The organism is Goodfellowiella coeruleoviolacea, from assembly GCF_024171785.1.
Taxonomy (GTDB): domain Bacteria; phylum Actinomycetota; class Actinomycetes; order Mycobacteriales; family Pseudonocardiaceae; genus Goodfellowiella; species Goodfellowiella coeruleoviolacea.
Genome location: NZ_JAMTCK010000002.1, coordinates 56,954 through 287,639, shown reverse-complemented (window position 1 = coordinate 287,639; position 230,686 = coordinate 56,954). Strand labels below are relative to the sequence as shown.

The following is a 230,686-nucleotide window of genomic DNA, read 5'->3' as shown; positions in this document are numbered from 1 at the left end:
ACAGCCCGCGCGAGCGCAGTTCCCGCAACCGCTGCACCCAGGCGGTGTTGGTCTCGCGGCCGTCGAACCAGGCGTCGGCCAGCGTGCTCAGCCGCACCTCGATGCCGGTGTCGGCGCGCAGCACCTCGCCGACCTGGCGCAGCCACTCCTGCTCGGTGACCAGCGGGGTGTCCAGCGGCAGCATGATGTCGTCGGTCTGGTAGGTCGCGGTGACCTTCATGATCGCCTTCATCAGCGGCTCGGGGTCGAGTTCCATCGCCGTGCAGAAACGCGTGAACGTGTGGGCGATCGGCGGGGTGAGCACCCCGCCGAAGTCCGTCCAGACCGCCTGCACGGTCGGGTCGGGCGAACTAGTCATCCAAGGCTCCGATCAGCGACGAGGGAACGAGGGTCAGGGTGATGCGGGCGATCTCGGCGCCGGACTGGGTGAAGGTGACCGTCCTGGCCGCCACCCGCTCGGGCGCGCCGGCCGGGGTGCGCGGGGTCGCGGCGAACACCGGCTCGTCCAGTTCGGCGAAGCGCAGGAAGTCCCCGCCGACCGAGCCGAGGTGGGTGCGCGCGGCCACCGCGCCGGTGCCGTCGTCCACCGACATCAGGGCCAGCTGGCGGGCGGCCTCGGCCAGGGACATGGCCGGCAGGTGGTCGTAGTCGTGGTCGAAGATCGCCCGGTTGCCCAGCCGGGGCCGGACCAGTGCCCGCAGCTGGCCGTCCACCTCCACCGGGTCGGCCAGCACCACGTTCAGCGGGTGGGCCCGGCCCACCAGGTGCGGCGCGACCTGCCGCAGGTGCGGGACGTCGGCCAGGTCGGCGGTGGACGGCGCGGCACTGCCCCGCTGCGCGTGGCGCAGGGCGTCGTGCTCGGTGTGGCTGAGGAACTGCACTTCCATCCGGTGCTGGCCGACCCGGCGGTCGGCCACGTACAGCTGCTGCTCGACCATGCCCCTGCGCAGCTTGCCGGCCCGGACCCGCAGCGGCTGGAAGGCGCAGTCGATCCGCAGTCGCCCCGGGGCGCGACCGACCGCCAGCGCGTCGAGGTTGGCCAGTTCCAGCGAAAAGGTGTTGACCAGGATCGCGGTTTGTCTGGGCACTCCGCACAGGTGTGCGCCGCAGATCCCGGCCTGCCTGCTCGCCTCGGCCAACAACAGCGGGTCGAACAGTGCGGTCGACTGGACGTGGTCGTTGTAGTAGCCGTGGGTGAGCGGCAGCTGGGCACCGGCCACGTACTGGTAGTCAGCGATCCGGCACATGTCCGTGACAAAGACCTCGGCCACCGCCGAACGGTGCACCAGCGTGCGGTCAACGGTGCGCAGAAAACTCAGCCCGGCCACCTGCTCCAGGCGGTCAACGGACTCGATACTGACGGTCATCGTTACTTCGCGCTCCCCTCGCACAGCACGTCAGTCGGCTCGTTGGTCGAGGTCACCAGCGTGGGACACCGCCGGGGACGGCACACCGCACGTTTTCCGGCCATTTCCCGGAACACACTGGCAGAGGACGGTCAAAACCATGTCAACCGGCGATCAAAACCGACCGGAAAACCCGCCGGAAGCGGGGTGACCCGCACCGCGGCGAACAATGGGAACAGGTCCGCGGACAATCAGGAGTACCACTTTCGTAGCCCGCGGTGCGCCTTAGGTGTCAATTCGTTGCTAATCGCGTCCGGCGGTCCCTACTGTCATCGGCACGAGATCGGCGCGAACACACCGCCGGTCGCCGCAATTCCGTTCTCGCCAACGCGGCGGTGCCGAGCGCACCGGTTGACGGGAAACAGCCAGAGGGGAACGCGAAGATGACGCAAGGGGTCACCGGCACTCCCAGTGCCCTGCAGGACAAGATCCGCGAGATCGTCGCCGAGGAGCTGGAACTCGACCAGGACGAACTCAGCGACACCGGCCACTTCGTGGACGACTACGACGCCGACTCGCTGTCGCTGATCACGGTCATCGCCCGCATCGAGAAGGAACTCGGCGTGGCGGTCCCCCGCGACCAGCTCACCGAGATGGCCACGCTGGAACAGGTGTTCGCGGTGGTCGGGCAGTACGCGACCGGGGAGTCCCGGGGTGCCTGACGACACGCTGCGCCGTGTCGTCGTCACCGGACTGGGGGCGGTGAGCAGTGTCGGTATCGGTGCCGACGCGTTCGCCGCCGCCATCCGCGCGGGCACGACCGGCACCGGGCCGATCACCAGCTTCGACACCAGCGGGTTCCCGCACGTGATGGCGGGCGAGGTGCGCGACTTCGACCCCGACGCCCTGCTGGAGAACCTCAGCCCCGACCAGTGGGGGCGCAGCAGCCTGCTGGGTGCCGCGGCCGCGCGGCAGGCGGTGGTGGACGCGGACCTGGACCCCGAGCTGCTCGCCCGCTCCCGCGCCGGGTCGATCATGGGCACCACCGGCGGCGAGTCCACGGTGCTCCAGCAGCTCACCGAGCAGTGGGTGCACCAAGGTCTGAAGAGCATCGACCCGCACATCGTGGCGCAGGCGCCGGCCAGCCAGATCGCCAACGCGGTCAACAGCGAACTGGGGCTGACCGGCGACGCGCAGACCGTGCCCACGGCCTGCTCGGCCAGCAACTTCGCCCTGGGCTACGCCTACGACCTGGTGCGCACCGGTGAGGCCGACATCATGCTGGCCGGTGGCGCGGACGCGGTGAACCGCGCGACCCACGCGGGGTTCTTCCAGCTCGGGGCCCTGGCCGAGCACACCTGTCGGCCCTTCGACGCCAACCGCTCCGGCATCCTCACCGGCGAGGGCGGCGTGGCCCTGCTGCTGGAACCGCTGGAGCACGCGCTCGCCCGCGGCGCGCGCATCTACGCCGAACTGCTCGGCTACGGCGTCAACTGCGACGCCAGGCACATGGTCAACCCCGACTCGACCAGCATCGCCGCGTGCATCCGGCGGGCGCACCGCTCGGCCGGGGTCGGCCCGGAGCAGATCGACTACATCTGCGCGCACGGCACGGGCACCCCGACCAACGACGCCACCGAGGTCCGCGCGGTGCGCGAGGTGTTCGGCGACCGGCTGCCGCCGATCAGCTCGATCAAGTCGATGATCGGCCACACCATGGGCGCCGCCAGCGGGTTCGGCGCGCTGATCTGCTGCAAGGCCCTGCAGGACGGGTTCCTGCCGCCCACCGCGAACGTGGCGCGGGTGGACCAGCGGCTGGGGCCGGGCGTGGACTGCGTGCCGGGCAGTTCCCGACCAGCGCACCTGTCGGTCGTGCAGAACCACGGTTTCGCCTTCGGTGGCAACAACGCCATCACGATCCTGGGGAGGGTGGCATGAGCACCGCGGTCGCTGTGCGGCCCCTGGCCGTCACCGGGTGCGGCGTGGTCTCCCCGGCCGGGCTGGGCCTGGACCGGCTCGGGCACCTGCTGCACGCCGCCGTGCCCGGCAACGCCGAGCCGGCCGGTGACGACGCCGCCGACTTCCCGCCCGGCCCGCTGCGGGCGGTGCCCGAGTTCCGGCTGGCCGACCACCTGGGCCGCAAGGGCACCAAGAACCTGGACCGGATGACCGCGCTGGGCCTGATCGCCACCAAGCTGGCCCTGGAGCAGGCCGGCGCCGAACTCACCGCCGAGGAGCGGGACGCCACCGGGGTGGCCCTGGGCACCAGCACCGGCAGCATCCGCAGTGCCAGCGCGGTGTCCAGGGACACCCTGGTGCAGGAGCGGCCCTACCAGGTCAACCCCTCGCAGTTCCCGAACACCGTGATGAACAGCTGCGCCGGTCAGCTGGCCATCTGGAACTCGCTGCGCGGGGTGAACGCCACCCTGGCCGGCGGTCAGCTCTCCAGCCTGTTCGCCATGCGCTACGCCCGGGTGGCGATCAGCCAGGGCAACGCCGCCCGCCTGGTGGTCGGCGGCATCGAGGAGCTGAGCCCGCAGTACGCGTGGGCGTGGCACCGGGCCGGCGCGCTCACCCCCGGGACCGCGCTGGGTGAGGGCTGCGCGGTGTTCGTGGTGGAGGACGCCGCCGGCCTGGCCGCCGACCGGCCGGTGCTCGCCGAGGTGCTCGCCTGCGAGGTCGGGTTCTACGGGGCCACCCGCCGACCCGGCCGCACCGAGGGGCTGGCGCTGAGCGTGCGGCGCGCCCTGGACCGCAGCGGGGTGGCGCCCGAACAGGTCGACGCGGTCTCACTGGGGGCCACCAGCTACAGCGCGCTCAACCGGGTGGAGCAGCGGGCCCTGCGCGCGGTGCTCGGCGCGCTGCCCGCCCAGGTCAGCGTGCACGACGTGGTGGGCGAGTGCTACAGCGCCAGTGGCGCCATGCAGCTGGCCGCGCTGCTGGCGCACTGGCAGCGCGTCCCGGCCCCGCGCCCGCGCACCGCGCTGGTGACGTCGGTGGGGCTGGACGGCAACGTCGGCGCGCTGGTGGTGCGCGAGGGCCGCGGCGGCCGGCCGGACTGAGCCGGTGCTCACCACGAGCACAAGGGACGGTCACTGTGGACAGTCCACTACCGACACAGATGTCCGGGTCGAGTCGCTGGCCGCTCGGCCGGCGCGGCCGGTGGGTGGTGCGCGTGACACCACCCGCCGGCCGCGTCCACCGCGTTGGCGACTCAGTAGCGCCCGGGGATCAGCGACGCGGACACGGCCTTGTTGACCGCGTCGATGCGGGACACCGCGCCGAGCTTGCCGAAGATGTTGCGCAGGTGGCGCTTGACGGTTCCCTCGGTGATGGACAGCCGCACCGCGATCTGCCGGTTGCTCATCGCGGTGGCGACCAGGCTGAGCACCTCCTGTTCCCGCACGGACAACAGGCCGGGCCGGATGGTGTTGACCTGGGTGAGCGTCTCGCGCGACACCGAGATCACCAGTCGCTGCCCGCCGTTGCGCGCGCTGCGGATCGCGGCCACCAGGTCCTGGCGGCTGATGCTCTTGTGCAGGTATCCGGAGATCCCGCTGCGCAGCATCTGCTGCACCAGCTGCGGATCGTCGTACATGCTCAGGATCAGCACCTTGGTGTCCGGCGAGACCTGCTGGATCCGGCGCACGGTCTCGGCGGGCTGGCTGCGCGGCATGTCGATGTCCATCAGCACCACGTCCGGCCGGGACCGGGCGGCCAGCGCGGTCAGCGACTCGCCGTCGCCGGCCTCCCCGACGATCCGGAAGTCGTCCTCGGTGAGCAGGACATCGCGCAGGCTCTCGCGCAGCAGGGTGTGGTCGTCGGCGATGAGGATGCCGACCACGTCCTCAGCTGCCATCAGCCCTCCCCGGCAGCCGGACCGACAGCTCCACGCGGGTGCCCTCCCGGGGACGGCTGGTGATGCGCAGCTCGCCGCCGAGCGACTCGCTGATCCGCTCCCGCATCGACGTCAGGCCGTGCCCCTGGACGGCGCTGGCCAGGTCGAACCCGGCCCCGTCGTCCTCGACGACCGCGCGCACGCGCTCGGCGGAGATGTCCACCAGCACGCCGACCCGGCTGGCCCTGGCGTGCCGGAACACGTTGCGCAGGCACTCCCGGACCACCACGAACAGCTCGGTGCGGTGTTCGTGCGGCACCATGGTCTCGTCGCCGTCGATCCGGAGTTCGACCCTGGTCCCGGTGGATCGCACCGACCGGACGAACTCCCACAGCGCGTCGCCCAGGCTGGGCAGCCGGCTGTACAACCGCAGGTCGGCCACGAGCTGGCGGGTGCCGGCCAGCGCGTCGCCGAGCGCCCGCTGCGCCTGGACGATCCGGTCCTCGGCCTCGGGCATGCCCCGCTCCCGGTAGACCTGGTACAGGTCCAGCTGGCGGGTGGCCAGGCTGACGCTGCTGCCCAGCCAGTCGTGGATGTCCCGGGACAGGCGGCGCAGGTCGTCGCCGCGCAGCCGCCTGAGCCTGTCCTGCTGCTCCGACTCGTGCCGGTCGGCCAGCACCCGCATGCGCGCGGACATGCTCTGGTTGATCGCCCGCAGCCCCAGGCGCAGCGCGCGGGACGCGTCGGAGTGCTCGCTGACCACGGTGACCAGCAGCTCGGCCAGCACGGTGGTCAGCTCGGCCGCGGCGACCAGCACGTCGCTGAAGCGGATTCCCCAGGCGGCCCCCTTGACGCCCAGGTTCACGACGCTGCCGATGTTCTCGCTGTTGATGACGATCGTGCCGCGGTGAATGCTGTCCAGGCAGTCGGCGATGACGAAACCGGCCTGCCGGTCGATCTCCTCCTTCAGCTCGGCCACGGCCAGCACGGGGCTGCCCAACTCGTGCAGGGAGGACTCGTATCTCCGCAGCACCTGCTCCTGGAACAGGTACAGACGCCGCGCACCGGATAAGGACGACTGGCCGTCAGTCCTCTCCAGCGCGGTCACGCAAGTAACCACTTTTCCCCCAGTGATTAAGTTAAAAACCTTTTACCAGCAGCCCCCGACCAGGTAGGTGAACATGTGACGCCGCCACGATGAGTTGTATTGGGAAACGATCCGCCCGATACTGGATCGATAACATAGTTTGCGACGCAAGTGTACCGGCCAGCCTGGTCGTGCAGCAAGCAACAATCGCACCGACCAGACCCCACTGGATATCGGAGAGCGTGTCCTGCTTTTGATTTGAATCCTATTCATATTTTGCTGGCGCGCGGCGCGCACAACAGCAACGAACACAATTAACGTGGATGTCATCCAACTGTGCGCTGTCCCCCATTACCCGCTGCACACTAGCCCACTTCGACGCTCTCCGGTGCGGCATCCGGCGACATCGGCCGCACCGGTTGTCCACCCGACCGCCGACGCCGACGCACCAGCCGCCAGGCGAGCACGGCCACGGCCACCACCACCAGCAGCGGCAACCCCAACAGCCCGACCACGTCCTCGACCTGCTGGTAGGCGGCACCGGCCAGGTAGCCCAGCACCACCAGCCCACCGCCCCACAGCACCGCCGCCGGCACGTTGCACAGCGCGAACCGCGGGTAGGGCACGCCCGCCCGGCCGGCAAGACGCGGCACCAGGGTGCGCACCACCCCGAGGCACTGGCCGACGGCCACCGCCACCCGCGCGCGCCGCCGCAGCAGGGACAACAGCCGCTCCTGACGATCCGGCCCCAGGCGGCGCTCCACCAGCCGGTCCACCCACCCCCCTCGGCCGGACTGGCCCCGCCGCTGGCCACGCACGAACCCGGCATGGCTGCCGATCGTGGTGGCCAGCACGGCGGTGACCACGGCCGCGAACAGCGGCACCACCCCGAGCCTGGCGAACAACCCCAGGGTCAGCACCGTGCTCGCGCCGGGCAGCACCACACCGATCAACAGCCCGGACTCGGCCATCAACAGCAGACCGATCAGGCCCAACACGACCGGTGCGGGCAGCCCGACGAGAAAACCGGCCTCAGGCACCCGGGCCCGCCTCGCGCGGCGCACCCCCGGCGCCGGCCACCCGCGGCCGGCGGGCCAGGTAGACCACGGCCGGCGGGATGTTGCGCCACACCGTCCGGCTGACCACCACCTCCTCGAAGGTGTCGCGCAGGTTCTGCAACTGCCGCCGCGCCGGCGTGGTCCACCGCGTCCACCCGTAGGTGAACTGCGTGAACACCCCGCCCTCGGCCAGCGACTGGGCGACCAGCGTCAGCAGCGGACGCGCCGCGGTCGTGGGAAACGCCACCCACGGCAGGCCGCTGACCACGACATCGGCCCGCAGGCCGCGCTCGGCCAACACGTCCGGCAACGTGCTCGCGTCCCCGCACACCACGTCCACCTCGGGGTAGCGCTTCCCGAGCAGGTCGGCCAGCCTCGGGTTCAACTCGATGGCCAGGTGCCTGCCCCTGCCCCGCAGCCGCCGCTGGATCTCCTTGGTGAACGCCCCGGTGCCCGGCCCCAACTCCACCACGACCGGATCACCGCGCTCGGCCACCGGCACGGTGATCTGCTCGGCCAGAAACCGAGAACTCGGCGCCACCGCGGCGGTGCGGATGGGAGAGCGGATGAACTCCCGGAAGAACAACCCGGTATCGGTTGACTGGCCCGCTTTCCTGTCGGTCACCTGCACGGTTGGCCTCCCCAGACGACACGCTCCCGACCCACAACAGCTGGGCGGACAGCCCCGTGAGTCTGTCGGTTTCTCCAACCTCCGTCATCTGTCAAAACGACTGGGTACGGTGTGACCGTGATCCATGGGCGCGGCCCAGAACGCCAGGCGGTGACAAACCTGCTGGCCAGCGCACGGTCCGGCGGCAGTGCCGTGCTGGTGGTGCACGGCGAGGCGGGTGTTGGCAAAAGCACGTTGCTAAGGTACGCGACCGGTCACGCCACCGGCATGCGTGTGCTGACCAGCACCGGAGTCCAGGCCGAGGTGAAACTCGCCTTCAGCGGCCTGCACCAGCTGCTCACCCCGGTGCTGGGACACCTCGACCACCTGCCCGAGCCCCAGGCCACCGCACTGCGCGGCGCACTGGCCCTGGCCGACGCCCCCGCCTCCGAACTCGTCGTGGCCGCGGCCGTGCACAGCCTGCTGGTCCGCGTCAGCACGCTCACGCCGCTGCTGCTGGTCGTGGACGACGCGCACTGGCTGGACCCGGCATCGGCCGCCGCCCTGCTGTTCGCCGCCCGCCGGATGAGCACCGAACCCATCGCCGTCCTGCTGGCCGTGCGCGACCACGAACACCACCACCTGGACCTCACCGACCTGCCGCAGCTGCCGCTGGCCGGGCTGACCGCCCAGGAGGCCCGCGGCCTGCTGGGCGAGCTGGGCTGGTTCCCGCCCGACCAGGTGCTGCACGCCGTGGTCGAGCAGACCGCAGGCAACCCGCTGGCCCTCACCGAACTGGGCCGCAGCCCCGATCCCGACCACATCGTCAGCCGCGCACTGCTCGGCGGCCCGGTGCCGGTGGGATCCCGGCTGCGCCAGGCCTACCTGCGCCGGGTGGACCGGCTGCCCACCGCGAGCCAGGACCTGCTGCTGCTGATCGCCGCCGAGGAGACCGGCAGCGGCGACACCGTGCTCGGCGCCGCCGCCCGGCTGGGCCTGTCCCGCGACGCCCTCGACCCCGCCGAACACGCCCACCTCATCGAGATCGACCACACCCACCTGCGGTTCCGCCACCCGCTGATGCGCGCCGCCGTCTACCAGGCCGCCTCCTTCCGGGCCCGCGCCGCCGCCCACCACGCCCTGGCCGACCAGCTCGCGCACGACGGCCACCCCGACCGCGCCGTCTGGCACCGGGCACTGGCCGCGCTCACCCCCGACGAGGACCTGGCCGCCGCCCTGGAGCACACCGCCGAGGCCACCGAGCGCCGCGGCGGCAGCGCCGCGTGCGCGGCCGTGCTCGAACTCGCCGCCCGGATCAGCACCACGCCGCACGGCCGCGCCGCCCGGCTGGTGGCCGCGGCGAGCGCGGCCTGGCGCTCCGGCCAGACCGAACTGGCCACATCCCTGGTCGACCAGGCCGACACCACCCCGGCCGACCCGGTGACCACGGTGCGCATCGCCCGACTGCGCGGCCTGATCGAGCTGAGCGGCGGCGACCCCGCCGCCGCCTACGCCCGGCTGGTCCACGGCGCCGACCTGATCGCCACCGCGACACCCGCCGAAGCGGTGTCCCTGCTGCTGGTGGCCGCCGACGCCGCCTACCACGCCGACCGCGTCGAGGACGCCGTGCGCGCCGGACTGCGCATCACCGAACTGGACTGCGACCACGCGCACCGCCGCCTGGGGCACTGGCTGGTCGAGGTGGCCAGGGGCACCCTGACCGCCGTGGGCACCGGCCCCTGGGACCTCTACCAACTGCTCCCCGACACCCTCAGCGACCAGGACTCCCGCCGGTGGATGTGGGTCACCGCGATCAGCTGGCTGGGCCCGCACCAGCGCCAGGCCAGAGCGTTCGCCCTGGCCGCCTACGAACGGCTGCGCTCCTCGGGCATGCCGGGCGTGCTGGCCATGCTGCTGTCCTGGCTCGCCGACATCGAGTACCACCTCGGCCTGTGGCGTGCGGGCGAACAGCACGCCGCCGAGGGCGCGGCCCTGGCCAGGGCCACCGGCCAGCAGACCCGACTGGCCGACTTCCTCGCGCTGCTCGCGCACTTCGCCGCGGTGCGCGGCGACCGCGCCGGCTGCCAGCGGCACGCCGAGCAGGCCCTGGCCGTGGCACTGCCCGGCCACAACCGCGCCGCCTCCGCCAACGCCACCTGGGCCCTCGGCCTGGCCGCGCTCACCACCGGCGACACCCAGCAGGCCGTGGAACACCTGAGCGCACTCGGCACGCCCGGCTCGCCGTACGCGCACGAGATGATCGCCCGACTGGCCACCCCCGACCTGGTCGAAGCCGCCGTGCGCGGCGGCCACCCCACCCAGGCGCACGCCGCACTGGCCGCCTTCACCCCGTGGGCCACCCAGGCCAACCTGCCGTGGGCCAAGGCCCACCTGCACCGCTGCCACGCCCTGCTCGACGACACCGCCGCCGAACCGCACTTCCATGCCGCCACCAGCGCCGAGCACAGCCAGGACCGGCTGTTCGACCTGGCCAGGACCGCCCTGTCGCACGGCGAGTGGCTGCGCCGCAACCGGCAGCGCGGCCAGGCCCGCCCCCGGCTGCGGCTGGCCGTCGACGTGTTCACCAGCCTCGGCGCCACCCCCTGGACCGACCGGGCCACCGCGCAACTGCGCGCCTGCGGCGGCTCCCCCCGGCGCGGCCCCGGCCAGCCAGCCCGCTCCGGCCAGCTCACCGCCCAGGAGTTCCAGGTGGCCGAACTGGCCGCCAGCGGACTGAGCAACCGCGAGATCGGCCAGCGGCTGTCCCTGAGCCCCCGCACCGTCGGCTACCACCTGTACAACCTGTTCCCCAAGCTCGGCATCTCCGCCCGGTCGCAACTGCGCGACCTCGACCTGGGCGACCCACCAGCCGTGCCGCACTGACCACCCACCGGCCCACCCGCGACCGCCGCCCCTCGCCCGGTCACCGCTCGCACGAAAGGCGGAACGCCGTCCGCGCCCCTAGGCTGGTTCGCGTGTTCGATCTCCCTGACCGAGTGACCGCCTGCCTGTTCGACCTCGATGGGGTGCTCACCGCGACGGCGACAGTGCACGCTGCCGCCTGGAAGGAGATGTTCGACGAGTACCTGCGCGACCGCGCCGAGCGCACCGGCGAACCCTTCGTCCCGTTCGACCCGGTCGCCGACTACGACCGCTACGTGGACGGCCGCCCCCGCGCCGACGGCACCCGCGCCTTCCTCCAGGCCCGAGGCATCACCCTGCCCGACGGCGCCGCCGACGACCCGCCCGAGGCCGAGACCATCCAGGGGCTGAGCAACCGCAAGAACGCCATCGTGCTGCGCCGCATCCACCAGGACGGGGTGCGCGCCTACCCCGGGTCGGTGCGGTTCCTGCACGCCGTCACCGACGCCGGCCTGGCCACCGCCGTGGTCTCCGCCAGCGCCAACTGCGCGGACGTGCTCGCCGCCGCCGGCATCGCCGACCTGTTCGACGTGCGCGTCGACGGCGTGGTGGCCGCGCGGGAACACCTCACCGGCAAACCCGCCCCGGACACCTTCCTGGCCGCGGCCAGCAGACTCGGCGTGGCCCCGGCCGACGCCGCGGTCTTCGAGGACGCCCTCGCCGGAGTGGCCGCCGGACGCGCCGGCGGCTTCGGCTGCGTCGTCGGCGTCGACCGCGTGGGCCAGGCCGAAGCACTGCGCCAGCACGGCGCCGACCTCGTCGTGACCGACCTCGCCGAACTGCTCGCACCATGATCGAACAATCCGCCTTCACCGTCGAACCCTGGTGCCTGCGGGAGTGCAACCTGCAACTGGACCTGCTGGCCCAGGCCGAATCCCTGTTCGCGCTGTCCAACGGCCACATCGGCTGGCGGGGCAACCTCGACGAGGGCGAGCCGCACGCCCTGCCCGGCAGCTACCTCAACGGCGTCTACGAACTGCGCCCGCTGCCCTACGCCGAAGCCGGCTACGGATACCCCGAGTCCGGACAGACCGTCATCAACGTCACCAACGGCAAACTGATCCGCCTGCTGGTCGACGACGAGCCGTTCGACCCGCGCTACGGCCAACTCCGCGCCCACGAACGAGAACTGGACTTCCGCACCGGACTGCTGCTCCGCAAGGCGGAATGGGTCTCCCCCGCCGGCCAGGCCATCCGGCTGACCAGCACCCGACTGGTGTCGCTGTCCCAGCGGGCCGTCGCCGCGATCTGCTACGAGGTCGAGGCCGTGGACGACCCCGCCCGCATCGTCGTGCAGTCCGAACTCGTCGCCAACGAGCAACTGCCCGACCCCAACGGCGACCCCCGGGTGGCCGCCGCGCTGAAGGACCCCCTGATCCCGGAGGCCCACGGCGCCTACGCGGCCACCGCCGACCTGGTGCACCAGACCCAGCGCAGCGGCCTGCGGGTGGCCGCGGCCATGGACCACACCGTGGAGGGCCCGGAAGGCACCCGCACCACCTCGGAGAGCTTCCCCAACCTCGGCCGGGTCACCGTCACCACCGTGCTGCACCCGGGACAACGACTGCGGCTGATCAAGTTCGTGGCCTACGGCTGGTCCGGCGAACGCTCCCTGCCCGCCCTGCGCGACCAGGTGCAGGCTGCCCTGACCGCGGCCAACCACACCGGCTGGCACGGGCTGTGCGCCGAACAGCGGGACTACCTCAGCGACTTCTGGAGCCGAGCCGACGTCGAGGTCGACGGCGACACCAAGATCCAGCAGGCCGTCCGGTTCAGCCTGTTCCACGTGCTGCAGGCGGGCGCGCGCGCCGAACAGCGCGCCATCCCCGCCAAGGGCCTCACCGGCCCCGGCTACGACGGGCACTGCTTCTGGGACACCGAGACCTTCGTGCTGCCGGTGCTGTCCTACACCGTGCCCTCGGCCGCGGCCCACGCCCTGCGCTGGCGGCACAGCACCATGCCCAAGGCCGCCGCCCGGGCCCGCCAGCTCGGCCTGCACGGCGTCGCCTTCCCCTGGCGCACCATCCACGGCGAGGAGTGCTCCAGCTACTGGCCGGCCGGCACCGCCGCCTTCCACATCAACGCCGACATCGCCGACGCGGTCATCCGCTACGTGGCCGCCACCGGCGACACCGACTTCGAGGCCGGCGTCGGCATGGAACTGCTCGTGGAAACCGCCCGGCTGTGGTGCTCCCTGGGCCACCACGACGCCCAGGGCCGGTTCCGCATCGACGGCGTCACCGGCCCGGACGAGTACAGCGCGGTGGTGGACAACAACGTCTACACCAACCTGATGGCCCAGCAGAACCTCGACGCGGCCGCGGCCCTGGTGGAGAAGCACCCGGACCGGGCACGGGAACTGGGCGTCAACGCCGAGGAGAGCGCCCGCTGGCGGGACGCCGCCCGAGCGATGACCATCCCCTTCGACGACCTGCTCGGCATCCACCCCCAAGCCGAGGGCTTCACCCGGCACCAGGAGTGGGACTTCGCCGCCACCTCCCCCGACCAGTACCCGCTGCTGCTGCACTTCCCCTACTTCGACCTGTACCGCAAGCAGGTGGTCAAGCAGGCCGACCTGGTGCTGGCCATGCACCTGCGCGGCGACGCCTTCACCGCCGCCCAGAAGGCCCGCAACTTCGCCTACTACGAGCGGCTGACCGTGCGCGACTCGTCCCTGTCGGCCTGCACCCAGGCCGTGGTCGCCGCCGAGGTCGGCCACACCGAACTGGCCTACGACTACCTCACCGAAGCCGCCCTGATGGACCTGAAGGACCTGGAGAACAACACCCGCGACGGCCTGCACATCGCCTCACTGGCCGGCAGCTGGCTCGCCCTGGTCGCCGGGCTCGGCGGGATGCGCCACTACCGCGGCGTGCTCAGCTTCGCCCCCCGACTGCCCGCCGGCCTGCGCAAGCTGTCCTTCAGCATCTACCTGCAGAACCAACGGCTCTACGTGGACATCGGCCAGGCCGACGCCCGCTACACCGTGTCCGACTCCCGACCACTGCGCATCCTGCACCACGGCACCCCGGGCGTGATCTTCCCCCACCAGCCACTGGTCCGCCCCATCCCACCACCCCCGCACGCGCTGACCGACCCACAGCAACCCATCGGCCGGGAACCCCTGCGCCGACGCCGCCGCCGCACCCAGGAATAGCAAGAGGTCCACAGCGAACAGATCCACTGTGGACAGTCCAGTTCGGACCGCGCTCACCCGCCCCGGCCGGCCCGCTCCGCGTGCCGGGCGAGCCGGCGCAGCGGATCCCGCAGCGCCGGGGCACTCAGACACGGCCGGCCACCCGCCCGCGCCACGGTCAGCCCGGCCGAGGCCACCGCCAGCCGAGCCGCCTCGGCCGGCCGCGCACCCCGCACCAGCGCCGCCGTCAGCCCGGCGGTGAACGCGTCACCCGCACCCGTGGTGTCCACCACCTCGGTCGACAGCAGCGGCAGGAACAGCGTCTCCCGCCCCCACACGAACACGTTCCCCTCCCCCTCCACCCCCAACGCCACCAGCCTGGGCCCCCGCCCCAGCAACTCCCGGCCGGCCCGCACCGCCGCGTCCACCCCGTCCACCCGCACCCCGGTGAACAACTCCGCCTCCCGCGGATCAGCCCGCACCACGTCCGCCTCGGCCAGCAACGCCCCGGCGTCGCGCGCATCGGTGGGCGCCCCGTCCAGCACCACCCGGGCCCGGCCCCGCCGGGCGCACCGGGCGGCGGCCAGCGCCGCCGCCGACGGCTGCTGCAACTGCACGACCACGGCACCGGCCCGCGCCAGGCGCGCCGCCTCGGCCAGCACGTCGGCCTCGGTCAGCAACACCGGCGCGGGCAGGTGCTCCAGGTAGCGCCAGCGGGCATGCCGGTCCAGCACGTTCACGATGAGCCCGGTCCCGGTGTCCGCGCGGCGCACCACCGCCGACACGTCCACGCCGTCGGCGCGCGCCTGGGCGAGCAGCCGCTCGGCCACCTCGTCCGAGCCGACCACGCCGAGCAGACCGGCGGACACCCCGAGCTGGGACAGCGCCACCGCCGTGTTGGCGCCCTTGCCGCCCAACACCTCCTGGCGCGAGCGCACCGCCGCACCGGTACCCGCCTCGGGCACCTCGTCCACCAGCAGCACCAGGTCGCGGGCCACCTGGCCGACGACCAGCACGTCCTCGGTTCCCACCCGTGCAGCCGTACCCGAGCCAGCACGGCCCGAAACCCGGCCAGCGCAACGCCCGGCTCAGTCGGTTCCGGGCCGCACGGCTCAATAGCTCAGGCCGTAGCCGTAGGGGAACAGCGAGGCCTTGCCGTCACCGGAGTTGATCGGCTGCTGCGACGCCTGCCGCATCCACGTGCTGGGCAGCTTGCCCGTGGGGCGGTAGGCGCCGAAGAGCACGTCGGCCACGCCACCGCCCTCGGTGCCCGGCAGCCAGGCGGCCACCAGAGCGTCCCAGTTGGACAGTTGCGCGGCGATGTCCAGCGGCCGCCCGGACACCAGCACCACCACCAGTGGCACCCCACTGGCCTGCAACCGGTTCAGCGTGGCGATGTCCTCCTGGTCCAACCCCAGCCCGCCCGGCCGGTCACCCTGGCCCTCGGCGTACGGCGTCTCACCCACCACGGCGATCGCCGCGTCGTAACTGGCGTCGATCCCCGTGCCGGTCCGGTTGTAGGTCACCGCCGTCGAGGTGGACACGCTCTGCTGGATGCCCTGCAGGATCGTGGTTCCCGGCGTGATCGCGCCGCTGGAGCCCTGCCAGGAGATGGTCCAGCCACCGCTCTGGTTGCCGATGTCGTTGGCGGACTTGCCCGCCACGAACAGCTTGCGCGCCCCCTTGTCCAGCGGCAGCACGCCGTTGTCGTTCTTCAACAGCACCTGCGACTCCCGCACCGCCTGCCTGGCCAGCTCCCGGTGCGCCGCACTGCCCACCGTGGCCGTGTAACTCCGGTCGGTGTAGGGCCGTTCGAACAGGCCCAGCTCGAACTTCTTGGTGAGGATGCGCCGGTTCGCGTCGTCGATCCGGGCCATGCTGATCCGGTTGGCCAGCACCTCGGCCCGCAGCGTGGCCAGGAACGCCTTGTACTCGTAGGGAACCATCACCACGTCGATGCCCGCGTTGATCGCCGTGCGCACATCCGAACCGCTGGCCCCGGTCTGCCCGTCGAGCTGGTCGATCCCGGCCCAGTCGGACACCACGATCCCGCCGAACCCCAACTCCCCCTTGAGCAACGTGGTGATCAGGTACTGGCTGCCGTGCACCTTGGCACCGTTCCAACTGCTGAAGGAGACCATCACCGAGCCGACACCCCGCCGCACCGCCTCCTGGAACGGCGGCAGGTGGATCGCGCGCAACTCCTGCTCGCTGAGCTGGGTGTCGCCCTGGTCCGTGCCGTTGGTGGTGCCACCGTCACCGAGGTAGTGCTTGGCCGTGGCCAGCACCGACCCGGAGTCGGCCAGCGAGCCGCCCTGCAGCCCGGGGATGTACGAGGCCATCGCGCTCGCCAGTTCCGGCACCTCGCCGAACGACTCGTAGGTCCGCCCCCACCGGTCGTTGCGGGCCACGCACAGGCACGGCGCGAAGTTCCAGTCGATGCCGGTGCCGGAGACCTCCTCCGCCACCGCGCGTCCGATCCGCTGCACCAGCGCCGGATCACGGGTGGCGCCGAGCCCGATGTTGTGCGGGAAGATCGTGGCACCTCGGACGTTGTTGTGCCCGTGCACCGCGTCAACGCCGTAGATCATCGGGATCCCCAGCGGCGTGGCCAGTGCGGCCCGCTGGTAGCCGTCGTACATGTCCGCCCACGCCTGGGCGGTGTTGGACGTGGGGGCCGAGCCGCCGCCGGAGAGCACCGAGCCGATCCGGTAGGTCGTCAGATCCGCCGGCGTCAACACGCTCCGGTCCACCTGGGTCATCTGACCGAGCTTGTCGTCCAGCGACATCCGCGCGAGCAGATCGCTGACGCGGTCCGGAATGGCGGCCGCGGCCCGGTGGTACACCGGGACCCCGGCCTGCGCCGCGCCCGACGCGCCGGTCAGCGCCGCCGCGACCACCGCGCCGACCACGGCGGTGGGAACCACTCGGCGCCACAGAGGACTGAACTGGGTGCGCATCATCGAACGCCCTTCGCGAGCAGCGCACGAGCTGGCGCGCCCAGCGGCCGGCCGCTCGGCAGCTCGCGCCAGGTCTGCCCAGGGTGTCCGTTGTAGGCGAGCGACGCCACACTGCGTTGCGCTCACACCGGACCGCTCACGCCGCCCGGTGACGGTTGGGTTGGTTACGCCTTCCCACGATAGAGATCCGGCACTGCATCGGTACACAACCCGCACGGCCGCACTTGGCCGTGCCGAACGCAGCAACCCCTGCGCCACAACGGTCCACCCGCCGGGAGCCGGCGGTCAGCCAGCTGGTTCCCGGTGATCTTCCCGGCGTGCCCACCTGGTTGCCCGGGTCGGTTGCGGTGGACATTTCCATTTGGTTCACACTGAAGTCTTCAACAAAGCAAAATGAGCGCGCGCGTCCGGTCCTCGCTCACCCGGGTGGTACCTGCGGGGGCCAGTGGGCGGCGGAGCCGGCGCGTGCGCACGGTGCGGGCTAATCAGTTAAGAAGGAGATGCCGACGTGGGTGGCCACGCGCGGCACTCGCCCGAAGGAGGCAACGATGAAACTCGTCCACCTGGTCGCTCGACCGCTGCTCGCCTGGATCTTCGTCAGCGGCGGCCTGGACACGCTGCGCAACCCCGAGCCCAGGGCGCAGCTCGCCGGGCCCAGCCTGGACAAGATGCGTGAGACGGTGCCGGTGCTGCCCGAGGACAACCTGACACTGGTCCGGGTGAACGCCGCCGTCCAGGTGGGCGCCGGCATCCTGCTGGCGCTCGGCAAGTTCCGCCGGCTGGCGGCCCTGGCGCTGGCCGCCTCGATCGTGCCGACCACCTACGCCGGCCACCGCTTCTGGGAGGTCGAGGACGAGGCCGGGCGAGCGCAGCAGCGCATCCACTTCGACAAGAACCTGGCCATTCTCGGTGGGCTGCTGGTCGCCGCGAGCGAGGGCCGCTCGACGCGCCGGGCGCGGCGGCGCGCCGCCGCGGAACTGGACGCGTCGGCGTAGGCGTCGCCACCCGGCGCTGTTCGCCCGGGTGACACGGTCCGCCGGACGCCAGGGCGGGCTGTGCTGCCCGGGACGCGGCCCCGGGTCAGTGGTGCTGGACCGGGCCGGTGCTCAGCAGGTCCTCGTACTCCCTGGGCAGCTGCGCGGCCATGTGGTCGAACTCCCAGCCGGTCACCGCCACCTTGAGCGCGGCGGCAACGGCGCGGGCGTGCTGGCGGGCCTGCTGGGGCGTGCACCCGAGCCCCTCGGTGTCCGACACCCGCTGGTAGAACTCGCCCACCCCGAACCGTTCACCCGGGCCGCGTTCGGGCAGTTCCGCCGCGAACTCGTCGGGCAACTGGCTGGCCAGGTCCTTGGTCTCACCGCCGAACAGCCGGTGTCCCAGCACGTTGATGGTGGCGTGCACCGCCCGCCGGGCGTGTTCCGGCGTGTCGATCCCCGCGCTCTGCTGCACCGCGGACACGATCTCGTCTGTCTTCACCTCGCTGCCTCCTTACGTCCACCGGGTGGGCGGCACCCCGGAGCGATCAGCACGCTGTGCTGTCCCGGAGCGATTCCCGCAGGGTGATCCCCCACGCGTCGGCTACCCCGCGTGCCGCGCCAGGACACCTCAACCGGGTGTGCACCGCCGGGTCCCGGGTACCCCCGGGAGAGTGAGCACCCGGGACGCCGTGACACTGGCCCTGGCCGGGGACACCATGCTCGGCCGGGGCGTGGCCGAGCAGCTCGCGCGGCACGGTCCGCGCAGCCTGTTCTCCCCCGCGGTGCGCGAGATCACCACCAGCGCGGACCTGTTCGTGCTGAACCTGGAGTGCTGCGTGTCCGAGCGGGGCGAGCCGTGGCCCGACCCGGACAAGCCGTTCTTCTTCCGGGCCCCGCCGGCCGCCGTGGACACCCTGGTGTGGCTCGGCGTGGACGCCGTCACCCTGGCCAACAACCACGCCCTCGACTTCGGCCGGGACGCCCTGCTGGACACCCGCGCCCACCTGGACCGGGCCGGCATCACCTCGGTGGGCGCCGGCGCGGACCAGTCCCGGGCCAGGGCGGCGGGACTGGTCGAGACCGCCGGGGTGCGGCTGGGCCTGCTCGGGGTCACCGACCACCCCGCCGACTACGCGGCCGGCCAGCACACCCCCGGGGTGGCCTACGCCGACCTGCACACGGCCACCCCGGACTGGCTGCTGGACAGCGTCACCGCCCTGCGCGCCCAGCACCTCGTCACGCTGGTGCTGCCGCACTGGGGGCCGAACATGACGCGCAGCCCGCCGGTGCACGTCCAGGCCGCGGCCACCGCGCTGACCGGGGCGGGTGCCAGCCTGGTCGCGGGCCACTCCGCACACGTGTTCCACGGGGTGCGCGCGGGCGTGTGCTACGACATGGGTGACTTCGTCGACGACTACGCGGTGGACCCCCGGCTGCGCAACGACCTGGGCCTGCTGTTCCTGGTCACGCTCACCGAGACCGGTCCCACGGGTCTGGCGGCGGTGCCGCTGGCCCTGGACTACTGCCACACCCGGCTGGCCCGCGACGCGGAGTTCACCTGGATCCGCGACCGGTTCACCAGGGCGTGCGCGGCCTTCGGCACCGAGGTGCGGGTCGAGGGCGACCGCCTGGTCGCGCGCTGGTGACCGGTCAGCCGGCCGGCCGCGCCGCTATCCCCCGGTGCAGCGCTGGCGCAGGCCGCGCGCCTCCATGTCCACGTACTTCCTGGTCAGGCCCGCGGTGAGCAGCCCGACCAGCGGCGCGAGCAGGCCGGTCTGCTCGATGCTGAACGTGACGGTGACCCCGTCGTCGGCCGCTGCCAGCCGGTGGCCGGCGACCGTGGTGACGCCGCCGCTGACCGTCTGCCAGGTGAACCCCTGCTGCTCGGCCAGCTCGGTCACCCGCCACACCGCCGCCGGCAGCCGGGGCTGGTGGATGCGGGTCCGGCTGCCCACCGCCAGCGGCCCGCCGTCCAGCCGCCGCACCTCGCGCACGGACGGCGTCCACTCGGGCCAGCGCGCCACATCGGTCAGCACCGCCCAGACGTGCGCCAGTGGCGCGTTGACGTGCACGGACGTGTGGTACCGCACCGGGCATCCCCCCTCACCGGGTCGTCAGCGCGCCAACCCGTGCGGCAGATCCTGCCAGCACCGCCGGCCCACCGGAACGGCGAACACCGGCCCGCGCCGGCCCGTGGCGCTGTCGCTGGTCCGGGCACGAGTCCAGCCGGCACGGGCGCGACACCCTATACATGGGCCATGAGCGTGCTGCGTACCCTGCCCGTCGAGGTGATCCTGCGCCGCGGCGAGGAGGCCTCCCTCAAGCGCCGGCTGCGTGCCCGCGACCTCGTGGGGTTCGGCATCGGGATCATCATCGGCACCGGCATCTTCACCCTCGCGGGGGTGGAGGCCAGGCAGCACGCGGGCCCGGCGGTGACGCTGTCCTTCGTGATCGGCGCGGTCGTGGCCGGACTGGCCGCGCTCTGCTACGCCGAACTGGCCTCCAGCGTGCCCACCGCGGGCAGCGCCTACACCTACGCCCTGGCCACGGTCGGGGAGCTGTTCGCCTGGATCATCGGCTGGGACCTACTGCTGGAGTTCGCCCTCGGCGCGGCCGTGGTGTCCCGCGGCTGGTCGGGCTACCTGGCCAACCTGTTCGACCTGCCGCCCGCGCTGTTCGGGGAGAACGCGGTGGTGAACGTGGGCGCGGTGCTGATCATCGCGGCGCTGACCACGGTGGCGGTGCTGGGCATCCGCCAGTCCGCGACCTTCACCAACGCGCTGGTGCTGGTCAAGGTCGCGGTGTGCGTGCTGGTGCTGGTCGTCGGCGCCTTCTTCGTCCGGCGGGCCAACCTGGTGCCGTTCCTCCCGCCGGCCCAGCCGGCCCCGCCCGGCGCGGGCACGCTGCACCAGCCCGTGGTCCAGGCGCTGCTCGGGCTGACCCCGTCGGTCTACGGGGTGGCCGGCATGCTCACCGCGGCGGCCGTGGTGTTCTTCGGCTACACCGGGTTCGAGGCGCTGGCCAACCTCGGCGAGGAGACCCGCCACCCGCAGCGGGACCTGCGCATCGGCATCCTGGGCGCGCTCGGCGTGTGCGCCCTGCTCTACGTGGGCGTGTCCCTGGTGCTCACCGGCATGGCCGACTACCGCACGATCGACCCGGGTGCGCCACTGGCGGCGGCGTTCAACGCGGTGCACCTGCCCTGGGTGGGCGCGCTGATCTCGCTGGGCGCGGTCGCCGGCCTGACCTCGGTGATGATGGTCGAGCTGGTCACCATCGGCCGGATCGGCTTCGCCATGGGCCGGGACGGGCTGCTGCCGCCGGCGCTGGCCCGGGTGCACCCGCGCTGGGGCACGCCGTACCGGATGACCGTGGGCGGCGCGGCGCTGATCGCGGTGCTCGCCGCGCTGGTGCCGATCTCCGCGCTGGCCGACATGGTCAGCATCGGCGCGCTGTCCGCGATGATCATCGTCGCCGTGGCCGTGCCGGTGCTCCGCCGCGCCCGACCGGAGCTGGCCCGCCCGTTCCGGGTTCCGCTGTCCCCGGTGCTGCCCGTGCTGACCGCGCTGGCCTGCCTGTACCTGATGCTCAACCTGGACGTGCTGACCTGGCTGCGGTTCGCGGTCTGGCTGGCCGCCGGGCTGCTCATCTACTTCGGCTACGGCTACCGGAACTCCCGGCTGGCCCCGGCGCGCCACCCCCGCCGTTCGGCCTAGTGGTCTGGTCCACTCGTCGGTGTGCTCCGACCGCACCCGTGCTATTTCGTTTGCCAGACGAAGGAAATGATCGACCTGGCCGGCTCAGCTTCGTATGGTGACTGACGCGGCGTGGCTGACGCCCCTGCGCACGGCGCGTCGCAGCCGGTGCCGGAAGGAACGACCACCGGGTTGCCCATCCCTGCTGACGAGAGGCGATCCATGCGTCCCAGTTTCCGCGGCCGACGGGCCAGCAGACCCGCCCTGCTCGTGGCCGCCGCGCTGGCGGCCGGCGTGAGCGCCACGCTGCTCACCACCCCGGCGCAGGCGGCGCCGGAGGAGTGGGCCGGGTGGAAACCGCCGGCCAGCCAGCCGATCGACCCGCAACGCTGGAAGAACCCGGACGACATGACGTGGAACGACTACCGGAAGGTGCCGGGCACCAACTGGGCGGACCCCGCGTTGAAACCGACCCAGCGGACCTTCAAGGGCGCGCTGGTCCTGCTGGACTACCCCGACCAGGAGTTCGTGGTCACCCAGCCACCCGGGTCGACGGTGTTCGGCAACCCCCAGGCCATCGCCTCGGGCATCCCCCGCGACCGGGTCGCCCAGTTCTACCGGGACTTCCTCAACACACCGGGTGAACTCAACCACGGCCACACCATCAACGAGTACTGGATGGAGGACTCCGGTGGCCGGCTGGGCGTCGACCTGACCGCGTTCGGCCCCTACCGGTTGCCGGCCAAGTCCTACCAGTACGGCATCACCCCGGACTTCAACCCGGACGCCTGCCCGAGCGGGGACGTCTGCGGCAAGGACATCCGCGCCGACGGCAGTGCCGCGTGGACCGCGGACGCGGGCGCGGACATCACCAAGCAGTTCGACTTCGTCTTCTACCTCAGCGCCGGCCAGGACGAGTCCGCCACCTGGCAGGAGTTCGGCCAGATGATGTTCCAGGGCCCGGAGGACGTGCCCGACGAGTGGGGACCGCCGGACCCCAACCTGCCCAACGCCGCCAGGACCCGCTACGTCCCGTGGACCTCGTGGAAGGCCGCCGCCACCATCTGGCCCAACGCCACCAACGGGTCCTCCACCCAGGCCGAGAGTTCGGGCATGGCCACCTACGCCCACGAGTTCAGCCACATCCTGGGCATCGCCGACAACTACAACAACCCGTACGGGACGCCGCTCAGCCGCGCCTACACCGGCATCTGGAGCATGCTCTCCCGCGGCTCGTTCAACGGGCCGGGCGGCCCGCACACCCGCTGGCAGATCCCGCCGATCAGCGGCGCCTCGATGGGGTCGCAGCACGTGCTGCGCGACAAGATCAAGCTGGGCATCGTGGACGAGCGCAACGTGCTGCGGCTGGACCGCGACGCGCTGGCCGGCTCGGGCGTGGTGGTCGCCGAGGTCACCGCGCGGTCCGCGCCGGTCGGCCGGACCGGGCTGTCCGGCATCAACGTGGCCATGGCCCGCGACCTGGAACCGGCCTGCGACCGCAACACCGACCCGCTGTGCGACGGCGGCGGCTACAACAACTACACGGTCGAGGTGGTCGACCGGATGGGCGCCGACTCGTTCACCCCGGACAACGGCGTGCTGCTGAGCAAGACCAAGAACGCGGACAACGCGCCGTTCGCCTGGGTGGTCGACGCCCACCCGGAGGACATCGACCTGGTGGACTTCTACCGGCCGGACGGCACCCCGCAGAAGATCACCATGGGTGACTACCGGCAGCTCAGCGACGCCCTGTTCCACGCGGGCACCAACTCGGGCAGTCAGTTCGAGTACGTGGACCGGGCCAACCGGCTGCACTTCTACGTGCTGGACATCAAGCGGGACAAGGCCGGTGTGCTGTCCTACACGGTCGCGGTGCGGTCGCTGGACGGCAGCGGCCCGCAGACCCGGGGTGTCGGCCTGTCCGGCGGCCGGGCCAGTGGCAACCCCGGCACCAAGGGCGCCACCTGCACCTTCGCCCTGACCAACACCGGCAGGGCGGGTAGCGGCGGCCAGGGCCACCCGGAGGACGTGTCCGCCTACCTGAACTCGGACGTGTACCGGCTGTCCGCGACCGCCACCGGCACCGGCTGGTCGGCGTCGCTGCCCAACGAGCTGGCCACCGCCCGGTCCGGTGGCGCGGTGAGCGTTCCGGTCGCGGTGAGCGCCGCACCCGGGGCGAGCCGGCGGGGCTCGGTGGTGCTGACCGCCACCTCCGAGAGCGACCCGAGCAAGACGGCCACGGCCACCTGCTCGCTGACCCGCTGACCGTGATCACCACTCGCGTGCCCGGCGTCCCCGGCGGCCTCCGCCGGGGCCCGGGCGCCCGCGGCGGTCACCCGCGGGATCGAGCCAGCGCTGGGAGCCGACGGACGGGTGCGCTGCTCGTGGTCCTGGTCGCCGCCGTGACCAGCGCCTGCGCCGGCCCCGAGACCGCCTCCGACCAGCCGGCCGCACAGCCGGGCGCCGGCATGGGCGTGCGGGTGCTGGTGCGCGACATGAACCTGCGTCCGGAGGGCGTGGACTGCGCCGGCGCCGGCCCCTACCTGTACCTGCACCGGTCCGCCCCCTTCGAGGTGCGCGACGGCGGTGGCGCGGCGCTGGCCCGCGGTGAGCTGCCGTCCGGCACCTCGGTCCGGGCGCTGCCCGAAGACCTGGGGGTGGACCGGATTCCCACGTTCTGCCAGTTCACCTTTTCGGTGACCGTGCCCGACCGAACGGGTTACCAGTTGGTCGTCGACGACGCCGCGCCGATCGACCTCGCGGTCAACCGGGACGACCCGGCGAGCCCGATCCTGGTGGGGGTGATCCCGTGAACCGGGCGCACTGGCTCGTCCTGGTGCTCACCCTGCTGCTCGCCGCCGCCTGCACCAGCCAGCCACCCCCACCACCGGGTGGCGGCCAGACCCTGCCCGGTCCGGTCAGCGGCGACCTGGCGCTGCGGCCACCGGCGGCGGACGCGCCCGGCGCGCCGGACTTCACCGCACCGCTGACCGACGGCACCCCGGTGACCGCGTCCCAGCTGTGGGCACAGCGGCCGGTGGTGTTCACCTTCCTGAGTTCGTGGTGCACGGCGTGCGCCGAGCAGCAGGACGCGCTCAGCGAGCTGGCCAGGACCCACCGGGACCGGGTGGTGTTCCTGGGGGTGGCCGGTGCGGACGAGCCCGACGAGCTGGCCGCGTACCTGAGCGCGCACCACGTGGACTACCCGGTCGTGGTCGACCGGGAACTCACCGTCTGGCGTGACTACGCCGTCCGCGAACCACCCGCCGTGGTGCTGATCAGCCGGGACGGCCGGCTGCTGCGCGGGTGGCCCGGTGGGCTGGCCGCGCCGGCGCTGCAGGCCCAGCTGAACGCGCTGGTGTTCCCGGGCTGACCCGGCCGGCGCGCCCGGCGTGCCGCACCCTGTTTCCGACACCTGTCCGCCTCGCTCCCGCTCCCGCACCGCCGACCTCGCCGCCGCAGCACCGCGCCCGCCCGTCATCCCGCGTGAGGAGAGCAATGCGCCAACTCCGTCGCACGTCCCGCTTAGCACTCATCGGTTCGATCACCACCGCCCTCGCCCTGTCAGCCGGTGCCCAGCCGGCCCTCGCCGAGCCGGCCCGGCCGACCGTGGTGGTCGCCGACGGCCGCACCCAGCCGGTGTTCGGCTACACCGACGCCATCCGGGAACGGGTGTGGGTCCGGGCCGACTTCGACAGTGACGGCAACGGCGCGGCCGACGAGATCGCGCTCGACGTGATCCGGCCGCGCGCGACCGAACAGGGCCTGAAGGTCCCGGTCGTGATGGACGCCAGCCCCTACTACTCCACCCTGGGCCGGGGCAACGAGTCCGAACTCAAGGCCGACCAGGACGGCGACGGCCTGCTGGACCGGTGGCCGCTGTTCTACGACAACTACTTCGTCCCGCGCGGCTACGCCGTGGTGCTGCTGGACATGGTGGGCACCAACAACTCCACCGGCTGCCCCACCACCAACGGCACGCCGGACAACCTCAGCGCCAAGACCGCGATCGACTGGCTCAACGGCCGGGCCCGCGCGCGCGACGCGGCCGGCGACGCCGTCACCGTGGACTGGCACAACGGCCGGACCGGGATGATCGGCAAGTCCTACGACGGCTCGCTGGCCATGGCCACCGCGGTGACCGGGGTGGCCGGCCTGACCACGATCGTGCCGATCGCCGGCCCGGCCAACTACTACGACTACACCCGCAGCAACGGGGTGCGCACCCGGGGACCGGACTACCCGGCCAGCCTGGCCAACACCGTCACCAACCCGGAGCGGCGGTCCCACTGCGCGCCGGTGCGGGCGGCGCTGTCCGCCGCCGACGGGGACGACACCGCCGACTACTCGCCGTTCTGGGACGAGCGCAACTACGTCAAGGACGTCGGCCGCATCCGGGCGAGCGTGTTCCTGGTGCACGGCATCAACGACGACAACGTGCGGCCGGACCACTTCAGCAAGTTCTGGGCCGCGCTGGCCGAACACCAGGTGCCCAGGAAGCTGTGGATCTCCCAGGAGGGCCACGTCGACCCGTTCGACTTCCGCCGCGCGGTGTGGGTGGACACCCTGCACCGCTGGTTCGACCACTGGCTGCTGGATGTGCACAACGGAATCACTGACGAGCCGGCCGTCGACGTGGAGCGCGCGGCCGACGTGTGGCAGACCTACCCGGACTGGCCGGTGCCGGGCAGCGCCGCCACCAGCCTGTGGCTGCGGCCGGGCGCGGGCAACGGGGCCGGCGGGTTCGCGCTGACCCCGGCCGGCCAGGGCAGGGCCACCCAGGCGTTCCAGGACAACCCGAGCCAGACCGAGGCGACCATGATCGGCAACCCCGCGGTCCGCCAGCCCAACCGGCTCGCCTTCCTGTCCAACCCGCTGACCCAGCCGCTGCACGTGTCCGGCACGCCCGTGGTGCGGCTGACCGCGTCGGCCGACCAGACCGACACCAACTTCGGCGCGATCCTGGTGGACTACGGCTCGGCCACCCGGGTCGCCCACCGCCAGGCCGGGGAGGGCATCCGCACGCTGACCACCGAGGACTGCTGGGGCGAGAGCGGGCCGGCCGACGACGCCTGCTACCGGCAGACCGCCAAGCAGGTGGTCACCGCCGACCAGGAGATCGTCACCAAGGGCGTTCTCGACGCGCTCAACCGGGACTCGCTGACCACGGCCACCCCACTGGTCCGCGGCCGGTCCTACGACTTCACCTACCCGCTGCTGCCCGAGGACTACGTGTTCCCCGCCGGCCACCGGATCGGGGTGATCATCGTGGGCAGCTACCCGCAGTACTCCAGCCTGGCCGACCAGACCAGGGCCACCATCACGCTGTCCATGCCGGCCAGCCGGATCGACCTGCCGATCGTGGGCGGCCGCGCCGCCGCGGCAGCCGCCGGCCTGTGAGCCACCGAGCCGGTGTCACCGCCTCGCCGCCCCGGCGGCACCGGCTCGCGGCCGCCGCGCGCCTGACGGCACTCGTTGACAGTCGGTTTTGCCGTGCAATACCGTCGGACCAGCGATCAGTGTCCGCGCCAGAGGCACACCCCACGGGCTGGCCCGCCGTTGGTTTCGCCGCCCACCCGCAGCCCCCCTCCGCCACGGGAGCAGGTGGAGCACCGTGCGCAATCAGTCCACTGTGGAGCACCGAGCACCGCGCACCGCGCACCGCGCGGCCGCGGCGATCGCGCGGTGCCGCGCACCCCTGCCTGGCGACGGGCTCGGCCACCCGCTGGCCAACGCAGGAGGAAACGATGAGGTTTCTCGCCCGACACCGCACCGGACCGGCCCGCGCCACCACACTCGGGTCGGTCGCGGTGCTGCTGGTGGCCACCGCCCTCACCGTGGGCGCCGCCGGCACACCCGGTCAGGCCGCCCCGATCCAGGCGGCGGCCTGGGAAGACGTGATCAACAACTCGTTCACCAGCTACGCCGCGCTGGAGTCGGAGTGGAACTACCGCTACCCCTGGGGCTCCGACCACAACGGCAGCGCCCGGATGTACGGCAGTCCCACCGACCACAACCACGTCCACCTCTCCGGTGGCGTGCTCACCCTGCAGGCCACCCGGATCTCCTGGGACGAGGGCAACAGCGGCAGCTCACCGCACCTGCCCATCCGCTACCACTCCGGCGCCATCCACGCCAAGGACCACGTGCTGGTCAACGACACCTACCCCAACTACGAGGTGCGGGGTGAGTTCCAGGCGCCCAGCGCGCCCGGCACCTGGCCGGCGTTCTGGCTGACCGGGGTGAACAGCTGGCCGCCGGAGAGCGACATCCTCGAATTCAAGGGCAACGCCACCAACTGGTTCAACACCTTCCGCGGTCCCTCGGACGTGTCCACCACCACGGTGTCGGTGTCCTCGCCCGGCAGCTGGCACACCTACCGGGCGTGGATCACCAAGGTCAACGCGTCCGATGTGGACATCCACTACTACCTGGACGGCCAGTGGAAGGCCGTGCACCACGCCACCGGCTTCGTCGGCAAACCCCTGTGGCTCATCGTCAACCTGCAGATGGAGGGTTCGTCCGGCTCCTCCGGCCCCGGCGGGGACACCTTCTACCGGGCCAGGAACATCTACGTCGGCCGGTCGCACGCCTGACCGCGCCCGGCACCCGACCGGCCAGGAGTGGACGGCTGGTGCGGCGGGTGGCTCAGCGGCCGAGGTGCTGGTAGGCGCTGGCCTGCAGGGCGAACAGCTCCGCGTAGATGCCCTGGTTGGCCATGAGTTCCTCGTGGGTGCCGCACTCCGCCACCCGCCCCCGGTCCAGCACCACGATCCGGGTGGCCTGCCTGACGTTGGCCAGCCGGTGGGTGACCAGCACGGTCGTGCGGGTCGGCCGGTCCGCCTCACCCGGCCCGCACTCCCCAGCCGAGCCGGACGCGGCGCGCAGCGCGGCGAACACGGCGTGCTCCGCCCTGGCGTCCAGGGCGGCGGTGGGCTCGTCGGCCACCAGCACGGCGGCGTCGCGGTACATCCCCCTGGCGATGCCCAGCCGTTGCCACTGGCCGCCGGACAGGTCGTGCCCGCCCTGGAACTCCCTGGACAGCATGGTGTTCTCCCGCGCGGGCAGCTGGCTGATGACCTCGGCGGCGCCCGAGGCGTGCACGGCGCGCTCCCACCGCGCGCCCGTGGGATCCGGGGCGTCCAGCCGGCCGATCCGGATGTTGTTGGTCGCCGTCATCGGCCACCGCGCCGGTTCCTGCATGATCATCGCGATCTGGGTGTGCACGGACCGCTGGTCGACCGTGGCGATGTCCACCCCGTCCCAGAGCACCTGACCCTCGCTGGGCAGGTACAGGCCGGTGATCAGCCGGCCGAGGGTGGACTTGCCCGATCCGTTCTCCCCGACCAGGGCGATCACCTCGCCTCGGCGGATGGTCAGGTTGACGTCCCGCAGGGCGGGCCGGTCCTGGCCGGGATAGGTGTAGGACACGCCACGCAGTTCGATGACCTCCGGGTCGGTGGGCGCGAGCACGTCCGAGGCCGGCCGCTGCCGCTGCCCGGCCTGGTCGAGCAGGGTCTCGAACAGGGTCAGGTAGAAGCAGTCCTCGTAGAGCCGGTTGACCGCGTACATCGTGCTGTACAGCGCGGAGTTGGTGGTGCGCATGGCCACCACCGCGGCGCCGGCCAGCGCCAGGGGCATCCCGCCCCGGTAGAGCAGCAGCCCCAGCACCAGGTAGGCGATGCCGGTGCCCACTCCCCCGGCGGCGCGGCCGACCAGCCGCACCCGGGTGGAGCGCTGCTGCACCCGGACCGCCTCGTCGGCCAGTTGCCGGCCGACCCGGCGGTGCTCGTCGACCAGCTCCCGCTGCGCGGTGACCGCGCGCAGCTCGGCCGCCTTGCTCCGGCTGGTGATCAGCCTGCTCACGATGGACAGCCGCCGGTCCCTGGTCACGGTCTCCAAAAAGGACTCGTATCTGAGCTTGGACACCCGCAGCGCCGCCCAGCCGTCGGCGACCACCGCCAGCGACAGCACCGGCACCAGCCACGGGTTGAGCACACCGGCGGTGACGACCGCGGCGACCAGCACGACCAGGGACGACAACAGGTCGGCGCCGCCGTCCACGCAGCGCCCGATCGCGGCGACGCCCTGGCCGCTGCCCCGCCGCACCAGCTCGTCGAAGTCGGCGTCGTCGAAGGCGGCCAGTTCCACCGCGACCACGGTCTCGTGCAGGTCGCACCGGGCCAGGTGCTCGGCCCTGGGCCGCAGCACCCCCTGCACCACGGCGGTGGCCGACTCCAGCAGCGCCCGCACCACGTGGCAGATCAGCACCCACAGCAGCGCCGGCAGGGAGGCCAGCACCCGCTGGGGCGTCGGCCCCTGCTCCAGCAGTGCCACGAACACGTTGGCCGTGGCGAACAGCCCGAGCGCGGTGCTCACCCCGGAGGCCAGTTGGAGCAGCGCGGCCAGCGAGGTCAGCACGGGCGAGGCGCGCCAGACCAGGCGGACCACGACGGCCAGTCCGGCGGGCAGCGCGCGGATCGTGGTCCACAGGCTCGCCGCGATCACCTGTTCGTCGACCGCGGCCCAGGACGGCCGGCTCAGCGAGTCCACCCCGACGAGCGCGGCCGCCGCCTCGGCCGGGGGCCGTTCCCGGTCGCCCCGCCCTTTCCGGTCCGGTGTGGTCGGCTCGGACACCAGGACCTGCTGTGGTGACGCGTTCCTCCTGCCCTGCGCGGAGATCCCGGTCGCGGAAACCTGTTGGGTGGGAACTGGTGACGAGGCCGACATAGGCCCTGTTCTCCCTTCGCCTGACAGCGGCTGGCGGACGGGGAGTCACTCAACTGCGTTGTTGGTCCTCCTGACCGGATCCGGTCCAGGTTCACCTGTTCGCGAGCCACACCGACCGAGTTGCCCGAACCGGCCGGTACGCCCCGTACCACCCGGGTTACTCGATGTGGGGGTCCCGGTGGCGGCTGGGCGACGGACCACCGCACCACCCGGGAAGTGGGTCGCGGCCGGCTGCCCGATTCCCGCCCACCGCTGCCGGATTCCACTGTGCACAGTCCTGTTCGCACTGTTCCGGCTCCCGGGACCAGTCAGCAGCGCCCGCCCACAGGACGCACCGCGACGCCGACCGGCGCGGCACCACGTCGAACCGCCCACGGCCGGGCCCCGGCCGCAGGGCCCGCGACCGCCGGACCAGGCGGTGCCAACCGTGCCGGTCCGACCGGTACGTAGGGTGTGTCCGGCTCCAGTGACGTCCCCGTCCCTGCCCCTGCTCCGAGGAGTTGTTGTGTCCGATTCCGAAAGCCAGTCCCGCCGTTCCTTCGGCCGCCGGGCCGCGCTCGCTGGCGGTGCCGGCGCGATCCTGGCCGCGGCCGGGTTCCGGCCGGCCACCGCGGCGGCCGAGACCACCACCGACAGCCACGGTCCCGGTCGCCGGGTCACCCTCACCGTGCTGGGCTCCACCGACCTGCACGGCAACGTGTTCAACTGGGACTACTTCGCCGACCGGGAGTTCGACGACAGCCAGCACAACGACGTGGGGCTGGCCAAGATCGCCACGCTGGTGCGGGCGGTGCGGGCCGAGCGGGGTGCGGACACCACGCTGTTGATCGACGCCGGTGACACCATCCAGGGCACCCCGCTGGCCTACTACTACGCCAAGGTCGAACCGATCAGCACCGGCCGGGTGCACCCGATGGCCGCCGCCATGAACGCGATCGGCTACGACGCCGCGGCCCTGGGCAACCACGAGTTCAACTACGGGATTCCGCTGCTGCGGACCTTCGAGGCGCAGCTCGACTTCCCGTTACTCGGGGCGAACGCGCTGGACGCGAAGACCGGCGCACCCGCGTTTCCCCCGTACGTCATCAAGAAGGTGCACGTGCCGGGCGCGCCACCGGTGCGCGTCGGCATCCTCGGCCTGACCAATCCCGGCATCGCCATCTGGGACAAGGCCAACGTCGAGGGGCGGATGACCTTCCCCGGGCTGGTCGAGCAGGCCCGCACCTGGGTGCCCCGGCTGCGCCGGGCCGGCGCCGACCTGGTGGTCGTGGCGGCCCACTCCGGCGCGGACACGTCCTCCTCGTACGGGGACGCCCTGCCCTACCCGGAGAACGCCTCGACCCTGCTGGCCGAACAGGTGCCGGGCATCGACGCCGTCCTGGTCGGCCACGCGCACGTGGAGATCCCGGAACGGTTCGTCACCAACAAGACCAGCGGGCAGCGGGTGCTGTTGACCGAGCCGCTGTTCTGGGGCAAGCGACTCAGCCTGATGGAGTTCGACCTGGCGTGGGCGCCGCGCACCGGCTGGCAGGTGCGGGCGGGCCGGTCCCAGGTGCTCAACTCCAACACCGTGCCCGAGGACCCCGAGATCGTCCGGCTGCTGCGCGCCGACCACGACAGGGTGACCAGCTACGTCAACTCGGTGGTGGGCACCTGCACGGCGGCGATGTCCGCGGCCGCCGCCCGGTACGAGGACGTGCCAGCGCTGGACTTCATCAACCACGTGCAGGCGGACGTGGTGCGCGCGGCACTGGCCGGGACCGCTGACGCGGCACTGCCCGTGCTGTCCATCGCCGCCCCGTTCAACCGGGCGGCCGCGATCCCCGCGGGCAAGGTCTCGGTCCGCGACGTGGCCGGGCTCTACGTCTTCGACAACACCCTGCTCGCGGTGCGCCTGACCGGCGCGCAGCTCAAGGACTACCTGGAGAAGTCGGCGGAGTACTTCAGGCAGGTGTCCGGTCCTGGTCCGCACGCCCCGGACGCGGTCACCAACGCGCCCACCGCGACCGCGCCCAACGGCATCCCCGACTACAACTACGACGTGGTCGCCGGTCTGGACGCGCCGTTGACCTACGACATCGACATCGCCAAGGCGCCAGGGCAGCGGATCGCCAACCTGGCCCACGGTGGCACCGCGGTCAGCGCGGACCAGGTGTTCGTGGTGGCGGTCAACAACTACCGGCAGTCCGGCGGCGGCAACTTCCCCCACGTGACCACCGCCGAGGTGGTGTACAACCGGCAGGTGGAGATCCGCCAGGCGCTGATCGACTGGGTCAGCCAGGCCGGTGAGATCGACCCCGCCTCGTTCTCCACAGTGGACTGGAAGCTCGTCGCCAACGGCACCCCCGTGGTCATCCAGTCCTGACCGGCCCGTGCCGCCGCTCCCCGCCCGGGAGTGTGGGCTGGTCAGCCGGGATTCGGCGACCAGCCCACACCCTGGTCCGGTGGTGGCGGGTCAGCGGCCGTAGACCGTGGCCTGCTTGGCCGTGGCCTTGATCCCGTTGGCGCCGTTGAAGATCCGCTGCCCCCACGAGGTCAGGCTGTTGGGGTTGAAGCCGTTGGTCATGTCGAGGTAGCCGACGTCACTGCTGTTGCCGCTCCACGACCAGCCCAGGTAGCCCAGGCGCAGGGACTGGGTGGTGGCCATGATGGCGTCCTCGTCGGGGTTGCCGTCCGAGTGGTTGTGCCCGAACTCGCCGACCAGGATCGGCAGGCGCGCGGTGACGAACCGGTTCAGGTAGTCGCTGATCTCGGCCGCCGTGTCGAACACGCCGTACATGTGGATGGAGAACACCGTGTTCTTGTTCGGGTCGCTGGCGAACACCGAGGCGGCGTTGTCGCGCATGGTGAACGACCAGTCCTGCCCCCAGTTGGGGGCGTCCACCATGATGGTGTGGGTGAGGCCGGCGCCGCGCAGCCGCTTGACGGCGTTGGCCGTGTCCGTGGCCCACGAGGAGTAGTTGTTGTTGCCGTAGGGCTCGTTGCCGATGTTGATGATGACGTACTTCTCCTGGCCGGCCAGCGCGCTGCGCACGCTCACCCAGTAGTCGGCCGCCCTGGCCAGGGAGACCGCACCGCTCTGCTCGCCGTAACCGGTGGTGTCGTGCGCTTCCAGCACGCAGATCAGCCGGTTCTGCTTGCACAGCGACACCACGTTGGCCACGTCCGCGGTGTCGTTCCTGGTCCACCGGTCACCGGTGGACAGCACCACCCGGACGGTGTTCGCGCCCAGCGCCTTGATGTTGGCGAACGAGCTGGTCTGCGAGGTGTACCAGGTGTGCGCGTGGTTCACCCCGCGCATCACGAACTCACTGCCGTTGGCGTCGTGGAGCCGCCCGCCGCTGACGTAGAACCCGGTTGCCGCGTACGCCGGTGACCCGGCCACCACCGTGGCGGCGAACAGTGCGAAGAGGACGGTGCCCGCGATTGTCAATCGTGTCTTCATGACCCACCTCGGGGACGGAGTGCTGACACGCCACAGGGCGTGCGAACTGGCAGATGCAGCACAGTGAGAGCACCCGTCCGCCGATGTGCGACATCGGTTTCAGGATAGGAGCACCGCACCGGTGACACAACCGGTTAAGTTGTCGGGCTGGCCCGCCAGCAAACGAAAGGAGCGGGCGGGCCGGCCCGCAATGGGGTCAGTTGCTGAATGGGTTCACCAGACTGAGGGCACGGGCGCCCGGCCGAGGTGGTCGCCGCGCGGCTGGACGGTGTCGGCCCGGTGCAGCGCTGTCGGCGCGACCGTTCGGCGTGCCGCGGCCGGACTCATCGGCCGTGCCCCGGCCGCGGCCGCGCCGCGCCGGCCCACGCGTCGAGCAGGCGGCGGGCCGAACCCCCGACGGGACCGACCGCGTCGGCCAGTGTCGCCGCGTCCGGCAGTCGCGCACCGTCCACAGCGGACACGGCGGCGGCCGGGTCGGTGATGGTCGACGAGCAGACCGCGCGCAGGTAGTCGGGCACGGTCAGCGCGGGATCGGTGCAGCCGACCAGCGGCGTGCCCACCGCGGCCACCAGCGGGAACACCGTCCCGGGAATCCCGATCGCCGCCTCGGCCCTGGCCGAGGCCTGCAGCGAGGGCACGGCGCTGATCTCGTAGCGGCTCCACAGCGCCCGGTCCTCCCTGGGGTGCAGCCCGACCAGGATGCGCTTGCCCGCGGCGGCCAGCCGCTCGGCCGAGGCGAGGAGCAGTTCGGTTCCTGGCGCGGCCCCGCCGGTGCCGTCCGGGTGGGTGACGCTGGTGAGGACCAGCACCAGCCCCGGCTCGGCAGCGCGCCGCGGCAGGTCGTCGGTCTGCGGCGAGCCCACGACCCGGACCCGCCGCTGGTGGACGCCCAGGTAGCTGGCGAACGCGCGGGACTCGGCCGGCGAGGACGAGGTGACCAGGCGCAGCCTCGGCCGCAGTTCGCGCGCCCGGTCCGCCTGCGCCGGCCCCAGGTAGGCCAGGGAGCTGGCGGCCACCGGCAGCCGGCGCAACCGCGCCGCGCACTCGACCGGCCAGTCCCCGGCCCCGGTGACCACGAGCAGGTCCGCGGCTGGCGCGCGCTCGGGCACCACGACCGGCACCGGGTCGTCCCCGGCGATCTGCGACAGGTCGGGCACCACCTGGACCAACCGCCAGCCGCGCCGGTTGGCCTCGGCGAGCAGTGGTTTGACGTGGTAGGTGCCCCAGGGCTCGTTGGTGGCGACCAGCACCGTGCGCCGCCGGCCGGCCGGCGCGGCAGTCGCGGTGCCGCCCGCGCCGAGCGCACCGACCGCGGTGAGCGCGGCCCCGCCGAGGAGGCCGTGCAGCACGGCGCGGCGCGGCAGCGAGCCGCCGGAGGACGTTCCCGTGATGGTGTGCATGGCGGGAACCTAGGTGGCCAGTCCGACCGGAACGTGAACACCAGCCAACCGTTCGCGCCCTGCTCGGCCCGCTCGTCGCGCGACCGGCACCGGACTTCGGCGATCAGTGAGCAAGCGAGCACGGTGGGTGAGACGATTCCGGAGATTTCCCCGGAATTACACCGGAAGGCACTGCCGCCGACAACCAGTGACACGGTGAACTACCGGTTAGCAAACTTTTCACCCAACCCTGGTACTCCTGGAGTTCCCCGTGACGTCTCGACGTCGTTCGGCGCCACCCGGTCGCCCACGGCTCACCCCGGTGCCCGCCGCACTGCTCGCGGTTGTCCTCTCCGTCCTGCCCGGCCTCGGCGTGCCGGCGGCGGCCGAACCGGTCGCCGCGCCACCGCCGCCCTCGACCGCCCCGGCGCCGACGGCCGGCGGCCCAGCCACGGTCCTGGACCTGCCCGGGGTCGCCGCCCCGTCCACCACCGCGGTCGACCCGGCGCAGCGCATCGAGACGGCGCGCACCACCCGACCGGTGGCGCCCGGCGTGTCACTGGACTCGTTCGACTGGTACGAGCCCGGCGACGCCGGCGGCTGGGTGCGGGGTGACGCGCTCACCGTCGACCTCACCGGCGGGACCCGGGTCGGCTACCTGTACCCGGGGCAGGTCAGCTCGGCCGAGCCGCTGTCCACCCAGGCCAACCGGACCCGGGCGGTGGCCGCGGTCAACGGTGACTTCTTCGACATCAACAACTCCAACGCCCCGGAGGGGGTCGGCCTGGCCGACGGCACCCTGGTCAAGTCGGCGACCGCCGGCCACACCAGGGCGGTGGGCATCGACGCGGCCGGCATCGGCCGGATCATGGAGGTCTTCTTCGAGGGCACGGTGACCCGCGCCGCCGACGGGCAGGCCGTCCGGCTCACCCAGTTCAACAGCCACGAGATCGGCGTGGACGGGGTGGGCGTGTTCACGCCGCTGTGGGGCGACTACTCCCGGGCCCGCGCCGTGCAGGGCGCGAGCCGGGTGGCCGAGGTGGTGGTGCGCGCGGACGTGGTGACCGAGGTCAGGACCGAGGTGGGCGGCGACGCCATCCCCGCCGACGGCTACCTGCTCGTCGGCCGGGAGGCCGGCGCCGACACGCTGGGCGGGCTGCGCGTCGGCGACCGCGTCGACCTGGCCTACTCCTCGCGCGCCAGCGACGGCGCCGCGCTGAAGACCGCGATCGGCGGCAACCAGCTGCTGCTCAAGGACGGCCAGATCGTGGCACCCGACGACCCGCTGCACCCCAGGACCGCGGTCGGCTTCTCCGCGGACGGCAAGAAGATGTTCCTGCTCACCGTGGACGGACGGCAGGCGCCCTACCTGTTGGGCCTCAACCTCAAGGACATGGCCGCCATCCTCAGGGAGATGGGCGCGCACAACGCCGTCAACCTCGACGGCGGCGGCTCGTCGACCCTGCTGGCCCGGGAACCCGGCACCGACCAGGTCACCGTGCGCAACACCCCGTCCGACGGCGCGGAACGCCCGGTGCCCAACGGGCTCGCGCTGTACGCGCCGCAGGGCAGCGGCCGGCTCACCGGGTTCTGGGTGCGCACGGCCGCCGACCCGAGCCAGTCACCGGGTGCCGGCACCGTGCCGGGCGGCCGGCCGGAGCGGGTGTTCCCCGGGCTGACCCGGCAACTGGTGGCCAACGGGTACGACGAGACCTACGGCCCGGCCAGCGACCGGGGCAGGCCCGCCTGGCAGGTCGGCCAGGCCGGCACCGGCTGGGTGGACCGGGACGGGCGGTTCCACGCGCTGCGCACCGGCACGGCCACGGTGACCGCGCGCCGAGGCAAGGTCACCGGCAGCCTCGACCTGACCGTGCTGGGCCCGCTGTCGCGGATCTCCCCCACCACCGCGCTGGTCAGCCTGCCCAGCGAGAACGCCAACAGCACGGTCGGGGTGGTCGGCTACGACGACAACGGCTTCACCGCGCCGATCGACCCGGCCGACCTGGACCTGGACTACGACCGCGCCCTGCTCGACGTCACCCCCACCGACTCGGGCAGCCTGCGGGTCAGCGCCAGGAAGGCGGGCAGCACCACCATCACGGTCCGGGTGGGCGGCCAGACCACCCGCGTCGCGGTGACCGTCGGGCTGACCGAGCGGCTGATCGCCGACTTCGACAACGGCGCGTCGTGGACCTTCGGCTCGGCCCGCGGCTCGGGTTCGGTCGCACCCACCCCGGACGGCCACACCGGCGCCGGCCTGCGGCTGACCTACGACTTCAGCCAGTCCACCGGCACCCGCACCGCCTACGCCATCCCCCCGCAGCCCATCCAGGTCGAGGGCCAGCCACTGGCCCTGGGCGCCTGGGTGTACGGGCACGGCCGGGGTGAGTGGACCGCGTTCACCGTCACCGACGCCCAGGGGCAGACCCGCTCGCTGTACGGCCCCTACATCACCTGGACCGGGTGGCGCTACCTGGAGGTGGCGGTGCCCACCGCCTTGGCCTTCCCGTTGCGGGTCAACAGGTTCTACACCATCGAGACGCAGGCCGACCGCCAGTACAGCGGCGAGGTGCTGATCGACGACATGGTGGCCAGGGTTCCGCCCACAGTGGACATTCCCGCCGCGACAGCCGAGCACGACCGGGTGGTGGTGCAGGACGGCACCGTCGCCGGCAGGCAGTGGCGGTTCGCGGTGATGTCCGACGCCCAGTTCGTGGCCCGCAACCCGGACAGCGACCTGGTGCGGTCCGCGCGCCGCACGCTGCGGGAGATCAAGGCGCAGCACCCGGACTTCGTGGTGATCAACGGCGACCTGGTGGACGAGGCCGCGCCCGAGGACCTGGCGCTGGCGCACCGGGTGCTCACCGAGGAGTTGGGCACGGAGCTGCCCTGGTACTACGTACCGGGCAACCACGAGATCATGGGCCCGGGCACGATCGAGAACTTCCGTAGGGAGTTCGGGATCACCCACCAGTCCTTCGACCACCGCGGAACCCGGTTCGTGCTGCTGGACACCTCCACCGGCACCATCCGGGGCGGCGGGTTCGACCAGGCGCGGATGCTGCGCGACGCCCTGGACGAGGCCAGGCGCAACCCGTCGGTGAACTCGGTGGTGGTGCTGGAGCACCACCCGCCGCGCGACCCCACGCCCACCAAGGGAAGCCAGCTCTCCGACCGGCTGGAGGCGAGCGTGGTGGAGCGGTGGCTGGCCGAGTTCCGCCAGCAGACCGGCAAGGGCGTGGCGTTCGTCGGCGGCCACGTCGGCGTGTTCTCGGCGTCCCGGGTGGACGGTGTGCCGTACGTGATCAACGGCAACTCCGGCAAGGCGCCGGCCGCCGACGCCAGCCAGGGCGGCTTCACCGGCTGGACGCTGTTCGGGGTGGACCCGGTTGACCAGCACGGCATGGCGCTGGGCCGGCAGTGGCCGCAGCGACCGAGTCCGGAGTGGATCGCCGCGGAGATCCGGCCGCACGTGGACGCGCTGGCCCTGCACGCGCCGGAGGTGCTGACACACGGGGCGCCCGCCCAGGTCAGCGCCACCCTGACGCAGGGCGGCCGGCAGGTGCCGGTGGCCTACCCGGTCAGCTACGACTGGTCCGGCTCGGCCAACCTGCACATCGGTGACCGGTCCGGGATCCGGCCGTGGCACGTGGCCTGGCTGGACCCGAGCACCGGAACGCTCACCGCGCTGCGGCCGGGTGCCGTTACGGTGGCGATCACCGTCAACGGCGTCACCGAGCGGGCGAACGTCCGGGTCGCCCTGCCCCAGTGGCGGCGCTCGGCCGCCTGAGCGGACCGCGCCGGGCCGCTCCTGCTCCACGTGGACGAGGACGCCACAGTGGACGGGAGCGGCCCGGCCCCGGCTCAGGCCAGCGCGCGGCCGACACCGCCGAGCGCGGTGACGCGGATCAGCGATCCGGCCGCGCCGAGGCGGACGCTGACGGTTCCGGCCGGCGCGTCCGAGTCGATCTCCGGGTAGTCGCTGCTGGACACCCGCACCCGCAGCACGTGACCGGCGGCCAGCCGGTAGTGCGTCGGCCACAGGTGCACCGGCAGGTCGTAGGTCACGCCGGGCCGCACCGGGGCCGCGCCCTGGTCACCGGAGCGGTGGCTGGCCTTGAGCCAGCCCTGGGTGATGCGGCTGGCGGTCCCGTCCGGCGCGACGTCCTCCAGCACCACCGCGATGTTGCCGTCCGGACCGGTGAACGAGGCGCGGATGCTGGCTTGCACACCGCCGGCGAGCACCACGTCCCGGCGCAGCGGCGTGGTCTGGAACTCCAGTCGCTCGCCCGGTTCGTCCGCGGCCGGCTCGGTGTTGACCGCGAACCGCCCGGTGCCCGGCCGGCCGGCGCCGACGGCCAGCCGCGCGTCCGCGGTCAGGGCCAGCGTGGTCTGCTCGGCGCCGGCCGGGGGCCAGCTGTCGTACTGCCGCCAGCCGGCCCCCGCCCCGGGTCCGGGGATCTCGTAGGAGGTCACCTTGGCCCTGGGCAGCGGCGCGGCGCTGTCGCCGGCCAGCCAGTGGTCCCACCAGGCCAGGTAGCCGCCGGTGCCGATGTCGGCGTACTGCCCGGCCGGCATGCCGTGCTGCCACGGACCGGACACCAGCCAGGTGTTGGCGGTGCGCGCCTGGAAGTTCTGCACCATCCCGTCCCGGTAGCGGTCGTACCAGCCGCTGATCTCCAGCACGGGCACGTCCAGCTCGCTCCAGCGGGCCTTGACGCTGCGCTCGCGCCAGAAGTCGTCGTAGAACGGGTGCTGCGGATAGGTGACCAGGGTGTCGGGCGCGGTGCTCGCCTGCCAGTCGCGGATGCGCGCCGAGTAGATCCCGCCCCGGTAGATGGTGTTCTCGTACCAGTCGCTGATGCCGTTGACCGGGATGATCGCGGCCAGGTGCGGCGGTTTGTTCACCGCGACCAGCAGTGCCGAGTGGCCGCCGTAGCTGACCCCGGACTGTCCGATGCGGCCGGTGGACCACGGTTGGACCGCCAGCCACTCGATCAGGTCGTAGTTGTCCCGCTGTTCCTGCGCGCTGAACGGGTCGAGCCGGCCGGGCGAGTCCCCGGAGCCCCGGGCGTTGCACACCGCCGCGACGTAGCCCCGGGTGACGAGGAAGCTGGCCGCCTGCCCCAACTGGGTCAGCTGGTCGTAGGCGTTGTAGTCGTAGACGATGCCGGGAAACCGCCCCGGTGCTGGCCGGCCCTGCTCGTCGGCTGGGCGGTGCAGGTCGCAGGCCAGGTGGCTGCCGTCGCGCAGCGGCACCCGGACCCGTTCGGTGTGCACCCCGTACCGGGCTGGTCGGTCGTAGCTGAAGAACGGGTCGGTCAGCGCCGACCGGCCGGTGCCGCGTTCCTCGGGTTGGGCGGTGGCGGCGGGCGCGGTGACCAGTGCGGTGGCGGTGAGCGCGGCCAGCAGGACGGACAGCGTCCTCATCGGCGGTCCTCCAGGTCCAGGGGCAGGGACAGCAGTCGGGAACTGAGCGTTTTGCCGTGGGTGTCCAGCGCCAGGGAGGTGGTGACCCCGCCGTCGACGACCTGGTGGCACACGAAGTGCAGGGCCACCAGGTTGGGCAGCTCGTAGCGCACCACCTCGCCGCCGACGTGGCTGGCCAGGTGGGCGCGCACCCGGTCGGCGGTCAGCTCGCGCACCAGCAGCGGGTAGTCGGCGTCGTCGTAGGGGAACACCGACAGGGTCGCGGTGTTGCCCTTGTCGCCGGCACGGCAGTGCGCCAGCTCATGCAGTAGGACGCGCATCGGCAGCCTCCATCAGGGTCACCGCGGGACGCACGCTGCTCCGCGGGATCAGGGTGGACACGATCCCGATCACCTCGCCGGAGCGCACCCGCACACCACCACCGCCGGCCGGGCCGTTGGTGTAGAGCGCCTCCACCTCGTGTCCGACGGTCTCGACCAGGGCGCGGTCGTGGCTGAGCGCGGCGACCCGCAGCCGGCACTCCGGAACGGGTGCGTCCTCGGCCCAGCCGACCGGGATGGCGGCGCCCTGGCTGGCGGCCACCGGCACCGCGCCGTGCACCTCGATCCGGGGTGCCAGCCCGGTGCCGGCCAGCCTTGCGGCCACGACCTCACCGGCCAGCACGGCGCGGCGGTCGGCGTTGGGGCCCACGTAGGAGATCTCCGCCTCGACGCGGTGGCCGGCCCGGTAGCCGACGCTGACCTTGAGCCGGTCCGGGCGTGGCCGCCCCACCGCGCCGGTGACCAGCACCGCGTCCCGGCCCTGCTCGGTCACGGCGAGCTGGCGCAGGTCGAGGACGACGTCCGGGGTGTGGTAGGCGCCGGGGTCGGTGATCTCGTACAGCAGTTGTTCGCGCACGGTCGCCCGGGAGAGCAGGCCGCCGGTGTCGGGCAGCTTGCCCAGCCTGGCCGTGCCGTCCCCGGTCACGTCGGCGAAGGGGAAACCCAACTCGGCCAGGCCGGGCACGTCCTTGTAGCCGGGGTCGGCGAAGTACCCGCCGGTGAGCTGGCCGGCGCACTCCAGCAGGTGGCCCACGACCGTGCCGGCCGCGGCGGACGCGGGATCGGCCAGGTCCCAGCCGAGCCGGTGCGCCAGCGGCGCCAGGAACAGCGACGGGTCCGCGACCCGGCCGGTGACCACGACGTCGGCGCCGGCGTCCAGTGCCGGCCAGATCGCGTCCGCGCCCAGGTAGGCGTTGGCCGACACGATCTCGCCGTGCGCGCGCAGCGGTCGTCCGTCCTCCAGCGCGGGGGCGTCCAGGTCCAGGCTGGCCAGCACGTCGTCGCCGGTCACCGCCGCGACCGTGGCGGGCGAGCCGATCCGGTCGAGCAGCCGCCTGGTCTGGGCGCCGGCCGCGATCGGGTTGGCCGCGCCCATGTTGGTCACCACCCGCACGCCCCGCGCGGTGGCGATGGGCAGCAGTCGCTCGAAGCGGTCCAGCAGTCTGGGGTCGTAGCCGGTGTCCGGATCGGCCAGCCGGCGCTGCTGACCGAGCGCGATGGTCCGTTCGGCAAGGCATTCCAGCACGAGATCGTCGAGTCGTGCCCGGTTCAGCAGGTCGACGGCTGGTTCGACGCGGTCTCCGGCGAAACCCGCGCCGCTGCCGATGCGCGTGCGTGGTGTGCTCATCCGCTTTCCGTTCCAGGTTGTGCCCTCAGGCGTCAGATCGCACCGGTGGCCAGTGCCGCGATGGTCATCACCACGCTGGTGCCGAACGCCCACTTGAAGATGAACCGCTGGTGCTCGCCCAGGTCCACGCCGCTCATCCCGATCAGGATGAAGGTGGACGCGGTCAGCGGGCTCAGCGGGAAACCGGTGGTCATCTGGCCGAGGATGGCCGCCCTGCCGATCTCGGCCGCGCTGCCGCCGAAGGCCGCGGCGGTCTCCGCGAGCACCGGCAGCACCCCGAAGTAGTAGGCGTCCGGGGTGAACACCAGGCTCAGCGGCATCGCGGTGATCGCGACGATCACCGGCAGCGCCCCGGCCAGCCCGTCCGGGATGATCCCGACCAGGGCGCGGGCCATGGCCTCGATCATGCCGGTGCCGTTGAGGATTCCGGTGAACACGCCGGCGGCGAAGATCATGGTGGTCACCAGGACGACGTTGTGGCCGTGCTTCTCCAGCAGCTTCTGCTGCGCCGCCCAGCTGGGCCGGTTGGCCAGCACGGCGACGACGAACGCGAGGACGAAGACGACCTCCAGCTTGGCCACCTGGGTCAGCAGCGCCGCGACCAGCGCCAGGGTGAGCAGCACGTTGAACCAGAACCGCACCCGCTGGAGCCGGGCCGGCTGGTCGCGCTCCGGCGGGGCGGCGATGTCGTCGACCTCGATCACCCCCAGCCGGCGGCGCTCACCGCGTCCGATGAGGAACGCGGCCACGAGCACCCAGACGACCCCGGCGGCGAACGCGGGCAGCACCGGGGTGAACAGGGCGGAGCTGTCCAGGTGCAGCGCGGCCATCGCCCTGGCGGTCGGCCCGCCCCAGGGCACCAGGTTCATCACGCCGGCGCCCAGGCAGACCACGCCGGCCAGCACGATCCGGCGCATGCCCAGCCGCCGGTAGATCGGCAGCAGGGCGGACACGGTGATCAGGAAGGTGGAGGCGCCGTCGCCGTCCAGGGCCACCAGCAGGGTGAGCACGGCGGTGCCGACGGTGATCTTCAGCGGATCGCCCTTGGCCCACCGCAGGATCCGGCTGACCGCGGGATCGAACAGGCCGGCGTCGACCATCAGGCTGAAGTACAGCACCGCGAAGGTGATCATGATGGCGACCGGGGTGACCGTGGTCAGCCCCTTGCCGATCAGCGTGTCGAGTTGGCCGCCGAACCCGGTGAGCAGCGCGGCGAGCACGGGCAGCACGGTCAGGGCGACCAGCACCGACACCCGCCGGGACAGCACGGCGGCGAGGAACAGGGCGATCGTGAGGAAGCCACTCACGGCGAGCATCGTTGACCTCCGGTGGTGAGTGCGCCCACTGTGAATTCCTGCACCTATGGCGGTCAAGCATTGAAGTTCGATAGATTGATGCCCGATGCGCATGGACCTGACCATTCAGCAACTCCGGGTCGTCATCGCGGTGCACGACGCGGGCAGCTTCACCGCCGCCGCCGAGCAGCTGCGGCTGGCGCAGTCCTCGCTCAGCCGGACCGTGTTGGAGGTCGAACGCCGGCTCGGCGTCACCCTGTTCGAGCGCACCACCCGCCGGCTGGTGCCCACGGCCGAGGGACGCGAGTTCGTGGCGATCGCGCGCGCCACCACGGACGCGTTCGACGCGAACCTGCGGCACTTCTCCGGATTCCTGGACGGGCACCGCGGCCAGGTGCGGATCGCCGCCCTGCCCTCGCTGGCCGCGATCCTGCTGCCCCCGGTGATCTCGGCCTACCGCAGGCGGCACAACCGCGTCGAGCTGTCCATTGAGGACGCACTGGCCGACGAGGTGCTCGACCGGGTGCGGTCCGGCGCGGTGGATCTGGCGGTCACCGTGGTGTCCGCGCTCGCCCAGCCCCTGGACGACCTGGACGTCAGCCCGGTGGCCACCGACCAGTTCTGCTGCGTCTTCCCCCGCGACCACCGCTTCGCCGGTCTGGCGGAACTGTCCTGGGCGGACCTGGCCGACGAGCCGTTCATCTCCTTCGACCGCACCACCAGCATCCGCCAGCACGTCGAGCTGGCCATGGCCGAGGCCCGGGTCCGGCCGCACACGGTGATCGACGCGCGCAACATCGCCGCGGTCGCCGGTCTGGTGGCGGCCCGCCTCGGCGTGTCGGTGGTGCCCGGCCTGGTGCTGCCGCTGACCCAGTTCGCCGAGCTGGACCACCGCCCACTGCGCGCGCCGCGGACGAGCCGGCTGATCGCGGTGGTGCGCGCGCCGCACCGACCACTGGCCCCGGCCGCCACCGCGTTCGTGGACGCGCTCACCGACGCCAGCCGGCGGGCGCTGCCGCTGCCGCCGGAGACCTCCTGGCTGCCGTCCCCGCAGTAGCCATGACCCCGGTCGGCCCCGCCTGATCAGCCCGTCCGGTCAGCCCTGCCTGGCCTGGTCGTAGCGGTCCTGCGCCGCCTGCACCTCGGGCATCCGGGCCTCCACGAACTCGATGAGGTCCATCAGCTTCTCGGCGGTCTGCCGACCCAGCGGGGTCAGGCTGTACTCGACGTGCGGCGGGATCGTGGGTTGGGCCTCGCGGTGCACGAAGCCGTCGCGCTCCAGCGCCTGCAGGGTCTGGGCGAGCATCTTCTCGCTCACCCCGTCCACCCGGCGGCGCAGGGCGTTGAACCGGAAGGTGCCGTCCAGCAGCGCGCTCAGCGCGAGGATGCCCCAGCGGCCGGTCACGTGTTCCAGGGTTCCCCGCGACGGGCACGCCCTGGCGAACACGTCGAAACAGAGTTGACCGACCTCGTCCCGGTCGGCCGCGCTCGGCTTGGCCGCCGGCCGGCGCACCGCGGCCTGCGTGGCACGACTGCTCATGCTCTGACAGTACCTCCCGCGTTGCCACCACAGCACTAACCACTGCTAGTGTACTAACTTGTAGTTAGTACTCACCGCTTCACAGCACCACGGGAGAGCAGCGATGATCGTGATTACCGGAGCCACCGGCCAGCTCGGCCGCCTGGTGGTCGACGCCCTGCTGGCCGAGGTCCCGGCCGAGCAGATCGTCGCGGCCGTGCGCACCCCGGAGAAGGCCGCTGGCCTCGCCGCGGCCGGCGTCCAGGTCCGCCGCGCCGACTACGGCCAGCCCGACAGCCTCGACGAGGCGTTCGCCGGCGCTGACCGGGTGCTGCTGATCTCCGGCAGCGAGGTCGGCCAGCGCCTCGCCCAGCACACCGCCGTGGTCGAGGCCGCGGTGCGCGCGGGCGTGCGCCACCTCGCCTACACCAGCGTGCTGCACGCCGACACCGCCACCCTCACGGTGACCCCGGAGCACCGCGCCACCGAGGAGGTCATCCGCGCCTCCGGCCTGCCCTTCACCTTCCTGCGCAACGGCTGGTACACCGAGAACTACGAGCAGCGCGTCCAGCAGGCCGCGGCAACGGGCACGATCATCGGCAGCGCCGGCCAGGGCCGCGTGGCCAGCGCTCCCCGCGCCGACTACGCGGCGGCGGCCGCCGCCGTGCTCACCGGTGACGGGCACGAGGGCAAGGTCTACGAGCTGTCCGGCGACACCGCCTGGTCCTTCCCGGAGCTGGCCGCCACGGTCGCCGAGGTGGCCGGCCGGCCGGTGGCGTACCAGGACCTGACCGCCGAGCAGTACCGCGCCGCACTCGTCGAGGCCGGCCTGCCCGAGGCGATCGCGCAGCTGCTGGCGGCCTTCGACACCGACGCCGCCAACGGTCTGCTGGCGGACACCCCCGGCGACCTGAGCGCGCTCCTGGGCCGGCCGACCACGCCGCTGGCCGACACCGTCGCCGAGATCCTCAAGGGCTGACCGCTCTCCTGGGTGCTGCCCGGCGGCGGCGGTCCACCGGTCGACCGCCGCCGGGCACCCGGCAGCCACACCGGGATCGACCCGGTTCGAGTCGAACCACTTCGACGGATCTGGCGTACACATGGCCCTATCCCGGACCGTCCCGGGTTCCTAACATCGTCGTCACATCACGTGCGCCGGACCCGCACCGGGTGTTCCGCGCGGTGTCGACGCACGACAGGTCGCTGGCCGAACAAGAGCCGGCAGCGGTGTCGCCGCGTCGTCCGCCCAGGAGCAGACCGTGAACCTGTCGTCCTTCCCCCGCCGGAGCCTGGCACACGCGGCGCTGGTGCTGCTGGTCGCACTGGCCGGCGTGGTCACCCCCACCCGGTCGGCGCCTGCCCGGTCAGCGCCAGCCCGGTCAGCGCCAGCCCAGTCAGCGCCGGTGCACGCGGCGGCCCCACCGGCCGGCTCGACGTCCCGCTACACCATGACGGCCTTCACCAACAGCAGCGAATCCAACATGTACGTCTACGAGGCGCCCGACGCCACCGGATTCCGGCTGCGCAGGGGGCCGGCGTACACGCCACCGTCCGGGCTGATCCGCGACCCCAGCATCATCAGGCACACCGACGGCTACTACTACATCGTCTACACCACCAACTGGACCGGCAACACCATCGGTTTCGCCCGCAGCAGCGACCGGCTCAGCTGGACCTTCCTGCGCAACCACACCATCCCGCTGTCCGGGGTGGCCAACACCTGGGCGCCGGAGTGGTTCGTGGACACCGACGGCAGCGTCAACGTCATCGTGTCGCTGTCCACCACGGGCAGCGACTTCAAGCCCTACAAGCTGACCGCGACCAACGCCGCGCTGAGCGCGTGGACCGCGCCGACCGTGCTGTCCGGCATCGGCCCGAACTACATCGACACGTTCATCGTCAAGGTGAACGGCACCTACCACGCGTTCACCAAGCAGGAGACGACCAAGTACATCGAGTACGCCACCGCCGCCAGCCTCACCGGGCCCTACACCTTCCAGCGCACCGGTGACTGGGCCGGCTGGGGCGGGCCGAGGGAGGGCCAGTCGCTGGTGCGGCTGGACAACGGGGGCTGGCGGATCTACTTCGACGGCTACACCGTGGGCAAGTACTTCTTCAGCGACAGCGTCGACGGGTTCCGCACCTGGACCCCACCCGCCGAACTGCCCGCGCTGTCCGGGTTCGCCCGGCACTTCACCGTGCTCAAGGAAACCGTGTCCGGCGGCGCGTCCCTGCCCACCGCCACCACGCGCTCGCTGCGGTCCACCAACTACCCCGACCGCTACCTCCGGCACCGGGACAACCTCGGCTACCTGGAGCAGGTCAGCGCCAGCAGCTCGGCACAGACCAAACAGGACGCCACCTTCACCGTCACCCCGGGGCTGGCCGACGCCAACTGCTACTCGCTGCGCGCGGCCAACGGCCAGTACCTGCGCCACTACGACTTCCGGATCCAGCTCGGCGCGGACGACGGCGGCAGCACCTTCCGCCAGGACGCCACGTTCTGCGCGCACACCGGAGCCAGCAGCGGTTCACTCACCCTGGAGTCCTACAACTACCCGGGCCGCTACCTGCGCCACTACGACTTCGCGCTGCGGGTCGACCTCTACCAGGACACCGACACCTTCCGCGCGGACAGTTCGTTCGTCGCCACCACGCCGTGGGCCTGACCGGTCCCGCGCTGCGCCGGGACGCCCACCTGACGCGGTCGAGCAGTTCCGTGGCCACCACGACGTGGTCAGCCATGCCCACTGTGTCCCAGGTGGACTGTCTCGTGTGGATCGTCAGGTCGGCGAGCGGGTCGGCGCGGGGTGGCGGGCGAGTAGGGCACGGCTCCCACCCCGCACCAGAAAATCCCCACCCAGAATTCGAAGGTGGTCCGGACAGCGCACAATTCCACCACCCACCCATTCCCCAGCAACTCCGGATCGCCGGCGGCCGAACAATTGGCGGTTTCGCAATTCACCCCCCGCCAACACGCGGATGCACCGACCAGCAGACAGCTATCCACCGGCGGTTACTCGACGGTGCCCGAAAGCTAGCACTCCACCCCTGTCCCCGATGTGGTGTGCCGCATACAGTGAGTTGACCAGGCAAGGTCGCAGGCCTGACTCGTGGAGAACCTACAAAAGGATCGGCGCAACCCGTCTCCTCGACATCGACGGCCGGCTCGGCTCCCACACCGAGGTCCGCGTTGACCACGGCCGAGTCCTCCGGCCTGATCCGGCTGATCCGAATCGGTGCGCTCGCCAGCCGGCGCGCCCGAGGGAGGTACACAATGACTGACGCCACAATCGATGCGGTGGTCATCGGTGGCGGACCGGCCAGTGCCGTTCGCGCGGCCACCCTGGCCAGACCGGCCAGATCCGTGGTCCCGCCGGAGCGGCGAACCTTTCCCCGATTCCACATCGGCGAGTCGATGCTGCCGTACCTGGTGGCCCTGCTCGACCGACTCGGATTACTGGAAGCAGTTCAGGAACAGGGACATGTGATCAGGCGCGGCGGGGAGTTCATCGACCCGGCCGGCACCAGGTTCTCCACTTCCGAGGCCTTTCGCGCCGATTTCTCAGAACACAGACGGGGTCGGCACAGCGGCCAGGAGCGCGAGCTTCACGCCCGCTGCGTCGTCGCCGCCAGCGGTCGGACGACCGGGACACGCCCGGCCACCACCGTCGACAGGCTGCTCGACAGAACAACACCCGAGGGCCGGTCGCTCCACGGCGACTTCGGGAGCGAGCACCACCCGATCAGCGCCACCCCGCGGTGGGACGTCGTCGCCCCGTTCACCCCGGTGTTCGGGCGCCCCGCGTACCCCGAACTCAAGGTCCCGGACCACGCCGAGCTGATCGCGGCCGAACCGAAGACATGACCGTGGTGGAGGGCTCCGGTCAGGGTGCGCGCCTGGACGTCGGCGGCCGCGGTGATCGCCGGAGATCGCTTCGCTGCGGTAGCTGGCCCGTGGGCCCACACACTGACCGGAGCCCGTGTTCGAGGGAGTGCCCCTGCCTGGCCGATTGTGGTGGGCTGTGCGAGCGCAGATCCGCGGAGCGGGGCGCCGGGACAGTCTCCGCCGGGGCCTGGGCGCCGCACCGCTCAGGATCTCGCGGCCGAGGTCCTCACTCCGCGCTGGACCGGCCCCGCGGTCCGACTAGGCGTGCCCACACTCGGAACCCGAGCTTCTCCGCTGGTTGGCAGCTGGGAAGACCTCGTCGAACAACTTCACGAACGCCGAACTGACCTCGCCCCAGCCGGCCGCGCCGAACCGCTGGATCTCGTCGCGCACGGCAGTGGCCACGCTCTGCGCCACGTCAACTTCCTCGGTGTCCTCGTCGTCACCGGCGCCGGGACCGACCCGGGCGAGCATCAGCAGCACGGTGACCGGCTTGCGTTCCCTCTTGCTCTCACCGCCGGGACTCCTCGGTTCCGCGGTCGGCCGCGCGGTCGCGGTCACCAACCGGTCCGTGGTTGTCCCGTTGGCCGCCGGGTCCCCGCCCGGCCGGTCCGCCGCGGGTGCGGGCCGGGGTGGAGCCGGGGCTGCCGGCGCCACCGGCGCGGGGTGGGCGGCCGGTGGTCGCTGACCGACGTTCAGCACGGTGTGCGGCCGCTGTTCGGCTGGCGAGCGCACGTCCGCGGTCGGCACCAGGGGGAGCGCCAGGGCCGGATCGTGTTCGAGGATCATGCGCTGCAGTTTCTGCAGCTGTGGGCCTGGCTCGATGCCAAGGCCCTCGACCAGTGCGGCGTGCGTGCGCTGGTACACGCTCAGCGCGTCGGCCTGCCGGCCGGACCGGTAGAGGGCGATCATGAGTTGGCCGTACAGCCGCTCACGCAGCGGTTCGGCCTCGATCAGCGCCTCCAGTTCGCCAACGATCTCGTAGTGCCGTCCACAGGCCAACTCCGCGTCGAAGCAGTTCTCCAGCGCGCCCAGCCGGCGGTCCTGCACCGCGGCCAGCGCCGGCCAGGAAACACCCTTCTCCACCAGGTCCGCCAGGGCGGGCCCGCGCCACAGCGCCAGTGCCCCGCGCAACGACCGCGCGGCGAGTTCCCACGAACCGGCCGCCAGTTCGGCCCGCCCCTTCTCCGCCAGGCAGCGGAAGTGGTGCACGTCAACGCATTCCGGCTCGACGCGGAGCAGATATCCCGGAGCGTGGGTCAACAGCGCGGTCGGCCGCCCGGCGGTGTGGTCCGTCGCGAGCAGCCGGCGCACGCCCGCCACCGCGTTCTGCAGCATCTTCCTGGCCGTCGGCGGTGCGTCGCTGGGCCACAAAGCCTTCAGCACCTGACTTGTCGCAACCACACGATTTGCGTGCAACAACAAGAACCCAAGCGTCGCACGCTGCTTCACACCGCCAAGCGGCACGGACACGCCATCCTCGACGACTTCCAAGGATCCGAGCAGGTGAAACCGCATAGTGTCCTCTCGTATTCTCAAATCACAACGAACGACAAGACCCTCCTTCAGGTTTTCAATCGCGAGTAAACCCGAGCACACCGGAGGCGTCAATCTCGGCAGCGTTGTCATCACCCAGAAAGCGGCCGAACTCCCGCATTCAAACGGCCCGCATACCCGGGAAGTTTTGCCTTCCGACAGACGAACACTGAGGTCACGCGTGGTGCGACCGGCGCAACTGGCGCACTCGACACTGCGGACACACGCGTCAACTGGCGCACCGCCCGGCGACCCAGGCCATCAGAAGTGGAATCAACTACCGCGCGCCCACATCATCCAATCAGGACACTTGACCCGGAGCAGCCCGCCCCGTTTCCCACCGCCCCGAGAGCACCCACCTCACCGCGCACTATTCACCCCCGCTTCCCCCAGTGTCTGCAGAGTGACTCGGACAAGGAGTCCCCAACCGAACAGAGAAATAGTGGAAACTGAACAGCGGCAAGGCGGTCCACCATCTCGGCCGCCCCCGTGTCACGTGCTCACCACATTTCCCGCTCACCGAGGAAGGCCCAACAATCCGTCCCCGACCGGCCAGGAAATACCCCCACTCGCCAGCAGGCCGGAAAACCAGGTGGCCAGCGCAACATCAACCCGCGGCACCCACACCACAGCGCCGTCACCACTCGCACCTCATCGGTTGGTTCCGCAACCGTGCGGTCCGCGGAACCGATCTGGGCGGCGGAGGCGGCATGCTACTCCCGTTCCCCGACACCACACCCGCACCACAGCCGCGCCGTACCCGCGTTGTCCACAGGCCGCGGGGTTATCCACAGGCCCGCCCGCCGCTCTACCGTTCCGCCCCACCCGCCGATAGGCTGGAGCGGGGCTCGCCCCCCGTGGTGGGTGGGGGGCTGACCACCGGAGGTTCGAGCACCAGCAGGCCCGACCGTCCAGGCCGGCACCTCACCGGTCAATCCGACGCCGCCCCCGCAGTGCGCAATTCACCGTCCGCTCGCACTCAGCGCGTCCACCAACACCGTTACCTCCTCTTACCCGCCATCGACCCGCAGGTAACGCTTATCCGCCGGAACACCGTTCCCTCGATCACCAGCCCGGCCGATCATCGTGGTGCGCGCGAGAACCATGCTCCACAGGAACTGCTCGAACTATTCGGGAAGCCGTCGCATTTCGCAGCCACCGGGTCTTCCACCTCGACCTGCACACGCGGGACGCCAGCCACGTTTTCGACACAACGACGTCCGCGTCCAGGAATCGCCGCCCAGTCGAACTCCCGCAAACCGGTGCGAAAGATCAAGGCCGCACACCCCACCGCTCCGCGCAACGCCAGCCGAAAGCGCGACCGGGTCAAACCCCAACCCATCGAGCGGTCACCGCATCACCAGACCGAGTCCAGAGCAGGTGCCACCCAGACCACGAACCACTACTCGGTCGAACGTCGCGCCGAGTTCGGTGGCGACGGCATGTCGGTGGCGACGGCATGCCTGCGCCGAACCGTCCGGCCCCGCGCCGAACCGTCCAGCGCAGGTTCGGGGCGACAACCGCCTCGAAGTCCAGCGGGCTCCTCTGTCCACTTGGGACAACCGAAGCAGGCTCCGGCTCAGTGGCCCGTCCACCGCTCCGCTGGCGTGGTCGACACGTCGCCGGCGACGCAACAAGCCGCGCCCCCACTGGCACGGGCTCACCCGTGCTGCTGCTTCGCACTGCACCTGATCGGGATGACCCACATCACCCGCGACCACCAGCAGGATCAGCGACCAGGTGAGCACGAATCCACTGAGGACCAAGAAGGTGGTGGCCGGCCCGACCGGCGGCGCGACGCCACGACGGAGAGGACAGACCGGTAACCGGTCAGCGAGTGCGGCCGGCCGCTGTTGTCGGCACTGCAGTGGCCACGCGCCTGCTTCCCTCCCGTGGGTGCCGGCGCGGAGCGCCAACGGCATCCCGAACAGGCGAAGAGCACCTCATCGTCCATCCCACCAGCGGCCCATCACCCACCCACGCCAACACCTGACCGGTCGGCGCCGACCAAGCCCGCCAGACGCGCCAGCGCGCGGTAGGAGTCCAGCATCTGTCCCCGGTCGAAGGTGCTGGTAGTCACCAGGATCTCGTCGGCGGCGCTGCGGCGCAGCAGCGTCTCCAGGGCGGCGCCGACCTCGTCCTCGGTGCCGTGCACCTGTCCGTCCATGGCCTGCTCGAACAGGGTCCGCTCGCGCTCGCTCATCGGCAGCGAGAGCACGTCCTCGGCCGGGGACAGCGGCGGGAACACGCCGTGCACGCGGGAATACGCGGTCGACCACGCCTCGGGCACCAGCAGCCGCCAGGCCTGCGCGGTGGTGCGCGCCACGGCCACGGTGGTGGAGACGACCACGTAGGGCCGCGCCGACCACGGTGACGGCTGGAACCGCGCCCGGTAGCCGTCGATGATCCCCAGCATCCGGTCCTGGCCGCCCACGGGCGCGATCACCAGGGGCAGGCCGAAGTCCGCCGCGGTCTCGGCGCCGGCTCCGGTGGCCAGCACGAACACCGGCACGCTCAGCCCCTCGGCGGGCCAGGCGTGCACACCCGGGTGGCTCCGCTGCTGGCCGGTGAAGTAGCCGAGCAGTTCGGTCAGCTGGGCGGGAAAGCGCTCGGCGGCGTCCCGGTCGTGGCCGAGCGCGCGGCGGACGCCACTGGTGAAGCCCACGGAGCGACCCAGTCCCATGTCGATCCGGCCTGGGTACAGGGATTCCAGGACCCCGAACTGTTCGGCCACCACGATCGGCTGGTGGTTGGGCAGCATCACACCGCCGGTGCCCACCCGGATGCGGGTGGTGGCCGCGGCGATGGCGGCGGCGAGCACGGTGGGTGCCGAACCGGCCACGCCGGGAACACTGTGGTGTTCGGACACCCAGAACCGGTGGTATCCCAGTGCTTCGGCCTGCTGGGCGAACCGGACCGTGTCGCGCAGCGCCTGGGGTGTGGCCTGCCCGCGCCTGGTGCTTGAGCGGTCCAGCACGGAGAACGGGACCGCGAACGTGGTGCTTGCCGAGGGTGTCACACCCATGTCAACGCGCGTGGTCGACGGTGATTCCCGCGCGGTGTCCGGCTGGGACACGTTGGCTGGGACACATCGGCGGGAGCCCCGGGGGTGGGGACTCCCGCCGACGACCGCGCCGCGACCGACCGACCGACCGACCAGCCTGCCGGCTGGTGGCCGCCTGGCCGGGCCGGGGCGTGGTCAGCCGCAGTACTCCGTGGGGCTGTCGTAGCTGACGGAACCGGCCGAACCGCCCCACTTGACGCACTTGCCGGCGGCGGCCTTGCGGATCGGCCCGGCGTAGTAGGAGAAGTTGCCCGAGTCGGTGGCCCTGGTCTCGCCGGCCACCTCCAGGTAGGCGGACACGGCACTGGCCGCGCCCACCGAGGTCCGCTTGATCGTGGTCACGCAGTTCTCCCCGGTGCCCGGGTTGCGCATCAGGTAGACGGTGCCGTCAGCACCCAGCGCGCTCGACGCGACGTACTGGTAGCCGGCGCCGCACACCGACTGGGCCGTGTGGGTGTTGGCCGCGCTGGTCGCGTCGAAGTCCAGGTCCAGCCGCAGCCCGTTGGCGATCGCGGTGTTGGCGGAGTGCAGGCCGCTGATCTCGCTCGCGCTCAGCGCGCGGTTGTACAGCCGCACCTCGTCCAGCGCGCCCTTCAGCCGGAACTGGCCGTCCAGCCGCTGCCCGAGGTGGATCTGGAAGGGCCGCCCCGGGCTCACCGAGTTCTGCAGGCCCGACGCCGAGGCCGCCTTGGCGCCGTCGATGTAGAGGGTGACCGTGCCGCCGGAACGCTGCAGCGCGAAGTGGTGCCACTGCTTGTCGTTGTACGCCTTGGTGGTGTCCACGTTGACGTAGCCGGACGGGCCGTTCTCCACGTGCGCGCGGATGCGGCTGCTGCCCGGCTCGGCGCGCAGCCACACCTGGGAGTAGCCGTCGCCCTGGTTGTAGGCCCACAGCAGGGACTGGCTGGCGGTGCTGCTGCCGTAGTTGAACCAGCCGGTCCAGGTGAAGTCGGCGCTGCCGGTGGCCAGTGTCTCGGCGAAGGGCAGCTGGACGTAGTCGTCAGAGCCGTCGAGCGAGAGCGCCCTGCCGAACTTCCCGGTCGTCAGCGTGGGGCCGCCGCGCAGGTAGGCGTCGTTGGCGTGCGGTGAGGAGTCCGGGGTCACCGGCAGGCCGCTGGTGCTGCCGTCGGGCAGGCCGAGGGTGGACTCGGTCAACGAGGACCACCGGATGGTCTGGTTGGCGTTGCCCGTGGGGCCGCTCTCGTAGAGGATGCCGATGTCGCCGTTGTTCAGCTGCACCATGTCCGAGTAGGCCGCGTCCAGGTCCCAGACCATGGTGCCCTGGGTCACGCTCTGCCAGTTGGCGCCCTCGTCGAAGGAGGAGCGGATGTTCAGCTGCTTGCGACGGTCGCATGTGGACGGTCCGGCGAACAGGATGCGGTTGTACTTGTCGCCCGCGTCGGTCGCGCGCAGCCGCAGCGTCGACGCCTCCACGATCGGGGTGATCAGGTCGGGTTGGAAGGTGAACTTCTGCGAGAAGGTGGCGCCGCCGTCGGAGCTGATCGCCTGGAGGCGGTTGCGCTGGCCGTCCGCGAGGCACTTGTCGTCGTTGTTGGCCTGGTTGCGCGCGGCGGCCAGGACCCGGCCGTCGGTGAGTTCGACGACGCTGACCTCCTGCGGGTTGACGCTGGTGCCGTCGGTGCGGATGTCGGTGGCGCCCAAGTGCCAGGTGGCGCCGGAGTCGTCGCTGTAGATCAGCCCTCCGGCCGGGCCGCCACTGGCCGAGTAGTTGATGCCGGCGACCAGCCGGCCGGCGTGCGCGCCCCGGCTGAGCTGGATGCCGTGCACGGGCCCGGTGGCCAGCCAGGACGGCGCGCTGGAGAAGCCCAGTTCCTTGGTCAGTTCCTTGGGCTGCGACCAGGTGGCGCCGTTGTCGTCGCTGTACTGCACGTGCGGCCGGCGGCCACAGGCCGCGGTCTTCACGCACTGCCAGGTGGTCAGCAGCACCAGGCGCCCGGTCCGCTCGTCCAGGATCGGCACCGGGTTGCCCCGGACGTCACCGTTGCCGTCGAGCAGCACCTTGGTGCTCTCCCAGGTCTTTCCACCGTCGGTGGAGCGCCGGTAGACCAGGTCGATGTCGCCCTTGTCGTTGCAGAAGGTGGCGCCGCCCTTGCGGGCTTCGGCGAAGGCGAACAGGGTGCCGTTGTTCGCCTGGATGACCGCGGGAATGCGGAAGCACTCGTATCCCTGGGTGTTCTCGCTGAACAGCACGGTGTTCGCCAGCGAGGCCGGGGTCACCTGGAGGGTCTGGCCGGTGGACTCGCCGGCCGCGCCGACGGTTCCGGCAGCACCGACGATCGCCGCGGCCGCGAGCGCGCACAGCGCAGCGGCCCGGCCGCCTGGTCGTCTTGCTGGTCTCACCTGGGTCTCTCCGTTTCTCGGTCCTGACGGGACAATCGGCCCGGTGCGCACACCACCCGAGCGGGCGGTAAGTTAATTTCCCACTTAAAATTTGTTTAGTAGGGAAGTGTGTCACGGGGCAAGGTGAAGTCAAGCAAAACTTCGGTGAACGCCCGTGCCGCACCGCGCAGCGGCCGGCCGCGCCGGCCCGGTCAGCTCAACCGGTGCAGGCGCAGCGCCAGTTGGATCTCCAGCGCGCGTTCCGGACTCTGCCAGTCGGCGCCGAGCAGCACGGCGATCCGGCCCAGCCGCTGCACCACCGTGTTGACGTGCACGTGCAGTGCGTCAGCCGCCCTGGTCAGGTTGCCGCCGCAGGCGAAGAACGCCCGCAGGGTGGCCAGCAGCTCGGTGCCGCGTCTGGTGTCGTAGTCGAGCACCGGCCCGAGGGTGTCGGTGACGTAGCCGGCCACATCGGCCCGGTCCCCCAACAACATGCCGACAAAGCCCAACTCGGCCGGGGTCGCGGCGTGGCCCCGGCGGTCGAACGCGAGCAGCGCGCGCAGACAGCGGGCCGCCTGCGCGTGCGCGGCGGCCAGGGCCGCAGGGCCGGCCACCGCCGCGGTGCGGTGGCTGTCGGCCGCGCCCACCGTCACCGGCGTGCCCAGCGCCGCGCTCAACTCCCTGGCGGCATCCGCGGCGAGACCGGCCGCGTCCGCACCGGGAAGCAGCATCACCAGCAGGTCGTCGTGCCAGCCGGACAGTCCACTTCGGACACGGCAGTGCCTGGCCCCGGCCGAGGCGAGCCGGTCCCGCGACACGCCGTCGCCCTGCGCCACCAGCACCGCGTGGTCGGCCGTCAGGTCAACGCCCAGTCGGCGCCCCCTGGCCACCAGGCCGGCGGGTTCCCGGTCGGGGGCGGTCAGCAGATCCGCGATCAGCTCACCGCGCACCTTGTTCTCCGCCTCGGCGACGGAGCGGCGCAACAGCAACAGCAGCGCGGTGACCACGCTGGCCCGCTCGAACAGCCGCCGGTCGGCCTCGGCCAGGTCGGGTCGGCCGGACAGCGCGATGCTGCCCAGCAGTTCCGGACCGGCCAGCACCGCGCAGACCCAGATCCCGTCGCGGGGCACGGCCCGGCCGGTGGCCCTGGACGCGGCAACGGGCTGTGCCGGCACGGACGGCGGTGCCGCCCCGATCCGGGCCAGCTGACCACCTTCCGGGTCGCACACCACGATGCCGCCACCGAGCACCTCGGCCAGCGCGGCGGCGACCTCGGGCACGTCGCCGCCGCGCAGCACCAGGTCGGTGAGCCGGTCGTGGGCTTCCTCGGCCCGGCGCAGGGCCTCGTTGTGCCCGCGGATGGTCTCGGTGGCCGCGTTGAGTTCCAGCAGTGCCGTGCGGGTCTCGGCGAGCAGGTGCGCGTTGTCGATGGCGATCGCCGCGTGGTCGGCCAGCGAGGACAACAGGCTCACCTCGTCCGGGGTGAACTCCCGGCTCGCCCGGTGCGCGGCGTAGAGCACCCCGATCACCCGACTGCCCAGGGTCAGCGGCACCCCGAGGATCGCCACCAGCTGTTCCTCGCGCACCGCCGTGTCAATGGCGGTGGTGTGGTTGAACCGGCCGTCGGCGAAGTAGTCGGCGGTGGCGTAGGGCCGGGCGGTCTGCGCGACCAGGCCACCCAACCCCTCGCCCATGCCCAGCCGCAGCGCCTGGAACAACGCGGAGACCGACCCGTCGGTGACCCGCATGTGGGTCAGCCCCTCGGGATCGTCGTTGAGGCTCAGGTAGGCCACGTCGGCGCGCAGCAGCATCCGGGCCCGGTGCACGATGGAGCGCAGGATCGCGTCCAGGTCGCGCAGCCTGGCCAGGTCGCTGGCGATGTCGAACAGCGCCGTCAGCTCGGTCTCCCGCCGGCGGTGCTCGTCCAGCGTCCGCCGGATCCGCAGAGCCGTCTCGGTGGCCTGCTCGACCTGGGCCAGCTGCGCGGCGCTCAGCCCGGCCGTCCTGGCCGCCACCGCCACCTGGGCCAGCCGTTCGCCCGCCGCGCCCCTGGCGAGCAGGTCGAGCAGGTGCAGCAGGGCGTCGGCTGGCTGGGTCATGCCGGTCATGCTCGCAGGGCGGCGCCCCGCACCGGCACGACCGTCACGCCTGCGCCGGGCTGGGCCGGCCGGCCGGCGCGTCGGTGGGGTCCTCGCCGGCGGACTCACCGAGCCCGATGCCCCTGGTCTCCCTGGCGCACCAGACCGCGACCAGGGTGACCACGCAGGTCGCCGCCACGTACAGGGCCACCGGCACGGTGCTGGCGAAGCGCTGCAGCAGCGCGGTGGCGATCAGCGGGGCCAGGCCACCGGCGAGGATCGAGGCGAGCTGGTAGCCGATGGACGCGCCCGAGTAGCGCACCCGGGTGCCGAACAACTCGGCGAAGAACGCCGCCTGCGGGCCGTACATGGCACCGTGCAGCACCAGACCCACCGTGGCCGCGAGCACGATCAGCGCGGCCGAGCGGGTGTCCAGCAACGCGAAGAACGCGAAGCCCCACACCCCCACGCCGACCGTGCCCAGCAGGTACACCGCGCGGCGGCCGATCCGGTCGGACAGCGCGCCCCACAGCGGGATGGTCACGAAGTGCACCACCGAGCCGATCAGCACCGCGTTGAGCCCGACGGCCTTGGGCAGCGCCAGCGGCCCGGTCACGTAGACCAGGATGAACGCGGTGATCACGTAGTAGGACACGTTCTCGGCCAGCCGCGCGCCCATGGCGATCAGCACCTCGCGCCAGTGCTCGCGCAGCACCTGAACCACGGGGGCGCGTCGGGGCGCGCCGGCCAGCTCGTCGCGCCGCGCGGCCGCCAGGAACACCGGCGACTCGGTGACCGACAGCCGGACCCACAGGCCGATCAGCACCAGCAGACCGGACAGCAGGAACGGCACCCGCCAGCCCCAGGCCAGGAACGCCTCGTCGGACTGCACCGCGGCGAGCAGCGCGAGCACGGCCGTGGCCAGCAGGTTTCCTCCCGGGGCGCCGCACTGCGGCCAGGAGGCCCAGAACCCGCGCCGGGCGGCGTCGCCGTGCTCGGACACGATGAGCACCGCCCCGCCCCACTCCCCGCCGAGGGCGAAGCCCTGCACCAGCCGCAGCGCGGTGAGCAGCAGCGGCGCGGCCACCCCGATCGTCGCGTAGGTGGGCAGCAGCCCCATGAGGGCGGTGGCGCCACCCATCAGCAGCAGGCTCAGCACGAGCAGTCGCTTGCGCCCGACCCGGTCGCCGAAGTGACCGAAGATCAACCCGCCCAGCGGCCTGGCCACGAACCCGATCGCATAGGTGGCGAAGGACAGCAGGGTTCCGGTCAGCGGGTCGCTGGTCGGGAAGAACAGCTTGTTGAACACCAGGGCGGCGGCCGAGGTGTAGAGGAAGAAGTCATACCACTCGATGGTCGTGCCGACCAGGCTGGCGGCCACGATGCGGGCGATCCCACCGCGCGGCGGGGCGGGTGTGTCAGTCACTGCGTCACCACTTCGTTGGGGTTGGGCGAAACCGTCGGGAGGAGACCGTCGGGCGGGAGGACTACCGGGCGGGAAATCCGGTGTGCGCGAGGACCTCGCGCGGCGTCACTGGGCGGTCCAGCCGCCGTCCAGGGGCAACGAGGCACCGGTGAGGTAGCCGGCCTGGTCGCCGCACAGCCACAGCACCAGGGCGGCCACCTCCTCCGGCTCGATCAGCCGCTTGATCGCGGTGTGCTGGAGGAAGACCCGGTCGACGACCTCGTCCGGTTCGATGCCGTGCGTCCGGGCCTGCGCGGCCACCTGGTCCCGCACCAGCGCGGTGCGCACGTACCCCGGGTTGACGCAGTTGCTCGTCACGCCGTGCGCGGCGCCTTCCAGGGCCGCGACCTTGCTCAGCCCCTCCAGCGCGTGTTTGGCGGCCACGTAGCCGGCCTTGTAGGCGCTGGCGCGCAGGCCGTGCACGCTGGAGATGTGCACCAGCCGGCCCCACCCCCTGGCGTACATGTGCGGCAGGCAGTGGCGGATCAGCAGGAACGGCGCGGTGACCATCACCTGCTGCAGCAGGGCGAACCGCTCGGGCGGGAACTCGTGGATCGGCGCGACGTGCTGCAGGCCGGCGTTGTTGACCAGGATGTCCACCTCGGCCGGCAGGGTCCGCAGGGCGTCGACGTCGGCGAGGTCGACCACGTGCGCCCGGCCGCCGATCTCCTCGGCCGTGCCCAGCGCGGCCCGCGCGTCCCGGTCGACCACGTGCACCAGGGCCCCGGCCTCGGCCAGCGCCCTGGCGCAGGCCTGGCCGATACCGCTGCCCGCTCCGGTCACCAGGGCGACCCTGCCGTCAAGTCCCACACCACTCGCCATGGCCGCACACGTTAGAAGCGCCAGCAGGCCATGCCCATGTGTTCACCTCACACAGTCCACACCCACGCTGTGGTGTTCAGCCCCATGGTCACCGGGCCCGCCGACCGGGCCGTCACCGGCCGGGGCCAGCCAGTCGGCGATGTCGGCGAGCACGTCCGGGTCGACGTGCTGCGGTGCGTCGTAGTCCGCGGGCGTGGACGGGCCCTCGCCGCGGAAGAACAGGTGGTCGTCGGCGTCGTGGACGCGGATGGTGACGTCGGGCCGGTGGGCCAGGCCCGCCCGCCAGCGCGCCAGGTCGTCGGCGACGGTCACCTGGTAGTCGCGACCGCCCCGCAGGATGAGCACCGGCCTGTCCAGTGCCGCCGCGGTGGCCTCCCTGGTCACCGAGTTCAACGCCTACCTCGACCGGGACAACGCCAACCCGACCAGCGATGCCGTCGGCTACCGGCAACACGGGGTCTGGCTCAACCAGGACGAACTCATCGCCCTGATCAGCGAACTGCGCGCCGCGATCGCCCCCCGGCTGACCAATCCGGCCACCCCGGACCGCACCCGCTACCTGCTCAGCCCGATCCTCTTCCCGAGCGAGGACCCCACCACCGACACCGACTGAGGAACCGTTCGACAGGAATGGTGAGCACACGTTCGGTAGTCGACCGGACGCAGCCCGGTCCGGTTGTGCGGCCGAGTGCCCGGGCAGCGCCGGGTCAGCGCTTCCCCGCCCGACGCGAGCCGGACAGTCCAACATCGCCCCAGGTAGGGTGGGTCGGGCAGGCGTCGGCGACAGCGGAGGGAGGCCGGAGTGCGGAGCGACGGACCAACGCTCGGCCGGACCCGCCGCGACCGGTGTGCTGATTCGCGCGCACTGCCGCTGAGCGGTTTCCCGGAGCACCCGGGAAGACGTCATCATTCACGAAATCCATATTGCTTCGTGACACAATCTCCTGCGGTCAGCAGATATCATTTCCACACTGAAACCGGAAACCGGAAACCGGAAACCGGAAACCGGAAACCGGAAACCGGAAACCGGAAACCGGAAACCGGAAACCGGAAACCGGAAACCGGAAACCGGGGCCGGTGGCGACTAAGATCACCAGCAACGGCCACGACGTGGCGCGGCCGTTGGGGAACGGCGTGGGGGTGCCGTGGCTGGTGATCGGCACGGGAGGTCGCGCCACGACGAGCACGATCCCCGCTGGGACAGCAACCCCGGGCAACGCAGGGTGCTGGTGGTCGCGCGCACGACCACCTCGACGAACCGGCTGCTGGACGCGCTGCGGTTCTTCGCCAACGACTTCAGGGTGAACCTGGCCGTCACGATCAACGACACCTCGAAGTTCAGCAGCGGGGTGGAGCGCGTGCTGCACGGTGCCGACGTGCACCGCATCGTGCCGTGGCGCGATGTGCGGAACCGGGCGATCGAGTACCACCTGGCCGTGTCCGCCAGCGAGAACATCGACTTCGAGTGGATCTCCACCCGAACCGTGGTGCTGCCGCACGGTCTGGGCTTCAACAAGCACGTGCCCACCGACGTCCCCGGCGCGACCAGGTTGGCCGGCCTGCCCCCGGTGGACGTGCTGCGGGACGGGCGGGCCCTGGTCGTGCTCTCCCACCCCGAGCAGGACGCGCAGCTGCGCGCGGCCTGTCCCGAGGTGGCCGGCAACACCGCGGTCGTCGGTGACCACACCTACGACCGGTTGCTGGCCAGCCGACCGCTGCGCGAGCGCTACCGGCGGCTGCTCGGTGTCGCCGGCCGGCGGCTGGTGCTGGTCAGCTCGACCTGGGGCCGGCAGGGGCAGCTCGGGGTTTGGGGTTCCCTGACGCACCAACTGCTGGCCGAGCTGCCCGCCGACGAGTACCAGGTCGCCGCGGTCCTGCACCCGAACATCTGGGCCAGGCACACCCCGCTGCAGGTGCGGATCTGGCACGAGGACGCGCTGGCCGCCGGCTTGCTGCTGTTGCCGCCGACCAGGGGCTGGCAGGCGGCGTTGCTGGCCGCCGACCTGGTGATCGCCGACCACGGCTCGCTGGCGCTGTACGCCGCCGCGCTGGGCACACCACTGCTGCTCGCCGCGTTCGGCGACGAGGTGGTGCCCGGAACACCCGTGGCGCAGCTGGGCGCGTCCGCCGACCGGCTGGACCGCCGGCTCGGCCTGCGCGACCAGGTGGAGCACGCGCTCGCCACGCACCGCGCCGACCGGTTCGCGGCGATCACCAACCGGGTGTTCGCCCGCGTCGGCGAGTCGACGCGGCTGTTGCGCGACCTGCTGTACCGCGAACTGGGGCTGGCCCCACCGCCCAGCCCCCCTGTGCTGTCCAGAGTGGACGATCCAGTGCCGGATCTCCGAGAGGTGACCGCGTTTTCCGTGCACAGCGAGTTCGTCGACGCCAGCACGCTGCGGCTGTGGCGCTACCCCGCCGCGGTCCAGCGGCTGGGCGACCCGGACACGCACCGACAACCGTTACCGGCCAACGCGGTGCGGCACCTGGCGGTGGACGAGGCCGAGGCGGATCTGACGCTCCCGCAGAACGCGTCGGTGCTGGTGCGGCGGGACGTCGGCACCGCGGCCGAGGCGGCCGGCTGGACCGCGAACGCGCTGGAGAACCACCCGGGTGCCCGGGTCGCGGCCGGCGCCACCGCCGAGGGCTGTCTGGCACGGCTGCGCGACGGGCGGCTGGTGCGGGTGCGCGTGACGGGACCACCGCCCGACCCCATGCTGCTGGCCTCGGCCGTGTACGCGGCACTGCGCGCCGGCCGGCTCCACAGTGGAGGGTTCACGGTGTGCGCCGGCGCGGTCACCGCACCGGTCACCCTGGACGTGCGCGGTTAGCTGTCGGCCAGCGCGTCGAGTCGGGCGCGCAGCTGTGCCGCCCGGGGCCCGCGGTGGGCCTGGTGCACCTCCAGGGCCCGCGTCAGGCAGCGCCGTTCGGCCACGTGGTCACCGACCAGGCGCGCGACCTCGGCCAGCGCCTCCTGCGCCTGTGCCTCGTAGTGGAAGTACCCGCCGCGGGCCAGGATCTCGATCGCCTCGCGCAGCGCGGCCGCGGCCTCGGCGTGCCGGCCCAGGTGCGCCAGTGCCGTTCCGGTGGCGGCCAGTGCCCGCCCGGTCATCCGGCCCTGGTCGACCTGGCGGATCAGGTCGACGGAGCGGCGCAGCGTGACCAGTGCCTCGGCGTGCCGACCGGCCGCGTCCTGCGCGCAGCCCAGGAAGTAGGTCACGAAGGCGACACCGCGCCGGTCCTCGGCCTGTTCGAAGAGATCCAGGGAACGCTGGTACGCCTCGGCCGCCCGATCGCGCTCGGTGTGGTCGAACAACCGGCCGAACAGCTCCCACACCGAGGCGATCAGCCGCGGGTCGGCGGAGCGCTCGGCCAGTGGCAGCGCCGCCTCCAGTTCGGCCCTGGCCCGGTCCAGCTCGCCGAGGTCGGTGAGCGCCCGCGACACGAAGCTGCGCAGCCGCGCCTCCACCCGGGCGTCACCAACGGACCGCGCGGCGAGCACACCCAGTTCGGTCGACTCGACCCAGTCGGTCAGGTACCGCCGGTTGACGTACAGCGCGGTGGCCGTTTCCGCGAGCTGCCAGGTCTCCCGGTGCCAGCCGTGCTCGGCGGCGGTCCGGGTGGCGGCGAGCAGGGTGGCGCGTTCCGCGTCCAGCCAGTCCAGCGCCTGGTTCCTGGCGTTGTCACCGGCGAAGGGCTGGCTATCGGCGAGCAGTTCGGCGACGTCGGTGCAGCGCAGCCGGCCGGGCCCCATGATCACCAGGTCGGCTGCGGCGGCCATGACCAGGTAGTGGCGGACCACCCGGTGCACCGCTGCCGTGCGCTCGGCTTCGGGCTCGTCCTCGTGGGCACACCGCAGCGCGTGCCGCCGGACCAGGCCGTGGAACCGGTAGCGGCTTCCCGGGCCTTCGACGACCAGGTTGGCCTCGGCCAGCCGGTCCAGGTGGACGCGGACCGCGTCGGGCTCGGCGTCGCCGAGCGCGGCCGCCTCGGCCGGCGTGAAATCCGGGCCCGGCAGCAGGGCGAGCCGCCGGTACAGCCGGGCCACCGGATCGGGCAGACCGCGGTAGACAACGCTCAGTTCCACGGCCAACCTCTGCTCCCCGCCGACGGTGAACCCGCTCAGGCCCCGGCTCTCGTCGGCGAGTTCGGACACCAACGCCGCGATGCTCAGCCCCGGGTGCAGGCGCAGCCTGGCCGCGGCGATCCGCAGCGCGAGCGGCAGCCCCTCGCACAGTTCGACGAGCGCGGCCACCGCGGCGGGTTCGGCGGCGACCCGTGCCGCGCCACAGGTCCGCGCGAGCAGCTGGGCACTGTGGACGTTGTCGAGCGGGGTGAGCCAGAACGGCTCGGCGCCGTCCACCACCAGCTCACCGAGCCGTTCGTTGCTGGTGACCAGCACGGCGCTGCCGGGTGCGGTCGGGATCAGGGGCGGCACCTGGGCCGGCTCGGTGACCTGGTCCAGCACCACCAGCACCGGCTGGTCCGCGGTGAGGGTGCGGTACAGGTTCACCCGCTCGGCGAAGCGCGCCGGCATGACCTCGTCGGCCACGCCGAGCGCGCGCAGGCACCGGGCGACCGCGTCGGCCACGGCCGTCCCCCGTGGCCCGCGGAAGGTGGTGAAGTCCACGTAGAGCACACCACCGGTGTAGGTCCGGGCCGCGCCGCTCTGGTGCACCAGGCGGAGCGCGGTCGCGGTCTTGCCGATGCCCGGTGGGCCGCTGAACACCACCACCTGGGCGGGTTGTCCCGCTCCGGCCGCCAGCAGCGCCTCGGTCTCGGACAGTTCGGGCTCGCGGTTGACGAACTGCGGCGGGGCCGCCGGCACCTGGGTGGGCACAGCCGTGCGGGGTGCCGGCACGGGCGGCAGGTGCAGTGCGACGCTGCCGGCGCTGCCGATCTGGACCGCCGAGCCGACCACGTGTCCGCTCATGTCGTTGTGGACCACGTCCGCCCCCTGCCACACAGCCGCGCCAGTCGAGCACTCGCCCGTCCCGGGCCGATCAGCAGCCCACGGTACGCGATCTTGACGAGCCGCAGGTGCTGTTCCGGGTCGGCCGGGCGGCGTGTTCCCGGAGCACGCCGTGTCCAGGCCGCCACCGCGGTGCGCGCGTGCACCGGCAGCGGCGGGGAGGGACCCGCTCGGTGGCCGTGGCCTGCTGGGACACTGGTGGCCGGCGACGCGACACCGAGGAGGCATGGTGAGGGGCACGGCCGAGGACCCGCTGCTGGCAGCCGCGATGGACACGGCGATCGCGGCCAGCGTCGCGGTGCACGGCACGACCAGCCCCAACCCCCCGGTCGGCTGCGTCGTGCTGGACGCCGCCGGTGAGCAGGTCGGGGTGGGGGCCACCCAGCCACCGGGCGGGCCGCACGCCGAGGTCGTGGCGCTGGGTGCGGCCGGTGACCGGGCGCGGGGCGGGACGGCCGTGGTCACCCTGGAGCCGTGTGCGCACCAGGGGCGCACCCCACCGTGCACGGGTGCGCTGCTCGCGGCCGGCGTGGCCCGCGTGGTGTACGCGGTGTCCGACCCGAACGAGCAGGCGGCCGGTGGGGCCGAGCGGCTGCGGGCCGCGGGCGTCGAGGTGCTGGCCGGGGTGCGCGCCGAGGCGGTGCGCCGGGGCCCGCTGCGGGCGTGGCTGCACTGGGCGCGCACCGGCACCCCGCACGTGACGTGGAAGTTCGCCGCGAGCCTTGACGGCAGGGTGGCCGCGGCCGACGGCACCAGCCGGTGGATCAGCAGCGCCGCGTCCCGCGCCGAGGTGCACCAGCTGCGGCGCCGGGTGGACGCGATCGTGGTCGGCCGCAACACCGTGCTGGTGGACGACCCCCAGCTCACCGCGCGCGAGCCGGACGGGACGCCACTCGACCGGCAGCCGTTGCGGGTCGTGGTCGGCACCGGGGCGATCCCGGGCGACCGGAAGGTGTTCGACGACGCCGCGCCCACGCTGTGGCTGCGCACCCGGGACCCGCGTGCGGTGCTGGCCGAGTTGGCCGCGCGGGATGCGGTGGACGTGCTGCTGGAAGGCGGCCCCCGGCTGGCCGGGGCGTTCCTGGCCGCGGGTGGCGTGCACCGGGTGCTCGCCTACCTGGCGCCCACCCTGCTCGGCGCCGGCCCGGCCGCGCTGGCCGACGCGGGCGTGTCCACCATTGCCGAGGCACTGCGCTGCGAGGTCGAGGACGTCACGCTCAGCGGCGGCGACATCCGGGTCTCCGCCGTGCCCACACCGCGCTGAGCCCTCCATCCATTATCAGGTAGCCTGATCCTCAGGTTTTCGCTCGGCTGGGTGCCCCGATTCGGGTGCCGACGGCCGGACCAGTGACCACGAGGGGACGGTGAGGGTGTGACCGCCGAGCCGCACCAGCCGGCTGACACCGAGGAGGATCCGGCTCCGCTCACGCTGTACCTGGTCAAGCGCCTCGAACTGGTGATCCGCGCCCTGCTGGACGAGCGGCTGCGGGAACTGGGCCTGACCACCCCGCAGTACACGGCCCTGTCCGTGCTGCACCGGCGCAGCCCGCTGTCCTCGGCCCAACTGGCCAGGCGCTCCTTCGTCCGGCCGCAGAGCATGCACGAGATGGTGCTGGCCCTGGAGGAACGCGGCCTGATCGAGCGGCACCGGGACGCCGGCAACCGGCGGGTGCTGCTGGCCAGGCTCACCCAGCAGGGCGAGGAACTGCTGGCGCGCTGCCAGCCGGTGGTGGCCGAACTCGAATCGCACCTGCTGGGCGGGATGGGACCGCGGCGGCGGGCGGAGTTCCGCCGCATGCTCGACCACGGCTACCGGTCGCTGGCCGGTCTGGCCCACGACGCCCTGCCGATCGAGTAGCCACCCACGCCGCCTCCGCACCGACGCACCCTTGTGGGCCGGCCAGCCACGGCCTACGGTGTTCTATCAGGAACCCTGATCTTTTTGCCCGTGGTGGTGTCGCAACGGAGGGAACAGCCATGGCACTGTTGGACGGCGTGGACTGGGCCGGCCGGATCTTCACCGGGACCTGGACCCCGGCCGGCGGGGAAACCCGGGCGGCGATCGAGCCGGCGACCGGCGACACCCTGGCCACCGTGGGCATGGCCAGCGTCGCTGACGTGGCCGAGGCCGGCGAGCGGGCCGCCGCCGCGCAGCGCGACTGGGCGGCCAGGCCCTACCTGGAGCGGATGGCGGTGTTGCAGCGCGCCGCCGCCCTGTTCGACGAGCACCGCGACGAGATCGTCGAGTGGCTCGTCCGCGAGTCCGGCTCGACCAGGGCCAAGGCCGGCATCGAGATCCAGGGCGCGATCGGTGAGTGCACCGAGGCGGCCGCCCTGACCGCCGCACCCCACGGCGAGTTGCTGCGCACGCCGCAGCCCCGGCTGAGCGTGGAGCGCCGGGTGCCGGTCGGCGTGGTGGCGGTGATCTCCCCGTTCAACTTCCCGCTGATCCTGTCCATCCGGTCGGTGGCCCCGGCACTGGCCCTGGGCAACGCCGTGCTGCTCAAGCCGGACCCGCGCACCGCCGTGTGCGGCGGCGTGGTCCTCGCCCGGATCTTCGCGGAGGCCGGCCTGCCCGAGGGCGTGCTGCAGATGCTGCCCGGCGGTGTGCCGGTGGGCAGCGCCATGATCGACCACCCGGCGGTGCGGGTGGTGTCGTTCACCGGTTCCACCTCGGCCGGGCGCGCCATCGCCGCCCAGGCCGCGAACACCCTGACCCGCACCCACCTCGAACTCGGCGGCAACAGCGCGCTGGTCGTGCTGGACGACGTGGACGTGGAAACCGCCGCGTCCTGCGGCGCGTTCGGCAACTTCCTCCACTCCGGACAGATCTGCATGGCCGTTGGCCGACACCTGGTGCACGAGTCGATCTACGACGACTACGTCGAACACCTGGCCAAGAAGGCCGACGCGCTCGTGGTCGGCGACGGGCGGCGCGACGACGTCGCGCTCGGCCCGCTCATCGACGCCAGGCAACTGGAGCACGTTCGCGACCTGGTGCGGCGCAGCACCGCCTCGGGCGCCCGACTGGTCGCCGGCGGCACCCACGAGGGGCTGTTCTTCCGCCCCACGGTGCTCGCCGACTGCACCGACGACACCCCGGCCTACCGGGAGGAGGTGTTCGGCCCGGTCGCCTGTGTCCGCCGGTTCGCCGACATCGACGAGGCGGTCGCGCTGGCCGCGGACAGCGAGTACGGGTTGAGCCTGGGGGTGTTGGGCAACGACCTGGCCACCGCCATGTCTATTGTGGACAGGGTGCCCACCGGACTGGCCCACATCAACGACCACACGGTCCACGACGACCCGAACGCGCCGTTCGGCGGGGTCCGCGCCTCGGGCTCGTCCCGGGTGGGCGGCCAGCGGGCCAACATCGAGTCGTTCACCGAGACGCAGTGGGTCACCGTGCGGGCGAGCGTGCCGAAGTACCCGTTCTAGGGCTCGGCGGTCCCGGTGACCGGCGGTGGAGAACGAGGAGGAGTGACGATCAGACCGGACGACCTGGTGGCCATCGACGTGCACGTGCACGTCGAGGTGGACAGCCACGGCCACCACTCGATGCCCGACGAGCACCTGGCGGCGTCGGCCCAGTACTTCCGGGCCGGCGACCGCACACCCGACATCACCCGGATCGCCGAGCACTACCGCGCCGCCCGGATCGGCGCCGTGCTGTTCACCGTGGACGCCGAGGCCCACCTGGGGCACCGGCCGATCAGCAACGAGGAGATCGCCGAGGCCGCGGCCGAGCACGACGACGTGCTCATCCCGTTCGCCAGCATCGACCCGGCCAAGGGCCACGCCGGCGCCCGTCGGCTGCGCCGGCTGGTCAGCGACTTCAACGTCCGCGGGCTGAAGTTCCACCCCAGCATGCAGGGGTTCGCGCCCAACGACCGCACCGCCTACCCGCTGCTGGAGGTCGCCCAGGAACTGGGCCTGCCCGCGGTCTTCCACACCGGACAGACCGGGATCGGCGCGGGCATGCGCGGCGGGGGCGGGATCCGGTTGCGCTACTCCGACCCCATGCTGCTCGACGACGTGGCCGTTGACTTCCCCGACCTGACCATCATCATGGCGCACCCGTCGTTTCCCTGGCAGGACCAGGCGCTGGCGGTGGCCACCCACAAACCCAACGTCCACATCGACCTGTCCGGCTGGTCGCCGAAGTACTTCCCGCCCCAACTGGTGCGCTACACCAACAGCCTGTTGCAGGACAAGGTGTTGTTCGGTTCGGACTTCCCGCTGATCACCCCGGAGCGGTGGCTGCGCGACTTCGCCGCGCTGGAGATCAAACCCGAGGTCCGCCCCAAGGTGCTCAAGGACAACGCCGTGCGCGTGCTCGGCCTGGCCGGCTGAGCACCGCCCGGTCAGCCGCGCTGGCCGGTGCCGCCGTTCCCGGTGGTGCCGGCCAGCCGGCTCTGCCAGTCGGCCCTGGTCAACGCGTACTCGACCTCGCCGTGTTCGGCGCCGGGGATGGGTTCCGGCCAGTCTTCGCGGTAGTTGCGCACGAACCGCAGACCGGCCTTCTCCATCACCCGTCGGGACGCGGCGTTGACCGCCATGGTGGTGGCGAACACCCGCCGCACGCCGAGTTCGGCGAACGCCTTGTGGACCAGCGCCCTGGCGCCCTCGGTGGCGTAGCCCCGGCCCCACGCCGCCCGACGCAGCCGGTAACCGAGTTCGACCTCGTCAACACCACCGTCCTCGGGCGGCCGCAGCTCGAACCAGCCGAGGAACGTCCCGGTGGACCGGTCCGCGGCGGCCCAGAACCCGAACCCCGCGAACCGCGCGTAGTAGCGGAAGTACAGCGGCAGGATCTCGTCCCGCACCACCTCGCGCGGGGTGGGCCGGCCACCGCTGAGGTAGCGCATCACCTCGGGATCGCTGTCCAGCTCGACCAGGTTGTCCAGGTCGTCCTCGGTGAACCGGCGCAGCACCAGTCGGTCGGTTTCCAGGAAGATCCGCACGCTGTCCCTCTCCACGGCACCCGCTCCGATCGGGCCGCCATCCTGACCCGATCCGGCCGCCGTGTCCACGGATTTACTCCGGCTCAGGCCGGTCCGGTGGAGGCTGCTGGCCGAAGCGCCGGCGGATTTCGGTCTTGCGCAGCTTGCCCGACCCGGTGACCGGTAGGGCGTCGGCGAACCGCACCGACTTGGGCACCTTGTAGCCGGCCAGCCGCTGGCGCAGGAAGCCGAGCAGTTCGGCCTCGTCGACCGAGGCATCCGGCCGGGTGACCACGACCGCCCTGCCCACCTCACCCCAGTGCTGGTCGGGCACGCCGATCACCGCGCACAGTTCGACCGCGTCGTGCTCGTAGAGCGCGTTCTCCACCTCGGCGGGGTAGATGTTCTCCCCGCCCGAGATGATCACGTCCTTGACGCGGTCCACAATGTACGCATAACCGTCCTCGTCCACTGTGGCCACATCACCCGAGTGGAACCAGCCGTCCCGCAGCGCGCCCGCCGTCTCCTCGGCACGTCCCCAGTAGCCGCGCATCACGTTGGGGCCGCTGACCACCACCTCGCCCTTCTCCCCCGGCCCCACCTCCGAGCCGTCCGGCCGCACCACGCGCACGTCGGTGAAGAACGAGGGCACCCCGGCGGAGCCGATCTTGCTCGCGGTGTGCTCCCGGTCCAGGATCAGCGCGCCCGGTGCGGCCTCGGTCATCCCGTAGCCCTGGACGAAGGCCAGGCCCCGCTCGGTGTAGCGCCGGATCGTCTCCACCGGGACCGGGGCGCCGCCGCAGAGCAGCGCGCGAACGCTGGACAGGTCGGTGCGCGGCCAGTCCGGGTGCGCGGCCATGGCGTTGTACATGGTGGGCACACCGAACATCAGGGTCACCCGGTGCCGCTCGATCGCGGCCAGCACCGCGCCGGGGTCGAAGGAACTCCGCAGCAGCACGGTGCCACCCTTGAGCAGGGTGGGCAGGCAGATCATGCCCAGTGCGGCGGCGTGGAACAGCGGGGCCACCACCAGGCTCACCTCGTCGTGGGCGAGGTCGGACTCCACGAGCACGTTGACGCAGTTCCAGGTCAGGTTGCCGTGGGTGAGCACCGCGCCCTTGGGACGGCCGGTGCTGCCCGAGGTGTACATGATCAGACAGGTGTCGCCGAGTTCCACCCGCTCGTCAACGGGTTCCGGCGCGGCCCGCGCGAGCAGGTCCGCGTAGTCGTGGTCGTCGGCGGGCGGGTCGGCCAGGGCGATCCGGTGCCGGGTGCGCGCCCGGTCCACCCCGGCGACCACCCCGGCCTGGTCCGGCGCGTACACCAACACGCTCGCCCCGGAATCCCCGAGCGCGTAGTCGATCTCAGCGCTGGTGAGGCGGAAGTTCAGCGGCACGAACACCGCGCCGAGCGCGCCCGCCGCGAACAGCGTCTCCAGGTAGCTCGGGTGGTTGGGCCCCAGGTAGGCGACCCGGTCCCCGTGCCGCACCCCCAGCCCGCGCAGTGCCTGGGCCAGCCGCAGCACCCGCTCGTGCAGTTCCCGGTAGGTCAGCCGGGTCTGGCCGTGCACCAGGGCCACCCGGGAGGGGGTCATCCTGGCCCGACGCAGTGTCCACGATCCGAGTCCCTGGTTACGCATCCTCGCGCTCCTGAGATGCAGTGAGAGGCGGACGGAGGGCACGGCCGGCCGTACCCCGCGGTGGTGCCTAGGCCGTCGGGTCGTAGGCGCCCAGCCCGGGCCGGTAGCTCTTGGCGTCCAGGAACTGCGCCAGGCCCTTCTGCCGGCCCGCCTCGGCGTCGAGGAACTGGGACTGCTCCAGCTTGGCGTAGAGGTAGTCCTCGGCCTGCTCCCACGGCATCTCCGCGGCGATCTTGTAGCCCACCTTGGCGGCGCGCAGCACCACCGGGTTCATCGACGCCAGCTTCAGCGCCAGTTCCCGGGTGCGCTCCCGCAGCCGGTCGGCGGGCACCGCCTCGTTGACCAACCGCATCTCGGCGGCGCGACGGCCGTCGAAGGTCTCCCCGGTCATGATGAAGTACAGCGCGTCGCGCTGGCTCACGGTCGCGGCCAGGGCCCGGCTGACCACCCCGCCCGGCGGGATGCCCCAGTTCACCTCGGACAACCCGAACTGGGCGTGCTCGGCGGCGATGGCCAGGTCGCAGGCGACCAGCGGGGTGAACGCGCCGCCGAAGCACCAGCCGTTGACCATGGCGATGGTCGGCTTGCTCCAGTGGGCCAGGCGCTTCCACTGCCACTCCGCGCTGGCCCGGCGCACCCGGATCTGCACCGCCGGGTTGGTCGCCCTGGCCTCGTCCACCTCGCGGAAGTACTCCTTGAGGTCCATACCGGCGGAGAACGACTCGCCGGCGCCGGTGAGCACGAGCACGCGGCAGCGCTCGTCACCCTCCAGCGCGTCGAGCACCCGGACCATCTCCTCGTTGAGCGTCGGGTTCATGGCGTTGCGCTTGTCCGGGCGGTTCAGCGTCACCCAGGCGATGCCCTCGTCGAACTCCACGAGCACGGTGTTGCCCCACGGCTCGCGCGCGCGGTCGGCTGGCTCCGCTCCCACCGCCATGTCCATCAGACCTCCAACTATCAGGGTTCCTGATTATGTCTAACAGTGCTCGGCCCAGCGCGTCAACAGGGTGGGAGCACCGACGACCAGCGCCTGCCCGACCGGCCACAGTGGTCCGGTCGGGCGCGCTCAGGCCGGGCACAGCGGCCCGCTGCCCCGCGGTCCGGCGGTCAGCCCTTGGGCACCTGGAGGTCCAGGAAGTTGTCCAGTGGACCGCCCTCGTCGAAGAAGGTGGAGTTGGCGAAGGGCATCTGCCCGTACACCTGGCGGACCCCGTCGTAGTACCGCTGGTTGTCCGCGGCGGGAATGTGGTTCTGCGGGTTCTGGTTCTGCGGGAAGTCGACGTCGGCGTGGTTGATCGAGTCGCGGATGAGCGACACCGCCTCGGCCGGGTCGATCACCCTCCTGCCGTCCGGCCCCACCGTGCTCGCGTCGGTGAGCCGCTCGACCAGGGTGTCCTTGACCCCGTTCCAGGTCTGCACACTCTGCTGGTTGGACTGGTTGTAGTTCTCGAACTTCTGCTTCGGCAGCGTGTCCAACACCTTGTCCAGGGGCAGCGGCTGGTCGTGCTCGCCGAACGGCCGGTCGGCCATCTTGTTCACGCTCTCGATCGAGCTGAGCAGCGGGCCCCGGATGAAACCCAGCGAGGTGTTCTGCTGGCCGTCCCCGGCCCACAGGTTGCCGGTGTGGTTGTGCGCGTACTCCCAGATCGACCGCATGGCGTCGCGCTTGTCCAGTTCCGGCCGGCCGGTGTCCATCACCTCGGGCTGGCCGTGCCGCTTGAGCCAGTCGTTGAGCGTGGCCAGGTCCGACTCCTTGCCGGCCTGCTCGATGGCCTTGCCCAGGCTGCTCGACGAGATGGTGTGCCTGCGGTGCTCGCCGCTGTCGATCGTGATCTCGTCCAGGGTGTCCTTGGTGAACCCCGGCCGGTCGCCCAGGGTGGTGGGCCCCATGTGCTTGCCGCTGTCCTTGGGGTCGAGCACGCCGTCCTGGTACATCTGTCCGATCAGGTCGTCGTAGCTGTCGAAGCTCTCCCCCTTGTGCTTCTCGAAGAACTGGTCGACCAGTTCGTTCTTGCTCTTGCCCCAGTTGTCGTCAAAGCCGTTGGCCTTCAGCTCGTGCGCGAAGTCCCGGCGGAAGTTGTAGTTGTTGCCCACTTCCAGACCGTTGACCTCGATCTTCGGCCCGCTGCCCGCGTCGGTGCGCCGGGGCCGCTTGGCGCCGCCACCGTTGAGGCTCAAGTCCTGCACCCCGCCGACGATCCGGTTGAACGAGTTGGCGTTGTCCTCGTCGGTGTCCCTGGTCCGCTTGCGCGACGCGCCCAGCCCCTGGCTGGCCTGGGACAGCCCGTCCCCGGCGGACCGGGTGGAATCGGCTCCCCTGCTGATGGTGTCCGTGGTGCTCCGGGCCATCGCACCGCCGAGCAGGCCGAACGCGTTGGGGGACAGGGAGATCCGCATGTTGTCCGAGGCGGTGCGCACCCGGTCGCCCAGCTCGGTCAACTTGTTCTCCATGCTGATCACCGCGTCGGTGTTCATGCTCAGCCCGGCCGTGCCCTGGGGCAGGCCCGCGGTGTTGGGCCGGCCGGAACCACTCGGCCCCGGATCACCGGAGGTGTGCGGGCGCGGTGTCCCGCCACCCGACTCCTGGGAGTGGGAACTAAAACCGCCCGACGACGAACCGCCACTCTTGCGCGCCATGGTCTTCTCCCTGTTCCGCCACGTCGAACCACGTCTTCTCGTCATCCACAGTGGATAGTTGAGCCCTGGTGCGGATGTCGGTGGTCGCGGTCCTACTCGTAGGCGCCGCCGGCCTTGGCCATCTCGTGCCCCACCCCGCCCACGTCGGCGATGTCAGCGAAGCGGAGGAAGTTCTTGGACAGGTCGCCCATGGCGTCGCCGAGCTTGGCCAGGCGCGAGCCCTGCCGGGCGAAGGCCGCGATGAGCCGGGAGATCCGAGCACCGATCTGGGCGGCGACCGCGGCGGCCCGGCCGATGGCGTAACCGATGAACCCGGCGATGCTGGCGCCGAAGGTCAGGAACGCCGCACCGGCCGCGACCAGCGCGCCCCGCACCAGTTCGGCGATCAACTGGGCGATCAGGTCGCGGACGATGTCGCGCAGGGTGGTCACCAGGACCCCGGTGACCGCGGTCACCTTGGCCGTGGTGTCCACCGTCTCGGCCAGCGAGTCCAGCTCACCGCCGAGCCGGTCCATGCTGTCCCGGAAGGCGTCGGCCGCCTGACCGGTCCAGCCGTCGAAGGAGGCCATCGCGGCCCTGTGGTCCTCGGCGACCTGCCGGACCTCGTCCGCCTGCCGCTTCAGCGCGTCAACCCCGGCCTGGATCTCGTCCGGGTCGCCCATCAGCATGTCCAGCGGTTCCCGCAGGAAGCTGACGTGCTCGATCAGCCAGCCGACGCCCGCGGTGAGCAGGGTGCCGAACGGGTCGATCACCAGGCCGATGGTGGACGCCGCCGCCCCGATCGAGGCGAAGGTGATGTCGAGGACCTTCTCGGTCTCGCTCTCCGACTCGCTGTTGATCGAGGTGGCCAGGCCGCTGTACGCCTCGAAGATGCCAGCCCCCTTGAACTGGTTCTCCGAGGTCACTTCGATGGTCATCGCTCAGTCCGCCGCGTGGTTGCCGTCCTGCTGATCACCACAGCTCGACGTCGTCGTCATCGTCGTCGGACTGCGGCCGTGGACGGGGCCGGGCCGGCGGCGGGGTGCCCTGCCCGGGCGGGAACGGCCGTCCCGTTGGCGCTGGCCCGGTGGTGGGGGCCTGGGGCGGCAGCGGCGGCCGCACGGGCGGGTACGGTGGCTGGGGCTGGTAGGGCTGCTGCGGGTGGTGGGGCTGCTGCTGGTACGGCGCCTGCGCTGGCTGGGACCGGTCCGGCTCGGCGGGCAGGTAGTGCTGGGCGTCCGTGGCGGCCGGGTCGTCGTCCTCGGGCGGCTGCGGCAGGAACTGGTTGAACAGCTGCATGGCCTCGGTGCCCCCGCCCAGCGGCGCGAACACCTCGGCCACCTTGTGCGCGGCCTGGGCCTGCGCCTTGCGGACCGACTGCATGATCAGCTCGGTGAGCCGACCCGGCCCCAGGTCGCAGGCCCGGTGCCCCAGGTCGAGGGACTGCAGGGAACCGTTGGGTGCGACGGTAACCCGCACCGAACCGTCCGGACTGGACACCGTCACCGACGAGTTGGCGATGCCCTCTTCGAGTTCGGCTGACTTCGTGCGCATATCCTCGATCCGCTGCTCGAAGTCGGCGAGCCACTTTTCCGGATCCACTGTTCCTCATTCCTGCGGCGGCGTTGCCCAGTGCGTCGACGTCACTGGCCCCCGGCCACGCTGGCGATCATTTCCTCGATGCGGGCGGCGATCCGCTGGCTGTTGGCCGGAGCCAGGCTCAGCCACTCACCATCGTTGACCACCAGATAGCGGCCGTCGCCACCGTCGAACCAGGTGAGCAGCGTACCGCCCCGCTGCGCGCGACTGCCCGACCCCGCGGTCACGCCGAACTGCCCACCGCGCGACCAGTCGTTGGCCAGGGCCAGGATGGTGGCCGCGTCATCCGCGGTCACTCCGGCCTTGGTCAGGGCCGCCACCTCGGAGTCCTCCTCGCCGAACGGGTCGTCGGACTCCTCGTCCTCGCTGTTCACCGCGTGGTGGAGCGCCCGGAGCGGGAACGACAGCGCCTGCTTGTTCCCGGCCTGCCCGGGCGGCAGAACCTCCACAATGGACGTCGCCAGCGCGGTGGGCCGGATGCCGGCCAGCAGCAGCCCCTCCGGCGTCAGCGACGCCAGCACACCGACCTGCCGGCCGGCCGAGGCCAGCGCGCAGATCGGCCCGTCGGTGTAGCCCACCGCGTCCACCGTGATGTTCGGCGCGGCCAGCACCTCCAGCAGGTCGAGCAGCTCGGGGTCCACGTCCGACCGGGTGGCCGGTTGCCCCGGATTCCCGGTCTCGCGCAACAGGCCTCGGCGTTGCAACGCCTGCCGGACGTCGGTCGCGATCTCGGCCCGTTCCTCCATGGTCGCGCCCACGCTGGGCACGGTCAGCGGGTAGGGCACCCGACCGAGGTCGAGGTCGGCCCACAGGATGTCGAACTCCTGTGTGGACAGGACGTAGTCAACGTCGATCGACACCTGCGCCCTCACTGAGCCTGGTTCCGCTTCTTCTTGAAGGTCTCACCGATGACCGCGGGCACGATCCGCTCCGGCTCCTCGTAGATCGGCTCACCCTTGATGTAGCCGGCGGACTTGCGCTCCTTGTCCTCTTCCTTGCGCCCACCCGCGGCGCCGGCGCCCATCCCGGCGCCCATCCCGGTCTGGCCGGGGCTGGCCGCGGCGCCGGCCGCGCCACCCGGGCCGAACCCGGCCGCCGCGGCGGCCCGGCCGCCCGCGATCGCGCCGGCGGCGCTGCCGCCGCCCGGCACCTGGCCCGCGCCGCCGGCCGCGCCGGCACCCGCGCCGCCGCCAAAGCCGCTTCCGCCGACGCCGCCGCCTCCGCCGCCGATGCCACCGCCGGTGAGCAGACCGCTCTTGGACGGGAAGTCACCAATACCGCGGCCACCAACACCACCCGCACCGGCCACACCGGCCGCACCACCGGCGCCACCGACACCGGGCATCGGGTACTGAGTGGACGAACCAGGCACAGGGGGCATCTTCGGCACCGAGGTGCCGCCCGGGCCGCCCGTGCTGGTTCCCGGCACGTAGCTGTTGGGGTTGAACGCGGCGGGGTTGTACGCGGCGGGGTCCACGCTGCCCGGGGTGTAGGTCTTCGGGTTGTAGGTGGACGAGCTGGGGGCGCCGTTCTTGCCGGTGCCCGTGGTGAGGCCGCCGGTGCTGTACGGGGTCGGGGTGTACCCGCCGGTCGTGGTCGCCGGAGGGCTGTACGACGACGTGTGCGTGGTGTCCGGGACGTAGGTCCCCGGGTTGAACGTCGAGGGGTTGTAGGACGACGGGGTCTGCGCCGTGGGCGTGTAGACCGACGGGGCGTAGCCGGACTGGTTGGTGGTGGTCGAGCCACCCGTCTGCGGCACGTAGTCGGCCGGGTTGAACTGCGGGATCGACGCGGTGCCGCCGCCCTGGACCTGGCCCGGCGAGTACCCGGTGCCCACCGAGGGCATGTTCGCCGCGGCCGGCGTGCCAACACCGCTGGCACCGGTGTCCATGCCCGACCAGGACGCACCACCGACCGTTCCCGGCACGTTCGTCATCGGCGTCACCAGCGGGGTGGCGCCCGACTGGCCGCCGCCACCGGCCTGGACGGACAGCGGCGACATCGGGGTCGTCAGCGACTGGCCGCTGCCGTCCACACCCTCGCCGCCGACGGTGGGCCTGCGGGCCAGCGTCTCGTCGCTCACCACACCGCTGTGCAGGGTCGGCTCGGCGACGGTCCGATCGCTGCGCAGCATGCGCGCTCCGCCGCCGCCACCCATCGCCCCGTCCGCGACCGGGTTGGGCGGCGGGGTGAACCGCGGCATGCCGCTGTCCACCGCACGGGAGTTGAACTCCATCGTGCTCATCACCGCGACAGCCTGCTCGTGGGCGGACCGCGCCTGCTCGCTCTTGGCCCGCACGTCCTGCACGGCCGCGGCGAAGCCGGCCAGCCCGCCGCTGGCGAAGCCCATCGCCAGGGTGGCGTTGACGTCGAACTCCACCGGTTCGGGCATGGTCATCCTGGCAGCCGCCACGATCAGGCCCTGGTCGTTGACGGCGCGGCCCATGGCCTCGGCGGTCTGCCCGGCCGAGCCGTTCCAGTCGATCAACTGGCGGATGGCGTCCCTGGCCGCCTCGGCGGCCTCACCCTGCCAGCCCGACTCGGTGGCGGCCAGCTTCTCGGACATCACCCGGGTGGCGTCGGCCATCTCCGTGCCGATGCTGGTCCACTCCGAGGCCAGCTGCCCGATCTGCCCGGGGTCGTTGTTCATGTGCACCGCGTTGTACAGGTCGCGGTGCGACATCGACGCCCAGTTCTGGGTGGTGGTCAGCACCAGGTCCGAGTCTGGCGCGGGTCCGTTCTCCTGACGCAGCCGCTGCGATTCGGCGATCGCCGCGACCGTGAACATCGCGCCAGGAGATAACTGGCTGGCCTGCTCGTCCTGTGCCATCAGAAGTCTCTCTTCCTCACCGAGCTAATCAGGGGTGTTCTCTGCGTGGGGCGCGCGGTCAGTCGACCAGCCTGGTGAAGGTTTCCGCGTTCGAACGCTCAACCTCGGAGTAGCGGGCCATGGCCCCGGACACCGCGTCGTGCGCGTCCTGGAGAACACCGCGGTAGTTGGTCAGCACCGAGCCGAAGGAGTGCTCCGCGTCGGAGCCCGCCCGGCGCTCGATCTTCTCCGCCATGGCCTCGCCGACCGGGTTCTGCCCGATGGGCACTCGACGCGCCATCGCGCTCGCCCGCCGCGCCCAGCTGTCGACCTGGTCGATCTGCTCGGTCAACATGGACAGCAGGGCGTTTCCCGCCTCCTTGTCCAGGACCACCTGTCCGGATCTGACAGCCTGCTGCAAGGAGGCCATCCGCTTGGCGAGGATCGCGACCTGGGCCACACTCGGGGCTGTTGCTATCTGCTGCGCGGTGTTCACCAACTGGACCGCGGCCGCCGCCCGCGCGGCTGCGGCACCGGACTCTGTGGGTGTGGCCTCATTCATCAGCGTTCCCTTGGCGGAAGAGGTCTTGATCGAATCGCACCCACGGCCGGATGTCGCCGGAGGCGCGTGACCCGCGCGAGACTACGCCATGATCGACATGCCGTTGGCGATGTGGCCTTGAGTGCACAGCTTTCCTGGCTTCATACATGACGGTTGACACCAGCGTTGCGACGGCGACCCTAGCGCGGATCACGCGCGGATGGCCACGAAGAACAACCGGCAGAACTAGCGTACGGCTAGTTCTGCCGGCTGTGGGAAGATTCTTTTCGCTTAGGTGACCCCGAGCGCTGGGGGCTGAGGTCACGCAGGGAAGCGCGGGATCGGCGGGTTCGCGGGGAGTGGTGGATGGCGGGGGGCGGCGACTCGGACACGCGGCTCGCACGTGACTTCGGTGTTCTGCTGGCCAGTTACCGACGTGCGGCGAACCTGACCCAGGAGGCTCTCGCCGCCGCTTCCGGACTGAGCGTACGCGCGATCAGCGACATCGAGCGAGGCCGGGCCCGTGGCCCGCAGCAACGCACGGTCGACGCGTTGAGCGCCGCGCTGGGGCTGGACCAGGCGGAGCGGGACCGGTTCACCGCCGCCGCGCGGCTCGGCCGGCGCCGGCCGGCGCGGTCGACACCGACCGAGCCGGACTGGCCGGTCACGGCGCTGCACGCGCTGCCCAGCTCCATCGGCGACCTGACCGGACGCGCGGTGGAACTGGCCCGGCTGGTCGAGCTGGCCACGGGCGCGGTGGCCGGGCCAGCCCCGGGCGCACCGGACGGGACCGCGGTGACCAACCGGGTGGCGGCCATCTCCGGCCTGCCCGGTGTCGGCAAGACCAGCCTCGCCGTGGCGGTCAGCCACCGGGTCGCCGACCAGTTCCCCGACGGCCAGCTCTTCCTCGACCTGCGCAGCATGGACCAGCAGCCGCTGTCCCCGGCCGAGGCGCTGTCCCGGGTGCTGCGCTTCCTGGGCATCGCCGAGGCCCGCATCCCGCAGTCGCTGGACGAACGCGCCACCCTGTACCGCGCGCTGCTGCACGACCGCCGGGTGCTGGTCGTGCTGGACAACGCGGCGGACGAGGCGCAGGTGCGGGCGCTGCTGCCGAGTGGCCCCGGCTGCTTCGTGCTGGTCACCAGCAGGCAGGTGTTGGCCGGGCTGGAGGCGGTCCACCGGGTGCTGCTGGACGTGCTCACCGCGCAGGAGTCGGTGACCCTGCTGGCCAAGATCACCGGACCGGACCGGGTCGCGGCGGAGCCCGCCGCCGCCGCGGAGGTGGCCGCGCTGTGCGGTCACCTGCCCCTGGCGTTGCGCATCGCCGGCAACCGGCTGGCCAGCCGACCACAGTGGACGTTCCACTACCTGGCCAGGCAGCTCGGTGACCAGCAGCGGCAGCTCGCCCTGCTCAGCGCGGGCGACGTGCAGGTCAGGGCGGCCTTCGCACTGTCGTACCGGCAGCTCGACCCGGCGGCCAAGCTGATGTTCCGCCGGCTGTCGGTGGTGCCCGGCCCGGATTTCGGCGTCACCCTGGGCGCGGTGGCGGCCGGTGTCGACCTGTTCGCCGCCGAGGAGGCCATCGACAAGCTGGTGGACGCCAACCTGCTGCAACTCGCGCCGACCGAGGGCCGTTTCCGGTTTCACGACCTGATCAGGAACTTCGCCGCGCAGACCCTGGCCACCGAGGAGCCGGACGCCGGGCCGGCCTCGGCCGACCGGGTGGCCGGCTGGCTGGTCGACACCGCCACCCGGGCCGGCCGCTTCTTCGACCCGGACCGGCAGGGTCTGCCGGCAGAGCAGCGCGCGGGCTCCGCCGACCGGGCGGACACCGCGGACCTGCCCCGGCCGGAGTTCACCAACCGGGCCGAGGCACTGTCCTGGTTGGACGTGGAAATCGCCAACTGGTGGCCGGCGGCCAGGGCGGTGGCGCGGGCCGGTGGGCACGAGCGGGTGCTCGCCCTGGCCATCGCCATGCACTGGTACTCGGACGTGCGGGTGCAGCCGCACCCCTGGCACGAGCTGTTCCGGCTGGGCGTGGCCGCGGCCAGGGCGCTGGGCCGGCGCCGCGACGAGGCCGTGCTGCTCAACTTCCTCGCCTGGGCGCTCTACTACTGCCTCGGCCGCAACCACGAGGCGCTCGCCGTGCTGGTCCAGGCGCTGGAGGCGGCGCGTGAGGTCGGCGACCAGCGCGAAGCCGGCTGGGCCATGACCTACACGGCCGCCATCCTGGTCCGGCTGGGCCAACCCGACCGCGCCATCGACCAGTGCCAGCAGGCCGTGGCCAGTTTCCGGGCCGCCGGCTACCTGCTGGGTGAGGTCACCGCGCTGTCGGCACTGGGTGTGGCGCTGGGCGCGCAGCAGCAGTTCGACCGGGCACTGGAGATCCACCAGCAGGTCCTGTCCTGCTACCGGGGCGCGCTGGCGGCGCGGGCGCCCGACCACGCCAAGGGCGGCACGGCGATCGCGTTGCTGTCGATCGCCGAGGACCTGGCCGGTCTGCGCCGGTGGCGGGACGCGGTGGACAGCTACCAGGAGGCGGTGCGGCTGTTCCTGGCCAACGGCCACGAGTGGTCGGCGGCCAGGGCGCGGTACGGGCAGTCCCTCGCCCACCGCCAGCTCGGCGAGTTCGACAGCGCGCTGCGCTGCCTCGAAGAGGCGCGCGCCGAGTTCGTCGACAGCAACGACCTGCTCTGGCAGGCGCGCACCGCCTCGGCGCTGGCCGAACTCGCGGCCGAGTCGGGGCAGCACGAGCTGGCCCAGGCGCATCGGGAGCGGGCACTGCAGCTGTACCACGAGCTGGGCTCGGACGAGGCCCAGGCGTCGGGGTGAGCAGCCGGGGGCCGCGGCTCACTGACCGGGGGCGGCCTGGGCGAGGCGTCGCACGGTCGCCACGATCTCGGCGTTGGACACGCCCTTGACCAGGCATTCGGTCACGCCCACCCGCCGCATCTGGTCCAGCGCGCCCATCTCGCTGTGGGCGGAGAAGGCCAGCAGCCGGGTGTTCGGCGAGCGCAGCCGGATCTCCCTGGCGGCGCGGGTGCCGCCGCCACCGGGCATGCGCACGTCCAGCACGGCCACGGCCGGGGTGTGCTGCTCGGCGAGCACCACCGCCTCCCCGGCGTCGCGGGCGACCGCGATCACCTCCAGGTCCGGTTCCGCGTCCAGCACCGCGCGCAGTGCCGACCGGATCATCGCGTCGTCGTCGGCGATGAGCACACGCGACCGCGGTGGCGTGGTCATGGCCGCTCCGGGAGGGGCAGGATCGGCAGGTTGGGCAACCAGAACTCCACGGTGGTTCCCCTACCGGGTTCACCGGTCATGGCCCACCACCCCCCGGCGATCTCGGCGCGTTCCCGCATCTCCAGCACGCCGAAGTGGTCGCCGCCCGGTTGCCTGGTGACCGGGCCGTCCACTCCGACGCCGTTGTCCACCACCCGCACCAGGGTGCCGTTGTCCACGGTGCGCACGGACACCTCGACCGCGCTGGCCCTGGCGTGCTTGAGCACGTTGACGAGTGCCTCCTGGCAGATCCGGAAGATGGTGACCGCGGTCTCCGGCCTGGGTTCCTCGTGCAGCTCGTCACGCAGCGAGTGCGACAGCCGGGACGCGGGCAACGCCTCGGCCATGTAGCTGGACAGCGCCGCGATCAGGCCGTGTTCGTCGATCACGGGCGGCCGGAGCCGGAAGACCAGGTTGCGCAGCCGGCCGATGGTGTCGCGGATCGACTCGTCGAGCTGACGCAGTGCGGTCGCGTGCTCCTCGGGCAACTGGCTGGCGAGCAGTTGCAGCCGCATGCCCACCGCCACCATGGACTGGATGGAGTCGTCGTGCACGTCCCAGGCGATCCGGCGGCGTTCCATCTCCTGCACCTCGACCAGGTGGCTGAGCAGCCGCCGGCCCTCGCTGAGTGCCTGCTCCGCCATGCGGCGCTCGGTCAGGTCGCGGGTCACCTTGCCGAAGCCCCGCAACTCACCGGTCTCGTCGAACAACGCCGTGATCACCACGTTCGCCCAGAACCGCGACCCATCCTTCCGAATCCGCCACCCCTCATCCTCCAACCGCCCCTCAGCAACCGCCACCTCCAACTCCCAATCCGGCTTACCCGCCGCCACATCCTCCGCCGGATAAAACGTCGAAAAATGCCGCCCCACAATCTCATCAGCCCGATAACCCTTGATCCGCTCCGCACCCGCATTCCAACTCGCCACGTAACCACGGGTGTCCAACATGAAAATCCCGTAGTCGAGCACGTTCTGCACGAGCAGCCGGAACCGCTCCTCGCTCTCCCGCAGCCGCTCCTCCGCCATGCGGCGCTCGGTCAGGTCGCGGGTCACCTTGCCGAAACCCCGCAACTCACCCGTCTCGTCGAACAACGCCGTGATCACCACGTTCGCCCAGAACCGCGACCCATCCTTCCGAATCCGCCACCCCTCATCCTCCAACCGCCCCTCAGCAACCGCCACCTCCAACTCCCAATCCGGCTTACCCGCCGCCACATCCTCCGCCGGATAAAACGTCGAAAAATGCCGCCCCACAATCTCATCAGCCCGATAACCCTTGATCCGCTCCGCACCCGCATTCCAAGTCACCACGTAACCACGGGTGTCCAACATGAAAATCCCGTAGTCGAGCACGTTCTGCACGAGCAGCCGCAGGGCGGTGTCCGGCGGGCGCACCGGTGGGGGGATCCGCCTGTCGTGCCGCTGGGGGGTGGAGCCGTCGTGCATACCGCTACCTTGCCTGACCGGCGGGTGGTCGGCACGCGGGTGGTCCGGCGCGGGCGGCGCCGGTGTGTCTCAGACCACGACCGGCTCATCCTCGGCGGTGGTCGAGGCGAGTCGGGGCACCAGTTCACACCAGACGGTCTTGCCGCCGTCCTCCGGGACGACCCCCCAGTCGGCGGCGAGCCGCCCCACCAGGCGCAGGCCCCAGCCGCCGGTCGCGCCGGCGGGCCGCAGGGTGGGCAGCACCGGGCTCTGGTCGGCCACTTCCACGCGGAGCCTGGCGCCGGTGTTGGCCAGGCGGAGCACCGGAGCCCCCCTTCCGTGCCGCAGCGCGTTGCTGACCAGCTCGGACACGATCAGCACCACGTCGTCGTGCCAGCCGGGGTAGGACCAGGCAACCAGGGCCTTCCGGGCGAACTCACGCGCCAGCGCCACACCACGACTGTCGTCGGGCAGGCTGAGTTCGGCGCGCGCCGGGAACCGGTTGTCCACGATCGCACTATTCGGCAGCCCAGCCGTGATCACGAGACGCAGCGACGTCAGGTGCGCATGATGCACCCGACATCCGCGCACTGATGCAAACGCATCAGCCCAGCAGGCCCTCACGGCGCGCGATGGCGACCGCCTCCAGCTTGGACCGCGCTCCCAGCTTCTCCAGCACCCGCTGCACGTGGTTGCGCGCGGTGTTGCGGGCCACCCCGAGCCGCTCGCTGATCTGCTCGGTGCTGGCGCCGTCCGCCATCAGCAGCAGCGTCTCGTGCTCACGCGCGGTGAGCGCCAGGCCACCGCGGCCCCGGTGGGCCAGCACGTCGAGCACCCCGGCGAGCAGCCCGGACCCGTACACCACCTCGCCCGCGGCCACCTGTCGGACCGCGGTCTGCAACTCGTCGAGCCGGGACGACTTCAGCAGCACGCCCGCGCCCCCCGCCTCGGCCACCCTGGCGGCCACCGCGGCCGTGGCCTCGCCGGTCAGCACCAGCACGCGCACGCCGGCCGCCGCGGCGGTGAGCTTGCTGATCGCCGTGATCCCGTCGCCGTCGGGCAGCCGCCGGTCCAGCAGCACCACATCCGGTTCGCACTGGTGGGTGTCGACGAGCGCCGCCGCGATCGACCGGGACTTGGCCACGATCTGGATGTCGGCCGTCTGCTCCAGCGCCAGCGCGATCGCCTCGGCCACCATGTCGTGGTCTTCGACCAGAACCACCCGGATCGGTCTCGGTGGGCTCGTCGATGACGGTGGCATGCGGAAGTGTCCCCTGGTTCTTGGTGGTGCTGGCGCCCCATCGTAGTGTCCGCCTCCGACCGGCGCTCACCCCGAAGGCCCGGCCTCGTCACTGCCCTCATCAGGCCGGCGATCGGCACTCGGCGCGCCGCGGGCGGGCAGCGGTCACCCGCGACGGATTGTCGGTGCCCGTTCCTAGGGTTGCGCCAACACCGGACCAAGGAGTGGGCGTGCGGCGATTCGAGTATGTGGCGGAGCGGTCGGAGAAGTTCTGGGAGATCGACCTGGCCGGCCGGTCGGTCACCGTCCGATATGGTCGGATGGGCACCAGCGGACAGACCCAGACCAAGGAACTCGCCTCGCCCTCGGCGGCTCAGGCCCACCACGACAAACTGGTCGCCGACAAGGTCCGCAAGGGCTACCAGGAGGTCGCGGCCCCGAACGGGGCGCTCCCGGCCGCGGCGCGCCCCTCGGCCCAGGAGGACGCGTCACTCCCGGCCGCGGCCGCGGCGACCGAGCCCAGCGCCGAACCCGTTGACCTGGCGGAGCAACTCGCCAGCGAGGACGTCCTCGACATCCCGCCCGCCTGGCGGCGCACGCTGCACCCCCGGCGCGGCGGCGTTCCCGGTCCCCGGGTGGTGCTCGACCAGCGCGCCGCCGAGACCCTCTGGCAGCACCTGGACGTCGAGCGGGAACAGCTCGCCCCGAACACGCTCAGGGGCGTGATCCAGCGGATTCTCGACTCGCCGGACACCGATCCCGAACTGGCCGCCCAGGGCCGTGCCTACCTGGACCACGCCACGCTCCCGCCACGCGACCACGAGTCCATGACCCCGCTCGGGGCGGCGGCGGTGGCCAGGGCGTTCGCCCACTCCCTCAACTGGCACGAAGACGACAGACTGGGCGGGCTCACCGACGCGTGGCTCACCACGCACGGCGTGGTGTTCACCGCCCGAGCCGTGGTCGAACTCGTTGGACTGGTCACCGCGGGCGATGACGCCTCCGCTGTCCACCTGCGCCCGTGGGCTCCAGGCGACAACGAGCACGTCGTGCTGCGTGGTGCCGTCCGCACCGCCATCTACCGACTCAGGGCGTTCCTGGCGCAGGCCGGCGACGACGACTACCACGCGGTCACCGAGGCCCTGGCCGACTACCGCGGCGGCTGCCCGCTGCAGCGGATCGTGGTGTCGTTCCTGCTGCCCACCAGGACGGACTGGGTCAGCCAGGACTGCGCCACCGCGGCGTCGACCGGTGACGCGACCGGCGTGGACCTGCTGCTGTGCTCGCTCACCTCGGTCGAGCAACTCGACCAGGTCGCCGACCTGTTCAACACCTGGCTGCTGTGGCGGTATCCGGCGCCGCTTCCCACGCTCGTCGAGGGAGTCGGCGCCGGTGCGGCCGCCACCCTCGCGCGCTGGTTGGACAAACCGAACCACGCCGCCGACATCAGCAAGCGGCTGCTCGCCACGCTGGCGGCGCTCCCCTCCGACGAGGCCCTCGACCACCTGCTCAACCGGGTCGACCAGAAGTACGTGCAGCCGGTCGTGCTCGACGCGCTGCGGCGCTACCCGGCCAGGGGACTCCGTCTGCTCGCGGCCAAGGCTGCGGCCAACAGCTCCGCCGCGCGCACGGCCGCAGCCCTGCTTCGTTCCCACGTGCTGGCCAGGCCCACGCTGGTCACGGCGTTGTTGCCGGCCCTGCCAGCGGCACTGCGCGAGCGGATCGAGGCCATCACCGAGTCCAGCGGCGTTGCCGAGGCGCCCGCCGAGTCGCTGCCGTCCGTCCTCGTGTCCCCGCCGTGGCTGTCCCGTCCCAAGGCGGTGCAGCCGACCGTGATCACCGGTCTGGTCGCACCGGAGACGACCGAGATCGCCTGGCAGCCGGGCGAGCAGGAGGAGTGGGCGAACCAGCAGACCTGGTTCGACCGCTGGACGATCCGGGCGGATCGCGACTGGGCCGACCTGGCCGCCGAGTTCACCACCGGAAAGATCCGGAACGCGGTCGCCTTCATGGTGAAGGGTCCGGAGGAGGTCGTGCGACCCCTGCTGCGCGACTGGCGCCCACGGGACACCTACAGCTCGGACGGCTGGTTGAGGCGGCTGATCGGTCGGTACGGCTTGGACGCGCTGGGACCGGCCATGCACGTCGCCAGGCACGACCCGCGCCAGGGTGCCACCGTGCTGTTAATGCCCTTTGCCAGCACCGAGATCGCCCTGCTGATGGCCGACTGGTTCACCCGGCTCAAGTCGGTTCGCCAGGCCGCGCTGGCCTGGTTCCACCGGCATCCCGAGGTCGCCGCGCGCGGGCTCGTGCCCACCGCCGTGGGCAGCCCGGGCAAGCAGCGCCGGGCCGCGGAGAGCGCGCTGCGGGCGATCGCCTCGGGCGGACACGCCACCGAGGTGCTGCGGGCCGCAGCGCACTACGGCGAGCAGGCCGTCGAGGTCGTCCGCTCGATCCTGGACACCGATCCCCTCCAGGTGCTGCCACCGCGCATCCCCGCGCTGCCGGCCTGGCTGGAACCCGGCACGCTCCCGCAGATCCTGCTGGCAGACCGCGCGCAGGCGTTGCCGCGCACCGCGATCCAGCACCTGTGCACCATGCTGGCGATGTCCACACCGGACGACGTCTACGCCGGGGTGGACATCGTGCGGGACGCGTGCGACCGGGAGTCGCTGGCCGAGTTCGGCTGGGCGCTGTTCCAGAGCTGGCAGTCCGCGGGCATGCCGGCCAAGGACGGCTGGGTGCTCACCGCGCTGGGCTGGCTCGGCGACGACGAGACCGTCCGCCTGCTCACCCCGCTGATCCGCGCCTGGCCCGGGGTGGGTGGTCATGCCCGCGCCGTCGCCGGACTCGACGTGCTCGCCAGCATCGGCACCGACGTGGCACTCATGCACCTGCACGGCATCGCGCAGAAGGTGAAGTTCCGCGCCCTGCGCGAGCGCGCGCAGGACAAGGTCAACCAGATCGCCGAGGAGCTGGGGCTGACCGCGGAGCAGCTCGCCGACCGGCTGGTTCCCGACCTCGGCCTCAACCCGGACGGCAGCCTGACGCTGGACTACGGACCGCGCAGGTTCGTGGTCGGCTTCGACGAACAGCTCAAGCCCTACGTCACCGACGAGAACGGCACCCGCCGCAAGGACCTGCCCAAGCCGGGCGCCCGCGACGACCAGGACCTCGCACCGGCCGCGCACAAGCGGTTCGCCGCGCTGAAGAAGGACGCCCGCGCCGTGGTCGCCGACCAGCTCCGCCGGCTCGAACGGGCCATGGTCACCCAGCGTCGCTGGCCGGCCGCGGAGTTCCGGGCGCTGTTCGTCGACCACCCGCTGATCTGGCACCTGGTCCGCCGCCTGGTGTGGGCCAGCTACGACGAGGCCGGGCATCTGGTGCGCGCGTTCCGGGTCGCCGAGGACCGCACCCTCGCCGACGTCAACGACGACAGCGTCGAACTGGGCGAGGACACCGTGGGCATCGCCCACCCGCTGCACCTGGGCGCGGACCTGGACGCCTGGTCGGAGGTGTTCGCCGACTACGAGATCCTGCAACCCTTCCCGCAGCTCGGCCGCGACACCCACCACCTCACCGACGAGGAACGCGCCACTCACACCATCACCAGGTTCGCCGGCCGGACCGTGCCCACCGTCAAGGTGATCGGCCTGGAACGCCGCGGCTGGGTGCGCGGCGCACCGCAGGACGCCGGCGTCCAGTGCTGGACCTACCTCCCGATCGCCGCTGGCCGGACCGTCACCATCAGCCTCGACCCGGGCATCATCCCCGGCGAACCCGCGTACTGGCCCGAGCAGAAGCTCACCGACATCTGGCTGAGCACCGCGACCCACGGCGACTGGCGCCCACCGGCGGCCAACGGCGAGGTGACGCTCGGGACACTGGACCCGGTGGTCGTCTCGGAACTGTTGCGCGATCTCACCGACCTGACCCGCTAGCGCGCCCGAGCGAGCAACGACAGATGCAGACGCGACATGTGTCGGACGTGGCCGACCAGGTGGCCAACCGAGTGGCAGCGGCCGGCGCGAGCGCGTCGGCGCCCGGTTCGGTGTCCACCGTGGAGGAACCGGCTGCCGAGAGCGTCCTCGCCGTTCCGGCCGAGTGGCACCGGTTGGTCCACCCGAGGCGGGGCGGCCTGACCGCGGGTCCGGTGCGGGTGCGCGATCGAGCCGTGGCCAAGCTGGCGCAGCGGCTGGCCGGGATCCGGGACGAACTCGTCCCGGTGTTGAGCCTGGACGCGAACGACCCGCTGGTGAACAGCGCCGGCCAGGCCCACCTCAACGACAGCGGCCACGCCGAGGCGGAGCACGCCGAGCCCAGCCCGCTCGGCGCCGCCGCGGTGGCCTGCGCCGCGGCGCACCTGCTGCCGGGCGTGCGGATGGCGTCGTTCGCCGAACTGTGGATCAGCGAACACGGTCTGGTGTTCGCGGCTCGCGCGCTCGTCGAACTCGTCGGCCTGACCGTGGACGCCGATGTCTTCCGGACCGTGCACAGCCTGCGGCGGCAGGGTGCTGACCCGGTGGACGACACCCTGCTGCTGTACGGGGTCGGCGGCTACGCCATCGCGCGGGAGCTGCGTCGGCACCTGGCTGGCGCCACCGACCAGGACTACCGGGCGGTCGTCGACGCGCTGGCCGCCCACCTCGGTGGATCGCCGGTGCAGCGGCTGGTGCTGCCGTACCTGCTGCCCACCCAGACCGAGTGGGTGGCACGGGCCTGTGCCGATGTCGCGGAGGTCAGCCCCCAGGCAGCCGAGATCCTGGTGTACGCGGTCAGCTCGGTCGACCAACTCGACCAGCTCACCGAGCGCGTCGCCCCGGGCCGGCTGCTGGAACGCGAGGACCTGCTGCCCACCCTGGTCGACGGGATCGGGCCGGCCGTCGCCGGAAGGATCGCCCGGTGGCTGGACGCGCCGCACCTCAGCGACGCCGTCCGAACGCGCGCGTTCCGGGTGCTCGCCGTGCTGCCCACGGACGAGGCACTGGGGCTGCTGGGTGACCGGCTGGAGGACAGGTGCGCGCGGCCGGCGGTGGTCGAGTCGCTGGAGAGGTTTCCCGTTCGCGGGCTGCGCGTGCTCGCGGCCGCGGCCTCGGTCACGACCCCGGCCAGGTCGGTCAACGCGCTCACCGCGGCCCATCTGCTCCGCGTTCACGTGGTGAAGCACCAGGAGGTGGTGGCGGCGGCCCGCCCCGCGCTGGCTGCCGCACCGCGGGCCCTGGTCGAGCAGGTCGTGGCGGCAGCGGCGGTCGAGGACGCGCCGGCGGAGGCGCTTCCGGCCGTGCTGGTCGCTCCGCCGTGGCGTGTCCGCCGCCGCGCCGTCCCGCCGGTGGTGGTGCCGGGCCTGGTCGCGTCGGCCGAGCCCGGTGTCCGGTGGGCGGCGGGCGAACAGGAGTCGTGGGCGGAGGTACCGCCCTGGCTGTCGACCTGGTCAGCCGCGAACACCCCCGGCTGGGACGCGCTCGCCACGCGGATCCAGGCTCAGCCGGACTCCGCCGACGTCGAGTTCTTCCTCAACGCCCCGGACGAGACAGCACGTCCACTGCTCGGCACGTGGCACCCGGACGAGCTGTCCGCCCCGGCCGAACTGCGGCCGGTCGCCGCGCGTTTCGGCACCGCCGCGCTGCCCGCGCTGCTGCGTGCGGCGCGGACCAGTCCCAGTCGCCTCGGTGCTCTGCTGATGCCGTTCACCAGCGCGGAGGTCGCCACCCTGATGGCCGACTGGCTGGTCCGGCTCAAGTCCGCTCGCCACCTCGCACTGGCCTGGTTGCACCGACACCCCGGCGCCGCCGCCCAGGGGCTGGTCCCCACCGCCGTCGGCGGCCCGGGGCAGCGGCGCAGGGCAGCCGAGAGCGCGCTGCTGGCCATCGCGGCGGCCGGCCACGACGCGGACGTGCGCGCGGCCGCACAGCACTACGGCGGCGCGGCCGCCAACGCGGTCGACGCCCTGCTGGACAGCGATCCGCTGCACATCCTGCCGTCGCGGATTCCCGCACTGCCGGACTGGCTCGACCCCACCGCACTGCCCAGGGTGCTGCTCGCGGACGGCCGAGGCGCCCTGCCCCAGACCGCCTTGGCGCACCTGTGCACCATGCTCGCCATGTCCGAACCCGGTGCGGTGTACGCCGGAATCCCGTTGCTCCGCCAGGCGTGCACGGCTGAGTCGTTGGCCGAGTTCGGGTGGGCGCTGTTCCAGGACTGGCGGCTCGCCGGCGCCCCGGCCAAGGACGGCTGGGCGCTCACCGCGCTGGGCTGGCTCGGCGACGACGAGACCGTCCGCCGGCTCACCCCGCTGATCCGCGCCTGGCCCGGCGACGGTGGGCACGCCCGCGCGGTCGCCGCGCTCGACGTGCTCGTCGGCATCGGCACCGACACGGCACTCACCCACCTGCACAACATCGCCCAGCACGTCAGGTTCGCGGGCCTGCGCGAACAGGCCCGGCGCAGGATCACCGACATCGCCACCAGCCTCGGCCTGACCGCCGAGCAGTTGGCCGACCGCCTGGTGCCCGATCTCGGTCTGGACCCCGACGGCGGCCTCGTCCTCGACTACGGTCCACGTCAGTTCACCGTCGGCTTCGACGAGCACCTCAGGCCCCACGTCCTCGACCACACCGGCGCCCGCCACAGCGACCTGCCCGAACCAGGTGCCCGCGACGACCAGGACCTCGCACCGGCCGCGCGCACGCGGTTCGCCGCGCTGAAGAAGAACGCGCGCGCCGTGGTCGCCGACCAGGTCCGCCGGCTGGAAGCCGCCATGATCACCCAGCGGCGCTGGACATCGGCCGAGTTCCACACCCTGTTCGTGCGCCACCCGCTGTTGTGGCACCTCGCTCGGCGTCTGGTGTGGACCAGCCAGCACGGGGCCGGTCCGCCGCGTGCCTTCCGGGTCGCCGAGGACCGCACCTTCGCCGACGTCCACGACAACACCGTGCACCTCGACGCGCACGACGTGGTCGGCATCCCCCACCCGGTGCTGCTCGGCGCGGACCTCACGGCGTGGGCGGCGGTGTTCGGCGACTACGCGATCGTGCAGCCCTTCGCCCAGCTCGGCCGGGACGTCCACCGGCTCACCGCCGAGGAGCGGGACTCGTTGACCCTGGACAGGTTCGTGGGGGTCACCGCGCCCACCACCGCGGTCCTGGGGCTGGAGCGCCGAGGCTGGGCGCGCGGTGCGGCGGAGGACGGCGTGCAGGAGTTGGTCCACCTGCGGACGCCGGGCAACCGCAGCGTGGTGGTCGCTCTCGATCCGGGCGTTGTCGTCGACGATCCGCTCCAGGAGCCCAGCCAGACCATCCGGCACGTCTGGCTCAGCAGCCACTCGCGAATCGCCTGGGCCACTCCCCACGCCGCGAACAACCTGGCCTTCGGGGCGCTCGACCCGGTTGTCGCCTCGGAGGTGTTGCGGGATCTCACCGAGCTGGTCGGCTGACCGTCCACAATTGTCAGTGGGCCGGTCTAGGGTGTCGACCAACACCCCCGACCAGGAACGATGACGACAGATGCACGCAACCGACTCGGCCTCGACGACCGCCGGAGCGGCGCCAGGCACCCCCGTGGTCGAACTGCCCGACGAGGACAGGTTCGTCCTGCCGCAAACCCTGGTGGACAGGGTGCACCCGCGCCGGGGCGGCAGAGTGGAGCCGAGTGTCGTCCTCGATCCGGACGCCGCCAACCAGTTGCGCGAGCAGATCAACGCCGTGCGTGCCGGCGTCGACGAGATCGTGGCGCACCCGGACACCGACGAGGTGGTGGCCGCCGCGGCGCGCGGCTACCTCGACCACGTGGACTCCACCTCGACCGCGGTGGACGGCGTTCCGCCGCTGGGCGCGGCAGCGGTGCTGCTGGCCGCGGTGCGTGCCACCCGGTCGACGCACCGCGACGCGCTGCGGTCCTTCGTCGACGCGTGGATCGTCGAGCACGGTGTGGTGTTCGCGGCACGGGCGGTGGTCGACCTCGCCACCCTGAGCACCGGATCCGGCAAGCACATGTACCGCTGGACCTCCATCGAGCACCTGGGGTTGTCCGAGTTCGCCCGCGTCGGTCTGGCCCGGATGCGCGCCGTGCTGGCGGTGGTCGGCGACGCGGACTACCGGGCCGCGGTGGACGCGCTCGCGGACCGTCGGACCCGGACCCAGCTGCACCAACTGGCTGTGTCGTTCCTGGTGCCGACGTGCGTCGACTGGGTGACGGAGAGCTGCGCGGTCCCGTCCCAGGTGGACCGCCACGCGCTGGAACTGCTGGTGTGCTCGGTCAGCTCGCTCGACCAGCTCGACGTGATCGTGAGCCACCTCGATCCGTGGTGGGTCTCGGAGTTCCTGCCACGAGCCCTGCTGGAGTGCCGGGAAGCGCTGCCGACGATCACCGACGCCATCGGATCGGACATCACCTTCGTCATCTCCTGGCTGGGGTGGAAGGCCTTCCGCAGCACGGTGCAGAAACCCGTGCTCGCCCTGCTCAAGGCGACCCCCACCGACGCCGCGTTCGAACTGCTGTTGGACCGGTCCTGGCACGGCGAGGTGCGGCAGGCCCAGCTCGACGCGCTGACGCGGTTTCCCATGCGCGGACTGCGGCTGCTCGCGGCCAGGGTCGCCGCCCGGTCGGCCGGGGCGGACGACGCGGTGGAGCGGGCCGCCGAACTCCTGCGCGGCCACGTGCTGCGCCACCCGGACCTGGTCGCCGCGGTCCTGCCCACCCTGCCCGACGAGCTGCGCGCGACGGTCGAGTCGGTGCGCGCCGCCGTCGCCACCGCGCCGGAGGCACCCGCGGCGCTGCTGCCGCCGGTCCTGGTCAGTCCACCGTGGACAGCCAAGGCGGGTGCCGCCAAGAAGGCGGTGCGCGCCGGGCTGGTCGCGCCGAGCGAAGCCAGTGTCAGGTGGCGGCCTGGCGAACAACAGGAGTGGGCGGACCGGGCGCCCCAGCACTACCTCAACCGGCCCGCCCAGTGGGGCGACCGCGACTGGACCGCGCTGGCGAAGAGCTACACCGCTGGCGCGCTCTCCTGGCCGGACCCCTTCTTCCTCCAGGCACCGGAGGAGATCGTCCGACCGCTGCTGTCCAGCTGGGAGCTGGAAGACGGCTGGGACGCCGGGGCCGTCGCGCGCGCCCTCGCCGGCCGGTACGAACTCGACGCGTTGCCCGTGATCCTGCGCATCGCCCGCGCCAACCCCCGCGAGCACGCCCAACTGCTGATGCCGTTCGCCAGCGCCGAGATCGCCACGCTCATGGCCGACTGGTACGACCGGCTCAAGACCGTTCGCGAGGTGGCCCTGGCCTGGTTCGAGCGGCATCCGCGCGCCGCGGCGCTCGGCCTGATCCCCGCCGCGCTCGGCAAGCCGGGCAAACGCCGCACCGCCGCGGAACGGGTGCTGCACGCCGTCGCGTCGACCGCCCCCGAGACGGTGCGCGACGTGGCACGCGGTTACGGGCCCGAGGTGGTCGACGCGGTCGACGCCCTGCTCAACGCCGATCCCCTGCACGCGCTGCCGGCTCGGCTGCCCGCGCCGCCCAGCTGGCTGGAGGTGGTGCTGCTGCCGCAGATCCTGCTGCGCGACCGCGCCCACGCACTGCCCGCCACGTCGGTCGAGCACCTGTGCACCATGCTGGCCCTGTCCCGGCCCGGCGAGGTCTACGCCGGTGTGCCGATCGTCAAGGACGTCTGCGACCCGCGGTCACTGGCCGAGTTCGGCTGGGCGCTGCTCGACGCCTGGTACAGCGGTGGCATGCCGGTCAAGGACAGCTGGGTGCTGGACGCCCAGGGCTGGCTGGGCGACGACGACACGGCCGCCCGGCTGCTGTCCTGGAAGGGGCTGATCAGCCACGCCCGCACCCTGCGCGCCCTGGACGCGCTCGCCGCGATCGGCACCGAGACCGCGCTGCGGACGCTGCACGCGGTCGCCGAGCGCCGGGACACGATCGCCGAGGTGCGCGAGCGGGCACAGCAGCGCATCACCCAGGTCGCCGCCGGGCTGGGCCTGACCGTTGAGCAGCTCGCCGACCGGTTGGTGCCCGACCTCGGGCTGGACGCCGACGGCAGCCTGCTGCTCGACTACGGGCCGCGCCGGTTCGTGGTCGGCTTCGACGAACAGCTCAACCCGTACGTCACCGACGAGAACGGTCAGCCCCGCAAGAGCCTGCCCAAGCCGGGCGCCCGCGACGACGCCGAACTCGCACCGGCGGCCCACGCCCGGTTCACCGAGCTGAAGAAGGCGGCCAGGAAACTGGTCAAGGAACAGCTGCGCCGGTTCGAACACGCCATGATCGCGGAGCGCCGCTGGTCGGTGGCTGACTTCCGCACGCTGCTCGTGGCGCACCCGCTGCTCCGGCATCTGGTGCGGCGCCTGGTCTGGATCCGCTACGACGGGGACGGCCAACCGGGGCGGGCCTTCCGCGTCGCCGAGGACCGCACGTTCGCCGACGTCGAGGACACCACCGTGCACCTCGGTGACGACGACCTCGTCGGTATCGCCCACCCGCTGCACCTGGGCGCGGAGCTGACCGCCTGGGCCGAGGTGTTCGCCGACTACGAGATCCTGCAGCCCTTCGCGCAGCTCGACCGCGAGACGCACCAGCTCACCGCCGAGGAGAGGACCGCGACCAGCCTCACCCGCTTCGAGGGCCGCACCGTGCGCACCACCCGGGTGCTGGGGCTGGAACACCGCGGCTGGCAGAAGGAAGACGCGGAGTTCCAGCGGCCCTGGTCCTGGATCGAGCGCGAGCTGCCCGGCGGGCACACCGTGGTGCTCAACCTGGACCCGGGGGTGCTGCTGGGTGAGTTGGCGCGGACACCGGAGCAGCGGCTGGTCAGCGTCCACCTCGCCGGCGGGGGCACATTCGGTTCGCTCAGCCCGGTGGTCGCCGCCGAGGTGCTGCGCGACCTCGTCCACCTCACCGCGTGGTCGAACTGACCGCGCGCGGAAACCAGCACAGGCACGATCAAGCACAGGCACGATCAAGCACGATCAGCCGGCGCCACCCCGGCTGGCGCGATGACCACGACACGACGCGGGAGCGACCGTGACCGACCACAAGCTACAACGACCGCCGGCGGAGATCCGCTTCGCCGACGAGCTGGCGCGGCTGCGCGAGACCGACACGGGCGCCCGCCCGCCCGGCTGGCAGCTCAGCCTGGACGCCGCGCGCCGGTTCATCATCGGCGACCAGAAGGCGGACATCAGCCGCAAGTTCGTGGGCGACCCGTCCCTGATCGACCGGGCCCTGGTGACCCTGGCGACCAGTCGGGGGCTGATGCTCGTGGGTGAGCCCGGCACGGCCAAGTCGTTGCTGTCCGAACTGCTGGCCACCGCGATCAGCGGCGACTCCACCCTCACCATCCAGGGCGGCGCGGCCACCACCGAGGACCAGATTAAGTACTCGTGGAACTACGCGCTGCTGGTGGCCGAGGGGCCGTCCACCCGCTCGCTGGTTCCCGCGCCCATGCTGCGCGGCATGGCCGAGGGCAAGGTGGTCAGGTTCGAGGAGATCACCCGCTGCCCGCTGGAGGTCCAGGACTCCATGCTGTCGCTGCTGTCCGACCGGGTGCTGGCCGTGCCCGAGCTGACCGGGGCGGAGAGCATGGTCTTCGCCCGGGAGGGCTTCAACGTGATCGCCACCGCCAACACCCGGGACCGGGGCGTCAACGAGATGAGCGCGGCGCTCAAGCGGCGGTTCAACTTCGAGACGGTGTTCCCGATCAGCGACTTCACCATCGAACTCGACCTGGTCGAGTCCGAGGCCTCGGCGTTGCTCGCCCGCTCGGGCGTCACCACACCGCCCAGCCGGGACGTGCTCGAAGTGCTGGTCACCACGTTCCGCGAGCTGCGCTCCGGGGTGACCGAGCACGGCGCGACCATGGACCGGCTGTCCACGGTGATGAGCACGGCCGAGGCGGTCTCGGTCGCGCACGCGGTGGGCCTGCGCGGCTGGTTCCTGCGGGGTGAGGCCGGCACACCGGCGGACATCGTGGAGTGCCTGGCCGGCACCGCGGCCAAGGACAACGCCGAGGACCTGGCCCGGGTGCGGCGGTACCTGGAGCAGCAGGTGCCCAAGAAGAAGGGTCCGCAGTGGCGTGCCTTCCACGCCGCCCGACACGCCCTGCCCGGCTGATGCCCGCGACCTTCGTCGGCGTCCGCCACCACAGTCCGGCGTGTGCCCGGTTGGTCGCGGCGACCATCGCCGCGCAGCGTCCGGCCTACGTGCTGGTCGAGGGGCCGGCGGACTTCAACGGGCGCGTCAACGAACTGCTGCTGGGCCACGAACTGCCGATCGCCATCTTCAGCTACTACCGCGACGGCAAGCGGGCCAACGCGGCGTGGTCACCGCTGTGCGCGTACTCGCCGGAGTGGGTCGCGCTCACCGCCGCCCAGCAGGTGGGTGCCGAGGTGAAGTTCATCGACCTGCCCGCGTGGCACTCCGCGCTGGCGGACCGGAGCAACCGCTACGCCGACGCGGAGCAGCGCTACGCCGACGCGATCGACCGGTTGTGCCGGACGTTCGCGGTGGACAACGTGGACACCCTGTGGGACCACCTGTTCGAGGTTCCCGATGACGACGGGCTGGCCGAGCGGCTGGCCGCGTACTTCGACCTGATCCGGGGCGAGGCCGACGCCGACGAGAACGACCGGGCCCGTGAGGCGTACATGGCCGAGTGGGTGCGCGCGGCCGTGGCGCAGGCCGGCGACCGGCCGGTGGTCGTGGTCACCGGCGGGTTCCACCGGCCGGCGCTGGTCCGGCTCGCCGCCGACCCGGCTTCCACAGTGGACTGGCCGGCGCTGCCCGCGCTGCCCGACGGCGCACTCGGCGGCAGCTACCTGGTGCCCTACTCGTTCAAGCGGCTCGACGCGTTCGACGGCTACCAGTCCGGCATGCCCTCCCCCGGCTACTACCAGCGGGTCTGGCAGGACGGACTGGAGAAGGCGGCCAGCGGGCTGGTCGAGTCGGTGGTGGCGCGGCTGCGGAACCGCAAGCAGGTGGTGTCCACAGCGGACCTGATCGCGGCCAGGGCCACGGCCGGTGGCCTGGCCCGGCTGCGCGGGCACCGCCACCCCGCCCGCACCGACGTGCTGGACGGGCTGGTGGCCGCGCTGGTCAGCAACGCGCTGGACACGCCGCTGCCCTGGACCACCCGGGGCCACCTGGCCACGGGCACCGAGCCGGTGGTGGTCGAGATGGTGGCGGCGCTCAGCGGTGACCAGGTGGGCCGGCTGCACCCGGACAGCCCGCTGCCCCCGCTGGTGCACGACGTCACCGCCGAACTGGAGCGGCACCGGCTGGACGTGACCGGCCCGCTCCAGCTGGAACTGACCGCCGAGCCCGATCTGGCCCGCAGCCAGGTGCTGCACCGGCTGCGCGTGCTCGGCATTCCCGGCGTGCGGCGGGACAGCGGGCCCGATCTCGGTGGCGCGCCCCTGCTGGACGAGCGCTGGCAGCTCAGCCCCGACGCGGACCGGCTGTCCGCGTTGATCGAGGCGGGCGCGTACGGCGCCACCCTGGTCGACGCCGCCCTCGCCGCGCTGGACGAGCGGGTCACCGGCAACGACGGCGACATCGGCGCGCTGGCGGCGGTGCTGTTCGACGCGGCCCTGTGCGGGCTGCCCGACCTGTCGGAGAAGGTGCGGGACGCGATCGCCCGCTGCGTGGGCAGGGCCAGCGAACTCGGCCCGCTGGGCCAAGCCCTGGCCACCGTCCTGGGCCTGTGGCGGCACGACCGGCTGCTCGGCAGCGCGCACAGCCCGACCCTGGGTGCCCTGATCACCTCGGCGACCACCCGCGTGCTCTGGCTCGCCGAGGGCATCCACGGTGGCCCCGCCCCGGCCAACCTCGGCCGGGTGAGCGCGCTGGCCGCGGTCCGGGACGCGCTGCTGCACGCCGGTCAGGAACTCGGCCTCGACCGCGAGGCCCCACTGGCCCTGGCCCACCGGCTGGCCGTGGACCAGACCGTGCCGCCCGATCTGCGGGGCGCCGCGCTCGGGTTCGCGCTGTCGCTGGGGGTGGCCGGCGAGCCGAGCGCCGCGGCGCGTGGCGCGGCCAGGCCGGAGGTGCTGGGCGACTGGCTCACCGGGTTGTTCGCGCTGGCCAGGGAGACGCTGTTGGCCGGGGACGGCGAGGCCGGCGACCCGGCTGGGCCGACCCTGCTCGCCGTGCTGGACGAGACCATCAGCACCATGACCGAGCACGACTTCCTGGTGGCGCTGCCCGCGCTGCGCCAGGCGTTCGGGTTCTTCCCGCCGAGGGAACGCGAGACCATCGCGCGCCGGCTGCTGGACCGCCGGGGAGTGCGGGCGTCAGCGCGGGACCTGCTGCGGGTCAGCGTCGCACCGGAACTGCTGGCGCAGGCCGCGGAACTGGAGGCACGGGTTGACGAACTGCTGGCCGGGGAAGGCCTGATCGACGTGGAGAAGTCGGCATGACGGACGGTGCGGGGACGACCCCCGAGGCGGATCGGCTGGCGCTGGAGCGGTGGCGGCTGGTGCTCGGCGCCGCGGGCAGTGCCTGCCTGGGCGGTCAGGGGCTCGGCGAGTCCGCCGCCGGCCAGGACGCCGCCCTGGACTGGCTCTACGGCCGCGACGAGGAGTGGGACCAGCGGGAGGTGCGGCGCGGTGGCGACCGGCAGGGTGGCGCCGGCCCCTCCGTGCTGACCACGGTGGACTGGCTGGACAACATCCACCGGCTGTTCCCCAAGGAGACGATCGAGCGGCTGGAGCGGGACGCGGTCGAGCGCTACGAGATCCACGACGTGGTCACCGACCCGGCCGTGCTGGAGCGCGTCGAGCCGAACCCGGCCCTGCTGCGCGCGGTGCTGCGCACCAAGCACCTGATGAATCCCGAGGTGCTGCGGCTGGCCCGGCGCATTGTCGAGGCCGTCGTGCGGGAACTGGTGGAGCGCCTGGCCACGGAGGTGCGTCAGGTGTTCCACGGGACCAGGGCGCGGCGGCCCAGCCAGTTCCGGGTGGCCCGCAACTTCGACTTCCGCCGCACCATCCGGGCGAACCTGGGGCACTACCGGCCGGACGAGCGGCGGCTGTACCTGGAGACAGCGCACTTCTTCTCCCGCACCCGCCGGCACATCGACCAGTGGCAGGTCATCCTGCTGGTCGACCAGTCGGGGTCGATGGTCAGCTCGGTCATCCACGCCGCGGTCACCGCCGCGTGCCTGTGGGGGCTGCCCGGCGTCAAGACGCACCTGATCGCGTTCGACACCGAGGTCGTCGACCTCACCTCGGACGTCACCGACCCGGTGGAGCTGCTGCTCAAGGTCCAGCTCGGCGGCGGCACCGACATCGCCAGGGCGGTGGCCTACGGCGCGCAGCTCGTGGAGAACCCCCGCCGCACGATCTTCGCGGTGATCAGCGACTTCTACGAGGGTGGCAGTGAGTCGGCGCTGGTGCGCGGGGTGCGCCAGCTGGTGGAGCAGGGCACGCGCGTGCTCGGCTTGGCCGCGCTGGACGAGGAGGCCAACCCCGACTTCGACCGGGAGCTGGCGCAACGGCTCGCCGACGTGGGCGCGCGGATGGGTGCGATGACCCCTGGACAGCTGGCCGAGTTCGTCGCCGAGTGCGCGGCGGGGTGAGGTGACCGTGGAGACAGCCATGACTCGCGACGACCTGATCGCCCTCACCCCGGAGGCGCTGATCGCCCTGGCCAACCGGGGGCTGGTCAAGCGCGCCACCAAGGAACTCGACAGCGGCAACGGCCCGGAGGTGGCGGTCGAGGCCGACGGCACCGTGCTGGGCCGGTTCCCCGACGGGGTGCGGACCGCGCTTCCCGTGGGCGCCGGCCTGGACGCGGCCTCCTGCTCCTGCGGCGCGCCGGGCGTGTGCCGGCACCGCATCGCGTTGGTGTTCGCCTACCAGCGCCAGGTCGCCACCACCAGCGCCGAGGGCGGCGAGTCGGCGAACGCCGTTGGCGGCGAGTCGGCGTCGGCCACCGCACCGGTCGCGGCGGAACCGGTCACCCGGTGGTCGCCGGGTGAGTTCGACGATGCCGCGCTGGAAGCCCAGTTGGGCAGCAGGGCGCTCGCCTCGGCGCGGCGGACGTTGCGCGCGGGCTATGCCGCCACCGTGCGCCGGCCCACGGCCAGCAGTCCGGTGCCCGTCGTGGAGCTGGCCTCGTGCGCGGTGCGCTTTCTGGTTCCCCACCAGCTGGGCTTCGTGCACACCGACGCCGCACCCGGCAGCCGGGATGACGTGGTCGCGCTGGCGGTCTGGGCCTGCCGGGAAGCCGACCAGCGCGACCCCGACGCCGACGAGCTGCGGCTCAACGTGGGTGGCCAGACCGAGCAGGGCACCGGGTCCGGCATCGAACCAGCACTGGGGCTGGTCACCGAGCTGCTGCTGGACGGCGCGGCGCAGGCCGGTACCGGCCTGGCCGCCACCCTGGCGCGCGTGCGCCGGGACCTGGACGGGCGCAACCTGCGCTGGCCGGTGGCCGCGCTGGACGACCTGACCGACCAGCTCAACTCCTACCGCGCGCGCAGCGCCCGACACCACCCGGAGCGGGTGGCTGAGCTGATCGGCGAACTGCACGCGCGGCACCGCGCCGTGCGCAACAACGCGGCCAGCCCACGCACCCTGGTGCTGGGCACGGAGGAGTCGGCCGAGACACCACTGCGGCGGGTCCGGCTCGTCGGGCTCGGCTGCCGGGTCAGCGGGGTGGACGGGGAGCGCACGGCGGAGGTGTTCCTCGCGCACGCGGACACCGGCGTGGTGCTGGTGCTGCGCCGGACGTGGGAGTCCGGTGTGGACGCGGCGCCGACCGGGCACGACCTGGCCGCCCGCCGGGTCAGCGGCACCACCCTGGGCAGGCTGGCCATCGGCAACGTGGTGACCGAGTCGGCCGTCCGCACCGCGAGCCGAGCCGTGCGGATCGCCTCCAACCGGGTCGCCAAGACCAGCATCCTGCCCTCGGACGGGAACTGGGCGGACCTCCCGGACACCCTGCTGGTGCGGGACTTCGCCGCGGCGCACACCGCCATGCGCGGTCTGCCGCCACGCGTGATCCGGCCCCGCGTCGAAGCGGAGTTCGTGCGGGCGGTCGAGATCAGCGAGGTGCGGTCGGTGGGCTACCACCCGGGCGCGCAACGCCTGGACGCGGAGATCCTCGACGCGCGAGGACAGTCGGCCACGGTGTCGGCGTCCTACCGGTCGGCCTGTCCCGGTGCGCTCGACTCGCTGGAGCGCGCGCTGCGCGGGGAGCTGGGCCGCCCCAGGTTCGTCAGCGGCACCCTGCGGCGCACGCGTGGCCGCCTGGTGATCGACCCGGTCGCCGTGGTCGCCGGGACAGCCGTGATCGTGCCCGACTTCGCCCCCGGTGACGGCAGCACCGGGCTGGAGCTGGCCGCCGACCCGGCGACCGACCCGCTGACCGACGCGATCGACGCGGCACTGGCCCTGCTCGCCGAGGCAGCGCACCGCGGCCTGCGCCACCTCCCCGCCACCTTCGCCGAGCGCGGCACCGAGGCGGCCAGCACCCTGCACCGGGTGGGTTTGACCAAGGCCGGCGAGGCCCTGCGCGAGTTCGCCGCCGCCACGCCAACACCCGAGCGGGCGGTGACCCCCTGGCTCAACGCCCAACTCCGGTTGCAGGTCACGGCCGAGAGCCGGTGACCCGGTGGCCGGGAGTCGGTGGTCCTCGCCGGTGGGCGGTGGTTGACGCCGTGATCCGGCTGACCGCGGTTCCGGCCCGGTGGCGCGGCAGGATGAGGTGGCTCGACGCCAGGGTTGGCTACTCGAACGGGGCGAGCAACTCGTCAACGGTGTGGGCACGCCCAGCCACGAGCACCTGGCGGACGTCGGCCGCCGCCCTGATGTCGGTGAGCGGGTCCGCGCCCAGCACAACGAGGTCGGCGTAGCAGCCCGGGGCGATCCGGCCCAGCGGCTCCCCGAGGACATCGGCGGCGGTGCTGGTGGCGGTGGTGAGCGCCGCGTGGGGTGTGAACCCGTGGGCGACCATGGCGCGCAGGTTCATGTGCGCGCTCACCGCCATGTGGTCGATCGGCGCGTCCGTACCGGTCACGATGGTGCCACCGGCGCGGTGGATGGCGGCCGCCTGCGCCACCTGGCTGGCGAGGTCGCGCAGTCGTGCCGTCTGGTCCGTCGTCTTCGCCGTGCGCACCGAGCGGCGCAGGGACGCGTACTCCCACGGCGGGTACAGCGTCCGCACGCGACGGTCGGTGGCCAGGCTGTCGTCGTCGCGGAACAGCGCCACGGCGTTGAACAGCGTTGGCGTGCGGGCCGCACCACTGTGGACGAACAGGCTCACCACGTCGTCGTAGCCGGCGCCCAACAACGAGATCGTGCGTGAGTAGCCGAGCCGGTTGGTCGCGCCCATGTGCTCCATGCCGTCACCACCGAAGGCCAACGCCGGGTAGTGGTAGTGCGACGTCGCCGGGATGCCGTGCGCGTGCGCCCACACGATCACCCGGCGCTGGCGCTCCGGACTCAGCCGGACGTATGCCTTCACCAGGTCGTAGTCCAGTTCCTCCGCCCGCTCCAGCTCCAGTTCCAGTTGGGTGTCGGCGAAGGTGGGGCGGGTGAAGCCGTAGTAGGTCCGCGAACCGTCGATCGGCTCGCCGGTGGCGAAGTAGCGCGGGCCCACGCGCGCGCCGGACTGGACCGACTCCCGCTCCTCCACCATGTGGTAGGCGGGGTCGCCCGGCGACCGGGTGGTGGTGAACCCGAGCGCGAGCCACAGCCGGCCCTGTCGGTCGCCGTAGCCGTGGCCCGGCATCTGGCGGTGGTTGTGCATGTCGATCAGGCCGGGGATCACCACCGCGTCGCGTGCGTCGATGACGTCGCCGTCGAGTCCGCTGCCGGCCCGCTCAACGCCGGTGATCCGACCACCGTCCACCACGATGTCCACTGCGGAGCTGAGCGTTCGGGACGTGCCGTCCCACATCCGGCCCGCGCGCACCACAACCCGCCCCCGGCTGCTGGCGTTGGTCCACGCGAGCTTCACCGGCACGGTCCGCGGACTGCCACCCTCGGCCGAGATCAGCCTGAGCCGGCCGTTGTTGAGGTACAGCAGGGTGCGCGAGTCACCGCTCCAACTCGGCGCGTCAGTGACCTCGCTGGTGATCTGCCGAGGCTCGCCAGCCAACGTCCCGTCGGGACGCACGTCGACCACCCAGAGCGTGTTCGCGACGACGAACGCCATCCGCCCGCCGTCGGGTGACCACACCGGACCGTCATCACCTCGGGTCTGGATCGAGCGACCCGGCATCGGGTCGACGTGGCGCGTCGCACCGGTCGCCACGTTCACGAGCAGGATCTGGTTCAGACCTTCGCGGAACCTCGTCGAGTGCGGCCGCAGTGCGGCCAGCGCGATGACCTCGCCATCGGGCGACCAGGTCGGGCGTCCGGGCTCGAACAGCGCGGAGTGCACCTGCCGCACGGCGCCGGTGAGGTGGTCCACCGTGTACAGCGCACCGGTGTGGTCGAGGAACGCGATCCGGCTCCCGTCCGGCGACCACGTGCCGGAGCCGGCCGCCACATCCGGCAGGTCGGTCAGCTGCCGGTCCTCGCCCGTGCGCAGGTCACGCACCCAGATGTCGAGCGTGCCACCGCGATCGGTCGAGTACGCGAGCCGGGTGCCGTCCGGTGACCAGGCCGGGTCGCTCTTCCACCACCCGTCCCTGGTGAGTGGGCGCGGTGTGCCGCCGCCGACCGGCAGCAGGTGGATGTCGTTGAGCGCGCGGAACGCGACGTGCCGCCCGTCCGGCGACAGCACCGGACTCCCGATGCCGCGCACGGGTTTGGGGGCGGTGGACGTGAAGTCGCGCGGCCGGGCGTGCGGCGGCCCGGTGGCCACGGTGACGGTCGCGGTGAACGGGACGGTCCTCGCCGCGCCACCACCCAGCCGGCGCCACCGCAACTGCCCGTCGGCGGTGTAGAGGTACTCGTCGGCACCGTGCCAGGAAACCCGGAACGGGAACACGTCCTCTCCGGTGACCAGCGGTGTGCCGCCCCGCATCAGCCGCACGCTCTCGACAACGTGCGGCACCGAACCGCCGACAACCTCGGTGTACAGCACGTCCGCGCCGTCAGGAGTCCACATCGGACTGTGCAGCGCCGCGCCGGCCGGTGCGGTGACCAGGGTCGCCCGGGAGCCGCCGACGACCGTCACGACGTCGATCCGGGTGCCGTCGGTGACGAACGCGATCCTGGTGCCGTCGGGTGACCACGCCGGCTCGTACTCCTCCTGCCGCGTGGTGGTGAGCGGGGTGTGCTGGCCGGTCGCGACGTCGAGCACGTGGATGCCGTAGCCGCCCGTGGCGTCGGAGGAGTAGGCGATCTTCCTGCCGTCGGGCGAGAAGTGCGGTTCCCGGTGGTCGTACGGGCCGCTGGTGAGCCGGTGCGGACCGGTGCCGTCGGCCCGGATCGCCCAGAGGTCGAAGGTGCCCTCGCGGTAGGACTGGAACACCAGGGTGTCCCCCTTCGGCGACCACACGGGCTGGGCGATGTCGAACAGGTCACCGGTGAGTCGCTTCGCCTGCCCGCCCACCGCTGGCACCAGCCACAGCACGCCCAGCAGGTCGAGCGCGATCGTCTGCCCGTCCGGGGAGAGCTGCGCGGCCATGTTGGTGCCCTGGCGCACCGCGACGGGCACGCCCGCCCGCGAACGCGCGGCACGTGCGTCGGGCTCGCCGAGCCCGACGAGCCCGGCCGCCACCGCCACGCCCGCGAGGAAGTGCCGCCGGTTGACAGCGGCCGGCCCCAGCGTGGTCGTGGCCGCCGAGCTGGCAAACCCGGTCGTCACCCCAGCCCAGCGGCACCGCCCGGTCATGTGTCGGTCACGGTGGCGGTCGTCATCGCGGGACACCGTCCTCTCGCCCTCAACCACAGGGTGGCCCACCCGCGTTGGGCCGACTCCCGGCACCCCGGCGAAGGTGAGCGTCCACCACCCGGTTCGGTTACCCCACCCGGTGGCGTCCTCGTTCTCCACGCGCGCAACAGCTGGTTCGTGGGTGAACTCCAGAATCAGGAGGGGCCCTCTCCTGCCCACGTGTGCACCGATCCCCGGTCACCAGGCACATCGCCGCGGTCGATCGTTCGGACACGGTGCGCGACGGCTCAGAGACGACTGATCGCGGCACGGTCCACGGGGCTACTTGACGGCCCAGTCCTCGGTGGTGCTGTCCAACTGGTCCGGCACGGGGAGTCCTCGGGGGGTGGAGCTGTTACCGGCTGGCGGCGGTGGCGCGGCGCAGGCCGACGGCGGTGAGCGCGGCGAAGGTCAGCACCCACAGCGCGCCGACGACCATGAACGCGGTGCCCTGGTTGGTCAGCGGCAGCACACCGGCGACCGCCAGCGGCAGGATCACCGCACCGGACAACACGTTCGCGGTGATGGCCGCCACGGCCGCTCCACTCTGGACGCGGGGACGCCGGGCGATGAGGCCGAGCGCGACGCCCCCGGCCAGCATGACGATCCCGATCGGCACGAACCAGGTGGCCGGCAGGCCGAGCGGCCCGCTGAGCCAGCCGCCGCCGGCGAGCATGACAACACCGAACGCGGCCGTGCCCCAGCCGTCGACTCGCAGGCTGGCGCGGAGCAGGCGTGCCCCGTCCTGGCCAGCGGCGGCCGCCGGTGCCGCCGCGGTGTTCCTGGTGCTCATCGCGATCTCCCTGAGTCCGTGGCGGAGCCCGTCCCGATGTGCTCGGCCGGTTGGGCAGACCCTCACTCCTCGGGGGCATGAACTCAATGACCTCGGAGGTCATGGCCACGCGGCCGCGCCGCTGGTTATCGTGCGAGTCGTGACGACCCAGCAGCCGGCACGGGCGGGGGCCCTGCTGCGCGAGTGGCGGCAGCGCCGCAGGCTCAGCCAGCTCGACCTCGCGCACCTGGCGGGCACCTCCGCGCGGCATCTGTCCTGTGTGGAGACTGGGCGGGCGCACCCCAGCCGAGCGATGCTGCTGCGCCTGTCCACCGCCCTGGACATCCCGCTGCGGGAGCGCAACGCCCTGCTGCTGGCCGCCGACTACGCGCCGGCCTACCGGGAGAGCAGCCTGGACGACGAGTACCTGGCGTCGGTGCGTTCCGCCCTGGACACCATGCTGACCGCGCACGAGCCCTATCCGGCCGTGGTCGTCGACCGCTGCTGGAACGTGCACCTGGCCAACCGCGCCATGTCCGTGCTGATGGACGGGGTGCCGCCGCACCTGCTCACGCCACGGCCGAACGTGTTCCGGCTGACCCTGCACCCCGACGGGCTGGCCGCCCGCCTGGCCAACCTCACCGAGGTGCGGACGCTCTTCCTCGAACGGCTGGTCCGCCAGGTCAACGCCACCGGGGACCCGGCACTGCGCGAGCTGTACGAGGAGGTGTGCCGGTACCCCGTTCCGGTGGACGCGGACGAGCCAGCCGACGGCGCGGCGCTCCGGCCGAGCCCGGTGCAGTTGCCGGTGCGGGTTCGCACCCCGCTGGGCGAGCTGTCCATGTTCAGCACCATGGCCACGTTCGGCGCCCCGGCCGATGTCACGCTCGCGGAGCTGGCGATCGAGTTGTTCTACCCCCTGGACGAGTTCACCGCCTCGGCCCTGCGTGATCTGGCGGAACAGGCGGGTGCTCGGTGAACCGGCTCCGCTCGGGTGGGCGCCACCAACCTGCGGCGGTCAGCGTCGCTGGCGCGCGCCACGCCGCCACACGTCCACAGTGGACCCGCTCGCGGTGATGTCCCGGGTGGGGTCACCGTCCACGAGCACCAGGTCGGCGCGCAGCCCGGGGGCGATGCGGCCCCGGTCGGTCAGCCCGAAGTGGCGGGCCGGCACGCTGGTGGCCGCGGCGAGCGCCTGCGTGAGGCTGAGCCCGGCCTCGGTCAGCAGCACCAGTTCCCGGTGCAGGCCGCTGCCGTGCGCTGGCACGTAGGGGGTGGCGTCGGTGCCGGCCAGCAGCGGCACACCGGCCAGGTGCAGTGCCCGGGCGACCCGCTTGGCGTTGCCGTCCCGGTCGGGCCGCTCGGGTCCGCCGGCGACCCGGTTCTGCTCGGTGATCGCCTCGAAGTAGGCGAGTGTGGTGACCACCAACACGCCCTGTCGGCGACCCTGGCGGCCAGTTCCTCGGTCGCCGACTCGCCACCGCCGGTGTCGGACCACACGTGCGCCAGGCCGTCCACGCCCGCGTCCAACGCGGTGGTGACCTCCTGGGCGGTGATCGCGTGCGCGATCACGGTGAGCCCGGCCGCGCGCCCGGCGCTGCGGATGTCGGCGACGTCGTCGTGGCCGGCGGCAAGCCGGCGCTGCTGGGCCAGCCCCACGTAGGTCCCCCGCCGGCGGTTGATCGCGGCGCGCCGGGCCAGGGCCTGGTTCACCGCGATCCGCACCAGGTAGGCACGGGGGCTGTCGATCGGCGCCGCACCGGCCTGCCGGGTCCTGGCCGCCCAGTGGCGTCACTGCTTCCCCTGACCCACCAGGATCCTCTCGATCCGCTCGCACACCTCGGGAGTGCCCTCGATGCCGGTGGTGCGGGAGATGGCGATGGGCAGTTCGACCGCGGGAGCGTCCACATAGGGCGCTGCCTTGCGGGCGATGTCCACGTCGTCGCGGCCGTGGCCGTGTTCGACGAGCACGGCCACGGCCGCGTCCCACGCCTCGGGCACGTCCATCAGTTCCCGCACGGTCGAGGTGGCGGTCAGCGGGAGCCGGGTGCCGACCGGGTCGGCCGTGGTCCAGGAGTGCTGGCCGTGGCCGACCACCACCGCCTCCTGCCGCCCGGGCACGTGCACCGTGGCGGTCGTGCCGACCGGCACGGTCACGTCGAGGTGGAAGCGGCCGTCCGCGCGCCGCCAGGCCACCGCCGCCGTGCCGTAGGGCGTGTGGTGCCTGGCCGAGGCGTGCGTGAGGCCGCCGCCCAGGACCGGGCGGACCAGGATCTCCCGGTAGCCGGGCGCGTTCGGCGCCAGGCCGGCGATGGTGCGGTGCATCCAGTCGGCCACCGCGCCCAGCGCGTAATGGTTGAACGAGGTCATCTCCCCCGGGTTGATCGAGCCGTCGGGAAGCATGCTGTCCCAGCGTTCCCAGATGGTGGTGGCGCCCATGCTCACCGGGTACAGCCAGGACGGGCAGGCCTTCTGCAGCAGCAGCCGGTAGGCGAGGTCGTGTTCGCCGACCGAGGTGAGCGCGTCGGTGATCAGCGGCGTGCCCACGAAGCCCGTGCTGATCCGGAAACCGGACGCGCGCACCAGGTCGGCGAGGCGCGCGCCGGCGTGCTCGCGCTGCGCCGGTTCGGGCAGCAGCGCCCACCGCAGGGCCAGCGCGTACACCGTGGGCGCGTCGCTGAGCACCCGGCCGGAGCTGGTCACGTACTCGCGGGCGAACGCCCGCCTGGCCGCCTCGGCCAGTGCCGCGTACCGGTCGGCTTCGGCGGCGCGGCCCAGCACGGCGGCGGCGTCGGCGACGATCTCGGCGGACCGCACCAGGTGCGCGGTGGCCACCACGTCCGGATCGGCCTGTGCGGCGGCCGGGTCGTCCGGCGGCGCGGTCGGGTCCAGCCAGTCGCCGAACTGGAAACCGCCGGCCCACAGGTGGTTCTCCCCGGCCAGCGCGGCGATCCGGTCCACCCAGCCGCGCATGCTGTCGAACTGGCGCGCGAGGATTCCGGTGTCGCCGAAGCGCTGGTACAGCACCCAGGGCACGACGGTCGCGGCGTCGCCCCAGGCGGCCGCCGTGGGCGCGGTGGTGTGCAGCACGTCGGGAATCACGTACGGCACGGACCCGTCCGGCTGCTGGTCGGCGGCGAGGTCGGCCAGCCAGCTGGACAGGAAGCCGGCGGTGTCGTACAGGAAGCTCGCGGTGGGCGAGAACACCTGGATGTCACCGGTCCAGCCCAGGCGTTCGTCCCGCTGTGGACAGTCCGTCGGCACTTCCAGGAAGTTGCCGCGCATGCTCCACACCACGTTCTCGTGCAGTTGGTTGAGGTCGGGGTCGGAGCAGCTGAACCAGCCGGTGCGGCGCAGGTCGGTGCCGAGGACGACGGCTTCCACGTCGTCGAGCCGGAGATCGGTCACCCCGGTGATCTCGGCGTGGCGGAAGCCGTGGAAGGTCAGCGCCGGTTCGAGCACCACGCTGTCGGCGTCGGCCAGCACGTAGCTGTCCGTGGCCTTGGCCGTCCGCAGTGGACGGACGCCGAGTTCGCCGTGTTCCAGGACCTCGGCGTGTCGGATGACGACCTGCTGGCCGGCCACGGCACCGCGGACCCGCAACCGCACCCGGCCGACCAGGTTCTGGCCGAAGTCGACCAGGGTTCGGCCGCTCGGCGAGGTGCTGATCGTCACCGCGGGCACCACCTGGGTGACCCGCACCGGCGGCCCCTCGGCGGCGACCAGCCGGCCCAGGTCCTCGGCCAGCACGTCGACCTGGTCAGGGGCGGCGGTGGCGGGGTCGTGGCGCAGGTCGGTGTGCTGGCCGTCGTAGAAGTCGTCGGCGAGGACGTTGCTCTGGCGGGCCGTCCACCGCTCGTCGGTGACGATCCGGTCGACCGTGCCGTCGGCGTAGGTGACCTCCAGTTGGGCCAGCAGGGCGAGCCGGTCCCCGTACACGGCGCTGGCGCGCTGCCAGCCCAACCGGCCGCGGTACCAGCCGTTGCCCAGCAGCACGTCCAGGGTGTTCTCCCCGGGCCGCAACAGGGCGGTCACGTCGTGCGTCTGGTAGCGCAGCCGGTGCTGGTAGCTGGTCCAGCCGGGGGCGAACTCCTCGTCACCGACCCGGTCGCCGTTCAGGTTCGCCACGTACACGCCGTGCGCGGTCGCGTACAGCCGAGCGGACACGATGTCGGACCGCAGGGTGAACGTCCGGGTCAGCAGCGGGGCCGGCTGGCCGATCGCGCCCAGCGTGCGGGGGCTGACGAACCTGGCCGTCCAGTCGGTGGGGCGCAGCAGACCGGTCTCCACCGGTGCCGGCTCGCTCCACTCGGTCCAGTCCGCGCCACACGCCGCGCGCACCCGGACGCTGGCCCTGGTCCTGGACGGCAGCGGCGCGAACGGCCAGGTCACCAGCACCTGCTCCGAGCCGGTCACGAACACGGTGACCGGCTCGGCAGTGTCCGAAGTGGTCAGTTCGAGTTCGTGGGCGCTGGTCGACCAGGTGGGGTCCGCGGAAACCACCTGCCAGGACAGGCGCGGGGTGCCGGTACCGATGCCGAGGCCGGTGTCCCGGTGCTCGAAGCGGACCGGTCCGGCGATCGCGGCGGCACTCATCAGGTTCTCTCCTCTGCGTCTGCTCAGTGTCCAGGTTGGATGGTGACGACGTCCGGGCCGCACAGGTCGGCCACGGCCGCCAGGTCGTCCCGGCGGTGTCCGGTGCCCAGCGCCCAGTGGTGGCCGGCGCCGGACACTCCACGCGTCGGCCCGCTCCCCGGGTGGCGGGCCACCCTCCTCGCCGTTGCCTGGCCAGCCGTACCGGTCAGGCGCGCTCGGCCTCGATCTGCTCCAGCGTCTTGCCCGCGGTGTTCGGCATGAAGAAGAACCCGATGGCACCACTGATCAGCAGGAACAGCGAGAGCAACGCGGCGACCTCGCCGATGCCGGTGCTCGCCAGCAGGGGGACGAGCAGGCTCCACCCACCCAGCACCACCCGGGCGACGCCGAAGGTGAATCCCTGTGCGGTGCCGCGCAGCATGGTGGGGAACAGCTCCTGGCTGAAGGTCTTGTAGACGGACTCGCCGGCGATCGCCGCGCCGACGCCGAACATGACCACGTTCAGCACGATCACCGGCACGGTGAACGGGAGCACCAGGAACACGCCGTAGGCGACGATCTGCATGAGCGCGCCGACCGCCCACATCATCCGGCGGGTGCGGTGGCCCCGGTCGGCCAGTGGCATGTAGAGCAGGACGGTGGCCAGCACGCCGATGACGAACCCGGCGCAGGACAGCGCCACGCTCACGGCCTGGTTGCCGGCGCCCAGCGTCTGCACCATGTACGGGGTGAAGATGCCGGCGGTGCCCGCGGCCAGGTTCCAGAAGAGGTAGATGCCGCCGGTCCACAGCATCGCGCGGAGGTTGGCACCGCTGAACAGGCCGCGCAGCCGCCGCACGGTCGAGGTCGTCGAGCTGGCCGCCGACTGCCAGCGGGCCGACTCGGTCATGCCCTTGCGCAGCGCCCAGGTGATGATCGCGACCACGAACAGCTGCAGGAAGACGATGCGGATGCCCAGCATTCCCAGGTCGGCCAGGGCCAGCGCCAGCAGCAGCACGATCATCGGCCCGACGTTCCAGGCGACCTGGGTCAGGCCGAGCAGTTTGCCCCTGGCCTTGGCCGGGGAGAACTCGCCGACCAGCGCCAGTGAGGTGGGCACGTCCGCGCCCACGGCCAGTCCCACCACGGCGGTGCCGATGAACAGCATCGGCGCGTTGACCGCCAGCGCGATGCACAGGATGCCGACCGCGTACACCAGCAGGTCGTACTTGTAGATGCGCTTGCGGCCGAGGCGGTCGCCGAGCCGGCCGCCGATGAAGGCACCGATGGCCGCGCCGATGGCGTTCGGCCCGATGGCGGCGAGCGCGCCGACCGCGCCGCCGCTGAGCCCGAGTTCGGTCTGGAACAGCGCCAGACCCGCGCCCAACGCCACGATGGAGCCGGCGTCGAGGTAGGAGGCCATGCCCGCCAACACGGTCCACTTCCACTGCTGGCGGGTGACAACGGCGCCACCGTCCTCTTCGGACGGGTGGACACCGACCGCTTCCCAAGAGGTCACCTGCTGCTCCTCGTCTTCGTTGACTACCGAGTCCGGGCGGCTGGGCCCACGTCACCACCGGCCGGATGGGACGTGGATCACTTTTTGAAACGTATCAAGCGGCAGGGTAACTATGCGACGCACTTCACACAAGGGTCGTGGGCGATTTTCCGGAGGCGGGTGAACGCCGCACGCCCCTCCGCGCACGGCACACCACGCGCCGTCGTGACCACGCGGTGCCCGCACCAGTCGGCACCGGGACCGCATCGCGGCGGGCCGCCGCGCCCGCCACCACCGGCTCTTCTGAAACGTTTCATGAATCTGTGTTAGGCTGGACGCCGACACGACGCGTGCGGGCACCAGGGAGTGCCCCGGATTCTGGACGGCCGGTAGGACGACATGGTCGGGATCAAGGATGTGGCTCGACGGGCCGGGGTGTCCATCGGCACCGTCTCCAACGTGGTGAACCGGCCGCACCTGGTCTCCGAGGCCACGCGGACGCGGGTGCTGTCGGTCATCCAGGAACTGGGCTACGTCCGCGACGAGTCCGCCAGGCAGTTGCGGGCCGGCCGCAGCCGGATCATGGCCCTGCTCGTGCTGGACCTGGGCAACCCGTTCTTCGTCGATGTGGCGCGGGGTGCCGAGCAGGCCGCGCACGGCGCCGGGCTGAGCGTGATCACCTGCAACAGCGGTCAGCGGGTGGACACCGAGGCGGCCTACCTGGCCATGCTCGCCGAGCAGCGGGTGCGCGGGGTGCTGCTGAGCACCGTGGACACCGAGGGCGAGGGACTGGACCGGTTCCGGCGCAGCGGCATCCCGCACGTGTTCGTCGACCGCAAGGTGCCCGGCGACCAGGCGTGCTCGGTGTCCGTGGACGACGTGGCCGGCGGCGAACTGGCCATGCGACACCTGGTCGAGGCCGGCCACACCCGGATCGCCTTCGTCAACGGGCCCACCGTGCTCACCCAGTGCCGGGACCGGCAGGCCGGGGTGGACGCGGCGCTGGCCAGCGCTCCCCCGCCACAGCGGCACCTCTCGGTGCTCGACGCGACCGGCCTGGACGTCGCCTCCGGTCGGGACGCCGGAGCCCGCCTGCTCGGCATGAGCCCCCGGCCGACCGCGGTGTTCTGCGCCAACGACCTGTTGGCGCTCGGCGTGTTGCAGGCCATGGTGACCGCGGGCGTGCGGGTGCCCGAGGAGATGGCGATCGTCGGCTACGACGACATCGAGTTCGCCGGCGCCGCCGCCGTGCCACTCACCTCGGTCCGCCAGCCCGCCGTCCGGCTGGGACGCACGGCCGCCGAGCTGCTCATCGCCGAGACCGAGAGCACCGGGGAAGAACGCCAGCACGAGCACCGGACCGTGGTGTTCACCCCCGAACTCGTGGTCCGCGACTCCACCCGGGTGCGGCGCGGCTGAGTCCGCCCACGGGCGCGGCGCCGGGTCACAGCCGGGCGGCGATCCCGTCCAGCAGGCAGCCCAGGCCCAGCTCGAACTGCTCGTCCACCCCGGGGGACGGGGCGCCGTCGCCGCCGTCGAAGTAGCCGCGCATCAACCGGACCAGGTTCGGGTAGGGGCCGTCCTCGTTCATCGGGCCCCACCAGGCGCGAGCCGTGTCGCGCACCTCCGCCAGCGAGGTGAAGCTGTTGTGGCGCCACATCTTCTGCTCCTCCACCTGTTGCAGCGCCAGGCCGAGGACGTGCCCGTCGATGAGCCGGTAGAAACTCACCGACCTGGCCAGGTCCTGCCCCAGACGGGCGAAGGTGGCCAGGTAGAACTCCTGGTAGCGGCAGGCGTTCGGGGAGGCCGGCGGCCGGCTGTGCACCAGTTCGGCGAACCACGGGTGCCGCTTGACCATCGCCCACCTGGCCCGCGCCAGCTCGGTCACCTCAGCCCGCCAGTCCGCGCCCGGCTGGTCCGGAGTGGACACCTCGGCGCAGGCCGCGTCCAGCATGAGGTCGACCAGTCCGTCCTTGCTGTGCACGTAGCGGTACAGCGACATCGGCGTTGACGAACCGAGTTTGGCGGCCACCGCGCGCATGGTCAGCGCGGCGGCGCCGGCCTCGTCGGCGATCTCGATGGCGGCGCGCACGATCTCGGGCCGGCCAAGGCCCCACTGCCGTTCCGGCGGCTCGGGCAGCAGCCAGATCGGCGGTGTCGGCGTGCTCTTCGGACTCACCAGAACCCCCTCGGAAGTTGTGTACATCGTACTCGACGTGTACAACGTACATTCAATGTACGACGTACACGGAGGATCTGATGACTGTCGAACGCGTGCCCGTGCTGATCGTCGGCGGCGGCGTGTCCGGGCTGACCGCGGCGCTGCTGCTCGACCGGTACGGCGTGCGGTCCCTGCTGGTCGAGCGGCATGCGGACACGTCGCCACAGCCCAAGGCCCGGCGGTTCAACCCGCGCAGCACCGAGGTGTTCCGCGCGCTCGGCCTGATCGACCGGGTCGAGCGCGCGGCCGCCCCACTGGCCAACTTCACCCGCATGCTCGTCGGCCGCACCCTGGCCGAGGCCCGGCCGCCGGAGGTGTCCGACGACCTGGCCGCCCGCTTCACCCAACACGCCACCCTGGGTGAGCACACCCCGGCACCCAGCGTGCTGTGCCCGCAGGACGTGCTGGAGCCGGTGCTGCGCGAGGCGGCCGTGGCGCGCGGCGCCGACGTGCGGTTCGCCACCGAACTGCTGTCGTTGAGCCAGGACGGGTCGGGCGTGACCGCCGCGGTCGTGGACCGGGCCAGCGGCGAGCGGCACACGGTGCGGGCCGACTACGTGATCGCCGCTGACGGCGCGCGCAGTCCGGTCCGGGAGGCGCTCGGCATTCCGCGCAGCGGGCTCGGCCGCCTGGCCGACAACCTCGACGTGTACTTCCGCGCCGACCTGACCGACCTGGTGCGCGGCCGGGAGTTCAACCTGTGCTCGATCGACAACCCGGTCGCCTCCGGCGGCTTCGTGTCGATCAACGGCACCGACCGGTGGCTGTTCTCCACCAGCAACTCCGTTGTGGACGGTCGGCTCGCCCAGGACCTCGAACCGGAGCGGTGGGTCGAACTGCTGCGCGCCGTCATCGGCGTGCCCGACCTGCCCGTGGAGATCATCAGCGTGATGCCGTGGGAGTCCGGCATGCACGTGGCCGACCGGTTCGCCCAGGGGCGGGTCTTCCTGGTCGGCGACGCGGCGCACGTGATGCCGCCGATGGCCGCGGCCGGGGCCAACACCGCCATCCAGGACGTGCACAACCTGACCTGGAAACTGGCCGCGGTGCTCGCCGGCACGGCCGGTCCGGCACTGCTGGACAGCTACCACCAGGAGCGCCACCCGGTGGCCTACGCCACCGCCGAGTACTCCAGCCAGGTCGGCGGCCACCTGGGCACGATGGTCAACTCCGTGGTGCTCGGCACGATCAGGCGGGTCGATTTCGTGACCGCGATGTTCGGTGTGCAGTACGCCGAGGGCGCGTTCGTGCCGGACGGCCGGGACCCCGCCCCGGTTGACCACTACGCGCCCGAGGGGCGGCCGGGCACCCGCCTGCCGCACGCGTGGCTGCGCGGCTCCGGGCCACGACTGTCCACTCTGGATCTGGTCGGACCTGGCTTCGCGCTGATCACCGGTGGTGAGGGCGCGGCGTGGTGCGCGGCCGGCGCCGAGGTGGCCCGGCGCACCGGCGTGCCGCTGTCGGTGCACCGGATCGGCGCGAGCGGGCCGGCCGACACCGATGTGCTGACCACCGATCCCGACATCGACTGGCCGGCACTGGCCGGGATCAAGCCGGACGGCGCGCTGCTGGTGCGGCCCGACCACATCGTCGCCTGGCACTCGGCGGGTCCGGTGGCCGATCCGGTGACCGTGCTCGACCAGGCGCTCGCCCGCGTGCTGGCTTGCTAGCGCCGGACGCCGTCGCGGTGCCCGTTCAGGTCATGCTGGGCGGGCACTGATCTACCATGCCTGCGAGCACGACAGCGACACGCCCACCACCGGCACCAGATTCCCTGCACCGACGGTGAGATGCTGGAGTACCGCCATGTTGCGAGTTCACTTCACCCCCGGAGATGTCCTGCGGACTCGCATCGCCTCGGGTCCACACCCGATGTGGGAACTCGCGCTCAGCCTGCACGTGCTGCGCGGCCGGGCCACCTGGCCGGAGCACCGGTCCTGGTGGGACCAGGCCCGCCAGCGCATCCGGGACCTGGGCCTGCTGCCCCGGCTGCCGCTGCTGTCCACCCTGGTGCCGGCCAAGGGCGACTTCCCGGACTTCCTCACCCCGACCGAGCAGGTCAACGACCTGAACCAGGGCCTGGACGCGATCCTGGCCACCAGCCGCGCCCAACTGCGCGAGGACCTGGCCGCGGCCTACTCCCGGCGCGCGGCGCCGTCCTGGATCCGCCCGCTGGCCGAGGGTGACCGCGCCGTGCTGACCAACCTGGTCACGGCGCTGCGCGACTACTTCAACGCGGTGATCCGCCCGCACTGGGGCAGCATCCACGACCAGGTCGCCGCCGACCGGCTGGTGCTGACCCACAACCTGACCACCGGCGGGGTGGACCAGTTGCTCAACACGCTGCCGGCCCCGATCAGCTGGCGCTGGCCGGTGCTGGAGACGCCCTACCCGGACGACCGGACGATCATGCTGAACGGGCGCGGCCTGATCCTGATCCCGTCCTACTTCTGCTTCGGCAACCCGATGACCTACATCAACCCGGAGCTGCCGCCGGTGCTGGTCTACCCGGCACGCCAGCGCCGGGCCGGCACCCCGGGCCAGCCGCCCCAGGCCGGCCCGCCCAAGCGGTTGGCCGCGCTGCTCGGGCAGACCCGTGCCCAGGCCCTGCTCGCGCTGCGCACCCCGTGCTCGACCTCGGACCTGGCCGACCGGATCGACATGTCGGTGGCCTCGGCCAGCCAGCACACCTCGGTGCTGCGCGAGGCCGGCCTGGCCACGTCCACCCGGGTCGGCAAGACCGTGTTGCACAGCCTGACCCCGCTCGGCCGGGAACTGCTCCGCGCGCCCGCGCCGACCGGAACGCGGAACTAGGCCGCCGCCCGCGCCCCGCCGGTCAGTGCCTGGCCAGCACCTGCGCGGCCGACTGGCGGGGGCGGAGCGCGAAGTCCTGGCGGGCGGTGCCACCCTCGCGGATCAGCACCCGGCGGGCGGCCGGCGCCCAGTCCGGGGCGGAGACCACCACGTTGACGAACTGCTCGGACAGCCCGCTGATCGCGTACCGGCCGTCCTGGTCGGTGGTGGTGCGCACCAGTTGGCGACCGTGGCCGTTGGTGATGGTCACGGCGACGCCCACGACCGGCTCGCCCTCGGCCGTGCGCACCGCGCCCAGCAGTGCCGGCAGCTGCTCGCCGAAGTGGTGGCCCCGGGTGGGCAGCGCGGTCGGCCTGGGCATCTCCACCGCCGGATCCTCGACCGGTGGCTCGGCCACCTCCGCCAGCTCGCCCCCGCCCTCGGCGCGCTGTTCCGCGCGCCGCTGCGCCAGCGCGTGGCCACCGATCAGCGCCACCCCCAGCAGCACCCACGCGCACAGCACCAGCACGGGCCGGAGCACCCCCGCGCCGTCGAAGTAGAAGATCCCGCGGGCCGCGTCGACCAGGTTGCCCAGCGGCATGACCGGGTGCAGCACGCCGAAGAACGGCGGCACCAGCTGGTGTGGCACGGCGCCGCCGCTGGAGGGCATGCTCAGCATGACGAACAGGCCCATGGCCACACCGGGGAAGAACTGCTTGACGAACGGCACCAGCCCGTAGGAGGGCAGGGCGACCGCCTGGGTGAGCAGGAAGGCGACCGGGATGACCGCGGGGTCGTTCGGGATGACGTCCATGGCGACGCCCACGTAGAAGCCGAGCACGCTGAACACCGCGCCGACGCCGAGCAGGGTCAGCACCTTGTTGCGACGGCTGATGGTGGCGCGCAGCAGCATCATCACGGTGATGTACGCCGGGATGTTCCAGGCCATGGCCAGGTAGAACAGGCCGGTGCCCATGGCGTCGCCGCCGGCGGTCGGCGCCACGTCGGTGACGGTCAGCTGGTGGCCGGTCTGGGCGGCGATCGAGGTGAACGTCTTGGTCAGGACCTGTTCCAGCATGTAGCCGTCGGCCTTGGCCACGTACAGCACGGGCCCGCTCGCGTCCACGGCGTACCCGGCGACCACGTCCCGGTCCAGCACGGCCTGGCGCGCGTCCTCGGCCGTGCCGGAGATCGCCTCGACGTCGAACGCGCCCGGGCTGGCCTGGTTCAGCGCGGTCCCGATCTGCTGGGCCACGGCGGGGTTGGCCACCGCGACCGGCACGTGGTGCGGGGTGGGGTTGTGGAAGGCCAGCAGGTAGCAGAACAGGAACCCGAGGAAGAAGAACGCCGGGAACCACAGCGACTCCACCAGCACCCGCCAGGTTGGCTGCCGCTCCGTCTGATCCACCTGGTCCTGCTCCGCCATCAACTCACCCTTGCGCTTCGCGTCGACTGGTTGGACCGAGCACGGACTCCACCCAACCGTTACCCGGACACGGTAGCTGATAATTGCAGCCACTGCAAATATGCAGTACTGTAGGATTCGCCGGACCTCGGACAAAGGTGACGAACATGGCGAGCACGAGCACCCCGGAAACCGGGTGTGGCCTGCGGGAACGCAAGAAGCTGGCCACCAGGGCCGCGCTGCGGCACGCCGCGGTCACCCTGTACCGCCAGCACGGTCCGGACTCGGTCACGGTCGAGGACATCTGCGCCGCGGCCGGGGTGTCGCCGCGCACGTTCTTCAACTACTTCGAGACCAAGGACGAGGCCGTGCTCTCGTTCAGCGAGGGCACCCCGCAGCGGTTCCGGCAGCGCATCATCGAGCGGCCCGCCGAGGAGTCACCGATCCAGGCCATCCACGCGGCGTTCGCCGAGCGGCTCGCCGAACTCAAGGCCGACGAGACCTGGCGGGAACGCACCCTGCTGCTGCGGGAACACCCCGAACTGCTGCCCCGCCTCAACCACACCAACCGGGCGATCGAGCAGGCCGTGATCGACGCGGTGGTGGCGCGCACCGGGCTGACCGAGTGCGACGTGTACGTGCGCACCACGGCCGCGGTGGCCTTCTCCGCCTACCGGGTCGTCATCGGCTGTTGGCAGCCGGGCACCGGCCCGGACCTGATCGACCTGCTCGACCAGGCCATGGATCTGGTGCGGCGGGGCCTGGCCCCGCCCGCCCGGACGTGAGACCCGGCTACTTCACGTACTCGGGCAGCACCCGGGGCGGCCAGTTGCCCACCCCGAGGATGCCCAGGGCGTAGGCGCGGGAGACCAGCGCCGGCCGGTTGGGCGCCTTGAGCCTGCGCAGCATCGCGCTCACGTGGTACTCGACGCCCTGCCTGCTCAGGTAGAGCTGGTTGGCCAACTGGACCGTGGAGACCCCGGCGGCCACGCCCTCCAGGATGCGGGCGTCCAACTCGCTGAGCATCTTGCCGCGTTCCACCACCACCGGGTTGTCCCTGCCGGTGTTCTCCGGCTTCACCAGCACGATGACCGCCTCCGGCCGGCCGTCCTGGCCGTGCGCCATGATGCCGATCAGCTCACCGGAGAAGGCGGCGCCGTTGCCGCGCACCGCCACCATGTGGTCGCAGAACCGGGTGCGCTTGCCCGCCGCCAGCTTGGCCAGTTGGCGGCGCAGGTTCTCGGCCACGCTGGGGTGGAGCAGGTCGGTGAAGCCGCAACCGTACGCCTCCGAGGGGCGCAGCCCGAACTGCCGGTAGAAGTCGGCGTTGGCCTCCTGCACCCGCAGGTCCAGATCCAGACTGGCGATCCCCATCCCGGACCGCTCGAACAGCGACTTGAACAGGCCGGCGTGCCGGCCGGCCGGCTCGGCGCGCAGGTCTCCGGTGCTTCCCGTGGTCGGTGCTTCCGCACCCGCCCGCCCCTGGGGGCTCGTCCGCACCACGGGCTGAGCGTTTCTCCTGTTGTCTGCTGCCGTGTTGATATCCAAGACAACAGTCATGCACAAACCACCGCAATCCCGAATAGGCTCGGTCATCGTCAGAGAGAGCCGAACAAGAGACAGTTTCGACATTTTCGAGCGTATGGAGCCACAACAAATCCGTCAACGCGCTACCGGCCAGTGGCCCTAATATTGTGGTCCGCACCGGACCGAGGTTCGGTCCGCCCACCGGGGTGTTCGGTGGTGTGGTTCGGTGGCCAGGATGCCGCCCGCGAGCAGAACAGACCGTGGTTTTTCCAGTTCAGCACGTATCTCCGGGAATGGAAACCCCACGGCGGCCGGCCGCGCTGGGCCGGCGGGGCCGACCGGGCCGGATGGCGCCTGGGTATGCCGGTGCCCCTGGTCGGGGGCGCACCACCGGTGCGGTTATCGCCCCGACTCCCAATTCGCGGTGGAAAACTCGGCGCGACGCGCTATTGGTGACGGGATTCACTTCTCCGGGCCGGCCCGGGCACCGCGGTTTCCGGCGCCTCCAGGGCCCGCAGCGCGCCGGCCAATCCGGCCCGACCGGGAACGGCGAGTTTGCGGTAGGCATTCGTGAGGTGCTTTTCCACCGCGCGGCAGCTGACCGCGAGCGCGTCGGCGATCTCCTTGTTGGTGTGGCCGTGCACGGCCAGCGAGGCCACCCGGTGTTCGGTCTTGGTCAGCACCGACCCGGCCGAGGGCGGTCGGGGGCGCGGCAGGCCGGCGGCCCCGGCCGTGGCCAGCTCGGCGTGCGCCTGGTCGGCCAGCCAGCGCACCCCGCACCAGGTGGCCAGCTCGTAGCCGCGCCGCAGGTGGTGGTCGGCCTGCGCGTCACCGGCGCGGCGCAGCAGCTGCCCCAGCCGCACCGACGCCTTGGCCAGCTCCAGCCGGTTGTCCGAGGCGTCCAACGTGGCGACGGCCTGGCGCAGCAGGTCGACGGCGCGGGCCCCGTCCGCCAGCCGGGCGCGGACCCGCAACAGCCGACCCAGCGCCGCCGGCGCGCCCCACGCGGTCACCAGCGCGCTCTCCTGCTCCACCAGTTCGGCGGCCGCGTCCAGCCGTCCCCGCCGCCGGTGCAGGTCGGCCGCCCAGCTCCGCCACGGGTACAGCGCGGGATTGCCCCACCCGAACCGCTCCAGCCAGTGCCCGCACTCCAGGAAGTGCTCCAGCGCGCGGTCGTCGTCCCCACCGGCGGCGGCCAGCCAGCCCCGCAGCATCTGCCGCGCCGCGGTGACGCAGGGCGTGTGCCGGGTGGCCCCGACGCCGCCGAAGCGGTCCTGTTCGCCCTCGGCCAGCAGCCAGGCGGTCAGGTCGGCGTCCCTGGTGTGGACCGCCACCCAGGCCAGCACCACCGCGGACATCGCCGCGGCGTCGGCCCACTCCGCGCCGGCCAGCTCGTGCGCCTGCACCGCCAGCGCCCTGGCCCGGCGCAGTTCACCGGTGCCCAGCAGGGTCATGGCCTGCTCGACGCGGATCCACACCTGGGCGCCGACCGCGTGCTCACCCCGGGCCTGCTCCAGGGCGATGTCCAACCAGCAGCTGATCCCGTGCGCGGCGTCGGCCGCCACCAGGGCGGGCACCAGCAGCGGCAGCGCGGTGTGCGCGTGCCCTGGCGTGGCCGGCTCCCGCTCCAGGACCGCGCTGCCCACCCGGGCCACCTCGGCGGCCGGCAGGTGCTGGCCCAGGGTGGCCGCGTGCAGCAGCACCGCGGTCAGCTGCCGCTCGGCCGGGGTGTCCACCGGCGGCTCGCCGCCCAGCGCGCGCAGCCGCTCGACCGCCGAGCGCAGCGCCGCCGGATCACCCTTGCCGGTGTAGCGGTGCTGGGCCTCCAGCCGCAGCGCGAGTTCCCGCTCCGGGCCGGTCAACCGGTCGGCCTCGCCCAGTTCCTCGGCGACCTGCCGCACCAGGTCGAGCACGGGCAGCGGCGCGGCGTCCAGCACCGCGGGCGCGATCCGCGCGACCGCGGCGGCGCGCTGCCGTGCCGAGGAGAACAGCGGCACCGCCTGGGAGATGTGCCGCACCGACGCCTGCGGGTCGAACCCGCGCTCGGCCGTGGCCAGGTCGACCAGCAGCGCGGCCCGGTCCTCGCCGTCGGGTGAGCAGTCCAGCAGGGCCCGGCGCAGGTACCGGGCGGCCGCCTCGGGCGCGCCCCGGCGCAGCGCGGTGTCCGCGGCCGACCGCAGCACCTCGATGGCCCAGCGGTCCTGCTGCGAGGTGACCGCGAGCAGTTGCGCGGCGACCTGTTCGGCCGGGTGGCCGCAGCCGTGCAGCAGCGCGGCGGCGCGCAGGTGCAGCTGCTCGCGCTCGGCCACGGCCATCGACTCCTCGACCGCGTCCTGCACGGCGAGGTGCGCGAACCGCGGTGGCGCGGCCGAGGCCAGCAGACCGAGCTGGTCCAGCACGTGCAGTGCCTCGGTGCCGGCGACCGCGTCCAGGCCGGCCAGCCGGCAGATCAGCTCCAGCTCGGCCTGCTCGCCGAGCAGGGCCAGCGCCCTGGCGAAGTCGCGGACCGGCGCCGGCTGCGAGCGCAGGCAGGCGACGAGCCGGTCCCGCAACAGGGACGGCCGCAGCGTCCGCGCCGTGTCCGCCTCCGCCTCGACCGGCCGCTGCCCGGCGACCGCCATCGTCAGCAGCATCGACATCAGGAACAACGGGTTGCCGTCGCTGGTCTCCTGGCAGGCGCGGGCGAACTCCTCGTCACCGGGTTCACCGAACCGCTCGGCCACCAGGGCCCTGGTGCTGGCCAGGTGCAGCGGCCGGGGCCGCAGCGTCCGGGTGGCCGCGGCGGTGATCTCCCGAACCAGCGGCTGGCTGGCGCGCGGTTCGCCCTCGCGCACGGTCACCACGACCGTGACGGCCAGCCCGTCCAGCCGTTTGACCAGGTAGCCCAGCCAGCGCAGGGAGGGGACGTCCACCCACTGCAGGTCGTCGACCAGGATCAGCAGCGGCTGGTCGGCGCTCATGTTGGCGACCAGGGCCTGCAACCCGTGCAGCACGGTCTGGGCCACCGAGTCCCGCCCGTGGTAGGCGCCGCGCAGGTTGTCCTCGTTGAACACCAGCCGCGCGAAGCTGGCGGCCCGGGCCAGCCAGCGCTGCCGCACCTCCTCGGGCGCGCGCGGCACCACCAGTTCGAACAGCTGGCGCACCACGCCGAAGGCGAAGTCCTGCTCCAGCAGGGCGCCGCTGGCCCGCAGCACCCGGGTGTCCGCCTCGGCGGCGGACGTGCCCGGCTCGACCAGCTCGGGCAGGTGGTGCAGGAGCGCGGTCTTGCCGACGCCCAGCGGTCCGGTGATCGCCACCAGGCTCCCGTTGCCGGCTCTGGCCGCGCGCAGTGCCTCGGCCACCGCGGCCAGCTCGGCCTGTCGTTCCAGCAGCACCGCGGTCAGTCCTCCTCGCCCGCCCGACCACCGGTGTGCCGCAGGGCCGGCCCGAGGTGGTGGCGCCCTGGAATGCCCAGCTTGTGGTAGACCCTGGTCAGGTGCTGTTCGACGGTGCGTCGGGTGACGGCCAGCTCCTGGGCGATCCGGCTGTTGGGATAGCCCCGGACCGCCAACTGGACGATCCGGTTCTCCGCTTCGGTGAGCGGCCGGACCGGGGCCGGGCCGGTCGCGGGCTCGGGTTCGCCCTGGCGGCCCGGCGCGGCCCTGGACGCCACCAGCAGCTGTGTCGCCGGGTCCGGCCGGGGGACGGCCGGGGTGCGGGTCCGGTCCGGCCCACCGAGCACGGTGGCCGCCGCCAGTTCGGCGACGCGGACGGCGCCGGCCGCGCCCCACGCCGCGGCCAGCTGCTGTTCCTCGGCGAGCAGCCGGGCGGCGGCGGACTGCTCGCCCAGCGCGTGGTGGGCCAGCGCGGCGACCGACCGCCACGGCAGCAGCGCCGGGTTGGTCCAGCCCCTGGCGAGCAGTTCGCGCCCGCACTCGCGCAGATCGGCCAGGGCCGCCGAGGCGTCGCCGACGGCCAGCCGCAACCGGCCCCGGGCGAACAGCAGGTAGGACCAGGCCGCGCCCTGGACGGCGCCGTCCGGCTGGTGCGCGGCGAACTCGGCCAGCGCGCGTTCGGCCTGGCCCGGCTCGCCGCGCCGCAGGTGCAGCAGCACCGCCACGGCGAGCGCGCCCGGCGCGAGCCTGGGGTGCCAGTCGCGCAGCGGCACCCGCCGCAGTGCCTCGCCGAGGTCTCGTTCCGCCTCGTCCAGCTGGCCGAAGCGCAGGCCGACCGAGGCCCGCAGGCCGAGCACCAGTGCGGCCACGCTGGTCGCGCCCAGCCGGTTGGCGTCCGCCAGCACCTGGTCCAGCCCGGCCAGCGCCTCGACCCGGTCGTCGCCGAGCATCAGCGCGCGGCTGGCCGCGACGCGCGGGCACAGCGGTGCGCCGGTCAGGTCGCCGGCGTGCAGCGCGGCGCGGGCCAGTTCCCCGGCCCGGTCCCGGTCCTGGCCGCGCGCGGCCAGCCGCCAGGCCGCCGCACCGGCCTGACCGGGGTCGGTGGGCCGGTCCGGCAGTGGCGGCACGCTGGCCAGGTCCGGACTGGTCAGGCCGGCGTCGTCCGGACTGGAGTTCTCGGCCAGCCAGTACAGGGCGAGCAGCGCGGGTGTCTCGCTGGTGTGGACCGCCCTGGCCAGGTGTTGCCTGACGAGTTCGGCTTCGCCACGGGCCAGCAGCAGGTCGGCGGCGCGCAGCCGGAACGGGGCGAGTTCGTCCCCGCCGGGCTCGCTGATCAGCTCGCCGAGCCGGCGGTCGCCGGCCGCCGGGAAGCTCGGTGTCCCGGCCACGGCCAGTTCCACCACCAGCTGTGCCCTGACCACCGGGTCGAGGGGTTCCCGCAGCGCCCTGGCCAGCAACTCTCCGGCCCGGTGCGGCTGACCGTGCTCCCGGCTGTGCGCGGCGGCCCTGCGCAGCACCTCCACCGCCCAGGGTTCGCCGATCGGCCGGGCCCCCAGCAGCAGGCTGGCCAGTCCCTCGTCCGCGCTGGCACACCGGTGCGCCAACTGGGCGGCCCGCGCGTACAGCTCGGCCCGGTCGCTGGCGCTCATCCCGGCCAGCACCCGCGCCGCGGTGGTGGCGTCGACCAGTTCGGGGTTGCCGCCGTGCAAGCGGACCAGACCGGTGCGGGCGAGCAGGTCGAGGGTGCCGGACGCGGACCTGGCCCTCGGCCCGGCCAGCGAGAGCATCAGTTCGAAGTCCAGGTGTCCGCCGCAGACCGCCAGCACGCGGAGCAGGTCGACCAGCCCCGCCGGGATTCCGGCCAGCAGTCGGTCGACGCGCTCGCCCACCGCGCGCACGGCGCTGGCCCGCACCTGGGGCACCTGCGCCGCGGTCGGCGCCAGGCCGGCGCGGGCGAAGTGCCGCAGCACGGCGTGCAACACGGCGGCGTTTCCCCCGGTGATCTGGGCGGTGGCCGCGGCGAACGCCTCGGGCACCGGCCCGGTGTGCGCGGCGGCGAGCACCTGCCGCACGCCGGCGGCGCTCAGCGGGCGCAGGTCGATCAGGTGGGTGGCGGGCACGACCGCGGCACTGACCGTCGAGGGCAGCTGCGCGTCCTCGGCCGCGCTACCGCTGGTGAGCGAGAGCAGCAGCATGAGCGGGACGTCCGACAGCCGCCGGGCCATGGCCTGCAGCCAGCGGACCGAGTGCGCGTCCGCCCACTGCGCGTCGTCCACCACGACCAGCAGCGGCGCCTTGCGGGCCACCGAGAGGAAGTCCCGGCACAGCATGGGCAGCAGCTCGGCGTCCCTGCTCGGATCGGTCCACATCGGGTGCGTCCACAGTGGACAACCGACCGGGCGGAGCGCGCCGAGCAGCTGGGAGACCACGCCGTAGCGCAGCGACGACTCCTCCGGGGAGCCCGCCGCGCTGATCACCCGGACGCCGTGCGCCCTGGCCAGCTCACCCGCGCGGCGCAGCAGCTCGCTGCGACCGGTGCCGGGGCGGCCGCGGACCACCACCGCGGCCGAGTTCCGGTCGGCCAGGCCGGACACCAGCCGCTCCAGCAGCTCCACCTGTTCGGTCCGCTCCACCAGGACGTCCAACGCGTCCACGTCCCGCCAGGCGGCAACGGTGTCCTGTCCCCTGCCCACCACTCGACTCAGGCTCGTCGCCATCCGCCCTCCCGAAAGCCGGACTCGTCGTCCGACCGCGAGTGCGCGCCGGTCGTCGAGGTGTTCCCGAGTACCGCGGGCAACTCGGTGCGCCGGGTGACGCCGAGCTTGCGGTACACATTGGTCAGGTGCACTTCCACGGTACGCACGGTGACAAACAGCGCCTCGGCGATCTCCCGGTTGCTCGCCCCACCCGCTGCCAGCGCCGCCACCCGGTGTTCCGCGCCGGTCAGCGTGTCCACAGTGGTCCGAATCTCGCGGTGCAGCCGTCCCCCGGCGGCCACCAGCTGGTTGCTGGCCACCCGGCTGATCGCCTGGGAGCCGCAGCGGGCCGCCAGGTCCACGGCCTGGCGGAACTGCCGGCGGGCCCCTCTGGCGTCGTCGACGTCGAGCAGGGCCCGGCCGAGCCGGTAGTGGGCGTGCGCGTGGTCCAGCCGGGCGGGGCTTCTCGCCAGCACCTCGACGGCCTGCTCCAACAGGTCCACCGCCCGCGCCCCGCCGGACAGCACGCCGGCGGCGAGCAGGCCCAGCCCCTCACCCCGGGGCGTGCCCCACTGGCGGGCCAGGTCCCGCGCCTGGTCGACCAGCTCCACCGCGCGCTCCGGGTGCCCCTGCTGGGCGTGGATGCACGCGGCGTCCACCCACCACGGCACGAAGACCGGGTTGGTGATCTCGGCCTCGGCCAGGCTGCGCTGGCAGCGCAGCAGGTGTTCCAGTGCGCCGTCCAGGTCGCCGCGCAGCCAGCGCAGGCGGGCGTTGACGTGCAGGAAGTAGTGCCATTCCCAGACGAACTCGTCGAACCGCGGCCGGTCCACCCTGGCCAGGGCCGCCTCGGCGCGGTCGGGGTCGTCCCGCTCGACGAGGGTGTAGGCCAGCACGATGAACGGCATGGTCGCGCTGCGCCGCCAGATCTCCTGCTCGGCGATGTGCACCGCGGTCTGCGCGTCCGCCGCCGCCTCGGCGATGTCACCGATCCCGTACTGCAGGACACCCCTGCTGGCCAGCAGCACGCAGTGCATCCAGGCCGCCGCCTGCTCCCGGCTGTCCACCAGCAGCCGGTCGAACGCGGCCAGCGCCGGCGTCACCTCGTCGGCCAGTTGCAGTGCCAGCGCCGCGGAGGCCGCCGCCCAGCCGCTCGGGTTGGCCGTGCCGGCCCGCAGCGTGCGGTTGGCCAGTTCCACCACCTCGCTGGCCGGACTGCACCCGGCCGCGGACAGCACCGCGGTCATGCCGAGGATCTGGCGCTCGGCCGGGCTGTTCCCGGCCGGCGGCGGCAGCCGCCGCAGCCACTCGCGCACCGTGCCGATGGTCGACTTCTCGTCCGAGCCGACCAGCACCAGGGTGGCCTCCAGCAGCGCGCGCAGGTCCTGGTCGCCGGGTTGGCTGTCCGGTCCGGTCGGGAATTCGTCGAGCGCGGCGGTGAGCAGGCCGACCGCCTCCAGCGCGCGCTGCGTGGCCAGCGCGGTCAGCGCGAACCGCACCACGACCGGCACCCGCGCCCGCACGTCGGGCAGGTCGGCGAGGGCCTGCCTGAGGTGTCCCAGCGCGGCGAACGGGTCGGTCAGGGCCAGCGGCCGGGCCAGCTCGACGCGGGCCCTGGTCTGCTCGGCCGGGTCCTGGCTGGCGTCCAGCACCCGGCTGAGGTAGCGCACGGCGGCCTCGGGCGCGCCCCGGTGCTCGGCGCGGAGCGCGGCGTCCCGCAACACCCCGAGCATCCAGGGCTGTGGCGGCTGGGACAGCAGGAGCAGCTGGTTGGCGACCTCCTCGGCCGGGCGGCCCGCGTCGTTGAGCAACCGGGCGGCCCGCACCCGCAGCCGCTCGACCTCGTCGGGGCTGTGTTCGGCGAGCACCAGGGAGCGCAGCGCGTCGTGCTCGAAGTCGATCTGCCCCGGCGCGATCAGGGCCAGCTGCCGCAGGGCGCGCACGGCCGAGGTGGCCAGTTGCGGCGGCACGCCGGCGAGCGCGGCCAGAAGGTCGGTGCCGACCTGGTCGACCGCGCCGCCGAGCACGGCCGCGGCGCGGGCCACCGCCTGGACGTGGTCGGGCTGACCGGCCAGCCTGGGCAGCACCGAGGCGGCCAGCGCGTTCCTGCCCACCTCGGCCGCCCGGCGCACCCCGGCCGCGGTCGGCCGCACCCCCTCCCAGCTCAGCTCGCCGAGCAGCCGGGTCAGCAGCAGCGGGTTGCCGGCGGTGACCTCGGCGCAGCAGCGCTGGAACTCGGGATCGACCGGCGCGCGCAGCACCAGCGCGGCCAGGTCGGCCACGTCGCGTTCGGCCAGCGGCCGGACGTCGAGGATCTCGCAGCTGGGCTGGGCCAGGATCTCGGCGAGCACCGCGCTGTTCGGCCCCGCGGTGCCGGTGCGCTGGGCCAGCAGCACCAGCAGCGGCAGACCGTCCGCGCGCCGCAGCAGGAAGTCCAGCCAGCGCAGGGTGCGCTCGTCACACCAGTGCACGTCGTCGACCACGATGACCAGCGGCCCGGTTGACATCACGTTGACCGCGAGCCAGTACAGCCCGTGCAGCACCGGGTAGGACGCGTCGCGACCGCCGCTGTCCGGCACCTGTGCCTCGGGCAGCAGAGCGGGCAGCGCCCACTTGGCCCCGGCGTCGAGCAGGTGCGCGCGACCGCCCGCGTCCCGGTCCCCGCCGGACGGGCCGCCGGCCCGGTCGCCGCCCAGACCCAGCGGGGCGAACAGGGCGCGGACCGCGCCGTAGCCGACACCGCTGGTCACCTCGTAGCAGGTGGTCCGCAGCACGGTGGCTGGCGTGCCGGCGGCCGCCTCGACAACGGCGTTGACCAGCCGGGTCTTGCCGATGCCCGCCGGTCCGCGGATCAGCGCGGCCCGCGCCTGGCCGGCGATGGCCGCGTCGACCAGGGCGGACAACGCGGACAGTTCGGTGGACCGGCCGACCAGCGGCAGGGCGTCGTTCAGGGGCGGGACGGTGATCTCACTGCGGTCCGCCACCACTGGTCAGCCTCCTTGTGATCCGGCCACCCGGCCGCGGGGCCAGTTGACATCCATGTGACCACAGTTGACAAGCCATTCCCGAGCTTGCCTCCCCGGCATGATACGCAGTCGATCACGGTCGAGTCAGCACCGCCCGGCCGCTGGGCAGACAGTGCCAGCTTGGCTGGACACCGGGAGAAATTACCGGGAGAACACTAAAGTTCAGCCTGACGAATCCGGCATTCCACTGTTTTCCACCACGCGGGCACCACAGCTCGACCGAGCAGCGGAGGTTCGTGCGGGAATGTGACAAAGCTTGACAAGCCCGGGTTGATCAGATAAGCCGCGAGCCCGACCGGGCCCGTGCAGCGCCGGCGACGTGGGTGTTCCCGGCATGTGGTCACCACGGCCGCCGGCCGCCACACCAGTGCTAGTCACCGGATTCGCCCGCACCCACCGCGCCGTTCGGTTCGCGGGGAACGACCGGCGGCCGGCGACTCGGCGGGGCCGGCCCGCCCGGCACGGGTGGACGGGGTGACCTGCGGTGGGCGTTTCCCGGGCGGCGGGTGGTGGCGGAGTGCGGCACACCACCCGTCCTGGGCTCGACCAGGCGGGCGGGCGAACTGGGCGCGTCGGCCGAGTGCGGGTCGAAATCGGCACATTGCTTGCCAGCTTGTGCAGACATCGCTGGCTCGCACGCGCCTGACGTGCGGCTCGGCTATTTTCCCCTCGGGCATTTCGTGATCGGTCTGTGGTTTGTGTCGGAACAGCCAGCAGCCAGGAAGCAGGAGCGGCACCAGTGCGGATGACGGTGACAGCGTGGTGGCGGCGGTTTCTCGTGCCGGTGGTGGTGGCCGCGGCGGCTCTCGGGATGATCTCGGCGCGGGTGCCGGGGCACGAACGGTGTTCCGTGCCCCGTTCGCGGCCCGCACCAGGGTCACCGCACTAGGGACGGCTCAGGGCGAACCGGGCGATGTCGCGCCACAGCAGCGGGTCCACCACCTCGGGACTGATCCGGTCGAGCAGGGCGGCGAGCGACTTCCGCGCCGCGCCGAACCTGTCCTGGTCGTCGGCCTGGTCGGCGGCCCGGACCCGGAGCAGGTGGCAGCGCAGCTCGTCCTCGTCGTCGAGCACGCCCAGGGACAGCGCGTGCTCGGCCAGTGCCCAGCAGCGGTCGGGATCGTCCTGCAACAGCGCCAACTCGGCACGCAGCTCGGCCACCTGCCCGACCAGCACGGTGGCCGGACTGGCCTCGGCCGCCACCTCGTCGAGTTCCCTGGCGATCGCGGCCAGGTCCGGCACGGACGACCGCAGCTCGATCGACACCGCGGCCAGCCGGACCCGGCAGCGGAACGCCGGGCCGCCGGAGCAGTCCTTGAGCAGGTCCAGCGCGTGCCTGATCGACCGGTACGCCTCGGTCAGCTCACCCAGCCGCTCCTTCACCTGGGCCCGGACCCACCACGCCGAGACCGCCAGCTGGTCCTGCGGCAGGCCGTCGAGTTCTCGGGTGAGTTCCTCGATCGCCTGTTCGGCCTCGGTGAACCGGCCGGACCTGGCCAACTGGGTGCACAGGGTGACCAGCGCGCGGACCCGGACCCGCCGCCGCGCCGGCGAGGCCTGCTGCCCCACCAGGTCCGCGGCCAGCCGCGCGGACCGCACCGCCTCGGACGGCCGGCCGAGCCGCCACAGGGTGTGCGCCCGCTGCAACTCCACCAGGGCGTCCACCGCCGGCCCCGGCGACCAGCCGGCGCGCAACTCCTCCACCGCGGTGAGCAGCTCGTCGGCGTCCCGCCCACGGCTCATCAGCACCGCCCTGGTCCACCGCACCGACCAGGCGAAGAGGTCGTCCTGGTGCCGCCGGCCCAGTTCGGTGAGCAGGTCGACGGCGCTGTCGAGATCACCGTCGCGAACGGCGAGGGTGGCCTCGCACCAGTGCAGGGCCTCGTCCTGGCCGAGGTCTTCGGCGGCCGTGCCGAGCAGCTCGGCCGCGGTCACCCCGAGCGCCTCGGCCAACTGGGCGACCACCGAGGGCGAGGGCACCCGGTTGCCGGATTCCAGCCGGGAGACATAGCTCGTGGAGATGCCGGGGCAGGCCAGTTGCCGCTGGGTGAGCCCGCGCCGCTGGCGAATCGCGCGCAGCCGGGCCCCGAAACCAGAGTCCACGTGATCGGTCATCCGGCCGGTCTCCGGGTGCACACGCTGTCCCTGGTCATGCCCACAACCGATCCACTCCGCGACGATGCCTCCGGCCGTGCACTCTAGCGTCAGATTGACTACCGAGATCACTACACATGCCGGCATTGCCCAGTTGATGCCGGATGCTGACTGATCTGAGTCAAGTCTGTCACATCCGTCCGACCGGCTGGTCACAACCGGGGAACACCCTTCCGGCGATCTGCCCGGGGGGGCTGGTCAAGGCGCACGCGCGGGCCGGGCTGACCGAGGGGCTTGGGCGAGGGCCGCCGTCGTCCTCAGTGGACGATGGTGGCGGTGCCGGGAAAGTGTTGTGGGGGCGGAGGTTTCGACGAACCTCCGCCCCCCGTCGCTCACCGGCCGCCGCGGCGGCGCACCGCGAACTGGCGCGGGTTCACGGCCACGCCGTTGCGGCCAGCGGCCGGAATCCTGGCCGGGGGCAACTGCTGCTGCTTGCCGGCCATGCGGCGCTGCCGCCGGTTCGGGGCGGCGTTGGTGGCGGGCTGGTCGGTGTGGAACGGAGCGGGAATGGTGGTCTCCTCACCGGGAACCGAGTTGGTGATCAGGGACGAAGTGGACGTGGCGTCGCGGGGTGCCGAGTGCGCGGCCATGTGCGCCTCCCTCAGGGTGCGAACGTGCTGGGAAATCCGTCGCGTCCGCGAGCGTCAGCCCGGCCACCGCGGCCCACGTGTGCACGACAGGTGGGCAGGGCGGGACCAGGTCAGGCGGGAGCGATCAGATCGGTGAGAGCCGTTGGCAGAACCACACCCGCGTGAACCACGGGGGCTACCAATCGACAGAGATGCGCGTCACGGGTGAAACCGCAGACGCGGTGTGGATGGCGCGCCTGGCGCGCTCGCGATGTCCATCAGATCACGGCGCAGACGTTAACACGGCCCGGGTCCGGTTGTACACCCTGTTCTGCCAACGAGTTCCGGCTTCGCCGTGTGTCCCTCGTGGACGGACCGGGCCGAGGCTCCCGCGCTCGACCGGGAACGCGCGACGGGTCAGCGCCGACCCTCCGGTCGGGTCAGCACACCGCTGTCCCGTCGCACGCGTCCGCCGCACCCGCGTCGGTCAGTGCTGCGCCGGGGTGAGCACGAAGACCGGGATCTGCCGCTCGGTCTTCTGCTGGTACTCCGCGTAGGGCGGGAACGCCGCGACCGCGCGCTCCCACCACAGGGCCTTCTCCTCGCCGGTGACCTCACGCGCCACCATGTCCTGCTTGACCGGCCCGTCCTGCAACTCCACCCGGGGATCGGCCAGCAGGTTGTAGTACCAGACCGGGTGCTTGGGCGCGCCGCCCAGCGAGGCGACCACCGCGTACTGGCCGTCGTGCTCGACCCGCATCAGCGGGGTCTTGCGGATCTTGCCGGTTTTGGCGCCCCTGGTCGTCAGGATCACGACCGGCAGGCCGTTCAGGGTCGTTCCCTCGGTCCCGCCCGAGCGCTCGTACAGCTCCACCTGGTCGCGCGCCCACTGCGTGGGACTCGGCTCGTACTCGCCAACAAGAGGCATGTGTCCTCCAACACGGTTGCGTTCTGGTTCATTCCGGTGGTTCAGCCGCTGGCCGGGGTGGCCAGCAGGGCGATCCGGCCCACCAGGTCGGTGATGTCGCTGGCGGTGATGTCGGCCTCGGGCACGGCGCGGGCCGGTGCGTTCGGCCCCCACTCGGTGGGCCGGGGCAGGTGGGCGGTGCGCAGTCCGGCCTGCCGGGCGCCCGCCAGGTCCCAGCCGTGGCAGGCGACCAGCACGACCCGGTCCGGCGCCAGGCCCAGCAGCCGGGCCGCGGTCTGGTAGACGGCGGGATGCGGCTTGTAGGTGCCGGCCAGTTCCGCGGAGAGCAGCGTGTCGAACGACAGCCCGGCGTACCGGGTCAGGTCGATCAGCAGCCGGATGTGGCCGTTGGACAGCGCCGCGACCGGCAGCAGCCGGCGCAGCTGGGCAAGGGCCTCGGGCACGCCCGGCCACGGTCGCAGCTGGTGCCAGCCGGCGACCAGTTCCTCCTGGTCCGCCTCGGCCAACCGGACGCCGAGTTCGGCCAGCGTCTCCGCCAGTGACTCGCGGTGCAGCTGGTCCAGGTCGCACCAGGGGCGCTGGCGCAGCCGCACCGCGTCCAGGGCCGGCCCGTACCGGCCACGCCACAGCACGGTCAGCCGCTCCGCGTCCAGCTCCACCCCGGCGCGCGCGGCGATCCGCCTGGCCCGCTCGCTGATCGAGGTGTACCAGTCGACCAGGGTGCCGAACACGTCGAACACCACCGCAGCCGGTGCCTGCACGAGTCACCACCGTTTCCGGCCCACGCCGAGGGGCCCTGCCAGGAAAGCACTCACGGCCAAGGCCAGGTTATGGGCTCGGGCGGGCGGTCGCGGGCAGCGCCGCTGCTCTGCCGGGTGAGCGAACAAATCCGTGGGGTGATCCGCTCGTCTGGACGATACTGCCGAACGTGTTCCTGACCTTGACGACCGACCAGCCGCCAGCCACCGATCTGGGTTTCCTGCTGCACAAGCATCCGCAGCGGGCCCAGTCCTTCACCCTGGCGTCGGGCACGGCGCACGTGTTCTACCCACGTGCCGACGCGGACGAGTGCACGGCCGCACTGCTGCTGGAGGTCGACCCGGTCGGGCTGGTCCGCGGGCGCCGGGACAGCGCGTTCGCACTGGGCCAGTACGTCAACGACCGGCCGTACGCGGCGGGCTCGCTGCTCGCGGTGGCCCTGGGCGCGGTGTTCCGCACCGCGTTGAAGGGCCGCTGCGACGCCCGGCCCGACCTGGCCGCGCGGCCGATCCCGCTGCGGGTCCGGATACCGGCGCTGCCCTGCCACGGCGGCCCCGACCTGGTGGCCCGGTTGTTCGGTCCGCTGGGCTGGCGGGTGGCCGCCACCCCGGTGCCGCTGGACCCGGTGTTCCCCGAGTGGGGCGCGGCGCCCTACCTGGATGTGCGGCTGTCCGGGCGAGCGCTGCTGTCCGACGCGCTCAAGCAGCTGTACGTGCTGCTGCCGGTGCTGGACAACGCCAAGCACTACTGGGTGGCCGAGGACGAGGTGGCCAAGCTGCTGCGCGCCGGCGAGGGCTGGCTGGCCGGGCACCCGGAACGGGAGCTGATCACCGCGCGCTACCTGGTGCACCGCCGACCCTATGTCGCCTCGGCGCTGGCCCGGCTGGCCGAGGCCGACGAGGTGGCCGCCGACGAGCTGGACAACTCCCTGGCCGACGCGGTGGCCACCGACCAGGCGCAGCCGGGGGCGCTGGCGCTGGCCCGGCGGCAGCGCGTGCTGGCCGTGCTGCGCGAGGCGGGTGCGCGGCGCGTGCTCGACCTGGGCTGCGGCAGTGGCGCGCTGCTGGCCGACCTGCTCGCCGAGCCCGCGGTCACCGAGATCGTCGGGGTGGACGTGGCGGCGCGGGCGTTGGCGGCGGCCGAGCGCCGGCTGCGGCTGGACCGGATGTCCGAGCGGCAGCGGGCCCGGATCAGCCTGCGGCAGTCGGCGCTGACCTACCTCGACCCCGCGCTGGCCGGCTACGACGCGGCCGTGCTGATGGAGGTGGTCGAGCACGTCGACCCCGGCCGGCTGCCCGCGCTGGAACGCGCGGTGTTCCACGGCGCCCGGCCCGGCACCGTCGTGGTGACCACGCCCAACGCCGAGTACAACGTCCGGTTCCCCGCGCTGGGGCCGAACCGGTTGCGCCACCCGGACCACCGTTTCGAGTGGACCCGCGAGCAGTTCCGCGCGTGGGCCGGGGCGGTGGCCGAGCGTCGCGGCTACCGCGTGCGGCACCTGCCCGTCGGCCAGCCCGACCCGGAGGTCGGCGCACCCACCCAACTGGCCGTGTTCACCAGGAAGGACGGCTGAACCGTGGCCGAACTGTCCATTCCGGACATGTCACTGGTCGTGCTGGTCGGGGTGTCCGGCTCCGGCAAGTCCACCTTCGCCGGCAGGCACTTCGCCCCCACCCAGGTGCTGTCCAGCGACTTCTTCCGGGGGCTGGTCGCCGACGACGTCAACGACCAGTCCGCCTCGGCCGAAGCGTTCGACGCGCTGCACCACGTGGCCGGCAAACGCCTGGCCGCCGGGCGGATCACCGTGGTGGACGCGACCAACGTGCAGCGCGAACCCCGCGCCGCCCTGGTGCGCCTGGCCAGGCAGCACCACGTGCTCCCGGTGGCCATCGTGCTGGACCTGCCCGAGTCGGTCTGCCTGGCGCGCACCGCGGCCCGCCCCGACCGCGACTTCGGCGCGCACGTCATCCGCAGGCAGCGGGCTGACCTGCGCCGCGCGCTGAAGTCGCTGAGCAAGGAGGGCTTCCGCCGGGTGCACGTGCTGCGCGGGCAGGACGAGGTGGACGCCGCCAGCATCGTGGTCGAGCCGCTGCTCAACGACCGGCGGGCGCAGACCGGACCGTTCGACGTGATCGGGGACGTGCACGGCTGCCTGGCCGAACTGGTGGACCTGCTGGCCGCGCTGGGCTACGTCGTGGAACGGGACGAGCGGGGCCGGGCGGTGGACGCGCACCACCCGCTTGGCCGCACGGTCGTGTTCGTCGGCGACCTGGTGGACCGCGGCCCGGACACGCCCGGCGTGCTGCGGCTGGCCATGGGCATGGTCGAGCGCGGCCACGCGCTGGTGGTGTGCGGCAACCACGAGCAGAAACTGGTCAAGGCGCTGCGTGGGCGCGACGTGTCGACCGGCCACGGCCTGGCCGAGTCGCTCGGCCAGCTCGCCGGTGAGCCGCCGGAGTTCCGCGCGCGGGTTGAGGAGTTCTGCGACCAGCTGGTGTCGCACTACGTGCTGGACGGCGGCCGGCTGGTGGTCGCGCACGCCGGGCTGCCCGAGCGGTACCACGGCCGGGCCTCCGGCCGGGTCCGCGCCTTCGCCCTGTTCGGCGACACCACCGGCGAGACCGACGAGTACGGGCTGCCGGTGCGCTACCCGTGGGCCACCGAGTACCGGGGGTCGGCGACCGTCCTGTATGGACACACCCCGACCCCGGAAGTGGAGTGGGTCAACAACACCCTGTGCCTGGACACCGGGTGCGTGTTCGGTGGCAAGCTCACCGCACTGCGCTATCCCGAGCGCGAGGTGGTGTCCGTGCCGGCGCGGCGGACCTGGTACGAGCCGGTCCGGCCGCTGTTGCCCACCGGGCCCGCTGCGGCACCGGCCCCGGCCGCGCACCCGGCACCGAACAGCCCAGATCCGACAGCCGCGGAGACGGACGGTGCGGAACCGGACGGTGCGGAACCGGACGGTGCGGAGACGGACGGTGGGGAACCGGACGGCGCCGACCGCACTCCGCGCGGCGAGCCGGACCTGCTGATGCTCGCCGACGTCGCCGGGCGGCGCACGGTGCTGACCGAGCACCACGGCCGGATCACGGTGCGCGCCGACCAGGCCGCCGCCGCGCTGGAGGTGATGAGCCGGTTCGCCATCGACCCCCGCTGGCTGCTGTACCTGCCGCCGACCATGGCCCCCACGGCCACCTCGGCGCTGGCCGGGCTGCTGGAGCACCCGGCGGAGGCGTTCGGCGACTACCAGGCCGCCGGGGTGCGGCGGGTGGTCTGCCAGGAGAAGCACATGGGCTCGCGCGCGGTCGTGCTGGTGTGCCGGGATTCCTCGGCCGCGCTCGCCCGGTTCGGCGTCGAGGGCCACGGGGCGGTGCACACCCGCACCGGCCGGGCGTTCTTCGAGCCGGAACTGACCGAGCGGCTGCTGACCCGGGTCGGCGAGGCGGTCACCTCGGCCGGGCTGTGGGACGAGCTGGGCACGAGCTGGCTGCTGGTGGACGCGGAGCTGATGCCGTGGAGCGCCAAGGCCGGCCAGCTCATCCGCGACCAGTACGCCAGGGTCGGTGCCGCCGCGGCCGCCGTGCTGCCCGTGGCGGAGCGGGAGTTGGCCGCGGCGCTGGCGCGGGGTGTGCCCGTGGCCGACCTGCTGGACCGGGTGACCCGGCGCGCGGCCGACGCCGAGGCGTTCCGCGCCGCCTACCGCCGCTACTGCTGGCCGACGCGCGGGCTGGACGGGGTGCGGATCGCGCCGTTCCAGGTGCTGGCCAGCCAGGGCAGCACGCACCACCACCGGCCGCACACCTGGCACCTGGCCGTGGCCGAGCGGCTGGTGGCCGCCGATCCCGAGTTGTTCGCGCCGACCCGGTCGCTGGCGGTGGACACCGCCGACGCGGACTCGGTGGCGGCTGGGGTGCGCTGGTGGGAGGAGCTGACCTCGGCCGGCGGCGAGGGCGTGGTGGTCAAACCCGAGGCCAACCTGACCAGGGGCGGCCGCGGTCTGGTCCAGCCGGGCGTGAAGGTGCGTGGCCGGGAGTACCTGCGGATCGTCTACGGCCCCGACTACACCGCGCCGGAGCACCTGAGCCGGCTGCGGCAGCGGAGTCTGGGCGGCAAGCGCTCGCTCGCGCTGCGCGAGTACGCGCTGGGTCTGGAGGGCCTGGCGCGGGCGGCCAGGGGTGAACCGCTGTGGCGGGTGCACGAATGCGTGTTCGCGGTGCTGGCGCTGGAATCCGAGCCGGTCGACCCCCGGCTGTGAGCGGGCCCGGCGCGGACCGGAAAACGCCGGCCAGCACGGGAAATTCGGTGCGCGTCTTTTCCCGGCGAATGCGCCAACCGAATTGATTTCGGCACAAGTGGTCGCCAGCTGGGAGTTTCCCGCCCGAGCCCACCGGGCGGGCGATCGCTCTGCCATAATGTGGCGACCACAATCCCGTGTGCGCAAATGGGTTCGCCGAGTCGCGGACGTATTTCGGCCGCGGTGCTCGACGCAGACAGGGAGCCAGCCCGATGACCGCATGCACGCAGCCCGGCTGCACCGGCAGCGTCGAGCACGGCCGCTGCACCGCGTGCGGCGCGCCGGCATCGCGCCCCGGACCGCCACCCGGCCGCCGACCCGGACCGGTTCCCGGCCCCGCACCGGCGGCGGGCCCAGGGCCGGGCCCAGCACCGGGCATGGCCCCGGGGCCGGGGCCGAACCGGGGCCAGGGCGTGGGCCAGGGCCCGATGGGGCCGCGGCCGACGGGTGCCGCGCCCCGGCCCGGCCCCGGTGGTTTTCGCCCTGGCCCGCCCGGACCCGCCGGACCGGTTGGTCCGAGTGGGCCGGTTGGCCCGCCGCCGGTGGGCCCTGGCCCCTATCCCGGCCAGCCGGCACCTGGCGGGCCGCGGCCGCTGCCGGCGACCGGACGGCCAGGGCCGATGGGCCCACCAACCCCGGTGTCCGGGTTCTCCCGGCCGGCGCCGCCATCCAGTCCGGTCAGCGGCAGCAGCGCCCGGCCGCACACCGGTCCGGCGCCCTGGACCGGCCCGGCCTCCGGTCCGGCGTCGGGCGCCAGTTCCCGCAGCACCCCCAGCCGGTCCAACCGCTCGACCCGGCGCGGTCAGCTCGGCGCCGGTCTGGTCGACGTGCCGCCGGTGCCCTACCGCGATCCGGCCGAGGCGATCATGGCCAACCCGGAGGTCGCGGAGCGCAGGCGGTTCTGCAGCCAGTGCGGCAGTCCGGTCGGCCGAGGCACCGACGGCCAGCCCGGCCGGACCGAAGGCGTCTGCGAGCGGTGCGGCACGCCGTTCTCGTTCACGCCCAAGCTCTCGCCCGGCGAGCTGGTCGGCGGCCAGTACGAGGTGCTCGGCTGCCTGGCCTACGGCGGTCTCGGCTGGATCTACCTGGCCAGGGACCGCAACGTGAACGACCGCTGGGTTGTCCTCAAAGGACTGCTCGACTCCGGTGACACCGCGGCCATGGAGGCCGCCGTGTCCGAGCGGCGCTTCCTCGCCGAGGTCGAGCACCCCAACATCGTCAAGATCTACAACTTCGTGCAGCACCCCGACCCGCGCGACGGCACGATGGTCGGCTACATCGTGATGGAGTACGTCGGCGGGCAGACGCTCAAGGAGCTGCGCTCCCGCCCCGGCCCGGACGGCAGACCGCAGCCGCTGCCGGTCGCCCAGGCCATCGCCTACGCGTTGGAGGTGCTGCCCGCCATGGGCTACCTCCACGGACTCGGCCTGCTGTACTGCGACTTCAAGCCGGACAACGTGATCCAGAGCGAGGAGCAGGTCAAGCTCATCGACCTGGGCGCGGTGCACCGGATCAACGACTGGGAGAGCGCGACCTACAAGACCGACGGCTACTGCGCGCCCGAGGTCGTCACCACCGGGCCCTCGGTCACCTCCGACCTGTACACGATCGCCCGGTCGCTGGCGGTGCTGACCTTCGACTTCGACTACAGCAAGGCCTACAAGACGCAGCTGCCCAACCCGACCCAGGTGCCCCTGCTGGCCAGGCACGACTCCTACTACCGGCTGCTGCTGCGGGCCACCGACCCGCAGCCGGCCAAGCGGTTCCGGTCCGCCCAGGAGATGGTCGACCAGCTGACCGGGGTGCTGCGCGAGGTGCTGGCCGTGGAGGACGGCCAGCCGCGGCCCGGTGTGTCCACTTTGTTCAGTCCGGAGCGGCACGCCTTCGGCACGGACACCGACACCTGGCCGGCCGCGCCCGCGCCGGCCGAGGTGGTGGCCGGGATGGCCGTGCCCCAGGTGGATCCCGCCGACCCGGCCGCCGGGTTCCTGGCCACCGCCGCCAGCACCGACCCGGCCGATTTGATCGGCATGCTGTCGGCGATCCCCACGCGCACCGTGGAGGTGCGGCTGCGGCTGGCCCGCACCCGCATCGAGCTGAACGACCTGCAGGGCGCCATCAACGACCTCAACGAACTCGCCAGGACCGAGCCGCCGGACTGGCGGGTGCACTGGTACTGGGGGCTGGTCGCGCTGGCCCGCAACCAGCCGAGGCACGCCAGGACGTCCTTCGACACCGTCTACAGCCTGCTGCCCGGCGAGGCCGCGCCCAAGCTCGCGCTGGCCGTCACCGAGGAGCACCTGGGCAACCGGCCCGCCGCGACCCGGTACTACGACCTGGTGTGGCGCACCGACCGGTCCGCGGTGAGCGCCGCGTTCGGGCTGGCCAGGGTGCGGCTGTCCCAGGGCGACCGAGCCGGTGCCGTGGCCGTGCTGGAGTCGGTGCCGGACAGTTCCAGCCAGTACCTGCCCGCGCAGCTGGCCGCGATCCGGGCGCTGACCCGGGACCGCGACCCGGCCGAACTCACCGAGGACGACCTGGTCAAGGCGGCCGACCGACTGGAGTCGCTGACCCTGGAGGCGGAACGGCGGACCCGGCTGGCGATCGAGGTGCTCAACGCCGCCCGCGCCTGGGTGCTGGCCGGCCGGCCCGGGGCGTCCCGGTCCGGGCCGCGCAAGGACGTGCTCGGCTGCGCGCTGACCGACCGCGACCTGTGCGGTGGTCTGGAGCGCGCGTACCGGACCCTGGCCCGACTGGCCGAGGACCCGGACCGCCGGACCGCGCTGGTCGACCGCGCGAACGCGGTTCGCCCACTCACCTGGGTGTAGGCATGGGCCCGCAGCGATCGCCTGATCCGGTGGCGGCCACTCCGTTAGAGTGTGCGGCCGTGACACGGGCCAGGCAGGGACGACGCGATCGGGTGAGCACACCGGCGGTGGGACACCGGTGACCTCACCGATGACCACGCCGACCGAGTCGGCCGCCGGGAAATCACCGCTCCAGCAACGCCGACCGCCGTTGGTCCGCCGGCTCTTATCCGGCGAGGTGCTCCGGCGGCAGTGGACGACGCCCGGGCGGATCCGCATCATGGCCGCGCTGGCCGTGCTGCTGACGGCCGTGCTGAGCTTCCTGCTCAGCAACAGTGCCGCGAGCGGGCGCCAGAACGTGACCGACATCGGCCACGTGGCCGCGCCGCGCGTGGCCACGAGTGCCGATCTGGCCTTCGCCCTCAGCGACATGGACACCCAGCTGGCCAACCTGCTGTTGGCCGGCAACAGCCCGGAGTTCGCCAGCAACTACCAGCAGGCGCGCGATCTCTACGACCAGCGGCGCCAGCAGGTCAACAGCGATCTGCAGCTGATCGCCGGGGTGAGCGGTTCCGACCCGTCCGCACTGGAGGCGGTTCGGTCCATTTTGGACCAGCTGGGCCGGTACCAGGCGTCCGCGTCGGCCGCGGCGCTGCTCAACTCGACCGAGGGCAACCCGGCCGGCGAGCCGTCCAAGACCGTGCTCGACCTCTACCAGCCGGCCACCGCCCTGATGAACGAGATCCTGGTGACCGTGCACAACCTGACCACGGCCGAGCACGAGGACCTCAAACGCGCGCACGCCGCCCACCACGCCGCGCTGCTCAGCGCCCGGATGTGGGTGGCGATCCTTGGCGGAGCACTGCTCGTCGTGCTGGTCGGCCTTCAGGTCTACCTGCGGGTGCGGTTCCGGCGGCTGCTCAACCCCGCGCTCGCCGTGGCCACCCTGGTCGCCGGCGCCACGCTGGTGGGCGGCTGGGTGATGCTGTCCGCCGAGGCCGAGCAGAGCACCACGGCCGAGCGGGAGTTCGACGCGATCATCGCGCTGTCCGAGGCCCGGGCGATCAGCCACGACGCCAACACCAACCAGAGCCGCTACCTGGTGGACCCAGCCAACGCCAACGCGTACGTGACCGCGTTCTACGAGCGGGCCCAGTCGGTGGCCAACTTCCCGGACGCCGACGAGTCGCGCTACAGCGACCTGGTGGCCCAGGCGGTCAAGGACTACCAGGACAACACGGGCGAGCTGGGCTTCGGCGGCTACCTCGGCGACACGCTCAAGGAGATCGGCGCGCGGGGTGAGCGGGACGCGGTGCGCCAGGTCCTCACCGCCTACCAGGCGTACCAGCAGGACCACGACGAGCTGCGGAACCTGGCCACCCGGGGTGACCGGCACAAGGCGATCGCGCTCAAGCTGGGCACGTCCTCGGGCCAGGCCACCTACGACTTCGGCCAGTACGACGCCGCCCTGCTGGCGGTGATCAACGCCAGGCAGGCCGCGTTCGACAGCGCCATCCGCGCCGGTGAGACCGGGCTGAACGGCTGGACGGACCTGATCCCCACCTCCGGGGTGGTGGTCGTCGCCGTGCTGGTGCTGATCGGCGTCCGCCCCCGGCTGGTCGAGTACCGCTGAGCCTTCCCCTGAGCTGGGCGTCGCCGAGCTGGCCGCCGCTGAGCTGATCACCACGGACACCGAGGACCGCTGACCGGGACGACCGGCGGCGGTCCTCGGCCGTTGAGACCTTGCCGACAACCGCGGCCCCAAAGTGGTATCGGGAATTCGTGTTTTCTACGCTTGGCTCGTGCGGCTCACCAAGGGCACGGACCTGGCGCTCCGCATCGCCATGCGGTTGGCGGTGCTGGGCGAGGACAGTGCGCCGACCACCCGCGAGGTGGCCGACGCCATCGCCGTTCCCTACAGCCACGCCGCCAAGATCGTCACCCGGCTGCAACACCTCGGTGTGATCGAGGCCAGGCGCGGTCGGGGCGGTGGTCTGGTGCTCACACCCGCCGGACGGACCAGCTCGCTGGGCTGGCTCGTGCGCGAGCTGGAGGGCGTCGGCGACGTGGTCGGCTGCGAGGACGACCCCCCGTGCCCGCTGCGCGGCGCCTGCCGGCTCCGCTCGGCCCTGCGCACGGCCCAGGCCGCCTTCTACTCCGCCCTTGACCCGATCACCGTCGAGGACCTGGTGGGCAGCCCCACCGGCCCGGTGTTGCTCGGTCTGCCGCCACTCCCCCGACAACCCCGATAACCACCAACCACTGACGCCACCGCAACCGACGTGCAGCACGTCGGGCGGTCGAACACGCCCAAAAACACGAATCTTGGATACCACTTTTGGAGGATTCAATGTTGTCCGAGAGAACCAGCGCCACGGTCCGCGCCACCCTTCCCGCGGTGGCGGCGAACCTCGACGAGATCTCCTCGGTCTTCTACACCAGGCTCTTCACCGCCCACCCCGACCTGCTGCGGAACCTGTTCAACCGGGGCAACCAGGCCAACGGCACCCAGCGGCAGGCGCTGGCCGGCTCCATCGCCGCGTTCGCCTCGGCCCTGGTCGCACAGCCGGCGACCACGCCGGACGCGCTGCTCAGCCGCATCGCGCACAAGCACGCGTCGCTGGGCATCACCCGGGACCAGTACCCGCTGGTCCACAACCACCTGTTCGCGGCCATCGCCGAGGTGCTCGGCGACGCGGTCACCGAGGAGGTGGCCGCCGCCTGGACCGAGGTGTACTGGGCGATGGCGGAGGCCCTCATCGCCGTGGAGAGCCGGCTCTACGCCGAGGCCGGCGCGCCCGACGGCGACTCGTGGCGTGAGTACCGGGTCGTCGACCGTTACGCCGAAACCGACGACGTGGTCACCTTTGTCGCCCAGCCCACCGACGGCCGGCCGGTGCCCGTGGCCCAGCCCGGCCAGTACGTCTCGGTGCAGGTCCACCTGGCCGACGGCGCGCGGCAGATCCGCCAGTACAGCCTGACCACCGCGCAGGGCGAGACCGTGCGGTTCGCGGTGAAGCGGGCGCTGGGCGAGCCGGCCGGCGAGGTCTCCAACCACCTGCACGACCACGTGGTCACCGGCGACCTGCTGCGGATCAGCGCGCCCTTCGGCGACGTCGTGCTCGACGAGGGCGACAACCCGGTGCTGCTGGTGTCGGCCGGCATCGGCTGCACCCCGATGATCAGCATGCTCGGCCACCTGGCCGCGACCGACTCGCCACGGCAGGTCATCGCCGTGCACGCCGACCGCAGCGAGCGCACCCACCCGCTGCGCGCGGACTTCGACCAGCTCATCGCCAAGCTGCCGAACGCGAGCGCGCACGTGTGGTACGAGGAGCCGACCGGGCCGTGGCCGGCGGAGCGCACCGGCCTGGTGGACCTGGGCACCGTGGCCGTCCCGGACGGCGTGACCGCCTACCTGTGCGGGCCGCTGCCGTTCATGCGCGCGGTCCACGCCCAGCTGCGCGACCTGGGCGTGCCCACGGCCGACATCCACTACGAGGTCTTCGGTTCGGACCTGTGGCTGGCGCGGCGGTGACCGCGGCCCGTCCCCTGCCGGCCAGCGGTCAGCCCGCTGGCCGGCGGCGCATGGTCAGCCCATCTCCTCCAGCTTCTTGCCCTTGGTCTCGCGGATGAACTTCGCGACGAAGCCGATCGAGAGCACGGCGAAGGCGGTGTAGCCGAGGTAGGTGGCGGACAGGTTCCACTCGGCCAGGCTGGGGAAGGTCACGGTGATCAGCCAGTTGGCGATCCACTGGGCCGCGGTGGCCACGGACATGGCCGCGGCACGCACCCTGCCGGGGAACATCTCACCCAGCATGACCCACACGACCACGCCCCAGGACAGGGCGAAGAACAGCACGAAGACGTGGGCGGCGAGCAGCGCGACCAGGCCCTGCGCGGCCGGGATGGTGACGTTGTCGCCGCTGCCCGAGGCGTAGCTGAACGCCCACGCCGCCGTGCCCAGCGCCACGGCCATGCCCACCGAGCCGACCAGCGCCAGCGGCTTGCGGCCGACCCGGTCCACCAGTGCCATGGCGATGACCGTGCCGATGATGTTGATCACCGAGGTGGACAGGCTGATCAGCAGCGAGCTGGACTGGTCGATGCCCACCGACTGCCACAGCGTCGACGAGTAGTAGAAGATCACGTTGATGCCGACCAGCTGCTGGAAGACGGACAGGCCGATGCCGACCCACACGATCGGCAGCAGGCCGAACCGGCCGCGCAGGTCGCTCAGCCTCGGCCGGTGGTCGGTGGCGATGGCCGCCTGGATCTCGGCGACCCTGGCGTCCAGGTCGATCCGCTCGCCCTCGACGTCGCGCAGCACCCGGCGCGCCTGGGCCAGCCGGCCCACGGCCACCAGGAACCGGGGCGACTCGGGGATCAGCGCGGCGAGCACGAAGTACACCACGGCCGGCACCACGGCCACGCCCAGCATCCACTGCCAGGCCGCCAGCCCGCCCAGCCGGTTGCCGGTCTGGCCGCCGGCCGCCTCGGCGATGGCGTAGTTGACCAGTTGCGACACCGCGATGCCCAGCACGATCGCGAGTTGCTGGAACGAGGCCAGCCGCCCCCGGTAGACGGGCGGGGCCACCTCGGCGATGTAGGTGGGCGCGATCACCGAGGCGATGCCGATGGCCACGCCGCCCACCACGCGCCAGGCGGCCAGCTCCCACAGGGAGAAGGGCAGCATCGACCCGATCGCGCTGATCGCGAAGAGCGCGGCGGCGATCTGCATCACCCGCAGCCGGCCCAGCCGGTCGGCCAACCTGCCGGCCAGGGCCGCGCCCACCGCGGAGCCGAGCAGCGCGGCGGCGACGACCAGCGCGGTCTCGCCGGCGCCCACCGCGAAGTGGTCCTGGATGCCGCTGACCGCCCCGTTGATCACGGCGCTGTCGTAGCCGAACAGAAAGCCGCCGAGGGCGCCGACCGCGGCGATGAAGACGACGTGCGCGAGGTGTTCCGGCGCCGCCGGTGCCGGGCGGCGCTGGCCGCTCAGCGTGGGAGTGGTGCTCATCTGGTGCTCCGTTTCGGACATCACGCGCCCTTCGAGCGGTCGTGACAGTCCGACGGTGGCGCGTTGTCTACCGGACGAAGCTACGTCCAGATGCTTGTCATTGCAAAAAATCTGGCGCACAGATTCATGGTCACAAAGTATGTGACAAGGAAGACATTTGACCTGCCTCACCCCGCCGCGGGGGTCGCGGCCGGGTGGGCCCAGCCCAGGGTAGGTCGCACGCCGTGCCCGTCACCGCCCGTTGCGGCACAGGCGGTGACGGGTTCCACAGCGCGAGGACCGCGCTGGTCAGGCGCCCTGGGCGAGGTCGCGGTGGTAGCCGGGCGCCGGGACGTCGCGGACCGGGACGCCACCGGTGTGGTTGCCGAAGGCGACCAGGCTGACCGGGCCGGGCCCGGCGCTGTTCGCCCCGGGCGCGAGCACGGCCAGGGCGAGCGTGTTGTCGCCGTGCTCCCGCAGCAGGCCGGCGGGCAGCACGAACTCCCGCTGCGGGCCGATGCCCGCGCCGTACTGGCCGAGGTTCCAGCCGTTGAGGAAGATCAGCACCCGGCTGTCACCCGTCGGGGGCGCGAAGCGCAGGCCGACGGACACGTCCTGACCGCGGGGCAGGTCCAGCCGGAAGCTGGTGCGGTACCAGGAGATGCCGGGGGTGAGCGCGGTGTGTTCCGGTGCGTCCACCGCCGGCCAGCCGGCGTCCGGGAAGCCTGGCAGGTGCCAGCCGGCCCGCTCGCCGTACCGGCCGCCGGTGTTCAGCGGCCCCCGCGCCGGGTCGGCCAGGTCCTCGCCACCCCGGGCACCCTGGATCTTCCACGCGATGGGCGCGGTCGAGCCGGCCACGGTGGCGCCGAACAGGCCACGCGGCTGCTTGAACCGGGTGTCCTCGGCGGTCCAGTCGTCGTTGTGGCCCATGTTCTCCACCAGCACCGCCAGCGTGGCCGTGCTCCCCTCGGCCAGCAGGCCCGGCGGGATGGCGAAGTCGCCCCGGCCAGGGTCCGGGTTGATCGGCGCCTCGGAGTCGGCCTGCACCCCACCGGCGGCCGAGCCCAGGTAGTGACCGTTCAGCCACACCAGGTAGACGCCGCGCTTGCCGGTGATCGCGTTCAGCGAGACCGCGGTCTCGGCACCGGTGGCGGTGAACCTGCCCCGGTACCAGACGCTGCCGTGGTGGAACCCGTAGTCGTCGCTGTACAGCACGGGCAGGGTCTTCGGCTTGATCGGGCTCACCGTGGTGGTGTGGTCGGCCGCGGTCCAGCCCGAGTCGTCGAAGCCGGGGTCCGCCTCCGGGGTCTCCGCCTGGTGGCGCCAGTCGGTGAGCGCGGGCAGCCGCACCGGGCGCGGGCCGGACAGCGTGCCCAGCAGCGTGCCGCTGGCGGTTCGGCGCACCCGGACCGCGTCGCCGCCGACCACCAGCCGGCGCGCCGGCGCGGGGGCGAACACCTCGACCTCACCGGCCTGGTCGGTCTCGGCGCGCAGCAGCACGGTGTCCCCGCTGACCCGGGCCGACCGCGCCAGTGCCGTGCCACGCACCAGCACCGGTCCGCTCGGCGTGTCCAGCCGCCAGAACCGGGCCGCGGTCTGGTCGGTGCCCAGCAGCAGGAGCAGCGGGGGTCGGCCGCCACCCGAGATCAGCACCCTGGCCAGCCCGCTGTGGGTGTAGTCCAGCCGCAGGTCGCCGGTTGCCGCGTCAAAGCCGGAGCGCACCTGGCCGGCCAGCACGGTGACCGAGGGCCGGGCCGCGTAGCGCAGCACGGTCGAGCCCTGCTCACCGTCCCGGCCGTAGAGCACGGCCACGTCCCGGCCGCCGATCGGCGCGTGCGTCAGGATCTCCGAGTTCGACCAGACCAGCCGCTGCCCGCCCAGGTCGTAGCCGGCCACCAGGATCTTGGCGTCCCGGCCCGCCACCCGGACCGGCACGGTGTACCGACCGTCCGGTGTGGACCAGTCCACTGTGGTCGCCACATCGCTGGAGTCGCCCCGGTCGGGGTGCCGCACCAGCAGGAACTGCGTGCGGGTGTCGGGGTTGGCGCGCGCCTCGGTGTGCACACCGGCCGCGGCGGGGACGGGCGCGGTGACCGGATCGGTCTTGGCCAGCGGCGCCACCGAGGTGACGAAGTAGCCCTGGCGCTTGAACTCGTCGTACTTCGGGGTGAGCTGGCGCTGCTCGGTGATGGCCGCGCCGTAGTCGTAGGAGGTGTAGACGTCGTTGGGCTGCGGCAGCCAGCCCCAGGAGGTGCCGCCGTAGGTCATGTAGTAGCCGTACATGGTCGCGCCGCTGGCGATGATGTTCGACTTGTAGAAGACCTTCATGTAGTCGGGGCCGGTGAGGTCGCGGCACCTGTCGTAGCCGGCGTTGTTCAGGTCGATCGCGCCGGCCTGGTACTCGGCCGCGTACACCGGGGCGTCCGCGCGCAGCCGCCTGGTCACGCCCTCGCCCCAACTGCCCCAGGTGTCCGGGTTGGGGCAGTCGAAGGACTGCGGGTAGTCGTCCACCCCGGGGATCTGCACCGCGCCCTGGCCGGAGGACCAGTTGGCCTGGTTCCCGCCACAGCAGTTGTTGTGCACGATCGGCACGTCGATGCCGTGCGCCCGCACCAGCTGCTGCAACTGTTCCATGTAGACGGGGTCGGTGTTGGCCCCGTACTCGTTCTCCACGTTGTAGGCGATGATCGAGCCGCCCCGGGTGAGCTGGTGGCGCGCCAGGATCGGGTCGACCTGGTTCAGCCACTCCCGGTAGGCGGCGGTGTAGCCGGGGTCGCTGGACCGGGCCCGGTCGGGAACCTGCTTGAGCCAGGCGGGAAAGCCGCCGCCACTGGTCTCCGCGTTGATGTAGGGCCCTGGCCGCGCCACCACGTACAGGCCGACCTCCTCGGCCATGCGCAGCAGCCGGTCGATGTCGCGCACCCCGGTGAAGTCGTACACACCCGGCTTGGGCGAGTGGTACCCCCAGTGGAAGTACAGCGAGACGCCGTTGAACCCGGCGGCCTTGATCTTCTCCAGGGCATCGCGCCACAGGTCCGGGCTGGGCAGCCGGAAGTAGTGGAACTCCCCGGCCCACAACAGCACCCGCTGGCCGTCGACGGTCAGCGAGTAGCGGTCGTAGCCGATCTGGTGCCGCGCGGCGCCGGTGGTGCCGGTGGCGGTGGTGCCGGTGGCGGTGGGCGCGGCGGTCGCGGCCACCGGCGCGGCCGTGCTCGTGGCGACGAGGGCGAGCAGCACCGCGAGCAGCCACGGCACTCGCGCGCGGATTCGGGTTCGGGGTGTCGCCGGCGTGGAACCTGGTCTGGTGCCTGTCATGAAGCGGACCTCCAGCGGTGAGCCTTGCGTCGTTGCCCGGTGGATCAGCTCGCCAGCACCACGCGCACCGCGCTGCCCTCGGCCTGGATCGCCAGGCCGCGCTCGCCCCGGGTGTGCGTGCCGCCCTCGACCGAGGCGGCCGACGCGGTGTTGACCAGCACCACCGCCCACTCGCGGGGTGCGTTGGCGACCGCCTCGACCTGGATCACGTCCCCCTGCCGGGACGTCACGAACGTCGCGCCGGCCCGGCCGTCCAGGGTGGGGATCACCGTGGTCGCGCTGGCGCCGTCGGCGAGTTCGTGCACGTGCAGGGTGACGCCCTCGGCGTAGTCGTAGTCGGGCCGGTCGGCCACGGCACCGACCGGGATGACCGCGCCCGGCCGCACCAGCAGCGGCACGGTCAGGAAGTCGCAGTGCTGCGTCACCCACCGCGGGCCGCTCACCTGCTCGCCGGTCTGGAAGTGCGTCCAGCGCCCCTCGGGCACGTAGTACGACACCGTCCCCTCGTCGCTGAACACCGGCGCGACCAGCAGGCTGTCCCCGAGCAGGTACTGCCGCTCCAGGTAGGCGCAGGCCGGGTCGTGCGGGAACTCCAGCGCCATCGCCCGCATCACCGGGATGCCCTCGGTGTGCGCCTGCCTGGCCGCCTCGAACAGGTAGGGCATCAGCCTGGCCTTGAGCTTGGCGAAGGCCCGCAGCACGGCGACGGACTCGTCGTCGAACAGCCAGGGCACCCGGTAGGAGGAACTGCCGTGCAGCCGGCTGTGCGAGGACAGCAGGCCAAAGGCGATCCAGCGCTTGAACAGCCCCGGCTCTGGTGCGCCCTCGAAGCCGCCGATGTCGTGGCTCCAGTAGCCGAACCCGCCCATGCCCAGCGACAGGCCACCCCGCAGGCTCTCGGCCATGGACTCGTAGGTGGACTCGCAGTCGCCGCCCCAGTGCACCGGGAACCGCTGGCCGCCCACGGTGGCCGAGCGGGCGAACACCACCGCCTCACCCGCGCCGCGCCGCCGCAGCAGCAGGTCGAACACGGTCTTGTTGTAGAGGTAGGTGTAGTAGTTGTGCATCCGCTCCGGGTCGGAGCCGTCGTGGTAGACCACGTCGGTGGGTACCCGCTCACCGAAGTCGGTCTTGAAGCAGTCCACCCCCTGGTCGAGCAGGGCCTCCAGTTTGCCCGCGTACCACTCGCGGGCCGCGGGATTGGTGAAGTCCACCAGTGCCATGCCCGGCTGCCACAGATCCCACTGCCACACGTCGCCGTTGGGCCGCCTGAGCAGGTAGCCGCCGGCCTTGCCCTCGGCGAACAACGGGGACCGCTGCCCGATGTAGGGGTTGATCCACACCGACACCCGCAGCCCGCGCGCCTTGAGCCGGTCGAGCATGCCGACCGGGTCCGGGAAGGTCCTCGGGTCCCACTCGAAGTCGCACCAGTTGTACTCGCGCATCCAGAAGCAGTCGAAGTGGAACACGCTCAGCGGCAGGTCGCGCTCGGCCATGCCGTCGATGAACTCCGAGACCGTCTTCTCGTCGTAGGAGGTGGTGAACGAGGTGGACAGCCACAGGCCGAACGACCACGCGGGCGGCAGCGCCGGCCGGCCGGTGAGCGCGGTGTACTTGCGCAGGATGTCCTTGGGCGTGGGCCCGTAGATGACGAAGTACTCCAGCGACTGGCCCGCCACGCTGAAGCCGACCCGGGAGACCACCTCGGAGGCCACCTCGAAGGACACCCGCCCCGGGTGGTTGACGAACACCCCGTAGCCGGCGTTGGTCAGGTAGAACGGCACGTTCTTGTAGGCCTGCTCGCTGCTGGTGCCGCCGTCGGCGTTCCAGATGTCGACGACCTGGCCGTTCTTCACCAGCGGGCCGAAGCGTTCGCCGAGCCCGTACACCACGTCCCCGACGCCGAGGCTCAGCTGCTCGCGCACGTGGTGCTGGCCGTCGGCGGTGGTCATGAAGCCCATGCCCTTGGTGCGGCTGGAGGTCAGGGTGCGCCCGTCCGCCACGAAGTCGACCCGCCACGGGCCGGCGCGGTTGACCCGCGCGGACAGGGCTCCTGCGGCGAACACGGCCGTGTCCTCGTCGTGCCACGCCTGCGCGGAGAAGTCCGCGGTGGACGAGTCCTGAGTGGACGCTTCCGCGGTGGACTTCGCCGCGGTGGCCCGGGTGTCGGCGGACCCGAGCGGCTCCGGGGTCAGCTCGAACCGGGGAGCACGGTCCACCTCCCCGGAGAAGTGGGTGATCGAAACCCCGATGACGTCCGGCATCGGCGAGGTGAAGCCCAGCGTGACCACCGGCCCCTTGAGCAGGTCGCCCCGGTGCCGGATGTGCTGCGTTGGCGCGTGCACCACCAGCGATCCGGGTTGGACGGTGAGGTCGTGCACCTCGGCGGGATAGGCGGCCCGCACCCCGGGCCGCATCAACCAGTAGCCGTCGCTGAACTTCATCGTGTCCGTGCCTTTCAGACGGTGAGACGACGCAAGGCGGTGAGACGGGTCGGCGGCGCGCGGCCGGTGCAGGGCAGGGCGGGGCAGGCAGGGCGGGGCGGTGCAGGCAGGGTCGGGCGGTGCAGCGCGGTGCGGTGCCCTACTTCACCGCGCCCACGGTGATCCCCCTGGTCAGCGTCCGCTGGAAGATCAGGAAGAAGGCGATGGCCGGGATGATCCCGAGCAGCGCGGACGCACTGCTCATGGTGGGGTCCATCAGGCGCTGGCCCTGCAACACGCCCAGTGCCACCGGCACCGTCTGGGTCTCGTTGGAGATCAGGAACACCAGGGGCAGGAAGAACTCGTTCCAGGTCCAGATGAAGAAGAAGACCACCAGCACGGCCAGGGTGGGCCGGCTCACCGGCACCACGACCCGCAGCAGCACCTGCCACTTGTTCGCGCCGTCGATGCGCGCGGCCTCCAGGAGTTCCCTCGGGAAGGTGCCGAGCACCGAGGACAGCAGGTACGTGCCGAAGGCCGCCTGGATCACCGTGAAGATGACGATCACGCCCAGCTGCGTGTCGTACAGGCCGAGCTGGGTCCACAGGTAGTACAGCGGGTACACCAGCGCTTCCTGCGGCAGGGTGTTCGCGATGAGGAACACCACCAGGATCCACAGTCGACCCCGGACCCGACCGATGCCCAGCGCGTAGGCGTTGAGCACCGAGACCACCACCGCGAGCACCGCGACCGAGGCGCTGATGACCACGCTGTTGAGCAGCTTCTCGCCGAAGTCGACCCGCTGCCAGAAGTCGATGATGCCGTCCAGGTACAGCCCCTGGGGCGGGCTGAGCGGCCCACCGGTGGCGTACTCCTCCGGCGTCTTCACCGCGTTGAACGCGACGACCACGAACGGGATGAGCATCACCACGGCCAGCACGACCAGGGAGAGCAGCACCGCGTACGACGACCAGCCGAGCCGGCGCCGCGCGCGGCGAGCAGGTGCCGGGGACATGCTCACCTCCGGGTTGATTCGCCTCGGTCCTGCGCGCGCAGGAAAACCGCTGTCAGCACCAGGATGATCACCATGAGCACGGTGGCGATCGCCGCGCCGTAGCCGACCTGGGTCTTCTCGAAGAAGTTCTGGAACGAGAAGTACGAGGGCACGTTCGTCGACCCGCCGGGGCCGCCCCTGGTGAGCACGTAGATCGGGCCGAACACCTTCAGCGCGGCGATCGTGCAGGTCAGCAGCACCACGTACACCTCGGCCCGGATCTGCGGAATGCTGATGTGCCAGAACCGCCGCCACCAGGAGGCGCCGTCCAGTTCGGCGGCCTCGTACAGGGCCGGGTCAACCCGTTGCAGGCCGGCCATGAAGATCACCACGGGATAGCCGACCTGCACCCAGACCAGCACGCCCATCACGCTCCACAGCGCCAGGTCCGGATCGCCCAGCCAGTCCTGGGCGAGCGCGCCGAGACCGACGGCGTCGAGGAACTCGTTGAGCGCGCCGTTGTCCGGGGCCAGGATCCAGCCCCACACGATGCCGGCCACCGCGATCGGCAGCACCTGCGGCAGGTAGATGCAGGCGCGCAGCACACTCGCCGCGCGCGGCCCGAACCGCTTGCCGACGAAGTCGTACAGCGCCGCCGCGATCACCAGCCCGGCCAGGGTGGGCAGCAGGGCCATGGCCACGATCAGGTTGACGTTGTGGCGGAACGAGGCCCAGAACGTGCCGTCCGCGAACAGCCGGCGGTAGTTGTCCAGCCCCGTCCACTGTGGATCACCCACCCCGCTCCACCGGGTCAGGCTGATGCCGACGTTCATGAACAGCGGCACCACGATGACGGCGAGCAGCAACACCGCGCCGGGGATCAGGAACCACAGGTAGGAGGCGCGGTCGTCGGACCGGCGTCTGGCCCTGGTGGTCCTGGTGGCCCGACCGGGGCGCGCCGAGAGCACCGGAGGTGTCATAACCGAGCCTTTCACCCCGCGGACCGGGGAGTCTGCTGTGGACGGACCGGGGCGGCGGTCACGGCGCGCCACCCCGGCCCGGGTGCGGGGGCGGACACCGTCACCTGCCGACGTTGGCCAGGTTCTCCTGGTAGGGCCCGGCGAACTCGTCCAGCACCTCGTTCGGCCCGGCACTGCCGTTGATCAGCTTCTGGGTGCCGGACACCAGCACGTCGTAGAAGCCCGGCGCCGGCCAGTCCGGGTAGAACGCCAGACCGTCGCCCTGGGACAGCGCGGTGAAGTTGTCGATCAGCTGCGCGGCCTTGGGGTTGCTGATCGGCCCGAGGTCGGCCACCACCGGCACGCCGCCCGTCTCCGCGAGCTTGCTCTGGATGCCCTTCTCCAGGGTGATCGCGATGAAGTCGTAGGCGAGCTGCTTCTTGGTGGAGTTCTGCGGGATCACCCAGTGGTTGCCGCTGGAGCCGGCGCTCAGCGCGTTGCCCGGCCAGAGGAAGGTGTCCCACTGGAAGTTCTTGATCTCGTCGGAGAAGCGGCCGTACCACCAGCTGCCGGACACCATGATCGGGTACTTGCCGGCGATGAACGAGGCGCCCATGTCCTCCGCCTTGACGCTGGCCGAGGTCTGGCTGAGGTAGCCCTTGGCGACCCAGTCGGCGAAGGTGGTGGCGGCGTAGGTCCAGGCGGGGTCGTGGAAGTCGACCTGACCGGTGTAGCGCTGGTAGCGGTCCACCCAGGCGCGGTCGGCCTTGCTCAACGCGAGCTGGTAGAGGATCTGGTGGGCCGGGTACTCGGCGCCGCCGACGGCCAGCGGGGTGATGCCGGCGCTGACGAACTTGTCCATCGCCGAGGTGAACTCGTCCAGCGTGGTGGGCACGGCGATGCCGTGCTCGGCGAACATGTCCTTGTTGTAGTAGACCATCTCGTACTCGGCGTAGTTCGGGACGCCGTACCACTTGCCGGATCCCATGACGCCGCGCTCGTCGTAGCGGGCCGTGGTCTGCAACCCCGGGGTGAGCAGCTTGTCCCAGCCGCGCTTGGCGACCTCCTCGCTCATGTCGGTGAGCACGCCCTGCTTGGCCAGCAGGCCGGTGGTCGCGTTGCCCTTGTTGTACTCCAGGATGTCCGGCGCCTCCCTGGAGTTGAGCACCATCGCCGCGGTTTTCTGGATCTGCTCGAACCCCTTCTCCTCGACCTGGACCTTGACCCCGGGGTGGCTCGCCTCGAACTGCTTGATGGCCTCGTTCCAGGCCACGCCCATGGCGCTGTTCGGCGCCTCGAAGTGCCAGAGCCGCAGGGTGTTGGGGTCCGAGTCGGCGCCGGAACCGCCGCCGCATCCGGTCAGTGCCATCGCGGCGGCCGCGAGTGCCGCGAACACCGCGCGCTGTCCTCGCTTGAACATCGTTGTTCCTCCACGGGTTGCGGGGCTTGCCTGGTGGCGAGGTCGGCAATGCCTGGTCGGGGACCTACCCCCGCCCCGGCGGGCAGGTCGGGTTCGGCATCCGCCAATCAGTCCCCTCCGCTGCCCCGGATAACGCAGAAAACCGGCTGTCAATCGTGGTCGAAACGCTTCGAAAAGAAGCTAGGACCCGGAGCGAAACGAGTCAATGGGGCACCGGAGTTGTTTTGGAACCGATGCGCTCGCGCTCGGCGGCGCTTTGTCGAATCGCGATGACGGAATTCGACACGTCATTCGACGCACAATTCGACACGCTCGGCCGGGGCGATCCTCGACGGCGGGGAGCGGGCCGGAGCGGACCGGGCGGCGGTCACCCGAGCGGACGCGCGCCCCGCGCTGGGCGGCAGGGCGGCACGCTGGTCAGGAGGTGGTGGCCGCGAGCTGGCGAGTGGCCGCTGTCGGCCGGACGAGCCGAGACAGGTGGGGCTGGGCGACAGCGAGCACCGCGACGACCGGATCGTCGCGGTGGCCGGTGGGGTGTGGTGGCCGGTGGGGCGCCGCGCGGATCGGCGGCGCCCGCGCGGTCAGTGCTCCTGCGGGCCGGGGCCGGGACGCTCCTGCTGCTCGGCCAGGAACCGCTCGAACTCAGCGCCCAGTTCGTCAGCGCTGGGCAGCGGCTCGTTCGGGTCCAGCAGCAGGCTCTCCTTGCCCGACGCCTCGGTGAACATGTCGTACTGCCGCTCCAGCGCCCGGACCACCTGGGCGACCTCGTCGGACTCGACGACCTGGCGTTCGATCTCGGCGTCGGCGCGCCGCGCGCTCTCCCGCAGCGCGTCGGTCGGCAGCACCAGACCGGTCGCGTCGGTGATCGCCTTCAGCAGGGTCAGCGCGGCCGCGGGGTAGGTGGACTGGGCGAGGTAGTGCGGGACGTGCACGGCAAAGCCCATGGCGTCGTGACCGGCCTCGGCCAGCCGCAGCTCCAGCAGGCCGGCGATGTTGCCGGGCACCTGCACCCGGTTGAAGAACTTCGGGTGGTCCGCGACCAGTTCCTCCCGGCTCGCGTGGGCGACCAGACCCAGCGGACGGGTGTGCGGCACGCCCATGGGAATGCCGTGCATCCCCACGCTGAGCCGCACGCCCCACCGCTCGACCAGGCTGCGCACGGCAGCGGCGAAGGCTTCCCACCTCCGGTCCGGCTCGGGGCCGGTGAGCAGCAGGAACGGCGTGCCGGAGGAGTCGTGCAGCAGGTGGACGACCAGTTCGGGGGCCTGGTAGTCCTCCCAGTGGTCGGTGGCGAAGGTCATCACCGGCCGGCGCGAGCGGTAGTCGATCAGGTCGTCCACGTCGAACCGGGCGATGACGCGGTGTTCGTGGCTCTTCAGCAGGTGCTCGGCGAGCACCTGACCGGCCGAGCCCGCGTCCATGAAGCCGTCGAAGTAGTGCAGCAGGACCGCCCCGGTCAGATCCGGCACGTCCGAATCCACCTCGTACAGGTTCTCTGGATCCAGCGCCACCATGACCTCCAAACGGGTATCGCTCGTCCTCTTGGCAGTGCCAACGCGGTTCGGTCGCGGTTTCATTCCGCGTCCGGCGTTGGTCATCAGGACGCTAGCGCACCGCTGCCCCGCGTCGAGCACGGATGGCTGGGCCAACCGGCTCAATGCCCGATCGGCCGGGCACGCGGGCACGTCCTGGCCCTGCCGTCGCACCCGACGGGTGTGCCGGTGCGGTCCCACCAGTGTCCCAGGCGGACGCCCGGCAGTGTGCCGCATCAACAAAACCTCGTGCCAGCGCGGAAAACCCGCGGTGTGGCCGGATGCCCCGGGCTGTCCGCCGGCTCCCCGGAACCGGAAAAGGCACCCAACGCAACGAGATCGTCGCGCTCAGCGAGCGATTCCCGGGCGCGCCGACCGGTTGACCGCCGTGCGCGAGCAGGGCGTCACGCGGGGGCGCCGGTCCGCAACGCCTGCCAGTCCTCTTCGGACAATGGGCCCGGACCAACCGGACAAAAGCGCCACCCCTCGGTTCGGTCGGGTGCGCGGCGACCGGCCGAGGGCGGTGCGTTCGGGCGCCCGCGGCGGCGGCGCACCGGGTCGTTCGAGAACCCGCCAGGACTTGGGATATCCACCAACTTCCAGGGCCGCTGGCGCAGCACCCGTTGGTTACGATCGGCCCATGTCCCGTCTTCTGCGAGTGCTCGCCCTGCCGGTGCGGCTGTGGCGATGCGTTGAGGACGTGATCGTGCGGCTGGAGCTGGAAGGTCGCGTGGCCGACCCAGAAGCCGACGCGCGATTCCAACGCCGGCTGATCGCGCTCTGGCTCGGCGCGGCCGGATTCGTGATCCTGGCCCTGGCACTGACAATCCGGTAGTGCCTACTGGCAGTGGCAGCGGCAGCCGCACTGGAGGCAGAACTCGTTGCCGTTGCACAGGCACGGGTGGTCGTCCGAGGGTGGGCGGCGGAGCAGCCACCGCCCGAACAAGCTGATCAGCATCGGGTCCTCCTCCGCCAGTCCAGCCGGTCTCATGGTCCGCCCAGCCCGGACAGGCGGACAAGCGGCCAGTCGGAGCACCAGGTGGGAGGCGGAAGCGGTGACACGGCCCCGGCGCCTCCCCTGCCGCCGGGACCGTGCCGCGGTGAAGCCCTGTTACTCCCCCTCCTTCACCGCGTTCCCCCGCACCGGGGGCCAGGTGCCACTCTGCGTGGCGACGATGGCCGACACCACATCGCATGATGTGTTTGCCCCGGTTCTTCCCGTCACCCGTCGGCACCCACGCCCGCTCGCTCCCGCGACAGCGGGCGAGCAGCGCGCCGAATCCGGGTGAGCGCATGCCCCGGAACAGCGGCCTAGAAGAAGCTGGCGAGCATCAGCACCATGCCCGCCCCGCAGCAGCAGATCCCCCACCGGACCAGCCGGTACTTGGCGATGACGATCTGGCTGGTGGCGCGGAACTGGCGCACGGCCGCGGCCGTGGGATCATCCGCGGTGTTCCGCAGCCCCTGGCTCAGCGCTGCCTCGTCGGCCAGGTCCAGGGTGTGGCCGAAGTAGTTGACCCGCCGGTGGTCACCCCGGTCCCGGAACCTCGGGTACACCGCGAACAGCAGCAGCAGCACGGCGAGCGCGGCCATCGACATGCCGGCCCAGCGGGCGAGTTGGGCCGGCCCGGCCAGGTGGAGGCCCATCCCCTGCTCGGTCAGCGCACCACCGAGCGCCACACTGGTCGCCGCCCCCAGCACACCGAGCGTGGTGAACGCCTTCTGGTCGGCCCGGCCGATCTCCGCCTGGTTGTCCGCGAGCATCCGCTCGACGAGGGCGGTGCCCTCGGCAGCGGAACGGTCCTCGGTGTTGTTGTCGTCGCTGGTGTTGTCCCGGCTCCGGCGGGTCGAACCGATCAGATTTATCCGCATCGGGCGATGCACCTCCACGGTCCGCGTGCCACGATTCGTTGCGAACAGCATCGCCGGATCCGGCCGGTGCCACGATGTCGCTCAGCACAGGCCTTCCGTGTCGTTGTACACACTCCGCGCGATCGACCGCAGCACCTCCGGCCGGCGGATCACGTACTTCCTGCGCAGGGTCACCAGCACATCCCGCTCACGCAGGTCGCGCAGGAACCGGGCGGCGGCCTCCCGGGACGCGCCGACCGAGCTGGCCAGTTCGCGCTGGGACAGCGGGATGCCGATGGTGGTGCCGGACGGGCCGGCCACCCCGTGCCGCTCGGCCAGGTCCAGCAGCTGCGCGGCCAGCCGCTGGTGCACGCTGTGCGCGCCGTACCGGACCCGGTGCAGGTCCGAGCCGCGCAGCCGGTGCGCGAGGTCCTTGGCGAGCGCGACCGCGATGCTCGGGCGCTGGTGCAGCAGGTCCACGAACCGCTCGGCCGTGATCAGCCAGGCGCTGGTCGACTGCAGGGTGTGCACGGACGCGGAGCGCGGGTCGCCGGTCACGGCCGCGAGTTCACCCAGCAGCTCACCGGGACCGCACAGGGCCAGCATGGTCTCGTACCCGCTGGCCGTGGTGACCGAGACCTTCACCAACCCGGTGAGCAGGATGATCACGTGTGAGCTGAGGTCGCCCTGGTGCAGCAGGGTGGTGTTCGCCGGAAAGGACCGCACCGCACCGGCGGCCAGCAGGACCGCCCGGTCCGCCGGATCGAGCCGGGCGACAAAGGAGTCGACCATGGGCAGGTTCTCGGTGAAGTCCATTCCCATTCCCCGACCGTAGACCGCGAGTCGACTTTGCAAACCGCGCGAGTTGACAATTCAGGCAGGGCCATTCGGGTGATCAGAACAATTCGAGGACACGGATGGCGACAGCGGGTGGGCGAATCCAGGCCGGGGCGCACCCGCCGCCGCGCGGCTGACCCGAACGCGGAACGGACCGCGCGTTGCCGTCAGCGGCGGGCGGCGGACCGGGTGGTGGCCAACCCGAAGGTGATCGACGCGTTGGTCAGCGCCAGGCTCAGCACCGGGCGGCGGCCGGCGAGGTGGCCCAGTGGACCCGCCTCGGCGAACGTCCACTGTGCACGGAGCAGCCGCGGCCGCCCCACCACCAGGTTGTGCGCCACGGTGTCCGTGCCGTCCAGGCGTTGCGCGGTGGCGAACGGGACGGCCGGCCAGCCGGGCAGCAGCCGAGGCCCCAACCTGGCCCGGACCGAGGCGATCACCTGCTGGTCCACTGTGGACTCGACGGTGATCTCGCGCCCGGTCGCGGTGCGGCTGAAGTCGGCCAGCTCCTTGGGAATCCCCCACAACTCCCGACCACCGGCCCTGGACTGCCGGCTGTCCACCCAGATGTGCGCGATGGTGCCGCGCGGCCGGGTGCCGGAGCGGACCAGGACACAGCTGAGCACCTCGTCGTAGTGCAGCACCCCGCCGGGCCGGTAGTGCACGAACGCGGCGGCGACCAGGGCGGCGCCGCCGACCACGACCGGCCGGGTGCGCTCGGGCACCCGCTCGGCCAGCACCGGCGGCAGTTCTCGCACCGGCACCCGGAACACCGACGCCACCAGGGTGCCGCCCAGCTGCCACGGCTGGGGCGGGTAGCACACGCCCGAGGGGCTGGTCAGCCAGCCGGATCGCTCGTTCTGCCGCACCACGTGTCCTCCGCACTCGTCCGGTCGGCCGCGGGGCCCGTTGGCGGGCGCCGGCACGCCGGCCGCTCCAGTGAACGCCACGCGGACCACGTCCGCCACGGACCGCGCTAGTTGACGTACCAGAGGACCCGCACGGTGTCGACCGCGACGTCGCGCAGTTCCGCGCACACCTCGTGGGCCGCCACCAGCCCGGTCAGCCGGCACACCCGCTCGTCACCGGAGGACAGGCTCGGTCGGGGCGCGAACCCCCGCGCCGCGAGGTGGGCGCGCACCAGCTCGTGGGCGCGGTCGCCGGTGGCGTCCAGCTCCCGGGCGCAGTTGCCCGAGCCACACCACCCGGTGCCCTCGGCGACCCGCAGCCCCGGCGGTCCTGGCAGCACGCCCTCGTCACCTGGCGGCGCCTCCAGCTGGGCGAACAGCACGAACCCGGTGGCGACGAGCCCGGCGAGCACCATCGCCGCGAGCCGTCCCAGCCCGGCCAGCCGGCGCCGCTCCACCAGCACGCCGATCGCGCACAGCACGGCCGCGAACACCGGGAGCAGCCAGTACACCTCGACGGCCGAGGGCACCCACCGGCCCGACCACCCCAGCCCACGCGGCAGCACGAACCAGGCGAGCAGCGCCAGCAGGGCCAGCCCGACCGCCAGCCCGGTCCGCGGGGAACGCGCCAGGCCCCAGCACCAGACCACGATGGGCAGCACGCCGAACAGGCCGACGGGCGGCGCACCCCAGGGGAACGCGCCCAGCGCCACCCCGGCCACCACCAGGGCCACCCGCCACCAGCGCTCCACCACGTGCTCCACGCGGCTCATTGTGGTCGACCGGTCGACCCGCGGCCGACGCCGCTACCCGGCGGCCAGGTCGACGGTGGCCAGCGGCGTGAACCGGCCGGTGCTGAACAACGGCCAGCACCGGTGGCGCTGGATCTTGCCGCTCGGCGTCCTGGGCAGGCTGTTGCGTTCCAGGAACACGCACTCGTCCAGCGCGACCGCGCCCCTGGCCATGACCAGGCCGGCGGCCCGTTCGGCGAGCGCGCGGTAGTCGGCCGGGCCCCGGCGCAGCTCGACGAACAGGGTCAGCCGCAGTCCGCCGCCGTCGTAGTGGCCGACCAGGGCGGAACAACCGCGGCGCACCCCGTCCAGGCCGTCCACGGCGCTCTCGATCTCGCGGGCGTGCACCTTGCGGCCGGCCACCGAGAGCACGTCGTCCACCCGGCCCACCGGGTACAGGTGGCCGTCGCGGACAAAGCCGAGATCCCCGGTCAGCAGGGTGCCGTCGCGGAAGTGCTCGCGGGTGCGCCGTTCGTCACCCAGGTAGCCCTCGGCCAGGCTGGCGGACCGCACCTGGATCTCCCTCGGCGCGTCCGCGCTCATCCCCACCAGTTCGACCCCCCTGCCCGGCAGGCCGGCGCTGACCACCCGGGTCGCCGCCGGGTCGTCCGGCGCCACCTCGACCAGTTCCCCGTCGGCGAGCGCCACCGCGTCCAGCACCAGGTGGCGCGGTGCCTGCGCGGCCGGGGTCGCGGTCACCGCCAGGGTCGCCTCGGCCAGCCCGTAGGCCGGCGTGAACGCCTCCGCGCGCAGCCCGTGCGGGCCGAACGCGTCCACGGCCAGCCGCAGGGTGTCCCAGTCGACGCGCTCCGCGCCGAGGACGCACACCCTGGTGCGCAGTCCCCTGCCCAGGCGGGCGGACCGGCCAGCGCGGGCGCTCAGGTGCAGCGCGGTGTTGGTGCCCGCGGTCACGGTCGCGCCGAACTCGGCCAGGTCCCCGAACCAGGTCCTCGGCGAGAAGGTGAACCGCTCCGGTGTGGACAGCCACAGCTCGAAGTCGTGGGCCCACGGGGTGAGCAGGCAGCCGAACATGCCCATGTCGTGGGACAGGGGCAGCCACGAGGCGGTGACCTCGCCGCCCGGTCGCCCTTCCAGCACGCTCATCACCAGGTCGAGCTGGGCGGCGATCGCCCTCGGCGTCAGCGCGCACCCCTTGGGGGCGCTGGTGCTGCCCGAGGAGTACTGGACGAAGGCCAGCTCGTCGTCGCCTGGCGGCGACGGATCCACCCTCCCACTGTCCACAAAGGATTCCCAGCTGCGGACCGGCACGTGTTCTCCCAGGCTAGCCGGGAGCACGTCGAGCGTGCGCTGGTCGGTCAGGAAGAGGGTGGGCCCCAGCTGGGCGCAGATCCCGGTGAGCTGCCCGGCGTACTCGTCGCGGGCCAGGCCGCGCGCCGGAGCCGGCAGCGAGGCGAGCGCGCCACCGGCCAGCCAGACCGCGAGCACCCCGCGCACCGCGTGCGGGGTGTTGGTGAGCACGGCGGCGACACGGGTGCCGGACCGGACCCCGGCGCGGCGCAGGCCGGCGGTCATGGCCTGCGCGTCGCGGACCACCTGTCGCCACGGCGCGGAGTCGAAGCGGTCGCCGACCCAGCAGTGCAGTGCGGACCGGGCGGTGGCGGCCCGGTCGGTCAGCGCCTCCCACAGACCCGACGCACTGGCCGCGCCCGACAGCGGTGCTCCCAAAACCCCGTCTCCCTGCCCCTGGTCACCGGTTCGCCTGGTCGCCCGTGTCGAGGCCCCGGCCGCCGCGGTGGCCGCGCCCTGACCAGTCGGTCCCCCGCGGCGAACCCGTGTTCAGCGCGGCGCGCTGGCGAGCGCCTCGTTGCCCAGCCCGGCCAGGTCACCCAGCGTCCGCACGCCCGCGGCACGCGCCGGGTCGACCTCGATCCCGTGTTCCTCCTCAAGGGTGAACACGATCGTGGCGAGCTGGAGGCTGGACAGCCCCAGTTCGTCAATGCTGGTCTTCTTGTCCATGTTCGATTTTCTGGGCGACTTTCCGCGCATCTCGGCCCGGACCAGATCCGCGATTTCGTCGACCGTGATCATGCGACGCCACCTTTCGGTTTCGGCGATTGGGAAAATTCGCAGGAAGAACGTGCCCCGGATCCGACTGCACGATCAGGTCAGACGTTTCCCCATTCCTGGAGCCACTTCACCTCGCCCGAGTCCGCAGCCGAATCGGAGGCCGGGTGCCGCAACACTCGGCCGACGACGACAATACGCAACCGGGCCCCGACGACGAAAGCCGGTGGCGGCCGGTGCGGACAGCCGAGCAGGATTTGGACCAGGGTTGGGCACAAGCGCCCGGACCGGGCCCCGGTCGATTTTGTGCGCATCGCCAGAACAGCCCTGGTCGCCGGGATTTCCCCGCTCACGCGGGAGCAGTGGAAAACGGCGGTCGGACAGCTGGCGACGCGGGCCGGCGAACACCAGACAAAACCTGGCGGGCACTCGGTGATTCGGCCCCGAGCGCGGGTGCGGACGCGGACAGCGGGAGCGCGGCCAGGTGGGCTCGGTGCGGCGGAGGCGATGGCCGGCGCGGGGCCGGGCCGGCCACCGGCTGTCGTTCCCACTCGACCGGTCGGCAGCACCGGGCAGGCGCGGCCACACCGGTCGGGCATGCGTGACCTACTGCTCGGCCTGCTCCAGGTGATAGCCGCACCGCGGGCAGACCGGCTCGGCCACGGCTTGGTCAGTGGGCGCCTCGACCACCGCGACAGCGGCCGTGACCTGCTCAGACTCGTTCTCCGCCGCAGCTCGGCGGGCCCGCAGGGCGCGCAACTCGTCGCGCAGGCGGCGGACCGACATGCGGTTCCGCGCCGCGAGTTCGAGCCAGTGCCCCTGCTGTTCCGGCGGCAGCGCGGCGACCTCGGCGTGGTGGCTCCAGGACAGGTTCTCCCGACGTCGGGAGACCTCGAACCGCGACGCCACGTACGCCATGTTCATCAGGCTCTGAATGTCATAACCGGTGGTGCGCGACGCCCGGGTGTACTTCTCGCCGAACTTCGCGTTTCCGTAGTTCACCCAGTCCCCGATCCACCAGGCCGCGCCACGCCCAATAGACCCGAGCCGTTTACCCTGTTGTAACCAGTCGACCAGATCCATCTCGGCATGCGGTTCCCAGGCGACAGGACTGACCTTCGCCTGGCCACGGGTATCAGTACGTGACGTTCGCTGCTCGGGCACGGCCTCGACGCGCGTCGCCATGTACGCCACTCCCTTCCGTCCTTGCCCGGCGCACCCACATCACACCGATGACTTTGTGCGACCCGCCAGATTCAAGGCCTGGAGCATCCCCAGTTGTCGCACCCGGCGCACCGCGACGCCATCGGTTCACGCCGTCGGCACCCGCGGTACTGGCCGCGGCGGCCCGACCGGTTGACCAATGGCGGTCAGGGAAGGGTTTGGGGGTGGTCCGCACCGGATATCGGCTCTTCGCTCATCCGCGCGCACACCGGGAGAAGTACGCGGACACATGGTCTTTGGAGGATGAGAGTCGCCCCCTAGCCACCCAGTCGCGGTCCGAGAAATCACCAGGAGCAGTTTTCGCAGCCGACTGATGGAGTGTCAACCTTCCTCAGTCAGGTGACCCCAGATGGAGCAGGCGGCTTGCAACGAACGCACAGACGCCGTAGTTCTCCTTACCCACGGTAATTGCGGGCGGCAGCACATACCGGGCCCGTTCGCACCGCCGGGCCGCCGTCGCGCTACCCGGACCGCTCCGCGAGGTAGCGGCGGAAGGGGTCGATCCGGTCCGGCACCACCGTCCACCCGGCCATCCGGTCCACGACCTCGTCGAGGGGCAGGAACGCGTGCCAGCCCACCTCCTCGACCTGCGGGCGCACCGGGCCGGAGACCACGGTCTCGAACACGCCCTGCCACTCCGGGTACTCCCCGTCGAAGCGGTGGTGGAACAGGAACGTGGGCGTGGCCACCTGGGCTCCGAGTTCCTCGCCGGCCTCGCGCTCGGCCGCCTGCGCGTAGTCCTCGCCGAACGCGACCACGCCACCCACGAACACGTCGTGGTGGGCGGGCCACACCAGCTTGGTGGCGGTGCGTTGGTGCACGAACAGCCGGCCCCGCTGGTCCCAGCAGAGCACCAGGGCCACTCGGTGCCGGAGCCGCCGCCGGTACACCTCGCCCCGCGACTCCGGACCGATCACGTGGTCCGCGTCGTCGACGACGGTCACCACCTCGTCCACCGGTGAGGACACCACGCTCGCACTCCCCTTCCTGCCGCCCGTCACCACGATGGTCCGCTGTGGAGCGCGGTGCGGACAAGGCACGGCGGTGGCGGGTGTCTGGTCACCACGGCCACGAGCGCCCAGCACGCCCCCGCCGGCCACTCCTGTCCGGCACTGCCAGCAGGGCTGGTCAGGGCCGCGGCAGGGCGCGTTGCGCACCCGTGCACCGCGCTCCCGGCACCCGGACGAAAAGTGAACACACGTCACATTCAGGTGTTCCGGTCGGCCGGGATGGGTACAGGCACCACTCAGGACGTTGCCGAGCGAGAGGAGACGGTGTGGCGCACACGTGGGTTCAGGTGCTGGTCACCGTCCTGGTGAGCGCGGCCGCCCTGGCGGTGGCACTGGCCGTGGTCGCGTTCGTCAGGCGGCTGGTGACCAGGGTCGGCCGCCGGTCCGCCTGGCTGACCGAACTGGGCAGACACGCCTACCGCCCCACCCAGTGGATGGCCGGCCTGCTGGCCGTGCACGTGGCGCTGCTCGCGGTCAGCCCGTCGGGCGCCTGGCGCGGTCCCCTGGTGCACGTCCTGGGCCTGGCCCTGATCGCGGCCGGGGCGTGGCTGCTCGCCGCCCTGCTGATGGTGGTGGAGGACGCCGCGCTGACCCGGGTGCGCACCGATGTCCGGGACAACCGGCGGGCCCGCCGCGTGCACACCCAGGTCACCCTGGTTCGCCGGGTCACCGTGGCGATCATCGCGGTGGTTGCGGTGGGCGCGATGCTGATGACCTTCCCGGCCGCCAGGGCGGCCGGCACCAGCCTGCTCGCCTCGGCCGGCGTGGTCGGCGCGGTCGCCGCGCTGGCCGCCCAGTCGCTGCTGGGCAACGTCTTCGCCGGTCTGCAGATCGCCTTCAGCGACGCCATCCGGCTGGACGACGTCGTGGTGGTGGAGGGCGAGTGGGGCCGCATCGAGGACATCACCCTCACCTACCTGGTCATCCACCTGTGGGACGACCGCCGCCTGGTCCTGCCGACCTCCTACTTCATGTCCCACCCGTTCCAGAACTGGACCCGCACCGAGGCGGCCCTGCTGGGCACGGTGGAGATCGATCTGGACTGGACAGTGCCGGTGGAACCGCTGCGCGAGGAACTGCGGCGGATCCTGCGCGACACGGACCTGTGGGACGGGCGGGTGTGCGTGCTCCAGGTGACGGACGCGGTGCACACCATGGTGCGGCTGCGGGCCCTGGTCAGCGCGGCCGACGCGCCCACGCTGTGGGATCTGCGCTGCCTGGTGCGGGAGCGGTTGGTCGAGTGGGTGCAGTGCCACCAGCCCACCCCACTGCCCCGGCTCCGACTGGAGAACGTGGCCGCGCGCGCCCAGCAGTGGACGGCCGCGACCACGCAGCGCCAGCACACCGACCAGGACGCCCGGGTGTTCGGCGAGAGCGCCGACGGCGAGGAACGCGTACACCTGTTCAACGGCCCGCACGAGCCCTGATTCCGGTGCGCCCGGCCCACTCGGTCCCGGCGGAAACGGAACCGACGAGCGCGGGCGGCACAGCCGTTGCGCGGCACTCATCCCGGTTGTTCCGCGGTGGCGAATTCCGCCACGGTCCGCGGCGCGGGCGCACTACCGACCCGGTGGTGACCGCAATTCTGGTCGTCCGGACGAGCACCGGCACCGGGGTCAGTCGGCGGCGGGGAAATCCTCGGTTCAGCTCGCCGGATACCGCGCGTACCAGACCGGAGTGGTGGGCGGGAACGCGCCGAACTCGGCGAGCGCGTCATCGGCGAGCCGCTCGATGATGTCCCGGTGCTCCAACGCGTCCAGCCAGCTCTGCCGAATCGCGCCGACCCCGTGCAGCGCGCCGAGGATGTTGCCGCACACGGCGGCCGTGGAGTCGCTGTCGCCGGAGTGGTTGACCGACACGAGCAGCGCCTCGTTGGGGTCGTCCACGACCGTGGCCGCGTACACCGCGATGGCCAACGCGCTCTCCCCGACACCGCCGTGTCCCAGCTCGGCAACGCGTTCCGGGCTCGGCGCACCCCGCCTGGACAGATCGATCGCCTGCTCCAACGCGTTGACCTGCTCCTCGTGACCGTCCCATCCGGTCAGTTCGGCCACGGCCACGTCGAGCGCGTCCCGCAGGGCGGCACCGCGCAGCAACTGGTGCACCAGCACCGCGAGCGCGCCGGCCGACAGGTAGCCGCTGGGGTGCCCGTGGGTGAGCGCCGCGCTGATCGCGCCAACCCGGAACACCTCGGCCACGTCATCGGACCACAGCGCGGCCGGGGCCGAGCGCATCACCCCGCCACACCCCTTGGAGTCGTTCACCGGCTTGGCGAACGTCCCGGGCTGACCGGTCTTGCCGAACTGCTCAAGCGCGAAGAAACAGGTGGCACCGGGCGCCCGCCGGTGGTGCAGCCCCCGGTGGCTGACCAGTTCCCCGTCCGGAGCCTCCACAGTGGACTTCGGACCCCTGGCCCGCTCCCACGGGACGCCCTGGGTGTGCAGCCACCGCTGGTAGGCGTGCTGCAACACGTCCCGCAGCTCGGCCGCGCCGTGCAGCCGCTGCCGCACGTGCGCCCGGATCAGCCCCTCCAGGGTGAACAGCAGCATCTGCGTGTCGTCGGTGATCGTGCCCAACCCACCGTAGGCGGGCGCCAGGTCGGTCAGGCCGGCCGGGCCGTAGGTCTCCCGGACCACCGCCATGGTCTTGCCCTCGATCGGCGCGCCCAGCGCGTCACCCACCGCACCGGCGAGCAGGCACCCCCGCCACCGGGACACGAACTCGGGCGAGGCGATCAACCGGGAACTGGTGGGCGGCGCGGTGGGCGGCGGGCTCACCGGCGCGGTGGGCGGCGGGCTCACCGGCGCGGTGGTCGCCGGCACGCTCGCCTCCTGAGCAGTGGTCACCTGAGCGGTGGCCGCTGGAGTGGCGGTTGCCGGGGCTTCGGCGTGCTGGCCGGTGTCGGTGTTGGCCTGCGCGGCGGTCGTGGCCGCCGCCGGTGCGGCAGCGGCCTGCTCACCAGCCGGCTCGGGCGAGTGCTCCGGACCGGCCAACTGGGCCGCCCGCAGCCGGGGCGCCGGATCGCGCGCGAGGAACCTGCGGCCCTGTTCGTCAACGCCGATCAGGAGTTCGTACCGGTGCAGTGCGACGGGCACTGGCACGGCCGAGGGCTCACCGGTGTCGACCGACTCCCGCACCCGCAGCAGCCGCGCCAGCGTGTCCAGATCGTCCTCACCCAGCCAGAAATCACCAGCCATGCCCTGATCCGTTTCTTCTCCTGCCACGATCGACCGTCTCCCCTCAGGACCGCGGGTAGCGCCGCGTCCACATCTCCGCCTGCTCGGCCACGGTCAGCGGGCTGAACCTGTTGAAGTGCCAGAACGCGTCGCTGGCCACGTTCTCCACCAGGAAGCGCAGCTCCAACTGGTCGATCCAGTGGCTGGGCAGGCCGGGCACACCGTACTTGGCGCCCAGCAGGGCGCCGGTCACCGCTGCGGTCATCGCGCTGTTGCCGGAGTGGTTCACCGCCACCAGCAGCGCGGTCTCCGGCTCCGTCTCGAACCGGCTCGCCGCGTACAGGGCCCGGGTCAGCACCGACACGGCCGTGGCGCCGTCGCCCAGCGAGTCGAGCTGCGCCAGGGGGTGCACCTCCCGCTGCTCCCGGCGCACCCTGGCCTCCTGCAACGCCCGCCGGAACTCCGACCGCTCGGACTGGAAGTCGTTGTCCTGCCAGTACGAGTACTCCGGCTGGAGCAGCAGGTGCACCGGGCGGATGGTGTCCTCGGCCAGCATGCGCGAGAACATCAGCCCAGCCAGGGACATCGCCGCCCTCGTGGACGTGTTGTGACCGTGGGTCAACTGGGCCAGTTCCAGGGCCAGGGCCCTGGCGTGCTCCATGCCGTCGGCTCGATCGAGGCCGTGTGCGGCGGCGACCGCGGCGGGCAGCGCGCTCAGCAGGGCCGCCGCGCCCTGCGACTTGTTCACCCGGCGTTCCGGGGAACCGATCTCGCCGCGGCGGGCAAAGGAGCGGATGGTGCTCAGCGTGGTGAGGTCGGGGGAGCGCCGGTGCGCCAGTTCCGGCACCCGCACCAGCCAGCCGTCCGGCTCGGCCCGATCAGCGGCGAACCTGCCCCCGGCCTCCGACCACGGCACCCCCTGGGTGACCAGCCAGCGCTGGTAGGCGTGCTGGACCGCGAGCGGCGCGGAGGTGAGGTGGTGCTTGCCGGCGACCGGCTCGGCGCCTCGGATCAGTCCCTCGGTGCAGAACAGCAGCTGCTGGGTCAGCGCACTGATCTGTCCTGGCCGGTCGAAGGCGACGGCCAGCTCGGTGAGTCCGTGCGGACCGAACTTCTCCTGGATCGTCTCCCACGAGTCGAACTCCACGGCCGAACCCAGTGCGTCACCGAGGGCGAAGCCCACGTACGCGCCCACCACCCGGTGCCACGCCAGGTTGTGGTTCTCGTGGCTGTTGCGGGAGAACTTGCCGAAGTGCGGCGCACACGGGCGCGGGGTTCCGTCCTCCGCGTACCGCAGTTCCAGTCCGGCGCCGACCGGGTCGTCCGGCCACGTCGGCTCCGCCCCCTCCGGCAGCGTCTCGTTGCGCAGTTCCCACGCGCAGCCCCGGAGGTGGCGCAGGCACTCGTCCACGCTCAGCGGGTGTTGGTTCGCCCTGGCCTGTCCGGACGCGAAGCGCAGTCGGCGAACCAGTGCGTCCCGAGCCTGGTCGGCGTCGGCGAACCCGAAGTCGTCGACCACGCGGTCGATCTCCACCTGCACCGGTGGGCTGGTCTCGACCGGTTGTTCCCGGACCCAGCCGTACCCGGCCTCGTCGGCCGGTGCCGGATAGGCCTCCACATAGGACTGGAGTTCCGACACGACAAAGCTCTTGCTTGGCACCTGGCCGAGGTTGATGTCGAGCCGCACATCGGGCAGGGCGGCGATGACATCGCGAACCCGGACCCGGAACCAGGTCTCGCAGTCCGCCGGCAGCCGGCGGCGCGAGCTGAACACGTCCAACGCCCTGAGATCGGTGCCGGTCGGCGCGGTCCTGATGGTCCAGTCCCTGGTGGCCGGCACGTACACGTCGAGGTCGAGCATGCCCCAGATGAGCGTTTCCTCGGGATACCAACCACAGTTCTCGTAGTTGAGCAGCGCGTCCAGCGGCGTGTCCGGGATGGGGAAGCCCCGCCACAGCGGACCGATCCGGTAGTTCTCGTTGCGCCACCCACCGCCGGTGAGCTGGCCGGCCTGGTCGACCTCGCGCCAGCCGAACACGGCCTCGGACGGCACCCCGAGATGGGCGAACAGGTCCTCGTAGAACTCCGGGTCGACGACGGCGACGCCGCCGCCAGCCAGGTCCCTGGCGATCTCGTGGTCCGCTTCGGACGGTTCCGGCCAGGCCGGCATGGCCTGGAAGTCCGGGATCTCGGGCTTGTCCGACGCGGCCGAGTCCTGCCTGGGGATGTACAGCTCCGGCGGCCGGCCGTCCTCGGGCACCAGCACCGCCGGCGCCGGGAAGATCCCGGGTCCCGGCTTGCTCGGGTCCTCCGCGTCGAAGTAGCCGTAGGGGACGCACCAGCCCTGCAGCGTGAGCACCGTCCCCGGCTCAACACCGACCCGGTGCTTGCCGTGCCTGAGGTCCTCGCCGAACCTGCCGCGCAGCCACTCCTCGGCGGCCGCGATCGCCGCTTGCTTGTTCACCGTGAATGTCCTCTTCCGTCAACCACAGTCACGCGGCGGGCTGGTAGGAGAGCAGTTCCAGTTGCACGGCGTCGGGCCTGAGCCGGGCAAGCGTACCGGTCTGCGGGTCGATGAACGCGACGCCGAAGCTGTCCTTGACCACCGTCACCACGTGGCCGGGCCGCATGCCGTTCTTCTCCGCCCCGTACCTGAAGCCGAGCACCGCGCGCGAGCCGTCCGGGCGGTCCCGCATGATCCGGATGACCTCGTCGAAGTCCCGGTGCTCGGTGCGTTCCCCGCCGAGGTGCTGCTGCACGTAGTCGAGCGTGCCCTCCTTGTCCACCCGTTCCGGGGCCAGCGGTTCCGCCTCCACGTCCTCCCCGGCCAGCCGGCGTTCGTAGGTGACCACGCACCGCGTGCAGTTGGTGTGGTAGCCCTCCTGGTAGGCGTCCTCTCCGTCCACATTGTCCCCGTTCACCCTGCGCAGCTCCGGGTACTTCTCCAGCAGCAGGCGCACGTGCGTCTCGGGATCGTCCATCGCGGCCTCGGCGTGGATCGCCGGTTCGGCTGGCGGGTTGGTCGACCTGCAGATGCTGGACCACTCCGACTCCGGAACCTGCCCGACCTCGCGATCGGGCTCGGCGGACACCGACTCGGCCGCTGTCTCCGGCTGGTCCGGTTGGTTCGCCACCACCGGAGAACCGACGCCGTGTCCAACGTCACCACCGTGGTCGCCGCCCTGGTCCCCGCCGCCCTGGTCGCTGCTGGCCGACACCGGCCCGCCCAGCCGTGACGGGTCAATGCCCGAGGAACTCCGTCCGCCGCGCTGGGCGGCCATCTCCGCCTTCAGCGCGTCCAGTTCCTTGAGCACCCTGGCCTCGACCGCCGTGCGCTCCCGCCGCTCCGCGATCCGCTCCCGCGCCTGGTCGGGGGCCAGGTAGTGGGGTGAGTCAGGGGTGATCTCCTCGGCTTCGATGTGCCGTTCGAGCTTTGGCCTGCCGAACGGGTCGCGCACTTCGACGATCTCGTTGCGGCGCACCAACAGCTGCGTGCCGGGCGCGTGCAGCACCTCCCGCTCGGCGCGGGAACTCGCGATGCCGGAGATGTTGCGCCCCGTCTTGGACGCGATCGTCAGCTTGATGTCGTAGTTCGGCTGCTTGAAGGCGCTGTCCCGGTTCTTGTCGTCCACATAGGAGCTGCTGGTGAACTGCGTCTCCACGACCACCTGGCCGACCTGGTAGTGCGCGGCGGCGAACTCGGCGGCCTTGCCGGTGAGGCCCATGCGCCGGACCACCTCACCCCGGTGCACGGGCATGTGCTTCAGCCCGGAGGCGACCGCGCTCGCGTGGTGCCGGTAGATGTCCAGGTTCGTGCCCTCGCGCAGCGCCTTGTTCACCTTCTCGTACATCCCGTGGCGGGTGTAGGCGTGCACGGCGAACAGCTCGTCGCGGGGCACGTTGGCGAACTCCGGCTGCGCCAGCTTCTCCGCCGCGATGTGATCCATCAGGCCGACCACGTCCCGGTCCGCGCGGAGCACGGCGAAGTCCTCGGCCGTGGCCTGGTGGTTGGGGTTGCCGAGGTAGGGCTCGTCCTGGAGGAGCGGCTCGGCCTCGACCCTCGGCCGCTGCCCCGGTGCCGGCTGCTCGGCCGCGACGGGCTGGACGGGGTCCGGCTGGTGCTGCGGCGCGGGCGCGGTGTCGTGGTCCGGCCGCGGGTGCACCGGGGTTGGCGTGTCCGCCGCCGGCTGACTCTGCTTCGGTGCCTGCTCGGGCGAGTCGGAAACCGGTGGCCGTGCAGTGTCCGGAGTGGACAGCGGGCCGGGTTGCCCACCAGGGTGCTGCCCGGGGTGCGGGCCAGCGGGTGGCCGGGCCTGGGTCGGTGGTGCTGCTGGCCGCACCTGGTCCGGCCCGGGCTGCCCGGGGTGCGGCCGCACGGCCTGCGGGCCACCGGGACGAGCGGCCGGGTGCGGGGTGGGCGGGCCGGCCAGCGGCGGCCGGCGTTGGACCGGCGGAAGTGCGTTGCCAGCGGGTTGCCCGTGGTGCGGGCGCTGCACGGGCACGCCCCCTGGCGCCCGGCCCGGTCCTGGCTGGGGATGCGGTGGCGGTGCCATGCCGGCGCGCGGCGGCACCGGCCCCCACGGACCGGCCGGTCCCGGCTGGTAGGGCCCCTGCTGCCAGGGCACGTTCCCGGCGTGCGGCTGGCCGGGCATGGGCCCGCGCGGTGGCTGGCCGTGCGGTCGGTAACCCTGTGGCGGGTGACCCGGGTGCGGCTGGCCGCCGGGCCCCGGCTGTCCGGGACGAGCTGCCGGCGGCCACGCCTGGCCCGGTCCGGTTGGGCGCGCGGGCGGCGTGACGGGGTGGCCGCCAGGGCCTGGTCGGCCTGGCTGCCCCGGGTGCCGTGCCGGCCCGGACTGCTGCTGCGGCAGTGGGCCGCCGGCGCGCGGCACCTGGTTCGCCGGACGAGGTCCTGGCCCGGTCGGTCCGCCAGGCGGCACCGCCCCGGGTTGCGGCGACCGGCCACCAGGCCCGGTCCTCGGTGGCACGCCGGCTCCGCCGAACGGTCCGGCCTGCCGCGGTGGCATCCCCGCCCCGGCCGGACCCTGCTGCCAGCCAGGACCGAAGTCCTCGCCCCGCCCGCGCGGCACGCCCGCGCCAGGGGCGGTACCCGGTCCACCCGGTGCCAGTGGGACACCTGGCCCGCCCGAACCCTGGGTCTGGGTCGCGGAAGCGGATGCGCCGGCAGGCCCGAAATCAGCGGGAGCGGTGCCCGTCGGCCCGAAGTCAGTCGGTGCGGAGCCCCGTGGGCCGAAGTCCACAGTGGACCCAGCAGGGCCGGAGCCGGCAGGACCGAAACTGGCAGGCGCGGACCCGGCCGGCCCGAAGGCGGGCGCGCCTGAACCGGTCGGCCCGAAGTCGACCGGCGGGGACCCCGTCGGGCCGAAACCACCCGGTGCCGGGCTGATCGGCGCAGGCCCGGTCGGCCGGCCAGCCGGCTGCCGTTGGCCGGCATCGGTCGGTCCGGTTCCGGCGGGGCCGGGATCAACCGACCCCCGGGGACCGAAGCCGTCCGATGCCGAGCCCGCCGGGCCGAACTCACCTGGAGCCGACCCCCGGGGACCGAAGCCGTTCGGCGTCGAGCCAACCGGACCGAAATCGGCCGGTGCCGACCCCCGGGGACCGAAATCCGCCGCCCCTGATCCCATCGGCCCGAATGCAGCCGGTGCCGAACCCATCGGGCCGAAGCCGCCCGGCTGGCCACCGGGTGGGCGCTGTCCGGTGCCCCCGGGCATGCCCTGCCCGGGGGCGTAGCCGTACCCGGCAGCGGCACTGCCGTAGCCGCCCGAGGACCCACTCGACGAGCCACCACTCGCGCTGCCGTAGCCACCCGAGGCACTGGCCGCACTGCCAAAGCCCCCCGAGGACGCCCGACCGTCGGCCGGCGTGGCGCCGGTGGTGGAGCCACCGGTCGGCGTGCCGGTCCCGCCGGGGCCACCGGCAGCCGATCCGGACGACACCGCGGCCCCGGATGACCCGCTGCCACCGCTCGCGCTGCCGTAGCCGCCCGAACTCGACGGAGCCGGGCCGGTGACGGTCGATCCACCGCCACCCGTTGTCGGGCTGCTGGCCACCGCCCCGCCACTGCTGCTCGGCGCGCCACCGGCGGGGGTGGCCGCCCCACCGCTCTGCTGCGCCGCCGGCGCGCCCGGTGCGGCTGATGCGGCCGGTGCGTCCTGGCCGGTGCCGCCGACGCCGGCCGGGGTGCCACTCGCGACCGGAGTGGCGGATGCCGGCGCGTGGCCGGCGGTCGGCGCGGGAGCGTCCAGTGGCGGCGCCACTGCGGCCTGGTGGGTGCCACCGGCCGGCTGACCGTCCACACGCGACGCGCTCACGTCCGCGACCATTCCGGAACCGGCCGGCGCGGCCGAGGCCGGCCCGGAGTCGATCGGCGCTGCGACAGTTGGCGCTGAAGCAGTGGGCGCGGACCCGGCGGCGGCTGGCGTGGCAGGCGCCGGTCGCGTGGCCGACCCGCTGTCGGTGTCAACCGCGGCCGAAGCGCGCGCGCCCACGTCGTGCCCGGGCGCCGGGGTGGCCGCCTCGCCACCGGCGAGATCCGGAGTGCCGCTGGTCCGGTGCGCCAGGGGAGTTGTCGGTGGAGTTGCCGGCGACGACGCCCGGTCCGGACCGCCGTCCGGCAGATCCATGTCCGGCATGTCGATGTCGCCGACACCGGCCAGGCCGGCCCTGTGGTGCTCCCGGCCGGCGGACACGCCGGTGCGCACGGAGTCCCCGGCCGCGCCGAGCAGCGCGTCACCGAGGTCGAACTCCTCGCCGTTGCCGGTGACCACGGCGGTCAGCCCGTCGGTGGCCACGCCCTCGACCAGGCCCTTGACCCCCTCGGTGACGCCCACCGCGACCGGGTTGGCCGAACCGCCGAGCCTGACCTTGCCGAGCAGGCCGCCAGCGGCCTCGCCGATGGCACCGCCCACCGCGCCGCCGACCGCGGCCTCACCGGTCTTGGCCCAGTCGATGCCGTCCCGGCTGCCCTTGGCCACCTGCACGCCCTGCACGGCCAGGTCGGTGGCGACCTCGATGGCCATCTCCTTGAGGGCGGCCAGGAAGATCCGCTTGATCGCCTGCAGCAGCACCCGCAGCACGACCTGCACGGTGACCCGGGTCGCGGCGATCTCGGCCGGTGCCGCAGCAGCCGCCGCGCCGAAGGTGAAGAACGACGCCACCGCGGTCGCCGCCAGTTCGATGGCCAGCGCGATCAGCGCGGCGATGATGGCCAGCTTGGCGTACTCGATCTCGGTGGCGCACTCGTCGCACGCCTTGGCCATGTTGTCGGCGTACTCGGCCAACTTGTCGAACACGGCCTGGTCACCGGAGCTGAGCTGGTCCCAGTAGGCGCGGAAGCTGTCGGCCGCCTCGCCGCTCATGGTGCCGAGCACCCGCTCGGCGACCTGGTCGGCGTCCGCGCCGACCTGCCTCATCTCGGTGGCGGCCTGCTGCCACGCGTCCCGCAGCCGCCACATCGCGTCCTCATCGCCCTGTGGCCACTTCTCCCCCACCACGATCGGCAGCAGCCACTGCACCGGCTCCGGACACTGGATGCTCACCCTACGTCCGCCCCTGTTCTCGAATTCCCGTCCGGCACCTGCTCACAGCAGGTCGCGCTGGTGGTCGAAACCCCGCTGCTGGTCCTGCTCGACCTGCTCGTACTGCTGGGCCATCCCGACCAGTTGGTTCCTGACCTCGACCAGCCCGCTGGCCAGGTCGGTGAACGCCCGCACCATCTGCTCGACGCCGGGCAGGTACTCGGCGGCGAACTCCTGGCCGGTGTCGTCATCGCCCCAGCAGGGGCCCTCGGCGTTGAGCGCGTTGACCAGCCGGTCGCGCACGTCGATGACGGCGTCGCCCTGGGTGGCGAACCCGGCGGACTCGGCGGTCAGGCTCGCCGGGTCGACCTCGTAGCCGTTGGTCACCGGGGGCGCTCCTCCAGGAACGAACCCTGGTCGTAGTCCTCGTCATCGCGCGGCGACCGGTGGCCGGCTGGCTGACCGGCGGCGGGCGTGGCCACCTCGGGCACGGTTGGCAGATCGGGCAGGTTCGGGGCGCCCGGCACGAGGTCGGCCAGTTTGGGTGCGTTGCCCCGCATGGACTCGCCGATCTCGGCGGCCTGGCCGCGAACCTGGCTGGCGGCCTGGCGCAGCACCGACGTCAGCGTCTCGGCGAGCCGGACCGGGGTGTACTCGCTGAACACGTCGCGGGTGAACTCGATCTTGCTGGCCACTCCGCTGGCGTCCACCGTGACGGTGATCACCCGATCGGGAGAGCTGGCCTGGCCGCTGAGTTCGGCGATCCGCTTGCGCGCCTCGCCGAGCCGGTCCATCTGCTGCTGGTACTCGGCGAGCAACTGCTGAACGGTGGCGCGCATGGCGGCGTTGCGGTCGCTGCCGTGTGGGCGTGACTGAGTCATGATGATCTTCCCCCCTTCCGGGGGAGAATATCAACAGCCCGCGAGCCCCCGGTAACAGCGGGTCAGCGGTTTCGCGCCCGGTCGTGCCTGGCGACTCGCCCGGGGCGCGCGGTGGGCCGGCGGAACCGGCACCGGGCCGGAAAGCACCTCGATCGTTGTGGGGTTGATCCGGTCGTCCCTAGAATCACCAACGCGTTCACGGCATCCGCGCGCGAATGACGCGGTCGAACTCGTCGCGGGTGACCACGCGTTCGTGATGGTGTTGCCAGCTCGGCGAGTTCGCGATCACCCCTGCTGGCTCACCCGGAGGTAGCGAATGCGCGCTCGACGACTCCGCCGCGCCTTCCTCGCCACACTCACCGCCGCGCTGGTGGGCTCGGTCGCGCCCGCCGCCGCGGCCACCCCGACCGCCGCTCCCGCCGCCGGCCAGGCGGCCGCCACCGCCAGTGCGGCACCGCTGGCCACCTGGAACCCGCCGGGTTCCCTGGTGACCCCGCTCAACCAGGTCTGGCAGCACGTGGAATCCACCTACCCCAACCTCTACGGCTTCCGCAACTACGGTTGGGACCAGGTGATGGCCAACAGGGGCAGCATCAACTACTGCGTGCGCTGGGACTCCAGCGCGCCGGTCTCCGCCGCGCTGCGCGACCAGATCCACGCGACCCTGGCCAGGCAGTTCGCCAAGTGGGTGGCGGCGATGACCGAGAACGGCCAGGGATACGACTCCTGGCCCTACCCCAGCGTGCCGGTCAGGGTGGTCGGCTGGGCGGTGCGGGACCGCAACACTCTGCAGTGGACGGACAACTCCGTTGACATCTACGTCAACGACATCAACGAGAACGCGCCCCAGTGCGCACCCAAGTGCGGCCGGTTCTTCCACCAGGACGGCAACTACTCGCAGTGCCCCGGCGGCGCGGCGCGGCACTACGACATGTCGCTGTGGCTGACCGCCGGGTTCGGCGGCGGTGCCGGTGGTGACTGGGGCCAGCGCGTCGGCAGCGAGTACTACGTCGGCGCGCTCAACAGTGACAACGTCCACATCCTGCTGCACGAGATGGGGCATTCGTTCGGACTGGACGACTTCTACGACTGGACCCCGACCGGTGTGGGCGGGTTCCTCATGAAGGCGGGCAGCGCCACCCAGATCACCGAGTTCGACAAGTGGATGTTCCGAGACTGGTGGCGCCACCTCAAGAGCCGCTACGGCTACTGATCGCCGGTCGCCGTGCCGGCGGGCGGCGCATGGTGCGGACCACCACGCTCCGGAAGTTGCGCAACACCTGCTCGTCGTTGTCGGTGCGGTGGGCCAGGTGGATGTTGACGGTGGGCGGGTTCGGTGCGAGATCGACGACGCGCACGCCGTCCCGGCGGAACCGCCGCATGCTCTGCGGCCCCACGGCGATGCCCAGCCCGCAGGCGACCAGACCGAGCATGGTGTGCAGCCCGCCCGTCTCCAGGACCTCCCCCGGCTCGACACCGGCGGCCCGGCACATGGCCACGGCGGCGTCCACGGCGGCCGGCTCGGCCTGCCGCGAGTGCAGGATCAGCCGCTGTCCGGCCAACGCGGTGATGTCCAGCGGCTGCCGGTCGGCCAGTTCGTGGTCGGCCGGCACCGCGGCGACGAGGAGTTCCCTGGTCAGCGGGATCGCGGTGAGCCGCGCGCTGGCCGGAGCGGGCACCGGCCCGCAGACGAATCCGGCGTCGATGTGCCCCTCGACCAGTGCCTCCATCTGGGCGGTGCTGGGCATTTCCCGGGGGTCCAGGTGGACGTCGGGGTACTGGCGGCGGAACGCGGAGAGTGCTTCGGGCAGCACCCCGCTCAACGCGGTGCCCAGGAAGCCGATGGCCAGCCGGCCGGTCTCGCCGCGCCCGGCACTGGCCGCTTCCAGCGCGGCGAGGTCGAGGTTGCGCAGCACCTCCTCGGCGCGCCGCAGGAACGCCCGGCCCGCGGCGGTGGGGTGCACGCCGTGCCCGGTGCGGTCGAAGAGCCGCACGCCCAACTCGGTCTCCAGGTTCTTGATCTGCTGGGACAGCGGCGGCTGCGCGATGCCGAGCGCGGCGGCGGCCCTGCCGAAGTGCGCGTGTTCGGCCAGGGTCAGCGCGTAGCGCAGGTGTCGAAGCTCCACCAGCCCACGTTATCCATTTCCACGTATGACGTCATTCAGCGCGATATATGAGAAATGACAACGCGGCGGTGGTGGACGTCTACTGTCGGGCGTGACCAACGCGATCTCGACAACCAACACCGACACCGGGCTCGGCCCGTGGGAGCACCAGCACACCGAGGTGGACGGGGTGCGGCTGCACCACGTGCGCGCGGGCACCGGCGGCGACCCGGTCGTGCTGCTGCACGGCTGGCCGCAGACCTGGTACTCGTGGCGCCGGGTGATCCCCCGGCTGGCCCCGCACCACCAGGTGCTCGCGGTGGACCTGCCCGGGCTGGGCGACTCCGGCTTCCTGCCCGAGGGCCACAACGTCCGGGCCGCCGCAGCCCTGCTGGACCGCTGGTGCGCGGCGCTCGGCATCGACCGGGTGACCGTGGTCGGCCACGACCTGGGCGCGCCCACCGCCTACGCCTGGGCGGCGCGCAACCCGGAGCGGGTGCGCCGGCTGGCCGTGCTGGACGTCCCGTTGCAGGGTTTCGGCCTCACCGAGTTCGCCGCGCGGGCCGGGCTGTGGCACTTCGGGTTCTTCGCGGTCCCCGGCCTGGCCGAGTCACTGGCCGCCGGTCGGGAGCGCGTCCTGCTGGAGCACTTCTACGGCCACACCAGGCAGCCCAACGCGATCACACCGTCCGATGTGGACGAGTACCTGCGCGCGTACCAGCAGCCGAGGCGCCTGGCCGCTGGCTTCGAGTACTACCGCGCCCTGCCCACCGACGCGGTGACCTTCGCCGAGTGGGCCAGGACGCCGCTGGCCGCGCCGGTGCTGACCCTCGGCGGGCAGCACTCGGGAAACCTGGTGCCGTTCCACAGCTTCCGCCAGGTCGCCACCGACGTGCGCAACGCGGTGATCCCGGACAGCGGGCACTTCCTGCCGGAGGAGCAGCCGGAGCTGGTGGCCGCCCGGCTGCTGGAGTTCCTCTCGGAGGGCATGGAAAGCATGGAAAGCACGGCACGCACGGCTGTGGCGGACATCCACGGGTGAGGCGTTGGCCTGCCCGGCACGGCCACCCGCGCCGGGCACCGGAACCGGGCAGAACGCGAAGCCCGCCGCGGTCAGGGTTCTGGGTCCGGCGTGACCGAGGTGGTCTACGAGCGGGGCTTCAGCGAGACCACGGGGACGTTCCTGGCGATCGGCGTCCTGGTGTGCGTGGTGCTGGCCGTGAGCAGCGTGACCCTGTACGTCCGCGTCAGGCGCCGCGGCTGACGGGACCAGGCCGCGGGTCGGGGCCCAGGTCGAACAGGCGGGCGGCGTTGTCGTGGCAGACCGCGCGCAGCCAGGCCGGGCCAAGACCGGTGCGCGCCAACGCCCTGAGCGCGTCCACATAGGAGTACGGGATGTTGGGGAAGTCGGTGCCCAGCAGGATCCGGTCGCCCAGGTCGGCCAGCCGGGGCAGGGCATCGGCCGGGAACGGCGCGGTCTCCTCGATGAACGGGGTGAACACCATGGTGGTGTCCAGCATGACCCGGTCGTGGCGCTCGGCCAGGTCGAGGAACTCGTGGTACTCCGGCATGCCGAGGTGCGCGACGACCAGCCGCAGCCGCGGGTGCCTGGCGAGCACCCGGGCCACGGGGTCGGGTCCGGTGTGCGCGCCGGGCACCGGACCCGACCCGCAGTGCGTCACCACCGGCACCCCGGTCTCGGCCAGCAGCCCCCACACCGGGTCCAGCACCGGGTCGGTGGGGTCGTACCCGCCGACCTGGAGGTGGCTCTTGAACACGCGCGCGCCCTGCTCCAGCGCGCGGCGCACGTCGTCGGGCGCGCTCGGCTCGGCGAAGAACGTGGCCGTGTGCAGGCAGTCCGGGGTGCGCGCGGCGAAGTCGGCCGCCCAGTCGTTGAGCCAGCGCGCCATGCCCGGCTTGTGCGGGTAGAGCATGGCGGTGAACGCGCGCACCCCGAAGCCGCGCAGCAGGTCCACGCGCCGCTGCTCCTGCTGCCGGTAGGTGATCGGCCAGCTCCGCCCGATCAGCGGCCCGGCCCTGTCGAAGTAGGCCCACACCTTGGCCAGCACCCGCTGCGGCATGAAGTGCGTGTGCACGTCGACGAGGTGGGTCAACCCCACCGACCGCCGGAACGCGGCGACCTCGGCGCGCTCGTGCTCGGCCCGCTCGTGCTCGGCGCGCTCGCGCTCGGCCGATGACGGCGCCTGGTCGGACACCGGGTTCGCGGCAGCGGTCCCGGCCCGCCCACGCTGATCCTGCCCGATCTGGTCGGCCATCCCGACCCCCTCCACCTCGTCGCGGTCAGCCAGGCGGGACGACGGTACCCGGGGGACGCGCCGCGGTGGCGGGACCGGTGGCGCCGCCCCACGGCACCACCGGCGCTCCACTGGACCGGCGGCCAGCGCCGGTATCGGGCGCCCCTACTTGGCGACCAACTCGGCGGTCTCGGCGAGCAGTTCGCGCTGCCGGAACCGGTCCCCGGCGAACGGCATGGCGACGATCCGGCCGACACCGGCCTCGGCCAGCTCGGCGAACCGCTCCGCGGCCTGCGCCGGGCTGCCGGTGACCAGCGACCGCCTGGCCTGGTCCTCGCTCATGCCGTAGTCGGTCAGCGCCCGCACCTGCGCGTCAACCAGCGACGGGTCGAGGTCGCCGAGGCCCACGCTCACGTTCACCGTCACACCGGGTGTCGGGCGCCCGAACCCGGCGGCCAGTTCGGTGAGTTCCCGCACGCCCTCGGCGATCTGGTCGGGCGAGGAGAACGCCGGGTACCACTCGTCGCCGTACCGCGCCACCCGGCGCAGTGCCGCCCCCGAACCGGCGATCAGCACCGGCGGCATGGGCGCCCCCGGGCTGAGCGTGACCTGCTCGTCGTGCACGGCGGTGGGTTCACCCGCCACCAGTCCCGGCAGCACCGCCAGTGCGGCGTCGGTGCGCCGGCCCCGCTCCCGGTAGGGCACGCCCACGGCGCGCCAGGCCGCGTCGCCGTGCACCGAGCCGCCGGTGCCGATGCCCAGCAGCACCCGGTTGCCGGACAGCTGCTGCAGGGTGGCCACCTGCTTGGCCGCCCACGCCACCGGCCGCAGCGCCAGGACCAGCACGCCGAAGCCGATCCTGATCCGCTCGGTGACGGCCGCCGCGGTGGCCAGCACCAGCGTGCTGTCCAGGAACGGGCGCACCGGGATCAGGTGGTCGCCCACCCAGACCGACTCCAGCCCGACCTCCTCGGCGTGCCGAGCGTGCTCGGCGACGCTCCCCGGCACGCCCGCGCCGAACGAGGGCAGCACCACGCCCACCCGCAACCCGGTCATCACCGCACCTCCAACAGGGTCTTGCCGATGGTCTGCCGCGACTGCACGGCCGCGTGCGCGTCCGCCGCCCGGTCCAGTGCGAACCGCTGTCCGATCACCGGCCGCAACTGCCCGGCAGCCGCCTTGGCCAGCACCTCCTCGACGAACCCGCGCATCTGCTCCGGCGTGGCCGACGCGCGGACCAGCCGCACGCCCCGCTCGGCCGCGGTCCGCTCGGGGATGTCCGCCCACTCGCCGCTGGCCAGCCCGTAGCTGAGCATCCGACCGCCCCGGTCGAGCAGGTCGAATGCGGTGCGACCGACGGCACCGCCCACCCCGTCGAAGACCACGTCGACCCCGCCCACCGCGGCCCGCACCCGGTCCGGCCAGTCCGGCTGCCGGTAGTCGATCGCCACCTCGGCGCCCAGCTGCTCGGCCAGCCTGGTCTTGGCCGCGCCGCCGGCCAGCGCCACCACCCGGGCACCGGCCGCCGCGGCGAGCTGCACCAGCAGCGTGCCGACGCCGCCCGCCGCCGCCTCCACCAGCACGCGGTCCCCCTCGGCCACCTCGGCCGCGCCGAGCTGCATGGCGGCCGTGCGCCCGTCGGCGAGCAGCGCCACCGCGTCGTCGAGCGCCACGGCGTCGGGCACCCGGACGAGCCCGGCGGCGTCCACGGCGACCAGTTCGGCGTAGGCGCCAGAGCCACCGGTGGAGCTGACCACCCGCGCGCCGACCAGGCCGGGGTCGACGTCGGCACCGACCGCGCTGACCACACCACCGACGCCGTTGCCCGGGATCAGCGGTGGCCGCCGAGGGAACGGCCCGAAACCGCTGGCCCGGAACATGGTCTCGACGAAGGTGATGTTGACGTACTCGACCTCGACCAACACCTGCCCCGGGCCGGCCACCGGGTCTGGCGCGTCCCCGGCCACGAGCACCTCCGGCCCACCGAACTCCCGCAACCACACCGCACGCATCGCATCCCTCTTCCTCGCGAACCCTGGCCGGACCCATCCTGCGATCTCCACCGCACTGGAGGTCAAGGGGTCGGCCCTGGCGGTGTGGCCGCTGGGCAGAGCGACCTGCCGGGGGTCGGCGGCAGATCCCGACCGCGCCTGCCGGTGGCGGTGGAGATCGCGGTCGCCTCGGCACGGGAACCGGCCGGGTCAACGTCCGGCCGGCACCGGGCCGATTTGGGTAGCCCAGACCGGTGGTCTAGTCCATTTATCTCGCCAACTTCGTTGACAGCACACCGGTTCGCTGCCAAAGATGCTGATCAGCAGGACAGCACGCCGGACCCGGAACCGCTTCGTTCGAAAGGCAGCACCATGACCTCGCCGAAGACCCGGCCCACCGCTTCCGTCACGGCCGACCTGGGAGAGGCCGTGCACCGCTGCCTCATCCTGGGTTGGGACGCCCCCGTGGTCACCGACGAACTCCGCCGACGGGTCGACAACGGCCTCGGCGGCGTCATCCTGCACACCCGCAACGTCACCGACACCGCCCAACTGCGCGCGCTCACCGACGAACTGCGGGCGCTGCGGTCGGACTTCCTGGTCGCCATCGACCAGGAGGGTGGGCGCATCGGCCACCTGGAACGCGCCCAGGTACCGGCCAGCCCCGCCCACTGGGCGCTCGGCGTCGCCGACGACCCCGAACTCACCGCCCGGGTGGCCCGGACCCTGGCCGGTCACCTGGCCGCGCTGGGCATCATGGTCAGCTACGCGCCGGTGGCCGACGTCCAGCGCGAGGACGCCAACCCGATCATCCGGACCCGGTCCTTCGGCGCCGACCCGGAACTGGTGAGCCGGCATGTGGCCGCCTGGGTCGAGGGCACCCTCGCGGCCGGTGTCGCCCCGTGCGCCAAGCACTTCCCCGGCCACGGTTCCACCACTGTGGACAGCCACCTGGGGGTCGCCGTGGACACCCGCGATCTCGCCACGCTCAGCGAGGTCGACCTGGCACCGTTCCGCGCCGCGATCGCCGCGGGCGTGCCGCAGATCATGACCGCCCACGTCAGCTTCCCCGAACTCGACGAGCTGCCCGCGACGCTGAGCCGACGCGTGCTCGTCGACGTGCTGCGCGCCGAACTGGGCTTCACCGGCGTGATCGTCACCGACGCGCTGGAGATGAAGGCCATCGCCGACCGCTACGGCGAGGCGGCCGGCGCGTGGATGGCCTTCGCCGCCGGCGCCGACCAGCTCATCATCGCCGAGCCCGATGACGGCCTGCACGAGCGCTGCGTGGCCGCGGTGGTCCAGGCGGTGGCCGACGGCGCACTGGCCGAGGAGCGGGTGTTCGAGGCGGCACAGCGGGTGGCCGCGCTGGCGGCGCGGTTCGCCCAGCCACCGGCGTCAACGTCCACTGTGGACGATGAGCGGCACGAGCCAGGGCTGGCCGCGGCCCGGCGCGCGGTGCGGCGCACTCCGCTGCCGGCCCCGCTGCGCGCACCGTTCGTCGTCGACCTCTACCGCGCGCCTCGGCCGGCGCTGGAGTGGGACGGGTCCGATCTGGTCACCCACGTGCGGGCACTGGACCCCGACGCCGACGGCGTCGGGATCACGGCGGGCCCGGTGGACGTGGCCGGTCTGCTGGCCAGGGCGGCGAACCGGCCGCTGGTGATCGCGACCGAGGACGCGAACCTGCACGACTGGCAGCGCCAGGCACGGGACGCGCTGCTGGCCGGGCGGCCGGACGCGCGCCTGGTCGAGACCGGCCTGCCCGACTCGGCGGCGACCGCGACCAGCACGGACGCCGCGGACACCCCGGCACCGGCGCTGATCCGCGCCTACGGCCGGGGCCACGCCAGCCTGCGGGCCACGGCCGAGGCCGTTGTCGGCCGCTGAGGACGTGACCGGGCGGCCCGAACCGGTCGGGCCGCCCGCTCGTCTCACCCCTTGACCGCGCCGGCCGTACCGGCGACCAGATGTCGTTGCACCAACAGGAAGAAGACCAGCACCGGGATGGTCATGATGGTCGAGCCGGCCATGATCGCGCCCCAGTCGTTCTGGTCCACCTTCATGAACACCAGCAGCGACATCGGCAGCGTCTGCTGCTCCGGCGCGGAGATGATCAGCGTCTTGGCGAACAGGAAGTCGTTCCACGCGTTGATGAACGAGAACACGCTGGTGGCCACCAGACCAGGGGCCACCAGCGGGAAGAGGATCCTGGTCAGGAACTGCCACCGGGACGCGCCGTCCAGGTAGGCCGCCTCCTCCAGTTCCTCGGGCACCACCCGGACGAAACCCCGCAGCATCCAGATGGTGAACGGCAGCCCGAGTCCCAGGTGGACCAGCACCAGGGCGCCGAGCTGGTTCAGCCCCAGCGGCGGTACGGCGTCGCCCAGGTTGCGGATGAGGAAGAACAGCGGGATCGTCAGCGACTCCACCGGGATCATCTGCGCCACCAGCAGCGCGACCAGCAGTGCGCCGCGCAGCCGGAACCGGAACCTGGTCAGCGCGGTGGCCGCCAGGAACGCGCAGCCGGCCGACAGCACGACCACCACCACGGCCACGATCACGCTGTTGAGGAAGTAGCGGCCGAAGTCGTTGACGCTGAACAGCCGCTGGAACGAGTCGAGCGCCGGACGCAGCGTCCAGGGCCGGGGGTTCAGCGACTGCACCTCGCCCTCGGGCTTCACCGCGGACAGCACCATCCAGTAGAGCGGGAACGCGATCACCGCCGCGCAGACCAGTCCCAGCACGTCCGCGCGGGCACTGCCGCGCCGCCGGCGTCGACGGCGGGGCGGCTGCCCACCGCTGGGGCGTGCCACGCCGAGCGCCGGCGCGGGTGCCGCCGGAGTGTCCACAGTGCTCACAGTTCCTCCCCTCGCCGGCGGGTGATGTTCAGGTGCACGACGGTGACCAGCAGCAGCAGGATCACGGTGACCACACCGATGGCCGCGCCGGCGCCGTACTGGGAGGAGGCGAAGGCCTTCTGGTAGGCGTAGACGTTGAGCACCAGGTTGCGGCCGGCGATCCCGCCGCCGTCGGTCATGATGTAGATCTGACCGAACACCTTCATGTCCCAGATGATCGACTGGATCGTGACCACGGTCAGCGCCGGGCGCAGCATCGGGATCACGATGCTCACCAGCGTCCGGCGGCCCGAGGCGCCGTCCAGTGCCGCCGCCTCCAGCACGTCCGGTGAGATGCCGCGCAGCCCCGCGTACAGCGTGACCATCACGAACGGGAACGAGCACCACACCACTTCGGCCGCCACCAGCCCGAACGCGCTGAGCTTTCCGAAGGTCCAGGAGTGGCCGTCGAAGTAGGCCATGCCCAGACTGGTGAGCACCTCGTTGACGATGCCGAAGTTCGCGTCGAACATGAACAGCCAGACCGTGGAGCCGGTCACCGCCGGCGCGGCCCAGGCCTCCAGCGCCGCGATGAACAGCACCGTGCGCACCCACGGTCGCAGCCGGGCGGCCAGGAACGCCAGCAACAGGCCGACCAGGATGGTGAGCACCACGCAGACCGCGGCGAACAGCACGGTCTGCAGCAGCACCGACCAGAACTGCGGGTCACCGAACAGGGCGGTGTAGTTGTCCAGACCGATCCAGTGCACCGGTGCCCCACCACTGACCTGTTCCTGGCCGTAGTCGTAGAAGGACATCTGCACCAGCTGGTAGAGCGGGTAGCCGAGCAGTCCGATCAGGACGACCGCGGCGGGCGCGAGGTAGGCGAGCAGCACCAGCCGGTGCCGCCGGCGCGGTGGCCGGCGGCGCGGCGGCACCCGGCGGGCGAGCGTGTCCGCGACGGCCATGGATCAGCCCTTGGCGAGCAGGGAGTTCATCTGCTCATCCGCCGCGGCGACCGCCTGGTCCAGCGTCTTGGCGCCGACCGCGATCTCCTGCACCATGGTGGGCAGCACGCCCTGCGCGTCGATGGTCGCCCAGGCCTTGTCCAGCGGGACGAACTTGGTGCCCGCCTTGATCGTGGCCACGAACGGCTCCAGCGCCGGGTTGCTCCTGGTCACCTCGTCCTGCAGGTCGGTGAACGTGGGCAGGTAGGTCATGGCCGCGAACATCTTCTGCTGGTAGGTCCGTCCGCCGAGCAGTTCGATGAACTGGCTGGCCAGGGTCGCGTGCTTGCTGCTGCGCAACACGCCCAGGTTGTTGCCGCCGGCGAAGGCCGGTGCGACGCTGCCCGGGGTGGTGCCGGGCAGCGGGACCACCGCGTACTTGCCCCTGGCCTCACCAGCATCCACAGTGGACCTGTTGAAGTCACCGCCGATCGTCATGGCCGCCTTGCCCGAGGCGAACGCCTGCACGCTGGCCGTGCCGGTCAGCTGCGCGCAGTTCGCCGGCGGGCAGATCGCGTCGTTGATCAGGCTCGCGTACGTGGCGATGCCGCTCTTGGCCGCGTCGGTGTTCAGGCCGCTGACGTAGCGGTCGCCCTGCTTGGTGGCCAGCTCGCCGCCGGCCGCCCAGATCATCGGCGCCAGGCCGTAGACGTACCGGCCACCCACGCTGATCCCGTACAGGTCCGGCTTTGCCGCGCGGATCTGCCGCGCGGTCTCGACCAGTTCGCCCAGGGTCTGCGGTGGCCGCAGGTTGAGTTCGGCGAAGATGTCGGTCCGGTAGTAGAGCGCGCGCACCCCGATGTACCACGGCAGCCCGTACCGCTTCCCGTCCACCTCGGTGCTCTCCACGATCCGAGGGTCTAGACCACTTCCCTCAGCCCACGAGTCCAGTGCGCCCGTGATGTCGGCCAGCCCGCCGACCGCGACGTAGTTGGCCATGTCGGTGTTGCCGTACTCGACCACGTCCGGGGCGTTGCCCGGGTCGTTGAACGCACCGGTCATCCGCTCGGCGCGCGACTCGGTCGCGATGTACTGCACCTCGACGGTGACACCCTGGTGCGCGGCCTGGAACTCGGTGACCGCCTCGGCGACGACCGCCTCCTTGGGTGCGTTGTTCGCCTCCTGGAACAGCCAGACCTTCACCGTTCCGGTGCTCTCGTCGGTTGCCGGCCCGGTGGACGACGCCCGCGGTGGTCCACAGGCGACCACGGCGAGAACGGCGCACAGACCCACCGACAGCGCGACTGATCGCTTCACTACGACGCTCCTTCTCTTGCGGGGCCGGCAACACCCGCAGTTCGGTTGTCGTTGCGAGCAAGGCTGCCTGACGACCTGGGCCTGGTCAACAGGTTCGCGCATTACGGTCTGCGCACCGCGCGGTTACCCGGACTCCCCGGCTTGGTCTGGACCACTGGCCGCTCGGCCCGATCAGCCGACTCCGGCGCCACCGCGGCGCGCGGCCGATCCGGACTCCTGGCCGGTCGCGCCGGCCCGCCGGGCGAAGTCGCCGAGGCCGGGTTCGAGCAGTGCGAAGACCTGTTCGGCCACCTCGGCGAGACCGGCCGCGATCTCGTCGTGGCTCGCTCCGGCCAGGGTGCGGCGCAGCACCTCGTGGAACAGCACCCGCTCGGCCCCGACGAGTTGGACGGCCGCGGCGCGGGCGAGGACCGGCGCACCGGTCTCCTCGGCGAGCACACCGGTCAGCGCGTCCTCCTGCTCCCCGTGCAGCTCCCGCAGCCGCGCCAGCAACGTCGGGCTCTCGGTGATCAGGCGGGCGAACTCCACCCCGGAGAACCCGAGGAGCGCGTCCCTGCGGTCGAGCGCCGCGAAGTAGGCGCGGCGCAGCGCGTCGAACGCGGACTCACCGGCGGCGCGCTCGGCCACCGTCCGCGCGGGCCGGGCCACGAGTTCCGCGTGCACGTCGAAAACCAGGTCCTCCTTGCGCGGGAAGTGGTTGGTGACGGTCATCTTGGCCACCTCGGCCGCCGCCGCCACCTCGGCGATCGTCACCCGGTCAAACCCGCGCTCGATGAACAGCCGCGTGGCCACGTGCGAGATCGCCGTCCTGGTCTGCTGCTTCTTGAGTTCGCGCAGCCCGCTCCCGAGTTCACCCATGGGCACATGGTAGCGGCCACCCTTAGGCTCGGCACAAATTTAGCCTTGACCTATTAATGGGTCGGACCTAACGTGTTCGGCGTTCCACTTCCACCCTCCCCAGGAGTCATCACATGACAACCGCTCCCGCCGCCCAACCCGCACCCGCGGCCACCGACCGGCTGGACCCGGCCCTGCTGCGCATGGGCGGTGTGCTGATCCTCGGCGCGATCCTCGCGATCCTGGACACCACCATCGTCAACGTCGGCATCAACGCCATCGCCGCCGACCTCGGCAGTCCACTGGAGACGGTGCAGTGGGTGTCGACCGGCTACCTGCTCGCCGTGTCGGTGGTCATCCCGCTGTCCGGCTGGGCGACCGAGCGCTTCGGCGGCAAGACGATGTGGCTGGTCTCGGTCGCGCTGTTCGTCGCCGGCTCCGCGCTGTGCGGGCTGGCCTGGTCAACGCCGGCGCTGATCGCCTTCCGCGTGGTGCAGGGCATCGGCGGCGGCATGATGCAGCCGATCGGCCAGTCGCTGTTCGCCCAGGCCGCGGGCCCGGCCCGGCTGGGGCGCGCGATCGGCGTCGTCACCCTGCCGGCCACGGTCGCCCCGGTGCTGGGACCGGTGCTCGGCGGCGCCATCGTGCAGACCCTCGACTGGCGCTGGATGTTCTACGTCAACGTGCCGATCGGGATCGTCACCCTGGTCCTGGCCGCCCGGGTGGTGCCAGCCGATCAGCCGGCCGCCCGGGCCAACCGGCTCGACCTGCTCGGCGTCGCCCTGCTGTCGCCGGGACTGGCCGCACTGGTCTACGGGTTCACCACCGCCAGCGCCTCGGGCGGCTTCGGTTCCGTCCACACCGGACTGTTCCTCACCGCCGGTGCCGCCCTGCTGCTCGGCTACGGGGTGCACGCCCTGCGCGGCCGCCGCACTCCCCTGATCGACCTGCGCCTGTTCGCCCGCCGCGGTTTTGCCGTCGCCACCGCGAGTTCGTTCGTGCTGGGCGCGTCGCTGTACAGCTCGATGCTGCTGCTGCCGCTGTACTACCAGCAGGTCGAGCACGCCGACGCGGTCACCGCTGGGCTGCTGCTCGCACCGCAGGCGCTGGGCACCGCGGTGGCGACGATCGTGGCCGGCCGGCTGACCGACCGCATCGGACCGCGCACGATCATGCTGACCGGCATCGGCCTGTCGCTGCTGGGCACGCTCGCCTTCACCCAGCTCGCCAGCCACCCCGCCGGCTGGGTGCTGACCGGTTCACTGCTCGCGCGCGGCATCGGGCTGGGCATGACCATGGCCCCCGGCATGGCCACGGTCTACGCCTCGGTCGACCGGAGCCAGGTGCCGCGCGCCGCCAGCGCGATCAACGTGCTGAACCGCGTCGGCGGCGCACTGGGCACGGCGGTGCTGGTGGTCACCCTGCAGAACGGACTGGACCACGCCGCCACGCCAACCGTCGCGTTCAGCGACACCTTCCGCTGGGCGCTGGTCCTGACCCTGCTCAGCATCCTGCCCACCGCCCTGTTCCCCCGGCGCGCCCGGTAGCTCCGGGTCAGCCGACCCACGAAACTGCCGGCCCAGGAAAACTGCCGGCCCAGGGTGACGGCCGGTGCGGGCCTGGCGTCACGGGCGCGCCGCCGCGGGCACCGGGTGCCAGCCAGGACGGGCTACCCGACAGCGGGTTGCGGCTCCACGGGCAGCCGGGCGTGGTCGGCCAGCGAACGCTGGTCGCGGGACAGGTGCGGACCAGGTGCGCCCAGGCTTCGGGCAGCCGGCGTTCCCAGTCCGCTTCGTCCACCCGCACAGCCGCGCACAGCGCCCCCTCGCCGGTCGATCCCAGCCCGGCGGCCAGCCCAGGACACTCCAGTTCGGACCGTCCGAACTGGACATAACGCCCGACGGGCGGATCAGTGCGCCGGGTGGGACGCGCCGCCGGTCATCGTGCGCAGCTTGCGCGCCGCCCCGTCGATCTGCTGGTGGTACCTGCCGTGGGTGCGCTTGTCAACGAACTTGGCAGCCTGGTCGACGAACTTGCCGACCTTCTCCGGGTTCTTGCGCGCGTAGGCCCGCACCGCGCCGGCAGCACCGGCCAGAACGGTGAGTTTCCGCAACAGTCGCATGTCGCTCCCTTCCTCGCTGTGACCCACCCTGCCAAACGCGGCGCGAGTTCGCAGAGTTCCGCGTCACGACCACGCACGATGGTGCTACCCGGCGTGACACCGGGTAGCACCACCTCCCCCTGGCCGGTGACCGGAACCGCTAGCGGTAGACCTCCAACTCGTTCACCCGCACGTACTGCGGCTGGTGGGTGGGGCCGCTGCGGCCGTAGACCCGGAGCAGGCGCGAGGTCAGCGGCGTCGTCCACTGGTGGGTCACCATGAGATCGGTGTTGCCGTTCTTGGTGGCCACGGTGACCCAGGTCGTCCCGTTCCAGGTTTGCAGGTCGTAGTCCCGGATCGGGTATCCGGAACTCGTGTAGAGCACGACCTTGGAGAACGTCTTGTCCGTGCCGAAGTCGAGCTGGACCCACTGGGGCAGGAACCCGTTCGGCCCGTACTTGTCGGCGTTCGCCCAACTCGTGGCGCCGCCCACGCTGGTGTCCCTGGACCCGTCGTTGACCCTCCCCGGCTCGTAGCCCGGGAAGACCGACGAGGCCACCGCCAGGGCCGAGCGCGCCAGGTTGTCATCGCCGGTGCCGCCGTCCCCGCCCATGCTGCAGACGTTCCACTCGACCGTTCCGGTGCTGTAGGTGATGTAGGTGGATTCGCCGAACATCACCACACCGGCACCCGCGTCGTCGTCGCTGTTGTTGAGCAGCGCCTTCACGTCGATCTTGGCGTTGATCAGCTTCAGGATCGTCACGCTCAGGCCGAGCGAGATCTCGATGTTCGGGCCGCCGTCGACCTCCAGCCACTTGTACGCCAGGTAGTCCCCCCAGACCGCCCGGTCCCAGGTGGTGAGGAACATGTCGGGGTAGATGCCGTTCTTCAGGGTCTTCGGTTTGAGTCCGCCGAAGTAGGCGTTCTTGATGATCGCCCCGTCCTTGCCCACCACGAACAGCCGCATCTCCAGCTTGCCCCGCGTCCACGGTTCGAGCGAGCGGGGGTCGGGGATCCGGAACTTCTGCAGGTACTCCAGCCCCTTGTTGTTGCGCAGCCCGGTCGGGTTGCACACGGCGCTGATCCCCACGCCCGACCGGCTGGCCGACTCCTCGGCCTCGGCCATCTCCCTGGTCTCCCGCAGCTCGGTCGGGTTCAGGCCGATCCGCTCGTTGGGCGAGAGCACCCAGACCTCGTGGGTCTCGGCGTAGGCCTCGTTGACCGGCTCGCTCCTGACGGCGAGGTTGCCGTTGGCGTCCAACTGGTAGGCGGGCAGGTCCGTCCTGGTGGGATCGGACTCGAACACCGTCATGACCACCTGCGCGCCGGGCACGGCGCCGTCCCCGTAGTTGGGGATGTAGATCTGCGGGGCGTAGCTCCGGCCGTTGAGGTTCTCGAACTGGGCGACCCTGGCCTTGAGGTCCTGCCACGCCGCCGAGCCGGTGTCGACGATCTTCGCCTGCTCCGCCGCAGTGATCACGTCGGTCAGCAGCACGTTGTCGTCGCCGTCGAAGCGCCGGGCCACCCCCGCGGTGACGACGTCCCGGAACCGCTGGTCCCTGGCGAAGCCCAGCAGCGGCTGGGTCAGTTCCTGCAGCCGGGTCTTGACCAGCAGGTCGTCCTCCCGACCCACCACCGGTGGCGGCAGCTCACCCGCGGAGTTCCACGGATTGGCCGGCTGGTCGTTGATGGCCACCCAGAACCGCGTCCCCGGGGTCAACTGGCCGGCCGCCCAGAACGACCAGCCGCCGGGCACGCTGAAGTTCTGCCCGTACCTGCCGTCGTGGAACTCGGCCAGCCGCCAGCCGGCGCCGAACGAGGTGGCGCACAGCGCGTCACCCTGCTGCTGGGACGTCAGCGCGTCACCGCGCACCGGGGCGGTGACCCGCACCCGGCCGCGCGCCCAGCCGTTGTTCTGGTCGAAGGCGATCCCGCCGGGCGCGGCCTGGCCGTCGACCAACAGGCACAGGGCGTGCAGGTACTGGTCGACCGAGGTGTCCCCGGTGTACGCGTTGGTCCGCGCGTCCGCGCCGACGTGGACGTACCCGCCCTGCTGCCCGAGGACAGCCCAGCTCATCCCGGTCCGCGTCGCGGTCGCCGCCGGGCCCGACCCCGCCGCCTGGGCCGGGCTGCCGGTGGCGAACAGCAGCGCGACCAAGGACAACACCAGCGCCCAGCGCGGCCGAACCCGCGCTCCTGGTCCGCTCATGACCGGACTCCCTGTCTGCCGTGCCGGAAGCAGGGCGGGACAGGCACAACACGCCTGACTTGGCTGATCCGAGAAAGCACACCGACCTCCAGTGCCGCTCCGGTTACCTGTCGTGGCCAAGCCTGGCCACCGGGGATTGGAACCGGATTGGAAGTTGATTGGAGGACAGGTGGCAGTGCGGACACACCCGGGCCCCGACCACCGGGTGGCGGCCGGGGCCCGGGATCAGCCGGGAGCGGGCGTCAGGCTCGTTCGATCAGGTGCCCGACCACCTGCGGGCAGGCGCCGGCCGCGCCGGACCCGTCCCGCCGGGGGTCCACCTCGGGCAGTTCCACGGGCGAGCCGGTGCGCGTGGCGCCGACCGGGTGCGGTCCGATCCACGCCAGGGCCAGCTCGCTCTCGCCCTTGAGGAAGCGCTGGGTGCGCACACCGCCGGTGGCGCGGCCCTTGGCCGGGTAGACGCTGAACGGCGTCACCTTCGTGGTCTCCCCGGTGGTGGTCACGACCATGGGCTCGCCGCGCTCGGCGTCGTCGGTGCGCGCCGCGCCGAAGAACACCACCCGGGCGCCGGCCGCCAGGTTGATCCCGGCCATGCCGCCGCCGCGCAGCCCCTGGGGCCGGACCAGCGACGCGGCGTAGCGCAGCAGCGAGCTGTCCGACGACACGAACGCCAGGCTCTCGGCCCCGTCGGTCAGCCAGCTCGCGCCGACCACCTCGTCACCCTCCTTGAGGGTGATCACCTCGAACTCGTCGGAGCGAACCGGCCACTCGGGCGCGCAGATCTTCACCACGCCCTGCCTGGTGCCCAGCGCCAACCCCGGGGAGCCCGCGGCCTGCTCGCCCAGTGGCGCGATGCCCACCACCCGCTCACCGGCCTGCAGCGGCGCCAGCTCGCTGGCGGCCATGCCGCCGCGCAGCGACACCGTGCCCTCCTGCTCGGGCAGCACCGGCAGCGGCAACACGTCGGTCTTGAACGCCCGGCCCAGGTTGGTGACCAGCAGCACCTGGCCGCGGGCGGTGGAGTGGACCAGGGCGGCGATGGTGTCGTGCTTGCCCCGACCGCTGCGCCGACGGCCCTCCGGCACCTCCTCGGACTCGGCCGCGGTCCTGGCGATCAGCCCGGTCGAGGACAGGATGACCTGGCACGGGTCGTCGGCGACTTCGAGCGGCCCCGCCGGCCGGGACGCGGCCAGCACCTCCTTGAGGTCCCCGTCGATGAGCGTGGTGCGCCGCGGGGTCGGGAACTCCTTGGCGATCTTGGCCAGCTCGCTGGACACGACCTTCCTGAGCACCGACTCGTCGTCGAGGATCGTGGACAGCTCGGCGATCTCGGCGCGCAGCCGCTCCTGCTCGGCCTCCAGCTCGATCCGGTCGTACTTGGTCAACCGGCGCAGTGGGGTGTCCAGGATGTAGGTCGCCTGGATCTCGGACAGGGCGAACCGCTTCATCAGGCCGTCCTTGGCGTCCTGCGCGTTCTCGCTGCCCCGGATCAGCTTGATCACCTTGTCGATGTCCAGCAGCGCCTTGAGCAGGCCCTCGACCAGGTGCAGCCGTTCCTCGCGCTTGCGGCGGCGGAACCGGGTCCGCCGGGTGACCACCTCGTAGCGGTGCGCGAGGAACACCTCCAGCAGCGCCTTCAGCCCCAGGGTCTGCGGCTGCCCGTCCACCAGCACCAGGTTGTTGATGCCGAAGGACTGCTCCAGCGGGGTCAGCCGGTACAGGTCGGCCAGCAGCGCCTGCGGGTTCACCCCGACCTTGCACTCGATCACCAGCCGGGTGCCGTTCTCCCGGTCGGTCAGGTCCTTGACGTCGGCGATGCCGGTCAGCCGCTTGGACTTGTTGACCTCGTCGGTGATCTTCTCGATGATCTTCTCCGGCCCGACGCCGTAGGGCAGTTCGGTCACGGTGATGGCCTGCCGGCCTCGGCTGCCCTCCAGCGGCCCGATCTCCACCTTGGCGCGCATCCGCACCACACCGCGGCCGGTCTCGTAGGCCTTGCGGACCTCGTCGAGCCCGAGCAGCGCACCACCGGTGGGCAGGTCGGGGCCGGGCACGAACTCCATCAGCTTGTCCAGCGTGGCCGCCGGGTGGTTGATCAACCAGCGCGCCGCCGCGATGACCTCGCCCAGGTTGTGCGGGATCATGTTGGTGGCCATGCCGACCGCGATCCCGGACGTGCCGTTGACCAGCAGGTTGGGGAACGCCGCCGGCAGCACCGACGGCTCCTCCAGGGATCCGTCGTAGTTCGGCCGGAAGTCGACGGTGTCCTCGCCGAGTTCCCCGACCAGCAGCATGGCCTCCCGGGACATCCGCGCCTCGGTGTACCGGCTGGCGGCCGGCCCGTCGTCCGGGGAGCCGAAGTTGCCGTGCCCGTCGACCAGCGGCACGTTCATGGAGAAGTCCTGGGCCAGGCGCACCATGGCGTCGTAGATCGCGGTGTCGCCGTGCGGGTGGTACTTGCCCATGCAGTCGCCCACCACGCGGGAGGACTTCACGTAGGCGTGGGTGGGCCGGTACCCCTGCTCGTGCATGGAGAACAGGATGCGGCGGTGCACCGGCTTGAGGCCGTCGCGCGCGTCCGGCAGCGCCCTGGAGTGGATGACCGAGTACGCGTACTCCAGGTAGGACGTCTCGATCTCGGTCTTGACCGAGTTGTCGAACACGTGCGCACCCGCCTGGTCGAAGGCGGAGGGGTCGACCCTGGTCTGCATGCCCTTGCGGCGTGCCATTGCTCAGTACTCCTCTTGACCGATCTGCAGTCCTGCCCTGTGCCACACGGGTGCGCGCAGCCGGCTCAGGCGTCGATGGCTTCCTGGTCGACCCGTTCGGCCGACTCGACCAACCAGGCTCGCCGCGGTTCGACCTTCTCCCCCATCAGCAGTTCCAGCGCGGCCTCCGCCGCCTCGACGTCGTCGAGGGTGATCCGGCGGACCGAGCGGGTGGCCGGGTTCATCGTGGTCTCCCACAACTCCTCGGCGTCCATCTCGCCGAGGCCCTTGAACCGGGGCACCGGCGTGACGACCTGCTTGCCCGCCTTCTCCAGCCGGCTGACCGTCTGCTCCATCTCCCGCTGGGTGAAGGTGAAGATCGTCTCGGGGTTGCGGCCCCTGGTGGTGATCTTGTGCAGCGGCGGCATGGCCGCGTACAGCCGGCCGTCCTCGATGACCGGGCGCATGTACCGGGCGAACAGCGTGATGAGCAGGGTCCGGATGTGCGAGCCGTCCACGTCGGCGTCGGCCATCAGGATGACCCGGCCGTAGCGCATGGCGGACAGGTCGAAGGTGCGTCCCGTGCCCGCGCCGAGCACCTGCACGATCGAGGCGATCTCGGCGTTCTTGAGCGTGTCGGCCAGGCTGGCCTTCTGCACGTTGAGGATCTTGCCGCGCAGCGGCAGCAGCGCCTGGTACTCCGAGACCCGCGCGAGCCGGGCCGACCCCAGCGCGCTGTCCCCCTCGACCAGGAACAGTTCGCTGCGGGCCACGCCGGTGGTGCGGCAGTCCACGAGCTTGGCCGGCATGGCCGCGCCCTCCAGCGCGGTCTTGCGGCGGGCGGCGTCCTTCTGCTGCTTCTGGGTCAGCCGGACGCGGGCGGCGTCCACGATCTTCTGCAGGACCGTCTTGGCCTCGGTCCGCGTCCTGCGGTCCTCCGCCCACGCCTTGATCTGGCGTTCGACCACGCCCTGGATGACCTTGGTGATCCCGGCCGTGGACAGCTCGTCCTTGGTCTGCGAGGTGAACTGCGGCTCGGGGATGCGCACGTGGATGACGGCGGTCATGCCTTCGAGGACGTCGTCGAGGGTTGGCATGTCCTCCTTGGGCTTGAGCAGGCCGCGGGTCTTGGAGATGGCCTCCTGCAACGCCTTCAGCGCCGCCCGGTCGAAGCCCTTGCGGTGGGTGCCGCCGTGGACGTTGCGGATGGTGTTGGTGAAGCACTCGATGGTGCGCTCGTAGCCGGTGCCCCACCGGAACGCCACCTCGACCTCGGCGCGTCGCTCCACATTGGACTGCATGACGCCGTTCTCGTCGGCCACGTTCTCCTTGTAGGTGCCCTCGCCGGTGACCACCAGGGTGCCGCAGACCGGCCGGTCGCCGGCCGGGCTGAGGAACTCGACCATGTCGGCGAGGCCGTTGGGGAAGTGGAACGTCTCCTCGCTGATCGAGCCGCCGGTCGCGTCGCGCAGCACGTAGGTGACGCCGGGGACCAGGAACGCGGTGTTGCGCAGCTTGGTGCGCACCGCCTCGGTGTCCAGCGCGGCACCGGCCTCGAAGTAGCGGGCGTCGTGCCAGTAGCGGATGGACGTGCCGGTCGCCTCACCGCGCTTCATCTTCCCGGTGACGTGCAGGCCGGACTGCCGGACGAACTTGGCCTTGGGGCCGGGACCGTCGAACACACCGGGCTCGCCGTGCGCGAACGACATCTGGTGGACCTTGCCGTCGCGCTTGACGGTCACGTCCAGCCGCAACGACAGCGCGTTCACCGCGGACGCGCCAACGCCGTGCAGGCCACCGGAGGTCTTGTAGCCGGAACCGCCGAACTTGCCGCCGGCGTGCAGCCGGGTCAGCACCAGTTCGACCCCGGACAGGCCGGTCTTGGCGTGGACACCGGTGGGGATGCCCCGGCCGTCGTCGTCCACCTGGACGCTGCCGTCGGCGTGCAGGGTCACCACGATCCGGGTGGCGTGGCCGGCGACACCCTCGTCGGTGGAGTTGTCCACGACCTCGTTGAAGAGGTGGGTGACACCGCGGCTGTCCGTGGACCCGATGTACATGCCGGGTCGCTTGCGAACCGCTTCCAGACCCTCCAGGTGCGTCAGGTCGTCGACCCCGTAGAGGGACTCAGCTGAGGCAGTCACAGGGCCGTTCTCCCAGATCGTGGCGTGCGGACAAGGTTGTGGTGGTGCGCTGGCGCCGATTCGGGTGTTGGCACCGATCCGGCGACTCACCGTACTGGAGGATATCGGGAGCCACTGACACACTTGGGCATTCGTGTCCGTCCCGCCACCTTCCCCGTTCCACCGCCGGGTGACCGACTACGCACCGGAGGCACCCGAACGCGGTGAGTGGATCACCCGGTGGCTCGGTTCACTGTGGACGGAGCGGACCCGGGTCAGCGCGGGCGGAGCAACCGCGGGTGGGACAGCACGCCGACCCGGAACAGCGCGTCCACCAACCCGCCCGGCCGAGCGGGAACACCCAGCCAGCCGGACGAGACGCCCACCGCGCGCGAACGCCGCCGATCCCGGGCGCCCGCGGTGCCGGGGCGTGCGCCGGTCGGAGTAACGCCGGGGGCCGGGTCGGTTATTCCGCCACCGCGTCCCCCGCACGGCACCAGCCGCCCGCCGCCCCGGGTGACCGCCGCCTCCCGAGGGCCGCCTCCCGAAGGGCCGCGACCCGGAGAAGCCACCGGCCGGTGCCGCCCCGCACGGTCCACTCCGGACAGGTGTGCCCGGGCGGGCCGGCGCGCGCCCCACCGGCGGTGATCCCCACCACACACCACCGGGAGATCACGGCGGGCCGGTCAGGAGGATCATGCAGACGGGCCACGGCCGTGCGCGTGGCCCGGCCGGGGCCGAACGCGGCCCGGGGCCCGAGCGGGAGAGAGGAAGTCGGGGTGACCAGCGTGACCAATTCCGGTCCCATCGTGGTCGTCGGAGCGGGCGCAGCCGGGCTGGCGACCGTGAAAGGCGTCCGCGCCAACGGGTTCACCGGACAGCTGACCTGGGTGGGCGCCGAACCCGAACTCCCCTACGACCGGCCACCGCTGTCCAAGGGCATCCTCACCGGCACCTGGGAGCCCGACCGCGTCCGGCTCTGCGACGCGGCCGGGCTGGCCGATCTCGACGTCGACCTCCGGGTCGGCGCCACGGCCACCGGCGCCGACCTCGCCGAGCGGGTGGTGAGTCTGGCCGACGGCACCCGGCTGCCGTTCGGCACCCTGGTCATCGCGACCGGTGTCGACCCGCGGTCACTGCCAGGGACCAGTGGTTTACGGGGCGTGCACACCCTGCGCACCCTCGCGGACGCGACCGCGCTGCGCGCCGAACTGGGGCCGGGACGCCGACTGGTCGTCATCGGCGCCGGGTTCCTCGGCACCGAACTGGCCGCCGCCGCCCGCACCCTGGGCACCGAGGTCCACCTGGTCGAACCAGCGCCGGTGCCGCTCGCCGCCGCGGTCGGGGTGGAGGTCGGCACCATGCTGGCCGCGCTGCACCGCGACCGAGGTGTGTCCGTCCGCACCGGGCCGGGCGCCGCCGTCACCGAACTCACCGCGCGGGACGGCGCGGTCGACCGGGTCGTGCTCGCCGACGGCAGCACCATCACCGCGGACGTCGTCGTGGTGGCCATCGGCTCGGTTCCCGCCACCGGCTGGCTCGCCGGCAGCGGGCTCGACTGCTCCGACGGGGTGCGCTGCGACCAGTTCTGCGCGGCGGCCCCCGGCGTGTACGCGGTCGGGGACGTGGCCAGCTGGTACCACCCGGGGTTCGCCACCCAGGTCCGGCTCGAACACCGCACCAACGCCGGGGAGCAGGGCCTCTACGTCGCGCGGGCCGTGCTCGGCCGGACCGACGAGCCGTTCACCCCGGTGCCCTACTTCTGGTCCGACCAGTACGACCTCAAGATCCAGGCGTTCGGCCTGCTGCGCGACCACGACGAGGTGCGCGTGGTCGACGGCGCGATCGAGGACGGCGAGTTCGTCGCGCTCTACCGCCGGGGCACGCGCCTGGCCGGTGTGCTCGGCGTGCGCAAGGTCCGTGCGCTCCGCCAGTGGCAGGCGCGGATCAAGTCGGGCTCGTCCTGGGCGGACGCCCTCGCCGCGGCCTGAGGCCACCACCCGGCCCGCCAGCACGGCGGGCCGGGCACGGTGGGTTCGTCGCCGCTCACGCCTCGGTCATCACGCTGCGCAGCTCACCCGAGCCGACCAACGCGGCCACCCGCTCGATCTCCCGGTCCAGTGGCCGGTCCCGGTCCACGAACGGGGCGACCTTGCGCACGTACCGGTGCGCCAGCTTGGTGGGCTTGCTGAGCACGTCCAGCCCGCGCAGGTCGGCCGCCTGGCACAGGGCCAGCAGGTGGATCGCGGTGATCTCGCGGACCAGCTCCACCACGGACCGGGCGTCCCGCGCGGCGATCGTGCCCATGCTCACCTTGTCCTGGTTGTGCGCCTCGGTGGACCGGGAGAACGAGGTGCCCGGCATGGTCCACTTCAGCGCCTCGGCGGCCAGCGCGGACGCGCTGAGCTGCATCCCCTTGAAGCCGTGGTGCAGCCCGGCCTCCCAGTCACCCGCCTCGTGGGCGGCCACCAGGTTGGCCGTCAGCCCGTTGTTGAACTTCTCGTCCACGACCAGTTCGAGCTGCCGGTCCAGCAGGTCGCCCACGCTGGCCACCGCGGTCTTGAGCGCGTCCATGGCCTGGCCCACGTGGCCGCCGTAGAAGTTGCCGCCGTTGTGCACGGTCTGGCCGGCGACGTCGAACAGCGGGTTGTCGTTCGACGAGTTGATCTCCACGGTCAGCCACTCGCGCACCCAGGACGCGGTGTCCCTGAGCACGCCGGTCACGTGCGGGCCGCAGCGGACCGAGTACCGGTCCTGGATCGGGTGTTCCAGCCGGCGGAACTCCTGGTCGGCCGGCATGCTCTCGACGCAGCAGCCGCCCGGCCCGGTCCCGCCCGCCCCGGCGAGCAGGTGGCGGACCGTCGCCGAGCTGACCTCCAGCCCCCGGTAGGGCTTCTGGCGGTCCAGGAACTCGGCGAAGTGGGCCGGGTTGCCCAGCAGCACCTGGCAGGCCATGGCCGTGCACAGGTCGGCGGCGAAGGCCAGCTCCTCGGCGTCGTACAGGGCCAGCACGGCGAAGCCGGACATGAACGAGGTCCCGTTGACCAGGGCCAGGCCCTCCTTGGCCTCCAACCGCAGCGGCTCCAGGTTGGCCTGCCGCAGCGCGACCGCCGCGGGCTTGGTCTCGCCGGCGTGCAGCACGGTGCCCTCCCCCGTGACCAGCATGGCGAGGTAGCTCAGCGGCACCAGGTCGCCGCTGGCGCCGACCGAGCCGCGCTCGGGCACCATCGGCAGGATGTCCTGGTTGAGGCAGTCCACCAGCAGCTGGACGAGTTCCGGGCGCACCCCGGAGTTCCCCCTGGCCAGGCAGTTGGTCCTGACCAGCATGGTGGCCCGGACCACCTCCGGGGCCGCGTGCGGGCCGGTGCCGGCGCCGAGGAAGTGGATCAGCCCCTGCTGCAGTGCCTCGGTCTTGCGCCGGGAGATCTGCCGCGTGTTGCTGTCACCGAAACCCGAGGTGACCCCGTAGATGGGGGCCCCGGTGTCGATCAGCTGGTGCTTCAACGCGTTGGACTGGCGCATCCGGCGCACCGCGTCGGGCGCGAGGGTGACCCTGGCCGTGTCCGGGTGGCGGGCCACCGTCACCACGTCGTCCACGGTCAGTCGACAGCCGTCGAGCGCGAGGTCGCACAGCCCGTGTTCCACGGTGGACATGCTTGCCATCGGTTTTCCAATCACCAGGAGGGGGAGCCGGCGGGGACGGCCGGCGCGGAACTGAGGACCGCGGGCGGGCCACCGCCGGCCAGGTCGGACGTGGCGTTGACCAACACGGCCGCGTTGCCGGGCGGCAGGACGTTCTCGTACATCTGCTGGTGCAGCGCGCCGATCTCGTCGAAGCCGACGGCGACGGAAAGACAGGGGTCCAGGCGCTTGGCGGCCACCAGCTCGGTGACCGCGCGGCACTCGGCCACGCTCGCGTAGTGCGAGCCCTGCAGCCGCTTCTGCCGCGTCCACAGGAACCGGAGGTCCAGATCGCCGTTGTAGCCGGTGGTGCCGCCGCAGATCACCACCATGCCCGCGTTGTCGCAGACGTACATCGAGGTCGGCAGGGTGTCGCGGCCGGTGTGCTCCAGCACGATCCTGGGCAGGGCGCGGCCCGGGGTGAGGTCGCGGACCCTGCGGGCGAACGCGCGGGCCGACGCCGTCCAGGCCGCCGCCGCCTCGGTGTCCTCGGCGCTGGGCAGCCGGCCCCAGTGGTCGAACTCGGTGCGGTCGATCACCCCGCGCGCGCCGAGCCGCAGGCAGTGCTGGCCGCGTTCGGGGCTGGAGACCACGGCGAGCGGCACCCCGCCGAAGATGCGCGTGATCTGGATGGCCATCGAGCCGACGCCACCCGCCCCGCCCCAGATCAGCACCGGCGCCCCGGGCCGCACCACGTGCGGCGGCCACCCGCACAGCTGCCGGTAGGCCGTGGCCGCGGTGACCATGAAGCACGCCGCCTCGGCCCAGGACAGCTGGGGCGGCTTGGGGTGGCACTGGTACTCCCGGACGCGGGCAAACTGGGCGAACGAGCCGTAGTTGATCTCGTATCCCCAGGCGCCCTGGCTGGTCGAGGCGACCGGGTCCACGCCCAGCCGGATGTCGGCGGCCTGCTCGTCCCACTGGCAGCCGGACAGCACCACGTGGTCGCCCACGGACACCTGGCGGACGCCCTCGCCGACCGCCCAGACGATCCCGGCCGCGTCCGAGCCACCGATGTGGAAGTCCTCCGGCTCACCCCGGCGCTGCCGCTGGGTGATGACGTCCAGTGGCTGGCCCAGCGCGGCCCACACGTTGTTGTAGTTGATCCCGGCGGCCATCACCAGCACGAGCACGTCCCCAGGCCGGACCGGTGGCACGTCAACGACCTCGACCTGGAACGCCCTGGCCGGCTCGCCATAGCGTTCCCTGCGGATCACCTGCGCGTACATCCGCTCGGGCACCTCGCCGAGCGGAGGCAGCTCGCCCAACTCGTACAACTGTCGACGCAATACGGATCTCCTTGTCCTACCGCTGGTCGTCCTACCGCTGGTCGTCCTACCGCTCGTCACGAACTCCGCGAACACCGCCGCGACCCGGCGTCGAGGAACACCGCCGCAACGCGGCGTCGAGCACCGCGCCGATCACCGCCATGGGCTCCGGCAAGGTCAGGCTGTAGTGGTCGCAGTCGACGTCGTGGTTGTCGATCTGGCCGGCCACGTAGGGGCGCCACGCCTCGGCCGTGGGCTCGTCGGCCGGGTGGGACCGGGTCGCGGTGAAGAACAGCAGGTCCCCGGAGAACGTCCCGGCCCGGTGGTCCAGCAGGATGCGCGCGTTGTTGCGGAGGACGCGCACGAGCAGGTCGATCTCGCCGTCGTCGAGGACCGCGAACCCACCGCCGTCCCGCCGGATCAGCTCCAGCACCCTGGCCCGGTCCAGCGGCGCGTCCCCGGTCACGTCCACGGTGTGGCCGGCGTCGTTGAGCAGCACCGCGAGCAGGCCCCGTTCGATCTCCCGCTCGTCGGGCACCCGCTCCAGGTAGACCGGCACCGCGTCGAGCATGGCCAGCAGCGCCACCCGCTCCCCGGCCTGCTCCAGCAGCGTGGCCATCGCGTGCGCGGCGAACCCGCCGAAGGACCAGCCGAGCAGGTGGTACGGCCCGTGCGGCTGCACCGAGCGGATCTGCCGCACGCAGTCCTCGGCGACCTCCAGCACGCTGTCGGCCAGCGGCTCGGTGCCGTCGAGTCCGCGCGCCTGCAGGCCGTAGATCGGCCGGTCGGCGTGGATGTGCCGGACCAGGCCGGCGTAGCGCCAGCTCAGCCCGCCCGCGGGGTGCACGCAGAACAGCGGGGGCAGCTGGCCCTCCGGGCGCAGCGGCAGCAGCACGTCGTAGGCGTGCTTGGCCAGGTCCGGCTCAACGCCCTCGGCCGTGCCGGCCAGCTGCCGCGCGCAGTAACCGGCCAGGGCGGCGACCGTGGTGTGCTCCATCACCTTCCGGACCGGGATGACCACGCCCAGCTCGTCGCGCATCCGGGCGACCAGTTGCAGCGCGAGCAGGGACTCACCGCCCAGGGCGAAGAAGTTGTCCTCGATGCCCACCCGGTCCAGGCCGAGCACCTCGGCCCACTGCCGCGCCACCACCTCCTCCAGTTCGGTGCGCGGCGCCACGTACTCGGTGGGCAACTCCGGCCGGCTGTTGAACGCCGACCGCGCCGGCGTGCCGATTCCCGCCGGCGCCTCGGCCGGGGCACCGGTCGGCAGGGTGGCGTCCTCGGCGGTGGTCGCGACCACGAGCACGTGGTCGACGTGGGCGCGTTGCTCCGGCGTCGGGGGCAGGACGCCGACCTCGGCGTACCCGGCGTCGGCGACCAGGTCGGGCCAGGCCTCGGCCGGGATCAGCGGCAGGTGCTGGCGGAAGTCGTCGGCCGCCGGCTCCCAGCCCTTGAGGACCGCGGGCAGCAGGGTGATCCGGGGCAGCGCGGAGGCCTCCAGGACGAACAGCACGCCGCCCGGCGCCACCAGTTGCCGGACGTTGTGCAGGGCGTCGCGCACCTGCGGGGTGGCGTGCAGCACGTTGTACGCCAGCACGATGTCGAACCCGCCGGCCGGGTAGCCCTGCGCGGTCGGGTCGGTGCCGATGTCCAGCACGCCGAAGCTCATGCAGTCCAGGCCCTGCTCCGCCGCCCGCCGCTGGGCGGCCAGCACGAACGACCGGCCGATGTCGGTGAAGTGGAACTCCACAGTGGACAGTTCGCGCAGCGCCTCGACCACGTGCCAGCTGAGCAGGCCGCGCCCCGCGCCGACCTCCAGCACGCGGACCCGCCGGCCGCCGGCCGCCCGGACCAGGCGGGCCACCTCCTCGGCCAGCAGGTCGCGGTAGACGACGACGTCGCTGTTGTTGACCAGGTCCGCGCCGGGCTCGTCGGTGATGTCGAACTCGCCGTCCGGCCGCAGCACCTCGTGCGCCTCGATCTCCCCGGTGAACACCCGGTGGTACTGGCCGACGCAGTGGCGGGCCAGGTCGACGGCGCCGAGTTGGTCGGGGAACCGGACGCGCAGCTCCTGTTCCAGCGCGGCGATCTCGGCCGCGTGGTCGGCGGGTGGATCGGCCACCCGCAGCACCGCGCTGCCCCCGCTGTCCTCCTCGACCAGCACACCCGACTGGGTCAGCAGGTAGAGCAGGGTGTCGACCATCCGGCGGCACCGGGTCGCCGGGCACAGCCGGTCGACCAGTGCGGCGCGGTCGTGGACCTGGCCGGGCGCCAGGCTCACCCCGTTCGCGCTGAGGTACGCGCACAGGTACAGGTCGCTGAGCCGGTCCAGCGCGCGCACCGCGTCGGCCGGCGGCCGGTTGACCGCCACCCGCTCGCGGACCCGCTGCTCGGCCGCGCACAGCCGGTCCCGCTCGGCGGGCAGCCGCAGCAGCGGCTCGGGCGCGCTCCGGTGCGGGGGCAGCGGGTCGACCCAGTACCGCTTGCGCTCGAACGGATAACCCGGCAGCGGCACCCGCTGGCGGGTCGCGCCGGCCTGCCCCGACGAGTGCACGGCCGTCCAGTCGACGTCCACCCCCTGGCACCAGAGCTGGCCGAGGGCGCCGAGCAGGGTCTCCCGGTCGCAGCGCTCGTCCCGAGCGTGCCCCATGGCCGTCGCCACCGGGTGGGTGTCCCCGAACTGCATCCTGGCCAGCCTGGCCAGCACCCGGCCCGGCCCGACCTCGACCAGGGCGGGCCGCTTCGCCTGGCACAGCTGGGCCAGGCCCTCGGCGAACCGCACGGTGTGGCTGGTGTGCCGCAACCAGTAGTCCACACTGGTCACCTGCTCGTCGGTGACCCAGGTGCCGGTCAGGTTGGACATGATCGGGATGGCCGGCGCGTGGAACTCCACAGTGGACAGGGTGGCGGCGAGCCGGCCGAGGAACGGTTCGGTCATGGCGGAGTGGCTGGCCGAGGGCACCCGCAGCCGCTGGGTGGGCACGTCGTCGATGGCGAGCTTGCGCTCCACCTCGGCGATGTCCTCGACGGGCCCGGCGAGCACGCACAGCGTGGGCGCGTTGACCGCGGCCAGCGACACCCGCTCGGTGAGGTAGCCGCGCAGGTCGGACTCGCCGAGCGGAACGCTGATCATGGCACCGCCGACGCCCTCCAGCAGCCGCACCCGCTCGGCGACCAGCGGCAGCATGTCCGCCAGCGAGTACACCCCGGCCAGGCAGGCCGCGGTGTACTCACCGAGCGAGTGGCCGATCAGCGCGGTGGGCCGCACCCCGAACGACATCACCAGGCGGGCCAGGGCGTACTCGGTGGCCACCACACCGACGAAGCCGGCGGTCCAGTCCCGGGGCGCGTCCCCGTACAGGGTGGCGCGCAGGTCGGCACCCAGCACCGGGCGCAGGATCTCCGCGCAGTGGTCGATGTCCGCCCGGAACAGCGGCTCGGTGTCGTAGAGCTGCCTGCCCATCCCGGGGTAGTCGCCGCCCCCGCCAGGCAGCAGGAACGCCACCTCGGGCGCCACCCCCGGCTGGGCCGGTGCCAGGGCCGGGTGCGGCTGGCGCAGCCGGGTGACCGCGTCGTCGAGGTCCCGGCACACCACCACGCAGCGGCGGTCCAGCGCCTTGCGTCCACTGTGGAGTGTGTGGGCGACGTCGGCGAGGTTCAGGCCGCGGTCGGCCGCGAGGTGGTCGGCGAGCCGTTCCCGGACCAGGCCGAGCGCGCTCGGCGTCCGCGCCGACAGGGGCAGCGCCACCCACTCGCCGGCCGGTGAGCTGGGCGGTGCCGCCGGCGCTTCCGCCACGATCACGTGCGCGTTGGTGCCGCCGATGCCGAACGAACTCACCGCGCCCACCCTCGGGCGCCCGTCACTGTCCCACGGGGACAGTTCGGCGTTGACGTAGAACGGCGTCTCGGTGAAGTCGATCAGCGGGTTGGGCGCGCGGTAGTGCAGGCTCGCCGGGATCATCCGGTGTTCCAGTGCCAGCACGAGTTTGATCAGCCCGGCCACTCCGGCCGCCTCGGCGGTGTGCCCGATGTTGGTCTTCGCCGAGCCGATCGCGCAGAACTGCCTGCGCTGGGTGCTCTCGGCGAAGGCCGTGCTCAGCGCGGCGATCTCGATGGGGTCGCCCACCGGCGTCGCGGTCCCGTGCGCCTCCACGTAGCCGATCTCGTCCGCGCTCACCCCCGCCGCGGCCTGCGCCGCCAGGATGGCGTCCACCTGGCCCTGCGTGCTCGGGGCGACGAACCCGACCTTGCGGTGACCGTCGTTGTTGATGGCCGACCCCAGGATCACCGCTCGCACGCGGTCGCCGTCGGCCAGCGCGTCGGCCAGCCGCTTGAGCACCACGACCCCGACACCGTCGCCGCCGACCGTGCCCGCGGCGTCGGCGTCGAAGGTGCGGACGTGCCCGTCGGCGGGCAGCGGCCCGCCCTCCACGTACCGGTAGCCGCGTTTGGCGCCGACGTTCACCGACGCCCCGCCGACCAGCGCGAGGTCGCACCGGAAGTCCAGCAGGTCCTGGCAGGCCAGGTGGACCGCGACCAGCGAGGTGGAGCAGGCGGTCTGCACCGCCATGCTCGGCCCGGTGAGGTTCAGCTCGTAGGACACCCGGGTGGTCAGGGTGCCGTCGATGTTGCCGACCTTCGCGGCCGTCGCCTCGATCCCCGAGTCCCGGCCGGCCAGCCGCGGCCAGAGGTTCTCCACGTAGTAGGTGCTCGAACTGGCCCCGCCGTACACCCCGACCACGCTGTCCTGTTTGGACGGATCCTGGCCCGCGTTCTCCAGCGCGTGGTAGCAGCACTCCAGGAACAGCCGGTGCTGTGGGTCGATGAGCGCGGCGTCCGCCGCGGAGTAGCCGAAGAAGGCGGCGTCGAACAGTTCGATCCCGTCGATGGTGGCGGCCACCCTGACGGTGTGCGGGTCGGTCAGTCCCGCCCGGCTGCCCCCGGCTGCCAGGTACTCCTCGTCGCTGACCGGCAGCACCGATTCCCGGCCGGCCACCAGGTTCGCCCAGAACTGGTCGACGTCGTCGGCGCCGGGGAACCTGCCGGCCATGCCGATGACGGCGATCGCTGAGCCGCGCTCGGAAGCGTCAGTCATCGTCTTGCAGCGTCCCTTCGTGTCCGCGACCGCGTCGGGCCGCCCGTCGCTGGCGTTGCGCCCGCTCCACCGCCTTGCGCAAGCGCGCTCCCGGGGCCGGCCGCCCCGGTCCCTGCTCCCCCGGTGGTGCCGGCCGGAGGTGTTCGGCCAGTTGGGCCACGGTGGGGTAGGTGAACAGGTCGACGAGGGACACCTCCTGGCGCAGTTCCTCAGCCAGCCGGGCCTGGAGCTTGGCCGCCAGCAGCGAGTGCCCACCCAGGTCGAAGAAGTTGTCCAGCCGGCCCACCCGGTCCCGGCCCAGCACCTCGCACCAGACCGTGGACACCACCCGTTCCACCTCGTCGCCCTGGCCACCGTCGGGCGCGTCGGCCGGGTCGGTCCGCGAGTCCGCACTGGGCCGGCCGGTGACCAGCGCCGTCCGGTCGATCTGGCCGGTGGCGGTCCGGGGCAGCTGGTCCAGCACGACGACCTCGCCGGTCACCGCGGTGCCGAACCGGTCGGCCAGGGGCGGCTGCGCCGATTCGGCGGCCGAGGCACCCGCCTCGGTGAGCCAGGCGGTCAGCCGCACCAGCGGCCGGGCCGGGGTGTCCAGGTGGCCGAGCACCCAGGGGGCCGCGGGGTCCAGGCCGATCAGCACGTGTGGCTCGGCGTGGCGCAGCACCGCGTCCAGCGAGCGGACCGCCTGCGCACCGGGCAGCACCCGGTAGCCGCGTGCCTCGGCGAGGCTGCGCAGCGGGTAGCCCCGGCTCATGCCGACCTCGTCCCACATGCTCCAGGCCAGGCTGTACGAGCGCAGCCCGGCCGCCCGCTGCCGACGGGCCAACGCGTCCAGGAACGCGCTGGCCGCCGCGTAGCCGGCCACCGATGCGCCCCCGAAGAAGCCGTTGACCGAGGAGAACGACACGAACAGCGCGCCGGGCCGGTCGCGCACCACCTCGTGCAGGGCCAGCGCGCCGGCCACCTTGGCCGCCAACGCCTGCCGCCAGTGTCTCGGCGGAGCCGCCACCAGCCGGTGCTCCACGAACTCGCCGGCCAGGTGGAAGACACCGGCCGGTGGCCCGCCCCACCGCCGGCTGGCGCTGGCCACCGCCGCCCGCACGGCCGCGGCGTCGGCAACGTCCACAGTGGCGTAACTGACCTCGCCGAGGGCGCGGAGCTGGTTGAGCGCGACGGCCTTCGCCTCGGCCGGCGCCAGCTCTCCGGTGTCCGAATCGGACGGTCGGGTGCCGTTCCCGGTCGACCGCTCGGCCTGGTCGAGCTGTCCGGCGTCGAGCTGCCCGGTGTCGAGCGACACCGTGTCGAGCGCGGTGCGCCCCAACAGCAGCAGCCGCACCCCGTACCGGGTCAGCAGGTGCCTGGCCACCTCGACGGCCACCCCGCCAAGGCCGCCACTGACCACGTACCACTGGCCGGGCTGGATCGCCGTGGCCAGCTCGCCGGCCGGCGGCTCGGCCGGCAGCCCGCGGAGCCGGCGGACCAGCCGGAGCCCGTCGCGCAGCGCGATCTCGGGTTCCTTGGGCGGCACGGCCAGCTCGGCGACCAGCTGGGCGAGGTCCCGGTCGGTCGCCTCGGCCGCGAGTTCCACGCACTGCGCGCGCAGCCAGGGCAGTTCCGCGCTCGCGGTCCTGAGCACGCTGGCCGGGACGGAGACCTCGGTGGTCAGCACCCGCAGCGTGACCACCGCGCCCTCGGCGTGCCACCGGTCCAGGGCGGTGACCAGCTCAGCCAGTTCGCACACGGTGCTGAGCACGTCCTGGTCGCCGTCACCCGGATCGCCCCGGGTCCACCCGCGCAGGTCGACGACCTGGTCGATGCCGGCACCCACCGGACCGAGCTGGTCCAGCAGCCGGTGCGACTCCGCGTCGGAGCGCACCACCACGCAGTGCCGGCCGGCCCGCTCCACCTGCTCGGCCAGCCGGGTCACCTGCTCGCCCACGCCGAGCAGCACGACCGCGCCGCCGGCCGCGCCGGTCGGGCGCGCGACCGGTGGCGCGGCAGGCCGCCACACCGGCTGGAAGAACCAGTTGGGCAGGGTGTTCTCGTTCTCCAGCAGCAGATCCACCCGCTGCGCGGTCGCGGCGAACTCGCCGGCCTCGAACCGGGCGCGCAGCCGGGGGCGCTGGATCTTGCCGATCTCCGTCTTGGGGATGTCGGTGCACGCGACCGGCAGCACGAAGGCGGGGGCGATGCCGGCCCGGCGCGTCAGGGTGGCCCGGATCAGCTCGACCGCCTGCCGGATCGGCACGTCCGGTTTGAGGTGGCAGAACACCGCGAGCTGGTCGGTGGCGCTGCCCGGGGCGCGCACCGCGCAGGCCGCGGTGAACGAGCGCTCCACCACGTCCAGCTCCTCGACCAGGCTCTCCAGCTCGTGACTGGGGTAGTTCACCCCGTTGATCACGATGGCGTCCTTGGCCCGGCCGGTCAGCGTCAGCAGCCCGTCGCGGACAACACCGAGATCGCCGGTGTCGAACCAGCCGTCCCGGGTGAAGGCCACCTGGTTCTGCGCCGGGTTGTTGTGGTAGCCCTTGGTCACCGCTGCGCCGCGCACCTGGAGCCGGCCGGGGCGCCCCTCGGGCAGCACCTGGTCGGTGTCGTCGACGATGCGCAGCGAGAAGCCCGGGTAGGGCCGGCCGATCGGGAACGTGGCGTCGTCGTCGCCGCTCACGGGGTAGGTGAACGGTGTGGCGATCTCCGCCGATGAGCACTCGGACATGCCCCACACCGAGTGCATGGCGTCCGGCCGCAGCCCGAACTGGGCCAGCAGGTCGAGGAACCGGCGGGCGACCCGGGGCACCAGCGCCTCACCGCCGTTGATGATCAGGCGCAGCGCCGAGAGGTCCCACTGCCGGCCGGCCATGGCCGCGGCGTGGTCGGCCACCAGGCTGAAGGCGAAGTTCGGCGCCCAGGTGATCGTGGCCCGGTGCTCGTCGAGCGCGGCCAGCCAGCGCAGCGGATCGGCGATCACCTCCGAGGTGGGCGCGTGCACCTGCCGGTAGCCGGCGAACAGCGGGCCGATGTGCGACATCACCACCCCGCCCACGTGGTCGAGCGATATCCAGTTGACGCACACGTCCTCGGTGGTCAGCCCGTACCGCTGGGCGGCAGCCTTGGCGTGCGCGAGCACGTTGCCGTGCCGCAGCTCGACCGCCTTGGGCAGGCTGGTGCTGCCCGAGGTGAGCACCAGCAGCGCCAGGTCGTTCATGCCGGCGGCGTGCCAGTCGTGGTCTGGCGCGGCACCGCGCAGCTGGTCCAGCACGGCGATGCCGGCGCCGGCCCACTCCGGCGGACCGGCCAGCCCGCGCAACCGGTCCTGCCGGCCCTGGTCGGTCAGCACCAGTGGGCTGTCCAGCATCCGCCAGGTGTTGACCAGCTTCTCCGCCCCGGTCGTGGCGTGGTAGGTCGGCGGCACCGCGAGCGGCACCGCCACGAACCCACCGAGCACGCAGGCCCACAACGCGGTGAGGAAGTCCCGGTTGTCGACCAGCTGGAAGATGACCTTGTCGCCGGGTCGCAGGCCGAGGCCGCGCAGTCCGCCCAGCACCCGGGAGGCGTCCTCGGCCAGCTCCCGGTAGTGCTGCCGGCTGGCGACACCGTCCGGTCCCCGGTAGACGATCTCGGCCTGGGGGCCGGCCTCGGCGGAGCGGCGCAGCGCGGTCACCAGGTCGCGCACCCGGGAACCGGCCAGCGGCGGCCCGTGCAGCACCGAGACCGCCCTCGGGTCCGGCGGCTCGGCCGGCGCGTCCACAGTGGACATCTGCCCCGGGGACGCCTGAACCGGCGCCGCCGCGCTGGGCGCGGCGTCACCCAGGTGGACGCGTTCGGTGCTGACCGGGACGCGCCGGAGGGCGACGGCCACCGCGTCGACGCCGGGCGCGTCCGCCAGCGCGGCCTCCCAGCGGGCGGCCAGGTCCTCGTCGACCACGGGCACGCGTTCCAGGGCGGCGGTGTCGACCGCGCCGTCGGCGGTGCGCGGCAGGCTGGTCAGCTCGACGATCGGCGGGAGTGGCGCGTCGGCCGGCAGCGCCTGCCGGGCGGCCGCGGCGAGCTGTCCGGTCGCGACGGCCCCGCACGGCACCACGTAGACCACCGGCTCGACCGTGTCCGCGCTGGTGCGGCGGGGCAGCACCACGCACTCCCTGACCGCGTCGTGCGCGAGCACCCGGTCGGCCACCGCGTCCAGGTCCACGCGCGGCCCGTCGTCCAACTGGTCCAGGGTGCGGTCCGGGTCCTCGGCCGCGCGTTCCAGCACCCGGACCAGCCGCGCCAGCACGGCCTCGGCCGTGCGCGGCTCGAACAGGTCGGCGGCGTAGTCAAGGCGCACGTCGAGGCCGGCCGGCAGCCCCGGCCCGGTGTGCCGCTGGGAGACGGCGAAGTACAGGTCGAACTTGGCCACGCCCGGGTCGACGTCGTGGTCGATGACCACGTCGAGGCCGGGCATGCCCGGCACGGACCGGGGCAGGTCCTGCACGGCGAAGCACACCTGGAACAGCGGGTGGCGGGCCGGGTCCCTGGTCGGGTTGACCGCCTCCACCAGCCGGTCGAACGGCACGTCCTGGTGGTCGTAGGCGGCCAGGTCGGCGGCGCGGACCCGGGCGAGCAGCCGCCGGAACGTCGGCTCGGCCGAGGTGTCCGTGCGCAGCACCAGGGTGTTGGCGAAGAAGCCGACCAGCTCGTCCAGTGCCGCGTCGGTGCGCCCGGCGATCGGGCTGCCCAGCGGGATGTCCACGCCAGCGCCCAACCTGGTCAGCAGCGCGGCCAGGCCGGCCTGCAACACCATGAACAGGCTGGTGTCGGTCTGCCTGGCCAGCGCGAGCAGCGCCCGGTGCGCCTCGGCCGACGTGCGGACCTGCACCCGGGCGCCCCGGTAGCTGGGCCGGGCCGGCCGGGCGTGGTCACGGGGCAGCGGCAGTTCCTCGGGCAGCCCGGCCAGCCGGTCCGTCCAGTACGCCAGCTGCCGGCCGAGTTCGCTGTCCGGGTCGGCCGGATCGCCCAGCAGCTCCCGCTGCCACAGCGTGTAGTCCACGTACTGCGCCGGCAGGTCGGACCACCGCGGTGGCCGGCCGGCGTGCCGCGCCGCGTAGGCCGTGGCCAGGTCGCGGGTGAGCGGCTCCAGCGACCAGCCGTCGCCGGCCACGTGGTGCAGGACCAGCACCAGCACGTGGTCGGTCGGGCCGGCCACGAACAGGTGCGCCCGCAGCGGAACGTCCTTGGTGAGGTCGAAGCCGTGCCGCAGCACCCGCCGGATCTCGTCGTCCAGTTCGTCGTCGGGCACCTCGTAGGTGCGCAGCCTCGGCCGGGACCGCTCCGGGTCGAGCACGTGCTGGTGGGGCACGCCGCCGCGGTCCGGCAGCACGGTGCGCAGGCTCTCGTGCCTGGCCACCACGTCGGCCAGGGCCGCCTCCAGCGCGGGTCGGTCGAGTGGGCCGGACATCCGGAGCACGATCGGGATGTTGTAGGTCGGGCTGGGCCCCTCGAACCGGTTGAGGAACCACAGCCGGCGCTGGGCGAAGGAGAGCGGAACCGGGTCGGGCCTGGGGACCGGGCGCAGTGCCGGCCGGGACCGTCCGGCCACGCCCAGGCGGGCGGCCAGGCTGGCCACGGTGGGTGCCTGGAACAGGTCGCTGATGGCCAGTTCGACGTCGAGGTCCGCGCGGATCCTGCTCACCAGGCGGGTGACGAGCAGTGAGTGGCCGCCCAGCTCGAAGAAGTCGTCGTCGCGGCCGACCCGCTCGACGCCGAGCACGTCCGCCCAGATCGCGGCGAGTTCCCGCTCCCGCCGGCCGCCGACGTCCTCGGCCGGAGCCGCCGGGGACGCGGCCAGCCGGGCGCGGTCGACCTCCCCGGTGGGGGTCAGTGGCAGGGCCGGCACGGCCACCAGGTCCGCCGGCACCCGCACGCCGTACCGGTCGGTGACGGTGCGGTCGATACCGGGCAGCGCCTGCGGGCCGGTCAGCACGACGTGTCCCACCAGCCGCCGCCCGGCTGGCCGGGAGCCGTCCAGCTGGGCTTTGGCGTGCCGGAGCACCTCGGCGAACTCGCCGGCCTCGAACCGCGCGCGCAGCCGGGAGCGTTGCAGCTTGCCCAGGTTGGTCTTGGGGATCTCCTCGGCGGCGACCGGCAGCAGGTGGGCCGGGCGCACCCCGACCTGCCTGGTCACCTCGGCGCGGATCGCGCGCAGCGTCCGCGCCAGGTCGGCACCCCGCCTCGGGTGGAAGAAGATGGCCAGTTCGTCGGTGCTGCTGTCCGGCCCGCGCACCGCGCAGGCGACCGTGAACGAGCGCTCCACGCAGTCCAGCTGCTCCACCACGGCCTCGATCTCGTGGCTGTGGTGGTTGACGCCGTTGATGATGATGACGTCCTTGACCCGGCCGGTGATGAACAGCTGGTCGTCGCGGATGAACGCGAGGTCGCCGCTGTCGAACCAGCCGTCCGCGGTGAACGCCGCCTGGTTGGCCGCGGGGTTGGCGTGGTAGCCGGGCGTGACGAAGACGCCCCTGGCCTGCAACCGGCCGGTCGCGCCCTGGGGCAGGACCACGCCGTGCTCGTTGACCACCCGCAGCGCCATCCCCGGGTAGGGCCGACCGTTGCTGACGAACGGGTCGTCGTCGGTGGTGTCGGCCAGCCGGAACGGCTGGTCGGTGATGCCGGTGGCCAGCTCCGACATCCCCCAGGACGCGTGCACCACGTCCGGCGCGAGGCCGTGCGGGGCCAGTTCGGTGAGAAAGCGCCTGGTCACCCTGGCCACCACCGGCTCGGCGATGTTCATGGCCAGGCGCAGGCAGGACAGGTCCCAGCCGCGGCCGGCGCCGGCCGCCACCTGCTCGGCGACCAGCCCGTAGGCGAAGTTGGGCGCCCAGGTGGTGCTGGCCCGGTACTGGTCGATCAAGTCCAGCCAGCGCAGCGGGTCGGCCATCACCCAGTCGGTGGGCGCCTGGATCTGCTGGCAGCCCAGGACCACGTCGCGCAGGTGCGACATGACCAGGCCGCCGCCGTGGTCCAGGGTGGCCCAGTTCACCGTGATCTCCGCCGAGGTGAGCCCGTGCACGTGGGCGGCGGCCGCCGAGCGGGTCAGGATGTTGCGGTGGGTGAGGGTGAACGCCTTGGGCAACCCGGTGCTGCCCGAGGTCAGCAGCATCACCACGGGCTCGTCCGGGGCGGGCTGGTGCACCGCGGCCGCGGCCGGCCCCGCGCTCAGCTCGTCCAGGCCCACCAGCCGCGCCCCGGTCCACTGCCGGTCGGCGGCGAACGCGCGCACCGGGGTGACCAGGTCAGGGCTGGTGACCACCACGGGGCGGTCCAGCATCCGCCAGACGTTGTCCAGGGTGGCCGCGGCGCTGGAGGCCGCGTCGTAGGTGGGCGGCACGCCGAGGGGCACCACGACGAACCCGCCGAGCACCGCGGCCCACACCGTGCTCACCAGCTCCCGGTTGTCCCGGAGCTGGCAGACGACCATGTCACCGGGGCGCAGCCCGAGCCGGCGCAGCCCGCCGAGGACGCGCCGCGCCTGCTTGCCCAGCTCCACGTAGGACTGGGTGGTCGCGCTGCCGTCCTGTCCGATGTAGACGATCCCGGTCCTCGGCTTGACCGAGGCGGCCCGGCGCAGGGCGGCGACCAGGTCCGGGACGGGCGGCTCCACCACCGGACCCCCGCTCAGCAGGGCCGGTGGCGCGCTCGCCGGTTCGCCGTCCGCGTCGAACTCGCCGTCCGCACCGGGTCCGCTGGCCGGCGCCGGGTGGGGTGGGCCGGTCGGCCGGGTCGGGCTCGGCGCCCCGTCGTGGCCGGCCGGCTCGTCCAGCACGACGACCGCGGCCTGGTCCACCCCGGCCGCCGCGCGCAGCCGCCGTTCCCAGTCCGCGGCCAGCTCCTCGTCCACCACCGGCAGTCGGCGCAGGGCGTGCTCGTCGGGCCGGCCCGAGCCGGTCCGGGGCAGGGCGGGCAGTGGCACCACGGCGGCCAGCCGCACCGCCCCGGGCAGGATCTCGGCGGCGACGGCGGCGGCCCGCCGCGACGCGTCGGCGGCGGGTCCGGCGGGCACCAGGTACGCCACCAGTTCCACCGCCCCGGTGCTGGTGCGCCTGGGCAGCACCACGCACTCCGCCACGGTGTCCTCGGCCAGCAGCCGCCGGGTCAGCTCGACCAGGTCGATCCGGTGCCCGCCGATCCAGGCCGTGCCCGGTGGTGGTGCGACCTCGTCCAGCCAGGCCCGTTCCGACCCGGTGAGCACCGGCAGGTCCGCGATGGGCGTGTCCGGTTCCGCCGCGGCCTCGGCCAGCAGCCGGGCCAGCCACTGGGTGATCCGCTCGACCGTGGCACGCTCGAACAGGTCGCTGGCGTACTCGACCTTGAACTCGACGCCGGCGGGCGCACCGCTGTCCGCGTACCGGTCGTAGGCGTTGACCAGCAGGTCGAACCGGGATGTCCCGGCCGAGGAGGGTTCCAGGCGCGCGCCGCCGTCCCCGATGTCCAGGTGGGCGCTCTCGTTGTTCTGCAGCACCAGGCTCACCTGGAACAGCGGGTGCCGGCCCAGCAGGCGCTCCGGGTTGACCGCCTCGACCAGCCGGTCGAAGGGCACGTCCTGGTGCGCGTAGGCGTCGAGCGCGGTCTGCCTGACCCGGGCCAGCACCTGCCGGAAGGTCGGCTCGCCCGCGGTGTCCACCCGCAGCACCAGGGTGTTGGTGAAGTACCCGACCAGCTCGTCCAGTGCGGCGTCGTCGCGCGCGGCCACGGCCGTGCCCAGCGGGATGTCGGTGCCAGCGCCCAACCTGGTCAACAGCGCGGCCAGGCCGGCCTGCAACACCATGAACAGGCTGGTGCCGGTCCGCGTGGCCAGGTCGAGCAGTGCCTGGTGGTCGGTGCTGGGCATCCGGTGGGTGAGCAGCCCGCCCCGGTAGCCGGCCACGACCGGTCGGGGGTGGTCGGTGGGCAGCACGAGTTCGTCGGGCAGGCCGGCGAGGCGCTCGGTCCAGTAGGCCAGCTGCCGGGCCAGCACGCTCTCCGGGTCCTGCTCGTCGCCCAGGAACTCCTGTTGCCACAGCGTGTAGTCCACGTACTGCACCGGCAGCTCCGCCCACCGCGGTGGCCGTCCCTGCTGCCGCGCCCGGTAGGCCGTTGACAGGTCGCGCGCCAGCGGGGCCAGCGACCAGCCGTCGCCGGCGATGTGGTGCAGCACCAGCACCAGCACGGGGTCGCCCTGGTCGGGGAACAGCAGCTGGGCCCAGATCGGCAGGTCGGCGGCCAGGTCGAACTCGTGCTGCCTGGCCGCGTCCAGTCGGCGGGCGAGTTCGTCGGCGCCGCAGGCCAGCATCTCCAGCGGTGCGGTGACCGCGTCCGGGGCGAGAACCCGCTGCCGTGGCACGCCGTCCTGCTCCGGGAACACCGTGCGCAGGCTCTCGTGCCTGGCCAGCACGTCACCGAAGGCCGAGGCGAGCGCGTCCAGGTCCAGGGTGCCCGGCAGGGTGGCGACCAGCGGCATGTTGTAGGTCGGGCTGGGACCCTCCAGCTGGTTGAGGAACCACAACCGCCGCTGGGTGACCGACAGCGGGATGGTTTGCGGCCGGTCCCGCCGGGTCAGCGGTGGCCGGCGACGGCCCTGGTCGAGGCGGCCGGCCAGACCGGCCGCGGTGGGCGCCTGGAACACGTCCTGGATGCTCAGTTCCGCGCCCAGGGTCTGCCGCACCCGGTTGACCAGCCGGTTGGCCAGCAGTGAGTGGCCGCCGAGGGCGAAGAAGTCGTCGTCGACGCCGACGGTGTCCGGTTCGGTGACGCCGAGCAGTTCGGCGAACAGCGCGCACAGCGCGCGCTCGGTGGCGCTGGCCGGGGCGCGGCCCGGTGCCGGGGCGGGGCGGGTGGGCGCGGGCAGCGCGGCCCGGTCCAGCTTGCCGTTGGCGGTCAGCGGCATCGCGTCGAGGGTGACGAACGCGGCCGGCACCAGGTGCTCGGGCAGCCGGTTCGCCGCGTGCTGCCGCAGCTCGGCCTGGTCGAGGGTGCCGCCCTCGGCGGGCACGGTGTAGGCCACCAGTTGGGGGTCTGCTGGGCGGTCCTCGCGCAACAGCACCACGGCGGCGGCCACGTGCGCGTGGTCGGTCAGCACCGCCTCGATCTCGCCCAGCTCGATGCGGACCCCGCGCAGCTTGATCTGGCCGTCGGCCCGGCCGACGAACTCCAGCACGCCGTCCGACCGCCACCTGGCCAGGTCACCGGTGCGGTACATCTTCGCGCCGGGGTCGGCGAACAGCTTGGCGAAGGGGTCGGCGATGAACCGCTCCGCGGTGAGTTCCGGGCGGTTGAGGTAGCCGTCGGCGAGTTGGACCCCGGCGATGTGCAACTCGCCCACCGCACCCGGCGGCAGCGGCTGCGACTGGCTGTCCAGCACGTACAGCCGGGTGTTCCACACCGGCCGGCCGATCGGCACGCCAGCCCCGGCAGCGTCCTCCTCGCCCCGGGCGCAGTGCCAGTGGGACACGTCGACGGCGGCCTCGGTGGGGCCGTACAGGTTGTGCAGTTCCGCAGCGCAGCGCCGGTGGAACGCGGCCACCAGGTCCGGGGTGAGCGCCTCACCGCTGCAGATGACCCGGCGCAGCCCGCGGTGGTCGGCGGTGTCCGTCTCCTCAAGGAAGACCCGCAGCATCGACGGTACGAAGTGGACGGTGGTGATGCGCTCGGTCTCGATCAGCTCGGCGAGGTAGCGGGAGTCCCGCTGGCCCCCCGGCCTGGCCAGCACCACCGTGGCACCGGCGAGCAGCGGCAGGAAGACCTCCCAGACCGAGACGTCGAAGCTCAGCGGGGTCTTCTGCAACACCCGGTCGTCGCGGTCCACCCCGTACTCGGCCCGCATCCACAGCAACCGGTTGACGATCGCGGAGTGCGCCACGACCACACCCTTGGGTGTGCCGGTCGAGCCGGAGGTGTAGATGACGTAGGCGGGGTGCGCGGGCGTGAGCGGCTCAGGCCGGTCCTGGTCGGTCGGGTCGGTCGCGGGCGTGGCCAGCAGCGCCGACCGGGTGGCGGCCTCGTCGAGCACGATCCGCCCGTCGTGCGCTGGCAACCGGTCCGCGTTCGCCAGGTCGGTCACGACCAGGGTGGGCGCGGCGTCGCGCAGCATGAACTCCAGGCGCGCCAACGGGTAGTCGAGGTCCAGCGGCAGGTAGGCGGCGCCCGTCTTGAGTACGGCCAGCAGGGCCACGGCGAGGTCGGCCGACCGGGGCAGGGCCAGTGCCACCAGCCGCCCCGGCCCGGCGCCCCGCGCCAACAGCAGGTGGGCCAGGTGGTTGGCCCTGGCCGTCAGTTCCGCGTAGGTCAGTTCGGGGTTGGTCGCTTCTGGGCAGGTCGCTTCTGGGCAGGTCGCTTCGGCGCCCGCCACGACCACGGCGGTGGCCTCCGGGGTGCGGGCCGCCTGCGCCTCCAGCAGTTCCACCAGGGTGGTGGCGGGCACCGCCCGGCGGGTGTCGTTCCAGTCCACCAGCACCCGCTGCCGTTCGGCCGAGGTGGCCAGCGGGAGTTGGCCGATCCGGCGCCGGCCCGACTTGCGCTGCGCCGCCGTGGCCACGGTGCCGAGGAACTCGGCGAACCGCTCGTGGTGGGTGCGCAGTTCCTCGGGTCGGTAGTGCGCCGGGTTGCCGGCCAGCCGCACGGACAGCCGGCTGCCGTCGGGTTCGGCCGCGCAGGACAGCAGCAGGTCGTCCACCGGCCCGGGAGCGATGTCGTGCACCACGCCCTGGGCGTCCCCGAAGCGCACCTGGGAGGCGTAGTGCCTGATGTTCACCTGGAGGCCGGTGAGCGCCCGGCCCGCGCCGACCCGCCGGTGCTCGCGCCGGATGTCCTCGGCGCGGTAGTGCTGGTGGCGGCTCAGCTGCCGGAGCTGGGCGGCACTCGTCTTGATCAGGTTGGCCGCGCTCAGCCCGGTGGTGTCGGGCAGCCGCAGCGGCAGCAGGTTGGCCACCATGCACGGCACCCGGGCGGCGGCCGATCCCCAGCGCGCCGCCATCGGCAGCAGCAGCACCGGCTCGGCCACGCCGGTCATCCGCTGGCCGTAGGCGGCGGCCGCGGCGATGACCACGTCGGCCCAGCTCACCCCGAGGTGGTCGGCGGCGGCCAGCACCGGGTCGGCCGCGACCGGGACGTCCACCCAGTGCGGCGCGGCCGCCGCGGGCCGGGCGGGGCCGGTGCCGAGGCTGACCGGTTCGGGCGCGTCGGCCAGGTGGGCCAGCCAGAACTCGCGATCCCGGGCCCGGCGCGGCGAGTCGCGGTAGGCCGCCTCGTCCAGCAGGACCTGGCGCAGCCCGCCGAACGGGCTGTCCACAGTGGAGGATCCGGTGGCCAGTGCGGTGTAGATCTCGGCGACCCGCCGGATCAGCAGTGCGGAGCCGTAGCCGTCCAGCAGGATGTGGTGACAGCGGTGGTACCACACCAGGGTGTCCGGGCCGGTGCGCAGCAGTGCCTCGGCGAACAGCGGCCCGGCGGCCAGGTCGACCGGGATGCCGGCCTCGGCGCGCATCCAGCGCACCGCCCTGGCCAGCGGGTCGGCCGGCGAGCCGGGCGCGTCCGGTTCGGCGCCCAGGTCCAGCAGCGGCAGTTCCCACCGGGGCGGTTCCCCCTGGCCGTCTCCGTCGACCACCTGCCAGACCTCACCGGCGTCCTCGACGAACCGGGCGCGCAGCGCCTCCGTCTCGGCGATGCCCTGGTGGATGGCCCTGGTCAGCAGGGTGGTGTCCACCGGCCCGGTGATCAGGACGTACTGGGCGGTGTTGTGCGCGGCGCTGCCGGGATCGAGCCGCTGCGCGTACCAGACGCCGGTCTGGGCCGCGGTCAGGGCAAGTCGCTCCAGCGGGCGCGCCGGTGCCGTGTCGGTACGGGGTGCATCAGACAGGAGATCAGCCATTGAGTCCCAACTTTGACGGCCGCGGAGTCGTGGCAGGCCTGCGGAGAAGGTGGGTTCTGGTGGTCGTGCGGCTCGGCTGGGCGCGCCGGGCTGGGTGCTGGTCGACAGCGGGCGGGGTGGGGCCCTCGTGCCGTGGGACCGGTGCCGTGGGACGCGGACCGCGCAGCGGACGTGCTGGTGGCATCCGCCGATCAGCCCAGAACAGGTCACCGCAGAACAGGTCACCGCAGAACGGGTCGCCACGGACGGGTCAACACGGGCAGGTCACCGCGTGGCTTCCGGGAGGTGCGCCGGGCAGCGGCCGGCGCCGCGTCGGGCGGCGAACGCGCGCGCGGGTTTTGACACGGCCGGGCGCCGCACTGGTTTCGGCCGTTTCCGCGACACGCGTCGCGCTCACCTCAAAGCCCAATTTGCCCAATTTCCGCCGCCACCTTTCGAACCACCCCGATCGGTCCGGTCAGGACCGATCGGAGAAGGCCAGTTCGGGCAAGGTCGGAAAATACTCGCGACCGCGACGGAAACACAAGCCAGCCCCTTGGACGAGCCAGGTCGCCAGCGGCGAGATTCAGCCTTTCGGGGCCCCTTCACGCCGCGCTCATCAGCCACAACGACCGTCACCCACACCAAAGAGTTCACTCATTCAGGTGACAATTAACCGAATTTGCGCGGCCTGTCACCGCTCATCGCGCGCAACAGCCGACAGGGCGGATCGGATACCAACCACCGGGGGACATCGACACTGCCGCTGCCAGGTGTTTGTTAACGTGGCCGCACACCATCAGGTGCCCGCACCAGTAGCTCCCACCAGCCAGCCAGGGTAGGTTCTCGGGAAAATTCCTCAAAAGGGACGCCCAACCCGTCTCGCTGCCATCGGCTCACCAGCTTGATTGCGGTGACGGAGTCCAGCCCGATCTCCGCAAGGTTCACGTCGCAACCAATCTCGGACGACGCTACTCCCAACTCCTCGGCAATGGTTTTCTGGAGTTCGGCGCGACTGGCAGGTATACCTCTCTCAGCCATTCCGCGACTGTAGCAATGCCCGGGACAGATCCACACTGTCCCGGATCAGTAATACACAATTAGGCAGGAAATCACTCATCGGCGGTATCAGCCGACATCTCGACACTACCCTCAGCGAAAGGCAGGCCATGCTGACCGGATGCGAACCGTGGCCGGAGGAGATCGCCCGCAGCTACCGGGAGGCCGGTTACTGGGCTGGCCAGACATTGGGCGAGGCACTGCGCGGCTGGGCGGCGCGCGGCGGCGATCGGACCGCCGTGGTCAGCAGGGACCGCCGGGTGAGCTACCGCGAACTGGACGAGTGGGTGGACCGGTTGGCCGCCGGCTTCCACGCCCGCGAGATCGGCGCCGGTGACCGCGTGGTGGTGCAACTGCCGAACACCCCCGAGTTCATCGCGGTGTGCTTCGCGCTGTTCCGCCTCGGTGCCGTGCCGGTGTTCGCGCTGCCCGCCCACCGCGCCAGCGAGATCACCCACCTGTGCCGGCTCACCGACGCGGTCGCCTACCTGGTGCCGGCCCTGCACCGCGGCTACGACCACCGGCTGCTGGCCCGACAGGTGCGGCTCGCCGTGCCCGGCGTGCGGCAGGTCTTCGTGGCCGGCGAACCGGGCGAGTTCGTGGCGCTCGCCGACGTCGACGCCGCTGGCACCGCGCTGCCGGCGGCGTCGGGCGGGCTGGCCGAACCCGACCCGGCCGATGTGGCGTTCTTCCTGCTGTCCGGCGGCACGACCGCACTGCCCAAGCTGGTTCCGCGCACCCACGACGACTTCCTCTACCAGGCCCGCGCCGCCAGTGCGGTGTGCGGACTCAACCAGGACAGCGTGTACCTGGCCGCGCTTCCGGCCGCGTTCAACTTCGCCTGGGGCTGCCCCGGGGTGCTGGGCACCCTGCACGCCGGCGGCACCGTGGTGCTGGCCAGGTCGGCCAGCCCGGACGAGTGCTTCACGCTGATCGAGCGGGAACGCGTCACGATCACCTCGGTCGTGCCCACGGTGGCACAGTTGTGGTTGGACGCCGTCGAGTGGAACAGGCGGGACCTGTCCAGTCTGCGGGTGCTGCAGATCGGTGGCGCCAAGCTGCACCGGGAACTGGCCGAGCGGGTCCAGCCCGCGCTGGGCTGCCGGCTGCAGCAGGTGCTGGGGATGGCCGAGGGGCTGATCTGCTTCACGCGGGAGGACTACTCCGCCGAGGAGGTGCTGACCACCCAGGGCCACCCGCTCTCCCCGGCCGACGAGATCCGGGTGGTCGACGAGCACGGTCGGGACGCGCCCGACGGTGAGTTGGGCGAGCTGCTCACCCGCGGCCCGTACACCATCCGGGGCTACTACCGCGCGCCCGAGCACAACGCCACGGCGTTCACCGAGGACGGCTTCTACCGGACCGGTGACCTGGTGCGCCGAACCGCGGCGGGACGCATCGTCGTCGACGGGCGGATCAAGGATCTGGTCAACCGGTGCGGCGAGAAGGTCTCCGCGTCCGAAGTGGAGGGACACCTGCTCGCGCACCCCCGGGTCGCGCAGGCGGCCGTGGTACCCGCGCCGCACCCCGAACTCGGCGAGCAGATCTGCGCCTTCGTCGTCCCCTCGGGCGAGGCGCCGAGCCTGGTCGAGCTGAGGCGACTGCTGCTGGATCGCGGGCTCGCCGCCTACAAGCTGCCGGACCGGCTCGACGTGGTGGTCGCCCTGCCCGTCACCGGTCTGGGCAAGGTGGACAAGAAGGTGCTCGCCGCCGACGCGCTGCGCCGGGTCGAAGCCGACCAGACCACCGACGCCGCCCGGCCGGTCCACTGAGGACATGCCTAAGCCACCACGTCCACGGCCGACCGGCGGGGTGCACCGCCTGGACCCCCCGTTGCCTCAGGCTACCGAGGAGCACAGCACTCATGACCAGCACGCGCGAAGACGAGCGCATCGACGAGGACTTCCTCCAGCACGTGCATCCGATGTTCGCCCTACTTCGTGACGAGTCCCCGGTGCGCCCGGTGCGGACACCGAACGGCCTGCGAGTCTGGCTGGTAACCCGTTACGACGACGTCCGCGCCGGGTTGGGCGACTCACGGCTGAGCAAGGACATCCGCCACTCCGAGGAACTCATCGCGCGGCACCTTCCCGGGACCGGCGTTGGTGACCACCGCGAGTACGCCCGGCTGCTCAACCTCCACATGCTCAACACCGATCCACCCGACCACACCCGGCTGCGCCGGTTGGTCGGCCGGGTCTTCACCGCCCGGCGGGTGGAGCAGCTGCGTCCGCGCATCGAGGAGATCACCGAGCAGCTGCTCGCCAGCATGCCCACCGGCGTGCCGGTGGACCTGATCGAGGCGTTCGCCGCGCCGCTGCCCATCACCGTGATCTGCGAGCTGCTCGGCGTGCCCACCGCCGACCGGGAGCGGTTCCGCGGGTGGTGCCGGGTGCTGGAGTCCAGTGTGGGCGGTCCCGAGCTGGGCCGGGCCGGCCAGGCCATGGCCGACTACCTCGACTGGCTGTGCGTGACCAAGCGGGCCAACCCGGATGGTGGCCTGATCAGCGCGCTGGTGCAGCCGGACAACGACGGGGACCAGCTCAGCACCGCCGAGACCACCTCCATGGCCTACCTGTTGCTGGTGGCCGGGCACGAGACCACGGTCAACCTGATCGCCAACGGCGTGCTCACCCTGCTCACCCACCCCGACCACCTCGCCAGGCTCCAGGCCGATCCGGCGTTGGTGCCGGCCGCCGTCGAGGAGTTCCTGCGCTACGAGAGCCCGGTCACGGTCGCGACCAGGCGGTACACCACCGAGCCGGTGGAGATCGGCGGGATCACCATTCCCGCCGGGGAGTTCGTGCTGCTCTGCCTGTCCTCGGCGAACCGCGACCCGAGCCGGTTCCCCGACGCGAACGCCTTCGACCCGACCCGGTCCACCCACGGCCACCTCGCGTTCGGCCACGGCATCCACTTCTGCCTCGGGGCTCCGCTGGCCCGCCTGGAGGGCGAGATCGCCTTCACCCAGCTGCTGGCCAGGCTCTCCTCGGCCCGCCTCGCGGTGCCGGCCGAACAGCTGCGCTGGCGGTTCAGCCTGCTCATGCACGGTTTGGAGGAACTGCCGGTCGTGCTCGGCTGAGCGCCGCCAGCGGCGTGCGGCGCGGCAGCCCACCGGCACCGCGCCGCACCCCACCGACTGTCGCCGTTCTCCCCCGGTTCGTCGGTGCGGGGCGGTCAGACGAAGGCGCTCAGCCCGGTGATGGCGCGCCCCACGACCAGGGTGTTGATCTCGCGGGTTCCCTCGTAGGAGTAGAGCGCTTCGGCGTCGGCGACGAACCGGCCGATGTTGTAGTCCAGCACGATGCCGTTGCCGGCCAGCAGTTCCCGCGCCCAGCCGACCACCTCCCGCATCCTGGTCGTGCAGTACGCCTTGGCCAGCGCGGAGTGCTCGTCGCGGTAGGTGCCGGCCTCCTGCAGCTGCGCCAGCCGCACCACCATGGCCAGCGAGGCGGTGGTGTTGCCGACCATGCGCACCAGCAGGTCCTGCACGAGCTGGAACTTGCCGATCGGCCGACCGAACTGCTCCCGGTTCTTGGCGTAGTCCAGGGCGATCTCGTAGGCGGCCAGCATCACGCCGGTGGCCTGCCAGGCCACCCCGCTGCGGGTCCGCCGCAGGATCACCGCGGTGTCCCGGAACGAGTTGGCGTTGTGCAGCCGGTTGGCCTCGGGCACCCGGCAGTCCCGCAGCACGATGTCGGCGTTCTGCACCGCCCGCAGCGCGATCTTGTTCTCGATCTTGGTGGCGGAGAAGCCGGGGGTGCCCTTCTCGACCACGAAGCCCTTGACGTGGTTGTCCTCCTCGTCCCGCGCCCACACCACCACCAGGTCGGCGAAGGTGGCGTTGCCGATCCAGCGCTTCTCGCCGTTGAGCACCCAGGTGTCGCCGTCGCGGCGGGCGGTGGTGCGCAGGCCACCGGCCACGTCCGAGCCACCGTGCGGTTCGGTCAGCGCGAACGCGCCGATCTTCTCCATCCGGCTCATCGCCGGCAGCCAGCGCTCCCGCTGCTCATCCGAGCCGCAGGCCACGATGCTGCCCATGGCGAGTCCGGTGTGGACACCGAAGAAGGTGGCCATGGACGGGTCGGCGTGCGCCATCTCCAAGGCGAGGAAGCCGCTGAGCAGGCTGCTGGGCCGGGGACCGGGCGACTCGGGGTAGGCCAGCCCGGCGATGCCGAGGTCGGCGTAGCCCTGCACCAGGTGGGTCGGGAACTCGGCCCTGGCCCAGTTCTCGTTGGCCACCGGCACCACCTTGGTGCGCAGGAACTCGCGGACCCGCAGGATCAGTTGCCGCTCCTCGTCGGAGAGCAGTTCGCCGAACCGGTAGAAGTCGCCGTCCAGGATGTCTGCCACGGTCCCCACGTCCTCCCTGCTGCGTCTGGTTGTCCGGATCGCGGTCGGCAACGCCTCAGAGCACGTCGACGAGTTCGGCGCCCACCACGCCCCTGGCGACCAGGTCCCGGATCGCCTCGGCCGGGTAGCCGATCTCGGACAGCACCTCGGCGCTCTGTTCTCCTGGGCGCGGACAGTGCCGCCGGATCGTGGCGGGGGTCGCGGAGAAGCGCACCGGCGGCCGCACCACTCGGTAGGCGCCCTCGGTGGGGTGCTCGGCCACCTGGATCAGTTCGCCCTCGGTGACGTAGGGGTCCTCGGTGACCTTCTCGATGTCCAGCAGGGGTGCGAACGGGATGCTGTGTTCGGCGCAGAAGCGCTCCCACTCGGCGGTGGTCGCCCGCACCGCGGTCTCCTCGATCAGCTCGTACAGCTCGGCCTGGTGCTGGACCAGACCGGCCGGGGTGGTGAACCGCGGGTCCTCGGCCAGGTCGGGCCGGCCGATGAAGACGAGGAAGTCCTGGATGTTCCTGACGCTGTAGGGCAGGATGCACGCCCAGCCGTCCTTGGTGGCGACGGCCCGGTGGGTGGGGGTGACCGACCGGGAGAACCCGATCGGACCGAGGGGCGGTTCGAACGTCAGCCCCTCCATGTGCTCCACCAGGTTGAACGCGAGCAGGGTGTCGGTCATCGGCACTTCGACGAGTTGGCCCCGGCCGGTCCGGTCGCGGCTGTGCAGCGCGGCCAGTGCGGAGTAGACGGTGGTGAGCGAGCAGAGCTTGTCGCCGAGGACGGTCGGCACGTAGTAGGGCCGGCCGGTGACCCGGCGCATCAGGTCGGACAGGCCCGAGGCCGCCTGCACGATCTCGTCGTAGGCGGCGCGGTTGGCCAGCACCGAGTCCGAGCGGAACCCCTGTGCGTGGCAGTAGATCAGCCGGGGGAAGCGGTCGGCGATCTGGTGGTGGTCCAGGTTCAGCCGCTGGAGCGCGCCGGAACGCATGTTGGTCACCAGGATGTCGGTGTTCTCCAGCAGCTTCAGCAGGATCTCCCGGCCCCGCGGGTCCTTCAGGTTGACGCCGAGACTGCGCTTGTTCCGGTTGACGTTCATGGCCAGCGCGGACATCCCCGGGTGGCGCTGGGGGTGGAGCCGCCTGGTCGACTCCCCATCCGGTGGCTCCACCTTGATCACGTCCGCGCCGAGGTCGCCCATGATCTGCGCGGCGAACGGCCCCATGACCACAGTGGACATGTCCACCACGCGGACGCCCGCCAGGGCGCTGGTGATCTGGTCGGTCGTCGCGCTGTTCGCTGACACCACAACGCCCCTCCTCGGTGGGCAACTCCGCGGTGTGCCGCGGACTCCGCTCGTCCTGGCCGGCCCGCACGCCGGTGCGCCGGCCCACGCGCCGGTGCCGCTGCCCGGCGGGGGTGGGCGTTCCCGGACGGTTGGGCCGTCCCGCCCCGGTTACCTCGGTGCGATGCGCTCAACCCTGCCCCGGCCCGGATTTCGGCCCGCTGTTCCGGCGGTTCGCCGACGTCCTGTTGGGACGGTCCACCTGGGACACGCGGGCGGGCACCGGTAGGGACCGCCCGGGTTAACCCCACCAGGTGGGCGCGGGTGGGCAGACCGAGGTGGCCGGCCAGCCGAGGTGGCTGGCCGGCCCGGTCGCCGTGCTCAGCAGGCGCGCCGCACGTCGCCGGTCGCGCAGGTGACCAGCTTCTCGAACTCGTCAGGGCCGACCGGCTCGCCGATGCCCCTGCCCTGCGCGAACTGGCCGCCCAGCTGGCGGACGCAGCCGAGTTCGCGTGGGCCGTCCACGCCCTGCATGGTCACCTCGCAGTTCAACCGCAGGCCGAGGGCGACCAGCGAACCGGCGACCGCCTCGGTGCAGTTGCCCTCCTCCGCCACGCCCAGTTTGGCCACCAGCGCCGGCGGTACGACGATCCCGTAGACCGGCACCGAGGTCAGCCGGTCGAACCGGGCGTAGCGGGTGCCGATGTTGTTGATCTCCAGGCGCACGTTGAGCCCGGTCAGCTCGATGAGGTGGTTGTGCCACCCGCCGCGGCGGTCGAACAGGCCGGCCTCCTCCATGCGCAGGCGCAGTTTCGCCGGTGGCGCGTGGGTCTCCCGCAGCGCCGTGCGCACGTGGTGGACCAGGCACTCGTCGTCGGACGCCCGCTGCGACACGTTCACCGCGACGAACGGGGCCCTGGCGCCGAGTCGGTGCTGCCACCGGGCGGCCTGCGCGCACGCCGCCCTGATGATCCACTGTCCAACCGGGAGGGTCAGGCCGATCTCGTCGGCGAGTGCGACGAGATCGGCCACCGGCACGTCGCCGTGCTCGGGATGCCGCCACCACGGGCTGGCCTCGGCCCCCACGATCACCCCGTCGGTCACCCGGGCGATCGGGCTGAACGCCAGCCGCACCTGGCCGGTTTCCAGGGCGTCGGGCAGCGCCATCAGCAGGCTGCGCCGCTGCCGGTCCCTGGCCACGCTGCCGGGGTCGACGACCACCCAGGGCTGTTTGGCCGCCTGCACGTTGCTGGCCAGCGCGATCTCGGCCTGCCGGAGCAGGCTCTCCACGCTGCTCCGCCCGGCACGCCCCGCCACCACGCCGATCCACGGCGCGAACACCAGCTCGCGGTCGTCCAGCCGCACCGGCTGGGCGATCCAGTCGGCCAGCCGCTTGACCAGGTCGTGCAGGGACACCCAGTCGGTGGAGTTGGTGACCAGGATGGCGAAGGTGTCCGCGTCGAGCCGGCCGACGGTCACCCCGCGCATGCCCGCGGTCGTCCCGCGCACCCGGCACGCGAGATCGGCGACCACCCGGTCGTGCACGGCCGGCTCGAACGCGTTGATGGTCGAGACCAGCCCGCCGACCCGGACGGCGCACAGGGCCACGGCCGCGTCGACTCCGGCCGCCGCCAGCGCGGCGGTGACGCGTTCGCGGAAGTCCCGCTGGTTGGGTAATCCGGTCACCTCGTCGCGGTAGGCGCAGCGCAGCAGGCGTTGTCGCCACAGCGCGCGCTGGGTGGCGTCCTCGGCGGTGCCCTCGGCCGGTGGCCCGTCAGCCTGCCTGACCCCGGTCGACCCAGTCCCGCCCAGCCCAGTCTCACCCAGCCCGGTCCCGACCGGCTCGGTTCCGGCCGACTCGCTTCCGGCCGGCTCGCTTCCGGCCGGCTCGCTTCCGGCCGGCTCGGGTTCCGGGGCCGCCGATCCGGTCGGGGCCGGGTCCGCGACCGCGGTGGCGGGCCGCCGCGTCCTGACCAGTTGCAGCGCGGTGGTCGTGCACAGCTGCTCGTCGAAGAGGCGGTCGCGCAGTCCCTCGGCGTAGCCGCAGGACAGGTCGGCGAACACCTGGGCGCGCAGCTGTGGCTGGTTGCGGCCGGCGAACTCCTGCAACTGTTCGGCCCAGGGCATCAGCAGCCGGACCGTGGCGGTGAACGCCCTGGTGGTCAGGTGCATGTCGTAGGCGAGCGCCCGGCCGACCAACTCGGGTGCGA

At 72.4% G+C, this 230,686-nt stretch carries 149 protein-coding genes (2 of these 149 cut by a window edge); 55 read left to right on the top strand and 94 right to left on the bottom strand.

The window, feature by feature from the left end; all coding sequences use genetic code 11:
• Window positions 1–358, bottom strand: partial view of an HAD family hydrolase gene (locus LX83_RS04670; RefSeq protein WP_253767408.1) — the 5' portion only. It extends 311 nt beyond the left edge of the window; 358 of the gene's 669 nt are visible here — the first part of the coding sequence; it begins with the start codon at window positions 356–358; its stop codon lies beyond the left edge, outside the window.
• A complete protein-coding gene (locus tag LX83_RS04665; protein WP_253767406.1) occupies window positions 351–1,367 on the bottom strand; it encodes an AfsA-related hotdog domain-containing protein in 1,017 nt (338 codons plus the stop codon). The genes LX83_RS04670 and LX83_RS04665 overlap by 8 nt, the downstream gene beginning before the upstream one ends.
• 422 nt (window positions 1,368–1,789) lie before the next feature.
• Between LX83_RS04665 and LX83_RS04660 the strand changes: the two genes are divergently transcribed.
• Genes LX83_RS04660 through LX83_RS04650 form a run of 3 tightly spaced genes read left to right on the top strand, consistent with a single transcriptional unit; the run spans window position 1,790 to window position 4,408 of the window.
• The gene (locus LX83_RS04660; RefSeq protein WP_253767405.1) at window positions 1,790–2,068 is read left to right on the top strand and encodes an acyl carrier protein; all 279 of its coding nucleotides are present in this window, start codon (window positions 1,790–1,792) and stop codon (window positions 2,066–2,068) included.
• The gene (locus LX83_RS04655) at window positions 2,061–3,284 is read left to right on the top strand and encodes a beta-ketoacyl-[acyl-carrier-protein] synthase family protein (protein ID WP_253767403.1); all 1,224 of its coding nucleotides are present in this window, start codon (window positions 2,061–2,063) and stop codon (window positions 3,282–3,284) included. Before LX83_RS04660 ends, LX83_RS04655 begins: the two co-directional genes overlap by 8 nt.
• Complete coding sequence (locus tag LX83_RS04650; RefSeq protein ID WP_253767401.1) at window positions 3,281–4,408, top strand: beta-ketoacyl synthase N-terminal-like domain-containing protein; 1,128 nt, start codon at window positions 3,281–3,283, stop codon at window positions 4,406–4,408. Before LX83_RS04655 ends, LX83_RS04650 begins: the two co-directional genes overlap by 4 nt.
• A 152-nt stretch (window positions 4,409–4,560) precedes the next feature.
• On the opposite strand, the gene LX83_RS04645 is transcribed toward LX83_RS04650, so the two are convergent.
• The 4 genes from LX83_RS04645 to LX83_RS04630 form a co-directional block, all read right to left on the bottom strand.
• Complete coding sequence (locus tag LX83_RS04645; RefSeq protein WP_253767399.1) at window positions 4,561–5,205, bottom strand: response regulator; 645 nt, start codon at window positions 5,203–5,205, stop codon at window positions 4,561–4,563.
• Window positions 5,195–6,292, bottom strand: coding sequence for a sensor histidine kinase (locus LX83_RS04640; RefSeq protein WP_253767397.1), 1,098 nt, complete (start codon window positions 6,290–6,292; stop codon window positions 5,195–5,197). Before LX83_RS04640 ends, LX83_RS04645 begins: the two co-directional genes overlap by 11 nt.
• Before the next feature lie 344 nt (window positions 6,293–6,636).
• The gene (locus tag LX83_RS04635) at window positions 6,637–7,311 is read right to left on the bottom strand and encodes a DedA family protein (RefSeq protein ID WP_253767395.1); all 675 of its coding nucleotides are present in this window, start codon (window positions 7,309–7,311) and stop codon (window positions 6,637–6,639) included.
• Window positions 7,304–7,960, bottom strand: coding sequence for a class I SAM-dependent methyltransferase (locus LX83_RS04630; RefSeq protein ID WP_253767393.1), 657 nt, complete (start codon window positions 7,958–7,960; stop codon window positions 7,304–7,306). The genes LX83_RS04635 and LX83_RS04630 overlap by 8 nt, the downstream gene beginning before the upstream one ends.
• 111 nt (window positions 7,961–8,071) lie before the next feature.
• Between LX83_RS04630 and LX83_RS38315 the strand changes: the two genes are divergently transcribed.
• The 3 genes from LX83_RS38315 to LX83_RS04615 all read left to right on the top strand — a co-directional run bounded on the left by LX83_RS38315 (window position 8,072) and on the right by LX83_RS04615 (window position 14,018).
• Entirely contained in the window at window positions 8,072–10,822 is a 2,751-nt protein-coding gene (locus LX83_RS38315; protein WP_308203910.1) for an AAA family ATPase, read from the top strand.
• A 92-nt stretch (window positions 10,823–10,914) separates the two neighbouring features.
• The gene (locus tag LX83_RS04620) at window positions 10,915–11,655 is read left to right on the top strand and encodes a beta-phosphoglucomutase family hydrolase (protein ID WP_253767389.1); all 741 of its coding nucleotides are present in this window, start codon (window positions 10,915–10,917) and stop codon (window positions 11,653–11,655) included.
• The gene (locus tag LX83_RS04615; RefSeq protein WP_253767387.1) at window positions 11,652–14,018 is read left to right on the top strand and encodes a glycoside hydrolase family 65 protein; all 2,367 of its coding nucleotides are present in this window, start codon (window positions 11,652–11,654) and stop codon (window positions 14,016–14,018) included. The genes LX83_RS04620 and LX83_RS04615 overlap by 4 nt, the downstream gene beginning before the upstream one ends.
• 53 nt (window positions 14,019–14,071) lie before the next feature.
• On the opposite strand, the gene LX83_RS04610 is transcribed toward LX83_RS04615, so the two are convergent.
• Window positions 14,072–15,028 (bottom strand): PfkB family carbohydrate kinase, encoded by a 957-nt coding sequence (locus tag LX83_RS04610; RefSeq protein WP_253767385.1) that lies wholly within the window; start codon window positions 15,026–15,028, stop codon window positions 14,072–14,074.
• An 81-nt stretch (window positions 15,029–15,109) separates the two neighbouring features.
• Window positions 15,110–16,957, bottom strand: a complete 1,848-nt coding sequence (locus LX83_RS04605) for a glycoside hydrolase family 3 protein (protein WP_253767383.1) — start codon at window positions 16,955–16,957, stop codon at window positions 15,110–15,112.
• Window positions 16,958–17,505: 548 nt separating this feature from the next.
• Between LX83_RS04605 and LX83_RS04600 the strand changes: the two genes are divergently transcribed.
• Entirely contained in the window at window positions 17,506–17,952 is a 447-nt protein-coding gene (locus LX83_RS04600) for a DoxX family protein (protein ID WP_253767380.1), read from the top strand.
• Window positions 17,953–18,037: 85 nt separating this feature from the next.
• On the opposite strand, the gene LX83_RS04595 is transcribed toward LX83_RS04600, so the two are convergent.
• Window positions 18,038–18,433 (bottom strand): DUF2267 domain-containing protein, encoded by a 396-nt coding sequence (locus LX83_RS04595; protein ID WP_253767378.1) that lies wholly within the window; start codon window positions 18,431–18,433, stop codon window positions 18,038–18,040.
• 172 nt (window positions 18,434–18,605) lie between these two features.
• Here LX83_RS04595 and LX83_RS04590 point away from each other — a divergent pair, with 172 nt between their 5' ends.
• Window positions 18,606–19,580 (top strand): CapA family protein, encoded by a 975-nt coding sequence (locus LX83_RS04590; protein ID WP_253767375.1) that lies wholly within the window; start codon window positions 18,606–18,608, stop codon window positions 19,578–19,580.
• 24 nt (window positions 19,581–19,604) lie between these two features.
• On the opposite strand, the gene LX83_RS04585 is transcribed toward LX83_RS04590, so the two are convergent.
• Window positions 19,605–20,024: an SRPBCC family protein gene (locus tag LX83_RS04585; protein ID WP_253767373.1), complete on the bottom strand. Its 420-nt coding sequence runs from the start codon at window positions 20,022–20,024 to the stop codon at window positions 19,605–19,607.
• Window positions 20,025–20,192: 168 nt separating this feature from the next.
• Between LX83_RS04585 and LX83_RS04580 the strand changes: the two genes are divergently transcribed.
• From LX83_RS04580 to LX83_RS04555, 6 genes are all read left to right on the top strand, one after another.
• Window positions 20,193–21,650 (top strand): amino acid permease, encoded by a 1,458-nt coding sequence (locus tag LX83_RS04580; protein ID WP_253767371.1) that lies wholly within the window; start codon window positions 20,193–20,195, stop codon window positions 21,648–21,650.
• A gap of 201 nt (window positions 21,651–21,851) precedes the next feature.
• Window positions 21,852–23,894, top strand: coding sequence for a M6 family metalloprotease domain-containing protein (locus tag LX83_RS04575; protein ID WP_407649482.1), 2,043 nt, complete (start codon window positions 21,852–21,854; stop codon window positions 23,892–23,894).
• A 119-nt stretch (window positions 23,895–24,013) separates the two neighbouring features.
• Window positions 24,014–24,442 carry a hypothetical protein gene (locus tag LX83_RS04570; protein ID WP_253767369.1) on the top strand — a complete coding sequence of 143 codons (429 nt, stop codon included), beginning with the start codon at window positions 24,014–24,016 and terminating at the stop codon, window positions 24,440–24,442.
• The gene (locus LX83_RS04565; protein WP_253767367.1) at window positions 24,439–25,002 is read left to right on the top strand and encodes a TlpA family protein disulfide reductase; all 564 of its coding nucleotides are present in this window, start codon (window positions 24,439–24,441) and stop codon (window positions 25,000–25,002) included. Before LX83_RS04570 ends, LX83_RS04565 begins: the two co-directional genes overlap by 4 nt.
• A gap of 125 nt (window positions 25,003–25,127) precedes the next feature.
• Complete coding sequence (locus LX83_RS04560) at window positions 25,128–27,029, top strand: Xaa-Pro dipeptidyl-peptidase (RefSeq protein ID WP_253767365.1); 1,902 nt, start codon at window positions 25,128–25,130, stop codon at window positions 27,027–27,029.
• A gap of 347 nt (window positions 27,030–27,376) precedes the next feature.
• Window positions 27,377–28,225: a glycoside hydrolase family 16 protein gene (locus LX83_RS04555; RefSeq protein ID WP_253767363.1), complete on the top strand. Its 849-nt coding sequence runs from the start codon at window positions 27,377–27,379 to the stop codon at window positions 28,223–28,225.
• Between the two features lie 52 nt (window positions 28,226–28,277).
• Here the strand turns inward: LX83_RS04555 and LX83_RS04550 are convergent, their stop codons facing one another.
• The gene (locus LX83_RS04550) at window positions 28,278–30,266 is read right to left on the bottom strand and encodes an ABC transporter ATP-binding protein (protein ID WP_253767361.1); all 1,989 of its coding nucleotides are present in this window, start codon (window positions 30,264–30,266) and stop codon (window positions 28,278–28,280) included.
• A gap of 598 nt (window positions 30,267–30,864) precedes the next feature.
• Between LX83_RS04550 and LX83_RS04545 the strand changes: the two genes are divergently transcribed.
• Window positions 30,865–32,724 carry a bifunctional metallophosphatase/5'-nucleotidase gene (locus LX83_RS04545; protein ID WP_253767359.1) on the top strand — a complete coding sequence of 620 codons (1,860 nt, stop codon included), beginning with the start codon at window positions 30,865–30,867 and terminating at the stop codon, window positions 32,722–32,724.
• Window positions 32,725–32,814: 90 nt separating this feature from the next.
• Here LX83_RS04545 and LX83_RS04540 read toward each other — a convergent pair whose 3' ends face one another.
• Together LX83_RS04540 and LX83_RS04535 are read right to left on the bottom strand one after the other, a co-directional pair.
• Window positions 32,815–33,804 carry a glycoside hydrolase family 5 protein gene (locus LX83_RS04540; protein ID WP_253767357.1) on the bottom strand — a complete coding sequence of 330 codons (990 nt, stop codon included), beginning with the start codon at window positions 33,802–33,804 and terminating at the stop codon, window positions 32,815–32,817.
• 323 nt (window positions 33,805–34,127) lie between these two features.
• Entirely contained in the window at window positions 34,128–35,204 is a 1,077-nt protein-coding gene (locus tag LX83_RS04535; protein WP_253767354.1) for a hypothetical protein, read from the bottom strand.
• Window positions 35,205–35,454: 250 nt separating this feature from the next.
• Here LX83_RS04535 and LX83_RS04530 point away from each other — a divergent pair, with 250 nt between their 5' ends.
• On the top strand, window positions 35,455–38,973 hold the full coding sequence (locus LX83_RS04530) for a phosphodiester glycosidase family protein (RefSeq protein ID WP_253767352.1): 3,519 nt from the start codon (window positions 35,455–35,457) through the stop codon (window positions 38,971–38,973).
• 74 nt (window positions 38,974–39,047) lie between these two features.
• Here LX83_RS04530 and LX83_RS04525 read toward each other — a convergent pair whose 3' ends face one another.
• From LX83_RS04525 to LX83_RS04510, 4 genes are read right to left on the bottom strand one after another with little or no spacing between them, the layout of a single operon-like run.
• Complete coding sequence (locus LX83_RS04525) at window positions 39,048–40,613, bottom strand: CocE/NonD family hydrolase (protein ID WP_253767350.1); 1,566 nt, start codon at window positions 40,611–40,613, stop codon at window positions 39,048–39,050.
• A complete protein-coding gene (locus LX83_RS04520) occupies window positions 40,610–40,933 on the bottom strand; it encodes an AtuA-related protein (protein ID WP_253767348.1) in 324 nt (107 codons plus the stop codon). Before LX83_RS04520 ends, LX83_RS04525 begins: the two co-directional genes overlap by 4 nt.
• Window positions 40,914–42,281: an acyclic terpene utilization AtuA family protein gene (locus LX83_RS04515; RefSeq protein ID WP_253767346.1), complete on the bottom strand. Its 1,368-nt coding sequence runs from the start codon at window positions 42,279–42,281 to the stop codon at window positions 40,914–40,916. Before LX83_RS04515 ends, LX83_RS04520 begins: the two co-directional genes overlap by 20 nt.
• A 32-nt stretch (window positions 42,282–42,313) precedes the next feature.
• Window positions 42,314–43,597, bottom strand: coding sequence for a CitMHS family transporter (locus LX83_RS04510; protein WP_253767344.1), 1,284 nt, complete (start codon window positions 43,595–43,597; stop codon window positions 42,314–42,316).
• A gap of 85 nt (window positions 43,598–43,682) precedes the next feature.
• Here LX83_RS04510 and LX83_RS04505 point away from each other — a divergent pair, with 85 nt between their 5' ends.
• On the top strand, window positions 43,683–44,633 hold the full coding sequence (locus LX83_RS04505) for a LysR family transcriptional regulator (protein WP_253767342.1): 951 nt from the start codon (window positions 43,683–43,685) through the stop codon (window positions 44,631–44,633).
• Window positions 44,634–44,672: 39 nt separating this feature from the next.
• On the opposite strand, the gene LX83_RS04500 is transcribed toward LX83_RS04505, so the two are convergent.
• Window positions 44,673–45,116 carry a winged helix-turn-helix transcriptional regulator gene (locus LX83_RS04500; RefSeq protein ID WP_253767340.1) on the bottom strand — a complete coding sequence of 148 codons (444 nt, stop codon included), beginning with the start codon at window positions 45,114–45,116 and terminating at the stop codon, window positions 44,673–44,675.
• A gap of 103 nt (window positions 45,117–45,219) precedes the next feature.
• On the opposite strand from LX83_RS04500, the gene LX83_RS04495 reads away from it, so the two are divergent.
• The 3 genes from LX83_RS04495 (at window position 45,220) to LX83_RS04485 (ending at window position 48,963) form a co-directional block, all read left to right on the top strand.
• Window positions 45,220–46,074 carry an SDR family oxidoreductase gene (locus LX83_RS04495; RefSeq protein WP_253767338.1) on the top strand — a complete coding sequence of 285 codons (855 nt, stop codon included), beginning with the start codon at window positions 45,220–45,222 and terminating at the stop codon, window positions 46,072–46,074.
• Window positions 46,075–46,354: 280 nt separating this feature from the next.
• Window positions 46,355–47,764: a glycoside hydrolase family 43 protein gene (locus LX83_RS04490; RefSeq protein ID WP_253767336.1), complete on the top strand. Its 1,410-nt coding sequence runs from the start codon at window positions 46,355–46,357 to the stop codon at window positions 47,762–47,764.
• A gap of 608 nt (window positions 47,765–48,372) precedes the next feature.
• On the top strand, window positions 48,373–48,963 hold the full coding sequence (locus tag LX83_RS04485) for an NAD(P)/FAD-dependent oxidoreductase (RefSeq protein ID WP_253767334.1): 591 nt from the start codon (window positions 48,373–48,375) through the stop codon (window positions 48,961–48,963).
• Between the two features lie 279 nt (window positions 48,964–49,242).
• Here the strand turns inward: LX83_RS04485 and LX83_RS04480 are convergent, their stop codons facing one another.
• The 7 genes from LX83_RS04480 to LX83_RS04450 form a co-directional block, all read right to left on the bottom strand.
• Complete coding sequence (locus tag LX83_RS04480) at window positions 49,243–50,370, bottom strand: AfsR/SARP family transcriptional regulator (RefSeq protein WP_253767332.1); 1,128 nt, start codon at window positions 50,368–50,370, stop codon at window positions 49,243–49,245.
• Window positions 50,371–52,489: 2,119 nt separating this feature from the next.
• The gene (locus tag LX83_RS04475) at window positions 52,490–53,545 is read right to left on the bottom strand and encodes an MsnO8 family LLM class oxidoreductase (protein WP_253767329.1); all 1,056 of its coding nucleotides are present in this window, start codon (window positions 53,543–53,545) and stop codon (window positions 52,490–52,492) included.
• A 174-nt stretch (window positions 53,546–53,719) separates the two neighbouring features.
• The gene (locus LX83_RS04470; protein WP_253767326.1) at window positions 53,720–55,945 is read right to left on the bottom strand and encodes an exo-alpha-sialidase; all 2,226 of its coding nucleotides are present in this window, start codon (window positions 55,943–55,945) and stop codon (window positions 53,720–53,722) included.
• Window positions 55,946–56,136: 191 nt separating this feature from the next.
• Window positions 56,137–58,023, bottom strand: a complete 1,887-nt coding sequence (locus LX83_RS04465; RefSeq protein WP_407649479.1) for a helix-turn-helix domain-containing protein — start codon at window positions 58,021–58,023, stop codon at window positions 56,137–56,139.
• A gap of 43 nt (window positions 58,024–58,066) precedes the next feature.
• A complete protein-coding gene (locus tag LX83_RS04460; RefSeq protein ID WP_253767322.1) occupies window positions 58,067–59,428 on the bottom strand; it encodes an MFS transporter in 1,362 nt (453 codons plus the stop codon).
• Window positions 59,429–59,533: 105 nt separating this feature from the next.
• Window positions 59,534–60,289 carry a 3-hydroxybutyrate dehydrogenase gene (locus LX83_RS04455; protein WP_253767319.1) on the bottom strand — a complete coding sequence of 252 codons (756 nt, stop codon included), beginning with the start codon at window positions 60,287–60,289 and terminating at the stop codon, window positions 59,534–59,536.
• Between the two features lie 42 nt (window positions 60,290–60,331).
• Complete coding sequence (locus LX83_RS04450) at window positions 60,332–60,634, bottom strand: hypothetical protein (protein WP_253767317.1); 303 nt, start codon at window positions 60,632–60,634, stop codon at window positions 60,332–60,334.
• Between LX83_RS04450 and LX83_RS04445 the strand changes: the two genes are divergently transcribed.
• Window positions 60,627–60,902 (top strand): hypothetical protein, encoded by a 276-nt coding sequence (locus LX83_RS04445; RefSeq protein ID WP_253767316.1) that lies wholly within the window; start codon window positions 60,627–60,629, stop codon window positions 60,900–60,902. The two genes, LX83_RS04450 and LX83_RS04445, sit on opposite strands and share 8 nt — an antisense overlap.
• 532 nt (window positions 60,903–61,434) lie before the next feature.
• A complete protein-coding gene (locus LX83_RS04440) occupies window positions 61,435–63,120 on the top strand; it encodes a hypothetical protein (protein ID WP_253767314.1) in 1,686 nt (561 codons plus the stop codon).
• Here LX83_RS04440 and LX83_RS04435 read toward each other — a convergent pair.
• Window positions 63,117–65,237 carry an NB-ARC domain-containing protein gene (locus LX83_RS04435; RefSeq protein ID WP_253767312.1) on the bottom strand — a complete coding sequence of 707 codons (2,121 nt, stop codon included), beginning with the start codon at window positions 65,235–65,237 and terminating at the stop codon, window positions 63,117–63,119. The genes LX83_RS04440 and LX83_RS04435 overlap by 4 nt on opposite strands.
• Window positions 65,238–65,487: 250 nt before the next feature.
• On the opposite strand from LX83_RS04435, the gene ribD reads away from it, so the two are divergent.
• From ribD to LX83_RS04415, 4 genes are all read left to right on the top strand, one after another.
• Entirely contained in the window at window positions 65,488–66,525 is a 1,038-nt protein-coding gene (ribD, locus tag LX83_RS04430) for a bifunctional diaminohydroxyphosphoribosylaminopyrimidine deaminase/5-amino-6-(5-phosphoribosylamino)uracil reductase RibD (RefSeq protein WP_253767310.1), read from the top strand.
• A 108-nt stretch (window positions 66,526–66,633) separates the two neighbouring features.
• Window positions 66,634–67,119 carry a MarR family winged helix-turn-helix transcriptional regulator gene (locus LX83_RS04425; RefSeq protein WP_253767308.1) on the top strand — a complete coding sequence of 162 codons (486 nt, stop codon included), beginning with the start codon at window positions 66,634–66,636 and terminating at the stop codon, window positions 67,117–67,119.
• A gap of 119 nt (window positions 67,120–67,238) precedes the next feature.
• Window positions 67,239–68,696: an aldehyde dehydrogenase family protein gene (locus LX83_RS04420; protein ID WP_253767306.1), complete on the top strand. Its 1,458-nt coding sequence runs from the start codon at window positions 67,239–67,241 to the stop codon at window positions 68,694–68,696.
• A 42-nt stretch (window positions 68,697–68,738) separates the two neighbouring features.
• Window positions 68,739–69,611 carry an amidohydrolase family protein gene (locus tag LX83_RS04415; protein WP_407649477.1) on the top strand — a complete coding sequence of 291 codons (873 nt, stop codon included), beginning with the start codon at window positions 68,739–68,741 and terminating at the stop codon, window positions 69,609–69,611.
• Window positions 69,612–69,622: 11 nt separating this feature from the next.
• Here the strand turns inward: LX83_RS04415 and LX83_RS04410 are convergent, their stop codons facing one another.
• The 9 genes from LX83_RS04410 to LX83_RS04370 form a co-directional block, all read right to left on the bottom strand.
• Window positions 69,623–70,237 (bottom strand): GNAT family N-acetyltransferase, encoded by a 615-nt coding sequence (locus LX83_RS04410; protein WP_253767304.1) that lies wholly within the window; start codon window positions 70,235–70,237, stop codon window positions 69,623–69,625.
• A gap of 58 nt (window positions 70,238–70,295) precedes the next feature.
• Window positions 70,296–71,840, bottom strand: coding sequence for an acyl-CoA synthetase (locus LX83_RS04405; RefSeq protein WP_253767302.1), 1,545 nt, complete (start codon window positions 71,838–71,840; stop codon window positions 70,296–70,298).
• A 67-nt stretch (window positions 71,841–71,907) separates the two neighbouring features.
• Window positions 71,908–72,777, bottom strand: a complete 870-nt coding sequence (locus LX83_RS04400; RefSeq protein ID WP_253767905.1) for a p-hydroxycinnamoyl CoA hydratase/lyase — start codon at window positions 72,775–72,777, stop codon at window positions 71,908–71,910.
• 170 nt (window positions 72,778–72,947) lie between these two features.
• A complete protein-coding gene (locus LX83_RS04395; protein ID WP_253767300.1) occupies window positions 72,948–74,477 on the bottom strand; it encodes a hypothetical protein in 1,530 nt (509 codons plus the stop codon).
• A gap of 92 nt (window positions 74,478–74,569) precedes the next feature.
• Window positions 74,570–75,394 carry a WXG100 family type VII secretion target gene (locus tag LX83_RS04390; RefSeq protein ID WP_253767298.1) on the bottom strand — a complete coding sequence of 275 codons (825 nt, stop codon included), beginning with the start codon at window positions 75,392–75,394 and terminating at the stop codon, window positions 74,570–74,572.
• A gap of 34 nt (window positions 75,395–75,428) precedes the next feature.
• On the bottom strand, window positions 75,429–76,058 hold the full coding sequence (locus tag LX83_RS04385) for a YbaB/EbfC family nucleoid-associated protein (protein WP_253767296.1): 630 nt from the start codon (window positions 76,056–76,058) through the stop codon (window positions 75,429–75,431).
• Between the two features lie 41 nt (window positions 76,059–76,099).
• Window positions 76,100–76,915 (bottom strand): ESX secretion-associated protein EspG, encoded by an 816-nt coding sequence (locus LX83_RS04380; RefSeq protein ID WP_253767295.1) that lies wholly within the window; start codon window positions 76,913–76,915, stop codon window positions 76,100–76,102.
• 8 nt (window positions 76,916–76,923) lie between these two features.
• Window positions 76,924–78,885 carry a WXG100-like domain-containing protein gene (locus LX83_RS04375; RefSeq protein ID WP_253767293.1) on the bottom strand — a complete coding sequence of 654 codons (1,962 nt, stop codon included), beginning with the start codon at window positions 78,883–78,885 and terminating at the stop codon, window positions 76,924–76,926.
• Between the two features lie 58 nt (window positions 78,886–78,943).
• Window positions 78,944–79,426: a hypothetical protein gene (locus LX83_RS04370; protein ID WP_253767291.1), complete on the bottom strand. Its 483-nt coding sequence runs from the start codon at window positions 79,424–79,426 to the stop codon at window positions 78,944–78,946.
• 345 nt (window positions 79,427–79,771) lie between these two features.
• On the opposite strand from LX83_RS04370, the gene LX83_RS04365 reads away from it, so the two are divergent.
• Window positions 79,772–82,237 carry an ATP-binding protein gene (locus LX83_RS04365; RefSeq protein ID WP_253767289.1) on the top strand — a complete coding sequence of 822 codons (2,466 nt, stop codon included), beginning with the start codon at window positions 79,772–79,774 and terminating at the stop codon, window positions 82,235–82,237.
• An 18-nt stretch (window positions 82,238–82,255) separates the two neighbouring features.
• Here the strand turns inward: LX83_RS04365 and LX83_RS04360 are convergent, their stop codons facing one another.
• The 4 genes from LX83_RS04360 to LX83_RS04345 all read right to left on the bottom strand — a co-directional run bounded on the left by LX83_RS04360 (window position 82,256) and on the right by LX83_RS04345 (window position 85,336).
• On the bottom strand, window positions 82,256–82,648 hold the full coding sequence (locus LX83_RS04360) for a response regulator (protein ID WP_253767287.1): 393 nt from the start codon (window positions 82,646–82,648) through the stop codon (window positions 82,256–82,258).
• Window positions 82,645–84,084 (bottom strand): PAS domain-containing sensor histidine kinase, encoded by a 1,440-nt coding sequence (locus LX83_RS04355; RefSeq protein ID WP_308203917.1) that lies wholly within the window; start codon window positions 84,082–84,084, stop codon window positions 82,645–82,647. Before LX83_RS04355 ends, LX83_RS04360 begins: the two co-directional genes overlap by 4 nt.
• 120 nt (window positions 84,085–84,204) lie before the next feature.
• Complete coding sequence (locus LX83_RS04350) at window positions 84,205–84,624, bottom strand: ATP-binding protein (protein ID WP_253767285.1); 420 nt, start codon at window positions 84,622–84,624, stop codon at window positions 84,205–84,207.
• Between the two features lie 94 nt (window positions 84,625–84,718).
• Complete coding sequence (locus LX83_RS04345; RefSeq protein ID WP_407649476.1) at window positions 84,719–85,336, bottom strand: response regulator transcription factor; 618 nt, start codon at window positions 85,334–85,336, stop codon at window positions 84,719–84,721.
• A gap of 248 nt (window positions 85,337–85,584) precedes the next feature.
• Here LX83_RS04345 and LX83_RS04340 point away from each other — a divergent pair, with 248 nt between their 5' ends.
• The 7 genes from LX83_RS04340 (at window position 85,585) to LX83_RS04310 (ending at window position 102,957) form a co-directional block, all read left to right on the top strand.
• Window positions 85,585–89,295, top strand: coding sequence for a WGR and DUF4132 domain-containing protein (locus LX83_RS04340; RefSeq protein ID WP_253767282.1), 3,711 nt, complete (start codon window positions 85,585–85,587; stop codon window positions 89,293–89,295).
• 23 nt (window positions 89,296–89,318) lie between these two features.
• A complete protein-coding gene (locus tag LX83_RS04335) occupies window positions 89,319–92,786 on the top strand; it encodes a DUF4132 domain-containing protein (protein WP_253767280.1) in 3,468 nt (1,155 codons plus the stop codon).
• A gap of 70 nt (window positions 92,787–92,856) precedes the next feature.
• Window positions 92,857–96,261 carry a DUF4132 domain-containing protein gene (locus LX83_RS04330; RefSeq protein WP_253767278.1) on the top strand — a complete coding sequence of 1,135 codons (3,405 nt, stop codon included), beginning with the start codon at window positions 92,857–92,859 and terminating at the stop codon, window positions 96,259–96,261.
• Window positions 96,262–96,370: 109 nt separating this feature from the next.
• The gene (locus tag LX83_RS04325; protein WP_253767276.1) at window positions 96,371–97,459 is read left to right on the top strand and encodes an ATP-binding protein; all 1,089 of its coding nucleotides are present in this window, start codon (window positions 96,371–96,373) and stop codon (window positions 97,457–97,459) included.
• Window positions 97,459–99,762, top strand: a complete 2,304-nt coding sequence (locus LX83_RS04320) for a DUF5682 family protein (protein ID WP_253767274.1) — start codon at window positions 97,459–97,461, stop codon at window positions 99,760–99,762. The genes LX83_RS04325 and LX83_RS04320 overlap by 1 nt, the downstream gene beginning before the upstream one ends.
• Window positions 99,759–100,922 carry a VWA domain-containing protein gene (locus LX83_RS04315; protein ID WP_253767272.1) on the top strand — a complete coding sequence of 388 codons (1,164 nt, stop codon included), beginning with the start codon at window positions 99,759–99,761 and terminating at the stop codon, window positions 100,920–100,922. Before LX83_RS04320 ends, LX83_RS04315 begins: the two co-directional genes overlap by 4 nt.
• Window positions 100,923–100,941: 19 nt before the next feature.
• On the top strand, window positions 100,942–102,957 hold the full coding sequence (locus LX83_RS04310) for a hypothetical protein (RefSeq protein ID WP_253767270.1): 2,016 nt from the start codon (window positions 100,942–100,944) through the stop codon (window positions 102,955–102,957).
• 118 nt (window positions 102,958–103,075) lie between these two features.
• On the opposite strand, the gene LX83_RS38310 is transcribed toward LX83_RS04310, so the two are convergent.
• Both LX83_RS38310 and LX83_RS04300 read right to left on the bottom strand, forming a co-directional pair.
• Complete coding sequence (locus LX83_RS38310) at window positions 103,076–106,108, bottom strand: amidohydrolase family protein (RefSeq protein ID WP_253767268.1); 3,033 nt, start codon at window positions 106,106–106,108, stop codon at window positions 103,076–103,078.
• 421 nt (window positions 106,109–106,529) lie between these two features.
• Complete coding sequence (locus tag LX83_RS04300) at window positions 106,530–106,967, bottom strand: hypothetical protein (protein WP_253767266.1); 438 nt, start codon at window positions 106,965–106,967, stop codon at window positions 106,530–106,532.
• A gap of 139 nt (window positions 106,968–107,106) precedes the next feature.
• On the opposite strand from LX83_RS04300, the gene LX83_RS04295 reads away from it, so the two are divergent.
• Window positions 107,107–107,925, top strand: coding sequence for a helix-turn-helix domain-containing protein (locus LX83_RS04295; protein ID WP_253767264.1), 819 nt, complete (start codon window positions 107,107–107,109; stop codon window positions 107,923–107,925).
• Window positions 107,926–107,964: 39 nt separating this feature from the next.
• Here the strand turns inward: LX83_RS04295 and LX83_RS04290 are convergent, their stop codons facing one another.
• The 3 genes from LX83_RS04290 to LX83_RS04280 form a co-directional block, all read right to left on the bottom strand.
• Window positions 107,965–108,372: an amidohydrolase family protein gene (locus LX83_RS04290; protein WP_253767262.1), complete on the bottom strand. Its 408-nt coding sequence runs from the start codon at window positions 108,370–108,372 to the stop codon at window positions 107,965–107,967.
• Between the two features lie 365 nt (window positions 108,373–108,737).
• Entirely contained in the window at window positions 108,738–111,542 is a 2,805-nt protein-coding gene (locus tag LX83_RS04285) for a family 78 glycoside hydrolase catalytic domain (RefSeq protein ID WP_253767260.1), read from the bottom strand.
• Window positions 111,543–111,747: 205 nt separating this feature from the next.
• Window positions 111,748–113,040 carry an MFS transporter gene (locus tag LX83_RS04280; RefSeq protein ID WP_253767258.1) on the bottom strand — a complete coding sequence of 431 codons (1,293 nt, stop codon included), beginning with the start codon at window positions 113,038–113,040 and terminating at the stop codon, window positions 111,748–111,750.
• 378 nt (window positions 113,041–113,418) lie between these two features.
• On the opposite strand from LX83_RS04280, the gene LX83_RS04275 reads away from it, so the two are divergent.
• Window positions 113,419–114,438 (top strand): LacI family DNA-binding transcriptional regulator, encoded by a 1,020-nt coding sequence (locus LX83_RS04275; protein ID WP_253767256.1) that lies wholly within the window; start codon window positions 113,419–113,421, stop codon window positions 114,436–114,438.
• A gap of 25 nt (window positions 114,439–114,463) precedes the next feature.
• Here the strand turns inward: LX83_RS04275 and LX83_RS04270 are convergent, their stop codons facing one another.
• Window positions 114,464–115,198: a TetR/AcrR family transcriptional regulator gene (locus LX83_RS04270; RefSeq protein WP_253767254.1), complete on the bottom strand. Its 735-nt coding sequence runs from the start codon at window positions 115,196–115,198 to the stop codon at window positions 114,464–114,466.
• Window positions 115,199–115,278: 80 nt separating this feature from the next.
• Between LX83_RS04270 and LX83_RS04265 the strand changes: the two genes are divergently transcribed.
• Both LX83_RS04265 and LX83_RS04260 read left to right on the top strand, forming a co-directional pair.
• Entirely contained in the window at window positions 115,279–116,910 is a 1,632-nt protein-coding gene (locus LX83_RS04265) for an FAD-dependent monooxygenase (RefSeq protein ID WP_253767252.1), read from the top strand.
• A gap of 136 nt (window positions 116,911–117,046) precedes the next feature.
• Window positions 117,047–118,054, top strand: a complete 1,008-nt coding sequence (locus LX83_RS04260) for an ArsR/SmtB family transcription factor (RefSeq protein WP_253767250.1) — start codon at window positions 117,047–117,049, stop codon at window positions 118,052–118,054.
• Window positions 118,055–118,076: 22 nt separating this feature from the next.
• Here the strand turns inward: LX83_RS04260 and LX83_RS04255 are convergent, their stop codons facing one another.
• On the bottom strand, window positions 118,077–119,459 hold the full coding sequence (locus LX83_RS04255; RefSeq protein WP_253767248.1) for a carboxypeptidase regulatory-like domain-containing protein: 1,383 nt from the start codon (window positions 119,457–119,459) through the stop codon (window positions 118,077–118,079).
• A gap of 146 nt (window positions 119,460–119,605) precedes the next feature.
• Between LX83_RS04255 and LX83_RS04250 the strand changes: the two genes are divergently transcribed.
• Complete coding sequence (locus LX83_RS04250; protein WP_253767246.1) at window positions 119,606–120,223, top strand: TetR/AcrR family transcriptional regulator; 618 nt, start codon at window positions 119,606–119,608, stop codon at window positions 120,221–120,223.
• A 7-nt stretch (window positions 120,224–120,230) separates the two neighbouring features.
• Here LX83_RS04250 and LX83_RS04245 read toward each other — a convergent pair whose 3' ends face one another.
• From LX83_RS04245 to LX83_RS04210, 8 genes are all read right to left on the bottom strand, one after another.
• On the bottom strand, window positions 120,231–120,941 hold the full coding sequence (locus tag LX83_RS04245) for a PAS domain-containing protein (protein ID WP_253767244.1): 711 nt from the start codon (window positions 120,939–120,941) through the stop codon (window positions 120,231–120,233).
• 470 nt (window positions 120,942–121,411) lie between these two features.
• Complete coding sequence (locus tag LX83_RS04240) at window positions 121,412–124,339, bottom strand: helix-turn-helix transcriptional regulator (RefSeq protein ID WP_253767242.1); 2,928 nt, start codon at window positions 124,337–124,339, stop codon at window positions 121,412–121,414.
• Window positions 124,340–124,344: 5 nt separating this feature from the next.
• Entirely contained in the window at window positions 124,345–127,056 is a 2,712-nt protein-coding gene (locus LX83_RS04235; RefSeq protein WP_253767240.1) for a LuxR family transcriptional regulator, read from the bottom strand.
• Window positions 127,041–130,019, bottom strand: coding sequence for a helix-turn-helix transcriptional regulator (locus tag LX83_RS04230; RefSeq protein ID WP_253767238.1), 2,979 nt, complete (start codon window positions 130,017–130,019; stop codon window positions 127,041–127,043). The genes LX83_RS04235 and LX83_RS04230 overlap by 16 nt, the downstream gene beginning before the upstream one ends.
• 927 nt (window positions 130,020–130,946) lie before the next feature.
• Window positions 130,947–132,176: a helix-turn-helix domain-containing protein gene (locus LX83_RS04225; RefSeq protein ID WP_253767236.1), complete on the bottom strand. Its 1,230-nt coding sequence runs from the start codon at window positions 132,174–132,176 to the stop codon at window positions 130,947–130,949.
• 371 nt (window positions 132,177–132,547) lie between these two features.
• Entirely contained in the window at window positions 132,548–132,805 is a 258-nt protein-coding gene (locus LX83_RS04220; protein ID WP_253767234.1) for a hypothetical protein, read from the bottom strand.
• Window positions 132,806–133,271: 466 nt separating this feature from the next.
• Window positions 133,272–133,712: a nitroreductase family deazaflavin-dependent oxidoreductase gene (locus LX83_RS04215; RefSeq protein ID WP_253767232.1), complete on the bottom strand. Its 441-nt coding sequence runs from the start codon at window positions 133,710–133,712 to the stop codon at window positions 133,272–133,274.
• A gap of 41 nt (window positions 133,713–133,753) precedes the next feature.
• Entirely contained in the window at window positions 133,754–134,473 is a 720-nt protein-coding gene (locus LX83_RS04210; RefSeq protein ID WP_253767230.1) for a haloacid dehalogenase type II, read from the bottom strand.
• A 167-nt stretch (window positions 134,474–134,640) separates the two neighbouring features.
• Between LX83_RS04210 and LX83_RS04205 the strand changes: the two genes are divergently transcribed.
• The 6 genes from LX83_RS04205 to LX83_RS04180 all read left to right on the top strand — a co-directional run bounded on the left by LX83_RS04205 (window position 134,641) and on the right by LX83_RS04180 (window position 145,113).
• Window positions 134,641–136,044 carry a 3' terminal RNA ribose 2'-O-methyltransferase Hen1 gene (locus LX83_RS04205; RefSeq protein WP_253767227.1) on the top strand — a complete coding sequence of 468 codons (1,404 nt, stop codon included), beginning with the start codon at window positions 134,641–134,643 and terminating at the stop codon, window positions 136,042–136,044.
• A 27-nt stretch (window positions 136,045–136,071) separates the two neighbouring features.
• Window positions 136,072–138,729 carry a polynucleotide kinase-phosphatase gene (locus tag LX83_RS04200; protein WP_253767900.1) on the top strand — a complete coding sequence of 886 codons (2,658 nt, stop codon included), beginning with the start codon at window positions 136,072–136,074 and terminating at the stop codon, window positions 138,727–138,729.
• A gap of 659 nt (window positions 138,730–139,388) precedes the next feature.
• The gene (locus LX83_RS04195; RefSeq protein ID WP_253767225.1) at window positions 139,389–141,596 is read left to right on the top strand and encodes a serine/threonine-protein kinase; all 2,208 of its coding nucleotides are present in this window, start codon (window positions 139,389–139,391) and stop codon (window positions 141,594–141,596) included.
• A gap of 130 nt (window positions 141,597–141,726) precedes the next feature.
• Complete coding sequence (locus LX83_RS04190; RefSeq protein WP_253767223.1) at window positions 141,727–143,208, top strand: hypothetical protein; 1,482 nt, start codon at window positions 141,727–141,729, stop codon at window positions 143,206–143,208.
• 169 nt (window positions 143,209–143,377) lie between these two features.
• Entirely contained in the window at window positions 143,378–143,827 is a 450-nt protein-coding gene (locus LX83_RS04185; protein WP_253767221.1) for an RrF2 family transcriptional regulator, read from the top strand.
• A gap of 98 nt (window positions 143,828–143,925) precedes the next feature.
• Entirely contained in the window at window positions 143,926–145,113 is a 1,188-nt protein-coding gene (locus LX83_RS04180) for a globin domain-containing protein (protein ID WP_253767219.1), read from the top strand.
• A gap of 54 nt (window positions 145,114–145,167) precedes the next feature.
• Here LX83_RS04180 and LX83_RS04175 read toward each other — a convergent pair whose 3' ends face one another.
• The 7 genes from LX83_RS04175 to LX83_RS04145 form a co-directional block, all read right to left on the bottom strand.
• Window positions 145,168–146,595 (bottom strand): sugar porter family MFS transporter, encoded by a 1,428-nt coding sequence (locus LX83_RS04175; RefSeq protein ID WP_253767218.1) that lies wholly within the window; start codon window positions 146,593–146,595, stop codon window positions 145,168–145,170.
• 288 nt (window positions 146,596–146,883) lie between these two features.
• Entirely contained in the window at window positions 146,884–149,829 is a 2,946-nt protein-coding gene (locus LX83_RS04170) for a beta-galactosidase (RefSeq protein WP_253767216.1), read from the bottom strand.
• A 104-nt stretch (window positions 149,830–149,933) separates the two neighbouring features.
• Window positions 149,934–152,333 carry an alpha-xylosidase gene (gene yicI, locus LX83_RS04165; protein ID WP_253767214.1) on the bottom strand — a complete coding sequence of 800 codons (2,400 nt, stop codon included), beginning with the start codon at window positions 152,331–152,333 and terminating at the stop codon, window positions 149,934–149,936.
• Between the two features lie 139 nt (window positions 152,334–152,472).
• Window positions 152,473–153,327, bottom strand: a complete 855-nt coding sequence (locus LX83_RS04160; RefSeq protein ID WP_253767212.1) for a carbohydrate ABC transporter permease — start codon at window positions 153,325–153,327, stop codon at window positions 152,473–152,475.
• A 2-nt stretch (window positions 153,328–153,329) separates the two neighbouring features.
• On the bottom strand, window positions 153,330–154,286 hold the full coding sequence (locus LX83_RS04155; protein ID WP_253767211.1) for a carbohydrate ABC transporter permease: 957 nt from the start codon (window positions 154,284–154,286) through the stop codon (window positions 153,330–153,332).
• A 100-nt stretch (window positions 154,287–154,386) separates the two neighbouring features.
• Window positions 154,387–155,685: an ABC transporter substrate-binding protein gene (locus tag LX83_RS04150; RefSeq protein WP_253767209.1), complete on the bottom strand. Its 1,299-nt coding sequence runs from the start codon at window positions 155,683–155,685 to the stop codon at window positions 154,387–154,389.
• 581 nt (window positions 155,686–156,266) lie between these two features.
• Window positions 156,267–157,196, bottom strand: a complete 930-nt coding sequence (locus LX83_RS04145) for a proteasome assembly chaperone family protein (protein ID WP_253767207.1) — start codon at window positions 157,194–157,196, stop codon at window positions 156,267–156,269.
• A gap of 661 nt (window positions 157,197–157,857) precedes the next feature.
• Between LX83_RS04145 and LX83_RS04140 the strand changes: the two genes are divergently transcribed.
• Window positions 157,858–158,052 (top strand): hypothetical protein, encoded by a 195-nt coding sequence (locus tag LX83_RS04140; RefSeq protein ID WP_253767205.1) that lies wholly within the window; start codon window positions 157,858–157,860, stop codon window positions 158,050–158,052.
• 476 nt (window positions 158,053–158,528) lie between these two features.
• Here LX83_RS04140 and LX83_RS04135 read toward each other — a convergent pair whose 3' ends face one another.
• From LX83_RS04135 to LX83_RS04100, 8 genes are all read right to left on the bottom strand, one after another.
• Window positions 158,529–159,089 carry a Pycsar system effector family protein gene (locus tag LX83_RS04135; protein ID WP_253767203.1) on the bottom strand — a complete coding sequence of 187 codons (561 nt, stop codon included), beginning with the start codon at window positions 159,087–159,089 and terminating at the stop codon, window positions 158,529–158,531.
• A gap of 81 nt (window positions 159,090–159,170) precedes the next feature.
• A complete protein-coding gene (locus tag LX83_RS04130; protein ID WP_253767201.1) occupies window positions 159,171–159,890 on the bottom strand; it encodes a Crp/Fnr family transcriptional regulator in 720 nt (239 codons plus the stop codon).
• Window positions 159,891–160,072: 182 nt separating this feature from the next.
• Entirely contained in the window at window positions 160,073–160,855 is a 783-nt protein-coding gene (locus LX83_RS04125) for an acetoacetate decarboxylase family protein (protein ID WP_253767199.1), read from the bottom strand.
• Between the two features lie 26 nt (window positions 160,856–160,881).
• Entirely contained in the window at window positions 160,882–161,586 is a 705-nt protein-coding gene (locus tag LX83_RS04120) for a hypothetical protein (protein ID WP_407649473.1), read from the bottom strand.
• Between the two features lie 33 nt (window positions 161,587–161,619).
• Complete coding sequence (locus LX83_RS04115) at window positions 161,620–163,290, bottom strand: AMP-binding protein (protein WP_253767195.1); 1,671 nt, start codon at window positions 163,288–163,290, stop codon at window positions 161,620–161,622.
• A 111-nt stretch (window positions 163,291–163,401) separates the two neighbouring features.
• Window positions 163,402–163,653, bottom strand: a complete 252-nt coding sequence (locus tag LX83_RS04110) for an acyl carrier protein (RefSeq protein WP_253767193.1) — start codon at window positions 163,651–163,653, stop codon at window positions 163,402–163,404.
• A gap of 582 nt (window positions 163,654–164,235) precedes the next feature.
• Window positions 164,236–164,814: an LmbU family transcriptional regulator gene (locus LX83_RS04105; RefSeq protein ID WP_253767191.1), complete on the bottom strand. Its 579-nt coding sequence runs from the start codon at window positions 164,812–164,814 to the stop codon at window positions 164,236–164,238.
• 500 nt (window positions 164,815–165,314) lie between these two features.
• The gene (locus LX83_RS04100; protein ID WP_253767188.1) at window positions 165,315–165,824 is read right to left on the bottom strand and encodes an NUDIX domain-containing protein; all 510 of its coding nucleotides are present in this window, start codon (window positions 165,822–165,824) and stop codon (window positions 165,315–165,317) included.
• A 305-nt stretch (window positions 165,825–166,129) separates the two neighbouring features.
• Here LX83_RS04100 and LX83_RS04095 point away from each other — a divergent pair, with 305 nt between their 5' ends.
• Complete coding sequence (locus tag LX83_RS04095) at window positions 166,130–167,290, top strand: mechanosensitive ion channel family protein (RefSeq protein WP_253767186.1); 1,161 nt, start codon at window positions 166,130–166,132, stop codon at window positions 167,288–167,290.
• Window positions 167,291–167,506: 216 nt separating this feature from the next.
• Here LX83_RS04095 and LX83_RS04090 read toward each other — a convergent pair whose 3' ends face one another.
• Genes LX83_RS04090 through LX83_RS04065 form a run of 5 tightly spaced genes read right to left on the bottom strand, consistent with a single transcriptional unit; the run spans window position 167,507 to window position 177,458 of the window.
• Window positions 167,507–169,060 carry an ADP-ribosylglycohydrolase family protein gene (locus LX83_RS04090; RefSeq protein WP_253767184.1) on the bottom strand — a complete coding sequence of 518 codons (1,554 nt, stop codon included), beginning with the start codon at window positions 169,058–169,060 and terminating at the stop codon, window positions 167,507–167,509.
• 43 nt (window positions 169,061–169,103) lie between these two features.
• The gene (locus tag LX83_RS04085) at window positions 169,104–171,503 is read right to left on the bottom strand and encodes an ADP-ribosylglycohydrolase family protein (protein WP_253767182.1); all 2,400 of its coding nucleotides are present in this window, start codon (window positions 171,501–171,503) and stop codon (window positions 169,104–169,106) included.
• A gap of 28 nt (window positions 171,504–171,531) precedes the next feature.
• On the bottom strand, window positions 171,532–176,598 hold the full coding sequence (locus LX83_RS38305; protein WP_308203909.1) for a WXG100-like domain-containing protein: 5,067 nt from the start codon (window positions 176,596–176,598) through the stop codon (window positions 171,532–171,534).
• 42 nt (window positions 176,599–176,640) lie between these two features.
• The gene (locus tag LX83_RS04070) at window positions 176,641–176,964 is read right to left on the bottom strand and encodes a WXG100 family type VII secretion target (RefSeq protein ID WP_253767180.1); all 324 of its coding nucleotides are present in this window, start codon (window positions 176,962–176,964) and stop codon (window positions 176,641–176,643) included.
• The gene (locus tag LX83_RS04065; RefSeq protein ID WP_253767178.1) at window positions 176,961–177,458 is read right to left on the bottom strand and encodes a YbaB/EbfC family nucleoid-associated protein; all 498 of its coding nucleotides are present in this window, start codon (window positions 177,456–177,458) and stop codon (window positions 176,961–176,963) included. The genes LX83_RS04070 and LX83_RS04065 overlap by 4 nt, the downstream gene beginning before the upstream one ends.
• A 316-nt stretch (window positions 177,459–177,774) precedes the next feature.
• On the opposite strand from LX83_RS04065, the gene LX83_RS04060 reads away from it, so the two are divergent.
• Entirely contained in the window at window positions 177,775–178,671 is an 897-nt protein-coding gene (locus LX83_RS04060) for a hypothetical protein (RefSeq protein ID WP_253767176.1), read from the top strand.
• On the opposite strand, the gene LX83_RS04055 is transcribed toward LX83_RS04060, so the two are convergent.
• On the bottom strand, window positions 178,649–179,584 hold the full coding sequence (locus LX83_RS04055; RefSeq protein WP_253767174.1) for a LysR family transcriptional regulator: 936 nt from the start codon (window positions 179,582–179,584) through the stop codon (window positions 178,649–178,651). The genes LX83_RS04060 and LX83_RS04055 overlap by 23 nt on opposite strands.
• 91 nt (window positions 179,585–179,675) lie before the next feature.
• Between LX83_RS04055 and LX83_RS04050 the strand changes: the two genes are divergently transcribed.
• Both LX83_RS04050 and LX83_RS37655 read left to right on the top strand, forming a co-directional pair.
• On the top strand, window positions 179,676–180,605 hold the full coding sequence (locus LX83_RS04050) for an alpha/beta fold hydrolase (protein WP_253767172.1): 930 nt from the start codon (window positions 179,676–179,678) through the stop codon (window positions 180,603–180,605).
• Window positions 180,606–180,695: 90 nt separating this feature from the next.
• On the top strand, window positions 180,696–180,827 hold the full coding sequence (locus LX83_RS37655) for a hypothetical protein (protein ID WP_301327621.1): 132 nt from the start codon (window positions 180,696–180,698) through the stop codon (window positions 180,825–180,827).
• Here LX83_RS37655 and LX83_RS04045 read toward each other — a convergent pair.
• The 3 genes from LX83_RS04045 to LX83_RS04035 form a co-directional block, all read right to left on the bottom strand.
• Window positions 180,811–181,839 (bottom strand): amidohydrolase family protein, encoded by a 1,029-nt coding sequence (locus LX83_RS04045; protein ID WP_253767169.1) that lies wholly within the window; start codon window positions 181,837–181,839, stop codon window positions 180,811–180,813. The genes LX83_RS37655 and LX83_RS04045 overlap by 17 nt on opposite strands.
• 144 nt (window positions 181,840–181,983) lie before the next feature.
• Window positions 181,984–182,874, bottom strand: coding sequence for an LLM class flavin-dependent oxidoreductase (locus tag LX83_RS04040; protein WP_253767166.1), 891 nt, complete (start codon window positions 182,872–182,874; stop codon window positions 181,984–181,986).
• Entirely contained in the window at window positions 182,874–183,830 is a 957-nt protein-coding gene (locus tag LX83_RS04035; RefSeq protein WP_253767164.1) for a zinc-binding dehydrogenase, read from the bottom strand. The genes LX83_RS04040 and LX83_RS04035 overlap by 1 nt, the downstream gene beginning before the upstream one ends.
• A gap of 351 nt (window positions 183,831–184,181) precedes the next feature.
• Here LX83_RS04035 and nagZ point away from each other — a divergent pair, with 351 nt between their 5' ends.
• Entirely contained in the window at window positions 184,182–185,699 is a 1,518-nt protein-coding gene (nagZ, locus tag LX83_RS04030) for a beta-N-acetylhexosaminidase (protein WP_253767161.1), read from the top strand.
• Window positions 185,700–185,743: 44 nt separating this feature from the next.
• On the opposite strand, the gene LX83_RS04025 is transcribed toward nagZ, so the two are convergent.
• The 4 genes from LX83_RS04025 to LX83_RS04010 all read right to left on the bottom strand — a co-directional run bounded on the left by LX83_RS04025 (window position 185,744) and on the right by LX83_RS04010 (window position 189,771).
• Entirely contained in the window at window positions 185,744–186,556 is an 813-nt protein-coding gene (locus tag LX83_RS04025; RefSeq protein WP_253767896.1) for a carbohydrate ABC transporter permease, read from the bottom strand.
• A gap of 110 nt (window positions 186,557–186,666) precedes the next feature.
• Complete coding sequence (locus tag LX83_RS04020; RefSeq protein ID WP_253767159.1) at window positions 186,667–187,617, bottom strand: carbohydrate ABC transporter permease; 951 nt, start codon at window positions 187,615–187,617, stop codon at window positions 186,667–186,669.
• Window positions 187,618–187,620: 3 nt separating this feature from the next.
• On the bottom strand, window positions 187,621–188,913 hold the full coding sequence (locus tag LX83_RS04015; protein ID WP_308203908.1) for an extracellular solute-binding protein: 1,293 nt from the start codon (window positions 188,911–188,913) through the stop codon (window positions 187,621–187,623).
• A gap of 171 nt (window positions 188,914–189,084) precedes the next feature.
• Window positions 189,085–189,771, bottom strand: coding sequence for a TetR/AcrR family transcriptional regulator (locus tag LX83_RS04010; RefSeq protein ID WP_253767157.1), 687 nt, complete (start codon window positions 189,769–189,771; stop codon window positions 189,085–189,087).
• Between the two features lie 113 nt (window positions 189,772–189,884).
• Between LX83_RS04010 and LX83_RS04005 the strand changes: the two genes are divergently transcribed.
• A complete protein-coding gene (locus LX83_RS04005; protein WP_253767155.1) occupies window positions 189,885–191,297 on the top strand; it encodes a DHA2 family efflux MFS transporter permease subunit in 1,413 nt (470 codons plus the stop codon).
• A gap of 362 nt (window positions 191,298–191,659) precedes the next feature.
• Here the strand turns inward: LX83_RS04005 and LX83_RS04000 are convergent, their stop codons facing one another.
• The 4 genes from LX83_RS04000 to LX83_RS03985 form a co-directional block, all read right to left on the bottom strand.
• On the bottom strand, window positions 191,660–191,872 hold the full coding sequence (locus LX83_RS04000; RefSeq protein WP_253767153.1) for an antitoxin: 213 nt from the start codon (window positions 191,870–191,872) through the stop codon (window positions 191,660–191,662).
• A gap of 139 nt (window positions 191,873–192,011) precedes the next feature.
• The gene (locus tag LX83_RS03995) at window positions 192,012–194,060 is read right to left on the bottom strand and encodes a discoidin domain-containing protein (protein WP_253767151.1); all 2,049 of its coding nucleotides are present in this window, start codon (window positions 194,058–194,060) and stop codon (window positions 192,012–192,014) included.
• Window positions 194,061–194,302: 242 nt separating this feature from the next.
• Complete coding sequence (locus LX83_RS03990; RefSeq protein WP_253767149.1) at window positions 194,303–196,789, bottom strand: DNA gyrase/topoisomerase IV subunit A; 2,487 nt, start codon at window positions 196,787–196,789, stop codon at window positions 194,303–194,305.
• A 65-nt stretch (window positions 196,790–196,854) separates the two neighbouring features.
• A complete protein-coding gene (locus tag LX83_RS03985) occupies window positions 196,855–198,912 on the bottom strand; it encodes a DNA gyrase/topoisomerase IV subunit B (RefSeq protein WP_253767147.1) in 2,058 nt (685 codons plus the stop codon).
• 767 nt (window positions 198,913–199,679) lie between these two features.
• Between LX83_RS03985 and LX83_RS03980 the strand changes: the two genes are divergently transcribed.
• A complete protein-coding gene (locus LX83_RS03980) occupies window positions 199,680–200,882 on the top strand; it encodes an NAD(P)/FAD-dependent oxidoreductase (protein ID WP_253767145.1) in 1,203 nt (400 codons plus the stop codon).
• A 55-nt stretch (window positions 200,883–200,937) separates the two neighbouring features.
• Here the strand turns inward: LX83_RS03980 and LX83_RS03975 are convergent, their stop codons facing one another.
• The 5 genes from LX83_RS03975 to LX83_RS38630 form a co-directional block, all read right to left on the bottom strand.
• Window positions 200,938–202,554 (bottom strand): HAL/PAL/TAL family ammonia-lyase, encoded by a 1,617-nt coding sequence (locus LX83_RS03975; RefSeq protein WP_253767143.1) that lies wholly within the window; start codon window positions 202,552–202,554, stop codon window positions 200,938–200,940.
• A gap of 11 nt (window positions 202,555–202,565) precedes the next feature.
• Complete coding sequence (ccrA, locus tag LX83_RS03970) at window positions 202,566–203,861, bottom strand: crotonyl-CoA carboxylase/reductase (protein ID WP_253767141.1); 1,296 nt, start codon at window positions 203,859–203,861, stop codon at window positions 202,566–202,568.
• 46 nt (window positions 203,862–203,907) lie between these two features.
• Window positions 203,908–208,935, bottom strand: coding sequence for a type I polyketide synthase (locus LX83_RS03965; RefSeq protein WP_253767139.1), 5,028 nt, complete (start codon window positions 208,933–208,935; stop codon window positions 203,908–203,910).
• A complete protein-coding gene (locus LX83_RS03960) occupies window positions 208,928–221,812 on the bottom strand; it encodes a non-ribosomal peptide synthetase (protein WP_253767137.1) in 12,885 nt (4,294 codons plus the stop codon). The genes LX83_RS03965 and LX83_RS03960 overlap by 8 nt, the downstream gene beginning before the upstream one ends.
• 759 nt (window positions 221,813–222,571) lie before the next feature.
• Window positions 222,572–222,832: a phosphopantetheine-binding protein gene (locus LX83_RS38630; protein WP_407649472.1), complete on the bottom strand. Its 261-nt coding sequence runs from the start codon at window positions 222,830–222,832 to the stop codon at window positions 222,572–222,574.
• Between the two features lie 128 nt (window positions 222,833–222,960).
• On the opposite strand from LX83_RS38630, the gene LX83_RS03955 reads away from it, so the two are divergent.
• Complete coding sequence (locus LX83_RS03955) at window positions 222,961–224,622, top strand: (2,3-dihydroxybenzoyl)adenylate synthase (protein ID WP_253767135.1); 1,662 nt, start codon at window positions 222,961–222,963, stop codon at window positions 224,620–224,622.
• A gap of 92 nt (window positions 224,623–224,714) precedes the next feature.
• Window positions 224,715–225,932 (top strand): cytochrome P450 family protein, encoded by a 1,218-nt coding sequence (locus LX83_RS03950; protein WP_253767133.1) that lies wholly within the window; start codon window positions 224,715–224,717, stop codon window positions 225,930–225,932.
• 95 nt (window positions 225,933–226,027) lie between these two features.
• On the opposite strand, the gene LX83_RS03945 is transcribed toward LX83_RS03950, so the two are convergent.
• The 3 genes from LX83_RS03945 to LX83_RS03935 all read right to left on the bottom strand — a co-directional run.
• Complete coding sequence (locus tag LX83_RS03945) at window positions 226,028–227,191, bottom strand: acyl-CoA dehydrogenase family protein (protein ID WP_301327649.1); 1,164 nt, start codon at window positions 227,189–227,191, stop codon at window positions 226,028–226,030.
• A 67-nt stretch (window positions 227,192–227,258) separates the two neighbouring features.
• Window positions 227,259–228,497, bottom strand: a complete 1,239-nt coding sequence (locus LX83_RS03940) for a CaiB/BaiF CoA transferase family protein (RefSeq protein ID WP_308203906.1) — start codon at window positions 228,495–228,497, stop codon at window positions 227,259–227,261.
• Between the two features lie 360 nt (window positions 228,498–228,857).
• On the bottom strand, window positions 228,858–230,686 hold the 3' portion of the coding sequence (locus tag LX83_RS03935; protein ID WP_253767129.1) for an EAL domain-containing protein. Its footprint extends 385 nt past the window's final position; only the last 1,829 of its 2,214 coding nucleotides appear in the window; its start codon lies beyond the right edge, outside the window — the gene reads right to left on this strand; it ends in the stop codon at window positions 228,858–228,860.

Excerpts from the sequence above, each read along its gene's own strand:
- LX83_RS04665 (WP_253767406.1), bottom strand. The coding sequence starts at position 1,367 with ATGACCGTCAGTATCGAGTCCGTTGACCGCCTGGAGCAGGTGGCCGGG.
- LX83_RS04660 (WP_253767405.1), top strand. The coding sequence starts at position 1,790 with ATGACGCAAGGGGTCACCGGCACTCCCAGTGCCCTGCAGGACAAGATC.
- LX83_RS04650 (WP_253767401.1), top strand. The coding sequence starts at position 3,281 with ATGAGCACCGCGGTCGCTGTGCGGCCCCTGGCCGTCACCGGGTGCGGC.
- LX83_RS04645 (WP_253767399.1), bottom strand. The coding sequence starts at position 5,205 with ATGGCAGCTGAGGACGTGGTCGGCATCCTCATCGCCGACGACCACACC.
- LX83_RS04615 (WP_253767387.1), top strand. The coding sequence starts at position 11,652 with ATGATCGAACAATCCGCCTTCACCGTCGAACCCTGGTGCCTGCGGGAG.
- LX83_RS04605 (WP_253767383.1), bottom strand. The coding sequence starts at position 16,957 with ATGCGCACCCAGTTCAGTCCTCTGTGGCGCCGAGTGGTTCCCACCGCC.
- LX83_RS04600 (WP_253767380.1), top strand. The coding sequence starts at position 17,506 with ATGAAACTCGTCCACCTGGTCGCTCGACCGCTGCTCGCCTGGATCTTC.
- LX83_RS04580 (WP_253767371.1), top strand. The coding sequence starts at position 20,193 with ATGAGCGTGCTGCGTACCCTGCCCGTCGAGGTGATCCTGCGCCGCGGC.
- LX83_RS04575 (WP_407649482.1), top strand. The coding sequence starts at position 21,852 with ATGCGTCCCAGTTTCCGCGGCCGACGGGCCAGCAGACCCGCCCTGCTC.
- LX83_RS04560 (WP_253767365.1), top strand. The coding sequence starts at position 25,128 with ATGCGCCAACTCCGTCGCACGTCCCGCTTAGCACTCATCGGTTCGATC.
- LX83_RS04555 (WP_253767363.1), top strand. The coding sequence starts at position 27,377 with ATGAGGTTTCTCGCCCGACACCGCACCGGACCGGCCCGCGCCACCACA.
- LX83_RS04540 (WP_253767357.1), bottom strand. The coding sequence starts at position 33,804 with ATGAAGACACGATTGACAATCGCGGGCACCGTCCTCTTCGCACTGTTC.
- LX83_RS04535 (WP_253767354.1), bottom strand. The coding sequence starts at position 35,204 with ATGCACACCATCACGGGAACGTCCTCCGGCGGCTCGCTGCCGCGCCGC.
- LX83_RS04525 (WP_253767350.1), bottom strand. The coding sequence starts at position 40,613 with ATGAGGACGCTGTCCGTCCTGCTGGCCGCGCTCACCGCCACCGCACTG.
- LX83_RS04520 (WP_253767348.1), bottom strand. The coding sequence starts at position 40,933 with ATGCGCGTCCTACTGCATGAGCTGGCGCACTGCCGTGCCGGCGACAAG.
- LX83_RS04515 (WP_253767346.1), bottom strand. The coding sequence starts at position 42,281 with ATGAGCACACCACGCACGCGCATCGGCAGCGGCGCGGGTTTCGCCGGA.
- LX83_RS04510 (WP_253767344.1), bottom strand. The coding sequence starts at position 43,597 with ATGCTCGCCGTGAGTGGCTTCCTCACGATCGCCCTGTTCCTCGCCGCC.
- LX83_RS04505 (WP_253767342.1), top strand. The coding sequence starts at position 43,683 with ATGCGCATGGACCTGACCATTCAGCAACTCCGGGTCGTCATCGCGGTG.
- LX83_RS04500 (WP_253767340.1), bottom strand. The coding sequence starts at position 45,116 with ATGAGCAGTCGTGCCACGCAGGCCGCGGTGCGCCGGCCGGCGGCCAAG.
- LX83_RS04495 (WP_253767338.1), top strand. The coding sequence starts at position 45,220 with ATGATCGTGATTACCGGAGCCACCGGCCAGCTCGGCCGCCTGGTGGTC.
- LX83_RS04485 (WP_253767334.1), top strand. The coding sequence starts at position 48,373 with ATGACTGACGCCACAATCGATGCGGTGGTCATCGGTGGCGGACCGGCC.
- LX83_RS04475 (WP_253767329.1), bottom strand. The coding sequence starts at position 53,545 with ATGGGTGTGACACCCTCGGCAAGCACCACGTTCGCGGTCCCGTTCTCC.
- LX83_RS04465 (WP_407649479.1), bottom strand. The coding sequence starts at position 58,023 with ATGACCCAGCCAGCCGACGCCCTGCTGCACCTGCTCGACCTGCTCGCC.
- LX83_RS04455 (WP_253767319.1), bottom strand. The coding sequence starts at position 60,289 with ATGGCGAGTGGTGTGGGACTTGACGGCAGGGTCGCCCTGGTGACCGGA.
- LX83_RS04445 (WP_253767316.1), top strand. The coding sequence starts at position 60,627 with ATGAGCACCGGCCTGTCCAGTGCCGCCGCGGTGGCCTCCCTGGTCACC.
- ribD (WP_253767310.1), top strand. The coding sequence starts at position 65,488 with ATGGTGAGGGGCACGGCCGAGGACCCGCTGCTGGCAGCCGCGATGGAC.
- LX83_RS04420 (WP_253767306.1), top strand. The coding sequence starts at position 67,239 with ATGGCACTGTTGGACGGCGTGGACTGGGCCGGCCGGATCTTCACCGGG.
- LX83_RS04405 (WP_253767302.1), bottom strand. The coding sequence starts at position 71,840 with ATGCGTAACCAGGGACTCGGATCGTGGACACTGCGTCGGGCCAGGATG.
- LX83_RS04400 (WP_253767905.1), bottom strand. The coding sequence starts at position 72,777 with ATGGCGGTGGGAGCGGAGCCAGCCGACCGCGCGCGCGAGCCGTGGGGC.
- LX83_RS04395 (WP_253767300.1), bottom strand. The coding sequence starts at position 74,477 with ATGGCGCGCAAGAGTGGCGGTTCGTCGTCGGGCGGTTTTAGTTCCCAC.
- LX83_RS04390 (WP_253767298.1), bottom strand. The coding sequence starts at position 75,394 with ATGACCATCGAAGTGACCTCGGAGAACCAGTTCAAGGGGGCTGGCATC.
- LX83_RS04375 (WP_253767293.1), bottom strand. The coding sequence starts at position 78,885 with ATGGCACAGGACGAGCAGGCCAGCCAGTTATCTCCTGGCGCGATGTTC.
- LX83_RS04370 (WP_253767291.1), bottom strand. The coding sequence starts at position 79,426 with ATGAATGAGGCCACACCCACAGAGTCCGGTGCCGCAGCCGCGCGGGCG.
- LX83_RS04365 (WP_253767289.1), top strand. The coding sequence starts at position 79,772 with ATGGCGGGGGGCGGCGACTCGGACACGCGGCTCGCACGTGACTTCGGT.
- LX83_RS04360 (WP_253767287.1), bottom strand. The coding sequence starts at position 82,648 with ATGACCACGCCACCGCGGTCGCGTGTGCTCATCGCCGACGACGACGCG.
- LX83_RS04335 (WP_253767280.1), top strand. The coding sequence starts at position 89,319 with ATGCAGACGCGACATGTGTCGGACGTGGCCGACCAGGTGGCCAACCGA.
- LX83_RS04330 (WP_253767278.1), top strand. The coding sequence starts at position 92,857 with ATGCACGCAACCGACTCGGCCTCGACGACCGCCGGAGCGGCGCCAGGC.
- LX83_RS04320 (WP_253767274.1), top strand. The coding sequence starts at position 97,459 with ATGCCCGCGACCTTCGTCGGCGTCCGCCACCACAGTCCGGCGTGTGCC.
- LX83_RS04315 (WP_253767272.1), top strand. The coding sequence starts at position 99,759 with ATGACGGACGGTGCGGGGACGACCCCCGAGGCGGATCGGCTGGCGCTG.
- LX83_RS04310 (WP_253767270.1), top strand. The coding sequence starts at position 100,942 with ATGACTCGCGACGACCTGATCGCCCTCACCCCGGAGGCGCTGATCGCC.
- LX83_RS04300 (WP_253767266.1), bottom strand. The coding sequence starts at position 106,967 with ATGAGCACCAGGAACACCGCGGCGGCACCGGCGGCCGCCGCTGGCCAG.
- LX83_RS04285 (WP_253767260.1), bottom strand. The coding sequence starts at position 111,542 with ATGAGTGCCGCCGCGATCGCCGGACCGGTCCGCTTCGAGCACCGGGAC.
- LX83_RS04275 (WP_253767256.1), top strand. The coding sequence starts at position 113,419 with ATGGTCGGGATCAAGGATGTGGCTCGACGGGCCGGGGTGTCCATCGGC.
- LX83_RS04265 (WP_253767252.1), top strand. The coding sequence starts at position 115,279 with ATGACTGTCGAACGCGTGCCCGTGCTGATCGTCGGCGGCGGCGTGTCC.
- LX83_RS04260 (WP_253767250.1), top strand. The coding sequence starts at position 117,047 with ATGTTGCGAGTTCACTTCACCCCCGGAGATGTCCTGCGGACTCGCATC.
- LX83_RS04255 (WP_253767248.1), bottom strand. The coding sequence starts at position 119,459 with ATGGCGGAGCAGGACCAGGTGGATCAGACGGAGCGGCAGCCAACCTGG.
- LX83_RS04250 (WP_253767246.1), top strand. The coding sequence starts at position 119,606 with ATGGCGAGCACGAGCACCCCGGAAACCGGGTGTGGCCTGCGGGAACGC.
- LX83_RS04235 (WP_253767240.1), bottom strand. The coding sequence starts at position 127,056 with ATGGCGACGAGCCTGAGTCGAGTGGTGGGCAGGGGACAGGACACCGTT.
- LX83_RS04225 (WP_253767236.1), bottom strand. The coding sequence starts at position 132,176 with ATGACCGATCACGTGGACTCTGGTTTCGGGGCCCGGCTGCGCGCGATT.
- LX83_RS04220 (WP_253767234.1), bottom strand. The coding sequence starts at position 132,805 with ATGGCCGCGCACTCGGCACCCCGCGACGCCACGTCCACTTCGTCCCTG.
- LX83_RS04215 (WP_253767232.1), bottom strand. The coding sequence starts at position 133,712 with ATGCCTCTTGTTGGCGAGTACGAGCCGAGTCCCACGCAGTGGGCGCGC.
- LX83_RS04200 (WP_253767900.1), top strand. The coding sequence starts at position 136,072 with ATGTCACTGGTCGTGCTGGTCGGGGTGTCCGGCTCCGGCAAGTCCACC.
- LX83_RS04195 (WP_253767225.1), top strand. The coding sequence starts at position 139,389 with ATGGGCCCACCAACCCCGGTGTCCGGGTTCTCCCGGCCGGCGCCGCCA.
- LX83_RS04190 (WP_253767223.1), top strand. The coding sequence starts at position 141,727 with ATGACCACGCCGACCGAGTCGGCCGCCGGGAAATCACCGCTCCAGCAA.
- LX83_RS04180 (WP_253767219.1), top strand. The coding sequence starts at position 143,926 with ATGTTGTCCGAGAGAACCAGCGCCACGGTCCGCGCCACCCTTCCCGCG.
- LX83_RS04175 (WP_253767218.1), bottom strand. The coding sequence starts at position 146,595 with ATGAGCACCACTCCCACGCTGAGCGGCCAGCGCCGCCCGGCACCGGCG.
- yicI (WP_253767214.1), bottom strand. The coding sequence starts at position 152,333 with ATGAAGTTCAGCGACGGCTACTGGTTGATGCGGCCCGGGGTGCGGGCC.
- LX83_RS04160 (WP_253767212.1), bottom strand. The coding sequence starts at position 153,327 with ATGTCCCCGGCACCTGCTCGCCGCGCGCGGCGCCGGCTCGGCTGGTCG.
- LX83_RS04155 (WP_253767211.1), bottom strand. The coding sequence starts at position 154,286 with ATGACACCTCCGGTGCTCTCGGCGCGCCCCGGTCGGGCCACCAGGACC.
- LX83_RS04150 (WP_253767209.1), bottom strand. The coding sequence starts at position 155,685 with ATGTTCAAGCGAGGACAGCGCGCGGTGTTCGCGGCACTCGCGGCCGCC.
- LX83_RS04140 (WP_253767205.1), top strand. The coding sequence starts at position 157,858 with ATGTCCCGTCTTCTGCGAGTGCTCGCCCTGCCGGTGCGGCTGTGGCGA.
- LX83_RS04135 (WP_253767203.1), bottom strand. The coding sequence starts at position 159,089 with ATGCGGATAAATCTGATCGGTTCGACCCGCCGGAGCCGGGACAACACC.
- LX83_RS04130 (WP_253767201.1), bottom strand. The coding sequence starts at position 159,890 with ATGGGAATGGACTTCACCGAGAACCTGCCCATGGTCGACTCCTTTGTC.
- LX83_RS04120 (WP_407649473.1), bottom strand. The coding sequence starts at position 161,586 with ATGAGCCGCGTGGAGCACGTGGTGGAGCGCTGGTGGCGGGTGGCCCTG.
- LX83_RS04110 (WP_253767193.1), bottom strand. The coding sequence starts at position 163,653 with ATGATCACGGTCGACGAAATCGCGGATCTGGTCCGGGCCGAGATGCGC.
- LX83_RS04105 (WP_253767191.1), bottom strand. The coding sequence starts at position 164,814 with ATGGCGACGCGCGTCGAGGCCGTGCCCGAGCAGCGAACGTCACGTACT.
- LX83_RS04090 (WP_253767184.1), bottom strand. The coding sequence starts at position 169,060 with ATGGCTGGTGATTTCTGGCTGGGTGAGGACGATCTGGACACGCTGGCG.
- LX83_RS04065 (WP_253767178.1), bottom strand. The coding sequence starts at position 177,458 with ATGACTCAGTCACGCCCACACGGCAGCGACCGCAACGCCGCCATGCGC.
- LX83_RS04060 (WP_253767176.1), top strand. The coding sequence starts at position 177,775 with ATGCGCGCTCGACGACTCCGCCGCGCCTTCCTCGCCACACTCACCGCC.
- LX83_RS04045 (WP_253767169.1), bottom strand. The coding sequence starts at position 181,839 with ATGGCCGACCAGATCGGGCAGGATCAGCGTGGGCGGGCCGGGACCGCT.
- LX83_RS04040 (WP_253767166.1), bottom strand. The coding sequence starts at position 182,874 with ATGACCGGGTTGCGGGTGGGCGTGGTGCTGCCCTCGTTCGGCGCGGGC.
- LX83_RS04035 (WP_253767164.1), bottom strand. The coding sequence starts at position 183,830 with ATGCGTGCGGTGTGGTTGCGGGAGTTCGGTGGGCCGGAGGTGCTCGTG.
- nagZ (WP_253767161.1), top strand. The coding sequence starts at position 184,182 with ATGACCTCGCCGAAGACCCGGCCCACCGCTTCCGTCACGGCCGACCTG.
- LX83_RS04020 (WP_253767159.1), bottom strand. The coding sequence starts at position 187,617 with ATGGCCGTCGCGGACACGCTCGCCCGCCGGGTGCCGCCGCGCCGCCGG.
- LX83_RS04010 (WP_253767157.1), bottom strand. The coding sequence starts at position 189,771 with ATGGGTGAACTCGGGAGCGGGCTGCGCGAACTCAAGAAGCAGCAGACC.
- LX83_RS04005 (WP_253767155.1), top strand. The coding sequence starts at position 189,885 with ATGACAACCGCTCCCGCCGCCCAACCCGCACCCGCGGCCACCGACCGG.
- LX83_RS04000 (WP_253767153.1), bottom strand. The coding sequence starts at position 191,872 with ATGCGACTGTTGCGGAAACTCACCGTTCTGGCCGGTGCTGCCGGCGCG.
- LX83_RS03995 (WP_253767151.1), bottom strand. The coding sequence starts at position 194,060 with ATGAGCGGACCAGGAGCGCGGGTTCGGCCGCGCTGGGCGCTGGTGTTG.
- LX83_RS03990 (WP_253767149.1), bottom strand. The coding sequence starts at position 196,789 with ATGGCACGCCGCAAGGGCATGCAGACCAGGGTCGACCCCTCCGCCTTC.
- LX83_RS03975 (WP_253767143.1), bottom strand. The coding sequence starts at position 202,554 with ATGGCAAGCATGTCCACCGTGGAACACGGGCTGTGCGACCTCGCGCTC.
- LX83_RS03965 (WP_253767139.1), bottom strand. The coding sequence starts at position 208,935 with ATGACTGACGCTTCCGAGCGCGGCTCAGCGATCGCCGTCATCGGCATG.
- LX83_RS03960 (WP_253767137.1), bottom strand. The coding sequence starts at position 221,812 with ATGGCTGATCTCCTGTCTGATGCACCCCGTACCGACACGGCACCGGCG.
- LX83_RS38630 (WP_407649472.1), bottom strand. The coding sequence starts at position 222,832 with ATGGCTGAGAGAGGTATACCTGCCAGTCGCGCCGAACTCCAGAAAACC.
- LX83_RS03955 (WP_253767135.1), top strand. The coding sequence starts at position 222,961 with ATGCTGACCGGATGCGAACCGTGGCCGGAGGAGATCGCCCGCAGCTAC.
- LX83_RS03950 (WP_253767133.1), top strand. The coding sequence starts at position 224,715 with ATGACCAGCACGCGCGAAGACGAGCGCATCGACGAGGACTTCCTCCAG.